Here is a 230,686-nt window from a genome sequence, read left to right as displayed (position 1 = left end):
GTTGAAGCGAAGCAGTATGTAGACAATCTTGAAGCGAAATGATAAAGCATAGAGCATTACTTGTATACATAACATGATGAAATTAAAATAAAGTAAGGGAGGCTCCTAAGGAGGCTCCCTTATCTATTGATTCTCAATTGTTGCCCTGATTGATCAGAATGGCCAGCCTCTACCTGTTTAGAGCTCATCGCAAATCTAGCTGCTGCTGCGGCATCCTCCCTGCCAATACCATAAACGAGATACTTATCATGCTCACAATGAATTCGATTTCATTTATTCTTTATAATTGCTATGCATTGTTATACAATTGCTTTGGTGCACTGCATCACGTTCTGTTCCTGATCATGCATGCTTGGTATGCTTGAGTTCTACGCTTTTCCAATCATACAAGTATAAATCCTAGGTAGCTCTTGTGCTCGCCAATGGATTGTCTCATATCGTTCAAAAAGTGGGTCTGCTTGTCAGTTAGCTTGCTGAAATCTGCATAGGTACAATGGTATATATAGGAATATACATGTCGAAAATCAATGAAGTCATTCAATCGTGGTGTAATTAGGTTTGTGGAGCGAAATCGTGAATAGCCTTCCATCAATGCGTGATAGAACTGTTCGGCGAAGTTTCGCCTCTCTTCTGGAGCTTGCACAGTGGAGACTGCATGATAGATGGCAATTGCCACATCATAGGCGTACCAATGATACTCGCTGTCTCCGAAGTCTATGATTACCGGGGAGTTCCGTTCGACGAGAAGATTATTCTGATGAAGATCCCCGTGAATTAATCCATATTCGGCTGAGGTAACAGGCTGCTCAGACATCCATCTGCAGCATTCCTTCCATTTTGCCAGTACAATGGGATCGACTTGCAGATCCTCCTTCTTGTACAGTTCATGCTCATGCCAATGCGGGCGTACAAGAGAAGGCCCTTCATAGGCTTCTGCAGCCGTATGCAACTGCGCTAGAGCTGCTCCCCAATCTTTGAAAAAGCGTTCGTTCCACAATTGTTCGTTCTGGTGTTGGATAGGCTGGCCTAAGGCTTTTTCATATATAGTAAAAAAATGAGTCGGCAAAGAATGAACAAGCTGGCCTCGCAGCAGCACCGGTGGAGCAACAGAAATGCCGCGTTCATGGAGATATTGCACCCATTCGACTTCAGACTGAATTCGCTCTGCATGATGAGTGCCATACTCATACACCTTCACAATAACGGGACTACTCCCCACTATAGCGGCCTCAAAGACGTTATGAAAATATCCTCCAATTTGACGCAGCTCCGATCTGTCACATCCAATGTAGTCGCATACCTCCAGAAGCACTTCTTCCTGTATCATCATCTTGCCTCCCCCATTTTCACTATGTATCAGACGTACGCCATTCTACTATAGCCTGTGCCGACGCAATGCTCGGCTGATGCGAGATGCTGAGGTGAATTCGATATTCGCTGCTGGACAAGCCAAGCCGCTGCCATGCAGCCTTACTGAGACGGGCTATCGGCTTGCCAAGCTGATTCGGCAAAATTTCGATATCCTGAAAGGAGATCACTTCCCCGATACCTGTGCCAAAAGCCTTGACGATCGCTTCCTTCGCAGCAAAACGACCAGCGGCAAATTCAACCTGACGTCCACCCTTAGCCGCATAAACTGCCTGTTCCCGCTCTGTTAGTATGCGAGCAATAAATCGTATACCTATATGATCATGCAGCAGCTTGTTTACACGCTCGATTTCGATAATGTCATGCCCCAATCCATGTATCATCCTGAACCTCTCCTTCCATGCAGCTTCTAGATTTAATATTCATCGCAAAACATGAACTTCCAAATCTATACACAACATCATCTATGCGGTAATTGTATCACATGCAAGAGGCGCTGCCCAACCTATAACGGTCGTCAGCGCCTCTTGCGGAACAACATGTGAATCCTATTCTCCGACACGCCATTTCACTAAATAATGGATGGCAAGAATCGATGCAATGCTGTACCCCAGCAATACGATGCTGTTCTGCATGACATCTGTCGTCCAGCCTGTCAAAAGCACGCCCCGCATCGCCTCTGCCGCATAGGTTGTCGGGAAAATATAGGACGCCCACTGCAACATTGATGGAAGCTGATGCATTTCGACCATGACAGGCGACAGAAATGTAACGAACATCATAAGTACCTGCACAAGCATATTGGTCAGTTGATGATTCGGCGACCAAAAGCCGATACCTACGCCTACGCCGACAACACTGGTCAAGGACAATAACACAACAATCGGCAGCGCCCATGTAATTTGAAAATCAATGCCGTACCCCCATTTTCCAACTGCTGCAAGCAATACAAAGGAAGGAAGGGTACTCATTAAGCCTTTCAGCATATTGGCGATTACGAAGTTCAGCTTGGATATCGGCAATGAAGAATAGTACGTAAAATGACCTTGATGCTTCTGCCACGATATCTCCTGCCCCATGGAGTTCATCCCCGTGACGATAATACCGAAGATGAGGTTTCCGGCAACGATTCGAACCAACGCTTCATGACTCGGATTGTCTGTAAAAGAAATCATGAAAAGCATGGTCGTAAATGGGAATACCGTTGCCATCAAAAGGACCCACGCCCACGAATCGCGAATGTTGGCGTATTGAATTCGGGTAAGGATCATGAACTCTGTCAATTGCCGACCAATTCCTCTTGTGCCTTCCAACGGGACTGCCGCTTTGACCGCAGACTGGCTGACGATATCAGGTCTGCTTGCTACTTCTGATTTCATACTTTCTGCACCTCCTGCTCTGCTTGACGATCTATATGGAAATATACATCCTCCAAGCTTGGCGGCTTTACCGCGTACTCTTCGATCGGTAAGTGAGGAGAACGAACAATATAATCAAGCACAAGGCTCGCTTCTGATTTGTCTACGAGCAAACGAAGCCGGTTCTCGCCATCAACATGAAGCTGCCCCCATTGTCTCAAAGCCTGCTCAGCAGCCTCACGGCAGCCGAATTCCGTGGTCAGCTCGAATTTGAGCCGCTGATCGACCTTCTGCTTCAGCTTCGCAACCGCATCAATTACTAGCAAGCGTCCATGATTGACCACTGCAACTCGATCCACTACCTGCTCTGCCTCAAGCACGTTGTGTGTAACGAGGATAATGGTTGCTCCTTCACGATTGCGCTCCTTAATTAGATTCCATACGAGGCGGCGGTTCGTGGGATCCAATTCATTCGTCGGCTCGTCGAAAATAAGGATTGGCAGGCGGCCGATCAATGCAGTTCCGATGCCAATCATACGCCGTTGCCCGCCAGACAAATGCTTTAGCTGCTTATGGCGAGAGTCAGACAATCCCATCATCTCCAGCAGCTCCGCTGACTGTCTTAGGGCTTCCGATTTTGTCATTCCCCGCAGACGTCCAGTAAACTCCAGCGCTTCTTGTGCTTTTAGCGCAGACAAAACATGCGGATCCTGCGAAAAATAGGCAACCTGCTGTGCCACATGCTTCGTATGGCGCGATACATCCATACCCTTGAATAGCACCCTTCCTTCCGTTGGCTTCAGGTGCCCGATCATTTGCTTAATCAACGTCGATTTACCTGCTCCATTCGGACCCAGCACGCCCAAAATTTCTCCGTCCTGTACTTGCAAAGAAATATCTATATTTGCTTTTACCTTGCCGCGTTTATACATTTGACTCACATGGTCGAGTTCGTAAATAACAGGGTTCACGATTCATCCCTCCTCATATGTCAAATAATACCTAATCATCTCTACGACAACAAGCGCCCCCCGAATGATCTTTCATTCGTTCTCCAGGTGAATAAGCTGCTCCGTCTGTAGATGTAGTCTAGTCTGAATTGATCTTTCTTCCTCAAGGGCATTGCTATGAGGGGTTACTTTTGTTAACCTTTAATTTATATAATAGGTTAACAATTATGGGCGCTGCATGAACATTCGTTGCTAAGGAGCTGGTAAGAAAATGGAAAATGAAAGAAGGAGAGCGCTTCTGCACAAGGATCGAATCTATGTCTGGCATCCATTCACCCAAATGAAGGAGTATGCCGAACGCGATCATGTGCTGATTGAGCGAGCTGAAGGCATGTACCTGTATGATGCGGAGGGGAGGCGTTACTACGATACCGTGTCTTCATGGTGGTGCAATTTGCACGGACACGGGCATCCCCGCATCAAGGCAGCTATTGCTGAGCAGTTGGAGCAATTTGACCACATCATGTTCAGCGGATTAACGCATGCCCCTGGCATTGAGCTTGCGGAAAAGCTGGTGCAAATCAGCCCGGAAGGACTCAATAAAGTGTTCTATTCGGATAATGGCTCGACTGCCGTGGAGGTGGCCATTAAGATGTCCTTCCAATATTGGCAGCAGATCGGACGCTCGTCGAAGACGAAGTTCGTCTATTTGGAAGGCAGTTACCATGGAGATACATTGGGTGCGGTAAGTGTAGGCGGCGTACCGCTCTATCATTCGCTGTTCAAGCCGCTTCTGTTCCATGCCCACCGTGTGCCTGCGCCGGATATGCGCGCCGCGCGCATGTCCGGGCCTGCTGGCGAACAGGAGGTCGCAGAAGCGGCACTCGCGCCGGTGCGCGAGCTGTTCGAGCGCGAAGGAGATACGATCGCGGGTATTCTCGTTGAGCCGATGCTGATGGGTGCAGGCGGCATGATCATGACGCCTGCAGCTTATATGCAGGGCTTGCGCGAGTTGTGTTCGGCGTACGATGTCCATCTCATTGCGGACGAGGTCGCAACAGGGTTCGGGCGAACAGGCAGGATGTTCGCCTGTGAGCACGCCGGGGTCAGCCCCGATATTATGTGCCTCAGCAAGGGGCTGACCGCAGGCATCATGCCGCTCGCGGCTACGCTGTGCCGCGACAGCATCTACGCCGCGTTCTATGATGATTACGCGGCGCAGAAAACATTTTTCCACGGCCACAGCTTCACCGGCAATCCGGTGGCGTGCGCCGTGGCCCTTGCCTCCCTGCGCCTGTTCGAGGAGGAGCGTACGCTCGAACAGGCGCAGGGCGCCATAGCCGCGCTCAGCGAGGCTATGCGCGGCATTGCCGATCTGCCCCACGTGGCAAATGTGCGGCAGATCGGCCTCGTTGCGGCGTTCGACCTGTACGAAGACGCCGAACGCCGCAAACCATTCCCGCGCGAGCTGCGCATCGGGACGCGCATGTACGAGGCGGGGTTCGAGGAGGGACTCATCCTCCGCCCGCTCGGGGACACCCTCTACTTCTGGCTGCCGCTATGCGCCACGCCAGACGATGTCCGCGACATTGTCGCACGAACGATCCGTGTGCTCCACCGCGTACTGCAGCCTGCTTCCTTCTAGGATGCATAGCTACGTCGGATAATAGCTACATCGGATAGTTTCACGAGCAGACATAGCGGAAAATCGCCTTAAAATGAACGTAAATAGACATCGATTAGAAACCATAGACGGTTACGCGATTAATGTACAAAATAGATGCCATCGACAATTACACCGTTAGTATGCAGAAGAGCACCATATACTCTATAGACGAACATGCCGATAGTCATCCGAATAGGTATGCAGACAGTTACGTGGTTAGACACAAGATTACCGTCGAAGCAATTGAGCATTTATTAACTATGCGAACATATCTAGTTATATCAAGATATGTAGGTATTCATTTTGTTTGTGCTATGTATCTATAGGGAGGACAAACCACAAAAATGTCCATACAAAGGTGGACATTGTAGCATATGTTATTTGAGTAAGGAATTTTTCTATATATTGCGCATAATTAAAACAAAAACACTATATATAGAAGTCAAACTGTAAGGAGAAGTTTATCTCTTTTCTAAAAGTGTGTCCACTTTACAATGGACATTCCGCCACTTTTTCCATCAAATGAGGACAACGAACGGAGAACAAACTTCATTACACATGAAGAGCCCTATAGGTGTGCCAGAGATATTCCATTCAAGCTGAAATTGCACTCTGGTGTCCCATAGGGCTCCATCCATTTAAGTATTCAGTTCGCGATGCCGTACCTCTTCTGCTGTTTTGGCTGTTTTGGCTGTTTTGGCTGTTTTGGCTGTTTTGGCTGTTTTGGCTGTTTTGGCTGTTTTGGCTGTTTTGGCTTTTGGGTCTTTGCAACTCTTTGCAACACCTTGTAACATCTTGCAACAGAAAAGGGTCGAGATACTGTTTACACACGATTTATCGACTGATCGATCTATTCGTCTTCGCCGATAATGCGCACTTCGGTTTCGAGTTCGACGCCGAACCGTTCGTTGACTGTTTTCTGCACGTGGCGAATGAGCGAGATATACTCACTTGCAGTCGCGTTGTCTACATTGACGATGAATCCAGCATGCTTAGTTGATACTTCCGCACCGCCAATGCGCGTCCCCTGCAAACCGGATTCTTGAATGAGCTGACCGGCATAATGCCCTGGAGGACGCTTAAATACACTACCGCAGGACGGGTACTCAAGCGGCTGCTTAGACTCGCGCAAAAATGTCAGTTCATCCATCTTTGCCTTAATTGCATCATAATCCCCTGGCGTAAGCGAGAATGTCGCTTCCAGAACCATATATCCATTCAGGCCGATGTTGCTGCGACGGTAACCCAGTTCGAGCTGCTCCTTCGTGAGTCGAATCAGTTCACCTTCAGGAGTAAGCACTAATGTACTTTCCAATACATCTGCAATCTCACCGCCATAGGCTCCTGCATTCATGTACAATGCTCCACCTACGGAACCCGGAATGCCACAAGCGAATTCCAATCCAGACAGATGATGCTCTCGTGCCGCACGCGACACGTCGATAATCGCCGCACCACTTTGCGCAATGATCTGATCTCCACTGCGCTCAATCTTGTTTAACTTGTTCAAATTGACGACAATGCCTCGAATTCCTCCATCTTTGACGATTAGATTGGAGCCAAACCCAAGAATCGTCAACGGCAGATCGTGCTGTCGCGCATAGTCAATGACAACCTGCAGTGACTCATAATTATCTGGTGTTACATACAAATCAGCCTTGCCACCCATTCGGGTATAAGTATGTTCCTTCAGCCATTCACCTTGTTTGATCGAATCTTCCGCAATCCATTTCCGTAATTCATGATACCGTTCTATGAGGTTATTCATGCGATTCCATCCTTACCTATCTTTTTCATACAGCGATCATATTTCATTCATTTACTTTACTTCCATTATAGCCAGTAACATCACTAGAGCGTTCATTGATGCCAAGCTCTTTACCATTAATAATCTATACTTATCCTTGCATACACTCCAGTATAACAAATTTTCGAAGACAATTAAGATGGCAAAAGTCACCCCTTGTCCGAACCTGTATTTATGTCCCTAGTCTTATGAAATGGAGCTTTGCGGGATGCCTCTGCTTCAGCATATGCACGGACATGGGCGAATGGCTACAACAATTACTGCTGGTATCACACAAAACCAAGGGGCAGCAAGTTGAAACAACCAAAATATGCACCTATAAAAAAACCGCCTATCAAATAGGCGGACTTGATAATTGCAGTTGCTTTATTATCCTGCTACATCTCTCTTGGTAAAGGTGAGCCATGAAACGACATGGAAAACAACAAAGTAAACAAGCAGTACGGCTATTGAAAATCCGAGCGTCATATCCGGGCGAAGCGGCGTCCCCTCGAAATACGGTCGTAAATTGATGTTTGCGAACAATATATATTTCCCCCAATTGTAATGGGCGAAAAATGCCGCCATATTGCCTCCAACGATCAAGAAGCACAAAGAAAAGGCGATAGCCATGGACGAGCTGCGGAATGCGGCAGATATCATAAATGCCAATGTCGTGAACATCACTAGCTCAATGATACCGAAGCCATAATCTTGCACCAAGGCAAGCAGCCTTGAGCTTTCCACAATCGTACCCTCTTGTCCGATGCTGATGAGAGGTTGAGAGAATTCGCCGAATCCCTCAATAACGCCGCCTACCAAGAAGGAAAACGCAATGTTAACGATAGTAAGCATTACTGCGAATAGGAGAGTCGCTGCATACTTACTACATAATATGCGAGTGCGCGAGGCGGGCCCGACTAGCAGCAGCTTGATTGTCCCCCACGAATACTCTGCGGCAAACATGTCTGCCGCGACTACAACAGTGAATAAAATGACAACAAACATCAGCTTCGAAGAGAGATTCACGATGCTCCATATGTTCAACGCATACGGATTGCTCTGATGCTCCAAATGGTATTCATTAAGGCGAATCTGATTCGCAATCTCCATCTTCGCTTCCGGATCTATCTCTCCACTATTATCCGCCAGCTTCTGCTTCAAATGTTCATTTGTTTGAATCAAATTTTGCTGCCAGCCCTCTCCCCTGCGCGGATCTTGGTCAATTTCCATAATGGACGTCAGCAGCACAATGGCTGCCATTAATAGCCCAATCATGACCCACGTACGCGGACGGCGATAGATTTTCATATTCTCGTTCTGAATGAGGCTGTAGTAGCTAGACAATATGCTCTCCTCCTGTCAGCTCCAAGAATTGATCTTCCAGTGACTGATTCGCCGCATGAATGCCATAGACATCGATGCCTGCATGCACAAGCGCCCTTGTCAGCTCTGGAACTTGCTTGCGCCCCGCTGAAACGTGAAGCTGCCCGCCATCGATCTGCATACTTAGATCGGCCATCATCATCGACAGCAGCGCTCTGGCTTCCTTCGGATTGTCGACATCAATCACGATATGTTGATTGTTCGCCTGCTCCTTTAATTGCTTAATAGATCGAACATCAATTAACTTGCCCGTCTGAATTATTGCAACTCGATCGCACATCAGTTCCATCTCAGACAATAAATGAGAGGATACGACGATACTGATGCCTTCCTTATGCGCCAAGTTGCGCAAATAATCACGCAGTTCGCGGATTCCCGCAGGATCCAGGCCATTTGTTGGCTCGTCAAGAATTAGAATGGAGGGCTTGTGCAGCAGCGCTTGAGCAACCCCAAGCCGCTGACGCATGCCGAGTGAATAGCGCTTAACTTTTTCATGAATGCGATTTTCCAACCCTACGAGCTTCACTACTTCATGAATCCGTTCGGTTGTTACGCCAGAGTGCCGTCTGCCGTAATACACAAGATTTTGATACCCTGTTAAAAACTTGTACATTTCTGGATTTTCCACAATTGCGCCAATATGGGTCATCGCCTGCTCGAATTGCTTATGTACAGGAATTCCTTTCACATAGATTTCGCCAGATGTCATTGAGATTAAGCCTACAATCATACGAATTGTTGTGGTCTTGCCAGCACCGTTGGGCCCGAGAAATCCAAATACCTCTCCTGCCGGGACATCAAAGGACATCTGATCTACAATCGTGCGCTTGCCAATTCGTTTGGTAACATTGCGGAGCTGAAGGACTGCTTCTGTGCTCATACGATACGAACCTCCTGTCAGTGAATCTCTTTTATGGAATTCTGCCGCGAGATGGAAGTATAACAACTTACCATCTCATTCCCTCCAACCTAGAGTCTAACTCGCATATGAGTAAGGGTACGAATGATCAGGTAACCAATAGCACCACCAAGTGCTGCTCCAACTATATAACCGGTTCTCCCTGGCGACAGCGCATCATATCCGATACTACCGCCAAGCAGTAAAGCACACAGGACAAAGCATAAAATGAATGCTTTCTCAATAAACGGGAAAATAATGAGTTTTCCGTTATTTTCAAGTCGATTACGCGAATAAAACAACGTCCCTATGATAAAAAGGACGATACTGGTAGCCGCCACTACTGTGTAAGGGTAGTTACCATTTTCAAATAAAATCTTACCATTTTCATGTAAAACCCAGTTTGATATATTGAAATTCTCCCACACCGTACCTCGAGTCTTTAAAGTGGTATACGACGGAGTAATCATGAAAATAAAAAGGAGTTGCTGCAGCATCATTTTGAAGAATTCAAATAGGAACAAGCTAATAATTGAAAGTGAAGCCTGCATCGTCCATGAACCTGTAAACGAACCAATAAACATTGAAAACGTAAACGTAGACACTGCAACAAAAACCATATGAAATCCGCGTATAATGAAACTTCCAACGTTCACATACTCCCCTATTTCCGACAGCTTGATTATGGCAATATCGAGTGCAAGGATAATCGCGACAACAAATACAATATATGTGCAGCCAACCATCCATTTCGTTATATACTGCAACCATCTTGGATAAGGAAGCGCAAAAACCTGTTCACTGGCATAATTGCGTCGTTCATAGCCTAATTGCCAAATTGACAATAAAAATCCTCCAAATACTAAGAACAACAACATGGTACCACCATAATCTCTCAATAGGTCCCAAGCAACGTCATCAGGATACCTTTTTATAAATCTTACAAATGCATCCTTTTCCTTAGGTGTAGAGAACCACAGCATCCGCATGTGTGGATATACAATTGACATAAAGCTTGCCAGCAGCATGAGCCACAGCAATACCCGCGTATGGCGATACTCCTTCCACCAGAGCGCCTTTACGAACAGCCTATGCTTCATCGTCGTTACCTCCCGCCTTTCCGATAAACCAATCCTCTAATGTCAATGGGAGTTCATCGACGAGAAGCGGATTCAATTCCTGCAATGCGGCCATCGCCTCATCGGTTTCCAAGATGACCGTATTTACCCGACCAACCTGCTGTAAGACGAACACATCCGCTCGATACAGCCACATTGGAGGCTTATCTCCATTGAATACGACCTGCATCTTTTTCATCCGCTCACGCAGATGCTCCAGCTCCCATACATCATCCGTTCTTCCCTCCTGCAGCAGCACTACAGTATCCGCCATCCGGTCGAGCTCACCAAGCATGTGTGAGGAAATCACAATGGAGTTACGTTCATCAAGCGAGTTCACAATTAAGCTTAGCAGCTGCTTTTTAGCCACAGCATCCACACCATTGGTCGGCTCATCAAATAAGATTAATTTCGCCTTGGTCGCTAGTCCAAGCGCCGTGCTGAACAGCATTTTCATCCCTTTGGACAAGGTGCGAACCCGCTTATTCATCGGCAGCTTGAATCGTTCCATTGCCGACGTGAAAAAGAACAGATCGAAGTTCGGATAGATCATTCCATACCACGCAGCACATTCACGTATCGTATACATTTCGAGCGCAGTGGGGGCATCGGGTACGAATACCACCTCCTGCTTGCATGCTGCGTGTTTATGAATATCCGTGCCATGAAACAAGACACTGCCATGATCCGGATCGTAAATCCCGACCAAGGTACGCAGCAGCGTAGTTTTTCCAGCACCATTGCGTCCTACTAATCCAGTGATCTTTCCCGGTTCTATCGTAAAGCTTGCCCCGCGAAGGATCGGTTTCCCATCAATCGCTTTATGGACATCTGTCACTTGCATCATGATTCATCCCTCCACCATTCCACAGAAGCTTGCTCCACCATCTCTATAAATTCTTTCCGAGCAAGCCCCAAATGCTTTGCTTCAACGGCAATGCGGTTCAACTCATCCTTCAGCTTCGCCATTCGTTCATGAGCCATGCGAGGAGCAGGTGTATCCGCAATGAAAGTGCCCTTGCCCCGAACCGTTATGATGACTCCTTGGCGCTCCAATTCTTGATAGGACTTGCTTACTGTATTTGGATTCACTAACAGCATTGTTGACAACTCCCTTACGGACGGCACCTTGTCTCCACTTTGCAGCGCTCCCTGTGCAACCAGAGCTTTCATCTGTTCGACGATCTGCTCATAAATAGGGGTAGCGCTGTGTTCTTGTAATCGAAACATGGCGGCCTCCTTTCATATATTCAATCGATCCTGATTAAATTTTAGAGTGTACTACTGAAACTAGTACACATAGTACACTCTTCAGCCTAAAAATGTCAAGACATATATTGGAATGACATGCTCCATTCTTCTAATTTTGTGTTACAATATGGCTGGATATAGTCAGACCAAGGGGGTCGGATTAATGAGACATTCATTTACGCTCACATGGGAAGGGCAGGATCGCATATTGCGCGGCGATGCCTTCGTTCCTGGCAGCACCTTCGTTCCGAAGGAGAAGTCAAAAGCAGGTGTACTTCTTGTAGCCCATGGCTACAAGGGATTCAAGGATTGGGGCATGTTCCCTTACGTCGGCAAGCAATTGGCTGAACGCAGCGGACTTCTGACCCTAACCATTAATTTTACATATAACGGTGTGGGCCCCTCACTCGATCGATTCGATGAGCCTGAGCGGTTTTCTGTGAACACCTATCAGCGAGAGCAAGAAGATATAGACGTTCTTTTCAACTGGATTCGTTCAGAAAAATTTGGCCAGTGGATAATATCTGAGGGGATTGAATATGATGTATTGCCAAATACACCTATTTACCTGCTCGGCCACAGTCGTGGCGGCGCCACCTGCCTGCTCTATGCACTTGATCATCCCCATGCAGTTAGCGGCGTGATTTCGTGGAACGGAGTTACGAATATGGATCTGTTCACGGAACAGCAGAAGCAGGAAATGAGGCAATCTGGACGTTCTGCCGTAATTAATGCCCGCACTAAAGAGGCTTTGCCATTAGATCGAGCTATGCTGGAGGATTTGGAGTCCAACGTGGAAAGATACGCACTGATAGAACGTATCAAGGATGCTGATTTTCCGCTTATTCTTGTCCAAGGTTCCGATGATCTGCCTGGATTCCGTGAAGGATCGGCGAAGCTTGTTCAGAACTATACCGGGGCAAAATGGATAACCATAGACGGCGCCGGGCATACCTTCAACACCGTCCATCCCTTCCAAGGCACGACCCCAGCGCTTGAAGCTGCAATCGAAGCCACTGTGGAATGGCTTCACCACTGTGTATCCGGCCAGCCGGCAAGGAACGACAGTACAACTTGAACGTAATCTGCTAAAAATCATTGTGATGTATGATTTGGTTGCATCATTGATGCAGCATTAGAGTGATAAGACAGGAGTTGCCTAATAGCCATGTTATCCAAACAACAGCTGATTACGGTCATTATGACTACTATTGCAGGACTGACTGCAGCTTACTTGCTTCATATTCCACTCCTTATTGGATTTGCACTCGGCTTCATCGTTCTTACATACTTATCTCGCCGGCAAGGCAACGCATGGACATCCCTGCTTCGTTATATGAGAGATGGCGCCAAGCACACACTGGGAGTAGCCTGGATTCTTATTATGGTTGGTCTCATGATCCCGGCATGGACCATAAGCGGAACAATTCCTTATCTCATTGAACAAGGATTGTCTTGGATTGAGCCTGCTTACATGACAACACTTACGTTCTGGTTCTCCACGATCTTCTCCATGCTGCTCGGGACATCAACTGGAACACTTAGTGCCGTGGGCATTCCTATGATGGGTGTGGCTGCTATTGCTGGCGTTCCCTTACCGCTTATGGCAGGGGCACTCATTTCAGGTGCATTTGTCGGAGACCGGACTTCGCCATTCTCCAGCACGCACCGTCTTGTCGCGGATTCAACAGGAACAAGTGTCGGTCGGCAATATTCAGCTCTCGTGCCTACTACGCTGCTTGCGTTGGCTTCAGCTACCGTATTCTTCATGTGGTTCGATACCCAGGGCAAGTGGACTGTACCCGAACAAGCTCTGCGCATGGAATCATTCCACAGCCACTTCACCTTTAGTCCGTGGTTGTTCGCACCTGCTGCTGTCTTAATTATTGCGATCGTATTCCGACTGCAAGCCCGCATCGCCTTTACCATGTCCATTATTGTCGCGCTCGTGATCGGTACATGGCTGCAAGGCGCGACGCCTGCAGAGTGGCTGAATGGATTCTTGTTCGGATATGAAAATGCCGAGCTCCCTTCTCTTCATACGAAGGGCGTGCTGCAAATGATAGAGCTTGTCCTATTTATTATGATCGCTGGCGCATTCAATGGCGTTTTAGAAGCTACTCGTTCATTAGAGCCATATATCGCCGCCTTTATCGGCCGGAACAGCTCCCTGCCAGGAGCAACCGTCCGGGTCGGCTTATTTGGATTGTCATTAACCCTTGTATCGTGCACGCAGACACTGCCGATTATGATGGCAGGACGGAGCGTGATGCCGCTGTGGTCGGAGCGTTTTCCCAAAGAACAACTGGCAAGAGTGATCGCGGACAGCGCGCTCGTCTTTGCCGCAATTATTCCTTGGAACTTGCTTGCAGTACTGTGCGGTACAATATTGGGCATTCCTGTCCATGCTTATGCACCGTTTGCAGTCTTCCTTTGGGTTACTCCAATTTGGACTCTGCTCGTGTCATGGATGATTCGGCACAAACGTCCACGCAAGCTGACGTCCGCACCTGCTTCAACGGTGCAAGGATTACAACCGTGACTCTATTGTAAGATCATGGCGAAGAGAATTGTCTAAAAAGCGACAACAATACAAATAAACCGGTTCTACTATGCCAGTAGGAACCGGTTTATTTATTTCTGCTTTTATCAGTTCAATACAGTGTGATATCGAATATGTGACTAAGCTTGCCTGCAGCCGATGTTCACGCTCTCTTGTCTTTCAAGCCGCAATTCCGAAGCTTCCCAATGTTCGCCAAGCTTATTGCTTGCCATGAGTAACCTGAACGGGATCCGAATTATTTCTTGCTCCGACCGCCTTAATAACAAAGCGGTAGCTTTGTTTAGAATCCACCTTCTTAAGCACATAACTATAATCGGCTTGACTTGGAAGGGCAGGGACATACAGACTCCAATTTTTCCCCACCTTATCATCCTGCTCATAAATTCGAAAACCTCTTACATCCGACGTAACAGCAGGAAGACTCCACGACAGAATTGCATTTCCGCTTTCGAACTTTAGGCTCGCTTTCTCTACTTTGGCAGGCTTGACGTCCGTTCTCTTGATGCTGTACTCATCGTACTTCTTAATTCCCTCGTTCTTTGCCGCCGTATAGGACGTGAATTTCAGAACATCATTCGATATCGAAACATCAGTGAACATCTTTTTGAACGGTTGTGCGTCAATGACTGCAAAATAATCGTCATACCCCGGATGTTTTTCGTAAAATTTTCCCCCTACTGAGTTTGTCATGAGGTATACGGTGCCTTTTGGATCGACTACATTTCCCTCTTTGTCCTTCACCACGTTTTTGATCGGCTTATCATTGAGCATTTGGTAGGATCGCATATACATATGGTCATGGGCTTCGAACACAATATCAATTCCCATCTCATCGAAAACGGGGATCAAGTATTTTTTGTAGAATCGGATACGGCCGTCTTCCCACTGTCCCGCATTGTCACCTGCCGAGTAAGGACCTTTGTGGAGCGAAACGAATTTCCATTTCTTATCGGTTCTCGCAACCTGATTTCTCATCCAATCCAATTGGGCGTTGAATTCGGGATCTACCCATTCCAATTCTCCTTTTTTATTCAATCCTCCCTCAAATTGAGAGTTAAATTGCATGAAGAGCGCGTCCCCGTATTCGAACGCGTATACAGAACCGTCATGAGTACCTTTTACAACATCCTTCGGCAAATGAAAATGGTTGTAGAAGTTGTTATTGTCCGTAGTTTCGTCTCCATCGTAGTCTTTCACCTCATGGCCGCCAAGCACAGGCACGAACGGCACTCGAGCAAATTCCTGTTGAGGGAGACCCAGAAACCACTGCCACTGCGATTCCAAATCACCATTGTCGACTAAATCCCCAGTTAATAGAAAGAACTTCGGATCCCCAATATGCTCGATCGCTCTGCGGAATGTATCCTGCCAGAGCTCGAATGTCGATTTGCTGGAGGCTTGCGAATCCGATCCTACGATAAAATGAAATTCCCGATTATCCGCTTGATCCGTCGTAAATGATCCGAGAGCCCCCCATCCATCCGCATCTCCGTTGCCTGCCCGATAATGATATAACGTTCCCGGCTTTAGATTATTGGCAATGACCTTATGGCTTGCGAATTTCGTTTTTTTATTGGAGGATCGATCGCCTTTTACCATGAATGTCTCGATAATGTCGGAACTCCCGGTATAAGTAATCGCCTTTGCTTCCGGAAATGCGCCGTTCACCATTTCGGAGGCTTCGACCACCTGCAGCTTTGTGCCGGTTATCTCCTTCGGCGTATACCAAGCAAACGCCAAGCTTGTCTTGGTATCTCCGTTAAAAGTCATGCTTAATAACTGCGGCGCCTTGAAAGAGCTGTTCGTTTTGGGTACCCCATAAACAACGATATCCTTGATCCGGCTTGAACCGGTGTCGCCGATCGAGCCGCTGCCTGCTACTCTGGAATCGGAGTTTACAACCCAACGAATATATAATTGCTCCTGATCGGCTGCTCCGCTTGGCAGCGCAATACCGTTTAACGATCCGGCAGAACTGTATTCCGTGCTAAGTACAAGCGCTCCTTTTTCAACGTCTGTCCATTTGGCCAAATCCGTGCTGATTTGAAGCTTGAAGTCCTTAGGCCCAGTACTGGAGGACTTCTGTTGCGAAGATACCGTAATTTGCTCCAGTCCTTTCGTCGACAAGGAGGCTAACCAAGCCTTCTTGCCTTTGCCCTTGTCCCATCCTTGATAACGGATGCTCTTTTCGCTCTCATCAAATGTAAATCCTTTTCTGGAGCTCCCGCCAACCTCTTGGGAAAGCGTAGCGGAGCCTTTGAATAAACCGGACGATGCATAGAAGGTGCCCGGATCGTTCTTTATGTTCGCAAATTCCCATTTGGCCGCAATCTCTGCACTTGCGGACGCATTCAATTCTTCCTGTGCGTAAGCAGAGCCCATGCTGGAAACTACCAGCATAACCGCTACCCATACCGAAAACACGCGATAACCATTCGTTAGCAAAAAACGCTTCCCCATTCCATCGCCTCTTTCCATTCAATAAATTAAATGCCTCGATATTGAATAAACAACAGGAAAATGCCAAAGCCAGTCACTTATATTATACATATTATGGAATAAATGGGCTATTGATTTATTCACTGTGCTGCCACACCGACACATCCTGTTCACTTGTTTTTTCGGTTCAATCTGATAGAATACGGGTAATTCTCAGATAACGCTCTTCATCGCAACAGCGCACAAACGCTGTATGCAGACACAGTCAGCAAGGAGGATACCTATGACTACTCTATATTCGGACACACGCGCGAACGCTAATGTCAAACAATCTATTTCCACACTTCAGAATCTTCTGGTGTCACTCACTCATCAAGAAGTCATTTCATGTCATCTCCCATTCATCGAGCATACGCTTTATCCTGAAAATTCGATTTTTATATATACAGAACAGCAGCTTCTTCATCCAGAATCCCCATTTCGTCTGAAGCGCAAGCTTCAAGAAGATGAGATCGTCATCGCCTATCTGGAATCCCGCGGATTGCTCGTAGCCGCAGGCTCAGAATCTGCATTGTCTAAAGCTTGCCTGAAGCTAGGCAGCTTGCTTGCGGAACAATGCGCAGCACTGACGCAGGCCGCGCGCCCTCGCTTAAAAGGAGTATTCTGGCGGGGTGTATCCCAAGATGTACATCCTCGCGCGATATAACCGGAAGTGAAAGCGCAATAAAGTTGGCATGCCGTATATCGTAAAGTCCGGAAAGCCCAATAAATACAAGAAGGCAAGCATCCAGAGCGATGCTTGCCTTCTATCGTAGGTAACTGCTTATCAGCGGTTTGCCTGTTATTCCGTTAGATGCCCGGAATCGGAGAGCGCTTGTGCTCTGTCTTCCGGTATTGGCGCTCGATTTTTTCACGTACGTCATCTGGAATTGCTTTGCCTTCGAGATAATCGCTATTATGCTCGTACGTAATGCCAAGCTCTTTCTCATCAGTTTGACCTTCCCACAAACCTGCTGTTGGCGCCTTGTCGATCACACTTGCTGGGACACCGATATGCTTGGCAAGCAAGCGAACCTGACGCTTGTTCAAGGATGACAATGGCGTAATATCCACTGCGCCATCTCCCCACTTTGTATAGAAGCCAGTCAACGCTTCAGATGCGTGATCCGTACCTACTACGAGCAAATTCATATCAAATGCAAGCGCGTATTGAACCACCATCCGCGTACGAGCCTTCATATTCCCTTTATTTGGAACACCCAGTGTGCGTGCATTCGGCAGCTGCTTAAGCGCTGCTTCTACCTCTTGAGCGGCTTCATCTACCGCTTTCGCAATATTCGTTTCTACCGTGTGCTGCAAATTGAATGCTTTCGCAGTAGCGTAACTGTCTGAAATATCCGCCTGCGTGCCATATGGCTGGAACACGCCAAGCGTCATATATTCCTTGCCCGTCTCCGCAGTCAATTCATCTGTCGCCTGCTTGCACAGTCCAGTTGCTACCGCACTGTCAATCCCGCCGCTAATCGCGATTAGAAGCCCATTCGTCCCTGTATTCAACACATACTGCTTCAAGAAGTCGACCCGCTTGCGCACCTCGGCATCTGGATCGATCTGTAGCTGTACATTGAAACGCTTAATAATCTCTTGCTGCAAACTCATGATTCCGTCCCCTTCCTACAAGCATCGGTGCTTGGCCTACAATTCTATAGAAATCCCCGCATCAGCTAGATGCGGGGCATTGTGAACTTAGCGGCAGAACTTATCGTACGCAGCTGTCAGATCAGCAGCGATCTCTTCAGCAGAACGATTCTCCACATTATGACGCTCAATAAAATGCACCAATTCGCCGTCCTTCATCAACGCAATCGATGGAGAAGAAGGCGGATACGGCGCAAAGTATTCGCGAGCCTTAGCCGTCGCTTCCTTGTCTTGCCCTGCAAATACCGTAAACAAGTGATCCGGTACAGCATCGTGCTCTAGCGACTTGCGCACACCTGGGCGGCACAGTCCAGCGGCACAACCGCATACTGAATTGACAACAACAAGAGCTGTTCCCTTCGCTGTAGCAAGCTTCTCTTCCACTTCCTCTGGTGTACGCAGCTCAATGCAGCCGATGGAAGTTAACTCGTCACGCATAGGTTGAACCATATCACGCATATATTGCTCAAAAGACATGGACATCCTTACTTCACTCCTAACTCTATAAATAATTCCGTTGCCAGTGGATGAGTACCATCGGACACTGTCGCTACTATTGTAACCACTTGTAGGGAAGTAAAGCAAGGGAAAGCCGAAACCGATATCGGTTCCGGCTCGCTGACTTCTGCCAGTTAGGCCCTCATTGCTGAGGAAGCTTGAAGCCCTTGGACATATCCTTTCTACGTAGAAGGACGGTTCGGGCCGTTCAACTTCTTATCGACTCCGCAGGTATCATTTGCAGCGCTGTTTTGCTTGTCTTGCTTGCGCTGTTCCTTTGAATCTTGGCTCATCGCATAGGCCTCCTTTTCACAAAGTCGGTTCTATTATGCGCAAGCTGGAATCGACCTATCCTTGTGAAGCTGGGGGCTCTCTCATTTCTGCCATCTTAGAGGCTTCATCCTGCACATCCTGATGCTGTATTTCTCGTTCCCTATAGCGAGTTACGAAGTATCCTGCCACTAGCATCGCACTGAAAATCCATTGATCCACAGTCAGGAAAAGCCATGGCGTTCCCTCCCCGTATGCATAACTTCCAAGCATTCCTACCACTCCACACACCACTAAGGTGATTTGCGCGTCAATTAACAAGCCCAACTTTCGCTGACGGGCCCATAGCAAGGCAAGGAGTACAATGCAGCCGAGTGTCTCTGCCGGCGGTATTCCCCCCACTTCGAAGCCGCTAATTTGCAGAAGCGGTGTAAATCCGGGAGCATGCCCGCCATTGATCGTATAGATCCAGCCATAAGCTGCAACATAAGTCAACATACTATGCGCAAGCAGATCGATCAGAACAGTATAAGACAGCTGATGTTTGCGTATGTATAAGGTCGTCCACACGATGATGCCGAGGATAAGCAGAATATTCCCCTCTGTGGAAGTGCCTGTTATGTACAGCAGCGAACGTGGCTGCTGCCACAAGATTGAAGGCGTATCCCACAAAAATCCGAATTTCTCATTGAGGATGATGACGAGGATAACTGTCATTGTCCAGTCTCCATAGCGTCGAGAGATGCCGCCTTCCGCCCGAGCCCGAAGCGTCATAGCCCCAGCTGCCAGAAGCAAAGCCAGCAGGCTGACGAGCAGTCCCCAATGAATCGTAATATTGCCAAGCTGCATGACGCTCACCTGATCCACCTCCAAGCTTCATATTAACGAAAGTCTATACGGGGTTCAATGCCTCTTCTTTATCCGGCTGCTGTAAATGATTCATCTGCACCTGTTGACTCCTGTTAGCGGTCTGTTCTGTTGCAGGAGTATGAAGGAATGAGCGAGCCTTCTCTGCGAGGCTAAAATTCACCTCAAAAACTGTTCCACCCTCTCCCGTATTCACCTTAATCGTTCCATCATGCTGCTCGACGATGCTCAGGCACAACGGCAGACCGAGACCAGTTCCTTTCGATTTCGTTGTATAGAATGGCTCGAACAGACGTCCGACGATATCGGCTGGAATACCCGGCCCTGTATCCTTGATACGAAGCTGTACGTGGTCTCCGTCTAGCCGCGTTTCGAGCGTAAGCACGCCTCCGGACATCATTTCCTCCATAGCTTCCATCGCATTGCGGGACAAATTGAGGATAAGCTGCTTCATCTCCTTTACATTTACTGGGAAAATCGGCACATCCTCTGAAAGCTTCAATGCTACTTCTTGCCCCCTCATATTGGCATCCGCCCATAGCAGCGGCGATAACTGACGGATAATATCATGAAGATGAACATGCTCTTTCTCTACAATTCGGTTCTGTGCTAATGCAAGAAAGTCATTAATAATGCTGTTCGCTCTATCGATCTCCTCCATAACGATTCGATAGTATTCTCTAAGATGGTCTGGACTTTTCTCTTGCAGCAGCTGCATGAATCCACGAATTACCGCCATTGGATTGCGAATCTCATGAGTGATGCTTGCTGCCATCTGCCCGACCAGACTCAATCGTTCCATTCTGCCCAGCTCTGCACGCAGCTTCGACAGTTCTGTTATATCATGCATCATTCCGACAGCACCGGTAATCGCTCCAGTTGCTTGACTACGAATTGCGCCGGCGCTCACTACGTATTCCCTTTCATCGAACCTAACCACGATACCTTCTACCTTCTCACCGCCGAGCGCACGATACATGCCTTCATATAAGGATGGAAAGTCTCCCACCTGCGTGACTAGACAGCGGAACGGACGACCAAGAATATCCCCCTTCGTCACGTAAGGCGCGGTATTCCGCATGCTGCGCAGCATCATATCATTAACTGCTGTAATATTCGTTTGTGCATCAACCGCAATGACACCGAGCGGTGTTGTATTAATCAGTTGATTCATCTTCTCTGCTTCCTCGCGGTATTTCGCGGAGACGATTTCATACCCTTGTTCAAGGAACAGCTTCTCCCTCGTTTCCTCCATATAATACACGACTAAGTAAGCAGTAAGAATAAAAGCCGCTCCCAGCATAATCATCAACAGAAGCACGCTTCCATTTATCACTCTTTCATGACTCCATAGCAGAACACCATAAACCACTGAATATAGAATGATTCCTGCAAAGGAAAAAGACAAAATAATAGCGACGCGTTGACGGAAGCCGGAATGACGGAAAGAATTAATAAAAGCAAACATTAGAGGGATCATATAAATGAGCGCATCGCTCCATAACTTCTGAGGATGTCCATCTTGATAAAAAAATCCAAGCATGCTCAAATAGAGCCCGATCATGAGCAGTCCAATTCGGTGCCCGCCATACATTACACCAAGCATAAAGGGTAAAAATCGAAAATCAAACGGCTGGGGTGTTTCCGTATAAAAGGAAAATACGATACAAAGCAGCATGGACACGGCAGAAGACAATCCAATGACGAGAGGAGCGCGTGGCACTCGCTCCGGCTTCATGGAGCATACTTGATAAGCAATCGCGGGTATGCAAGCAATAAGGCTTTGCAATAAGATTTCCTTAAGTGCTACGTACATACAGTTCTCCTCTTGATATGATAGAGATGGTAGGATTGGCTTGATTAAAGCATAAAATATTTGTCTTTTCAATGGAGCTGTTGAACGTTTTAGCGAAGTTTTAGTTTTTGCGATACAATAGGCTTCAGTACCCGAATACGCAGAGCGTATTTTAGACCTGTCAAAGGAGTATGAAATGGAAAGAACCGATGTTATCGTCGTGGGCGGCGGCCCCTCTGGTCTTATGGCTTCCATCTCCGCTGCGCGCAGTGGAGCCAAGGTGGTTCTCGTGGATAAGGGAGATCGACTTGGGCGCAAGCTGGCCATATCCGGCGGAGGACGCTGTAATGTGACGAACAATAAACCACTGGACGAGCTGATTCAGCATATCCCTGGAAACGGGAGGTTTTTGCACAGCGCGTTCAATCATTTCAATAATAAGGATATCATTGCGTTTTTTGAAAAGCTCGGGATTGCTTTAAAGGAAGAGGATAACGGCCGCATGTTCCCTGTGTCAGATAAAGCCAAAACGGTCGTTGAGTCGCTGCTAGGCGAAGTACGCCGATTAGGTGTATCGATTCGCGTTAATCAGCCTGTAGCCAATTTGTTATTCGAGGATGGCGCCGTCCAGGGGGTTTTCTTCAAGGATGGAACAACACTATATGCGAACGCAGTTGTATTGGCTACCGGAGGCAAGTCTGTTCCACATACAGGCTCTACAGGAGACGGCTACGCGTGGGCAGAAGCTGCCGGTCATACAATTACAGAGTTGTATCCGACAGAAGTACCGTTGACCTCCAACACGTATTTTATTCGCGAGAAGCTGCTGCAAGGCCTATCCTTGCGCAATATTCGCATTGCGGTATGGAACAGCAAAGGGAAGAAATTGATCGAGCATGAGGGCGACCTCCTCTTTACCCACTTCGGTATATCCGGCCCCGCTGCCCTTCGCTGCAGCCAATTCGTAGTGAAGGAATTGAAGCGCTCCGGACTTCAGACAGTCCAAGTCACTATCGATATAAAACCAGAGCTGTCGTTGGACGAGCTTGTCCGTGATTCGCTTCACATCTGTGCCCAAGAGCCGAAGAAAGCAATCAAGAATGTGCTTAAGCATATACTCCCTGAACGCATGATTCCACTGCTGCTTGAACAAACCGGTATCGATGAGGGAACAACCTATGACCACATTCCGAAGCAGCCATGGCAGGATATGTGTCGATTGATAAAGGCTTTCCCTGTGAAGATAAACGGGACGCTATCTATAGAGGAGGCCTTCGTAACTGGAGGCGGTGTGCATCTTAAGGAAATCGATCCGAAGACAATGCAATCAAAAATAATGCAAGGACTATACTTCTGTGGAGAAATACTAGACGTGCATGGTTATACGGGCGGCTATAACATAACAGCAGCCTTTGCAACCGGATATACAGCCGGTATGCACGCTGCCGTTCAAAACATGCATCAGTTCTAATCATGCGAACAGCCTGCTCAAGGGAGCAGGCTGTTCATCTTCTATCAGATATGGATGCCGCCCGGAAAATGATTCGTGGGCTCATCATCAAACATTCCATAAGCTTCCTCATCACGATGCGACAAGTCATCATGACTCGGGTTGCGTCTAACGGAAGCATATCGATCATCATCCGCCCAATCCTCATTGACCATATGAGCGGGGATTGGAATGTAATTCATACCATAGGCTTGATCCATCACAGACATCTCCGTCATATTCGCTTCATCTACAAGCTGACCGCCATGCGCCTCTGCTATTTCGAGCGCAGAGGTCAAATCCTGTTTATCGACATGAATATGCAGTACTGTGCCGCTGGCACTGTCGTAAGCAGGTGTGTAACCCAGCTCCTCCAGCGTATCAAACGCCAGTCTTGCACCTGCTGGATCCGAGAATCGGAACCGAATTGCAGTCGTATCTTGCATCCTCGTTCCTCCTATTCGAATATACTTCCTTTAATATACCCGTCCGCCAGAAGGAACATGCACATAATCTGGCTGCAATTGGCTGAACTCAGAAATGGAGGTAAATGGCGTCTATTCCTTAGAAAATACATTTCCTTCCGCTTCTTTCTCCTCCGCCAGCTTTTTCTTCTCCTTCCAGCCACGCATCATTACAATTACGGAGCCGATATAGGCAGCCATTAGACCACCGCCCGCAATATATAAAGGCAGCATAATCGGTGAGGCGGCAAGACCTGCCGCAAGCCCCCACAGCGCACCCGGCACCGCGCATAATACACGTGCCATATGTGCCGATGCCTGCTGCAGACTCTCCGAGCGAAAACGGAACATCGACGCAACGTCACCTTCTATGAACTCCTTCCAGTACAGACTTAGCCAGTATCCAAGGATGACGCACAATACTGGTCCAATCAGTATGAACAGTCCATGAAGCGATGTGATGAAGGATGCCGTTACTCCAACCAACAGCAGCTGCAAATAAAACTTGCGCTTTGTTCCGCTTCGAAGAAGAGATTTGACGGCAATTGCCCCAATGAGGCGCCCTGAATCGTTGGTGCTCATGATGTAGCCTGATTTCGGAAACAGCAATGGTCGTGTCCGCTTGCGCCGCTGCGGCTTCTCCACACTTCGCGATAGCAGCAAGGCAGTCAGGCGCATCTTGGCCTCCCCTTCCCGCTCGACATCTTGTTCGAATGTATGCTGGACATGGATACGCCAGCGAACTAACGGAACGCTGATGAACAAAAGCACCACACCATAAACGAATACGACACTGATATTAAATTGCAGCGAGTACAAGATGATGCCAAACAATACGATAGCAACTAAGGCTATAATCAAATCGATCAACAATCGCTTCCATCCTGAATAGACGGCATTATTATAGTTGCGTATAAGTCCAGCTAAGAAGGACAAACAGCAGACCGTAAAGCCTATCACGATTAAGTCTATAGGGAGGAAAGCATAACCGCGAATGAGCCAAGGTGCAAGCAGCAATAGGATAGCTGCGGTTATGATTGCACTTCGCAACAGATATTGACATAGCCCAAAGCGAACAAGCGGGTACCACCAATGAGGACGCTGTCGCAGAAATAAAATATCTCCACCCTCAACCCATGTACGAAGTGTCCCGCTTAAGATGGGCAGCACAAGTGGCAGCAGCCAGACTACAATAGACAGCTTCAACCACGCGGCGTCCAGTGGTTCAACCCACCAGCCCCAATAGAATTTCATCCCAAGCAGCAGTATCGGAACAACAATATATAGCCATACTGTCCAATCCAATGCGATTCGCAGCGCTCTCCACTGATACACTGTATTCGCGCAAAATCGACGGAAGGCAAGCGTTCGTGGTGATGTTACCTTCATCGTAGACAATGGGCGAGTTGGAAGAATCCTTTCCTCATTGTCCATTATGTCAACACCTCAAAACAATCGAATAATGTCCCATCCGGCAGGCCGCTTATTTGCCGCACTTCTTCAAATGTTCCCCGTGCCACAACACTGCCCTGATGCAGCAGAATGAAGCTGTCACACACACGTTCTGCGGTGTCGAGTACATGCGTACTCATAAGCACACCCGCTCCACGCTTGCGCTCCTCCTCCAGCATACGTAGAAATTTCCTTGTTGCACGCGGATCCAAGCCAATGAAAGGCTCGTCTACGATGTACAAAGAGGGTTTCAGCATGAAGGCGATTATCAGCATCAACTTCTGCTGCATTCCCTTCGAGAAGCTCGTCGGAAAGTGATGCTTCACCTCTGTCATCTGAAATTCTTTCAGCAAATACTCAGCCTGCTTCTCAAACTGTTCACGCGGCAGATCATGTGCAGAAGCAGCAAGCTCTATATGCTCCCATAATGTCATAGAATCATAAAGTACGGGCTGTTCCGGCACGTATGCATACGTGCCATTGCCATCCCCTATCCGTACAATCCCTTCGACATCCCGCATAATGCCTAGCACAGACTTGATAGTGGTGCTTTTCCCCGCTCCATTAGGTCCAATAAGACCAACTAATTGTCCCGCTTCTACTTGAAATGCAATGTTATTTATTTTGGATTCGCCCTTTTCATATCCTGCAGATCGTATCCTTGCATCAAGAACAACCATGGGATCTCCCCCTTATTCTTAGATCTAGCCCTATTCCCCATCATATCTTACTCCTAGCCATCAGTTTACTCTATCAACGAGAATCTTGCACATATCCATATCTCGATGAAATGCCATAAAAATTCATTCAAAATGGCCCTCAACAACCATTTTGAAGTCTGAGCACACCTGAGCAAGGAAAAACGCCCACCCTAAATTTGAACAATTCAAAATTTTTTTGTTCAGTCTTTCACAAGTGTGACAAATGACATTTAATCTCCCGTCACCTTCGATATACGATGATAGGGTAAACCAAGTAATGAGGGGGATTCGTATGTCTGAACGAATCGATCACGAGACCGAAGCTGCCTTGCACCTATTCCGTGTCTTCTCCAAAGCATTCAAAAGCGTTACGGATCACTCAGCCGCCGGGTGCAAAGTCGAAGGATACAACCCAACTGATTTTGCTGTACTTGAAATGCTTTATCATAAAGGGCCTCAGCCCATTCAACAAATCGGTTCTAAGCTCCTGCTTCAGAGCGGCAACGTTACGTATGTCATTGATAAGCTGGAACGCAACGGCTTGCTTCGCCGCCATCCTTGTTCGACTGATCGACGTGTCATTTTTGCCGAGCTGACAGATAAAGGACGTGAGGAAATGCGAGGGGTATTCCCGAAGCATTCCATACTGCTGAAGCGTGCCATGAGCGGTCTGACACTTGAAGAAAAGAACGATGCTATTCAACTGCTCAAAAAGCTTGGGATACAAGCTGAACGGCTGAGTCTGGTCACAAAGAAGGGGTCATAATCACCCATTGCAATAATGGGCCACAACAACAGGCAAAGGCGGAAGAGATTATACTCTTCCGCCTTTGCCATTTATGACGTAATGTCCATTGTTTTGAACAACGCACGTGAATATTGTAATATGACACGCCTCTCTTGCTGCAGTCCCTGTTCAATCAATTTCTCAATCTGATTAAGAATCACATCCGGCAATGTATTATTCTCAATTCCTCTCTGCTTTACACTGCGGTACCATTCGGCTGCCTGCTTATCGAGAGGGGTTGGTCGGAACTCTTTCATCTTCGAAGCCAGCTCCATATATAATCGGTCTGCCTGCTGCCCACCTAGAAACTGACTATGGCGTTCTTGATCCAGCAATACCTTGCGAGAAGGCAAATAAGCAGCCACTGTCGAATCATCTGTCACTCCGTAAAATACACTCTTCATGAACGACCATGCCAGCTCCTTATTTCTAGCCTGTTCAGGCATAATGAGCGACGAGCCTGTGTAATAGCCATACAGTTTCATTGGCAGTCGTGTCGCTCTCCACAATCCTTTCGTATGCGGAGCCCACTCCTCCAATTGCCGCTCCCCCCAAGATCCTAAGTACACCATGGCCAGTTTCCCTTTCCTAAGCGCTTCGGTTCCCGCTTCTGTCCACACCCCTACATTGGCATCCAGCCCTTGCACATTTACACGCTGTGACAAAAGCAACCCTTGGGCAATCATTGCATTGTTTCGATTAAATTGAAGGCGGCTGTTTAATAGCGGGAACATCGACTCATACCATTGCAGCGGCTCACGATCCCATTGCAGCAGGTAAATTCCATGCTCCTTCAGCCGCTTCGCCATTGCAAGCCATCGATCTGGATCCTCCATGTAAAGAGCTAGCTTTTCTGGCTCTGAAGGGAACCCGTAACGCTCCATAATATCCTTGCGATAAAAGGTGACGAGCGGCGAAGTTGTAATCGGAAGGGCAATGAGATGCTTGTTATCATAGGATAATCCCGTGTCCCATAAGTCTGGAGATATATCAGGCTTCAATTCGCTCGCTTGAAAAGGGGGGGCGTTTAAGTCAACCAAGCCCTGTATCCCATTGAATTCCCCCAGAAATTCATGGCCTACCTCCATCACATCCGGTGCATATCCCTGCTCCAAGGCGTCCAAGTAGGCTTCCGCATGATCCTTATATGAGAACCGCTTCACATTTACGGTTACCCCTGGATGCGCGGCTTCAAATTTCTTGGCATAGTCGGCGTACTGTTCTTCGAAGCACCATACCGTAATCGATAAAGGCGGCTTAGCCTCCGCGATGTGCTCATCATCAGCCTGCACCTGATGCATAATCGAAGGTTGTTCATCACACCCGGAAGCCGTAAATAGAAATAGGATCAAAAATGATAACATCTTAATTTTATGAAATGATAAGCCCTTTCTTTTCACGAATCAACCCCCATATGCTGCAATTGAGTCTGGGCGACTTCTTAGCTGGCTAGAAAAGTCAGGGAATCTGGCAGCGAACTCATCGGCCGCAAGAGGAGGGCTAATATAATAGCCTTGAAATTGCTTGCAGCCTAGCGCTATCAACTGATCGAGCTCTTGGGAGGTTTCAATTCCTTCAGCGGTTACTTTCAGATTCATGCTGTCTCCCATTTGAATGATCGCCTGTACTATCGAGGCGTTCACTTTATCGGCGAATAGATGCCTTACGAAGGAACGATCAATTTTCAGAACATGCACTGGCAATGTTCTTAGACGATGCAGCGAGGAATAACCGGTACCGAAATCATCAATTCCAATCTGTACACCTCGCCTCTTCAAATTGCTTAATACCTCATTGACCTGTTCAATTGATTTACTCATATATCCTTCGGTTATTTCTAAAATCAAATCACTCGGATAAAGTTCATAGTCTCTAATAATTCGATCAATGGTACTTACAAAGTCCTGTACGAGCAACTGCCTTAATGAAACGTTAATCGATAATTGAAAGCTGGGCATGCCCGCATCCATCCACATTCGATACTGCATGCAAGCAGTCCGCAGCACCCATTCGCCAATCGGCACAATGAGACCTGTTTCTTCTGCGACCGGAATGAATTGTGCCGGCGAGATGAAGCCGCCCTCTTCAGGTAACCAGCGAAGGAGCACCTCTGCTCCCGTGACTTCTCCAGATACATCAACAATCGGTTGATAGTGAAGCAGCATTTCTCGACGCTGCAAGGCTTTATACAATCGAGTTTCCATAAACATGCGCTCAGGATGCAATTGCGGCTGCAGTTCATCATAGAACACTACTGAATGGCCTCCTCCGTCTTTGGCCGCATACATGGCTGTATCAGCCTGCTTCAGCAGATCCGTATAGGCGTGTCCATTATCCGGGTATAAGGAAACACCGATGCTGGCGGAGACGAACAGCTCATGACTCTGTACGTGGAAGCTTTCCCGAAGCCGGTGCAGGATCCGATTTGCTACTGCGCTGATCTCCTCCCTGGAGCTGTCCTCCAGCATAATGATGAACTCATCCCCTCCATATCTCGAAGATAAATGACGTCCGGACAGCTTGGACAGACAATCAGACAAGCGCTGCGCAACTTGTACGAGCAGCATATCCCCCACATTGTGGCCAAGCGAATCATTAATATGCTTGAATCGATCAATATCGATGAACATCAGTGCCAGGGAGCTCGCCTTGTTCTCTGCAGCGTCCAAAGCTCTCTCCACATTCATCGTAAAGAAATGACGATTGGGAAGCTGGGTCAATGTATCATAATATGCGATATGCTGCAGCCTCTCTTCCGATAGTTCCAGCATCTTTGTTTGATCCAGCAGCTTCTCATTCATGCGCAGCAATTCCTTGAACACTTCAGTTAAGCGATCACCCATCGCGCGGAAGTTGAGTGCCAAGGAGCGAATTTCCCCGATTCGAATACACGGCCACTTAACAGAAATATCTTTCAGCAATCGATGGTGCATGCCCGCTGTCGCTTTTTCCAGATCACCGAGTGAACGGACAATGAAGCGGCTTACAGCAAGAGATACCCCGGTAGCAAGCAGGCAGACCATGAACAGCATAAGAAATTTGCGCAAATACACATCTATCGTCGTTTGCAAAAAATAGGAGATTGGAATAAAGCCAACCACCTTGGCGATCGGATGATCTGTCAGCCTATCCTCCAGTACATAATAACCGTCATTCCACCTCCTTGTTCCATAATCATAATTTCGATCCGGAGGCAGTATGCGGGAAAAGGAAGATCTCACTCCATAAGCATCTGTTCTCATCTGCGAATGATTGGCAGGCACGCGGACAGGAGACTTGTTAGGGACATTGTCACCCACATACCCACCATTTCGTTCGAACCATACCTCATCACTAGATGCGACTAACTGACCCCTTCTATTATAAGCAGCCAGCTTCAACAATCCGTTCTGGGAATGGAGCTTTAGGTTATCGCGAAGCTTTCCCGTCTCCATAATCGATCCGAGGTTAATGCCTTGGCGCTCCTTCTTCCCCATCCCCAATAAAGTATCCGTAATTTGAGCGGTCTGCAATTCGATTCTTGTGATGGAATCCCGCTCGATATCTCGCTGCATATCACGGCTATCGATTAACATATTCAGCAGGAATGGAATAAATACAATTGCGACGGAGAGATGCATCAACAGTTGATTGAGATACACTGACTTCGTTCGCAAGTCAGGCATCAGCCGCTTCCATGGCATGTAAGTAACGACCACATCTGCGATTAAAGCATTCAATAGTCCGCTCATCGCGAACATAAAATATTGAAGCAATGCCTCTGCATTGAATTCGTTCGTCTGCAAGTAAAATAACATCACTGCAAGCGGAGCACCAATTCCAAACCAAAACAGACTGTCCCAAAGGAGAAGAAGTCCTCTCTTCCGTTCATACATATATCCAACCAAAATCATTTCCAATCCAATAAGCAGCAATATAAATGAGCCATTACCAGAAAAATAGAAGCCTAGTCCAACAATAAGCGCCATAATTGCCGCCCAATGCGAACCGTACAGAACAAGCATAATGAGCAGAGTGGCTCCGCACAGCATGAATTCTGCACCGTATGAAAATTCGAGCCCAATGACAGAGAACACTGCAGTGAGAACGGTCAGTATCACGAACAGCATACTTGTGCGCAGCGAAGCCAACGGGTGTAACGTACGTGACATGGCAGAGTGACTCCTTTACAGTTGGAAGCAGTTCATTTCTCCTATTCCGAAAATACTTCGACACAAATCCAAAATTTCCTACTTTTATGGAGAATAATGTAGAATGATTTATTTGCAACGTACAACAAGCACATTATTCTTGGCTACCGCCGCGATCAATAACCGCGTATGATCCTTTAAATAACAAATCTTAAATAAAAAAATCCGCCCTCCCATACAGTTCAAGCTGCAGGAAGAACGGACTTATTACCGTTTTTGACTAAAATGCCTGGGAGATCAGACCCATTGAATTTAGTATCAACGCATTCACTCTAGTGAGACGGTGCAGAAGGTTGGTTATGCTTGGATGACCCCTCCGATGCAGCTGGCTTTGGCATGAACAGCATGCACACGAGGCAGATCACGGCAATGACTGCCATTAAGAGAAATACTTGACCTAGACCCGTTTCTAAGAAAGATCGCAGGGTACTCATTAAATCAGAGGACAGCGAGTGTGCGCTTTCTGGATTCAACAGTTTGCTCAAATCATCACTTGAGACACGCGAGGATATGTCTGAACCTGCACCCGATACCATTGACGCAATACTCGCGTTCAAGAATGTACCAAAAGCAGCAATGCCGAGTGTCTGCCCCAATGCCCGCACGAACGTGTTCAACGCAGTAGAAGCTCCTCTCATACTCCAGTCCACAGATGACTGAACGATAATCGTGAACACCGTGAACGACAAACCAAAGCCCAAACCCGCCAATGACATGATTACGACAATGATGAAGATCGATGTCTCTCCTGTAATCGTTGCAAGCCATATCGAAGCCATTACGATCAGAATCATTCCGAGCGTCGAGGTCACACGTGCGCCAATTTGGATCAGCATACGGCCGCCTACAATAGAGCCAATCAACCAGCCAATCGACATAGGGGTCAACGATAATCCCGAGCTGGAGGCATTTTGCCCAAGTACGCCCTGTGTCCACAGCGGCATGTAGGAGCTAATTCCAATCAGCACGGCACTTACAAGGAAGCTGACGAGATTCGACACTGCAATGTCGCGAATGCGAAACAGCTTAAGCGGAACCATCGGCTCCTTCGCCTTGACTTCAATTCGGAAGAAGAGAATAAGGAACACTGCCGCTACGCCAAGGAGCACGAACATCCAAGGAGAATTCCACGCAATCCCCTGACCTCCTGTAATAATCGCAAACAAAAACGCCGTCATTCCAATGGAAAATGTCGCTGCACCCGCATAGTCAATTGGCTTGTCCTTGCGTTCCACCTTCTCGTGGAAGCATACGATGATCATCCACACCGACACGATGCCGAACGGAACATTGAAGAAAAAGATCCAGTGCCAGGATAAGGAATCGACGAAAAATCCGCCAACTAACGGACCGACCAGCCCCGCAATCCCCCATATCGAGCTGAATAGGCCTTGGATTTTGGCCCGCTCCTCATAGGTGTAAATGTCTGCTACCATCGTAAAGGTAACAGGAAGCACAGCCCCCGCCCCTATTCCTTGAAGAGCACGGAATATGATCATTTGCGTCATATTGCCCGACAATCCACACAGCATCGATCCGCCCACAAACAATGCGGAGCCAATGATAAATATGTTCTTGCGGCCATACAAATCAGCCAGCTTGCCGAACAGCGGCGTTGAAATCGCAGTCGTGAGCAAATACGCTGCATATACCCAGCTAATCAAGGAAAGTCCACCTAAATCAGCAACAATCTTCGGCATTGCTGTACTTACTACGGTTACCTCAATTGCCGCCAAAAAGGTCGACAATAAAAGCGCGAGCGTGACGAGCTTACGACTTCGTCCCGCTTGCATAGAAGCCTCGTTCCCCATGAATACCCATCCTTCGTGTTCTAAATCGTACTGCTTTTCCGAATAAATAAAGTTCCCTTTATACGTCAATATGGAGCGAACCCCGATCCATCTTAGCATGCACCAACCGAGGGTGATTTACGTCTTGCCAAATGCCATCATGTGTTGCAACAAGCAGCGCTCGCCCCCGCTCGGCTTGACTCAGACACCAGTCGCGAACGAAGGCTGCATGCGCTGCATCCAGTGAAGCTGTTGGCTCGTCCAGCATAATAATCCCCGGTTCGTGCGCAGATGCGATCGCCAGACTCAGCAGCCGCTTCAATCCAGCAGGCATATCATGCGGATGCACATGCTTCACATCCCATAAATGATATTGCCTCAACCGGTACTCCACTTCCCGCTCAACCTGTTCATATGCATATACGGCTTGCCCTTCCATCATCTCTTCCTCAATCTGCAATTGCCCGCACTGATTCGCTGTAAGGAGTGCATCTCGCAGCTCCTCCTGTACAGATGCTGCAAAAAATCCGGATTCCGGCTGCTGTGCGGCAAATCCTATAAGCCGCGCCAATTCATAGGTACGAAGCTTCGATACAGCTTTCCCTACTATTTGAATTTTTCCCTCTATCCTTCCCGAGCGTTTCAACAAGCTGCCTGTAAGGATGCGGAATAACGTCGACTTCCCCGATCCATTCACTCCGGTCAGCAGCATGCACTGCCCTGCCTTTAGTTGGAAGGAAACCTTATGGAGCGCGTTCGTTCCGGAATCTTTCCTATTCTGGTCCGCATTTCGATGATAGCAATAGTTCAAGTTGGATACGGACAGTACCACTTTGTCCTCGCATGCTGCGCGATGATATGTTTCTATCTTACGATCATGGCAAAAATGTTCGCCTTCATCTTTCTGTATACCACATGGCGCCTGTATCGTTATATCCAATGTAGTTGCGCTCCGTCCCCACTGGGGGGGAACAATTCCTGCCTCACGGCAAAGTTTCAGGATACGCAAATCATCCTTCATACGTGGTTGATCATTCAAGCCAGTTCCTGTTGGATACGCAGGCATCTTTCCATCATACACCATTCTCCCATTGTGCAACAGTAGCAGATGTGCCTCCCGAATCCAACCATGCTGCCATTCCGCAGCAAGCTCATCCAAACGTGACACGGCTAATATAATTGTTCTGCCTTGGCCATGCCAAGCTTGAAGCTGCTCCGACAGACGATTACGGGATTCCTTATCCATCTGGCTCCATGCATCATCAATAAGAAGCACATCTGGCTCCATTGTCAGAACAGACGCTACGGCTGTCCTTTGCTGCTCACCTCCGGATAGCTGCTGTACCTGACGCAAGCGGAGATCACGTAAATCAGCCCTTTCAAGCTGCTCCTCCACTCTATTTACAATGACTTTGCGCGGCAAGCCAAGATTTTCAGGAGCAAAAGCAAGCTCATCCTCAACGATCCCAATGACGAACTGCTCCTTGGCCTCTTGCAATATGAAGCCCATCATAGGCGCCGTCCCATCTTGATGCATGCCATAAGTGATTTCACCCTGCAGTTGGCCCTCATGAGACTGCATTGTACCTGCCATCAGCTTGAGAAGCGTTGTTTTGCCGCTCCCATTTCCTCCTGCCACCAACACAACCGAACCCGACTGAATACAAAAACTGCATGAATGAAGTGCAAGCTTAGACTCGCCAAAATAAGTAAAGGCCACACGCTCAGCGCGCATGACCTCATTAGACTGTTGGATTCCCATTACAACTGGCCTCCTCTACACTACTGCCCACGATACGCTCTTCCTAGCGCATATGGACGCAAAGCTCTCGTCGAGGCTAATCGGTCACCAATGATTTTGGTCAGGGCGCCGCACAGCAGCATACCACTAATACAACGGATTATAAGGGTAGCAATAAGTACCCACGTCTCATAGTGGATATAACCGAACATAAAAGCCGACACGACGAACCACAGCGGCACCGCGGCCGTACCTACGAATAGCATGGATAACCAATTGTACTGACGATATCGGAATAAATAAAACAATGGCTCAATAATAACTGCATAACAGGCTGCTGCGGCAATACAAGACCATGCCCCATATGCCGAACCAATCAGTATTTGAACACACGCTCCAAGTGCATATGTTACCAATGCTGCCCCTGGCTTGCGGATAACATATATAGCAAGAAGGCCATATATCATGTACAGTCCTACAATCGTAGAAGTCAGCATTGGTCCTCCAACGGAGTGAAGCAGCTTATTAACCCAGGATAATCCGCCCGTCATAACACCATTCACTGCTGCGAGGAGTGCCATAAGCACCCAGTCCGCCAATGTAAGAGAACGCAGCGAGAAGCAATCATTCACTGCGGTTGTTCCATTTTCCATCTTCATAGATGACTCATCCCCAATTCTTTCTTCAGCTTATGTAATGCTAATGTTAATTATATGTTAACCCATAACACATGAATCATCATTAACGTTACAAGGGATAGCCCGGAAATGCAAGTCAAATCTCTCAACTCTGTGAATGATATTTTTTGGAGTTATCCTATTAAGATAGTCACAGTCATTGCAGCAACTGATAATGCTGCAAAACAAATGCCAAGCCCAGTAAAACGCAAGGTTCGCCATGACGTTCGTGCATATTTCGATCCGAATTGCTTCGCCTCCATTGCCGTTGCTACATTTTGCACACGACGCATCGCTCCAGAGATGACAGCCGCTGCATAACGGTTCGTTAGGCGCAAGCGTTCACCGATTCCCTGAGGTGCAGCAAGCTGACGTAGACGCTGCGCCTCGCGGATGCTGCGCGCCTCTTCAGCCAGCAGGGGCACAAATCGTAGAGCAATCGCGACGGAAAATGCGAAACGATCCGGCAGGCGCATATGGTGCGAAAGCGCAGTAACAACATCGCGTGGTGCAGTTGTTGAAGCGAACAGCAGCGATGACAAGAACAATGTCATTGCACGCAGTGTGAGCGTCAGGGAATTACGGTACGCTTCCTCGGTTAACGTCATACCGAAAATCTCCAACTTAATACTCTCCCCCGGCAAAACAAGACATTGGAAGATGAACAGCGGTAGTGCGAAGCCAATCAGCAAAGTTATTACCATTCTCCAGCGAGAGATTGTCCAACCAGATCCTGTCAGACCGATAATTAGCAATGATGAAAACCAGCCACATTGCCAAGCCAGCTTCATACTCACCATCACTGCAAGGCCTGTCCCGAAAAGCCATATTCCCTTCGTAATCGGGTCAATTCTGTTCAACCACGCTTGCATGTCCGTTCCTCACCCTCTGTACTGCAGGTGCGCTCCAACAAAACGAGAATTTCCCGTGCGGCCTGCTCAATGCGGGCATCCGGCATCGAACACAGGAACAATGCCATCGCTCGAGCATTTACCGTTTTGCTGCCTCCTCTTAATATTTCCGACTCCAAAGCCGTATACGCCTGCTCGGCTTCTTCGCGCTGCTTCAAATTGAAAGGTGCGCTCATCACCACTTCCTTCAGTACCCATACCTGATCCAATAATTGCTGCTGGGAGGTGGACATGCTTACATGCCCAGAACGCATAAAATCATTCATGAGCGCCATCGTGAGCACGGGTTCGGACTGTTTGTGGACAAGTGCTTCGGCAGTCGCATCCAGAATATTCACAATAAATGTGCATACTCGATCAAAGTCCACATTTTTCCGATCAAATGTCGCATAACTCATGAACTCGATGGTCATACCACTAATAATTGTTGCTAGGTCCATCCAATACGGTTCTGCTTCCTGGCCGTATACTTCAGCTACTACTTGGCGGAAGGTAAAGAAGCGTTTAGCACGAAAATCGAACACCATATCCCGAATTTCACGCTTCTTGTACAAATGCGCCTCCTTGCGCTGCAGTGTAACGAACAGCTTGAATCTGCCGAACTGTTCAAGTGAAATATGGATAAGCTTGCTGAGTTTTTGACGAGCCGGCAAATTATCTGCCAGCGTGTCGCGTGCAAGTTCGTACATCATCTGATGATAATGGTCAAATATCGTGAACAAAATTTCTTCCTTTGAACGAAAGAAGGAGTAGACCGATCCTTTGGCAATGCCGATTCGCTCAGCAATTTCTTGGATTGATGTTTCATGGTACCCTTTTTCGGCGAACAGCGAGAGCGCTGTTTCCATAATGAGTCGTTTTTTCTCTTCCATGTTCCGTCCTCCGTATGTCATGACTTTCGGTTCAATCTTTTTTGACCGTCTAGTCAGCATCGTGTGATACGTTATTCCTACCATACCACAAACATTATATTATGAAAAATATTTTAGTTCCAAAACAATTGACTTCGCGGTCAAACCGATTTATAGTATCAACATGCTATTTTTTGACCCGAAGGTCAGTCACTCAAAAAATAATAAAAGGGCACGAAAGAAAGGTGATAATAAATGGCCACAGTGAAAGACCATGCGGCATCTCGCCGCAATATGGTGTTATTCGGTCTGATCATGGGGATGTTCTTCAGCTCCCTAGAGCAGACGATCGTCGGCACGGCCATGCCAACGATCATTAAGGATCTCAACGGATTCGCTATCTTCGCTTGGGTAACGACCGCCTACATGATCTGTTCAACTGCAGTCATTCCGTTAGCCGGGAAATTAGCGGACTTATTCGGCAGCCGGTTCATTTACTTGACCGGATGGCTTATTTTCGTCGTCGGTTCAGGCTTGTGTGCAACTGCCGTAAATATGGAACAATTAATTATTTATCGGGCCATTCAAGGTATTGGCGGCGGTATGCTGATGCCAATGTCCCAGACGATTATCGGAATGATGTTCAGCCCGCAGGAACGCGCCAAGTGGCAAGGAGTATTCGGTGCTATATTTGGTCTTAGTTCCGTTATCGGTCCATTCTTCGGCGGATTTATTGTTGATCATATTAGCTGGCACTGGATCTTCTTGATTAATGTCCCGTTCGGCTTGTTGTCAACAGTCTTAATCTTTATCGGTATGAAGTCACTTGATGAGCCGCGAGATAAGAGCAAAAAGATCTCGATCGACTGGCTCGGCATTTTCACTCTTATCCCCGGTATTGTCTTACTGTTGCTCGGGCTTTCGCTCGACCATGACAAATACGCTTGGGATTCTCCTACGAGCATTCTAGTCTTTGCAGGTGCACTGCTTCTGTTCGTTCTTTTCGTATTCATTGAACGTCGCGCAGCAGAGCCAATTATCGATATGTCGTTATTCAAGAGCCGTATTTTCAACGTATCTGTCGCACTCGGCTTCCTCGTAGGCCTCGGCATGTTCGGTGCTATTATGTTCGTGCCAATGTTCATGCAAGGAGTGCTTGGTGTAACTCCAACGCAAGCAGGATCTACGATGACGCCAATGATGATCGCTTTGATTATCGCCAGCATCTTGGCAGGACAGCTGGTTCTACGCATGCGTTACCGTGTGGTAATGGCGACTGGTATGGTTATTAGTGCCGTTGGCTTCTATCTCATGAGCACGATGGGGGTCAGCACTTCAACTTGGATGGCATATTCGTTCATGGTCGTACTTGGCTTCGGTATCGGAATGGTTATGCCAATCATTACACTGGTTGTGCAAAATGCATTTCCACGTGAGCAGCTTGGTACAGTAACTTCCGCTACGACGTTCTTCCGTTCTATCGGATCAACAATCGGGGCGACATTATTCAACGTTATCATGAATAGTGTTATTGCCACAAATATTGCGGCTGCAACAGCGAAGGCTGATCCAGGAACGCAAGCAGTTTTGAGCAAAACCGGTACAGATTCGAATACACTGTATCAAATGCTCATTAACAGCGATATGCTGAAACTGCCTGAAGACTTGAAGCTGAATGTGTTGAATACGATCAAGGATGCTTGGTCTTCTTCCTTCTCCACGGTGTTCCTGACAGGCCTTGGCTTCATCGTGTTCGGTATCTTTGTTGCACTGCTTATCGGCAACGGACGCATTTCCCGTGAGGCGATGCAGAAGCGCAAACCAGGCTCCACTGGCGAAGGATCGGATGACACATTAAGCGCACAGCCACAAGCTTCTTCGAATTAATCATAAGATGCAAATAAAAAAGCAGCAAGCCTTTCCCGTCAGGGATCTGGCTTGCTTCTTTTTTGCTTGTGGCTAAATAGAGCGCCATTAGTTATACAGAGGGTGACATTGTAAATATTTCTTGGTAATACACAGCATAAAAAGGACAGCCCCTTTTAATTGGGAACTGCCCTCGATAATTGACTGATTTATTGCTGCTTCATGTAAGTGCGGTACCATAAAGCGAATACGTGCAATGTCCATATTTTACGGGAATAATCGCCTTGTCCATTCTTATGGCGGCGGAACATATCCTCTACCGCTGTCAAATTGACGAGGTGGTCAATGCCGCTAGCGGACAGCTCTTCCCACAAAATATTCGCACGATCCGTGCGCAGCCAGTCGCGCATTGGAACCGGGAAGCCGAGCTTCGGACGGTTCAATACCGAATCTGGGATAATGCCCTGCATCGCTTTGCGAAGCGCATATTTTGTCGTGCCTTCCGCGATACGATAATGTGCGGGAATGCTGCGGGCAACGTCGAATACTTTGCGATCCAAGAATGGAACGCGCAGCTCAAGCGAATGCGCCATCGTCAGCTTATCCGCCTTCATCAAGATATCACCAGGCATCCACAGGTTCATATCGATATACTGCATCCGTGATACCGGATCCAGGTGGCGTGTACGGTCATAATAAGTACGTGCGATATCGAACGGCTTCGTAAACCCGGCAATCTCCGATTGCGTTGCGCGCAGAAGCTCTACCTTCGCATCGTCTGTCATAATATTCGCGTTGCCAAGGAATCGCTCTTCAAGCGGCGTCGTTCCACGGAGCAAGTAGTTTTTACCGTAGAAGCTGAACGGAACTGCCTGCACCATCTTGTGTACGGCGCGCTGCATGCCTTCAGGCATCCAAGACAAGCAACGAAGCGAATGCGGCTCGCGGTAAATGCGGTATCCGCCGAACAATTCATCCGCACCTTCACCGGACAATACGACCGTGACATGCTCTTTCGCCAAACGCGCAACCTCATATAACGCGATTGCGGACGGATCCGCTACCGGCTCATCCAAGTGCCAAATAGCACGCGGCACAGCGTCGAAGTACATCTCCTGTGTAATGATGCGGTCATAGTGATCCGTGTCCAGTTGTTTTGCCGTATCACGCGCAATAATCGTCTCATTGTTCGCGCCCTCAAAGCCGACACTGAATGTCTTGATCGGTTCCATCGAACGCATCAAAGTCGACGTAATCGTCGAGTCAATTCCACTGGACAGGAAGCAGCCGCGTTCCACTTCACTATGAAGGTGGTGCTCTACGGAATCACGCATAACATCGCGAATTTCCTCGATTATTTGTGTCAATGGACGATCCACAGGCTCGAACATTGGATCCCAGTACTTCTCGATAACCGGTTGTCCGCCAAAAGGAATCGTAATGCAGTGAGCAGGCGGCAGCTTATGGATTCCTTGATACATCGTGTTCGGATCCGGCACGTACTGGAACGTCAAATAATTATAGAAGCTGTTCATGTTCACTTGGCGCTGAACACCAGGAACCGCGAGCAAGCTCTTAATTTCCGAACCAAAGACGAACATCTCGTCATTTTGATAATAGTATACAGGCTTAATTCCAAAATGGTCGCGCGCAATAAACAGCTCCTGCTTGTTGCGATCCCAAATGGCGAAGCCGAACATCCCCCGCAGATGATGAACACACTTCGAGCCGTGCTCTTCATACAAATGAAGAATAACTTCCGTATCCGTATGTGTTTTGAATTGATGTCCGCGATGAATGAGATCCTCGCGCAGCTCTTGATAGTTGTAAATTTCTCCGTTGAAAATAATCCATACCGAATCATCCTCATTGCTGAGCGGTTGCGCCCCAACAGCGACGTCGATAATGGACAAACGGCGGAAGCCTAGTCCAACACGATCGCCAATCCATAGCTTCGCGTCATTCGGCCCGCGATGGTGAATCAAGTCCATCATCGAGCGGACTACTTGTTCAGAAGGTTGTTGATCATGAAAATGATATATTCCAGCAATGCCACACATAATTGTTCCAAATCCTTTCGCTCGTTGCATATGGCGTGAAACGTCTCAAGTTCCCGCTCAGAACAAGGCAATACCCCGCAAAAGGCGGGGCTTGTCCATGCAATCATTATAAACGTTTTTGACGAAATGCGACACAGGCTTACAGTCAATTCGACGCATTTCTATGTTCGATACTTATGAGGATACGATATAACCGCTTGGAGCAGCTACCGGCTTTCATATGTATACAATTTCAAGTTAACCACGACATTTGCATTCGTTACTAATTACCACGTTCCATTGTAACGGACAATGGACTCAAGTACAAATAAAGAACAGTAGACAATACCCATTTAATCACAGCTCGAATCTGTATCTGAATCTGACCCTCACCATTCAAATGATATTTTCGACAACCTGAGCCGTCAATTTTATCCTCACCCTCTCTGCACATCCTACATTCCTTCGTAATGATTGCTCCAGATTCGGTTAATAAAAATCCATAATGCACATCCTAGATGTATCCGCGGACAACCTGCTTGAACCCAATGATACGTGATTGGAGGTCTGCCAGCAATGCTGACGCCGATTGTATCTGGAATTATCATCTTTTTAGCACTATCTGCCTGGCTCATTCCGCATTATGCCGTTCATTATATGACGCGTTCCAAATGTTCCACCTATGAGCGATGTCTGGAGATGCTTGAGCAGCAAGGCGTACTTACCCGTCAACAATTCGAAGCCTGCAACAAGGAAGAAGTCAGCATTCGAAGCCATGATGGCATTATGCTGTATGGTTGGTATGTGGAAAAATATCCACATTCACGTCGAATTGCTTTAATTGTTCACGGCTACACAGGAGCCCTTCCTTGGTCGGCGCAATTCATGGATATGTTCATCGAGCAAGGATTCAATATTTTGCTCGTCGATCAGCGGAGGCATGGTCAGAGTGAAGGAAAATATACCACTTTTGGCTACAAGGAAAAATACGATTTACAAATGTGGGTGGATTGGCTCATTTCCCGGAAGGGGAAAGATTGCATCATTGGATTGCATGGTCAATCGCTTGGTGGAGGCACTGTGCTTGAATATGCGGCCATCCGCAGGCCACAAATACAATTCATTGTCGCAGACTGTCCTTATTCCGATCTGACGCAGCTCATTCATTATCAAGTAAAGATACTGAATCAAATGCCTGCTTGGCCAACCATGGCTCTTATCAATCGATTACTTCAGCGGAAGGCAGGATTCCGTATGGAGCAAGTCAGCCCAATTCGCATTATGAGAACATGCAACTTGCCCGTCTTATTCATTCATGGTAAGAAGGATCGCTTCGTGCCTACATGGATGAGTGAGCAACTGCATGAAGCGAAGCGCGCTACTTCCTCCCTGATTCTCATTGAAGGCGCTGGTCATGGTACTGCTTATGCTACGAATAGAGAACGTTACTGGCAAGGAGTGACGAGCTTTGTTCAAGCAACAATCGGGTCGCCATCTCCTGAGGAATTGACGCAGCCATTCCATGAAGTGTATGAGACAGTCGACGTCATCGAGGAGCCCGACCCACAGCCAGAGCTCGGAGTTGATCTTATTCCTGATCTAGTTCCTGCAGAGTCCGAGGGGATGATTCCTGTAACGTAGAACAAAAGAGAGCAGCCTTTCACTTGTTAGAAGGCTGCTCTCGCTTACCATCGCGATTGGATGAAAATTAACTTATAAAGACGGTTCTGCCACAAAGCTAATCTTGTCACCTGGACAATGCAGTTCCAACACGACAATGTGATTTTCACCCTGACGAAGAATAGGGGCTGGCACATATAGAGTCTGCTGCGGCCCTACCTCCCAATAACGCCCTAGGTTAAAACCATTAACGAACACAACGCCCTTCTTCCATCCATCAAGGCGAAGGAAGGTATCTTGCGGCCCATCCTGTATCAACAATGCTGCTTCACAAAAGACAGGCTGCTCACCCTCTAAGCCGGTATTAGTTGCCTCGAAGTGCAAGCCATCTAATGTATCCAGTTCAAGATTATGTACTTCCCAATGGAAAAGAAATTGACCGTTCAAACAGACACCATGTGTAATCCCTTTCCGATCAAGCAGCTCCGATCCATAGTTGATTCGCCCCATATTCTCTACAAGAATATCCAGCTGTGCTCCGCCTTCCGGTATCATAATCGATAGCTGCTGCGGATCCCAACGCTCAACAACCCCGACCAGCTTCCGATTAAGGAATACATGGGCACGATCACGGACATCCTGAATCGTTAAGAAGCATTCTGAACGAGGACCTGAAACCCGTGTGGAATAAAGAATGAATCCCTGATTTTGCCCATACTTCTCCATTGGCTCTGGGCAGACACTCGTCTTCACATCAGTCATCGAAGCAAGCGTATCGAACAGCTTCACAGAGCGGTTCACCTTCACCTCTCCATAAGCTGCCTTCGGCGTATTTTGCGGCATATCATCTTCCGAAAGAGACACATATTTCCCAATCACTTTTCGGAAAAGTTGATATTTAGGCGTAATATCACCTGCTTCGCTAATCGCGCTATCATAGTCATAGCTGGTTACAGTTGGCTTGTATCGTCCGCCATGGTTAGCGCCGCTGCTAAATCCGAAGTTCGTTCCGCCATGCAGCATATAGAAATTCACAGACGCCCCCATACTAAGCATTTCATCCAGCACCTGCGCCGCATCTTCCGCACTGCGGGTATGATGTTCCTCGAACCAATGATCAAACCACCCGTTCCAATACTCCATACACATAAGCGGTGCATTCGGCTGGTATTCCTCTAGCTTGCCAAAGGCTTCCTTCGGTCTGGAACCGAAGTTGACGGTTGCCAGCACGCCCTCTGTCATACCTCCCTGCAGCATATCATCGGCAGGGCCATCTGAAGTGAACAGCAGGACATCAATGCCACGCTCTACGAGCATATTGCGCAAGGCTTGCAAGTAAGCCTGATCGTTACCGTAGCTGCCATATTCATTCTCAATCTGCACCGCAATAATAGGCCCTCCAGAAGTCGAAAGCAGCGGCTTCAACTGCGGTATAAGCGCATCATAGTACGCGGATACCTTCTCAAGGAATCTGGGATCACTGCAGCGCAGCCTTATGTCTTCCTTTAGCAGCCATGCCGGCATGCCACCGAATTCCCATTCTGCACATATATAAGGGCTTGGACGAACAATGACAAGTAAATCAACCCGCTGTGCAATCCGGATAAATTCAACAACATCCGCGATTCCATCAAAGTTGAACTGCCCCTCGCGCGGCTCATGCACGTTCCAAGCAATATATGTCTCTACACAGTTACAGCCCATCGCCTTCACCTTTCGGAGCCGGTCTTCCCAATATTCGGGCACAATGCGGAAATAATGAACGGCACCAGATATAAGCTGGATAGGCTTTCCTTCAAGCATAAAATGCTGATCCTCGTACGAAAGCGCTGTCATGAAACGTTCTCCTCCTGCCTTTTACCGTTAATTAAGAACCAAACAATTAAGCATACTTACCTCCATCATACCGACTTCTCTCCAAATGAACATACATTTAACAGACCTGTTTATGAATAAATGTCACAAAAAAAAGACTTGCATCAATTATTGATGCAAGTCTCAATCCGATAATCTATAAACTAGCTTTTAAATGCAGCTGTCTGTACCTGTAAGCGCTGCGCTTGGTCACGCAGCACGTCAGATGATGCAGCCATTTCTTCCATTACGGCTGTCTGCTCTTGGGTTGCACTTGCTACTTGACGAGTTCCTTCTGCCATTTCATTGACGATGGAAGCCATTTTGCGCGTTTGCTCTAACGTGGAAGCGAAGCGCTCCGTCTGCTCCTCGACTTCATTTGCAATATCATGAACAGCCTTCGATGCTTGCTTCGTCACATGAGCGATGGCGCTGAGGGCATTCGCAGCTTTGTCCTTCTTTGCAGCCTCCACGCTTACGATATTGACTTGCTTCGTAATCAATTGCACAGCCTGCACGACCTGAGACTGCATAAGCACGATACGGTCGTTAATATTGCTTACAGCAGAAGCACTTTGCTCCGCCAGCTTTCGTACCTGTGAGGCGATAACGGCAAATCCCGCTCCATGCTCGCCAGCTCTGGCAGCTTCAATAGAAGCATTCAAGGCGAGCAAATGGGTTTGATCCGCAATATCCCGAACCGCGGTCGATATATCGCCAATTTGCTCTGCCTGCTCACTAAGCCGCTGGACGGTATTGATCGAAGCCTGCCCCGATTCAGCCGCCATTAACATACCGTCGATGATCGATTTCAACATCCCTTCGCTCGCTGCAAGAGTTTCCAACATATCTTTGGTCATTCGCTCAGTCTCTTCCGCTCGTGCTTGTACAGCACCGGCAGAGGCATGTATCTGTTCAACTGACTTAGCAGCTTCTGCAGTCCACATCGCTTGCTGCTCAGCCCCGCGATTCATCTCATCTGCCGCACAGGAGATTTGTTCAATCTGGTGAGCAGCTTGCGTCATTGCCCCACTTAATGTCGATGTATTTTGCGTCGTGATATCTACACTGCTTTTAATCTCTGTTATCATATGCTGCAAATTGCGTACCATCTGGCCGAACGAGGTAATCAGGACATTGACCTCATCATGGAAGCGGTATGTTGGCAGTACCACGTTCAGTTTACCTTGCGCCGCCTCATCCGCCGCCTTCGTTAATTGAATAATCGGCTTTACGACCAGTCGTGCCGCAAGCCAGCCCAGCAGGCACGTCCAGAATACGCCAAGCATAAAGATGATGCCGTCATACAGCAGTTGATTCATGCTAGGTGCTAGATAGGGCTTCAGCACGAAGATAAATAACCCGCTTGTCGCATAGGTAACGCCAGATACCACCAGCATGCCGACAACCATTTTCATTTGCAGTCCCAATTTCATCATTTCATTCTCTCCCATCTCGTTGACAACACTACGCCTTATTCCTCTGGTTCGTTCTTGCGTCCGATAATCAGTAGAATCGTGATGAGTAGAAATGCGATAAACGCTAGCGACGGAATTGTAATCCAACCTTCCATGTAATCATAGTTGCACGGAACTCCTGATCGACAAGGAGTTAAGCTTGCCATTCCCGGTACCTTTTGCAGCAAGTAATGATAAATAGATACAGATCCGCCAATGATCGTAAGCGGAAGCGTGTATCTTACGATGCTCCGATCATTGCGGTATGCAGCTATGCCAAGCAAGAGAACAAGCGGATACATGAATATCCGTTGAATCCAACATAGCTTGCATGGTTCCCATAACAACACTTCACTCATATACAAGCTTCCACTGGTTGCAATCAAGGAGATGATCCAAGCAAAATACAATGCGTAACGCCGGATTGCGGACATATATCGTTCCTCCTGATTTAAATATTACTCTCAATACATCATGAATCACGTACAGCTTGTATACTCGTTGTATATGCTATTTCGCTTCATTCAATGCTTGTTCGATGAACGCTTTCAATTCACTGTAGCTGTCCCACTGCCCTGTGAACTCCTTGCCATTCACATATACAGATGGAGTTCCTGATACTTTGGCAAGATCCTTCAGCTTCAAATCTTGGCTAATTGCATCTTTATGTGTTTGCTCGTCAATTGCTTTTTCTAATTTCCCAAGATCAATATCCGGCGACACCTGCTTCGCAAGGTCTAAGAGCAATGGGGTTGTTATCCAGTTGTCTTGTTCATTGCCTTGCGCATGATAAATTGCCTCATGATAGGGCCAGAAGGCTTCTGGCTTCTGAAGGAATACTTCCTCTGCGGCATTCGATGCCATGTAGGAGTTACCAATAAATGGATAATTAATAAAGGAAAACTTTGCCTTGCCCGTATCGATAAAGTCCTTTTTCAGCTGCGGAAACACGGTTGTTTCCCAATCCTTACAAGCAGGGCATTTGTAATCCCCAAATTCTACAATCGATACCTTCGCCTCTGAAGAACCTAGCGTTGGCTGGCCTGTCAGATCGAACTGTACGGCAGGTCTGCTCACCATCTCATCCTGCTTGATCTTCTCCCCTTGCTTGTTCAATACAAATATGAGCCCAAGAAGCACAACTATGGCTACAGGAATCATGAATAAGAAGATGCGGTCATTCCGTTTCTTATTGTTGCGTGAAGTTGGCACTGTCCGGGCTTGTCCCTCAGTAGATGCTGAAGTTGACGGCCTAACCTGCCCAGGCTGCTTGTTACGTTTGGATTTTGAAGTTTTTCCCAATTCATTCACCTCTTCTAACTTTTTTTCACCTTCCTTAAATGTAATGGAAAGCTGCCCATTTTTCCATTTCTTTTGTGCAAAATAAACGACTATTTATCAAAAAATTTCCACAAGTTTCTAAACACCCTGCATAATCGATAATTAAAACCTATAAAGAATATAGATGTTATATATTAGACCTATATAAGTACTTCTGTCATACTTTGACACCGCCATTCACTTCGAACGCCCTACTCCACTTGCTAACGAGGATGAAGCATCCTAACCTCTGATTTTCCGGCCATAAAACAGCAGCTTCCTTCCTCTAGTGATCACGTAAGGGGAAGGAAGCTTGAAAATTAACGCTTCACTGTAAATTATGAGCTATGGTGATGGGCGGCTCCATGCGCTGTGTCTCTCTTGGACTGAATCTCAAGCAGGGCATCTAACTCACTCTGTATTCGAGGGGCAACGGACACTTCAGCTCCAGTTAACCAGGCAGCATTATAAGGCCCTTCTGCTGGCGTATGCTCATAATGAGGCCGTATTGACTGCACATAATCATACACGGCCATCGGCACCTGATCGCCTTGCACCCACAACAGCGGAGCATGCTTGCCCAAATGAGCAAATGGAGCTTGAGCAATTGCCAGCCGCTCACTCCCTTGCTTCACAAAGGAGAAATTATGTCCTGGCGACGTAATTCCCCAACCGAACCCAGTCTTCTTATCTTTGTATCGAGCAAAGGCAATGGCTTGTTCTATCGGAGATGCTGCAGGAATGCGCTCAACTCGTCCGAACACCTGCAATTCATCGGTGACTTCCTGTGGAATGGTGTTCTCTGAGCCAAGTACATACATGACCGCCTTCTTACGACGCTTCGCGAGCGCGTCAGCTGTTGACTGCGGAATCCCCTGCTTGCTCACGTACAGTACGGGCTCTGGCATATGTGCAATCCAATTAACCGCAGGCAGGGCATAGGACGGATCATCGGAAGAGGCAATAATGACTGACATCGGCCGATCTTTGCTTACTCTTGCGTAATAATCGTCGATAGCAGCTGCAACGGCTGCCGGATTATCGCCAGCAATTACATCTACTTTTAGTCCCAACTTCTTCACCTCGTCTACCACTGTCGCATCCACCTTGCCTACAACGATCGCTTGCACTCCTTTATTGTCAGGCGAGCCTTTAGGCTTGAGACGCTGCAATTCTATTCTAGTTTCCTCCGGAATGCGGTCGGACTTAATATAGAGCAGCGGGCCATTATTGGGGAAATGAATAAGATCGGCAGCCGCCATTGCAACCGACCACTGTTCATCCGGTACAAGTACAACCCCATTAGGCCGCTGTTCGTCAATATACCCGGGCCATACTGTTCGAGATACAGTGACTGCCGCCTTCACGTGATCATCTGTATTAATACGCGTCATATTTTTCGTAGCAATCCAAGGTGCATGTGTCGCCTGCTCGTTCACTAGAGGCTCTCCGGCATAGAACGCTGCTTCGTCGGAGGCTACAGTCATCGTTGATCCGCACCCTGCCAGCACTATGCATAACAAAAGCACTCCCCAGCAAGACGCGCGCATTAAGCGCGATCTTGCCCCCAATTGCCATGGACACATCCCTGTGGTCTGATCCCATTTTCTATCGTCCCTGTTACTCGTCTGATGTCTTGATATCCATGACTCATTCATGAACATATACCTCCCGTCAATCCATCCATATCTTGTAAGATGCCCGACAGATCCGGTTCTTACTCTTGATTTGTTTATTGATAGGAACGAGCAACTTTGGTACGTGCAAAGAAATACGTCAATGCGATACAATAGCAGCAAAATGAAATTCGCCTTACAACAAACGAGATTTGAACTACTAATACTAGGCGTGAAAAAGGGTGGGATATTGCTGTGAATGAGGGAATAATTCAACAGAAAACGTTGCCTAACGGACTTATTGCTGTTCGTGCGCTTTCAACTGATACTGAACATGTAATGGCACTGCTGCACAACACCGCCAAGTGGCTACAAGAACGAGGCTCTACCCAATGGAATGCATTGCTTCAAGGACAAGACACCCACAATACAGCGGACGCGATTCTGAACGGCGATGTCTTCTTATTTAAGCAGGAGGGGCAGATTGCCGGCATGGTCATATTGCTAACAACGCCAAGTCCATGGGATCGCTTGTTGTGGGGAAATGATTCCGTAGAGGAATCCGTATATGTGCACCGTCTCGCCATCAACCGTAATTATGCAGGTCAGCATGTCGGAAGTGGAATTCTAGCATGGACAGCAAGCGGCATCGCGTTTCCGAATAAGCGCAGCATTCGTCTTGATTGCATGTCCGGTATTCCAGCACTGGAGTCGTTCTATCGTGGAGCGGGCTTTGCGTACCAAGGTCGTACAGACAATGGATATCTACTATTTGAGAAGAATCTTGCGTTATTCCCCCCGGTCAATCAATCCTAAAAAGCAAGCCGACAAAAAACCGCCTGCCTCCTCCACAGATGGAGAATACAGGCGGTTTCTATTTTCGGATGCAGCTATGATGATTTTACGTTATTCTTCATGATCTCGTCCGAGAAGCACAGTCATACCAAGCAAAGTAACTACGATGGTCGCCCCCATATCGGACAAAATTGCAATCCAAAGTGTCAGCCATCCCGGGATCGTAAGCAGCAAGGCAATAATTTTCAAGCCAAGCGCGAGCCCGATGTTCCAGCGCACGATACGGTTCACCTTATGCGAAATCCGAATTGCGCTAGGCAGCTTCCCGAGATGATCCTGCATGAGGACGATATCCGCCGTTTCAACGGCACTGTCTGTTCCTTTGCCCATTGCGATTCCCAACTGTGCAGAAGCTAATGCAGGCGCATCGTTAATGCCGTCGCCAACCATAGCGACAGGGTATTTCTGACCAAGTTCCTTAATTTTATCGACTTTCTGCTGCGGCAGCAACTGTGCATACCAGTCGGTTACACCCACACTCTTAGCTACTTGTTCCGCAGATTGAGCATGGTCGCCTGTCAGCATGACCGTATGCTTCACACCAGCAGCGTGGAGAGCCGCAATCGTCCGCTTGCTTTCCTCACGAATCTCATCGGCTAATCCAAATACCCCTAACGGCTTACCGTCTTGTTCAGATACAACAACCACTAAAGTAAGCCCACGCGACTTCATTTGCTCCGCAGCTTTACGTGCCTGACGCACTCTTTCAGCCGAACCACCCTGCAGCTTATCCAGTATGCGCTCACTGCCTACCCAGTAGACGGCACCCTGAATTTCAGCCCGAATTCCTTCTCCCGCCACGGTCTCACTGTGTGCTGGTTCTTCGAAGGAAGTGCTTCCCTTCGCCTCCAGATGCCTCATAATGGCCTTGGCAAGCGGATGTAAGGAAGCCTGCTCAATGGAACCAGCGATCTGGTAGAAGCGATCTTCATCATATATCGCCTCATCTTGTACCGCAGGCTCCCCCTTCGTCAAGGTACCTGTCTTGTCAAAGGCCAGTGCCTCAATCTTGCCAAGCTGCTCCAGATGGACGCCGCCCTTGATCAGAATTCCGTTGCGAGCGTTGCGTGTAATCCCGCTGACAATAGCAATTGGCGATGATAGAATAAGTGCACATGGACAGCCGACAATCAGAACGGCAAGCCCTTGATAGAACCATTTATACCACTCTCCACCCATGAATAGCGGCGGTACGAGCATTACAAGTGCTGCAATTACCATAATGATTGGTGTATACACACGGGCAAACCGATCAATGAACAGTTCTGTCGGTGTTTTCGTATCCTGTGCTTCCTGCACAAGATGCAAAATTTTCGCCAGTGACGAATCTTCATACGCTTTATCAATACGTACCTTCAGGATGCCGTCGGTGTTCACACTGCCTCCGTATACCACATCATCAGCCGCTTTGGATACCGGCAAAGATTCTCCTGTAATAGCCGCCTCATTGACGGCGCTGTTTCCTTCAACGACCGTCCCATCGGAGGGAATCTTTTCCCCGGGACGCACCAGTACAACATCGCCGACTACCAATTGTTCAATCGCAATTGTTACACTTTGCCCATTGCGAAGCACGGTAGCCTGCTTCGGAGCTACTGCAAGCAAGGCTTCCATCGATTGACGAGCCCGCTCCATGCCGTAGCCTTCCAACATTTCATTCAGCCCGAATAAGATGGCGACGAGCGTCGCTTCTTTCCACTCTCCGATAACAACCGCACCAGTGAGCGCCACTGTCATCAGCGTATCCATATTGAAGCGCAGCCGCAGCAGGTTCCGAAGCCCTTTCATGAAGGTACCATATCCACTAAGCAGCATGGCGAGCAGATACATGCCAATCAATACGCCGTAAGGTGCAGCATTGTCGAGTACGAATGTAGCAACATACAACAAGCCGGAAGTGCCCAGCAGCCACTTCATCCGATTCATATCCCCGTGGCTGTGATCATGTCCATGGCCTTCTGCATCATGGTCGTGATCATGTCCATGATCATGCTGATGTGCCTTACCGCTTGAATGGCTATGCGAGTGACTGTGAGAATGTCCTTCGTGACCATGTCCCTCGTGGGAATGCCCATGATCATGACCATCGCAAGCACACTCTGCGTGCGCATTGGCTGATGCATGCGCCGAGCTTGAAGCAGCCCCGCCTGATTCCACCAGCTTCGCGCCGTCTGTTCGCAAGATCCGCTTCACGGCAGTCAAGTCGATATTCTTATTCAGCTTCAATGTTCCACTATTATAGCTTAATGTCGCATCCTCACCATGCTTCAACCGGCGAATCTCGCCTTCCATCTCCCGTGCACAGTTCCCGCACGACAATCCTTGCACTCGATATGCAATTCGTTCGTCAGCCTTCTCTATGCCCCGCGTCGTCATGGCAATGCTCCTCTCTCAAATGTTCTAGTGTCATTCGAACGAGCATCCGAATATGATGGTCATTCAAGGTATAAAAGACATTCTTGCCATCCTTGCGTGATTTCGCGATTCCTAGATTCTTCATGACTCGCAAGTGATGCGAGGTAGTCGCAATGGATTGACCTGTTAATATAGCCATATCGCATACACACAGCTCTTCCCCCTCATCCAGCAAGCATGCCATCTTCATCCGGGTCGGATCCGATAAGGCCTTGAACATCTGAGCCATCCCTTGTACCTCAGTGTCCTCAACGCGGCCTTTCAAGGCATTAATTTTTACGGCGTCATAACATACAATTTCACATACATCTTCTTTATTGTGTGTATGCGATTGGATGTTCTCCAAATCATTCGTTGATCGCTGTGCTACCATTTTGTTCACCTCTTAACTATATTGTTGTTAATTTCATTGAAGATTAAGCGCATTAATCACATTCGCTTGAAAGTTGAATCATCCTTTGCTTAATCGTAATCATTACAATATTCAAAAGAATGTTTGAATGTTATCTGTAGTTGTAGTATATCTTATCCCATTCATAAATTCAAACGATTATTTTAATGTTCATAAAAAATGGGCTTCTCCCTACTATAACTAATCTCCTTATTGCTGCAATCGTGAGCGAAAATGCTTTCTCATCTACGATACTGCTTCCTCACGCCGTCCATACTCACATATGTCCAAATACGGACAACGACGGCAGCGCTTCACCTCTTCTGTCGGTTCGAACGCATCGATGGACATTGGCTGATTGCGCAGTGGCTCTTCCAAATAATCTCGCATAAGCAGCATACTGTCGACGACATGACGTTCCAATTCCTCCATCTCTTCCTCATACACAGCATCCTCTACACAGCTCCCGCTAAGCAAATATTCCGTCCGGATATCAAGCTTTTCATAAGGCACCCCATACACACGATGCACATACAATCCATACAAGCGAAGCTGTGTCTTATTGCGCTCATCTTCCTGACCGGTCTTCCAATCTACAATGATATAATGGTCATGATGACGGAACATAACGTCCAGCTTAACAAATACGTTCGTGCTGGCCACCTCTATCGTGTTCAATCGCTCTAACTCCATAAGCCGTACATCCGAATCTTCCCGATATTGCTGCACACTGCGGCTGTTTAGGAACCGGTCTGCCAAAATGGGAATGCGAGTTTTAATCATTTCAATCGTCCGAGCTGGCAACTGCCCGCCATAGTACATTTCATGAAGCATCGTACGCTGCTTCGGCAGCTCCTTCCATGCTTCTACATCAAGGGAATCCGTATATGCCTGATTAAGTAGATTACGCACGCGACGCACGATATCCTCCGCATCCATCATTCGACCGGATTGATGCATCTGCATCAATGTCGCTTCTGCCATCTTATGCATCGCTTCCCCGAACACAAGATGCAAGTTGGTCATCTGTTTCAACTGATAAGCTTGTCTTGCCAATGGCGGCGCATCTCGAAACCAGCCATTATGCGAGGCATAATAATGATAATAATATTTGCGTCTACACTCTTCGAACAGCACATGCCGCGAGGGTGACCATGACCATTCCGGGTAAAGCTTTCGCTGCAAAGAAATCTCCCCCTTCGCCAAATCTTTCACCGAACAACGGTTTAATTAAGCTATTATAGCATGTTCACGAGTAGGAAAAAGAAACGTACCTCAGTGAATAAATGTTCTCGGTAACCAAGAACGACAATACATGCTGAATAATGCAGAACAACAGGAACAGCCTTGACCCGTAATCATTGAGCCAAGGCTGTACATAATACCTTTCTATCTGAACCACCGCATCTGATCATTCAACGATTCCCTAATGATGTGATGATGTTGTATCCCCACTGTAACGTGCTCGTTAATTCATGGCTTAACCCAGCCAAGTCTCATATCCAATTCCTGAACACAGTCCGAATGGTCATATTGTTCATCCTCGATACGCGGTGTAACTGAGTAGAACATCATTCGTTCCGCTGCATATGGACGCAGCAATCGAGCAAGCGACTCGATCTCAGTAGATACCGGTCGAAGCCAAGCATCCACTTCCACAGGATCCAATATAGCCGGCATGCGTGTCTCGAATTCAGCAACAAGCTCATTTGACCGCGACATTAATAACGTGCATGTCTGCTGCACTCTTCCTTGTGCATCGCGCCATACCTCATACAGTCCTGCTACCCCGAAGACGCCCCGCGAACGCAGCACCATATGAACAGGAAGGCTTTTTTTCCCTTGTTGCCTCCAGTAGTAGAAGCCGCTGCACGGAATAACGCACCGTTGACGCTCCGTTAGCCTCCAATAAGCCGAATTGCTATGAACCGAATAAATATCGGCATTCAATGAATCCTTGCCCCAAAAGGGCACCATCCCCCACCTGAATTCATCCAGTACACGCCTGCCCTTAAGCTCTAAAATTGCCGGCACCGCTTGTGTCGGGCTAATATTATAGCGCCGTTGATAGGGATAGAGCACTTGCTCGATCTCAAATACCCGTTCAATCTCAGATAGATCTGCGGAAATTGCATATTTCCTGCACATGCCCATCATCCTCCTCATGGACAATATTGTCTGTAGAATGAGGATATTTATGCAGACAATTCCATCTGGAAGGATCGGGCTTGACTCCGCCTACTCCATTACATGTCTCCGCAATGCAAACAGCTCCCGCAATTCGGTTGGAGACAGCTCTGTAATCCACTTCTCTCCGCCGCCAATTACTTGTTCATTCAAGGTTTGCTTCTGCTCAATCATATCATCAATCCGCTCTTCAAGGGTTCCAAGGGCAATCAGCTTGTATACTTGCACATTGCGTGTCTGTCCGATTCGATACGCCCGGTCAGACGCCTGATTCTCCACCGCTGGGTTCCACCAGCGATCGTAATGGAACACATGGTTAGCTGCTGTCAGATTCAGCCCTGTGCCGCCAGCCTTAAGCGATAAGATGAAAATGCGAGGCCGTTCTTCCTCCGGCAGCGATTCATCCTGAAATCGCTGAACCATGCGATCACGTTCAGCCTTCGGTACACTACCATGCAGAAATGGAACTGATTCCTTCGTGTTTCGCTCAAGTACTTCTTGCAGCAACTTTCCCGTCTCAGCATATTGTGTAAATATGAGACTTCGTTCCCCTGTCGAACGCAGTTCCTCCAGCATTTCCAACAAGCGCGTCAGCTTGCCCGAACGAGTGGAATCCCGTCCCGTTGCCCGATCTCGCAGCACAAGGGACGGATGATTGCATACCTGCTTCAGCTTCGTTATTGCAGCCAACACTCTGCCCCTTCGTTCCATTGGATCAAGCTGATCCAGATCCTCGAACAACGCGTGCAGCGTCTGCTCATACACCGAAGCCTGCTCAGCTGTTAACGGCACATAGACCTTCGATTCATTTTTATCCGGCAAATCAAGCTGAATCTCCGGATCCCGCTTTAGCCTGCGCAACAGAAACGGCTGCACAAGCCGCTGGACGAGCTTCGTCCACTCCGCATCTCGACTGCGCTCAATCGGATTGACGTAGGTTTTCCGGAACTGAGCCAGTGTACCCAAGTACCCTGGGTTGACGAAGTCAAAGATGGACCACAGCTCAGTCAAATGGTTTTCCATTGGCGTACCCGTCAGCGCTATTCGGTGCCTAGCACGCAGCTTCCGAATTGCTGCCGACTGCTTCGCATAGGGATTCTTAATATTCTGTGCCTCATCCAAACATACCGAATTCCACATAACCGGCCATAGCAGCTCGCGATCCATTAATGCCAGCGTATAGGTTGTAATTACTACATCGGCACTTTGAATCTCCTTTGCAAACCTTTCATCCCGAAGCCGATCAGCCCCATAATGCAAATATACCTGAAGATCTGGAGCGAATCGCTCCAATTCCTTCTGCCAGTTGCCGATTAGCGAGGTCGGGCAGATTAACAGGGAAGGCCCGGAATCCGGTTCAACTTCCCTCACTCTTAACACGTAAGCAATCCATTGTATGGTTTTTCCTAGTCCCATATCATCTGCTAGACAAGCGCCAAGCCCGAAACGGCGAAGGAACATCAACCAAGAGTACCCGTCAGCCTGATATTTCCGCAGTGTTCCGAGCAATCCTGCCGGCATAGCGCTTGGCGGAATCGATTCATGATGCTGGAGCATGGCAAGCCAGTGCTGCAACTGCTCATTCAGCTCTAATTCAAGCCGAAGACGATTGTCCCGCTCCATGTCCTCCTCCAGCAAGCCTTCCTCAAGCCGCTGACGCTCCATAGCCATATGATGTTCGAGCACCTCGCCGAATGTCATTCCGCCGCCATCCACCTGATTCATTAGGCGACGGATTTCCTTTACGTCGTCAGGATTCAATTGAATCCATTGGCCATTCAGCCGGACAAGCCTCCGATCCTCTTCAATCAGTTGGCGGAATTCTGCTTCACTTACGTCTACATCCCCGATTGCAAGTCTCCAATCAAACTGAATCATCTGATTAATACCCATCGTCGAAGCAGAGAAGGATCCTGCAGAGGATGGAACACGCGCTTTAAGCCGTGTTCTCATTTGACGTACTCGCTGCCACCAAGCGGGGACGATCACTCGAAATCCTGCCTCTGCAAGCAACAAACTTCCCTCAGCTAAGAAGCGCCATGCTTCTTCTTCCCCAAGCCTCTCCTTCAATCGGCACCAAGTAGCATTAGCCGTTTTTTCTACCGTATCTATCTGGCCAATTCCGCTAGTTTCTTGAATTTTGATAAGTGGTTCATTATCGGAATCCTTCAATTGGCTGTTCGATGTCTCTTCAAGCCACGGGACGATCCGCAGCACCTTACGAATATCCCGAGACAGTCGTTCTTGCAGAAACGGCTTCCATGCTTCCGGGAAGTCTCCTGCTGCTGCCTTCACTTGACAGGACGTGTCACTCTCATCCGTGCCTTTGCTCCATACGCATGCCACTTGAACATCGGGATCTCCTTTTTCCTGCAGCAATATGCGCAATGCCCACGGCATACGTTCCTGCTCCGGCTCATCAATGCGAAGCACAACACGAAAAGGAGTCTCGTCAATCGACCATCCTATCATTTCCAGCCAATCCTGCTCGCTTGTCCACTGTGACCGCTGTGAAGGTATCCGCATCTCTTCCAGCTCCGGACGCACTCGCAACACTTCCGAGCGCAACAAATTCCGATCCTGATTGTCAGTCAACAATTCGGCCATCAGGTCATCGAACCAATCGACTAACTCCGGATGCTCTATTTGTTCAGCTTGATAAAGCAATTTGTCTATCGTCTTCTGCTCAGACTCGCTCAGCAGCAGCTCCCAGCCAAATGATCCCGCCTTCCATTTCTCGAAGGACGGCTCGAATCGGCCTTCGCGCAGCACCTCCATATACAGCTTCGCCATAGTACAAGCAATGCGGAAGCTATCTCCCTGCTTCAGCTCCGTCCAGCGCACGCCTGGCGCCATCGCGACCGCCTCCAGCATTTCAGCCGCAGTAACCACAATTCCTTCGATCCGTCCCTCATTCTCTATGGGAAGCATCGTGCCATAGAAGGAAGGAGCATGCCAACCGAACAGCAAATGCTTCAGAGCACGTACGTCTCGCCGTATTCCACTATGGAACAACAGGAATGTCCCGTCACCTCGCTTCATGCATTCTACAATCCAAGGCGATTGTTCGATCATGTCAGCAGTGCCCCTCCCCTCAACTCTTCTTGAAATGCTCTTAGACGGGAATACCGTTCATGTAAGCAATCCATGTATCGTTCCCACGTATGAAGTGAACCACTGCGCTCATACATAGAGCGCAGCTCATGCAGCAAAGTGACGGCAATCCGATAATGATCTCGATTGCGCTCTTCAATATGCCGCTCAATGGCTTGATGGTATAACGGCAGCAGCAAACTTGGCGCAGCATCTGCAACTCGTCTCCATTCCGCCACATCCGCTTCCGCTGGCGATATGCGGCGTACCATTTGAATATCCGCCCAATCCCGGTACCTGCCCTGTTCTAATAGGAATGTGGACAAATACGGATATATGCCGGGCAGCAATACAAGCAGCAAATCATCAAGCTCTTGATGCATATCGGCATGGGCATCGTATGACCGCTTCCACAATCCCCAATATCGCTCTAAAAGTTCACGATGACGCGCTTGACTGACCATTGGGGCCAACGCCTTCAACCACATCAGCAGCTTCTCATGATCGCCACTGTCCATCCGCTCATCGGCATACTGCAAAAATCGCTCCGGATCATTATAGAAAGTAAGTGCATGCAGATGGCCAATTGCCCGTTCATCATAGCCTAACAAGGACTCGATATGGATGAGCGCAACCCGTATGGCGTCACGAAGGCGAGGCCGAAGTTCGGACAAAGGCTTCAATCGTTCCTGCAGACGCGTTCGCGCAAGGCGCAATTCATCTGGATGGTTCAATATTTCCGACCACACGAGCGCAAAGACTGCAAGCCTATCCACAGGCGACTCCTCTTCAGATAGGGCAATCTGCTCCGCTACTATGCCCAAATATCGGACATGCTCCCTATAATTTGTTGGAAGCTCTGAACGTTCAAATTTCTTACACAGTTCCTTTAACTCCTCCATGCAAGGATGTACGGCATCATCCGCCGAAATATCCCGGGAATGGTATCCGCGTGCAGCCTGCGCATAGCGCTCTGCCATCTGCTGAATCAAGAACAACTGTACATGCATCCGCAGCAGCGTTTGTATCGATTTAGGCATCGCCTCGCTATCGCGATATAGCTGCTCTTGTACCCATTTCGTAATTTCCGTTACGGATGATTGAAAATCGGTGAAGGGCTTTGCATATTTTCTATGAAAAAAGAGATGCCACTCCTTTGCAGAAGCATCCTGTGAGAGTGTCATCTGGCTGGCGCGGATACGGCGTTCCCGCTCTGCCTTCTGTGCTTCGCGCTTGCGTGCAGCAGTGCGTTGTCTCTCGAGCTCGATGTAGGCATGACGGAAATCAGATAAATACAGCTCCGGCTTTTTACCCGCCGCTTCGCATAATTGGAAAAACACGGCCGCCTTATGCTTGCACCCACTTCCAGCCTGACACGTACACGTACTCTCCTCGACCCGCTTCATATGAAACCTTACATGATAGTGCTCTGTCTCATGTACATCAGCCTGAATGATCCGAGTCCGTCCCTCAGCCTTGCGCACACGGGACACTGCATGCTTGCGATAATATCGCCAGCCTTGCTCCAGCGTCGCGTACGTAAAGTGCTCCTTCATTTGACCGGCGAGCCGGTTGATGTCGTCCACAGTGACGTCCGGTTGCAGCAACGTGATTACCCTCCATTACTACGGCTATACTTCTCCAGACCTGTCCGATCGCAAGCAGCCGCAAAATTCTGTATCCTTTCAGTTTACACAAAAAAACCGGAATATAGAAGAAAAAGAGCGTCTCCAATATGGAAACACTCTTTACATCCTCTTGTGCGGGTTCATTCCTCGCCTAATTCAGTTCATTAAAACGTCTTGTAGAAAGGAACCAACCCTCAAAGTTATGAAGAATGCTCCTTCCTGCTCATACAGTAGACTCCAACGTCCCTTCGGGTTCTTGGCTGTTCGATCCGCGAACCTCCGCTACCGTTCGAATCGGATAGCGGCGGAATACAATCGAGCCGAGAAGCCCCGCACCAGCGCCTGCTAATGCACATAGCACAGCTGCAATCGTAACGATTACAGGATCATTGAAGCCGTACATCACCATAAGACCTGCTATCGGCGTTGCCGTACCTGTCGCATTGTTGATGAGACCAAAGAGTGCCACAATCACGCCTGCAGCCGCCCCTCCGATAAAATTCGTCACATAGACCGGAATCGGATTGGCCGATATTAGATCCGCCTGGGTCAGCGGCTCTATGGCGACCGCAAGCGTTGTTCTGCGGTCACCAAACTTCATACGATGGAAAAAGACGAAGTTCATGAATGAAGAGCCCATAACTGACAAGGCTCCAATCGCCATAGGCAAACCGGTTAAGCCGAGCATGGCCGTCAGCGCCATCGAACTGAGCGGTGCTGTCGCCACTACAGTGATCACGCCGCCCAATATAATGCCCATAATAATCGGATTATTGGTAGCCGTAGCCGAGATGATGCTGCCAATGTTGAGCAATGTTGCGTCAACAACTGGGCTTATAAGCTTGGCCAAGCAGCGTACCAAGGGCGCAGCTACTACAATACATGCGATTAGATCAAGTCCTGCCGGCACCTTTTTCTCGAACATCTTTACGAGAAACGAGACGATGTAGCCAGCTATAAAGCCCGGCAGAAGCCCTTGCCCCCCGCAAGCGACACCGAGCATTAGCGCATACACTGGCGATACTCCCATAGCCAGGGATACGAGCGATGCTGCGGCAACACCGCCGAGCCCCCCTGCCGTTATTCCTACTTCCCCTAAGAAATCCAGCTTCAGCATGTCTCCCCCGACATAACGGTGGAACGCTTCAACCAAAAAGCTGGCCACGGCAGCATTCGCCAAGGCTCCCATCGCCTTCATCCCGTTAGGCGCCTTGAAGCTAAATAAACTAAATAAAGATAGTACAAGCAGCAGCAATGCTGTTCCTTGAATGATTTGCATCTTCTCTCCCCCAATGCATGTACTGCAAGCAAATCATGTAGGTTTCGAAATCCGTAAGACTATATGTGCACTCATTGTAACAATTGAAGAGTAAGGTTGCACTGTATATAATACCCATCCCAGACTATGATTACATTATATACTTAACTTTGTGCCTCCGATTGTCGTTCCCGCATATTGGATGTGCCGTACTCTCGAATCGTCACTTTGACATCATATCGGATCACTGCTGTACTGAAAGTTTCATCCCAATTTTCCTTTTCTTGCTCCCACAGTCGAGGATAGGCGATGCGCAGCTTATCTCCGAATCTTAATACATCGGCACGATACTCCTTTTGCAGCTTATTAAGCAGCTTCGTTACGAGTTCTTTAATTCGTTTCTCCGTATCTGCTTCCAAACGCTTTAAGAACTTGTTATCAAAGTCATTTCCTCCACTCATTTGTTCCCCAAGACGGCCATCCGACTCCACCCGCACATCGTATGATATTCGTCCATTTTCGACATGAGGAGTAATATGGCTCTTCACGTTTGTGATTTCGTATGCAGATATTTGGCCTGTGGCGTTATCCTTGCTTTTCACTATCCCCCCCTTGGCACCGCCCAGCACCCAGTTCACAGCCTCCATATCCTCTTCATTAAGGTAACCTAACTGCTTGCCTGTTTTGCCAGATATGACGGAAGCTCCCGACAATTTCAGCTCTTCATTAGCCGTGACTACATTTTGCAACAGAAAGCTGGTCATCGAATTCAGCTTATCTTGCAAATTGGTGAGGGACATCGGCTTCAGCAAACGGTTAGTCCGATAGTGATTATCTGATATTCCTAACAAACGGAGTGCAGGAATCTCCCCAGAGGTGTTGGTGTCCAATATTTCTTGTCCCGTTCCTTTACTGACATACACTAAGCAGCTTGGGCGAAACTCTTGTTCCCGCATGAAAAAGTCCAGCACTTCGCGAAAATTCATTTGTTTCGCCAACTCAGAGCCAATCACCAATGCTTTATAATGCTGCCCGAAAATCGGCTTCGATTCCTTGAGCGATATTTCTCTTGACATCTGATAGATCGAGTCTCCTGACAACGAAACATTTCGATACTTTTTCTTGTTTCCTGACGCTTCTTGACCTGATGACTGCTCCGGCTTCGCCATTTGATAAGTTAACACAAGTCTTCGTTCACGAGGGTAATCCGCATCTTTTTTTTCAAATTCCTGTTCCTGCTTCACGGCATGACCGAGATCAATCGCCGCTGCTACTGTGAAGTTCAAGTCCTCAATTTCCCGTCTGCTCCAACAGCCGCTCAAAAGCAGAAGACTGCAGGAGATAGCCATAATTCTCCTTGCTGTGCGCAGCCAACTTCCATTCTGGTGGATTTGATCGGTTAGTCGTTTATCTGCACCATTCACAGCCGGAACAGCAATGCACTGGCAATTCGCTTGTGCCTTATTTCCATTGTTCCTGCTCATTGCGCGCCAATTCTCCTTCTCCACTTCACAATGATGAGTAAAATAGCTGGCAAAATCCCAAACATGATCATGGCGACATCACTAATCCGATCTCCCATAGAGAACAGATCATTAATATTTCTTGGCGACATTGAGGCAAGATAAATGACCGGAATAAGCGCGTACAGCATCGGACGAATATCCTTGTTCACCATTCGCGCAATGCCAAGTGCAGCCGCATAATGGGTGATCGCATACGTTGTAAAGATTTGAATTACCCAAATAACCAGCAGCAAGGATTCATAGCGTTCAAATAGAATCCCTGGGTATTCGAAGCTGCGGAACAATGTTATCGTCGGCCAGGTTTGGCTGACTACACCGCTAATCGATAAGGCTCCAACTACCATTACTACTGTCACAACGTAGAAGAGCATCGGAATGAGTATCCCGATTACAACCGCACGGACAGCCTTTTTCGGTGTAGACATGTACGCCTGCAGAACAAGCAGTATTTCAAAGCCGGAGAAGGAAAGCCCAGTTGTCTTTACCCCGTTCAATACAGGGCCAATCCCTTGTCCAAGTACTGGCCTTAAATTGTTAACATCAAATATTTTAAAGCTCAATAGCGCCAAGAACAGAATGGTCAATATCGTCAGCGGAAACACAATTTCGAAAAAGCGGGCAATCGCGGAAACCCCACCGACTATGATGTACATCCCCACCCACAGAAAAGACATGATCACAACCCAGCGCGGGGTTCCTTCAAGCAAGTACAGGTTCATCACTTCCGACATAGCCCGCACCATATTGCCAGATGTAGCTATGAAATAGATAATAATCGACGCATTCAGCACGATCCCTAGCCATTTTCCAACAATAAGCTGACTGTATTCATAAAAAGTTTTGCCTGGGTATTGCTGGCTAAGCTTCGCTACAATAATGCCGGCCACCATAGCTATAAGACCGCCGAGAATGACGGTCAACCAGATATCGGGCGTTTTAACCTTCTCCGCCGCTGCCCGGGGAAGCGTTAAAATGCCAACTCCTAAAATATAATTAGCCACAAATACAGCCGCCTGCTGTGTCGTTATTTTCTCATTCGACCCAATTTGACTCAAGATACTCCACAGCTCCTTCTATCAGCTTAATCTTCCCGGGTTGGATTACGTGTCCCCAGCATCTTAGGACGCTTCTTCATCAACCTTAGCGGTGCGCGCAAAATGAAATCCTTCCAATCTGACAACCGATAAGGTACAGCAGGACTCATATATGGTACACCGAAGCTCTTCAATTTAACTAGGTGACTGCATAGTAATAAGAAAAACAACACGACACCATACAAGCCGAGTATGGATGCGGCAAATATCGCTAAAAAACGCAAAATACGCAAGGAAATGCCTGCACTGTATTGGGGAATGGCAAAAGAGGATATCGCGGTTACAGCAACTACGATGACCATGAATGGGCTGACAATGCCCGCCCTGACTGCCGCATCCCCGATGACAAGACCGCCCACAATACCGACCGTTTGGCCAATCGGCTTCGGCAGGCGCAGCCCCGCTTCACGCAAAATCTCTAGAGACACTTCCATAATGAGCACCTCAATAATCGAGGGGAACGGAACACCTACTCGGGTACCCGCAATTGACAATGCCAGCTTCGTAGGAATCAGCCCTTGATGAAACGAGATTAAGGAAATATACAAGGAGGGGCCGAAAGTCGATACAAAAGCAGCAAAATACCGTAGACAGCGAACTAGTGTCCCTGCAATCCAGCGCTCATAATAGTCCTCTGGCGATTGGAGCAGCATCGTGAACGTCGCAGGGGCAATAGATGCAAAGGGGCTGCCTTCAAGAAATATCGCGACCCTACCCTCTAACAAGGCACACAGCGTTCGATCCAGCCGTTCCGTACTTTGCAGTTGCGGAAAGGGAGACAAATAATTGTCTTCAATAAGCTGTTCAATATAGCTGGAATCAGGTAGATCATCAATATCGATTTTGCTAATGCGATCCAAAACCTCGGTCACAAGCTGCTTTTCCGCTATATCCTCGATGTAAGCAAGAACCATCTCTCGCTGTACCCTTTTCCCTACGCGGCGATGAATGAAAGTCAGTTTTTTATTTCCACCCTGCTGCCTAAGCAGCGTCATATTGTCAACGAGACATTCATTAAATCCTAGCCTCGGCCCCCTTACGAGTACCTCGGATGGCGGCTCATCCACGCCGCGAACTTTCACTTTCCGCGTATTGAACATGATTGCGCCGAGATGCCCTTCAATGAACAGAGCTGTATCCCCTTTTAATATGTCGTACGTGCAATCATTCACAATACGATTTTCCTTCATCGAGCCTACAGGGAGAGTATGCTCAACCAAGTACTCCTTCGTATACTTATAATCCGGGGATGCAACCGCTCCTCCTTGAGAAGGAGGCTGTAATTTCCCCATTAAGGATTCCAGCAAATGGGTATCAATGAAGTCTCGGTCGCTTATGCCTCCTACGAACACAAGCGCAGCACGTTGCGTTGTATAGCCAAGCTGGAACATACGTACATTGAGATCTTCCAGCTGTCCGAGATCTGCCTTGAGCATATCAAGATCCTCATCAAAATTGCCGATGAAGCCTTCATAAGCCGATTCAGGCTTCTGTTGACTCTGATCGGATTCCGCCTTCATCGTGACGGCCATAATCTTCGATAATATATACGGCACAATGCCTGCAATCGCCGCTTGTGCGAACGCTTGCCAACTTGGTATATAAGGCGTAATCGCCTGCCACATTTTTCATCACCTATCCGTAATATGCCCCGCCCATTTTTGACTATGCATTTCATGGAAGACGATGATGACGATTGGGGCAAAGCAGATATTTCGACCTTTTGCGGCTTTATTAAACCTATTAACGTAAAGAAGCGCAAACCATGTTGTTTGCAGCATCAAATGTTAAGGAAATCTAATTTAAAGTAGACAGCTATATTTTAGAATTAAATATTTATATAATAAAATTCGGCATTCAAGGGTTGTATTCGGCCTGTACTTGCTGCTATGGAGCAAGCCATCTTCAATGAACATTCGCAGCAAGACATCTGCGTCAGTCAGTGTAGAAGATGTAATTGCTTCACTACCATTCCGACCGTTTCCATACGCGAAATGTCGGATGTCAATCATTCAACCTCGATACAATGAAAGGGAAAGGAGGTCATGACATGGATATGCTGAAGGATATGAATCAAGCTTTGGCCTATATTGAAGAGCATTTGGATCAGGACATCGATTACGCCAAGGTGGCTCAGCTTGCAGGAACCTCGGAGTATCACTTCCGAAGACTCTTTTCCTACCTAGCCGGTATTTCTTTGAACACGTATGTCCGCAACCGAAGACTGTCCCAAGCCTGTCAGGAATTGCACATAAATAACATGAAAGTGATAGATATCGCAATCAAGTACGGTTACCATTCAGTAGACGGATTCACGAGAGCGTTCAAAGATTGGCTTGGGATCGCTCCTTCGGAAGTAAAAAGCGTTCAAGATCTGAAAGTATTCCCGCGCATGACTTTCCAACTCACCATTCGAGGAGGAATCGACATGAATTACCGGATCGAACAGAAAGACGCCTTCAAGCTTGTCGGTATTAAGCGTCGTGTGGCCATCGTATTCGAGGGCGAAAATTCTGCAATTGTGGAACTGGCGCAATCGATAACCGAGGAGCAGCGAAGAAGACTGCAAAGCTATCGAAATACCGATGTCACCACTGTGGTCAATGCTTCTTATCATTTTAGCGAGGATCGATATGAGGAAAAGGGGGAGCTGGATCATCTCATCGGATCGATTACGACGCTTGATGCTGATTTTGAAGGCTTTGAGGTTGTGGAGGTGCCTGCCTGTACATGGGTGATTTTTAACTCGGTAGGCCCCTACCCCCATACATTGCAAGAAACATGGGCAAGAATCGCTTCCGAATGGCTGCCTTCATCCTCCTATGAATTGATCGAGGTTCCCGAAATTTGTTTTAGTGGGAATTTGTCCGACCCCGAGCGGGTGTACAGTGAAATATGGATCGGCGTAAAAGAAAAAGCATAATAAGCAGAAACCCCTTGAATCGGTTTTATAAACGGATTCAAGGGGTTTTTCTATTGTCATTTATACACTTCAACAACGATTTCCGCCCAAGCACCACGATCAAATGCCGGAACATTGTCGGCGCTATAGAGTGTAATCAAATAGTATCCTTTATTTTGAAGCTTCACCGATCCTTTAAAGGCTTGTTCTTGGATAGGCATTTTTCCTTCCTTGATATCCTTATAAGGATCAGATTTTATAGCTTGCTTGTCATCATATTGCTGCACGGTAAAATTAAGCGCTCCAAGCTTCTCATTTCCAGCAAGAACCCGACCGGCAATATCGATTGAGCCTCCTTGCGGGATACGGAGATAACCGGACGCAGACTGATCGAACGCGATGTATTTTTTCCCCTCATCAGACAGACGGACAGGGGTGGTGCCTTCCTTCGAAACTTTCCGCATTACCGAAATAAGCTGTTCTCCACCCGAAACGGCTGTAATTTTCAGCGCATTTGGTCCGGGACGAAGAGGTAGGGTAAACTCGATTCGGTTATACTTTTGACCATCAAGCAAAATGTCTTTTTTCAAGACCTTAGCATGATCATTGCCCCCTAACCAGCCTCCTCCACTCAAGGCGGTCGCGATCGATGGCGTGTTCATATCCTTTTGATAAAGCATCGTAAAGGTTGTGCTGTCCTTATCTGTTTCCAACTTCGGCTTTAGAAGTTCGATGATTTTATTGCTCCACTTCAGCGATACCTTCTGGTTCGCTGTAGCCGGGGTAATGCCCAGGTAGGTCAAAGCTTGAATCGGTATGTACGTGACACCCTTGGCAACGAATGGCTGTGCAATGGTTACGTCCGGCAGCGCAGAGCCATTCTCCATATAAACCTTATCAGAGCCTATCCGAAAGAATAGCTGCTCAAATGGTGGCTTAAGCTCACTATTCATGACGACCTGGACTTGCTGTGAAGACGCGTCGAACTTCAATACTTTAACGGCTTCTGTCGCACGCAATGTGCGAAGAGGTACAAAGACACGCCCGTTTTTCATGATCGGCTTATCAAGAGACAAGGACTTCCCGTCAAGTACGGCCTGTCCGTTATTCAAATCAACAATAAGCTCATGGGAAACACGATACATCTTGGCCGCATCCAGAGTTCCTTGTTCTGTGTCGGCTGGAGGAGCAGACTCCTTGGCTAATACATTCGATCCAACACCAAAAGCTAACGTAACAGCCATCAGTAAGGCTATGCATTTTTTCATATAATCATCTCCTCATTGTCTTGTCTCTTAGTTAGACGTGTCGATAATCTAAATGGTTTCGTAATTGAGAGTCTTTTTTACGACGCTCTCAAAGATAATTGAAGAAAGTCATCACTGCGTTAACCTTAATGAAATTTGAAACTTGCCACCAATAAGTAAAAGCCGCTTTGCAGCGGCATATTAAACCTTCTCTTCTATTCGCGGATGATCTGGATTGCATTCCGGATCGGGTACTAAGCCTATTTGAGCTAGCTTCATTAAATAATAACACTCTTCCCTCATCATATGATCTGGTATGAGCGGGGAAATGCGATCAAGCACCTCGGCCGACAGTTCTAAATCCTCCAGTTCCTTCAAGAAAGCCCTAAACAAATTCATCTCCATATCAATGTCAGTGTGAAATCTGCGAAAGGCGGGGAAATCCCGAAGTTGTGTCCGCATGTATCCCGCCATTTCGATGCTCTTCAAATAAAACTGTTGAAAATGATCCTCAAAATCTTTACTTTTCTGAATCAACCGCTTTTCTACAAAATCCAAATCACTGGAAATGGATGCAGCATGACCCGCTGCGTCAGGCAGCCAAAGGAAATCGTGGTGCAGCGCATCAAATTGGGGAACCGGCTTCCCTTCCAATAAGTTAGTTAAAATACGCAAGTATTCCTCAAGTTCATTCACCATGTGATTGATGAAGGTTGGAGTGAACGCAATTGTAACCCGACCAAGGATTAGGCGTTCAAGTATGCTCAGCTTAAATTGCCGCAGGTTGATTGTTAGCGTGTAGGCTTGTTGATTCAGTGTTCCGATCTCTGTATCCGATTGCAGTCCTCGAGCTTGTTGAAGAAGCTGATCGAATGCTTGAATAAATTGTTGTGCAGTCTGTATATCTGACGTTTCTTTCGGTGAAAGCGCATTGAAGATGAATCTCGCATGATCGCCTAAAATTTGCAGCCAGAAACGATGCTCAAACAGCGCTGATTGATTCAACGGTATGACCTCCTTTATCGTTCTTCAAAGGTTTATGAAGGAGGCTTAAAATTAATAACTTAGAGATATCCCCGCATTTGAATTCATTGTGCCATTGTGCATAAATAACATAAAGGCTAGACAACATAAGGAGGATGGAACATTCTAAACTATGGATGAAAAGGAGCAAGTCCCCATGACAAATACAAATACGACGATGCAAATCGAACAGCTTGCGCAACAATTGATTCAGCAAACAAATGCGGCAACGCAAAAATACCAACAGCTACTGCAACAAGAGCAACAAAACGCTGCGCGCTTACAGGAGCTTTCTAAAATTGAACAGCATGCGGCTCATGTGATTCAAACTGCGCTTCAAGGCCATCAAACAGCTGTACAACAATTGCAGCAAATTATCAACCTTGCTCATCAGACACATACGGCACCAACCAGTTATGCAACAGGGTATGTGACTCATACGTATCCACAGGTAGGCGCTATGCAACAGTCCGTCTCCAATGTAAATACTACTCCTCAATCGGGATATAGAGGCTATTAATTAACTAGACGTTAACAACTTAATTTAACCAGGAAAGCAGACAGCCGACTGACAAGATTATGTCTTAACTAGAAGACGTCAGATGAAGCTGTCTTCTTTTTTTTCCACTTTCGAACTCCAAAAAAAACAATGCTCGGCAGAAATATACGCCAAGCATTGCAGTTATTTTATCTAATCATGGGTTTCGATAAGAAAGGCTACAGATTCATAAGGGCGGAGCGTAAGCTGTTGGAACATGCTCGGTGTATCCTTATAATTGCTGATAAGGATGTGTGCTTCGCCGCTTGTAGTCGCTTCTCTTGGAAGCGCAAACTCCGCCTCTTCGCTGTAGAAGTTGCTGATAACGAGCAATCGCTCTGATCTGTATGTGCGCATGTAAGCAAATATGCGCGGATCGTCCTCCAGCAGCAGGCGGTAGTCGCCATGTACAATAATGTCGTGCTGCTTGCGCAGTGCAATCAATTCGCGATAATGATGGAAGACGGAATCCGAATCGCGCAGCGCTGCTTCGGCATTAATGTCTCGATAATTCGGAGCCGAGCCGATCCAAGGGATGCCCGTCGTGAAGCCCCCATGCTCCGAAGCATCCCACTGCATTGGCGTGCGCGAATTGTCGCGCGACTTCTGTTGCAGTGCGGCCATTATGTCCGCTTCAGGAACGCCCTGCTTCTGTAGCAGGCAATGTGCATTGATTGATTCGATGTCCCGATACTCGCTAATACGTGAAAAATGAGGATTCGTCATGCCCAACTCTTCCCCTTGGTACACGTACGGTGTACCCTGCATCAAGTGCAGCGTCGTGGCGAGCATTTTTGCCGATTGTACGCGATAGGCGCCATCATCACCGAAGCGAGATACTACCCGCGGCTGATCGTGGTTGCACCAGAACAAAGCGTTCCAGCCGCCGCCTTTATTCATGCCGACCTGCCATTCGCTCATGATCCGCTTAAGCTGAAGGAAGTCGAATTCAGCCTTGACCCATTTCTCCCCATTCGGATAATCGACCTTCAGATGGTGGAAATTGAACACCATACTCAGCTCATGCTCATCTGGGCGCGTATACTTAATGCAGTTATCCATCGTCGTCGACGACATTTCGCCAACCGTCAGCATATGCGGATATTGCGAGAATACGCGAGCATTTATTTCCTTCAGGAACTCATGAATGCGCGGACCGTCAGTGTAATATTTACGTCCATCGGCCGTTGCTGTTGCCAGCGTATCATTCGGAAAGCCCTGATCCTTGGATATCACATTAATGACGTCCAATCGGAATCCGTCGACGCCCTTGTTCAGCCAATAGTGCATCATGTCGTACACTTTATCCCGCAGCTCCGGATTCTCCCAATTCAAATCAGCCTGGGAAACGTCATATAAGTGCAAATAATACTGCCCCGTTGTCTCGTCATACGCCCAGGCGCTGCCGCCAAATTTGGACTGCCAGTTGTTCGGTTCCCCCCCGTTCACGCCGTCCTTCCAAATATAGTAGTTGCGGATCGGACTGTCCGTGCTGCTTGCAGCCTCCTTGAACCAGGCATGCTCTGTCGAGGTGTGGTTAACGACGATGTCCATAATGATGCGGATATCTTTATTGTGCGCTTCGTGCAGCAGTTTCTCGAACGTATCCATCGTGCCATATTCCGGCTGGATGCTATAGTAATCGCTAATATCATACCCGTTGTCCTTCTGAGGAGATTCGTAAATCGGCGTTAACCAAATGACATCAATTCCGAGCTCCTTCAAGTAGTCCAGCTTGTCGATAATGCCCTGCAAATCCCCGATTCCGTCACCATTCGTGTCGTTGAAGCTCTTCGGATAAATCTGATAGATGACGGATTTTTTCCACCACTCCTGCTCCAATTGTTGTATCATTGTCTTGCACCACCATGTAATTCTTATTTTTTGTACGATATAGAATCGCTCTGTGTATTGTTATTAATGCCCCAATTATGCCTGACGCTTCGTCTTCCCGATAATAAGCGTAATGACGAACGGCACAATTAACGCCACTGCCATGCCAAGGAAGAATGGAACCCACTGCTGTGGGAAGATCGACAGGAAGCCCGGCAATCCACCGACGCCGATGGACACTGCCTTTACCTTAAATGCTGTGATGACGACTGCTCCCAAAGCGGAACCGATCATCGCTGAAATGAATGGATACCGCAGCCGCAGATTCACCCCGAACATCGCCGGCTCGGTAATGCCTAAGTAAGCAGATATTGCTGAGGTCACGGACATTCCTTTCAGCTTCTCATCCTTGGAGACGAACACCATCGCAAGCGCCGCCGAGCCCTGCGCAATGTTGGACAAGGCGAGAATCGGCCACAGGAACGTGCTGCCCGTGCTTGCAATGAGCTGCAGGTCGACAGCCAGAAATGTATGATGCATACCCGTTACGACAAGCAGCGCATACAAGCCGCCGTAAATAAGTCCACCCAACACAGCCGCGTGCTCAAAAATTCCAACGAAGGCCGATGTGATGGCATTGCCGATTGTGAAGGTCAACGGCCCGATCACGATGAAGGACAAAAACCCTGTAAGAAGCAGCGTAGTCGGAGCGACCAACAACAGCTTGAAGCCATCCGGAACGCGCTTGTTTAGAAAGCCCTCGATCTTTGCCAAGCAGAAAGCGGATACAAGTACTGGAAGCACTTGCCCTTGATAACCAATTTTTTCGAATTCAAAACCGAACAAGTTCCAGTGCGGAACCGTACCCTTCGCGATTGCATCTCCATATGCCCAAGCATTCAGCAAATCTGGGTGAATAAGCATCAAGCCAAGCACAATCCCAAGCAGCTCACTGCCGCCGAACTTCTTAACAGCCGACCAGCCGATCAGCCCCGGCAGGAAGACGAAGGCGGTATTGGCGATCAGGTTGATCATCTCCGCGAAGCCCTTCCACTGGGCATATACGTCAATGAAGGCTTGATCCGCGAAGAAAATGCCCTTGCCGGTCAATATATTGTTGATCCCCATCAATAGACCTGCTGTAATAATGGCCGGCAAAATCGGAATGAAGATATCTGCAAGCGCCTTCACAGCACGCTGCAGTGGATTTAGTTTTTTAGCGGCCACATTTTTAATGTCCTGTGTGGAAGCCCGTTCCCCGCCGCTAATTTGAAGCAGCTTCTCGTATACCTTCTGTACGAGTCCTGGGCCGATAATGACTTGGAACTGCCCGTTCGTCGCAAATGATCCTTTGACAAGCTCATTCTTCTCCAATGCTTGCTGATCAACAATACTCTCGTCGTTCAATGCAAAGCGGAGTCGCGTTACGCAATGCGTAACCGCAGAAATATTATCTTTCCCACCAATGGCCTCTAAAATCTGCTCAACCGAACGTTGATCAACTGCCATATCGATGTACCTCCCTAATGGAATCGCTTCCATGTTGTTTGTTGAGACCATTATAACTTGTATAGACAGGTTTGTAAACACTTGTATAGACAAGTTAGCTTGTAATTAGTGGTAAAAAAACAGCGGTCGATCTAGGACTTCTTTTTCTCATCCAAGACTGCCGCTGTTTCTTATAGTTAGGTTACGTCTAATTTAAAATTCTTAAAATCTATCCGTTTTATCATTTGTATCGGAGTTCGATCTCGCTTAGAACCTTGTTAGCGTCTCCGCGCAAAGTCAGTAAATACGAATCGTTCAGGATGATGGCGTGATTCGGTATACTCAAACAACGAACCGTCGTGCATATAAACATAGTTTTTTACCACGACGACGAAGCCATATGATTTCATAATCAAGTGTTCCCGATCCTTTGCCGTTGCAGGCTCCACCTGAATCACGCGCTGGGCAAATCCTATTTTGTGCCCTAATTGCTGCTCGATATAGTCGTATATGGAGCGCTCGGCGATTTCCTTCGTAAGGCCCTCCACCTTTTCCTTCAAAAAATAATTGATATCCAAAATAATGCGCTCTCCGCCGAGCTCGCGCACCCGATGCAGACAATATGCCGTTTCGCCCAATGGCAGCTTAGTCCGCTCATGCAGCTTGTTCGTAATCGTTATTTCCTCAAAATAAGGTACGGTCGTCAAGAATTTCTGCCCGCTGCTTTCGCTTGCTTCCTTGAAGCTGACCAAACCGCCGAACGAGAACGTGATTGCATTATTGTCAAGCACATATACGCCCTTGCCAGGCTGGCGATTGACAAGCCCTTCCTCGACAAGCAGATCGAGCGCATTACGAATTGTTCCCCGGCTCGTGTCATAGATGACGCAAAATTCATGCTCCGAAGGAAGCTTTGTTCCCGATGCATATTCACCCGAAGCAATCTTGCCCTTAATATCTTCATAAATGGTCATGTACAGCTTACTTGTGTTCATAATTAATAGCTAACCCCCAATAATGCTTCCGTGCCTATCCTCCATTGCTTGCCTATATCATATCACGATTGCCGCAGCAGTTGAAAAGAAGGACGCCACCTCCGCACAGGTACCGCTAAACCAACAAAAAAGACACTGCCCGTGCAGCGTCTTTGCAATAAGCCAAATCTATCTCAGATATCACGTTTCCTTTATGGCACGGATATTTTCAAGCTGCATAAGTAATACAGCCTAATAGCTTGACAGCCCTTCTAATCCTACCTTTAACTCAGATAGACTAAATTGTTTAGGCAAATGATCTAATATATTTTGAAGTTTCTTTTTAATGATATTAATCATATTCTTATCAACTGTATTAGAACCGTGCATTTTATTAAACTCCAATATTATATCCGCATTCGAGTTAAGTACTGGCTCTATATTAATATCATGCTTCTCTAAATCACGCTTAATTAATGATAATTGAATTTGCGTATCATATAATCGATTCAGAATATACTTAAGATTGGGATCCTTCCATTCTGTTCTCTCATGTTCATTCCAATTTGCTACCTTATCTACGTTATTCTCATATATAACTTGAATACCATCCCGAGCTCTTTCATATGCTAGGGTTACTTCCCTGTCTATTTTTATATTCTGAAAATAGAGTCCACCTAAAACTACGTTTAAAATCAGAGAAGCTGTGAACAGGAGTTTTTTTAAGATTTTCATGTATCCTCCACAGAAAAAGGAACTGCCCGTATTCATCTAGTTAACCAGAAATGTTAACTTCCTTTCTTTTTAAGCAAACCCACTTTTCTACTTACAATTTTTTATAGCAAATGAAATTATACACTTAATTTTCTAGAATTAAACAGGTGAATTTTGGATGGGCAGGAGATTGCCCCATGAAGATTGCTTCATTTATTTACAATGACATATAGAAAAAGAACAGATTTCTCACGGCCTATCCTTTAAGATATCTATACAATCAACGCACTATCTGATAGAGTCAGTTGTTTTTTGTAAAAAAAACCTGATAAACCAAGGTTCTTGGCTTATCAGGTAATTGATTGTCTCATATATATGCCATCTTAAAATGGGGATTTAATTTAGTATTTTCTGAGGAAGCTTGGGGTCGTATTGAAAATTGACTGATTTATAAACCGGTGGCAACACGCAAAAATTGCCTCTATCGTTTGAGTCGAGTTTGCTAGTACACGCGCCATCAGCCCGGACACCGGAAGCAAGGATAAGCCGATTCGGCAATCCTCATATTTCCCATCGATCTCAAGGTAAAGCCGATCCAAGAAATCCTGATCGACCTGTTCCGAGATCATCATCATCGACCCGAGATGCGAATACCCTTCCATAAATCCAAGGGAAGTCATACGGTGCGCCGCAGGATTCAATTTGATATGGTCATGAACCGCTAATACGCCATCCAAATAAATTTCGTTCATGAATTGCAGCAGGTCATAACTGAATTGCCGCCCATCGGGGGACCATCCGGAGGTGACGATTTCGGAATATAGCAGATTAGCTCCCTTTTCCATCCAAATGACCGTTTTTTGCTTATACCGCGCATGTTCATACCCGATGATCGGATCGGTAATATATTCGAGATAGCTGCCCTTCTTCAACCTGATTTCAACTTCTTGATAGGCGGGTTTCTTCGGCGTTTTATAGATTTTGGTCGCCGCTTGCGTCGTCAAAGTGAGCCGGGCACCTTCCTCCAATGAAACCTGCATCAGATAACGATCCCCGTCCAGATAACCTCCGCCCGGATTCAATATATAGTAACACGCCTGCCCCGAATCATCGTGATAAATTGGCCGCATCACTTTAAACGCGCCGTGGAAATACACGTCTCTGGCGACGGTTTTACCGCTTCTCTCCTCAGCATTTAGCCGAAGAACCCCCGTCCACTCCTCCATTTATTCTAGATCCTTCAAGAACGCATTTCTTTTGATCCAGTGGATGACTTGATCCAATCCTTTGTTATCCTTCAAATTGGTGAACACAAACGGTTTATTCCCACGGAAAACCTTCGTATCCGATTCCATCACTTCCAGGCTTGCCCCGACATAAGGCGCCAGATCGGTTTTGTTGATAATGAACAGATCCGATTTAATCATGCCTTGTCCGCCCTTGCGCGGAATTTTCTCCCCTTGCGCTACGTCGATGATATAAATCGAAAAGTCAACCAGTTCAGGACTGAAAGTGGCCGCGAGATTATCTCCGCCGCTTTCCACAAAAATAAGCTCGACATCCGGATGGCGCCCAATCAGCTCGTCGATGGCCGCAAAATTCATCGAAGCGTCTTCGCGGATGGCTGTGTGCGGGCATCCCCCGGTTTCGACGCCGATAATCCGATCCGCGGGCAGAACGCCGTTTTCCATTAAAAATTTGGCGTCTTCTTTTGTATAAATATCATTTGTAATGACAGCCATGCTGATTTCCCCTTCGAGATGACGGGTTAATTTTTCAACGAGCAGTGTTTTGCCTGCTCCGACCGGCCCACCGATTCCGATTTTAATAGGCCCCATAATTCACACGCTTCCTTCTGTTATGAAATTTTCACTAAGACATGAAAATCCGAATATTGACGCGCTCATGTTTCATTTGCGATAATTCCAGACCGGGTGATACGACGCCAAAATCCTCCTCATCCAATCGGACGATTTGTTCTACCGCTTGAATCAATCCATCCTGACATTGCTGCAGTACCTTCTGTCCTGCCGTTTGACCTAACGGAATTGCGCGCACCGCGTTTTGGACCAAGCTGGCGACGACTGAATATAGATAATATAAAAGGGTGGCCGTTCCGGAAACGCCGAGATGGTGCCCGACCATCGTAAACACGATGGCCGGATGTCCAAAACTCAGCTTAACACGGATGCGCTCCCTATAGATGGAGAAGACAGACGACTCATACAAAGATTGCACGAGGTTTAACATCCGGTCTCCCATCTTTTGCGTACCTTCCCTTGTCTCGCGGGGCAGATTTTGCACAAACAGCATCCGATCCAGTTTCCATATGGTGTCCATATCCCCAGACTGCAGCGCGTTAAAGACAAGGCGGGACGCAAGCCCGTCCGAGTAAACAAGCTGTTCATGAATATAGGTATCGAGCCATTCGGCAAATGTGTCCTGATCCCTAACCCGATCTTCCTGAATATACGTTTCTAGTCCGTAAGAATGGCTGAAAGCTCCGGTAGGAAAGTTGGAATCGCAAAGCTGAAATAGAGCCAGAGCTTGCTTATCCATGACTGTGGCCAATATGACGAAACGCCTGCTTCACTTTCCGGTTTTCCCTTACATAGGGAATATGCAACTGTACCAGTAATTCTTCTACAAGATAGTCGTATTGAACAAGCATTTCGTCTCCTTCGAATTGAGCAGGCAAATGCCGGTTGCCTAATTGATGCGCGATATAGCCCATTTCTTGCAGGCTGCGCGGACGAATTGCAAGTAAATCATCGGAGTGGACATCCACAATAATCATGTTCTTGTCGTCCATGTATAACACGTCGCCGGCCACCAAATCGCGCTGCTCTGAAAGACGAATCCCGATTTCATTCCCATGGTCGGTTGTTGCGCGCTGAATCCGTTTGACGAGATCGCTGCTTTCCAAATATACTTTCTCAATATGTCGGTTCCCGATTTCTTCCTTGTCCATTTGTTCGATATTTGCAATTACCTTTTCGATAATCATCGGCTTCACCTCAAAATAAGAAATAACGCTGTCCCATCGGCACTTTATCTACCGGTTCGCAGGTCATGAGTTCTCCATTGACCCGAACCTCATACGTTTGCGGATCAACCGTGATCTCAGGTGTTTCAAAATTCAACTTCATATCTTTTTTCGTTAATGTCCGGATACCATGCACAGGCAAAACGATTTTTTCGAGCCCTAACTGTTCGTGGACTTTGTTGTCAAAAGCGGACTGCGAAATGAAAGTGATGGAGCTTTGGGAACGCGCCTTCCCGTATTGCCCGTACATTGGACGGTAAATGACCGGCTGCGGCGTTGGAATGGATGCGTTCGCATCCCCCATCAAGCTATGGGCTACCATCCCGTTTTTGATGATCATTTCAGGCTTCACACCGAAAAATGCTGGAGACCAAATGACAAGGTCGGCGACTTTCCCAACTTCAACCGACCCGACATACTCAGAAATCCCGTGCGTAATGGCCGGGTTGATCGTATATTTAGCTACATATCGTTTAGCGCGGTTATTATCTGAAAGCTCACGGTCACCCGGAAGCGAGCCCCGCTGTTTTTTCATTTTGTCGGCAGTCTGCCATGTTCGTAAAATAACTTCACCGATGCGGCCCATCGCCTGCGCGTCTGAACTGATCATACTAAAAACGCCCATATCCTGGAGAATGTCTTCGGCAGCAATCGTTTCGCGTCGGATGCGAGAATCCGCAAAAGCAAGATCCTCTGGTATCGACGGATTCAGGTGGTGGCACACCATCAACATATCCAAATGCTCGTCGATCGTATTAATGGTATACGGCAGCGTCGGATTCGTGGACGAAGGCAGCACATTCATATAACTGGCGGACTTAATCAGGTCAGGAGCATGTCCTCCTCCTGCCCCTTCCGTATGATACATATGGATCACCCTGCCTTTGATTGCCGCCATGGTATTCTCCATGAAGCCGCCTTCATTCAAAGTGTCGGCATGAACCGCAACCTGCACGTCGAACTTGTCGGCTACGCGTAACGCATGATCCAGCGCCGAGGCGGTCGCTCCCCAGTCCTCATGCACCTTCAGCCCAATCGCTCCGGCCCGTACCTGCTCGGCAAGCGGTTCTTCTGCCGCAGCTTGTCCTTTCCCAGTAAACCCGACGTTAATCGGCAGCCCCTCCGCCGCCTGCAACATGCGGTGTATATTCCATTCCCCAGGAGTTACTGTGGTTGCCTTAGAGCCCGCAGCCGGACCTGTTCCGCCGCCAATTAATGTGGTCAGACCTGAAGATAGCGCCGTCTCGACCTGGCCTGGATTAATAAAATGCACATGCGTATCAATGCCGCCGGCGGTGACGATCCTGCCCTCCCCTGCAATAATTTCCGTCGCCGCGCCAATGACGATATCCACATGATCCATGATCAAAGGGTTGCCCGCTTTGCCGATCCCAGCTATCCTGCCGTCACGGATTCCAATATCCGCCTTATATATGCCGGTATAATCCAAAATGATTGCATTCGTAATCACGACATCCGGAATATCGTCGCCGCGAGTCGCAAGCGGATGCTGACCCATACCGTCACGGATTACTTTTCCTCCGCCAAAAACAACCTCATCGCCATAGGAGGCAAAGTCCTTTTCAATCTGGATAAAGATATCCGTGTCCGCCAAGCGAATCGAGTCTCCCGTTGTCGGTCCGTACATTTGTGAATATTGATTTCTGGACATTATAAAACTCATGATTGGCTTCCGCCTCCCACAGATCCATCCGTCTTGTTATTAAATCCATACACGCGGCGCTCCCCTGAGTAATCAATCAGTTCTACTTCTTTTTCATCCCCGGGCTCAAAACGTACCGCGGCGCCTGCAGGAATATTCAGACGCTTCCCAAACCCACTATTACGATCAAAAATGAGAGCTTCATTAACTTCATAGAAATGAAAATGCGACCCGACCTGTACAGGACGGTCGCCGGTATTTTTAACAGTACATCTCAAGACGGTTTTGCCGGCGTTGCATATAATTTCTTCCTTCTGCAAAAAGATTTGTCCAGGTATCATTAGACTCTCTCCCGTCGCAGTTCATTTATCGTATCGGATGGTGTACAGTTACCAATTTCGTGCCGTCTGGAAAGGTGGCTTCAACCTGGATATCGTCGATCATTTCGGGAATCCCGTCCATCACATCGTCGCGGGACAAAATCGCGGCCCCATATTCCATAAGCTCCGCAACTGTTTTCCCGTCCCGTGCCCCTTCAATAACTTCATAAGTAATCAGCGCAACAGATTCAGGATGGTTTAATTTAAGCCCCCTTTCCCGTCTGCGCTTGGCGAGATCCGCCGCAACAACGATGAGAAGTTTATCGATCTCACGGGGTAACAATTGCATCGTATGTGCCTCCTTCGATTTTCGAAACCGGTTTCGCACTGAAGAGAATGAGTCAATCCCTTGGTATACACCTTCCTTCTGATTCAATCCGATTGATTAATCAATCAAAAAAAAAATGAAAGAAAGACCTAAATTTCATAATCACTGTCTGAATATTCAAGCAACAACTTGGTGGTATTTTTTACCTATATAATATAATGAAAAAACAGTAGAAACAAGAAATTTTGCTTCTACTGGCCCTATAATATATCAAAAATTCACAAAAAATATATCAGTTAGCAACCAAATCTATCTCCGCTATAACGATTACGCATAACTCGTAATTGTTAATCCAACACGTCATAATCACAAAAAATATTATCTGGTAATCACAGTAAAACTATTATAAAATGGGTTCATTACATTTTTGCCCAGTTATTATGATTGCTTTTACAAATTGGGGAAAACATGTAAATCTATCATTTTGGAGGTGAGCTTATTCGTTAAAAATGCTAGCATTGTCAGACTAGACTATACTTTTTATACCTAGGGGGAATAATATTTGGCGAACAAAAACAACAAAAAAGTGCTTTCTCTGATCATGTCGATTGCAATGGCAATCAGCCTGATGTCACCAGCGGTGTCCGCCTATGAAGGATCCGCGAACAACTCAACCGAGAAGCTGCTCCACTTGCGATCGGGTACCATCAATCTCCAAAATGAAAATGAACAATACGGACTGCAATTTGATGAAGAAAGCACGCAACGCCAATTGTACGTTGTTCAATTCAACGACGTCATCACAGATTCCTCCAAACAGCTCTTGCAACAGGCAGGAGCGGAACTCGGAGATTATCTCCCTGACTATGCTTATCTCGTACGCATGAACTCGCAACAAGCCGCCATCCTCGCCACAAACGATCAGATTTACAGAATTACCCTCTTTCAGCCAGAGTGGAAGAACGGCAATCTCTCCACATCAGAAGACATTCCAACAAGCAACTATGTCATCTCGGTATTCAGGGGCAGTGAGGCAGAAGTTGCCCGCTCACTTCAGCAGCAAGCCATCCCCGTTACCGATGTACAAGAAGGCTATATTGAAGCTGTAGTAAGCAATGAATCACTCCCGCTTGTTCTTCATCAACCCGATGTCACCTTCGTCGAATCTAAGCCTGCCGATGAGATCTTCAACGACTTCGTTACTAATCAAGTTGGGGCCGCCACGTCGAATGGCGTATGGAGCAATGGATTGACCGGAAAAGGTCAAGTGGTTACCGTGGCCGACAGCGGCTTGGATTCCGGTAATCTAAGCACACTCCATAAGGATTTCGAAGGTCAGCTTCACACAGCGCCGGTTCCTATCGCAAGCGGAACATGGGCAGATACGAACGGACATGGCACGCATGTAGCGGGCACCGTGCTCGGTACAGGAGCAATGTCCAATGGGAAATATAAAGGCGTTGCCTATGGCGCCAAGCTATTCTTCCAAGCGCTCGGCTGCGGCGGCGACTCCATTTGCACAGGCGATGTACGCAATCTGTTCAGCGCCGCAAAGCAGCAGGGTTCAGCCATCCACACCAACTCCTGGGGTTCCCGCTTCAACTACACCTATAGCGCCAATTCTTCACGCGTTGACGAATTTACGTTCAATGACAAGAACTTCACTGTATTATTCGCCGCCGGCAACGACGGCCGGGGCGGCTACAAAACCGTCAATGCACCCGGTAACGCCAAGAATACCATCACTGTCGGCAATCTTCAAAAGTCAAATCCGAATCAAATTGCGGTGGGCTCAAGTAAAGGCTACACCTTGGACGGGCGGGTCAAGCCTGATGTTGTCGTCACAGGCTCCAACATTATATCCGTTCGTTCATCGGCTTCATCCACTCCTGCTAACCCGAATCAATATTACACCACCATGTCAGGCACCTCTATGGCAACTCCGGCAGTCGCGGGATCGGCAGCCATCGTTCGCGAGTTCTATACAGAAAACAAACACATAACCCCTTCCTCCGCGCTTATCAAGGCTACGCTCATTAATGGAGCTGAAGATGTAGGATATGGATGGATGAGCAGAGAGACAGGATGGGGACAGGTTAACCTCGTGAACTCACTCACCCCCACTGAGGGAAGAACCAATGACTTCATCGACAATACTACAGGTTTAAAAACAAACGATTCTATCTCCTACCGTGTCAAGGCTGAAGCTGACAAGCCTCTCAAGATATCTCTTGTCTGGAGCGATTACCAAGGTGCCGTTCAAGCTGGCAAGCAATTAGTTAATGATCTCGATCTTGAAGTAAAAGCACCGACTGGCGAACTCTACAAAGGCAACTGCTTCGTACAAAATACGGCTAGCACAAGTTGTACCAACAACGATGATATCAACAACGTGGAAAATGTATATCTTTCAACTCCAACTACGGGTGAATATACCGTAACCATCAAAGGACACAATGTTCCGCAAGGCCCACAGTCATTTGCATTAGTTGTATCAGGCAATCGTTCCTCTATTCTTGGTCAAGCCCCTGAAAACCCAGAACCGATTGTACTGAAGGCGCCTGAGCAGTTGGCTGTAACGGCAGTCACGTATAATTCGGTGAACCTGAGCTGGAGCGATCCGAACACAGGAATTCAAGGCCTTACGTACGAAATCTATCAACAGCAGCAAAAAATCGGAACCAGCAGTCAAACCAATTACACGGTAAAAGATCTTAGTCCCGGCAATACGTATACCTTTACAGTCAGGATCATCGACGGACAAGGCAATGTCTCCCCCGACAGTCAATCGGTAACAGCTAAACTTCCAAAACCAGAGGGGAATACAGAGCCATGGCAGATAGGCAAACCATACAAGGTAGGCGATCTTGTCTCATATAGCGGTGTAATCTATGCATGTATGCAACCGCATACTTCCTTGGACGGCTGGGAGCCTTCTAATGTAACTGCACTTTGGTCGCCTATACAGGAATAGGGTAGACCCTTCAGACTAACCACCATCATGAAATTTGTTTGACTACTATTGCTTCATCTCGTCACTGCTAACGAAGGAAGTCACCCCATTTCATTACCGAATGCGCAAAAAAGGCTATACCGCGGTTAAACGCGGTATAGCCAATTATTCACTTTTCGTTTGGCCCATAATCGATTCACACACTTTACGTACCATCCATTTTGAAGGCCATCTCCGCCTCTCGGGCACACTTACATACGGATGCGTTTATTATGACCCAAAATGAACGCAGCTCCGCATTTCAAAAAATAGTTCAGCCCAATCGGTCTATCACGGGGAACGAAATGATCTATTTTTTCAATAAGTTTGAAGGTATTACCTCACTGACTTGATCATGGACAACAATTCTTCTACACTGACGCCTTTCTTCAGGCTCAAGGAATACGAAAATCCTTGCGAGTTCCATATTGCCAGTTCATATTTGCCTTGATTGCCTTTGATGGTCGCCTGTTCATTTCCGATTTGAATGATGTTCGCGTCACCATACTCTTCATAGTTGCCGCTATTATCGTTCGTGCCGGGCGAAATCCTAAACGTCAGGCTGTTATTGGCACCGCTATAACGAATTTGAGCCGTCTCTACCCCTATTGAAAAGTAGCTCGTGTCCTCCACTTCAAACGGAATTCCCCCAATATCAGTTACTTCAAACCCGATACCAGCCACAAGTTCCTGCAGCGACGAATACTCCTTAATGCCAGGCGATACTAACACAGGGCCAGGGCCCTGGACGTTGGGGACTGTATCATCCTGATGATAATAATACGTAGTCACTAGGGTACCGGTGAGGAGAACCAGGCAGCAAACAGCCACGCAAGTGACTCTTTTGGTATGATGAAACAATCTCAGAAATCGTTTTTCTTGAGGGGTTAAGTCCGCGCTGCGAATGTTTCGCACGATCCGCTCGTGCATATCAGGAGTGACTGTTACCCTGTTCATGATCTCGTTATATTTATTCGGCAAAGTCATAATCCTCCTTCAAAACGATTTTGAGCTTCTCTCTGGCTCGGTGCAAAAGCGAACGGATCGTCGTTTCTTTTTTGTCTAATATCCGTGCAATCTGCGCGGTCGAATACCCTTCCTGGTAAAACAGATGCAGCACTTCGCGATAGATGACCGTCAGGCTGCTTACTGCCTCCCATACGAACTTCAAATCCTGCTCATCGTCTGAAAGTAGCCCTTCGTCCAGTTCAGCGTCGTCGAGCTTCTCTTTAGACTTGATTTTATTTTTGCTGATGTTGATTGCCACCCGCAGTAGCCACGCTTTTTCATGTGCAGCATTTTCGAAACGAGGGACAGACCGCATGTATTGTAACAATGTATCCTGCAGTACATCTTCGGCATCGGTAAGATTGTGCAAATACGAATACGACAAACGCAAGATGGCCGTTCCGTGTTCCTCAAATAGCCTTTCTGTTTTGTACTGGATACCTTCCTGTTCCTCGGTTGAATCCTTGGCCACGGCATGTGCATATCCACAATTCCATCTTGAGGTCAATTTCCGAATCTGTGTCAGCAGCGTACTGCTCAAAGATAAAATATATCGCATATAGCGATACTTCGGATTGCTGTATACTTGTTCAATGATATCCAATGTTGACCTCCTACCAAGCCTTCCTCCTGATTCGATGATTAGACGAAATCGTCCCCATTCCTAAGAACAGGGACGATCTCCTTTTATTTTTTGCGGAACCCATGTTGTCAAGCAACGGAGCATTAGTTTACTTTTACCGTATAAGTTAACATTTTTGCAGGCTTCTGCTCCTTTTCCCATGGCCGGGAGTAGGTGAATGTCAACGTATACGTACCTGGCTTGGTGGCTTTAAACGCCCATGTTTTTTCATCCCCCGCACCTAATGCGAAAGGTTCGCCCTGATTAGGCTTTCGGCTCTTCTCTGCCACAAGTTTAATTCCGTTTTGATCGGTTACATAGCTCCAGGAGTATCCGGTCGATGTGTTCTCTTCCATGTTTACGCTGAAACATTGCCCCGTTTTCACGCTGTTTACCTTATCCACTCCCAACACAGCCGGAGACTGCTGTTTTTCAGCTATTTTATCCTGTTCGGTCACTTTAATCATGTACACTTTCGTATCCGCAGCCTTCTGCTCCTTTTCCCATGGCCGGGAGTAGGTAAATGTCAACGTATACGTACCCGGCTTGGTGGCCTTAAACGTCCATGTTTTTTCGTTCCCCGCACCTAATGCGAAAGCTTCGCCCTGATTAGGCTTTCGGCTCTTCTCTGCCACAAGTTTAATTCCGTTTTGATCGGTTACATAGCTCCAGGAGTATCCGGTCGTCACATTTTCCTCTAGCGTGATATCGAACGTTTTACCCGCTGCAACATTAATTTCTTTTAGATGATCGTTCTCCTTTTTCGCAGGCTTGATTGCATCCGTGGCCTTGTTGCCGCCTGCCGACTTCACGGAGGTAATGCTGGCATAAGCATTACCCTGAATACTCATGCTGCCAACAGACAAACAAGCTGCTAGGCTTGCAACCGTGATCATAGATTTCGTAATTTTCATTGCACTTTCCTCCCATAATTTTTATTTAAAATGAAAGGGTACAGAAAGAGCCTCATTTACCATTGCAAATATATCAGCATTCCTTCTGTTTTTCGACATTCTATTATGTATACAAATGACGAAACGAAATTGTTGCAAACCCTCAAAAAAAAAAAAAAAAGAAACATGCTTTTATAACCTGCTTTCTCAATCACTTGCCCCCAAACATGATATACATAAATAAAGTTGGATAAATAGAAAAAACCTGATAGACCAAAGGTTTTGGCTTATCAGGTAAATATACATTGTCTCAAACATATACCATCATTTGTCTCTTTTATTGTTGTAATCAGTCCCAATTATAACTGTTACTCGCATCACAGTAATCATGTATCTCTAAATCTTGTACGCTTTCATCGCCTTGCGGATTTCTTTCCACGATGGACGCTTGCCATACATAAGGACGCCTGTGCGGTAAATCTTCGCAGCGAGCCAGCCAAAGAACAGAATGGATACAATCAAAATCGCAATGCTCACCCAGAATTCCCACCATGCTGCACTGTCTGTCCCGATGCGCAGCAGCATCGAGGTCGGTGTGAAGAACGGGATATAGGAACTTACCTTCACCAGTAATGTATTCGGTGTCGAGACGCTAAAGATTGCAATATAGAATGCCGCCATCGTGAGCAGTGAAATCGGCATAGCCGCCTGTGCCAAATCTTCCGTCCGGCTTACGATCGAGCCTACTGCCGCGAATAGTGTTGCATACAGGAAATAGCCAAGTACATAGAGCAGCAATCCGCCGCCTACTACCGTCCAGTCAATCATCGAAATATCAAAGTTGAGATCCTTCAATGGAGCCGCATTGTGAGGCAGCAGGAGGTTAATAACAACCACTGCGAAGAACACAATAATTTGCATCAGTCCGAGTAGGAACATCCCGATAATTTTCCCGAACATTTGCGCCAGCGGAGAGACGCTCGTAATGAGTATTTCCATAATGCGCGAACTCTTCTCTTGTGTAACCTCGGATGCGATCATGTTGCCTGTCATCGTATTTGTCATGAAGAACAGCACAATTAACACCATCACGACAATAATGGAAATTCCTTTTTGCATCGGATTCTCTTCCGTCGCTTTCTCGCCTTCCTTCACGATCTTCTGTGTATCAATCGTAACTGGCTTGCTCAGTTCTGCCTTCTGCTGTTCGGTAAGTGAATCCTTAACGAGCCACTCTGTCTTCACCGCGCTTAAAGCGCCGGTAACTGTCGCTTCATCGCCATGTCCAAGCTCATCCTTGCCGTGGAACACAACCTGCGGAAACGCTTGCTTCTCTACATTGCCCGCTGCATCCTTCTTCGGATCGAACTTCAGATAGCCTTCCAGATCACCGGAGTCCACCTTCTTGCGCAGTTCCTCCTCAGAAGCAGACGGAACAAGCTTCAAGTCGCTGCTGCCGTGCTTCGTCAGTTGCTCCTCGAATGACTTCGCAATTTCCGCATAATCACCGCCCTGTACAAGACCAATCGATGTTGGCTCATTGCTCGAAAATTGAGAGATCAAAAATGGTATGTTAACCCCAACTGTCATAATGAGTGCTAATATAATTGTCGTAATGACGAACGACTTCGTCATCATTTTCGTCTTCAACGTGAATCTGATGACCGTCCCCAAGTTATGCATTAGATTCGCCTCCAACTGCTTTAATGAAGATCTCGTTCAAAGTCGGCTCTTTCAGCTCGAACTGCTGCACCGTCGCTTGCGCCATGGCCAGCTGCAGGATATCCTGCGCGGCGGCTTCATTGGAAATGCGCAGCTTATAGCCGTCTCCGATTTTGGATACGGATTGAACACCTGCAATGCGATCTAAACCATCCACATCTCCACTCGTACGCAAAATGACATGTTCACGCGGATATTGAGATTTCAAATCGCGCAGCGAGCCTTGAACCACTGCATTCCCCTTTTGCAAAATAGTAAGGTTCTGGCACAGCTCCTCTACATGCTCCATCCGGTGCGTAGAGAACAAAATGCTCGTTCCTTGATCGCGCAGCTCCTTAACCGTCTCCTTCAACAGTTCCACGTTAACGGGATCCAACCCGCTGAATGCTTCATCCAAAATAAGCAGCTTCGGCTTATGCACAATGGCGGCAATAAAGCCTATCTTCTGCTGATTCCCCTTAGAAAGCTCCTCGATCTTCTTATTGTAATTCTCCGGTACATTGAAGCGTTCCAGCCAATATTTCAGATTTTTATCCGCTTCCGCACGCTTCATCCCGCGCAGTTGTGCTAAGTACGTTACTTGCTCGCTGATCTTCACCTTCGGGTACATTCCACGTTCCTCTGGCAAATATCCGAGGATGCGAGTCAACCCTTCATGATACGGCTTGCCATGATACGTAATAGAACCGCCATCCGGATAAATAAGACCAAGCACCATCCGCATCGTCGTCGTTTTCCCGGCGCCATTCGCGCCAAGCAATCCGTAGATTTCTCCTTCTTCTACCTTCAAGCTAAGACCGTTCACGGCTGTCTTGTCACCGTACTGCTTCACAACTTGCTGCAACTGTAATGGATTCATTGCGCGTATACGCTCCCCTCAATATGCATCTCAATCATATAAGCTAAAATGTCATCCAGCTCCAAGGCATGCGTCTGAACGACCTCAATTCCCTCATCCTGCAAAAATCGTTCTAAGTGAGTTGCATCATATGCAATTAGCCTTGCTCCAAAGCGCTCTGATACAGCCTTCATCAACCCTGGCGCACCCTCGTAATCTGCTGCCTCACCGTTTACAACGAACAACTTCCAGGCATCGAATAAGGCATCTTTCTCTATAAATTGAAGGATCTTGCCCTTATGCACGATCAGAATATAATCCGCTAATCGCTTCACCTCATCTACGATGTGCGTGGCGATAAGAATAGTGCGCTTCCCATCCTGCAAAAACTTATGCAAATCGTCGATCATCATGCGCCAAGACAGTGGATCGAACCCAGAAGACGGTTCATCAAGCAATAGCAGCTCCGGCTGTGGACACATGGCGACGATCAAGTCCAGCTTGCGCCGCATGCCCTTCGACATCTTGCCCAGCCTCTGCTTCGGTGACAGCTCATACTTCGCCATTAGCTGGTGATAAAGCTGCCAATCCCATAGCGGATACCATTGCGAGATAAAGGATACAAGCTGCTCCGGTGTTAAATCATCGTACTCTGAATCGGAACTTTCACCTACATAGCCAATACGCGCCTTCACAATTGGGCTTAGCTCCGGCACTGTTTTCTGCTGCATGACATCTACCGTTCCTTCATCAGGTTGAACAAGCCCCATGCTCATTCCGAGTATCGTCGTCTTGCCAGATCCATTCGTGCCGACAATAGCAGTGACACAGCCCTGCGGAATGCTTAGATTTAGTGGGCCGATATGGAAGTTATCGCGCTTCTTAACTACCTGCCTCATCTGTATCACATCTTGGTTGTCCAACGCTTCTCCCTCCTTGTCCCATATTAGCTTCCGCTACGCTTGCGCTCGATGATTTCACGGAGCATCATCATCAGTTCCTCTGTCGATACATCCACATGCATCGCAGCCTCGACAGCCTGTTCAAGCGCACGCTCAATCGCTTCCTTCCGATACCTGTCACGCTCTGCCGCTTGAACCGGTGTTACAAATGTCCCTGTGCCCTGCTTCGTTCGCAGCAGCCCTTCATTCTCCAAGTCTTGATATACCCTTCTTACTGTAATAACACTGCATTGGAGCTGATTGGCAAACTCGCGTATGGACGGAAGCAGCATTCCCTCTTCTACCTGCCCGCTCAGGATAAGTGCGCGAAGCTGGTGCTTAATCTGGGCATACAGCGGCTCAGAGCTGTTCTCATTAATTTGAATAGGGATAAACACCGCTCCTCATCACCTCCTGATTTATTGCTGTTCTCCTTTATATCCAATCTCGCTTCAAAACGATTTTGCGCAATCGGTTCATTCCGATTACATTCGAATTGACAATGACGACTATAGACAATACGATACTGATCCAAGGATGCGATTCTGCTACGCCTACTGCACTCTGCAAGATGCTTTCATTGGCTGCCCCTGCCAGAACGGACACAACCGTTATAATACCTAGTAGAATAAATGAGTATCTCATATATAATCGCCCGCTCAGGCTCACCTCAAGCGAGATATACACCCAGCTAATAGTTATAGCGAACGCTATCAGCATAAGTACATAGGAGATGCTGCTGATCCAGCCCAGGCTTCTGATTTTCTCACTAAGCATGTATTGCCCCACTAACATGACGCTCATATTGATGAACAAAGCCACGAGCATCTGCATTGTACGTGAAAGCACTACGGTCTTCACATCGATTGGGAGTATGCGCAGCTTCCGTATCCACTTCGTATACGAGTCATCCTTCATATAACGCATCGATCTTCGGGTGAAAAAGAAGCCAAAATTCGGGATCGTTACAAGAAACACAAAATCCGTCATCCCTTTAAGCGCTTTCGATGCAGGCTCAACGCCATTCAGAAGCGCTTTCAGCATCAGACCGCTCATTACGGCCATATAAGCACTGAACACGATCGTCATGAATATTCCCCACTTGAATCGGATCAGATCGTTCCTTACAATTTTCCACGCATCTCGATAATGCCCACGCATCCCAATATCCCCCCTCGAGCTCTATTTACAGCCCTTCCCCACTTTAAACAGGAGATGTGCTTATCTAATGATCACTGTGCTTACTGTGTATATCTTTATACACAGTATAGTGAGTAATTCCTCCATTTGTCAATCCATCATTAGGGAAATCTCAACACTCCTCCTCGTCGCCTTCAAATTATACCGTTCACGATCTGTTCTCCTTTGATGTCTTTTATCACGTAAAAAAAGCCCGTTCACGAGCACAAGGTGCACATAGAACGAGCTTTTATCACACAACAGCCTAGAGCCTATGTAAAGTAAATGATCCATGAAAAGCAGCTTGGCTCCCTTCATGGATCGGATTCAGATCGATTACAGACCAAAAATTGCGTCTAGTACCGGCTTCGTATGGCCGCCTGGGTACAAGATATACAGTAAGATATATACAGTAGCCCCTGTAATAGCGGTAATGAACCAAATTACAGAGGTGAACTTGCCCAGCTTGCGATGCTTCGCATAACGCCCTTTATAGCCCGTATACAATGTCGTCAAGCCGAACACAGCCGCTACAGCCGCGAGCACGATATGGAACAACAGGAAGACTAGGTAATATACCTTGAGATCATCCGGGCCGCCCCATGCGGTATTGCCTACAAAAATCGTGCGGGACATATAGATAATGAAAAAGATTAACGCAGCTACAGCTGCCGCGAACATCGTTTTCTTGTGCTGTTCCCGCTTGCCCTTAATAATTTGAGCCCAACCGATAGCGACAAGAATAGCACTGACGACGATGAAAGTCGTACTGATAGTTGGCATAATAAAGTACAGATCCACGAATGAAACGCCCTCCTCATTTGCATCGGCAATGAAGCAGTCCAATTTGATCTGCTTCTGCTTACGCTACCCATTATAGAGCATTTTTACGAATTCAACTGCCCTTCTACTGCGGTGTCCACAAAATCGTCATCATCTCTGCTCTCACGTCTGAACCAATGAACGAACACATAGAAGAGGATGCAGCCGTACATCGTTTCTTGAATCAGCTTCATTAAGATCCCGCCGAGCTGTTGATCCTCAATTGGCTTGAACCAATTAAAAAAGTCGGGGCCATCAAATGCGGCAAGCATTTTTACCGGATCACCGGATATACAATACCCCATCGCTTGTACCCAGGCTTCCTTGTCCACATAGGTGGCATAAAGAGGCTCGCTCGCAAATATGATTAACGCACACGCAGGGGTAATTAAAACACCATTCAAAAAGACATAGCCCATCTTTTTCACATCTGATAATGAGTTCCACTCCGGTACCGGAACAACGATCGGCCACCACATAAGCATCGAAGCAATAAACAATACAATATAGTAAAGGATATGCTCCGTGTAATGAGTCATGACGTAATCATGTACAGCTGGCACATGATAGAAAGAGAACAAGGTATTGAATAAGACAGCGCTGAGAATAGGATTCGTAAATAGCTTCAAGCGCCTCAGCGGCTTGCGATCCAATACATAACGCCATAACCAGGACGGAACAGCTAATAACAGAAGCGGCGGCACAATAATATACGACAATGCCATCATCGCCATATGGAAGGTGAACATCATATGACTCATCATGTTAATAGGCCCGCCTTGGGCCATATAGAGTAAGCCTGTCCCAATCACGAACATCAGCTTCTTCGAAGCTGGCACCGGTTCAGATGAAGGGAACCGATCCCGAAATGGCCCCGTCAGTCCGAAGTACAACACATTGATTAGTACCGTCGCTGTTAGGAACAACGGACTCCAAACATCATAGAAACTGAAGTATTCTGTCAATCCAAACATCTATGTTCAGCCCTCCTCTTCCTGCAATCCCCTGAGACGCCACTATTTCGCCACATTTATCCCTATTACGGAAAAAGAGGCGACGCTCCTTCGCGTCCCCTCTTCTCTCCTATCCGACTTACCACCATACCCAATATACGGCCATAACAATGGCTGTAAAGGCTATGATGGCTCCGAGTATCATAAACATGATCGGAATCATATGTCCTTTATCTTTCATGTGCATCCAATATCCCATCTGAATGACGACCTGCAAGACCGCCATAACAAGAAGGAGGATAACTGTGAACGTTGGGTTCACTTCACCCGCTGCACCTACAGTAGCAAAAGCAATCAGGGTGAGCACAATAGAGAATATGAAGGCAATAATATGCTTCTGCTTGCCTTCGTGCTTATGCCGACGCTTCGAGTTGTCTGATGTTACTTGGTGTGTTGTCACTTGGTTAACCCACCTTTCCCATGAGGTATACAACCGTGAAGATGAATACCCATACAACGTCGATAAAGTGCCAGTACAGCGCGGAAACGTAAATCTTCGGTGCTGTCACCAGATTTAAGCCTTTTTTCATCGTTTGCAAAATAACGAGTGTAATCCATACGACACCAAAGGCAACGTGCGCGCCGTGGAATCCGACGAGTGTATAGAAGGATGAACTGAAGGCACTCGTTGTAAACGTATGCCCTTCATGAACATATTCAACGAACTCGTAAATCTCCAAGCATAAGAATCCCAATCCCAACGCGACAGTAACAGCGAGCCAGCTGAGCATTGATTTTATTTCTTTGCGATGCATCGCTTGAATCGCGAATACGCTCGTTAGGGAACTCGTCAACAAGATCAGTGTAGCAGCTGCTATCATCGGAAGCTTGAACAGCTCGGAAGCGGCAGGGCCATCACCAATTTGATTGCGCAGTGCAAGGAATGTGGCGAACAGTGTACCGAACAATACAGCCTCTCCACCGAGGAACAACCAGAAGCCAACGACCTTGTTGCGGCCTTCTAGGGTTGCCTTCTCCGGCTCATGAGGCCATTGCCCTTCTGCGTGATGTGCTGGTGCACTCATGCTTTAACCCCCTTCTGCTCCAGCTCCTCAGGTTCGATATGGTAACCGTGATCGTCCTTGATCGAACGCAGGAACATGCAACCGAATGTAATCAGCAAGCCGAAGCCTGCAACGATATGATTATGGAACAGACCGTTCAACAATGCGTTGTTAAACTCATCCTTCGCGAACATGAAACCAAAACCTGCAACGAATAAGCCTACTGACATCATGAATGGAAGAATGGATGGCGAAGGCATGTGGATAGAACCGATCGGTTCTGCAGCTTGCATCTCCGTGTTGCCTTCCATCTTTTCTTTCCACCAAGCATCGTAACCGCGAACAAGCGGAGTTTGCTTGAAGTTGTACTCTGGAGGTGGAGAAGGAATTGTCCATTCAAGCGTACGTCCATCTTCCCAAGGATCGTTGCCCAGATTTTTTGGCTTTCTTGACGTAATTGCGATGTTGTACAAGAACATAAGAACGCCGATACCCATCATAATTGCACCTATTGTACTTACCAGGTTCATTAGATCGAACCCCTGATTCGGCAAATACGTAAACACCCGACGCTGCATGCCAATCAAACCGAGGAAATGCTGTACGAAGAATGTTAACTGGAAACCAACCCAGAACATCCAGAACGTAGCCTTGCCCAATCCTTCATGCAGCATGCGCCCGAACATCTTTGGCCACCAAAAATGGAGACCAGCGAACAAGCCAAGCACCAAGCCGCCTACGATAACGTAGTGGAAATGCGCTACAACGAAGTACGTATCATGGAACTGGAAGTCAGCAGGCGCGGAGGCCAGCATGACGCCCGTAACCCCACCCATAACGAATGTTGGGATGAAGCCTACTGCATACAGATTGGCTGCGGTGAATTTAATCGAACCGCCCCACATCGTGAACAGCCAGTTGAATATTTTAATACCGGTTGGTACGGCGATAAGCATCGTTGCAATCGAGAACAGCGCATTCGCTACTGGCCCAAGGCCAACTGCAAACATATGGTGCGCCCATACCATGAAGCCCAAGAATCCGATCAAGATCGTAGCGAATACCATGGAGCTGTATCCGAATAGCCGCTTACGAGAGAACGTACTAATAACATCGGAAATAATACCAAATGCCGGCAAAATCAAAATGTAAACTTCAGGGTGACCGAAAATCCAGAAGATGTGCTGCCAGAGCACCACGCTTCCCCCATTCGGTACATAGAAAAAGTTCCCGCCGAACAAGCGGTCGAACATCAGCAAAATCAAACCTACCGTTACAGCAGGGAATGCAAACAGAATCAGTGCGGACGTAATGAAAGACGCCCACGTAAACATCGGCATGCGCATGAAGGACATTCCCGGCGCGCGCATATTAATAATCGTCGCCAAGAAGTTAATCCCCCCGATGAGTGTACCGAGACCTGATATCTGCAAGCCAATCGTGTAGAAATCGACGCCATGCGTTGGACTGTAATCTGTATTAGATAACGGTACATAAGATGTCCAGCCTGCATCAGGAACGCCGCCCATCAGCCAGCTCAGGTTCAGCAGCAGGCCGCCGAAAAAGAATGTCCAGAAGCCTAATGCGTTCAAGAATGGAAACGCAACGTCGCGAGCCCCAATTTGTAAAGGAATAATTGCATTCATTAAAGCAAAAATAATCGGCATAACACCAAGGAAAATCATCGTAGTACCGTGCATCGTAATCAATTCGTTGAATGCTTTTGCACTGACAAAATCATTCATTGGCTTAATTAATTGTATCCGGATCAAGATGGCTTCAATACCGCCAATACCGAAAAAAAGCGCTCCGGCAAGAAGGTACAGAATGCCGATCTTCTTATGGTCGACCGTCGTCAGCCAATCCATCAGGCCGCGATGTCGCTTCACCGTGTGAGCCAAGGTCGTTACCTCCCCTAGAAGATGCTAAAATCTACTGCTTATTGATTGCTTTCAAGGAATCAAGCTTGTATTCTGCCAAGTATTTCACGATGCCATTGAGCTCTTGCTCGGACAACTTATCTTTGAATGCTGGCATCTTATTGCCTGGCTTCACTTTCTCAGGATCCTGAATCCATTGGCGAAGATGCTCTTCAACCTTCTTCTGATCCAGTGTCTCATCAGCAGTTTCCCGGTTCAGCATTATACCAGCAACTGCTTCACGGCTACCAAACCCCTTCAAGTTCGGTCCCATGGACGGCTTATTATCGATAGCATGGCAGGACAAGCAATTTTGCTTGAAGCTTTCTGCAACTTGTGCGTCACCTTCGAACGGTTTTGGTTCAGCCTTCATTTCATTAACCCAAGCCGTGAACGTGTCTTCGCTGACCGCCTTCACTTTAAATTCCATAAATGCGTGGGAGTATCCGCATAATTCGGCACACTTCCCGCGATACACGCCCTCTACGTACGTCTCTATGTACATCTTGTTGACGTTACCGGTAGGGTTCGTATCCATCTTGCCCGCAATGGATGGAAGCCAGAAGGAGTGAAGAACATCAGCTGTCTTCAGCTCTAGCGCAATTTTCTTTCCATTCGGAACAATCATGTCCTGAGCTGTTGTAATTTCGTACTCAGGATATTCGAATTCCCACCAGTACTGGTGCCCTATTACCTTAACCTTAATTGCATCCTTGTCTTGGCTGTAATCCTCAGCGAAAGCAAATACATACTTCACTGTCGGAACTGCCAAAATAATGAGGAGGATGATCGGAATGACCGTCCAAATCACTTCAAGCTTGTGGTTCCCTTCGACTTGCTTCGGAATTTCGTTCTGTCCCGGTCGTCTGCGATAGCGAAGGACGACATAAATGGAAATACCGAATACGACAATAACAACTAGCGTCATAATCGTAATCGCCAACTGCATTAATCCGAACTGCTTGTCTGCAATGGGCCCCTGCGGATTAAGAGCCGATATATCAGCACGACCGCAAGCACTCAGGAGCAAGACGAGTCCGGCAAACAGTGGAAGTAGTCGCTTCACTGCGTGCCACCGATTCATCATTGATCAACCCCACTTTGTACGTTTTCGCTGATTACCCCATCACATGCTGTGTCGAAATCTAATATGCAGGTTTGCCTTTGGCCCAGAAGTGATTCAAGCTGCCGTTCATCCAATTGAGCCAATATTAACCATTCGATCATCGCGCAACTCGCCCATTACGCAATGAAGGCGCATGCATATTCGATTCGAACCGGTAATATTTCTCCATCAGAAGCCATTCTTCAAAACGAAGGCCTTTAGGCAAAACCCGGTTTTGAACACGGATGTCGTAATCCTGTCAATTACTACAATCACTTACCTAAATATAATTTCCATATATTTATTTGTCAATGTTTCCCGGTCAGTTCACAAAGTGTTCAAAGACTGCGAAAAACGGCTTTATATCAGTATTTGTAAACGGTTTCAACAAGTGAGATGAGTCTCCTTGACTGTGTCGAAACCACTCAATTTCTGGCAGTTAGTTGCCTGTTATGAACACAAAAATCTATAAACTGCATACTCGAATGTTGAATTTTGAACACTAAGGGAAGTAAACAAGGAGGTTGAATGGAGTTGTCAAATGATGTTCACAACAATAAGCACTGCGTTCACCGGATTGTCACAATCAGTATCATTGCTGCCCTGTTTCTTACATCCGCTTGCGCTGGCATGGAGGCTGAGAAGTCGAAATCGCCAAGCGGCAACACGAAGGCCAACTACGCTGATCGGAAGATAAGGGAGCAGTCCACCCCCTCCCCCAATCCATTGCCGCAGATGCACAGTGAGGGACAAAGCCAGCAGCAGCAATCAGGGAACTATTCTTCAAAGCAGATCACGAAAGCAGATCACCCTTCCCTGTTCATTAACCAATCCGTCAGCGATGCCGTCGGACATCTGGATGGGGTTAGTGTAGCCTATGTCCTGCAGCGCAAAGATACAGCCTATGTGGCGCTCACGCTTGACGGTGCAGGTCTCGGCACGATTGGCAGCGGCGGCAAGCATGAGCAATCGCAAATCGGCGCACCGGATACGGCTCGATATATGGAGCATGAAGCGAATCGCTGGCCGCCAAGGTTCATTACTTCCGACAGTCCAGTCCGCACTGTCAAAGAAAGCAATAAATTATCAGACGAGCTTTTGCACACCATTGACAAGACAGTTCGAAGTAAAGCTACGGGGATTAAGCATGTCAGAATTAGCGCCAATATGGAATTATTCAACGGTCTGACCCCGTACGTCATGCATGCTTACCCAGGAGATTCACTACAGTTCGCTGAGGGAGACATTATGAAGCTCATTCATTGCACGATGCGTTGATCCAGCTAAAGATCTGCTTGCTTAGAAAAAGACCAACCTAATGCTGTGCGAACGCTGCTGTCTCGTAGGGGAGAAATGCGGACTGCATTCCTCCCCAAGTTTCTTCCTTAATATATATGAAAAATATTTGAACATTATTGCCTAGTCGTTCGTTGAGCGTTTTCTACAAATCGATCAATTTCTAAGGTTGTAACGCCTGGCGCAAGCCTTGCCGCTACTTCCCTATGACAGCAGGCCGCTAAATGCCCTGCCTTCTACATAAGCTCCAGTTGTGCAGCAGTTTTCGTAATCGCCATGATCCGCCTCCTTCCTGCACTACGTGTCCAATGACAAGTATATGCGTGGAACTAACCATTAAGACATCATGCTCATGATGTCATTCTTGTAAACATGCAAACAAGGCGCCCCGTCTACCGGAGCGCCTATTCTGTACGTATTGTCAGTTATTCCTTACATTTGCAGGATTGCATTCAGTACTTTGTAACATCCAAGATAAACAGTTACGACGCACTGGTATCCATTTTGCACATTTCCAATTCTACAAGCTGAGTTAATTCATCTTCATAGCCGCCCATAATCCGATACTTCCGGATGTACTCTTTCACGAATTTCCGAGGATTTTTCGGACGGAAAATACGTGTCATCTCCAACAAGCTTTCTTTCACTTCGTTGTGACCTTTTGTTGCCATGAAAATTCCCTCCCAAAGCGTTGTAGATCGTGCTCCGCAACGGAGAATCAATTGGACTATCGCTTCACTTACTGGAATTCGCAACCTTTTAGTCCTAGTATATCATATTCAGCCGAACTGCAAAATCACACCAACATATCTTAATCATTTCTCCATTGGGCATGCTAGTAACAACATACAACGCATTATCTAGCTGTCGTAAGGCTGGCATTCCATTATTACTACAATAAACAGGAGCGATTTCAATGAATCAGCATTCCCTATTTTCGATTCATATTGACGCAGCCGAACGAGCCGGTATTGATCCATATCGATTGCAGCAGGCTTTGGATGAACTTATAAGACTGTTTCCACGCATGTATTATTTTGCTTGTGCGAACCAAGGGCAACTAATCGCCGAAGTAAATACAGAAGGCACAGTTCCGGGTCAGCTATATGACCTTCGCTCCGCTACAAAGAGCTTCATTTCTGTTCTTGTGGGCATTGCTGTTCATCGTGGAGAGATGCCTCCGCTCCATGAACCGATTGTTGATTATTTGCCGCAAAGCATCGGTCAACGGCGCAAACAGGATCCAGATTGGCGGCGAATTACCTTCAAGCACCTGCTTACAATGACTTCTGGCCTGCTCTGGGAGACAGGTAATCGGCTCGGTGAGCGCTGGATTCGTCGTTTTCATCATAGCAGCAGTTGGCTTAAATACGCCCTTCGGCTTCCCGTTCATCCAGAACGAATTGGACATTTTCAATATCGGAGTATTGATTCGCATTTATTATCTGTTCTGCTTACCTCCTGTACAGGAATACGAGCAGATGACTATGCAAAACAACATTTGTTCGCACCGATCGGAATTGAACATTATCGCTGGGACATATCGCCTGACGGACATGCTGCTGGCCATATCGGACTCTATCTATCAGGACGTGATATGCTCCGATTCGGCCAGCTTATTCTGGATAATAGAATTCATAAACCATCCAACCATGAAGGATCAAAAGGGATTGATCGCGTCGTACCAGCAGAATGGATAATCGAATCCCATTGTCCCTATTCGTCCGGATTGCCCGCTTACGGTGCTTACGGATACCAATGGTGGCTTCATCGCCTTGGCAATGAAGATGCAGCCTGTGCCGTTGGACATGGCGGACAAGTCATCTATGTCATACCATCACGCTCCATGACTGTTGTGTTCGCCGGCTGCCCCCGGGTATGCCGCTGGAGACATCCAAGGCGATGGATGGAGGACACGTTGCTGTCAGCTACATATTCTTAATATGCAATCCGAACTGTCGCCGCTGGCGACAGCTACTTCCGCACGATATAATGGTATAATCAGGAAAGGAGCGTTGTATGTGAAAGGAATTCGTGCATTAAGCATGGGGAAAGATATTTGGCTGCTCGCTGTCATTTTGTTCTTCGTGGAGTTTGTGCGTGGAGCAGCGCTCGTATCATTCATCCCCATTTACGGCGAACACACGCTGCATATCAGTCTGGCGATTATCGGAACAGCGATTACTGCACACTACTTGACCGATACTGTACTCAAAACAGCCATTGGATATTTGCTCGATCGCTTCTCGCCTAGACTGATTATCAATATTGGCCTGCTCATTTCACTGGCAGGTGTTGCTCTATTTCATTACGGAAGTATCCCATGGGTTTTCATCTTCGCCGCCGCCCTATATGGTGTAGGAATATCCCCTGTATGGATCGTATGTCTAACCAAGGTAAAGGAAGATCAGCGCGCAGCGCAAATGGGCTTCCTCTATATGATATGGCTAGTCGGAATGGGAGCCGGTCCTGTCGTGTTAAACTTCATTTTAGACTTTCAGCCTAACCTCTCTTATTGGCTGCTGGTAATCTTGTCTACCTCCGCTTGGCTGCTGAGCTTTTTCATCTCTGGCGACAAGCAGTCGGAACGCATCTCTGTTCCTTTGCGTGAGCAGTGGCAAGCATTGCGAGAGAAGCTAAAGGCTATCAAGCCGCTGCTGCCGGGTATGATCCTACAGACACTAGGAGCAAGTATGCTCGTACCGATTCTGCCTACATTCGCAGCAGAGGCGCTTTCCTTTACCGAGCACCGTGAATATTCGCTTCTTTTATTGCTTGGCGGGGGCTGTACAGTGCTAGGACTTGTTCCGATGGGCAAATGGTCGGATAAAAGCAGTCGCAAGCCATTCCTCGTTGTTGGATTCGGTATCTTTGCCTTGACGCTTGCGTCATTGTCACTGCACCCTTCAAAATGGGTTGCTTATGGACTCGCGGTGCTGCTTGGTCTCTCTTATTCTGCTGTGCTGCCTGCTTGGAATGCGCTTCTCGCCTTATATGTTCCATCAGGCCAGAAAGGATTAGGATGGAGCCTGCTATCCACAGTTGAAGGCATCGGCGTTTTAATTGGTCCCGTACTTGGCGGGGTTATCGCGAGTGCCTTTTCTGCCAGTACAGTAGTATGGATCAGCGCTGCTTTATTCGGTATCGTTTCTATTGTCTATTTACTATTCCCGTCACGATGGTTTGCAGAGCAATAGCTTGCACTGATATTTGCAGCGATTGGGTCTATATTCATCATGTGGGAACTGCGTGATTCTTAACCGCATGAAGCAGTACGTCTAAAGCTGCCGAAACCAATAGGCCGCTAATACGTTACATGTACTAGGATACTGAGCAGATATATAGTAGCTATCATCAATGGGGAGGAACTTATTTTGTGGGAGTGGATACATAACACCATTAACTGGCTTAAACATTTGGATCTTAATCAAGTCGAGCATTGGATGCAGCAGTATTCGAATCTAGGACCGTTACCTGGAATCATGCTCCCGCTCGTAGAGGCTGTTCTACCATTTTTACCACTCATCGTATTTGTTATGGCTAACGCAGCAGCTTACGGCCTGTGGCTTGGTTTCCTTTATTCATGGATCGGAGCAAGCCTCGGGGCATGCTTGGTTTTTTGGGTGGCACGCAAGTTCGGAGGGCGGTTCAGTACCTACCTACAGAAAAACCTGCCCTCGTCCAAGCGCTTCTTTACATGGTTAGAAACAAAAGGGTTTACTCCGCTGTTCATCTTATATTGTTTCCCATTTACGCCGTCAGCGCTTATTAATATCGCTGCTGGAATTAGTACAATCCCATTTCGCACCTTCGTGTGCGCCGTATTTGCCGGCAAGTCGGTCGTTATCTTCATTATGGCCTTCATCGGTCATGACTGGCAGGGATTTATCCATCATCCTTGGCGCATTCTCATTGCGGCTGCTGCTCTATTCCTGTTATGGCTTGGCGGGAAGAAGCTTGAGGCACATTACCAACTATGAACGAACATGATGCCGCACTTCTAATACGTCTCTCCTGTACGTATTCATACAAGGATATTTTTAAGTTGGCGGGGCACCTTAATAAGAGCTTTTGATGAGGTGGATATCCATCACTTAAAGCTTATCGCTTGCACGCAGCAAACGTGAAAGGAGCTCATGACCCATGACAGAAAATGAACATAAGATGAATCCGATATCAAGAGAACGTGTTGAAGTAGATGGCATTTACGCTAATGAATGGGGACGTGAAGAAGTATTGCATCGGGGCCAAACCTTCCCTTCCGATCCTCAGCTAGGCGCTTCAGAATGGGAGCTTCAACAATATCTGTTCGATAATCATCATACTGGAGGAACCGATCAGCGGCTCATAGCCAAATCCGATGATGCCGAACAGCAATCCAAGCAAACAAGTCCGCGCAAGCATACGGATCGTGGTGACAAATAAAGCAGCGCATATTCATACGTGTATGATCTCTATAGGGAGAGATTTTGGGCTGAATCCAGCTTTGAACCTCTCCCTTCGTCATGTTACAATGCAGCGTTACAGCAATCGCTTACAAGTGCTGCCGGATCATTTCTGCCAATTCACCAGCAAACCCTTCAGCACCCATCTTGCGCCATTCATTGTTCGTTAACGGAAAGCGAAGAAAATGATCAACTGTAGTGGACGCATCTACCAGCATCCCCCGCACATTACGGGCACGACCATTTAAAAAGACAAGAAGCTCTGTCTGATGCTCTGCTGCTAGAAAAATAAGCTCCATCTCTTCAATTTCCCCACGGAAGTAGGAGGTTGGGACGAATTCAAATTGTTGTACAAATGGGAATCTCCCGCCAATTCTCGGGGCATGAATACAATCCGCAGCCCGTAGACGGAAGCCAAGACGGTTCACTCCGTCGATGACAATGCTTTGCTCAACAGTAGGGATAATTTCGATTCGATCGTGGTCATTTGGCTCTATAGCACAGGTGCGTTCTATGCCCATATCTATCATCAGCCATACAGGGGTGTTATCGATCGTTAATGGAACCCGATTCGGAAGTACAATGGAGAACGGCACGTCCTTCGTCTCATTCGTACCCAATGAGAAGGATTCATAGACAATGTAGCGCTCGAGTTCACAATAGCTCCGTTCACTCCGTCCATCTAACTGACATGCATAATTTGTCATTAATACAAGCTCAAGGCACTCGACATAGTGTGGAACATGACCTCCCCGCAGTTTCACAATTCCACGCGCTTCCTCGCCCGGCGCATATCTTCCACGTTCCAGCAGCGTATCGATCTGAGCTGTGCCGAGACCGATGCTTCCAAGGAAACGATTGAACATGGACATCACATTGACCCTCCCCTGAACTATTTGCATGTACATGAGATGTAAATGGAAAATGTTTCATATACCCATTCGACAGCCTTCCTCTTTTCCCTTTTCCGTCAGCGGAAGAAAAACTAGAATAAAGCGATGTTTCTCGTTATTCTCTCAAACATTTACAATTGATATAAACTTCCTGCTCAAAAATCCCCCCAAACTGTAGACGTTCTGCTATTATGGAATAGCAGAAAACAGCATAATGGTAAGTTGCAATCTCTATTTATACCTGTATGAACGTCTTTGATTCGGCAAACATGGGAGAGATGGAATCTTGATGCTCTTTGTAATCAATCAATATGCAGGCAATGGAAAAGGGCTGCTTACATGGCACTTGGTAGAATCGCGTCTAAAGCAGCTTGGTACGAAATATATCGCCTGTGTTACAGCAACGCCAGAAGAAGCAGAGAAGCACGTTCGTGCACATCTAACACAATATCCCCATTCTACGATTGCAGTACTCGGCGGAGATGGAACCATCCATCGTCTACTACCTATTCTTTTAGAAACCCAAGCTGCATTAGGAGTCATTCCCGCCGGTTCAGGCAATGATACCGCCCGGGGTTTCCATATACCTATTGAACCATTGCAAGCACTGAATACCATTCTTCATGGGCAGCGAACTGCTGTCGATCTGATACAGGCCAACAATAAGTGGACATTAACCGCGCTCGCGACAGGCTTTGATGCGGAAGTGGCAGAAGCCGTCAACGAGAGCCGCTACAAGCGCTGGTGTAATCGACTCGGTATCGGCTCCGCTGCCTATGTGATTGGCGCGCTGATCACAATGTTCAAATTCAAGCCTTCGAGAGCAACGATAACAATCAACGGTACTATACATCAATATGATAATGTCTGGTTAACGGCTATTGCCAATTCGACCTCCTATGGAGGGGGAATCCGAATCTGCCCACAAGCTGACCCTGGCGATGGCGAAGTGGATGTGTGCATCGTACACGGCTGCAGTCGTTGGACCTTAATGAGACTATTCTCAACTGTATTTTCCGGCAATCATGTAAACCTGCCATATGTTTCAATGCTGCGTGGATATGATGTTCATATTACATCATCCATTAATCGCGTTGCATACGGTGATGGGGAACGGACAGGCACTACTCCGCTCCGGGCTACAATCAGGAGACATAAGCTATTCTTGATTCAGTCAACAACAAGCTATCATCATGAATCGAAGATTGTGTAAACAAGCTGTTTCTGTATTACGTATAAGGGTAAGTATTACATGGTAATGCCTACATGAGAAAGGGGAACCATTCGTGGGAGAATCTAAAGTCAAATCATTTTTCGCAGAATTTAAGCAATTTGCAATGCGAGGCAACGTTATCGATCTTGCAGTCGGTGTTATTCTCGGCGGCGCCTTTAATAAGATCGTCACTTCTGTTGTCAACGATCTCATTATGCCGCCGCTTGGATTATTAATGGGTGGAGTAAACTTCAAGGATCTGTTCATCAATCTGAGCGATCAAGACGTAACGTCATTGGCACAAGCACAAGCCGCAGGACTTCCTGTTATCGCATACGGCCAATTCATCAGCATCATTATCGACTTCATCCTTGTTGCCTTCTCTATCTTCTTGCTTATTAAAGGCATCAATGCATTCCATCGCAAGAACCCAGAAGAACCGGCAGAAGAAACAACAAAGTCTTGCCCATACTGTCTATCGGAAATTCCTAAGGCGGCAACTCGCTGCGGACACTGTACTTCTGTACTGAGCGAATCCGAAGCGAAAGCGTAACGAACAACATACGCTGTTCCTGTTAGAGAACAACGATAAAAGGCCTTCTTGCTGCACCACACCATCCTAATGATGATGTCTGCAGGAAGAGGGCCTTTTCCTTTTTCATTCGAACAGAATAGAGCCGACTTAGATTGAGCGGTTCGGCTTACTCATTAACTGTTCTGCAATCGCACGGAGCTGCATATCAGGTGTATATACTTCTTCGCCCGTGTCTATTTTCTTGATCCGAATTTCCTCCACATCGGTGCCTGCGCGATCCGGCTCGAATCGAAGCGCATCCTCATCCGCGATATGAACCTCATATCCCATCATACGCAGCATATCCTGCATATCATCCACAGTGGGCTTTTCTTTATCCGGTGTCATAACCAAGCCACGAAGCTTTGCGATATCATCAGTTCCGCGATGAACGACTTCAAAATGTACAATGCACTCCATACGATGTCCTCCTCTTGCTGTCTCTGGGCGCAGCTGTCTTCCCTCGTATCTTCTCCGAAAGAAGATCGGCGCATACCATGCATATGAGGGTTCTTCAACATACATGTGTAACTCATGTAATTACCGATTCGCCTTGCCGGTATTTACGCATGTAGATATACTACTTTACGATAAGGTGCATTGACCGGTTTCACATTTCGGTCATTTTTAGCAAGTTGTCGCAATTTAGACAAAATTAATACTAATCGAAATAGGATGAAATCACCGATTGCATCCGCTTATTGAAGGACTCAACATCTTCTGTGCCCATTTCACTTTTCCACTCGTATAACACCAGATCCTGCACGAATTTGTCCAATACAAGCCGGGTGATGGCCGCGTGCTCGGTCAACAGCGCCTTCGTTGCTGCACCTTCCCCCATGGAACCGACAAAAGCTTCCTTCCGGTCTATAATAAAGGCAAATGGCCGCGTTCGGCGTGAATCCCCGCAATTGAACAAGGACGGCATCCGAACGCTTGCATTGTCATCTGTGCCCGCTATGGACCAGAGAACCTTGACTCCTCGCGACTCCGCTAATGCCAAGTGCTCCCGTATGAGCGCAGCATCCTCTGGCCATACATCTGCAATAATCTCCAGCTTGGCCTCCTGCAATACCCTCTTCATCGTTTCAACTACGGCACGCTCGCCTTCGATACTAAAGAACGATGATTCATCGGCCTCTGTGACCGGCATATGCTCCCGAACATAGTGAAGCGAGGCATCCAAGCGCGATGCTAATATTCGTGTTAACTCTTCCGGCTGTAATGCGGTATATTGCGAGGGGTCGCCATTCCGATGCAAAATAACCCCCTGATCCACCAGCCGCTGAAGTGCAGCATATACATTGGAACGCGACACCCCCAATTTCTTGGCAACCTCATATCCCGTCATCGCGCCTTGCTCGGACAAGCTAACAATGATCTTGCCTTCCATTTCAGTAAATCCCAATGAACGTAAATGTGAAATAAGACCTTGACCTTCCATCGTACTCCTCCTGCTCTAGGTGTCTTCTTCTCCTGTAGTTCAAGGCCATATCACGAAGAAAAGAACCTCTTAACGAATCTGCGATACAAACAAAAGAGGCCGCCGTATTCCATTACGGACAGGCCTCTTTTATAGCTCTGTTCATATATGACGATACACAACCCGACACTTCTTGTCCGTGAGCTGCTGCCTGTCAACAGGCTGCCGCCAATCACTTCGAGCATGTACGTCTGTTCGTTCTTATACGAATGGTGTCCCACATCGTTCACACCATTTTGCTTCGTCATCTGCCACACTGTTGCAGTTCGAGCAGCGGCGCTGGGACAACTCTTCTTCTTTCATAATCGTAATTCTGCGTCCGCCGACCGTTACATTTAAGTCCTCTCGATCCAGATTGACTGTCCCGCCTTGCTTATTTTCGCTTTGTTCGGAAGCCGTGCTATTCTTAGAGGCTTCAGCAGTCGACTTCAATACGATCTCTTCTTCCTCATCATATTCATAGTCATGTTCGAAAGTGGGATGAACCGTATAACGCAACTGCTCCTTCGCAGCTGCCGCCTCCTCCTGCTCTTCCCGCTTCGCCTGCAGGAAGGCCATCCCAAGTTCATCAATCTCTTCTTCCTCAATTTGCGGCGGTTCTGGCAGCTTGCGTCCACATACTGAACAATAATTAGCCGTGAATGGAGCAATCTCGCCACATTCGCAGCGTTTCTGCCTGCGAAGCTCGCTTACCTTCCAATCGAGCATCTTTATATCCTCTTCAACGAGCATATTCAGCTTGGCAATTTCCTTCAAGCCTTCCTCAGCCAGTGTTAAGTCGTTCTTTTTATAAGCATCATATACGAGTTCGCCAATATCATAGACATTTTGCTTCCATTCCTTGCGCTTTGCGGCAATTTGGGCTTGAACCCGGTTCATTTCCATTAGGTTATGCGCTTTTTCCGATGCCTTGGAAGCACTATCTTTTATTTTTTGTATAAAGCGGTTCATTCCCAAGTCTCCTTTCAACTGCCAGTAGGGCAGAACTTCTCTGTTACACTTATTAACACAGACTAAGTGATAGTGAAACGTCTCTCGATAGCCATATGCCCTGTTCTTTATATGCTTGTCATGAAGGATGCCTTCAACAACAACGTATGCATGGCTCAGGCAAAACATGTATTCCTGTCCGCTTCCGTGCAGGAACATGTATAATAGCAATTATCGCTTATTTCTATCATAAAGGAGATACACCATCATGACCACTCCTTCTTCATCAGAAGCGGTCAAAGCCCAGTGGCGTTCCCGCCCATTAGGTATAAAGAGGGAGCAGCCTGTTCCCACAGCAGATTCGGCAGATCCGTTCGTAGGCTCTAATCACAATCATTCTCACCATCGTTCCGGTGGCGATTATGACTCAACTGCATCAGCAGACTTCTTTGCAGCGCTGGAGCGCCAAGGCATACGGCTGCACAACGCACAGAAGGATGCAGTATGCCACATCGATGGCCCACTTCTGTGCTTAGCAGGAGCCGGATCAGGCAAAACATCCGTGCTGACCGCGCGAGCGGCCTACTTAATGACCGTTGGCGGCGTGTCGCCGGAGTCTTTGTGGCTGGTCACCTTTACCAATAAGGCCGCGCAGGAGATGCGTATACGGCTTGCCAATCTGCCAGGCGTGACACGCGACATGGCGCGCCGGGTGCAAGCGCGCACCTTTCATTCGTTTGCCCTGAGGCTGCTGCAAGCGTATGCGCCTCCTTTCCAACTGCTGGCTGAGGAACGCAGACGCCACGGTATGATGAAGCGCGTACTAAGAGAATTGGGACTGCACGACACCCTGCAAGCCGAAACGGCACTGGCCGCATTGTCCTCGCTCAAGTCGCGCCGACTTATGCCTGCTGACTGGAGAACCACGAATGCAAGTGAATTGGATATGAGACGTGCCTTGCTTCGCTTCGAGGAACAGAAAGTCCAGCAGGGCTGCAAGGACTTCGATGATCTGCTTATCGATCTGCTGCAACTGCTGGAGGAGGACTCCAATTTGCTCGAGCGTCTTCGCCGCCGTTTCCAATATGTCCTGGTTGATGAATTCCAAGATACGACGCCAGTTCAATATGAATTACTTCAACAGATTACCGATAAGCACCATAATTTAGCCGTATTCGGGGATGATGACCAGACCATATTTACTTTCAATGGAGCATGTCATCGCTACATTACTGAATTCAAAACGCAATACCCTACAGCTAAACAGATTACGCTCGATTTCAATTTCCGTTCCACCCCCGCCATCGTCGGACTCGGCAATGCGGTTATTTCCCATAACGAGGAGCGGCTGCCAAAGCGGATGCGAACCCCGTCTGAGGCACAAAACATATCGAGAACTGTTAATACACCGAGCGTACCGCAGTATCTTCGCCCTCGTGACGCGGAAGAAGAAGCACAGGTCATTGCAGATCGTATTCATGCAGCCGTGAGCTCCGGTACACATTCATGGCGCGACTTCGCCATATTGTACCGCACTGCAAATACGAGCCGCGCATTAGTTGAATGCTTCACCATGAGCGGTATTCCGTTTCGTCAGTTCGGTGCAGAGCCGTTTTTCTATGACCATAATCTTGTTCGGCCGCTCATCGATCATCTTCGTCTGTCTCTTGCGCCACGAGAGTTCGATGCGCTGGGCAGTGCTGTGGCAGCATTATATATCCCGCGGGAGACGGGTTTGCGCTACCTGCTGGAGGCAGAGCGCAGCAAGGCTAAGAAATACCCGCTTATTCATTTGCAAAGCTGGGACAAGCTGCCCTCCTTCCAACGCGAGGCAATAAAGCCGCGCATTAAGCTGATCAAGAAGCTGGCTGCCATGAAGCCTTACCTCGCCATTCGGGAGATGAGGCGTGAATTTTATGACAAGTTCACGGCAGCCGCCTCTGGTGATCGTGCAACCGCCCATCAGGAAGGGGCTGCGGATACACTCGAGGAGCTGGAATCGTCAGCGAAGCGCTTCGATACTGTCGAGGTGTTCCTAAAACATATTGACGAATTGAAGAAAAAATATGTTGCCATGCATCCTGAATATGCAGCACAGCACCAAAATGGCACAGACTTGGCTTCCGCGCATCCGGCGAGACAAACAGGAAGGCGGTCACCAGCCGCTATACGGCAAGCAGAAGAGAACGATGTGGATGATTCTGTCACCTGCATGACGATCCATCGCGCTAAGGGTCTGGAATTTCCTGAAGTTTTTCTAATCGGTGCAGCCGACGGAATCCTCCCTCATCGCACTGCCCTTCGCAAGGGAGCTCCGTCAGATCGTGCGGCTGCACTGCGAACAGGTGCAAATACGGAAGATGCACATTCCTCTCCCCCTCAACAGGCATATGACCTCAAAATGAATGATGCATTGCTGGAAGAGGAGCGCAGACTTGCTTATGTTGCCGTGACAAGAGCGCGTGAGCAGTTGTATATCAGTTCTCCAGCACTTATTCACGGACAGAAAGCCGAAGTGAGCCAGTTGCTGCGCGACGCTTGGAAAATATAAAGTTCGGTGCAAATACCTAGGGTGTGTTTTGAAATCATCCCCCTTTTTCCGGTACAATAAGATCAGTTGAAATGTTTTTAATTATGAATTGCATTAAAAAAATCTACGAATAGCAGATTACGATACCGTGCTATATTGAGGGGATATTTCATGTCCAAAACCGATATGATTATGAAGCAATATGAACAGGTAAAGCAGCTGCCTACCTTATATCAGCTCGCATTGGAAGAATTGGAGACCAAGATTAAGGTTATTCAAGCCGAATGGAAAATACGCAATGGCTATCCGCCAATCGAACATATTAAGACACGTCTGAAGGAGCCGAACAGCATCTTCAGCAAGCTGCAGCGCAAAGGATACCCGCTTACATTGGACTCCATCGTGGATAAAATATATGACGTAGCAGGCATGCGTATCGTCTGTGCCTTCGTTAAGGATATTTATCTCATTCTCGAGCATCTGAAGACGCGTGATGATATTCGCATCGTGGAGATTAAGGATTATATTAAAAATCCGAAGAGCAACGGATACCAGAGTCTCCATGTCATCGTTCAAGTGCCGCTTGTATTATTCGAGGATACACGCTGGATCTACGTTGAAATTCAGCTTCGTACGCTCGCCATGGACTTCTGGGCAAGTCTTGAACACATTATTTACTACAAATTCGAACAGCAGGTTCCGGCTCATGTAACGGAAGAGTTAACCGAAGCTGCAAGAGCAGTCGATGAGCTGGATCGAAAAATGCTTGAGCTGCGCAAAGAAATATTATCGTACAATCATGAGGATTGGGCGAACACGATTCAGCGGGGCTTGCCTTGGGAGGATGCCCAATAGTAAACTCTCAGCGGCTCATCATGTCAGTTCACTGTAGGTCAAAATGGAGCTTGGATAAAACCGGCTCTATTTGCGCATCGTAACGATGACGCCGGAGAACGTGGCCTGCCATATTCATCGGCGTCCATACGATAACTGTCATGACGAAGGAGGACCACGAACATGGCCAAGCCCGATGATCGCTCTAACAATGCAGCTCGTCTGCAGAATGCCATTGACAACACATCAAGCAAGCTGCATAAAACCGAGCAGTATTTGACAGAGCATGCTGAAGAGATTAGCGCGACAGAGCGTCATGCTTTGCAAGCCAAGAATGAACGCCGTCGCCACAGCATCGAAGGGTTTGCCGCTGAGAAGCGCGACGAGCAATCGAACGCTTCCTCGTAGTAAGCCAATCGTTGACAGATGGATCGCAAAAAGAGGCGGAGCTTGAATCAAGCTCCGCCTCTCTTTATAAAATGGTTATGATTTTAAATTATTGCAATAGTTGCTCCAACGTTAGCTTGCCGTCATAGATGGCTTTGGCTGCTTCTTTGCCGACATAGCGGACATGCCATGGCTCGTACACATAACCGGTAATGCTCTCTCCATCCTTCGGATATCGAATAATAAATCCGGATTCATGAGCGTGCTCAGCTACCCACTTGCCTTCTTTCGAATCACCAAATACCTCTTCCAGTACATCGCCTACACTTGGACTCGACAAGTCCATCGTAAGTCCCGTCTGATGCTCACTCGTTCCAGGAACTGCACTCACGCGAGCGGCATATTCCTTGCCTTGCGTATCCACATAGTGATTGAACAAGGATTGCTGACGCTTGAAGGAACGATAGCCCGATACCGCATGCAGTGTAATGCCTTCATCCTTGGCCTGCTTAAACATCTCCTCAAGCGCCTCTGCTGCCTCCTTGCGCAAATGACGCTTCTCATGCGCTTCCTCGAAGGAGAACTTCACATTCGGCTCTACAAGATCCGGCGGCTCATAGCCATCAGGCAAGTAGCGCTCCTTATTGACTACAACCAGAATAGACTCTGGATTGGTAACAACAGCCTTGTCGCCCTGCTGTTCAATCGTAGAACTAAGTCCATATTCCGATTTCAGCTTGGCTGCAACTGATGCTGCGTCATCTGTGCTGGCAGAGCCTGCTTCACCTTGGCCCTCACCATTTGCTTCTCCCTGCTTATTATTATCCGGCGGCGATGTTAATGCCGGGTCGACTTGTTCTTGTCCAGATGTTACTGCTGTCTCGTCTCCGCTCTTCGGGTCTGCGCTCTGGCATCCACTGAGCAGAATCGCTGTCCCAAGTGCAAATACGAGACACTTTGCAGCCATGTTGTGTTGACTCATTGGTATTTCCCCTCTCCCAATCTATGACTAGTAGATTGAGAGTCTATTATATCGCAATAGATTGCCTATTGCGAATAGTAGAGACCGTACCAGAGCAACCCCCGTCTAACCCACGATAGGCAACGGGCGCCTGCTAGCTGTATGCTTGCTGACGCCCGAATCCTTAATTCCTATACGGTTACGGTACTGGACTTATGCTTCACTTCTTGCCCTACTTCAATATCAGCATCTTCATCCCGATTGAAGGCTTCTCGATCGAACTCGCCTTCACTTTTACCGATAAGCAGGGAGGCAACAGTCGTTCCTGTGGCATTGACTGCTGTACGCGCCATATCCACGATTGCATCGATCCCAAGAACAAGTCCAAATCCTTCGATAGGCAAACCTGCCTGAACGAGGACGACTGTCGTTGAAATGGACGCCGGCCCTGGAACACCCGCCACACCAACAGATGCTAGTGTTGCCGCTCCAACGATGAGCAAATAATCAGCAATATTGAGATCGATGCCATACACTCTTGCAATGAAGACAGCGACAATCGCTGGATAAATTCCGCCGCATCCATTCATATTAATCGTTGCGCCCAGCGGGGCAACAAAGCTTGCAATTCGATCCGATACCTTCATCCGCTTCGTGATCACTTCCAAATTCACGGGCAGTGTTGCATAGCTGCTTCGTGTCGTAAAGGCAACCGCAATCGTTGGATATGCCTTCTTGAAGAAACGAATCGGATTCACACGCGCACCGAAGGCGACAAGCGAGCCAAAGGTTACAATCATATGAATCAAGCACGCTACATAGACGGCAATAATGAACCAAGCAAGCTCCTTCAGTGTAGACAGCCCGTACTTGGCTGCCATCGACGTCATTAATCCAAACACACCGTACGGCGTTAACTTAATAACCAGCTTCGTTACACGGAACATCACATGAGAGAAGGACTGGAAGAAGGCGCGAATCGGCTGCACCTTCTCTGGATTGCGCAATCCCTCCAGTGTAATCGCCACTGCAATAAAAGCTGCAAATATAATCACCGGCACAACCTTGCCCTGTGCCATCTCATTGATCGGATTAGAAGGCACAAGATCAAGCAGCACTTGCTTGAAGGTTGGAATTTCACGCTGCTCGAAGCCCTGCGCCGCTTCTGAGCTCTGGGCGATACCGGAGCCAGGATCAATGACCACAGCAGTTCCCAGGCCGATAACAGCCGCAATCGCAGTCGTAATCAAGAACAGCGCGATCGTCTTCGTTCCAAGCTTCTTCAAAACATTTGGATCCTTCACGGAAGTAATACTCGATATAATTGCTGCAAAGACGAGCGGCATGACAACCATCTTAATCAAGCTGACATAGATCGATCCGAGAATACTGACATCTGCAGCAGCCTTGCCAAATACGGCACCAAGAGTTAAACCAAGCGCCATAGCGAGCAGTACGCGAAGTCCGAAACCAACCTTCTTCTTCGCCAACCACCATAGCAAGATCACAAGCAGCAGTGCAGCCCCCCAGCTCGCATAGACATTCCAGTCCTGCAGAGTGATCCAGTTCTGTTCTTTCATCATGACAACCCCTTCGTCTATTTATTCTCATAATTCCAACTTGTTTTATTGGTATTATAAAAATGGGAACGGAACTCGTCAATACTTTTTTATAAGAAGGATGCTATGGGTGTAAGATATGTCTTCAAAATTCAAAGAATCCCCGTACGGTTCAGCCACATCTGATCCGCATGGATCCACTGATTCGCATATTCCTCCCAAGCCTCAGGGTATCGCTTCATCAGCCCTCCTACTGTACAGGTCGCCAGCCCATCCACCGTATCCCACCAAGAACGTATTATGATAAATTGCTCAATTCTATGTATATGTGACAAATTCAAAAACTTAACTCCACCGTCCAACAGCCCCATTGCTAGATAAGCGAACTTCCACTCCTCCAGCTCCCATAAATATTGAGCAGCATATAAACGGAAGGCATCAATAAGTGGCTCGAGCGGATAAATATTCATAAGCGATTATCCCCAGTGCTATAATTTATAATCATTGCGAGGTACAATGAGCTATACTGCAATTCCAATGATGTAAAAGTCCTTATAGATATTCTCCGCAAAGCTGGTTCCTAAAACGACAACAAAGCGGCCTCTACCTTCGTAGAGACCGCCCATGTAACTTACTTTTTCAAATTATCCCATGCCTTCTGGAAGTCAGCGAACATTTTATCCTTATCCGACTTGCCAGCAATGTAGGCTTGAATCGCATTGCCGAATTCTTGCGTTGCGCCATCTGGGTACTTGAACCAGTTCCAGCTTAGCACTTTATTGTCTTGGCTGTACTTCACTACTTCTGCAGCAATGTCGCCAAGATCTTCCGCTGTCGCTTGAATCGTTGTCATCGCCGGGATGAACTTGAACTGCTTCGCAATGTATTCCTTGCCGATATCGGAGGATACCATCCAGTTCAGGAATGTCTTCGCTTCTTCCTTCACCTTGGAGTTCTTGTTCACAACCCAGTTGTTCGGCACGCCAACGAGAAGCTTATCATTTTTCACCGCATCATCATCTATTGGCATCGGAAGCACGCCAAGATTCAATTTCGGATCAATACTGTCAATTTGCACCTGTGTCCAGTTGCCTTGTTGCATCATAGCAGCCTCGCCCTTGGCAAACAGCGTTACTTGAGTATTATAGTCCGTTGTCAGTGGGTTCTTATTGCCGTATTTCACCGTCAGATCGAGCATCTTCACCCATTTCTCGAATTCCGAATTTCCTTGGAACTTCGCGCTGCCATCAGTGAGTGCCTTAATGAATGCATTTGGATCCGCTTGCTGTGCAAACGCCACGTTCAAGTTGTGAATACCGAGGATCCACCATTCCTGATAACCGTCAGCGAATGGAGTAATGCCTGCTGCCTGAAGCTTCTTCGCTGCATCCTCAAGCTGGGTCAGCGTTTTCGGTATTTCGGTAATGCCTGCCTTCTGAAACAAATCCTTATTGTAAATGAAGCCATAGCCTTCCAAGTTCATCGGCATGCCGTACAGCTTGCCATCCTTCGTCATTGGCTCCTTGGCAAGAGGGATTACATCCTTCACCCATGGCTCGCCAGACAAGTCTTCCAAATGATCCGCCCATGTGATCATTTCTTGATAGCCGCCATTATTGAAAATGTCCGGCGCATCGTTGCCAGCGAACTTCGCCTTCAATGCAGCGCCATAATCAGCACCGCCGCCGACTGTCTGGATATCCAGCTTAATATTCGGATAAGTCTTCTCGAACTCGCCCTTCAATCGGTTTAGCGCTTCAGCAATTTCGACTTTGAACTGAAAAATTTTAACGGTCTTTACTTCTTGACTGCCGGTTCCTTTATCGTTACCGGAGCCAGATGCACCTTCATTGCTCTTTGAACCACAGCCCGCCAGCATAACAGATACCGCCAACAGCATTAACAAAGACCATTTCGCGACTCGCTTCATTGCAAAGACCTCCCTTTGTCTGTGTACGCTCTTCATTCTGTTCGATCCCTGATCCTATCTTCTTCGTGTACCATTTCCACATTTTTCGCAAATCATACGATGGAACTGACTCACTGCTACCTAGTGGAACTAGCCATTCATCCACCATATTGCTGTTTGCACCTCGATTATAACCCCTTTCTTGCAAGCGGTTACAGAGAGAGTATTGACCAATCAGGTGGAATTCGTTGATCAGTTCTATTTGATTCGATTATCCCTTTACCGAGCCTGCTGTGATTCCTTCGATAATATATTTCTGCATAGAAAGAAAGAAGATGATGATTGGCGTAATGCCGAGCACTAGCGCAGGAAGCGCCAAGTCCCATTGTTTTGTGAACTGGCCAAAGAAGGCATAGGTCGCCAACGGAATCGTCCGCAGACTTGCACTTTGCAACATCAGCGAAGGAAGCAAATAGTCATTCCATATCCATAAACTGTTCAAAATCGCCACCGTTACGAACATCGGCTTCAGCAGCGGGAATACGACCTTCCAGAACACGCCGTAGGGCGTACAGCCGTCAACGACCGCCGCTTCCTCAATTTCAAGCGGAACTGATTTCATAAATCCATGGAACAAAAAGACCGACAGCGGAGCTCCAAAACCTAAGTAACATATAACCAGTCCCGTCATACTGTCCATCAGATTCAATGTGCCTGTAACCTTAACAAGCGGGATCATAATAGATTGGAATGGGATGACCATCGCCGCCACGAACAGCATGAACAAGGTCCGATTGAACCGCGTATTATGACGCACCATCCGATATGCCGCCATCGCGCTGGTCAACCCCACCAGCAGAACACTCACCACTGTAATGAGCAGTGAATTGGTAAACGCCTGTGGGAATTTCGTTATTTCCCACGCTTTCTGATAGTTCCCCCATTCGAACGATGCGGGCCAGCTTGCCGCGTTAGACAGCAAATCCCCGAAGGACTTCACAGAGTTCACTAGCAAAAAATAGAACGGGACAAGAAAGATAAGACCTACAATGACCATCACAAATTCTAATATCAATGTTCGAACATGATATGATTTAGTCGCTCCCATTACATTTCAACCTCCTTGCTCTTCGTGATGCGCACTTGGATGAGCGTAATGGCGGAGACAATCAAGAAGAATACGAGCGCCTTGGCTGTACCGAGACCGTATCGATTATTCTGGAATGCCTCCAAGTAAATATTAAGGGCAACCGATTCGGTTGATTTGAACGGACCGCCCTTCGTCAGGGACAGGTTCAAATCGAACATCTTGAATGACCAGGAGATAGCTAAAAATAAACATACCGTTACAGCCGGCATAATCAGCGGCACAATAATGTTGCGCAGCACTTGTCCACGGGTTGCCCCATCTATTTCTGCGGCTTCCAGCACGTCTTGGGGCACATTCATCATCGCTGCAATATAGATAACCATCAAGTATCCGGCAGTTTGCCAGACAAATACGATAATAATGCCCCAGAATGCTGTTGTCTCGTCACCAAGCCAAGGCAGGTTGAAAAATTCAATTCCCGTCAAATCTCCTACTGCTGCAAATCCCTTAATGAAAATAAACTGCCAGATGAATCCGAGCAGCAATCCCCCGATTACATTCGGCATAAAGAATACGGTTCGCAGCATATTGCGCAGCTTCAGTTGTCTTGTCAAAATATAAGCAAGACCAAAGCCGAACAGGTTCGTCAACACAATGCCGACGATTGTAAAGCGTGTTGTAAACCAGAAGGCCGGGAAGAAATCTGAGTCCTTCGCAAATATTTGAATGAAATTATCGAGCCCTACCCATTTCACAGTTCCGGAAACTCCATTCCAATCCGTGAATGAGTAGAACATGCCGAGCAGGAATGGAATGATGACAATAAGGGTGAAAAAGAATGCCGCAGGTCCGATGAAGAAGACTTGCTGCAGGGCTTGAGATGCTCGTTTGCGCGACATCCGAATCTCTCCTTTTCAACAGAAGTTATAGAGATTATGAAATCTTGTTGCTTTCAGTATGCACGCGAATGTAAACGGTTACCACAGATGGTCTTGAACGAAAAGGTGGAATATATTGACCCTCTCCTTATGTAAGCGTTACACTGTGGATCTGAGGAGGCGATTGTATGAAATGGAACAGTATTCGCACCAAACTTATCTTATTTATGCTCATTGCGACCATAGTCCCGACTGTCGCTACAATGATCATTTCGTACAGCTACACGACCGATTCACTGAAGAAGCGCGCCATTGAGCAGAACCATCAGCTCATGTTCCAAGGGAAAACGAACTTAGCCAATTTCATTGATAATTTGAACCGCGCCTCCTTGACCATTTATACCGATTTTGAATTTTATCGCCAACTGGACAGAGGATATGACGACTATACGTTTGATTCCTACACCTATATCACCCTGCAAAATATCGCATCATCTATGAATGGTATCTGGCAGGTATACTTCTACCGTACCGAAACGAAGCGAGCATCGCTGGTCATTCAAAGCATTCCGCGGCGCATTTACGATGCAAAGGTACATGAGGATACAGCCCGCTATACGAAGGACGGCATTCAGATGCAGCCTACGCATTTGAGCCATACGTATGGATTTTCTTCATCACCGTTCTTCTTCCCGAGTGTCCAGGTGTTCACCTTGCATCGGCCGATCTACCGCATTCCTTCCAATGAACGCTTAGGAATGCTGTCCGTTGATGTGAAACTTGATTCACTTGCTCAAATTGTGGATCAGTTGTACGTCAAGGAGCAGGAAAGCATCTATTTGCTTGATGATTTGGGGCACGTGTTTTATGCGGACGACCGGCAGCTCATTGGACAACAGCTGCAGGACAGCTGGTATGATCGAGATCAATTCAACAAACAGGAAAGCGGCCATTTCGAGCAGGATGGGGCCATCTTCATTCATGAGCGCGTCTCAACACCGCTGACAAATTGGACGATCGTGAAAAAGATACCGAAGTCGTATTTGCTTCAGGGGGCGAACCAAGCGGCAATCATTAATATAATGCTCATTGCCTTGTCCCTTATCGTCATTATCATTGCCACGATTATCGTATCTTTCCGCATTACGAGGCCGGTACGTCAGCTCGTTCGCTACATTAACCAAGTACAGACCGGGAACTTGCGTGTAGATATTCAACCCGTCAGCAATGATGAGATTGGCGTCGTCTTAAAGCGGTTCCGCAATATGATGGACATGATTAACAACCTTATTTTGCGGGAATATCAGCTTGAGCTCGCGAACAAGTCGAACCAGCTTAAGGCGCTGCAAGCGCAGATTAACCCGCATTTCATGAATAATGCGCTGCAATCGATTGGCACACAGGCGCTGCAGCATAATGCGCCACATATTTATAAACTTGTTACCGCACTGGGCAAAATGATGCGCTACAGCATGTACACGGATCAGAGTACGGCAACTGTCCAAGAAGAGATTGATCATGTGAAAGCCTATCTGCAGTTGCAGGCACAGCGATTTGAAAATACGTTCCAAGCTGTATTCGACATTGACGAGCGAACACTGGACATTCATCTGCCGAAGATGACGCTTCAGCCTCTCGTAGAGAATTATTTCAAGCATGGAATAGACCGTTCTGTACCGAGCGGACAGCTTACGATCCGTTGCAGTTGCATGCAGCGAACGGAACAACAGCAAGACGAAGCAGAGGTTCAATATTTGCAGCTTGTGGTAGAAGATAACGGGCGAGGCATGACCTTGATGCGCCGGATCGAGCTGAACGAAAAGCTTCAAGAGGTGCATCCCGAGCTGTTGGGTACACGGACAAGCCATGCCATATCACGAGATGAGTTCGTATCGGACAACGCTGCTGGCTCCTCGTCTAGTATTGGACTCGTCAATGTGCTTGCCAGACTACAGCTATTCACGGATGGCCGTTCAACAATGAAGGTGGAGGAACAGGTACCTCATGGTACTCGCATTGTCATAGAGATGGGATTGGAGCGTGAGAATGAACATGAAGGCACTGATCGTAGATGATGAGAAGCATGTGCGGGATGCAATCCGGTTGCTTGTCGCTTGGGATACGCATGGAATAGATACGATTATGGAAGCTGCAGACGGCGAGCAGGCAGTCCAATTGATTAAGCAGCACAAGCCCCAAGTAGTCATGACCGATATGATGATGCCCGCCATGAGCGGAACAGCTCTTATGGAGTGGATGAGCCGTCATGCTCCTTCGAGCAAAATCATTGCCATCAGCGGACATGATGATTTCGCACTCGTTCGCCATGCAATGCAGCATGGCGGCATGGACTATATATTGAAGCCGATCGACCCAGATACAGTGAATGCTGCCATCCATAAAGCGGTAATCGCATGGAAGCGCGAGGAGGAGAACCGCCAGTCAAGCCAGCGGCAGCGTATGCAAGCCAATGAATTCAAGCCTATGCTGGCTGAGAAGCTGTGGTCTGGGTTGCTGGACGATCCTTGTGTATATGAGGGAAATGTACGTAGGCTGCAGCAAGAGCTCCACCTGCCTGCCGCCATTACGAGCGCTCGGCTTGCAGTTGCGCGGATCAACGCGACACATGCCAGCCTGCGCGGAAGGTTCGGCGACAACAGACAGCTTCTATTCTATTCGCTCGTCAACATCGCCGATGAGCTGCTGAACGGTCACGCCTGCGCATCGAATGAACCGCGGCAGTATGCTTCTGCAAGCGGAACCGCCTTCCGCTATGGAGCCGCTTCCGATGAGCTTGTCATCATTATGTGGGACTCCCCGCAACGACTGGAATCGTTCTTGGAGCAATTGAATGCAGGATTGGAACAGACCTACAAGCATCGACTGCACTTCGGGATATCGAAAACGTTCTCCCTGCCCTTAGGGATAACAGACGGGTATTCTGAGGCCAAGAGCGCGCTGATGCAGCGCAATCTGCTCATACACGGAGTTCATATCCATACTGTACAGAATAGCGCTGGTGCGGAGGAGTTGACTCGAAATGCCCCTCCTACCTTACATGGAGGAACAGGCAAGCAGATACGGCTCGCCTCCTTCGAGGAAGAGTGGAGGCTCGCCCTGTTAAGCGGGCATGAAGAGCAGCTGCGGCAGGCTGTCCACGCCTTCATTCAGGCGCAGAAACTGCTGCCTCAGTTGACACCGGATATGCTCGTCGGCTGGATAAAGGAATGGGAAGCCCTGCGTGTACGTATGACTCAAGCCGCTGCTCCCGATGCTGACGCAGCCGATAAACTGCTGGTTGACTCACAAGACCAGTTGTTTATTCCATATCATTGCCCAGAATGCTTGGATCATTTCGCATGGCAGGACTGGGAGCAATCGTGGCTGTCAGCGATGAAGCAGTTGGCTTGCCTCCTGCTGCAGCAGAAGAAGGAAGCACAGCATATCATCTATGATATCGCCAAGTATGTGGAGCAGCACTATCATGAGGAGGTATCGCTGCAGGATATCGCTCAGCGCTTTTATGTCAGCCGCGAATACATTTCCCGCAAATTCAAGCAGCAGTTTGGCATCAACCTGTCCGATTACATGACGAATATTCGTATGAACAAGGCGCTTCGCCTTCTGCTCAACCCTCACCTTCGTATTGCCCAAGTAGCCGAAATGGTAGGGTACCAGGATGAGAAATACTTCAGTAAAGTGTTCAAAAAGACACAAGGCATGTCACCGAACATGTATCGCAAGCGGCAAACGAATATGCAGTAGTGAAAAAACACGACAACAAGGGCGTCCTTATGGGCAGGCTGTACAGCTGTGCTCATTGGGACGCCCTTTCTTATGTCTAATGTTATGAAGGAGGTACAGAGAATCAATGCCGTAAATCCGCTGCGACATTATTTCTACATTGCAGCGGCATGATTAGATGTATGTAACTTCAATCGCTTTTTTCATCGAAATTGCGGCTTGAATCTCTTCTTTTCCAATGTTGGGCTCGTCTCCTCTTCCACCATGCGATGATCAGAAGCAACAGCGGATACAGCAGCAGCATAGTTGCAGAAAATAACGGTTCTGTGGTCATAAACAAATCCACCATGTCCTGTAAATTATCGGAAATCCAGAAACTCATCGCGATGATGAGAACGCCGATCGGAAAAATGATTGGCCGAAAATCCTTTAGCCTCAGCCACTGAGCGGTTCCAAGCACAAGCACGTAATACCAGGCGGCAATTTGCACGAAGCCGCCCATTACCCACAGAACGACTACTATCGCTTCCACATGCTCAAAGAACCCTGCAAGGCTGATATAGCGAGATGCCACAAATACAGGGAAGGTAAACATCGATGTCAGCGGGCCAAATAAGAACAAGCAAACTAAATTGGTAAGTACCATGGTAAGCAGCGTAAGGATTAGCGGTGATAAGCTCCATTTTATACGGCTGCGGTTACCGATTGCATAAGGAAGGAAAAATCCGATTAGCAAAAATCCCAAAAACCAAGTTGCTGGTGTAATCGAACCTTCCAGAACAAGCCTCCATCCATTGTTCAAAATCGGAAACATCTCAGTCGCACTTAATTCGGGAAGAAGAAATAGCGGGATCGAGAGCAACAAAATCATAAACAACGGAGCAATGAGCAGGGCAAATTTGCCGATGACTTCGATTCCTCCACGGATTGCTACGGCGCATACAAATATAAGGGCAGTATTAATAACCGTCTCAGGGGTGCGAATGAGCAGGGATCCAACGATAAATTCTCCATATTCCCTTACAATGAGCCCTACATTATGCAGCAGAAAAAATAGAAATACTCCGTTCACTATCATACCGGCCCAGCGTCCAATGAGCTGGGGTGCGTATTCGACCATCGTCATTTCGGGGTAGTACCGATTTAGACACATAGCAATAAACAATGTGATAAATCCCGCCACTGAGCCGATGATCGATGTCATCCACGCATCTCGGCCCGCGATTTGGGAAGCTACCGTTGGAATCACGAGCACGGCTGTGGCGCACACCATCAAATAGGTCAGCATGCACAGCTGCGGCCAAGTTATTCGTCCTCGTTCCATACCCTTTCCAACTCCTTCTTTTAACAGGATCATGCTGGATGCTTCAACCATAACAACAGCGGCTTGTATACGAAATCAATCCATTGTCGGGGCGACGTCCATGGAGGGAACTGGCTTATAGAGAAGACAACGATCCAGGCGAGCCCCCACAACACAAAAAACGCCTTTTTTTCTCTGTCACTCCGCTTGGAAAAAGTACCGATCTTCCATTCCCAGATCAAATTGATAATCAACAGCAGGCTCATTCCCGCTAGAAAATGGTTCCCCATTAATGCACACCCGCCTTCTGCTCAATGGTGCTTGTGATGCTGCCTGGCCGCTCAATCAGAGCATGTACGCGAATTTCAATTTTCATATTGGCATAAATATGATCCCAATTCGGCCCTATCTGCTCTTTCCATTGTGATGGGTACTTTCGGTGTACGCGCGCTGCGAAATCGAACACATCGGTGGACAGCTTCTTTTGTGACATTGAAATGGATTGCTTAATGATCTGTTCGATGTTCGCTTCTATCTTGGTTTCTGCTTGACGTGCTTGATCCGAATCGGATACGTCCAGCTTGGTGCTATTTTGTGTCATATCCATGAAGGCAACCAGCTTCATCCGCATTGTCAACTGCTTCCCATCCCAATACGGATCGAACGTCAACGTATTGTGGCGAACCCGAAGCGACAAACAGTCCTTTCCATCCCCTTCCTTGCATAAAGAGACCGTTAAACGCTTCTTCTCCCCCCGCAGCCACATCACGCCAATCACATCTTTACCGCCTATTTCGCCAACATAATGATCCTTTTTGAAGACGGACAGCTTATCTATCGAAGGGACACGGACACCAAGCTCGCTCGTCTTCCATTCCACAAACGGAGCAAACCCCATCGATGAATCTCCGGCCATCATCTTCATATAATCGAGCAGCGTAACATCCCATATAGAACGCGACTTGCCAAGATCCTTGAACATCTCTGCGACGTTCTGATGGAGTTGAGGCATTGACTTAAGGAAATCGCTTGCTTCCCCATCTGTAATAAATATAAGGGCATGCTCACGCGGATTCTGATATCGCAGGAAGAAGTCGAAATGTTTGAGAAGCCCCTCTTCTGCAAGCTTTTTGCTAATCACGTATACTTCGGTTTGTCCCCAAAATATATATCGTGGCATCTTATTTTGCAGCTCAAATACGGCCTCGCCAAGTGTTTTGCCATTCGCCGAAAATACAGTTGTTGAGCCACCTTTTCCACCCTCCTTGCCCCCGCTGGAAGAAGAAGAAGCTCCTCCTTCTTTAGGGACGTATACCTGCAATGTCGTCTTTATTCCCCCATCCCCGTCCTGATCCAATCCGGCAGCAAGAATAATGGAGAGCTGCTCAATTTCAGTCCGATCCCAGCAGCTTGCAAGCAGGGGCACCAGCAGACAGAGAAGAATTGTGCTGGCTATATATCGAATCATTCGAGTCAAACGCATACTCCACCTCTATTCTCCATGAGAATGATCAACCCTATAGGATTACCTACACGGCAGTATCCCGCTTCTTATTCTCTGCCTATCAAGCTACCTTCTAGGTACTGGCACCCCCTCTGCCTCTGCTATCCCCGACTTCCATTCGCGCAGATACACCACGCTCCATTTGGGTGTCCTCCGTCCATACGGGGACACGAAGAAAAATATCCTTAAGCTCTTCTTTGCGCATTGGTGCAATTCCTGACATATAAGGGATACCGAACGATCGCAATGTAAACAGGTGTGTCATCAGCAATATGATCCCCATCATTAATCCCAACATGCCCAGCATGCCCGAGAGGATCATCATAGGAAAGCGCAGCAGCCGCACAGCGATTCCCAAATTGTAATGCGGAACTAAGAATGAGGATACCCCTGTAATCGCGACAACCATAACCATCGGAGCAGAGACGAGCCCTGCAGTTATTGCGGCCTGACCAATAACGAGAGCGCCGACGATGCTGATTGCAGAACCAACCTGCTGTGGCAGCCGCGCGCCCGCTTCACGAAGCGCCTCGAACATAATCTCCATTAAGAGCGCCTCTACAAGCGCCGGAAATGGAACTTGGCTGCGGGCTTTAGCCATCGTTAATATGAGAGCAGTTGGGATCATCTCCTGATGGTAGGTGATAATTGCAACATAAAGAGATGGCCCAATTAGTGAAATCACGAGGCAAATGTAGCGCAGCCAGCGGATGATGGTGCCGAAGTGATGGCGCTCATAGTAATCCTCAGGAGATTGCAAGAACGATGCCCACAATCCTGGCGCAATGAGGGCAACTGGCGACCCATCAACTAGAATGACGATACGTCCCTCAAGCAAATGGGAGGCAGCTACATCTGGACGCTCTGTAGTAAGTAGCTGGGGAAATGGAGATGCTGGCATATCCTCCAAACATTCTTCCACATAACCGCTATCTAGCACGCTTTGCAACGACATGCCTTCCAGACGCTTCCGTACTTCAGCCAGCAATTGGGGAGCTACAATGCCTTCTATATAGGCATACCGGATTTCTGTAAGAGTCAATTCGCCACGCTTCAGCGACTCCATCTTCAACCGCGGTGTTCGAACACGCCGACGAAGCAAGGCTGCGTTTGTTTGCAGCGTTTCTACGAATCCATCCCTTGGGCCGCGTACCACCGATTCCGCAGATGGCTCTGATACGCCACGCTTGTCGAACTTGATCGCATCAATCGTAAATCCGGCAGATGAACGGTGAGGAATAAGCAGGGTTAAGCCTGCTAATATTGCTTCCATTGCCGCCTCCATCGAGTGAGTCGGCGTCACCTTCACAGCTGTAACGGTTCGCAGGATATCCTCTACCAGTACATTAGCGGAGTCAGGCTTGTCCGGATAACGCTGCTTCAGCGGTTCAATAATATGTTCGTCCAGCATCGCCGAGTCCGTCAGCCCGTCTAGATAGCATAAGGTAGCCTTCTTGCCTCCCTGTAATTCGAAGGTGTAAAAAATCACATCTTCACACTGTTGAAAGCAATCTTTTAAGAAGGCAACATTGCTCCTTCCATTGGAAGACCATTCTGCATTTTGCGGCATGCCGGCTTGTGCAGTTCCGTTATGTTGTTCTTCTGTTGTAGGCATATACTCCTACCTCCTTCGAAGTTCCCCGCACCGAACATCGACTCTGTAACGAGTCTCCGTCTTCTCCCAATATAGGTTTGCATGTACAACTGAAAATTATGAGTTGACAGTTGAAAATCATCATGATATAGTTATCTCGAATTAAAGATATTATTTTTCGAGACATTAAGTTCCTTATCGTAAAGGTGGTGAATGACAGATGACCAACCCTCGTACGGATGCATTTGATCCCGAGATTCAGCAGTCGCTAAAGCTATTCATTGTATTGTCCCGCGCCTCTAAGGCCCTTATGGACTATGCCCAGCAGGACATGAAGCATTATGAGCTTAATCCGTCCGAATTCGCGGTCATGGAACTGCTCTACCATAAGGGGGCTACCCCTATCCAGCAGATCGGCGGTAAAATATTGCTTGCCAGCGGCACGATGACCTATGTAATCGACAAACTTGTAAAGAAGGGATTCCTGCAGCGAAGACCTTGCGAGAAGGATCGTCGCGTCATCTATGCAGAGCTGACGCCTGAGGGAGAAGCTGTTATTGGCGACATCTTCCCTCGACATGCGAAGGCTCTTCACGAAGCGGTTAACGGAATGCCTTTGGAAGACAAGGAACAACTCATTGGCTTGTTGAAAAAGCTGGGACAGAACATCCCTTCACCAAAGTAGCCCTTTAAAGTAGCCCTTTTCAGTAGAGAAGGGTATCCCTTTGGCCATATATCTCGAATTCAAGACTCTCATATTACGCATTTTATTTTAAAAGTAGTTTACTTCATACCTATTAGGAGGAATATTACATGTTGGCAGATTACGGATTATTATTAATTCGTCTCGTTATTGGATTGACGATGATGGGACACGGAGCACAGAAGCTGTTCGGTTGGTTTGGCGGTTACGGTATTAAAGGGACAGGAGGATGGTTCGAGTCTATCGGTATGCGGCCTGGGCCACTTATGGCACTTATGGCTGGATTGACTGAGCTTGCTGGAGGCTTGTTGTTCGGTCTCGGATTCCTGACTTGGCTAGGCGCAGCTTTCATTGTCGGTACGATGCTTGTCGCCATTGTGAAGGTGCATGGCGCGAACGGATACTGGGTAACCTCGAATGGTATTGAATACAACGTAATGCTGATTGCTGCCGCAATTGGAGTAGCTTTAATTGGTGCAGGAGCTTTTTCTCTAGATGCATTGATGTAACCCTTTTTTCAAGAATTCGATCATTCGAACTTATTAACGACGTATACACTTACGAAATGCAATGGCACGACGATCATAACATACGAATCATAACAGGAGGACTATACAATGAATTCAACAATGAAACGTTCCATTCAACGCGCTGGCGATCGTTATCACAATGATCATGGCTGGCTGAAGACATCCTTCAGTTTCTCCTTCGCTGATTACTATGATCCAGACAATATGCACTTCAGCTCACTGCGTGTGTTGAATGACGACCATATTGCACCTGGAACTGGATTTGACCTTCACCCCCATAAAAACATGGAGATTGTTACGGTCGTATTGAAGGGTGAGTTGGAACATCAGGACAGCACTGGCAATCGCGAGATTATCGTCCCAGGCCAAATTCAGCGCATGAGCGCTGGAACAGGTATTTACCACGGCGAAGCTAATGCGTCCAGCTCTGAGCCGCTTGAGCTGCTGCAATTGTGGTTCATGCCGGAACGTCTTGGCATCACACCATCATATGAAACGCATACGTATGGATTGGAATCCATCCAGAACCGCCTGCTTCCAGTCGCATCCAATCATGCGAAGGAGCTTGGCACAGCCCATATTCATCAAGATATGACGATGTACTTGGGTCACTTCCAAGACGGTGAGGAAGTGACGATTGAACAACGCCCAAACCGCTCCCTCTATATATTCGTAATGGAAGGTGAAGTCGGCTTTGAGGATGGTGAAATGCTGAACCGCCGTGATGCAGCCCGTATTGAAAATGCTGGTTCTCTAACGCTCCAATTCAAGCCTGGGACACATGTCATGGTTATTGATTTGCCTTAATAACATTTTATCCCTGAATATTTTCTCTTTCTTGCACCCCCTTCCCTATATATAAAAAAAGAGATGCGCGATAATCGCGCATCTCTTTTTTTGTGGAAGCTAATTACTTCTTTCATGTTTCCAAATAATCAATGATACCATTGACGACCGCTTCGGCTGCTTGCTTCTGGAAGTCCTGCGACTTCATTCGCTGTTCGTCATTAGGATTGGAAATGTACCCGAGCTCAAGCAATACAGACGGTCTCGGATTTCTCCGCAGCACATAATAATCCCCAAATTGGACGCCTCTATCTCTCATTTCCATGTTCTGCTGCTCAAGATTAGCATGTATCGTATTGGCAAGCTTCTGATTATTATCTTGATAATAATAGGTCGTCATTCCTTCAGCCTCAGCCGTATCGAATGCATCATAATGGATACTCACATAGAGATCTGCTGATTTCCGTTCAGCTATGGCAACTCGTTCCTGCAAAGATACCGTGTCATCCTGTTCACGCGTTAGCACAACTTGTGCTTTTGTCCGACGCTGGAGCTCCTGTTGTATCGCCTTGGCCGTCTGCAGGGTCATCTTCTTCTCCAGCGTGCCTTGGCTTCCCAAGGAACCCGAATCTATTCCACCATGCCCCGGATCAATTACAATCGTTTTTCCCTTCAAATATTTTGGGCCTTCTGGCGCCTTCATCATGGCATGCACCTCAGTTGCCCCATAGTCATACTGCATATACACATAAACGGAGAGCCCCACAGACAGGAGCACCGATAAACCTATTGTGGCTATTTTTTTCATCTATTGCATTCCTCTTCCCTTCATTCAATCTAGTAATGAAGCTAGTTTACTAGCTTCATATCAAGATGAGATAAAGGCGAAGCCAATGCAAAGAGCCACTTTCTTGGAGAAAATGGCTGATTTTGCGCTTTCCTTGTTATTGCTTCCTCTTGTTCAACTCGAAGTCGGACATTCGAATTTATATCCAATTCGTACAACAGTCGTAATTAGCTTGCCCTTATCGCCTAGCTTTTGGCGAATATTGCCCATATGCGTATTTATCGTCCGATCGTGGCCCGCATACTCATAACCCCATATTTTCACAATTAACTGTTCTCTTGTGACGACGATTCCTTGATTCTGCATTAAGTGCAGTAAGATCTCGAATTCTGTATAGGTTAAATAAACACGTTCCCTATCCACCATGACCATTCGTGAAGGGAGATGAACATAAATGCCGCAACAGGATATTACATCTTCCGATCCTTGCGCCGTTTGCTCCTGAACTGGTGATACCATTTGCCGTGGCCTGCTGTTCAGCAGCCGTTTCGCTCTAGCCATCAATAGCGGAGGGCTGTATGGCTTCGTAACATAATCATCAGCCCCTAACTCAAATCCAAGCAGCGCGTCCTGTTCGTCCTCCCGAGCAATCAGCAAAATGATGGGTACATCAGATATTTTTCGAATATGTCTGCATAAATCCCAGCCGTTCAGCCCAGGCAGCTTCACATCGATTACGACTAAATCAATGGCATGTGCTTGGAACAGCTCCAGACCTTCTTTCCCGTCTGATGATTCCCACACACGATGTCCCTCATTCTCGAAATGATTCTTCAATAATTTTCGCAATAGCGACTCATTCTCTACGACAAGTATCGTACGCTGCATCATATCTGCTCCTATAGGTGCCGCCACTCGCAGCAATCGTGTTTATGCGCACAGCTCCACATTCATTTGACACATCTTCTAACAGCAATTTACAATCCAACCATATTTATAATTATATTTTGTATATTAAGGAGGATATTATGAGCTTCACGGAATGGGATTTATCTGAATATGAAAATCCTTCATTATATGATAGGGAAAATCAGGGCTGTCCAGAACTCCCCCTGCTTCTCTCATGGCTTCAAAAACAAGAATCCGGTGCAGTTCTTGATCTAGCCTGTGGAACAGGAAGACTGACGCTGCCTGTCGCTGAAGCAGGATACTCAGTGATCGGTGTAGATCTTCACGAAGGGATGCTTGAACAAGCTCGTGCGAAAGTTTCGCCAGCATTTGATATTCAATGGATTCATCAGGATCTGACGACATTAAATCTGCAATGCTAAGCACCGCTTGCCTATATGGTAGGCAATTCATTTCAACACTTCTTAACGAACGAGCTTCAAAATCGTTTGCTTCAATCAGTTCACAACCAACTTGCAGATACCGGAATCTTCATATTTGACATGCGCTTCCCTACTGCGGACGAACTGCTTCAGCCGCAAGAGGAAGAATATTGGGCGCACCATACAGTTGGATTCACAGCTTCATTGCGATGTATATACGATCGCTGTTTACGATCCATTGGCGCAAATACAGCACTATACAACGATTCGCCGTTTTCGGGAGCAGGATCGTCTCGTGCGGGAACGCACAACAACCATCGATCTTCGATACACTTATCCGCAGGAGTTGTCGAGATTGCTCGAGCTTAACGGATTTGAACTGCTTCATGTGCACGGAAGCTGGTCTGCGGAGCCGCTTCAAGCCTCTTCCTCATCGATGGTTGTCATCTGCCGCAAGGCTTAGGTGCCGATACAAAAGCATCAAGTCGCTTGGTAAATCATATATTGGTTCCATTGTTCAACTGATCATACACATACAGGAAGGAACAGGAATATATGATTTTTACACATGCAGGAGGCTTCATTATCCAGTACAATAGGGTAAGTAACCATCAGGTAAATGAGTTAGAGGAGGATGTAACGAATGGACACTGCACTGCGTGCACAGCAGGCTTACGATGTGTGGTTGAACGATGCGCACATCGATGAGGCGACAAAAGCGGAATTGCAGCAGATTGCTGGCAACGAACGAGAAATTACTGACCGTTTCTATAAAGACTTGGAGTTTGGTACAGGCGGCTTGCGCGGCGTCATCGGCGCAGGAAGCAACCGCATGAACGTATATACAGTAGGCAAGGCGACTCAAGGTCTTGCGCAATTTTTGAAGGCAGAGGAAGACGCTCCTTCCGTGGCAATTGCCTACGACTCGCGCCATTTTTCTCCGGAATTTGCGCTTGAGGCAGCATTGGTTCTGGCCGGCAATGGCGTTAAGGCGTATGTATTTGAGAGTCTACGCCCTACCCCTGAGCTGTCCTTTGCCGTGCGGAATTTGAAGGCAAGCGCCGGCATCGTAGTCACAGCAAGCCACAACCCTCCGGAATATAACGGATATAAAGTGTACGGCAATGATGGCGGTCAAATCACTCCGCATACAGCTTCACGCGTCATTGCTGAAATTCGCGGCATCGAATCATTCGCCAATATTCAGAAGCTTAGCCGCGAGGAAGCCGAAGCACAAGGTTTGCTCGTATGGATCGGCCAAGAGATGGATGAAGCATACATAAGCGCTGTAGCTTCCGTCAGCCAGAATGAAGACATCATTCGGGCATCCAGCGATTCATTCCGTGTGCTGTATACACCGCTGCACGGTACAGGTAACAAGCCGGTACGCGCCGTTCTGGATCGCATTGGATTCCAGCAGGTTCGCGTCGTGGCAGAGCAGGAGCTTCCAGACGGCAGCTTCCCTACGGTGAAATCGCCGAACCCAGAAGAGCGCGAAGCCTTCAGCATCGCAATCGAACAAGCAAAAGCTTGGGATGCTGACATTATTATGGGTACGGATCCAGATGCAGATCGCATGGGCGCAGTCGTGAAGGATGCGGCAGGCGAATATGTTGTACTGACAGGCAACCAGTCTGGTGCCATTATGGTACATTATTTGCTGGATGCGATGAAATCCAAGGGCACCTTGCCAGCAAACGGGGCGGTTATTAAAACGATCGTCACCAGCGAGCTTGGCGCAGCTATCGCTAAGTCCTTCGGCATGACAGTGTTCAACACCCTTACGGGATTCAAATACATTGGCGAGAAAATGACCGAATTCGACCGCACAGGCGAGCATGCCTTCATCTTCGGCTACGAAGAAAGCTATGGTTACCTGGCAGGCAATTATGCGCGCGATAAAGATGCAGTCATTGCCGCTATGCTCATCTGTGAAGCTGGCGCTTATTACAAAGCACAGGGAAAAACACTGTACGAAGTGCTTCAAGAGCTGTATGCCCAGCACGGCTACTATCTGGAAGGCTTACAAACACGCACCTTAAAGGGAGTGGAAGGTGTGGCCATCATTCAAGGCATTATGAACAATTGGCGCGAAGAAACGCCTACTACTGCCGGCGGTGCCAGCATTACGCTGACTGAAGACTTCGCACAAGGTCTGTACGACCTGCCGAAGGAAAATGTACTCAAGTTCCACTTAGAAGACGGTAGCTGGTTCTGTCTCCGTCCATCCGGAACAGAGCCGAAGATTAAGATGTACTTTGCAGTAAAGGGCTCGTCCAGCACAGATGCTGCGGATCGCTTGCAGCGTGTATCCGAGGACGTCATGTCACGAATAGACGCATTTATTGAAGCACAATCGTAATCATCATCCATAAATTATGGCTACAGACATCTGTCACGCCGTCCCTATGATTTTTTCTTGGGACGGCGTTGTTTATTGAGACGGCGTTGGTTATAGGGATGGGGAATAAACAAACAGCAGTTCCAGAAGCCGGCTATCACTTCCTGGAACTGCTGTTATTCATAGCGGTTGCTTTCGCTACATACTAAGCTCCAATTCCCTCTTCAATTCTTCCACATACTCGACTGAGCCCGTGACAATCAAGCGATCTCCAAGTCGAAGCGCTGTATCCCCGTGCGGAACGATCGAATCCTGCTCCCGGAATAAGCGAACAAAAATAACATCTCCCGTGAATGGGAACGAACGAATCCGCATGCCGTTATACTTGCGGTTATTCAAATTGATCTGATACAGTGATGTCTCCTGATTCGTCAGGATCCGAATGACACTTGGCGATTCAATTAATGCTTGAAGCAGCGTCTTCGCGGAGAACAATGCAGAAAATACGTCGATATCGCGATTGCGCAGCGACTGTTCCAATTGCGGTGATGCTACTGCCGCGATAACACGTTCAACTCCTGCAGCCTGTGCCCATACCGCCAGCTCGGCATTGCGACGCTCCTCGCCGGTCGCAAAGACGATAAGATCCGCATCCAGAACTCCGGATCTCTCCAGCGTATGCGGAGAATAATCCGGAATATTAGCAACAGCCTGCAAGGAAGGCGAATGACCATTCATTTCTTCATCGGTATCCTCTGCCGTGCGATACATGGCCGCTTCATACAGGTTCTCGTTCAGATCCCGCATGGCCAGCATCGTCATCTGGTTGGCTCCGACAAAAGCAATCTTCTTCCGTGTCTCCACCTGCTTTACGCCCGGGAAGATCTTCTTGAAGCCAATGGGTGAGATGATACTCGCAATTACAGCGACAAGGATAAGCGCTCCCGACATGCGAGCATCGATGATTTCAAGCCGCTCGCCGATCTTCGCCGCTGCAATAACAAGCGACAGCGTGGATGTCAGCAGGAACCCGGCTGCAAGAGTTGTTCGCATATCATACCAGCGTTTCAGGACGAGTGATGGCAACACCTTGGACAACAACAGCGCCAAGAACAGCAGCGGAATTAAAATGTAGATCGACGTATCGCCGAACAAGCCGAGAAGATCCATTTCCGCTCCAACCATAACGAAGAAGATTGGAATAAAGAAGCCATAACCAAAGGAATCCAGCTTTTGCACCAAATCATGGTTCGGCGACAACAGGGAAACTAGTACCCCTGCTAGGAAAGCTCCTAAAATATTTTCAGCGCCTAGTGTTTCCGACAATGCTACAAGCACCATCATTAAGGTGAAGACGGCACGAATGCCAATCTGCACTGTTCCTGTAGACAACGCTGCAAGGAACGAGCGGTTTTTGAACCGTTTGCCGACAAAGAAGAACAGCACGCCCACCGCAAACAACAAAAGAAGCAGCCAGGAATTCGTTCCTTCCTCTCCGTAAATCGCTGCAAAAACCGCGAGCAAAACCATCGTGACCAAGTCGGCAATAACGGCAACAAGGAGAATTATTTGCCCAATATTGGTCTTCATAATATGAACATCCTTCAAGGTTGGCACGACGACGCCAAGGGATATAGTCGAAATAATCAACGTCATCAAGAAGGCATTATCAATGAATCCGGCTAAGGACGATTGGCGTCAGGAAGGCAACAACTAGGACAATAACTAATGATGTTAACGAATGATGATCCAATCCAGTTCCTCCTTACTCTAAAGCTTCATGCGTCCCCTAGTGCAACATCATGAAACAATGATTGAAAATGTACATTTTTGCTTTCCATTTCATAGATCAATATGAGCTATGACCTCTTGTTGCACGCTTGCATCCTGGATCAAATCGGTTCATACTTAAATGATGAACATGCTTTACTGATGAAAGGAGCAACCCCATGCAACAGGAAACGTTAGAACTATTCCGCACGCTGACGGAATTCCCTTCCGCTCCCGGCTTCGAACGGGAACTGCGTGCCTTGGTAAAAACCGAATTATCCAAATATACAGATGAATTCGTGCACGATGCGCTAGGCAGTGTCTTTGGCGTTATGCGCGGCGACGAGCAAGGCCCTCGCGTCATGGTAGCCGGACATTTGGATGAAGTCGGCTTCATGATTACGCAAATTACACCGAACGGTATGTTGAAGTTTCAACCGCTCGGCGGATGGTGGGGACAAGTCGTCCTAGCCCAGCAGGTTGAGGTTATTACTCCTAACGGCCCGCTTCCAGGCGTTGTAGGCTCTATTCCGAAGCATCTGCTTGATGAAGCTACAGCGAACAAGCCTGTAGATGTGAAGCATATGTACATCGACATCGGTGCAGACAGCCGCGAAGAGGCTGAACAGGCAGGCGTTCGCCCAGGTCAGCAAATCGTTCCGGTTTGCAAGTTCACTCCACTGCTTAATCCTAAAAAAATTATGGCTAAAGCATGGGACAACCGTTATGGCGTCGGCCTTGCTATTGAATTAATGAAGGAGCTTCATCGTGAGCAATTCAAGCTGCCGAACACCTTGTTCTGCGGTGCAACTGTTCAGGAGGAGGTTGGTCTTCGCGGTGCGCGCACATCTGCCAACTTGATTCAGCCGGATATCTTCTACGCGCTGGACTGCAGTGCTGCGAATGATATGACTGGAGATGTGAATTCCTTCGGCCATCTCGGCAAGGGCGCATTGCTTCGCATTCTCGATCCAACGATGATTACGCATCGCGGCCTAGTAGAGTTTATCCAAGATATTGCGGATACGTATCGCATCCCTTATCAATATTTTGTCTCCCCAGGCGGAACAGATGCAGGCCAAGTGCATTTAAGCAATAAAGGCGTGCCTTCTACCGTAATTGGCGTATGCGGACGCTATATCCATACACCAGCATCCATCGTTCATACTGACGATATTGATGCAGCCAAGGAACTTCTTGTTCAATTGGTGAAGCATACAGACCGTACAACATACAACACGATCGTGGAACGTTCGTAACGTTATTTCTTAAACCAAATCGGCTGGATGTAAACGAGGTTGTACATAAGTCGATGCAACGAGAGCGCAGCCCTGTTCCCTGAACAGCAGCTGCGCTCTTTGTTGTATGGCCTCATTCCAGCCCAAGCTATATTGTTCATTTCGCATAATGAAGCTCGTCCAGCCCTGAGAAATAGTTCGTACTGATCTCCTATTCCACTCCTCTCCCAGACTGGCTATGCATAGTATATGGGAATGTTCATATGCTCTTTCACATTCTGATATGCTGTATATTCGAATCCCCTCTTCATCCAACTGCCATATCTCCACATTCGGTTAAATAAATATTCATGTGCTCGTTCCTCCTTGGCAGGTGAATCGTCTCGCGGTACACTGAAACATAAAGCTAGTGTTCCATCGATATATACTGAAACATAACGGCGTTCGCGTGGTTATGCTCTACACGCATCGGTCTATGATTTCAAATCATCCAATGCTCCATATTCATTTTTCTTCTTATAGCAGACTTCAAAAAGACAATCACATAATCTAATAACTAGAACCGGGAGGGCAACTATGATGACAACGCCTGCTGATCAATCTACATTCGGGGAGTCGAAAGCACAAAATAATAGGACGGAAATTGCCACCTTCGCTGGTGGATGCTTCTGGTGTATGGTGAAGCCATTTGACCAGTGGGATGGCGTACATCGCGTCATATCTGGCTATACAGGAGGACATATTCCGAATCCGACGTATGAGCAGGTCAAATCACAAACGAGCGGGCATCTGGAGGCGGTACAAATCACATACGATCCGGACATCATCTCCTATCATACAATGCTGGAGCTGTACTGGGCACAAATCGATCCAACCGATGAGGGCGGCCAATTCCAGGATCGCGGTGAATCGTATACAACAGCTATCTTTGTGCATAGTGAGGAGCAGCGCCAACTAGCTGAAGCATCCAAGTTGGCTCTTGCGGAAAGCGGGCGCTTCGACAAGCCTATCGTGACGCCAATACGTGATGCTGCCCCCTTCTATCCTGCAGAAGACTATCATCAAGACTACTATCGCAAGGATCCGGAGCATTATAAGGAAGATCGCGCCAAATCAGGACGCGACGAATTCATTTCTCAATATTGGATAGCAACGGATAAATAAGCGTGTTCTAGAATTGAAATCATGTTGGTTCGATATGTAATGAAACGGAGGAACGAGCGATCGATACGGAACAATTTGTGCGGGACTTTACCCAATTGGTACCACGCCAAACAATGGCCGATGGCGCGGGAGCAGAAGATTTCAAGCCTATTGAAAGCATTACAGGATACGTGCTGCCCGATAATTTCAAGCAATTATATAGCATGCATAACGGCGAACGGCCTGGCGAGCATCTGTTGATGCTAGGGTTCTACTGGTTGACCCTGCAAAATATTGAATATGAAATCCGTCTTCAACTAGAGATTGCCGCCGATTATGAGTTTGACACGATCTCGTATCAGAAGGATCATATCCAAGAGGTCACTTGGAATCCCGGCTGGATTCCGTTTGCTGCCGATGGTTCTGGCAATTTCATCGCGCTTGATCTTGCACCTGGCCCAAAAGGCACAAAGGGACAGATTATTAGCTGTGGCCGTGATGAACAAGAAATGGTCGTCATTGCCGATTCGCTGGAATCCTTTTATTCCTTTATCCTTGAGCAGTTCCAGGCAGGGCGCTGCGGTTACGATCAAGAGAATCAGCACGTTCTATGGAAAACAGGCCATTTGTTCGATGAATTGAAGGAGCTTCTACTTCCCTCTGACGGTACGAATGAAGCAGATTTTACTAACTGGTGGAGTCACTTGGATGCACAATGGAAACAGGAAATCATGCGCGTCCTCGGCAAAGAACCAAGCTCCTTCACACAAATCAAGGCTGTACGTTTCTTTTTTGTATGCGACGAGGAAATTACTGACCTGTCGCCCCTCTCTACATTCAAAAACATCAGAGAATTGTGCCTGCTTCGCCAATCGATCCAAGACATCAGCCCGATTATGACTTTGGTAGATTTAAAAAAGCTTAGTCTAGCACAAATGCCGTCGATTACGGACATTTCGCCATTGGCATCGCTTCCTGCATTGCAGGAGCTCAGCTTGTATAAGTCTGGCGTATCGGATATTCAATCACTGTCCCAGTTCCCAGTTCTTAAGAAGATAGGGCTGGAAGGCTTGCAGCTGGATTCGTTGGAACCACTCTCTCAGTGCAAAAAATTGCAGGAATTGTCCCTCTCCCATATCCCTGAGTCTGCGTATGAAGTGCTCTCTCGCCTCAAAAATATGAAGCAGTTGGAGATAGAGGGAACGGTCAGAAACATTGATTTCTTAGCGAATATGAAGAAGCTCGTATCGTTGAAATTAGAAAAGGCGGAAGATGGCTGCTATGATATATTGGCGACGCTGCCGAAGTTGAAACATCTTACTTGCTCGTATGAGATGTTCCAAGCGACGCATTCGCTAATTGAGCAAAAGATTCAATATACATTAATGGGCAACACGACTGAGGCTGAAATGGAGACATACCACGATTACGTCTTGAATTAAGCAGAACGACTAGGTGCCCTCGTTATGGCAGCAATCGAGTAGGAGGCTACCCATAAGTTGAGTAGCCGACCTCTGACCACCGTACGTACCGTTCGGTATACGGCGGTTCAACCGTTTGAGTGCAATTGACGCAGACGCTCGTACTGGGCAGGGAAGTCATAATACCCTGCCCGATCGAGCTTTTCATTTGTAATCGAGTGGTGCAGGATTGCGCTTCCGGCTATTCGCCAGTAGCCCCGTCGGGTGTCCCCACATTGGTAAGCCTGCCACTCCTTCGTCCCCAACTTCCGCAGGTTCTGCACCTTCGTTCTCGGCATCTTCCATTGTTTCCAGATGTACATGCATCCGCATTCGTAATGGTCAACCACTTTTTTAGGACAGCGTTCTCCATATCGAGCCACTAAACATATCGATTTTCATCAACGTATTCTTTTCGCTTTCCGCGAGTATCTGTAAGCCCGAAATCAATCATTAGTTTATATCGGCGCATCCATACCTTTAACCGTCCTACATCTAACTGGGTGTTTTTCCAATATCCACAATAAGGGGTGCAATTCAATTAGGATGAGGGGGTTCTTCGTAATATTCGGCTAAGATTGATTCATGACGAGCTTGGTCAACATGACTGCTTTTTAAGTCCTTACTGCCATAAAGCTCCATAATATGCGTTTCCAGATGGATGACAGAATACCAAAGAGTTTGTCATTACCGCGCTCAAAATACCAGAATCAGCTTAACAAATACGAGATAAGCTATAAGATAAGCAGCAAGGGGAACTGCTATAAACATTGAATTCATACATATCGTTCTGAATAAAGAACTCATCTATCTAAAAAAAATCAAGACGAGAACGCAAATGTTGCGAGCGAAAACTCTCGTTTGCAGCGTGATTCTCTCGGTTTTATGTATCAAATCTATTGACAAAATCCAGTATCCTTATTTTAAAAAACTGTATACCTTTATGATTATGATCTAATATGTTAGAATATGAAATAATAGGGATATAAGCCAATAATCACCTCAATTATTTTTAAGCCAGCCCCCTTATGTTTATTCTAAGAGACACTTCACTTCTTGAGACTTTATCTTTTAACTCATCCGAGAGCTGTATGATTCAACAATCACGGTGCATCCAACTTACAGTAATCTTCAATGAAATTTTCAGTTTGAACTGCCGTTTGCATTCAATTAATTAAGTCGTGGAGGTTTCATTAAATGAAAAAAATACTAAGTGGTGTAGTTTTTTTTGTCGTGTTTATTCTATTTACCCTTTCTGGGCATGCTGCTAGCGTAGTAGAAGATCACCCAATAGACAGTTCTTCAGATATCATCATTAATGAAGATGAACTTGCAAGAAACCTTGATTATCGAAAAGCTTTTTCGTTAGATCAAAATGAAGAAAATGTGCTTCGTATTATGAAACATAAAGAATATCAAAATTCTATTGAAGTTTATGGTGTTGCTTTATCAGATAAAGAATTAAAGGAGATGACTATACGTAGTAATTTGTTAAAAGAAGCAGTTGCTATAAAAAAACCGGGTAAAGAATGGTCGAAAATTTTTGCTGGGGTTTACATGGATCATGAACACGGAGGTGTTATTAATATTGGAATTGTAGATATAGAGAGCAATATGGAAATTACCAAAAAAATTAGAACTTATTTCACGAATGGAGATAGGATTCAATTCTTCCATGCTAACTTGACAGAGGAAGAGCTTGAAAACCTTCAAGAGAGACTCAATGAGTTGATGTCGAGGGGTAACCTACATATAAATTATACGGATATTTCAATTCCGAATAATAAAGTGATTGTTGGAATTGATCACTATGATGAGGAAATTATAGATAGTATTTTATCCATTGACCCTAAAAATATTGAAGTGAAGGTTGATTCCATTAAGGTTGAAGATAACACTAGGAATGCTAAAACCCGTCCATTAGTTGGAGGACTTGCTATCGATCATGATGTAGGTGATGGTTATGTTGCGACATGTACTGGAGCATTTAGCGCCAAGGTTTGGGGCCCGACGAGTAATCAAGATGTTCATTTCTACATAACTGCAGGACATTGTGGTGATATATTTTCGGAGTGGAAACAAGGTGGGAGCACAATTGGATATATGTCAAAAAGAAATTATGAAGGAAACTCAGATGTAGGAGCAATTGAAATATACTCATCAGATTCCTCATATAAGCTTTATGAAGGGAAATCATCTGACTTGGAGTTTTCAAGATACCAATCTGCATCTGACGATGTGGTTGGTGATAATGTTTGTATGTCAGGCAGAAACTCAGGAAATGTCTGTGGTAAAATTGTAAGCAGAAATTTAAGCTTTACGCAAAATGGTGTACTATTTACCAATATAAGAAGCGCTACTTTTTCTGGAATGCCTGGTGATAGTGGGGCTCCTGTATTTAACCAACAGAGTCGTGATTCGGCTCATGAACGCACAATTTATGGAGTATTCAAAGGTGATGTAACTTATTCAGATGGACATAAAGAAAGAATTTATTCTCAAGTTCAGTATATCTTTTCTGATTTGAAAATTAATCAGATTATTGTCAATTAATTTTTAAAAATTAAAGGAGCAAATGATATGAAAAAAAAATATCACTTCATTGTATTTTTTAATATTTTATTTTTGTCATTATTCATTTATGGGTGCTCCAATGACGAACCAAAAGAGAGTACAATGGTGAAAGAAAAACTTGATGGATTTGAAGTGAGCTTGGAAGCAACTCCGATAAGCAACAATCGAATCTCCATTCAAACAAAGTTGAAGTATATCGGTGAAGAAGAAATACGAATAGAGCACTCTAAACCTCTAGTATCTATCGCCTCTTCTGAAGATGGTAATGAGCGTTCTGCAGCACATTTTTTTGATGATGTGGGGTTTTCAAAAAAGCTGGTCAAGGATGAGGAATACACTTTTGATGAGCCGATTATTATGAGTCGGAAACAGAAAGAAAGACTGACGGTTACAGCATTAGCGAAGTTTAATGCGAATACAAAAAAATATAGTATCCCAATTACCTTGGTATTAGCAGAGGAATAGTCAAAAAAAGTTGTTAAAAATATGTATGATACTGTATGTGTATAATATAAAGAAGATCGCAGCGCCAACTGCGACCTTCATCCCACAATAACCGCATGAAGAGCGGTTGGCTTTTATAAGATGCGAAAGTAGACCGCAAACCTTGGTGAGGGCGGTCTACTTTTTCTTTAAGTAAGTGAGCAGAGCAAGAATGAACATTTAGGCTACGATAATATTGCAGCAGCCCGGTACTTTGCCCCTTTTCATTCCATTCCATGCATTTGCGGCATCCCGAATTACTTCAGAATGCTCCGTATTCAGCTTCGGCATCATCGGCGTGAACGCAGTAGTTACGTTGTCAATGACCTTTAGCGGAACTGCTGGACATGGAACCGCCCCTTGTAAGCGGACTGTTCGCCTTTTTCTAGCACGTCAACAAAAGGTGAGAACGTTTGTCCGCAAGGAATTCATATATATTACAGCAATTCCTTGCGGAGCTGCTCTGGAGACTTCGGAGACAACAAGCCGAATGGAATGTCGAATACAGTGCGAGCACCGGATTCACCGCGTTTTGCCAGACGAGATACGGCACGTGCATAAGCAACGAGCACGCTAGCTGTGAACTCAGGGTTGCTGCCCAGATTCAAGCCGAACTCCATAATTTGTGACGTGCCTTCACCTGTTACGCCGCTGCGGAATACGAGACCGCCATGCGGCATTGCAGAATGGTTCGCCTTCAACTCTTCTTCACTGATGAAGTTCACGATTGTATCGTAATCTGCGAAGTAGTTCGGCATAGATTTGATTTCTTGCTCGATGCGAGCTTTATCAGCGCCTTCTTCTGCTACAACAAAGCATTCACGAAGGTGCTTCTCGCGAGTGGACAATTCAGGGTTTTCCCCTTGGCGTACCCTCGTTACAGCTTCCTCGGAAGGAATTGTGTACTGCACACCGTTCTTAACGCCCTCTACACGGCGGATCGCATCGGAGTGTCCTTGGCTCACGCCACGTCCCCAAAATGTATATTCATTGCCTTCTGGAAGCACGGATTCGAACAACAGACGGTTCAAGGAGAATACACCTGGATCCCAGCCTGTCGAAATGACAGCTACATGTCCGTTCGCTTGTGCAGCTTCATCTACAGATGCAAAATATTCTGGGATACGCGCGTGCGTATCAAAGCTGTCTACGGTGTTGAACATGCGTGCAAGTTCAGGACCTTGCTCTGGAAGATCTGTTGCAGAACCTCCGCACAAGATCATAACATCTACTCTATCTTTGTAAGATTCCGCATCGTTGAGCGAGATGACAGGAACCTCTGCTTGAATGGATTCTGGGCTGCGACGAGTGAAAATACCTACAAGTTCCATATCTGAATTTTGGCGGATCGACTTCTCTACGCCCTTACCTAAGTTACCGTAACCTACAATACCTATACGAATGGATGACATGAGGTTGCTCCTCTCTATTTCTGAAATCATGGACTAGTATAATATATAAAGCAGATTTGCACAAAATGACATAGATTATTCGCCAAACTTGTTGCATTCTGCTGCTACTTCTCTGTAGCTGTCATTTCGTAGGGAAGCTAAACACAATACGCGCTCCCCCGCCTGGCACGTGCTCTGCTCGTATTCGCCCGCCATGCTTGACCATAATCAGCTTGGCCATATACAGCCCTAGTCCTGAATGCCCTTGATATTGCGAGCGCGAGGCGTCTCCTTGAACGAACTTGTCAAATATGGAGTCCAGCATATGTGCCGGGAATCCCGTTCCCGTATCCGTAATCGACATCTGCAGTTCACGTGCTCTCCATTCTGCCTCCCAGATAATTGCGCCTCCCGCTGGAGTGAAGCGAAGGCTGTTCGCAAGCAGGTTGTCCATAAGCTGTCTCAATCGATCCCCGTCGAGGAGCAGCGTTCCCTCCGCCTGCCGATCTGCAGGTGGACGACAGCAGAATTCAATCTGCTGCTCCGCGCACATTCGGTGCATATCCTGTGCAGTCTCCTCCATGAAGCGATTAATATCAATTGGCTTACAATTCAAGCTGAACTGTGGAGACTCCATTTCTGATACCAGATTCATTTCCTGCACGAGACGGACAGCCCGCTTCGTATTCTTATCGATCGTAGACAAATATCGCTCCAGACGATCAGGGCGATTCATCCCGCCATCCAGCAAGCCTTCTACATGACCTTGCACGATCGCAAGCGGAGTACGCAGATCATGAGCCAGTGCAGCAACCATCTCGCGCCGCCGCTGCTCCATCTTCCACTCGCGCTGCAATGACAAATAGAGTTCACGCCTCATCTCGTCGAAAGCCTTCATAAGTTGTGCCATTTCAGAGGTGCCTTCATAAGAGAAGCTAAAGTCTAGATCCCGCTGCTGTACCCGCCTGGTGCCTTCAATTAGCTCTTCAATCGGGCGGCTCAGCTCACGGCCAAATCTTTTGCCGAACAACCAAGAAAATAAAATAACAAAAAGAAAGGGCACAAATAGAACTCCTATAACTAGGAATCCAAAATAGGGTCTTAGCTTGGATTTCTCAGTGACACCAGCAGACAGTATATAGTTGAGGATGACCGCACCTTGCAATTCCTCCTCTTGATTTATGATCGGCAATACGTTGCGGGCATGTCCCATACCTGTCATTCCACTTGCCTTGAGAAGCTGAATCAGCTCCCGCCCACCGCGTACTTTCGGGTCGGTCAGCGACCCATACACATACTTCCCTTTACGATCAACAACCGCGTAGCGCATGCCCTTCTCATCTATCAGTTGTTCGAGGCGCGCCTGATTCCCCTTATTCAGTAAGCGATCTCCTTCTGTTTCTACTAACTTACGTATGGACGGAATTTTCTTTTCGTAGTAATTGGCCGGCCTGAATGTGCCGCTATCATAGGATTGAAGCCATATGAAGCCTCCCCACACGACAATTGTAAATACCAGACTCGCTCCAATTACCCATACAAAGTAAGTAATAAACTGACGCTTAAAGGAGTGCATCCTCATTCCTGCACCTTCCATTTATAGCCGATGCCCCATACGGTTTCGACCCAGCGGGACTGTGCATGGGCTGCTGCCATCTTCGCTCGAATGTTTTTCACATGCTCAGTTACAGTTGTATCGTCTCCAAGAGCTTCTATGCCCCATATTTGCTCATAAATATGCTCGCGAGAAAATACTTGTCCCGGATGGAATGCAAGCAGCTCCACAATTGCAAATTCACGGTTCGTTAGCGGCAATCGCTTCCCTTCGCAGCGAAGCTCCCTACCCTTTGCATCGACTATAAACACACCATATGTAAGTATCCCCTCATGATGATCCTGCCTCTGCAAATGACGGCGTTCCCTTCTCAGATGCGCTTCGATGCGAGCCTTCAACTCACGCATGCTGAATGGCTTGATCATATAATCATCGCCGCCTGCTGCCAACCCGTATATCCGATCCGCCTCACTTACTCTCGCACTAACAAATAGAATAGGACAAGTGACAATATCTCTAACCTGCCTGCACCATTCCACCCCATCCGTACCCGGCATCATCACATCAAGTACAATCATATCCGGCATCTGTTTCGTAATAAGCTGCTGAGCTTGCTCGGCATGATGTGCCGTGCGTACCGTGTATCCGGCATCCTCCAGTGAATCACGCACGAACACCGTCATTTCTTCCTCATCATCTACAAGCAATATATTGATTTCTGACCGTTCCATGCTTCTGCTCTCCCTCTTCCTTGCAGTACAAGATTGCATTTCTGTACGAGTTATCTCTATTCCTCTTCAGAAATTACTCCTGTTAATTATGATCCTCATTAAATAGGAGCCATATTAAATAGAGATCGATATTAATCATATTCAATATAAATCATGATCACTAATAAGTATGATCTCCATTAACTATACTCCCTATTAATCAAGATTTTATAAACGAATCACTGTATTATCATTCTTTCTACATACACGTTGCGTCTTCAGAGCTTTACTTACAATATGAACCCCTATCTCCGCATCTGCATATGCTGATCAAGAGGAGTTGGGCGATATGCCGCAATATCGAATTATTGTCGATCTGACTGCACGCAGGCTGTACTTGCTGGATGGCGACACCGTTGTCCGAGAATATCCTGTTGGTATCGGCAAAATGCTCACACAAACCCCCACAGGGGAATATACCATCATTAACAAAGCCCCGAACCCTGGAGGGCCGTTCGGCGCCTTCTGGATGGGGCTGTCGAAACCCCATTATGGCATTCATGGCACGAATGATCCTGCTTCTATCGGCCATCTCGTATCTCACGGCTGCATACGCATGTACAATGAAGATGTTCTGCAACTCGCTGCATTGGTCCCTATTCATACACGGGTCACGATACGACCATAGTGCCTACTGTGTGAACTGTATTATCCCTAACAACCGTACCTTCCCTAATAAAATAATGCCCCTTTCCTGCTGCAGAGAAATAAGTTCTCGTAACGCAGCAAGAAAGAAGCATTATTCACAATAACCCCATCAGCACTTTCTCGTATTTCAACATTCGATACTCTAACTCGATTAAGTTCTGAGTTTTTCTATTGAGCCGCAATAGAAGTTGGATCTGCCTCCAACGGAAAATGGCAGGCTACTTGCCGATCAGAGCCAATATTCACTAACTCTGGTGATACAAGCTTGCACTTCTCTTGCGCAAATGCACACCGCGGATGGAAGCGGCAGCCCGAAGGCGGGAACGCCGGAGAAGGCACATCCCCCTGAAGTACGATTCTTTCCTTCTTATGGTGCGGGTTCGGTCTAGGAATCGCTGACAGCAGCGCTGCGGTATAAGGATGCTTAGGGCTTGCAAACAGTTCCTCTGTGCGGGCTACCTCAACTAATTTTCCTAAATACATGACGCCGACTCGATCTGAAATATGCCGTACCACATTCAGACCATGTGCAATAAAGAGGAAAGTAAGGCCAAGCTCCTTTTGCAGCTTCATGAGCAAATTCAGCACTTGAGACTGAACCGACACATCTAGTGCAGATACGGCTTCATCCGCTACGATAAAGCTCGGATTAAGTGCAATCGCCCGGGCGATGCCTATCCGCTGACGCTGACCGCCAGAAAACTCGTGCGGATAGCGGTTACGTCTAGCTGGATCCAATCCAACCAGTTCCATCAATTCGACTACACGCTTATTAATCTCTTTAGAAGATGCCTTATGATGCACGCGCAGCGGCTCTCCTATGATGTTCTGGATATGAATGCGTGGATTCAAGGATCCGAAAGGATCCTGAAATATAATTTGCATATCCTGCCGCAGCCGACGCAGTTGCTTCGTATTCATATTTTGTATTTGCTTTCCGTCAAAAAAGACAGCTCCGCTTGTTGGCTTCTGCAATTGGAGAATGGCTCTGCCAAGTGTTGATTTGCCGCAACCCGATTCCCCAACAAGACCAAACGTCTCCCCTTTGTTAATAGTGAAGGTTACATCATCTACGGCCTTAACGTGGCCGACTACTCGGTTGAAGAGACCTGTCTTGATCGGGAAATACTTCTTCAGGTTGCGAACTTCAATTAATGATTGATCCATCATGCTCGCTTCACCTCGGATTGTCCGTCATTATCGCTGTGGTACAGCCAACATGCCACCTGATGATTGCTCCGGATTTCTCCCAACGCAGGTTCGTGCTGTCGGCATTTATCCTCCACCTTCGAACAGCGTGGATTGAAGCGGCATCCCGAAGGCAGGTTGTTAATTCCCGGAATTGTCCCTGGGATCGTGTATAATTCCTCGCCTCTTGCTCCTTCCAAGCCTGGAATCGACTGCAAGAGACCAATTGTATAAGGATGAGAAGGATGGTCAAATATTTCTTCTACGCTTCCTTCCTCTACAATTTTACCGGCATACATAACCGCGATGCGGTCAGCCATTTCCGCGGCAACACCCATGTCATGGGTAATGAGCACGATCGCCATGCCGAGCTCCTGTTGAAGGCGCTGCAGCAAATCCAAAATTTGTGCCTGCACCGTTACATCCAACGCTGTCGTCGGCTCATCCGCAATGAGCAGCTCTGGTTTGCATATGAGCGCCATCGCGATTACAACCCGCTGCCGCATACCGCCTGACATCTCGTGCGGATACTGCATGGAACGCATATCTGGATCAGGGATTCCAACCATACGCAGCATGTCAATCGCCCGCGCCCAAGCTTCCTTCTTGCCTATCTTCTGATGAAGCTGCAAGCTTTCCGCGATTTGATCTCCGATCGTAAATACCGGGTTAAGCGCCGACATCGGATCCTGAAAGATCATCGAAATCTTTTCCCCGCGAACGTTAATCATTTCCTTTTGCGATTTGGCTGACAGATCTTCGCCATTAAAATGAATGCTGCCTTCGAAAATGGTTCCTCCTGCGTAATCAATTAATCGCATAATTGAAAGAGAGGCGACACTTTTACCGCTTCCGGATTCCCCTACGATACAAAGTGTCTTGCCCTTTTCCACGCTAAGGGATATTCGATCTGTTGCCTTCGCAATGCCCTGCTCTGTCACAAAGCCTGTCGTCAGATTTCGGACTTCAAGAAGTTTTCGCGCCATTGCCGCATCCTCCTACGTGGAATTTTCTCTTTCTTGCGTGGGTCAAACGCATCACGGATTCCGTCTCCTATAAAATTGACCGCCAGCACCACGATAAAAATGCATGCTCCTGGATAAAGCGCTTGCGTTGGATCAACCAGCATAAATTGCTGCGCATTGCTCAGCATCAAGCCCCAGCTCGTATCAGGAAGCTGTACCCCTAAACCGAGGTAAGATAAGCCTGATTCAGCAAGTATCGCTCCGCCTACCATTAAGGTAGCGTTTACGATAATAGGAGCCGTGGCATTGCGAAGCAAATGCCTGCCGATAATCCCCCAACTGGATACACCGATCGCCTTGGCAGCTTCTACATATTGCATTTCCCGCAACTGAAGGAATGTCCCTCTCACAAGCCTTGCCGAGCCCATCCAACTCGTAAAGCTTAAAATCATGATCATATAGCTGAACTTTGCGCCAAAGATAGCCAGTACCAAAATATTTAGGAATAAGGTTGGAATAGAGTTCATAACGTCAACGAGTCTCATAAAAATCGTATCGATCCAGCTGCCAAAGTATCCAGAAATCGAGCCGATAATGGTCCCAATTACAACAGAGATAAAGGCAACAGAGAAGCCCACCGATAACGATACTTGGCTGCTGTAAATAAGCCGTGACAAGATGTCTCGTCCCAATTCATCCGTTCCAAGTGGATGACCAGGACTGCCCGCTGGCAAACTTGACTTCAACATATCGATCGCGGCTGGGTCATATGGGGCAATATATTTGGCAAATACAGCAATGGCGACAAAGAACAATAGAACGATGGCTCCAGCCACTGCAAATGGATTGCTCATAAATTTCTTCCATGCCATTAAGGTCATACTTGTCGGCTTCTCCGACTTAGGGTCAATCTCTCTCGTCTTGCCGCGTCCAGGCTCGAGCTGAGCATCCTCCAAACTCGTTACACTCATGCTGATGCGCCCCCTTTGCCTATTTGTACACGCGGATCAACAATCGCGTACAAAATGTCTGCAATCAAGTTGCCAAGGACAACGATAACCGTTGTAATTAAGGTAATCGCCATAAGCACCGAGTATTCCCGTGACACGGCCATATCGACGAACAGCCGCCCCATTCCCGGCCAGTTAAACACACTTTCTGTAATGGCTGCTCCCGCTATGAGTATCGGCAAATCCAGACCAAGTATAGTAATGATTGGGATAAGCGCATTCCGCAGAGCATGACGGGTAATGACTCTTCTCTCCTTCATTCCCTTCGCTCTCGCGGTTCGAATGTAGTCCTGTCCTAGTACCTCAAGCATGCTGGATCGGGAATATTTCACATAGGAGGCCAGGAATCCTAGTGTAAGAACGGTGACAGGCAGGATCAAATGCATGAATAAATCCTGAATATCGCCTTCCTTCCCCATCGTATACATGTCGGATAAGGGCAACCAGTCCAACTTAATGGAGAAAAAGCTTTGCAAGAGAATACCGAACCAGAATGTCGGCATCGCAAACCCAATATAAGAAATTAATGAAGCAGTCTGATCAGATAGCCCATACTCAGCCGTACTATTGTATATTCCCCACGGGATCGCAATGATTAAGGCCAGCAGCCATGCAACTCCCATCAGAACAACGGTATTCTTCACCGTAGGCCAGAGTATTTCACTTACCGGCAGGTTATTCTTGAAGGTATGTCCTAAATCACCCTTCAGCAACCCGCCCACCCAACGAATATATTGAATATAAATCGGCTTGTCTAAGCCGAGGTTCTTCGCTTGAATTTTGCCTGCTTCCTGAGACAGTCCCGGCGAAAGAAAAATTTGCGTTGGTCCACCCGGTGCCGCGTGGATAAGTCCAAAGGTTACGATGGATATAAGAAATAGCACCAAGAGTGACTGCAATATACGGCGGATCAGATACTCCGTCATGGGAATCCTCCTAAATCATCGTGTGATATATAAGCACTCTCATACATAAAAGAGAGAAGGGGCAAGTACCCCTTCCCCTCATCTTGCATATTCAAATATGCTCGGTGCCTTATTCTACCCACCAGTTAATCATGCGGAACATGTATCCATATGCGAGTCCAGGTTCAGGTCGGTCCTCTTCCGCATATTTCACCCGAGGGTTCAAGCCCTGTGGTGTACCATATTGATACATGAATACATAAGGAAGATCCGTTGTGATTTCTTTACCGATCTCTGCGTATACCTTCTTGCGCTCGTTCTGATCAGCGACAGAGTAGCCTTTTACCCACAATTGATCAATTTTCTCGTTTTTATACCAGCCCGCGTTTTGGTTCGGCGGGAAGAATTTCGAGGAGAAGATGCTCTCCGCGTTCGGATCTGGATCATTTAACGACCATGCCGCCAAGACCGCTTGGTATTTACCCGGATTAATGTTCTGTTCCTGCCAAGCAGCGAAGTCAATGCCTCTCGGTTTCACTTCAATGCCCACATCTTTCAGGTTTTGTTGAATAACAGCCGCAACCTGCTCACGGCGACTGTTACCTGTATTGTATTGAAGTTCAAAGGAGAACTTGCTGCCGTTCTTCTCCAAGATGCCGTCAGTGCCAGCTTTCCAGCCATCTTCAGCCAACAGCTTTTTCGCCAATTCTACATCATAGTTATATACAACAGCCGTTTCAGCCGGATCAGCCCATGATCCAGGCAGGAATGGCGAGTTCAACAGCTTGCCCGTTCCCTTAAGAATATTGTCAACCATGCCTTGGCGGTTAAGCGCGTGAGCAATCGCCTGTCTTGTTTTCTGTCCTGCAAAGAAGCTTTCTTTATTGTCAAAGTTCATTTTGTTAAAGTTGAAGCCCATGTATTCGTATTGTGGTCCTGGAGCTAATATGACTTTGAGGTTATCGCGAGCTTGCACAGCTGCGAGTTGGGTGACTGGAATCGCTGATACAGAATCGATATCTCCCTTGATGAGAGCTTGCACTTCTGTATTTTGATCTGCGTAGATTTTGTAGATGACTTTCTGGATGTGAGGTTTTTTCGCTCCCCAGTAGTTCGGGTCTGCATCGAAGCTTAAAAATTGCTTTTGCTTCCATTCTGTCCATTTCCATGGACCGTTTGTTACGGTTTTCTCTGGTTTGGAACCGTATGGATGCTTTTTCAATTCTGTAATCGGAACATCTTTCAGGATGTGATAGGGCACTGGCTGAAGTCTAAGAGAGTAGAGGAATGGGGCAAATACTTGTTTTAACTTGATCTGAACCGTGTGGTCATCGATCTTGGTGACGGTGTCAACATGTTCGAATTGGCTAATTCCTGGGGAGCCTGCTTCTGGGTTGCGAACTGTATTAATAGTAAAAATCAAATCATCAGCGGTTACAGGTTTGCCGTCGCTCCATTTCGCTTCCGGCTTCAATTTGACTGTATAGGTCTTCGAATCTTCGCTGATTTGAGGAGGTTCAGCGGCCAGAGACCACGGTTCAACGACTACGTTCGCTTGCCGATCAAGATCGTACAGGCTGGAAAAGATCAAGTTGATAGCGTCTCCAGAAGAAGTGTCACTAGTGAATAACGGGTTGGATGACACGATATCGGAGAAAGTACCTAATGTGATCGTGCCTCCATCCTTCGGCGTCAGTGCCGTATTGTTGTCCTTCGATCCTTCCGTTTTCGCTGGTTCGGCAGTTTTCGGTTCTTCTTTAGGCGGATTCGCCGTATTGCCGGAACCTCCGCACGCTGATAACAGCGATCCCATTAGTACCAAAAGCAGCATGAATGAAATCCACTTCTTTTGTGCCACATAATTCCCCTCTCTCATTTTCGATTTTTTTGTGAAGGATATATTTTCCTACACATTGTATCACCAGAATCATTGCGCAGGTAGTAAAATGATGGAAAATATTTATAATTACCGATTATATTTTTCATTTTATTGATTACTTTTTTTAATTAGACTATATAGAAAGAAAAAAGAGGCGAAATCCGCCTCTTTACCACTTTACCCCAGTAAATGAACCTTTGGTATACGAGTTGCTTACAACTTCTATCTGCCGCTTCAACGAATGCCCTTATTTCTTACACTTGGATGCTGACGCTTCTATCATTTCCATTCCAAGTCACTTTCGCACCTATCGATTCAGCGATTGCCCGCACAGGTACGTAGGCGCTGCCATTTATAATCATATTCGCAGTCTGAGGAATTTCATTGAGATATGCGACCTTGCTCGTATTATCCCATCGAACAGGGAGACCCAAGGCAGAAGCAATATCACGAATTGGCACGTAGACAACATTGTCCTTCACAATCCCCTTCGTTGCTTCATGACCATTTACAATAATTTTGATTCCATTTTGAGCTTGAAGCTGCTGTACTTGTCCCTTGATCTGGTTTATAAATTGATCCCAGTATGGCAAAATCTCAGAAGGGCACTGCTTGCCTGACCATTTCTTGTGCGGCACGACCTGATCGATGGTTAGCTTGTCGCGCAAAAGCAAACTTGCCACGAGCCACGCAGCGTTATTCCATGCCACGTCTTTGTTCATGCCCGTATACATACATACTTCAATGCCGAGGCTTGTTAAGTTGCCTGGTCCATTTCCATCTCCCGCATGCCATCCCTGTTCGTTCTCACGCAAATGCTGGTAGATATCCTTATCATCCACGGTATAATGCCAAGATGCTTGTCTTCCACCGCTTCCATCTAGTATATATCTCGCGTGCGATTCGGCTGTGCCGCTCAAGTTGTCCGTGTTGTGGATCGTAATCCATTGCGGAGCCATGGGCTTGTTCGGCTTGTTCGGGCTTCCGTCTGGAAGCAACCTTTGTTGAATGACGATGCTCATCGTTCATCAGCTCGCTTCTGCATAGTGTACACATAGAAGACCTGCCAAGCGTGCTGTGAAAGCTGATCTATCACCAAAAAGCGTTCAAATCCGTTGAACGCTGCTTGGATTTTTGCCGTTTATGAATATCATGTTCGTCAATTCCCCTAGTTCAACGAGCCGTCGCAAAAATCTTCTATAGTAAAGAATATGTACAATGCTAGAATCTTGGCTCTGGCAATCGCCTGAGGGAAATGCTTGTTTTGGTTAAAATTTCACTTTTAGTAGGCTCCGGCCCAAAAGGAAAATGATACAATGATTTCGTGCTTTCAAGGTGTTTACTTCATGTGAATTTATTATTTAGGAGAGATACATATGGATCATGAATGGATACTAGAGCAGGAAACGCCTAATACCGGAAGAAAGTCACTCTCTACCGGCATCTTCATCATCTCTATCTTTGCAGCATGCTGTGCGATCGGCATGTCTATTTTTACTTTGGCACATAGTAAGAAGGCGAATGATACAGCAGAGAAACTGCAGCAATCCCTCTCTAAGTTGCAAGAAGACTATGAGGAACTAAAAAGAACCAGCAGCAAACAAGGCTTTACAATCAATCAGTTGCAGAACAATCTCTTGTATGCAAATATCCAGCACGACATGGAGGAGTCTGTTGCATCCGAGCATTTGATATTGGATAAAATCTACTTTGATGATATAGCCTATCGCAAAGGAACGAGCGGTGCGACCATAGATGTTCGTAATCAGCCTGACTTTGCAAATAAATATTCAGGATCCGGTAAATTCTCTATATCAAACAAGGAATTAAGCACTGTTATAACCACATTCATGGAAGCAGCCGAGGAGCACTATGCATGGTGTTTGGATAAGTACAGCATGGAGGCCGTCGCACCAGATTGGAATGATCTTACGCACACGATCTCCGTAAACAACTACGAGATTGGAACGTATCACAACGGTGTATTTACGCCTCTTAAAAAATGAGTCATGTTATAGAAAAAGCGCGATCTCCGATTGCTCGGAAACCGCACCGTTATCCGACATTACATACTGCTGGAGGGATTTGAATCTCCAGTCCACGGAGCCGTGGGGCGCCCCCCTCAACGGCCCTTTTTGCTTACCGGCGTTCCGATTCGACACCAGTAGATCAAACATAAACGCAATGTAAAGATACGGGGCTATGAAATGAATCGATTAAATGCTAAAAAACAAATGCACGAGAAACGATAACCAACAAGATGAACAAGACCAAGATTACACCAAGAGAGGTGAAACCTCGAAATCCACAACCTCCAACAACTTCACCCATATGAGTTAGCCTCCCTTCGTTAGTTAGCACATATACATAATATAGGAGTTACCTTCATTCTGACTCAGCTATGTCCTATACTGAAATTAATTAGGCAGTGTTAAGCGTTCAGATATAAATTTGATATTCATGGGCTGCGCCAATGACGAGCATTGCTGATTCAGATCCTTCAAATCAATTAAATAAAGCAACTACAAGCTACGATAACCAACAAAATAAACAGAACCAGTATAACGGCTGTAGAAGTAAAATGATGATGATGACGGCGATGTTCAAATTCACCCATTGAAATAGCCTCCTTCCGCTAGTACATTCATATCATATTAGGGTTGTTAAATATTTGACTCGGCTGCGTCCTATTCGCGTAGAAATAATTCGAGCAAAGAGTTTATGACTACAAAAAAGAAGTCGTGAAGACAAGCAGCACAAAGTAAAGGGACAAGCCATATAGGTTTGTCCCTTTACTTGCATGCGAGAAGAAGTACACCCCGGTTCATGCGCTGCCTAAATCATAAAAATGATTTGTCATTATTATATATAAACAAAACGGCGTTTTTTACCTGGGAGGGGTGCTTTTGTCAAACGGATTTGTCATTCGTTCATTAGACGAAATCAGATTTTGGTCTCGAATCATGAAAGAGCATTCACTTTTTTTAAAACTAGGCTTTAGGTGTGAAGATACTCAGCTCATTCAAGAAGCGAATCATTTTTATGCTATTTTTGAATCAATTGAAGCCAGGTCTCACACCTTTGATACTGAAGCAGATCCCCAGATCATTCTAAGATTCAATGCGGAAGTGCATTCAGCGGTCTCCCATATTTGGGCATTCAAACGAAAGGTCCTCGGCTTAATTTTACATTGTCAGTTGCCGGGACAGAACAATTTCCCTCTGCTTGTAGATCACGTCAGCAGAGAGGCTTTTTACTTTAGAAATCGCCTTGAACAACTCAATACTGGTAATTTAGACCCCCTACCAGATGCGATTATCAATGAAAATGTTTTTTTCTTAAGAATAATGGCGGATCATGCCAAGTTTATCGGTCATCTGCTCGATCCTTCTGAACGTAAGCTTGTTGAACAAGCGCAACAATTCAGTCATGAATTCGATCAGTTATTATTTCAAGCAAGAGACTTGGATTCCATGCGGCCTCAATCTCAAACGGCTCCACTTCTCGACCAATTTTTAGATCAAAATAGAGTTTCCGTTAAATCATTACGTGATTTCAAGAAAACAGCTCGCGAATTAATTGAAGCTTGTCGAATAAAAAGCATCATTCATCCACTGCTCGCCGATCATGTGTTCCGCGAAGCAGAAAGATTTCTGGTCATTATTGAAATGTTTGAAAGCACACTCACAGGAACTCCGGTGTCACCCCAACAAATGATGGAACTTGATGGACATTAAATCTATGCAATGCTTGCGCGGAATCGACGATTTGGCCATAGTTCATACAATCATTGTTGAAAAAAATATGGGATAAGCACTCCATCCGATTGAGTTAGCGAGTACAATAGTCTAATAAGCAAAAATGAAGAGATCACGCATGAGATCGTCAGCCTTCAATTTTTTTGTTTATGCCGACTTATTACAAGTCTGAATGGACATCCACATCCATGAAATCATAGTCCCGCAGGAATGTTTGAATCTGAATAACGTCCGAATCGCTAAGCTGTCGAGGCACGTCTGTCCGGACAAATACAAACAAGCTCGCAATTGTATTCGGTACTTTTGATCCTTGATCCTATTACTGTTCTTGCCCTCTTCCCTCTCTGTCACATCACCCAAGTTAAGATCCCCCGGCCAGAGGGGAGAACCATCAATACATTCTTATTAATTTTATGTACAAATATCATTTCTGCAGTTTTTTCGGTTTTGTTGCCTGGTTGAACTACAAAACAGCAATTGTGAATACTACGAACAAGAAGTAATGCAAAAGGGACAAGCCATATAGGTTTGTCCCTTTTCTTCATGCGAGTATACCCCGGTTCATGCGCTGCCTATATGCAGCCGTGTGTGCATCCCCGCCTTTTTCTATGTTTCATGCTATCACGCGAATACCGTCATGTGGTACTCAACTTTGTATCAAGGTACTTTCCATACATGTTCACTTTACGATCAATATCCCTTAATTTGCTTATCCTGTTTAAAAGAAATTGATGATTGTTAAGTTAACGAGCGTGGCAGTGAACCTTGTCTATTAAATGAGGTTCACTGCCAGAAACTATTTTTAGCGGTGTCTTCTGTGCTTTCTACACTTAACTATTACTTTTTGTCCAGGTCTGAGGATCACAACAATCACCTTTTTATGACGATGTACCATGCAGCATCCCCCCCTTCGAAGAAGAGTTAATACATAATATGCAGGTCGCTAAAAATGAAGTGTGCTAACAAGCAAATGGAATGGCTCAATTTTATTCAATTAGCTCCAATCGCGAGCGAGCCATTTCTCTTTCCTACGAAAATTCAACTTTATCTAGGTAAAGGTTAGAAGAATGTTAGAATTCAGCCCTAAAAAGGGAAAAAGCGCGATCTCCGATTGCTCGGAAACCGCGCCGTTATCGACATTACATGGTGCTGGAGAAGGGATTTGAACCCCCGACCCACGCATTACGAATGCGTTGCTCTACCCCTGAGCTACACCAGCAAATTTTGTTAACACCAAATATTATAGAGAAGTTGAAAATTTGTTTCAACCCTAAAATAAAATTACCTATATTTACTATATGGTGCTGCAGAGGTATTCTAGAACGATAATCCGCTCCTTCATGCAGCACCATACCCTATTTTACGCATCCACTCATATTTTCTATAGTTTGCTTTCGGCTAAAATAGCGCTCACCAGTTGCTCCAACGCTTCCTGATCCTGTTCGTTGAAGCGATCCGTAATCGGGCTATCGATATCCAGCACACCGATGCACTTGCCCTCCTTCATCAGAGGGACGACAATTTCAGAGCGTGAAGCCGCATCACAGGCAATATGTCCGGGAAATGCATGGACATCCGGAACGATTACTGTGCGCTGTTCCTTCGCTGCTGCCCCACATACTCCACGTCCAAGCGGAATTCGAACACATGCCGGCAGCCCTTGAAACGGCCCAAGCACAAGCTCCCCTCGCTCATCATCCATCAGATAGAATCCAGCCCAGTTAATGTCCTTCAGCCCCTGCCATAATAGCGCGGACGCATTGGACAAATTTGCAATAAAATTAGGCTCTCCTGCAATTAATGCGGACAGCTGCCCAATAATAACCGGATAATCCTTATCCCGCTCGCCTGTATAAAGTGTTTGTGTGAACATCTGACCGCCTCCTATTTTCGTATTTGTAATGTATCATACCATAGTCAGGCGATTTCGGCGCAACGCCCTGTTCAGAAAATAACGTGGCTTTCGTTTCAAAGCTCTCGATATAATGTAAGTAAAGGATAACGGAACAATAGCCGATAAGGAGGCTTCTCATGAGAACGAACACCTTTCACTTTCTAGATGAAGAAAACGTGCGTATTCACGTCTACCACTGGTTGCCCGATGAAGCCATTGAAATCCAAGGCGTTGTACAAATTGCTCACGGAATGACTGAAACCGCGCTTCGTTACGAGCGCTTTGCCGAGGAACTTACTGCCGCCGGGTATGTGGTATACGCCAACGATCATCGCGGACATGGCCGCACAGCAGCTACTGAGCAGGACTTAGGCTATATCGGCGAGAACGGCTTCATATGGATGGTGCGCAATATGGCGCAGCTCACTAAGATAATCCGCGAACAACATAGCAATCCCCCACTGTTTCTGTTCGCGCACAGCATGGGGTCTTTTCTGGCACAGCAATATATAACAGAACACGCGGACTTGATTGATGGCCTCATCCTATGCGGAAGCAACGGCCCTCGTGGCCCGGAACTGCTCGCAGGCGTCAGTGTCACGAAGCTGATTGCCTCGATGAAAGGCTCCCGCCATCGCAGCGCCTTCATTGATAAGCTGGCTTTCGGCAGCTTCAACCGTAAGTTCCAGCCTGCCCGCACACAGGTAGACTGGTTAAGCCGAGATCCGAAGGAAGTAGACAAATATGTGGAGGATCCATACTGCGGATTTCTGAGCACAGTAGGATTTTATCGGGACTTTTTCAAACTGCTGCGCAATATTCATCGCCCTGAAGTCATGAGCCGTATTCCGAAGCAGTTGCCTATACTGCTCATTGCAGGCGACGATGATCCGGTAGGCAATTATGGCAAAGGTGTGCGCAAGCTGGCAGATCAATATCGGCAACTTGGTCTGGAGCAAGTGGAATGCAAGCTGTATGAAGGTGCGCGCCATGAACTGCTCAATGAAACGAACCGGGATGAGGTTACGGCGGACTGCCTTGCATGGCTGCAACGTCAGACCCTGAGTTCGGCCGACTCCTAAAGTTTCGCTAGTCTGTCATTTGTACCCACAATCTGGATCGGCGTATAATAGACTTGAGTCATGATTTAGTCCAATGGAGATGGAAGGAGATTTTACATATGTCACGCTTGTTTGAACCGATAACAATTGGAGGGGTTACAATCCCGAATCGGATTGCCATGTCTCCGATGTGCATGTATGCATGTGATGACGAAGATGGCAAAGTAACAGACTGGCACCTGATCCACTATGCCTCGCGTGCAGTTGGGCAAGTCGGATTGATTATCGTAGAAGCCACTGCCGTCACACCAGAGGGTCGAATTAGTGCTCGTGATTTAGGAATTTGGAGCGACGATCATATTGATGGGCTGCGCAGGCTCACTGATCTAGTGCATTCTCACGGCAGCAAGATCGCCATTCAGCTTGCCCATGCAGGGCGCAAAGCTACTGTTCCCGGCGCAATTGCTCCATCGGCGATTGCGTTCAGTGAAGACTACGCAGTACCAGAAGAGATGTCGCAGGAGCAAATTCGCCGGACGGTGAAGGCATTTGCCGAGGCTGCCCGCAGAGCAAAGGAGGCCGGCTTCGATATCGTCGAGATTCATGGTGCCCATGGCTACCTGATCAATGAATTCCTCTCTCCGCTCACGAATCAGCGGATGGATAGCTATGGCGGGAGTACCGAAGGCAGATATCGCTTCTTAAGCGATGTCATTGACGCTGTTCGTCTCCAATGGGATGGGCCGGTATTCGTGCGCATTTCCGCGAATGAGTATGCGGATGGAGGCAACACACTAGAGGCTTATATTGATTATGCGCGCCGCATGAAGGATCAAGGTGTCAACCTCGTTGATTGCAGCTCTGGTGCAGTTGTACCGCATCCGATAGACGTATTCCCTGGATATCAAGTGTCTTATGCTCATGCAATTCGACAATCGGCAGGCATTGCTACTGGAGCCGTCGGTCTTATTACCGAGCCAGCTCTCGCAGAAGAGATTGTCCGAAACGACCGGGCAGATCTCGTTCTTCTTGGACGCGAGCTGCTGCGTGATCCATACTGGCCGCTGCGCGCCGCACGAGCGCTTCGTTCTGAACTGCCGAAGCCGAAGCCATACGAACGCGCTTGGTAGGATGCCAGATTCACAGATCTTCTCCTGCTTTATAGTTGAGGCATTTCTCGCTTAGTAGGCTGCCTTCTTCACGATTAGATTTTATAGGGCACTACTTTATACTTTATCTATAACACCAGATCGAACATATAGTTGTAGTTGCGAAGAGAGAGTATCCTTAACGGATGCTCTCTTTTTTCGTTATTGAATAACGGGTCGAAGAGCAGCTTTTACAAATTTGAGATACCGATAACTTTTTTTCGCTGAAAATCGTGTTTTCCTATTGAATATCCCATTATATCCATCTAGTATAAGGATAAGTTTTCTCTTCATTACCAGATTTGCGTATTTTGTGTGTTCTCCAACACCTACCACATGCATTCATCTAGAGGAGGATGGAACGATGGACAGAAGCAGTGTTCCCGAACCAAATATCGTGTTCGACCCGAAGCATTACATTTGCCACCGAGCCACAGAACCACTGCAGCTTGATGGACGATTGGACAAGTCTTTTTGGGTTCATGCCCCTTGGACAGACGAATTCGTCGACATCGAGGGAGACTTGAAACCGCTGCCATTTAAGCAGACCCGGGTCAAGATGCTATGGGATGACGAATATTTCTATTTCGGTGCCGAAATGGAAGAGGAGCAAATATGGGCAACATTGACGGAGCGCGATTCCGTCATTTTCTATGATAATGATTTCGAGATATTCATTGATCCAGATGGCGACACCCATAACTACTATGAGTTCGAAATGAATGCCTTCAACACGATCTGGGACTTGCTGCTGCCCAAACCATACCGTGACGGCGGACCGCCTATCAATGGTTGGGACATTCGCGGCATTCGCACCGCTGTCCATATTGATGGCGAGGTCAACAATCCGAATGCAGTCAATAAGGGTTGGAGCATTGAAGTCGCAATGCCTTGGAGCGTATTGAAGGAATGCGCGCCCGAAGGACGTATGCCGCAACATGGCGAATATTGGCGCGTGAACTTCTCCCGTGTTGAGTGGCGTACTGAGGTAAAGGACGGACAGTACGTCAAGATGATCAACCCGGATTCGAACACCCCTTACCCAGAGTATAACTGGGTATGGAGCCCGCAAGGCATTATCAATATGCATTATCCAGAGATGTGGGGCTTTGTTGTCTTTGCAGGCGAAGGACAACCAGCACCTTCCTTCCAATTGCCGCAAGACGAGCTGATCAAGTGGGAACTGCGCAAGATCTATTACCGTCAGCGCCAGCATTTTGCGAGCCACGGCCGTTACGCTTCCAGCTTATCGGAGTTGGCACGCGAAGAGGTTTGGCGCATCGAACCTGTGATTGAAACGACAAGCGGTTCCTTCTTACTATCTGCCAAATCGCATGATGGGCAACAATGGATTCGCATTCAGGAAGACGGGAAGGTATGGCGCGAATAGCATCGCAGACTAACAACACATGGAGCTGATGAATGAGATGACGAGCACAATTGGCTATGCAGATGATACATTGCTTCAACAAATCGAAGAGAAGTTTCAATATAAAAAAAAGCTGGCTAAGCACCGGAAAGAGGAACTGTTCAGCGTATTGAATCAAGAATTGACCGACAAGGAGCGTCTGCTCCTGAAGTATTTGTATGCCTACATGCCCATTCACGATCTGGCGGATTATGACGGTGAATTCTTCCTAGCTCATGTGCGCCGTACGTTGGCTACGCGTCAAGAGATGCCTTGGGGCAAGCAGATTCCAGATTACATCTTCATGAACTTTGTGCTCCCCTATCGCGTCAATAACGAGAATATCGACGACAACCGCGAAGTGATCTACCATGAGCTAGTCGATCGGGTTAAGGATAAACCGATGATGGAAGCGATTCTGGAAACGAACTATTGGTGCCATGAAAAGGCAACTTACGTTGGCACCGATCAACGTACTGTCTCGCCATTAACGCTGGTTCGCACCGCTCTCGGCCGCTGCGGCGAACAATCGACACTGGCCGTTGCTGCACTGCGCAGTGTCGGTATTCCGGCACGCCAATGCTACACGCCGCGCTGGGCGCACTGTGATTCGAACCATGCTTGGGTAGAAGCTTGGGCAGATGGAACCTGGTACTTCCTTGGCGCATGTGAGCCAGAAGCACGCTTGAACGAAGGTTGGTTCAAGGCTCCTTCCCGCCGTGCCATGCTTGTTCATACACGTGTGCCCGCAGATTACAACGGCCCGGAAGAAACCTGCTCCAGCCATCCGTGGTATACGGAGATTAACCTGCTTGGCAACTACGCTCCGCATAAAACCATTACGATCCAGGTTGTCAACGAGCAGGGAGAGGCAACTTCGGCAGAGGTCCACTTCCAAATGTACAACTTCGCCGAATTCTACTCTGTAACGACACTGCCGACGGATGACAATGGACAAGTGGCGTTTACAACTGGATACGGCGACCTGTTGATCCATGTCCGCAATGCGCAGGGATATGGCTTCCGCCATATTACCGTTGGCGATGCAGATACATTTACCGTAACACTCCAATCCGAGCTGCAAATTCACGACATGATGGAGTTTGACATGGAACCGCCTCCTGAGATACCAGACAAGAGCGAGAATCGGATGACAGATGAAGAACGACAGGCAAACGACCGCCGTGTTCAACACGGAACGGCAACGCGCGCAGCTTATGAAGCCACCTTCATGAGTGAAGCAGAAGCGAACTCATTGGCCGGTAAGCTGTCCTTGGCGGCGGATCGGGTATGGACGGTGATTCGCAACGCGCGCGGGAACAGCCATGAGATTGCTGCCTTCCTGGAGACCAACATACCGAAGCACGGTGAATGGCCGCTTCGTCTGCTCGAAGCGCTTCATGAGAAGGATACGCAGGATACAATGAACGAGACACTGACGGATCACTTGGAGGGAGCTCTTTCTTATCTGGAACAAGTGAAGGATGAAGATCTGTTCACCGCTTATGTGCTCTGTCCGCGCGCTCATTATGAAATGATTAAGCCGTATCGTACATACTTCCAAACGAATCTGACTGCCGAAGAGAAGGCAGCCTATGCAGCCAATCCGCAGCGGCTGGTCGATCGTTTAGCGAATGACATTACGATTGAGAGCCGAATAGACCGCTATAACGGCATGATTACACCAGTCGGCGTGTTTCAATTAAAAAAAGCCGATCGCTTGAGCCGAGACATCTGCTTCGTAGCAATGGCACGCAGCGTCGGCATACCTGCACGCCTCGAACCGCTGAATATTCGTCCGCAATTTTGGCAGAACGGCATCTGGCAGGACGCAGTGTTCCATGGTGATGCCACAGAACCTGCAGCATCTCGACCGGCAGAACCGTCGAATAATGCGGAAGCCGCGAGCGGTGCGATTGTATTTGCACGCAGTGAAGGCGAGCAAGAAGCTTCCTATTACTTGAACTTCACGATCGCTCGCTTTGAGAACGGCACTTATCGCACCTTGACGTTCCCATATGGCGAGAAGGATATGTACAATAAGCCTTACGAGGTATTGAGCGGCAACTATCGGATGACGACCGGAACACGTCTTAGCGATGGAACCGTGCTCGTGCGCCTATCCTTCTTCACCGTACATGCCGGCGATACAACAACCGTACCTGTCGTATTCCGCAAGGAGGAAATTCATGTTCCGATCCTCAATACAGTATCGGCAGAACAGTGGAGCCGCATGACCGATAAGGTGAGCCTAGACATTACGGAGCAAGGGCTCGTCCTTGCATGGCTTGATCCAGAACGCGAGCCATCGAAGCATCTTGCGCGTGAACTGCGCGAGTTGAAGATAGAGCTCGATCAGTGGGGGGGCCGTATTGCGCTTATGGTTGAAAGCCAGCGCAATCGCAGCGAATTCAAGCTTGAGGGTATGCCGGAGCATACAACGTATAGCGTAGATGAGGATGGACTGTCCTTGCAGGCACTTCTTCCCTCCCTTCCAGAATGGAACGGTCAGGAATATCCGCTGGTTGTAGTCATGGATCAGCAGCACCGCATCCGTTACCAGCTCCAAGGCTACAAGCTTGGCACTGGTTCGGATATTTTAAAGACTGTGTGCAACATGCAGTAGGCAGCCCAAGGTTCCCATTTTCATTTCATACTGTTAAATAAGATAAGGAGGCTGTACGCTTCATGGTGCAACCTCCTTCTATTTTTGCGCGCATTAAGTCCTTACATCATTCCTTGCATTGTTGGCCCTTGCATCTCAGCTCTTACAACCAGTCGTTGAAGCGGCGAATGTACCATTTCTTGACGGACTGCGTCAGAATACAGTACCCCAGCAAAATCGCAGCAAGCCATGGGAAGTAGGACATTGGCAGCGGTACCAGACCAATGCTCTCACCGAACTCGGAGAACGGAATCATAATGCCCATCAGCATAATAAGCACCGTCAACAGCATAACAGGCAAGCTTGCCCGACTCTGGATGAACGGCACTTTCTCCGTACGGATCATGTGGACGATCAAGGTTTGTGACAGCAGCCCCTCAATGAACCAGCCCGAATGGAACAATGCCTGATCTGCTGGCGTATTTGCGGCAAAGACGAACATCATCAATCCATACGTGAGAAAATCGAAGATCGAGCTTGTCGGACCGATGAATAGCATAAAGCGGCCAATCGACTTCGCATCCCATGTGCGCGGCTTTTTCAAAAATTCTTTGTCCATGTTGTCCCAAGGAATCGACAACTGCGACATATCATAGAACAGGTTCTGCACGAGCAGGTGCAGCGGCAGCATAGGCAGGAACGGCAGGAACAAGCTTGCTCCCAATACACTGAACACATTCCCAAAGTTCGAGCTGGCCGTCATCTTGATATACTTAATCATGTTGCCGAACGTGCGGCGCCCCTCAATAATCCCTTGCTCCAGTACCATAAGCGATTTTTCAAGCAAAATGATATCTGCTGATTCCTTCGCAATATCGACCGCAGTATCTACCGAAATACCGATATCTGCTTCCTTCAAAGAGATCGCATCATTAATTCCGTCCCCCATAAATCCGACAGTATGCCCCTTCTCCTGAAGCGCACGGACGATACGCGCCTTCTGCATCGGATTCAGCTTCGCGAAGACAGTTGTCTGATCAGCCAGTTCCGCAAGGGCCGTATCATTCAAATCATCAATTTCCTTGCCGAGCACGATACGCCCTGTTTCGATGCCAACATCACGGCACACCTTGCGCGTTACCGCTTCGTTATCTCCTGTCAGCACTTTCACCGCTACGCCATGCTCAAGCAAGGCCGAAATTGCTGGCGCCGCACTACCCTTCGGCGGATCAAGAAATCCGATGTATCCCGCGAACACGAGACCTTGTTCGTCAGCAGCACTGTAGGATTCCTTGCATGTTCCATCCCGCATCAGCTTAATGGCTACGCCGATAACACGAAGGCCCTCCTCGTTCATTTCATTTGCTTTGCGCAGCAGTTCCTGCTTCATGTCCTGTCCCATGCCAAAGACATTTTTGCCATCCAACATGGAATCGCATATGGACAGCATCTCTTCCATAGCCCCTTTGCAGACGAGAAGATGCTCGCCTTGTTTTCTGGACAGCACCACTGACATTCGTCTACGGTTGAAGTCAAAGGGAATTTCGTCGACCTTATTGTAATCATAATCGATGCTTGCAAGGTCGTTCTCCTCCGCCCGCTCGACGACGGCACGATCAAGCAGATTGCGCAGCCCTGTCTGATAGCGGCTGTTCAAGTAAGCATACCGCAGCACCTGTTCGCTTTCTTCTCCATGGATGTTCAGATGCTTCTCCAAAATAATTCTATCCTGCGTTAAAGTCCCTGTCTTATCTGTGCACAGGACATTCATCGCGCCCAAGTTCTGTATCGCATTAAGCCGCTTCACAACCACCTTCTGGCGCGACATTGCCATCGCACCCTTCGCGAGATTCGACGTCACGATAACAGGCAGCATTTCCGGTGTAAGCCCGACAGCCACAGACAATCCAAAAAACAGTGCACCCCACCAGTCGCCTTTCGAGAACCCATTAATGAAAAAGATAATTGGCACCATGACAAGCATGAAGCGAATAAGCACAAAGCTGACACTGTTGATGCCGCGCTCGAAGCTAGTTATTGGCCGAGCCCCAACCAAGCTGTGCGCCATCGCGCCGAAATATGTCCGCGCTCCAGTCGCAATAACGACTGCTGTCGCAGATCCGCTTACCACCGTCGTCCCCATGTACCCCATATTATCGAGCTCTAGCGCCTGCTTCGCTTTCTTAACACTCTTCATCCGACGCTGTTCAGGCATGACGCCAATATCGCGCTTTTCTACTGGCATTGCTTCACCTGTCAGCGCCGATTCCATGACAAGCAGATCCTTAGCCGACAGGAGCCGGACATCTGCTGGAACCAGATCGCCTGCAGCAAGCCGGATCATATCGCCCGGAACGAGCTGCTCCATGTCCATTTCACGGCTTTGTCCGCCGCGTATGACAGCAGCAGTCGTCTTTACCATCGCCTTCAGCTTCTCTGCCGTGCGCATAGAGCGGAATTCCTGTATAAAAGTGATGATGATGCTGATCGTTACCATTGTCGAAATAATAATGACCGCCTCTGTATCCTCCGTTAGTGCAGAAAAAACATCCAAACCGAGTAGTACCAAAATAAATGGGTTCTTAAAACATCTCAGCAGTTGAATATACCAAGCAGGCGGCTTCTCATACGCAACTTGATTGTGGCCGAATTCCTCCAAGCGGCGCACAGCCTCCATCTCATCCAAGCCGTAAGGCTTCGTCTTCAGTTCCTCCAGCACATCATCAACATGAGCCTCCGATGTCTCGATTAAGCGCTGCTCCAGCTTCGCATTAGTCAGATCCGCATCTTTGCGGGACATGACATTCCATTTGCGTTTCCCTTGATTGACCTTCATTTCCATGTGAATTCCTCCTTCTTGTGCACCAAAATACGCAAAAAGACCTCCCTGTCTACAGGGAGGTCTGCATGACCCGAACCGTGATTTCCTTGCTGTCACTGCATACGCATACTTGTTCCGCACCAAAAGGGGGAATCCCTCAATTCACGGGTGGTTACACTTGCCTGCGAGCATGCTTCCTTCAACCGGGGCAGGAATACAGCGTGCATATGCACACACGAATCCCTTCAATGCCAGCATGAAATGACCTTGAATTCTCATTCGAGGCTCATTCGCCCACAAGTAAACACCCGTTACTGTACCGTGGATACTTTTCATCTGCTGATCAAAGCACTCGTTCCAGCACTTCAACCTATTCGCATGAAAAAAGAAGCCACCCCATTTATTAGTGTCGGCAAGTGAATAGCGCATAGGAAAGCAAGGAGAATCCAGGTTCTCCCGTTCCAAGGTTTCACAATGCTATGCAGTTGTGTCTTCGGACTCGGGCTTCCGTCCATGCGTAATCACCGCCTTCTCATTTCTGTTTGCAAATCATACGAAAAAACCCTTCGGCTCGCCGAAGGGTTACGCATGCGCAAATAAAGAACTGGGATATTGCCTATCCCGTTCTAGCCCTCCTCGTCGAGCTTCAGCACTATACAACGTAAAGGTTACATCCCTTAGCCACCTTAAGAAAAGCCTTAATCCGACAATTCCTGTTCTACCCATGGGCATCTCTCGATATTTCTGGGCAGTGGCCTCTGTTCGTATAGGAGCCTCACCTAACAAAGCTTGGTTTGGTTTTCCTCATACAATGTATTACGGGCACTTCTAGTTTGTCAACCGAAAAACGCAAAAAGGGAAATTTAGGCATCCCTACGCAAATGGATTATATCGCGGAAAACGTCGCCCCTCCCCCCATTTTCATGCAGAACAAATAAATTAACTTCAAAAATTTTTTGCATCAATTTTGTCGGATTCGGTCATTTTCGGTGATTTCTCTATTAGGCTGATTGCTATACCGATTCCGCTAGGCGGCGAAAGGAGGAAAACCATGATCCATTTTCATCAAATCAACAAGCATTACGGCAGCTTTCATGTACTCAAGGACATTAATTTAACGATCAATCAAGGCGAAGTCGTCGTCGTCATCGGACCAAGCGGCTCGGGGAAAAGCACGATGGTTCGCTGCATTAATCGACTCGAAACCATTACCGATGGCGAGCTGATCGTCGACGGTATACGCGTAAATGACAAATCCACTGACATTAATCGACTGCGCCGAAATATCGGCATGGTATTCCAGCATTTCAACCTGTATCCCCATAAAACGGTGCTGCAAAACATTACGCTTGCACCTATGAAGGTAGCCGGCATGTCCAAGCAGGAAGCGGAGGAAGCGGCGAGACTTTATTTGGCCAAAGTAGGCATTGCCGATAAAGCCAATTCCTACCCTGCCCAATTGTCTGGCGGACAGCAGCAGCGTGTTGCTATTGCAAGAGGCCTTGCAATGAAGCCTAAAATTATGCTGTTCGATGAGCCTACATCAGCATTGGATCCCGAGACAATCGGCGAGGTGCTTGACGTAATGCGGACACTTGCGAAGGAAGGCATGACAATGGTTGTCGTCACTCACGAGATGGGCTTCGCCAAAGAGGTAGCCGATCGCGTCGTGTTCATGGATCAAGGGCGAATTGTCGAGGAAGCAGAGCCGACCGCCTTTTTTACCAAGCCGCGTGAAGAGCGTGCCCAGGCATTCCTCAGCCGGATTTTGAACCACTAAGCGATAGGGAACTATCACCCTACACTGCACATGCACATGATTTCTCCGCTGTCAAACCCGATGACCCTTCGAACCTTTTGGACTTTTTTAAACTATGAAAAGGAGCGTGTCACATGAAACGTTGGATGAAACTGATGAGCATGGCAATAGTAGCCGCATTTGTTGTAAGCGCTTTATCCGCATGCGGCAATCAAGCCTCTGAAGGCGAAGGAACACTCGCCAAAATTAAAAGTAGAGGAAAGGTTATTGCCGGCGTTAAGTACGACCTAAATCTCTTCGGCCTGAAAGACCCTGCTACCGGCAAAGTGCAAGGCTTGGACATCGACATCGCAAAGCAAATTGCGAAAAAGGTGCTGGGCGACGAAGATGCGATTGAGTTCATGGAGGTCACATCCAAAACTCGCATTCCGATGCTGAAAAACGGAGACATTGACTTCATTATCGCCACGATGACCATTACCGATGAGCGCAAAAAGGAGATTGATTTTTCCGATGTATATTTCACTGCCGGCCAATCCCTGCTTGTCCCTGCTGACAGCCCTATCAACTCCATTAAGGATTTGACCAAGGATTCCAAGGTGCTCACTGCCAAAGGCTCAACATCCGCCAAAAACATCCGCGAATCTGCACCTGACGCTCAAATCCTCGAATTTGAAAACTATGCAGAAGCATTTACAGCCCTGAAGGCGAAGCAAGGCTCCGCGTTGACGACCGACAATGCGCTCCTGTACGGCATGGCCAAGCAGGACAACAACTTCCGCGTCTTGGATGAGACATTTACAGAAGAGCCTTATGGCATCGGCATCCGCAAGGGCGACACAGAGTTCATCAAAGCGGTCAACGATACCTTGAAAGAGCTGAAGGAAAACGGGGAATACGAAAAAATGTATGAAAAATGGATCGGCAAAAAGCCAAATTAACAGGCGACATGTTCGTACGACTGAGTTGAGGGGATAAGCGCTGGCTGCTCGTCTCCTCTTTTTGATTCCAAAATCCAAAAGACGATAAACGAGGGAGGAACATGTATGTTTATTAACTTTTCGATTCTTAGCGAGCATTTGGATCGCTACCTGGCCGGGCTAGGGGGCACACTGGCCGCCAGCCTGATTTCGCTCGTGGCAAGCTTTATCCTCGGCGCAATTATTGCCGTATTCCGCATCACTCCCTTCAAGCCGCTGCAATGGATTGGCGCGATTTATGTTGAATTTTTCCGCAATATCCCGCTTATGCTCATCGCATTTTTTACGCTGATCGCCCTTCCTCTTCTAACCGGGGCTGTCCTCGTACCATTCGCGGCAGGGCTCACAGCACTGACCGTATATACTTCCGCCTTTATCGCAGAGGTCATTCGCGCAGGCATTCAGGCTATACCTAAAGGTCAAATGGAGGCAGCCCGTTCTTCCGGACTCACCTATGTTCAAGCAATGTGGCATGTCATCCTGCCTCAAGCCGTCAAGGTCGTCATTCCCCCGCTGGGCAACCAATTTTTGAATTTGGTGAAAAATTCGTCGATTCTTACGGTATTATCGGCATCGGACTTAATGTATCAGGCAGATCTTATTAACTCTGACACATTCGACACATTCAGCACCTACATGTTTGCCGGATTATTTTATTTGCTGCTTACCGTTCCGCTCAGCTTCGGCATTCGTTACCTTGAGCATAAGTATCAACCTGTGAAAGGAGTGCGGGCATAATGGATTTCATCGGGGCGCTATCCTCTGCCAATTTGCAATTTTTGCTGAAGGGATTCCTCATCACCATCGAGGTCGCTTTGCTGTCCATCGCTATCAGTTTTATTATCAGCGTATTGGTCGGTACTGTTCGCTATGCCAAAGTGCCCTTTCTCGGCAAATTATTCGCTGTGCTGGTAGAAACCATCCGCAATCTGCCGCTGCTTCTGATTATCTTTTTTATTTATTTTGCGCTACCGCAAATTGGAATCAAGCTCGATAAGTTCACCGCGGCCGTAGTCGCGCTCGTTATTTTTGAATCGGCCATGATCTCCGAAATCGTGCGCGGAGGACTGAACTCGGTTGAAAAAGGGCTCATTGAAGCCGGACGCTCCTCTGGACTGACGAAGACGCAAACGCTGTGGCATATCGTACTCCCTATCGCACTTCGACGGATGGTGCCGCCAATCGTCAGCCAATTCATTTCACTCTTGAAGGACACTTCACTAGCTGTCGTTATTGCCCTGCCAGAGCTCATGAATCACGTCCAAATTATTAACGGGCACAATATTAATTACGTTATTCCGACATTCCTATTTGCAGCCCTGTTGTATTTTGTCGTTAATTACCTGCTTTCCCTTGCTTCACGCAGACTCGAAAATAAGCACACCTGAAAATGGATAATTTAGGAGACAAAATACTCCCTTTTCCGGTACGATAGAAGAGAAGATGTCTTGACCCTATTTTCGTCGACGAAAACGGAAAGGAGCCGTTCTTATCAGCTTGCGCGACCAAAGGCTGCTTATTTGGAGCATCATTTTATTGTCCACGGGACTGCTCGGTGAAATGAAGATCACCCCGTTCGGCGATGATTTTCGATTTTCACTCGGCATTATGGCTTATTTTTTCGGACTGCTGTGGTTTTCGGTACCCGTGCTTGCCACGGGTATCTCAGTGGGGGCATTCGTTGTATTATTCCGGATTTTACTTGGATTACTGCTGTATGACACCCCTGTCCTCACCGGATTTACACAGCATATGCCCGTATTTTTCTACTATGTCACATTCGCCGCCATCATCTCGCTGCTCAAAATCAAGGCGAATGTAGAATATCATGTTAAGGTTGCTTTGTACGGCGCGCTTGCAGATATGGCATCCAATGTGGCAGAACTGATCGTTCGCATTGCCTCCGGCGCTCCAGCCAGCATGAGCTATCATGAAGGTCTGCTTATTATTCTTGTCGGGCTGCTGCGCAGCTTCTTTGCCGTAGGTATGTGCAATATGCTTGCGATTCGGCAAGTGCGGGCACAGGCCGAGCAGCGTCGGTTGGAGCTGGAACGCCTAATGATGATTAATTCGGATTTGTTCGAAGAAGCGTTCTATCTCCGCAAATCGATGTCCCATATTGAAGAAATTACGCGTGAGAGCTACCAACTGTATCAATCGCTCAAGCAGAGGCTTTATCCAGATGCAACACAAGCTCTGCAGATCGCCAAGCATGTACATGAGCTTAAAAAGGATTCCGAGCGTATCCTGTCTGGCCTATTTAAAATCATTCATCAGGAGCGCATGCTCTCCAAACGTATCCAGATCACGGAGCTATGCGCCATGGTCGTAAGAGCCAATACCAATTACAGCCTGCTGCTCGGAAAGCAAATTCAATGGGGCCACTGTTGCAACATCAATCTGTCTACCACCGAGATCTACCCGCTTCTCTCTGTGCTGAACAACATCGTATCCAATGCCGTTGAGGCGATCCCGCATGATGGGAAAATCGACCTACAGGTCGATCTTCAGGATGATTCCATCCTGTTCGCTGTCGTCGATAATGGGCCGGGCATCTCAGCAGACGATCTGGAGCTGATCTTCCATCCCGGATATACGACCAAGTTCGATGCCGAGGGAAACTCTTCTACAGGCATCGGCCTATCACACGCCACTGACATCGTCCAACTGTTCAAGGGCGACATTGACGTGACCAGTGCACCTGGGTACACTTGTTTTCACATTCGAATTCCTGTAGAGCGTTTAACTTGAAGGGAGGTTGATCGTTTTGTTAAAATTTTATCTGGTTGAAGACGACCCTGCCGTTCGGAAAATGCTAATACGCATCATTGGTGAAAGTGGTCTTGGCGAAGTAGTCGGCGAAGCCGACGATGGTTCCTATGTATCGCCGGCGGATATTAGCCATGCGGATATCGTTATCATTGACCTGTTAATGCCAGGCCGCGATGGAATTGAAACGGTAAAGTCGCTGCGGGAGAATGATTACAACGGTCGATTCATCATGATTTCTCAGGTTGAAAATAAGGAAATGATCGGAGAAGCTTACCAGCAAGGGGTTGATACTTTTATTCAAAAGCCGATCAACCGCTTAGAGGTGCTGGCTGTCCTTAGACGGGTATCCGACCATTTGCTGCTCGAGAAATCCATGAAGTCCATTCGAAATTCGCTTCGCTCCCTCGAGGTACTAGGAACGGGAGCCCTGCATGCTCAGCAGGAGTACGCTCCTGTACATCAAGAGAAGCTTATCGAGCAGCGAGCGAGATCCCTACTCCTGCAGCTTGGCGTTGTTGGCGAAGCAGGGGCTTCGGATATGATTCGGATTGTGAGCTGGCTCAAAACTCAAGAGCAGGAGCAACAGATCCTTCAAGATTTGCCTCCGCTCAAAACGATTTATGAACAAATCACATTGCGCGGCCAAGCTGCGGGAGAGCATCTCAAGCGGGATGTCCGTGCAACAGAGCAGCGAATTCGACGCTTGACATTGCAAGCGCTTACCAACTTGTCTTCTATCGGGTTAAGCGATTACGGCAACCCTACTTTCGAGTATTTTGCCGCTCGCATGTTCGACTTTCAGGAGGTTCGGCTCCGCATGCGAGAGCTGGAGACTTCCTGCAAATCGACATCCTGCAAAATAAATTTAAGGAAATTTCTATATGTATTTTATATCGAGTGCTCTTCTACTTCGTGATCGGATAAGTGGCAAAATGTGAAATGCACATGGAAACATGGAATGCTGGGCACACTTTCCTTCCCATGCGTACATGCAGCCAGTACATACGAAATTCGATGTAATATATCTGGCTGCTGCCCCCTATCCTTCCTGCATTCGACATCGTTCGCGATCAAGAATTGTCCACTGTACAAGGACATTCAGCACCCTAACTTCCATAGAATAGCCGCCTGTCTTATCCTTCTTTTTTCGCATGATCTCGTACCTCAAAAAAATTTTTTATCCCCCGCCTTCATCCCTTGGACAAGCCTGCTAATAAGGAAAACCGCCATTCTCACACCTCGCAAACCGTGACAATTATCACCTTAAGCCTATTTACTTGCCCAATATGTTGTAGTATATTTACGTAAGAATATCTACATGTTGTGATTATTAAGAAATTAATATGATAAGCAGTAAAGTGCAAACAACCTCGAAGACAGCCACACAAGACAACCCTTGCGCTGTATTCGAGGTTCGTTTTTAGAGCCGATTCACGAATCGCTGGATAAATGGCAACTTGTCTAAGCCATGTCGGAAGATCGAGATTGATGAAGGTGTGCGTCCTTGTCTGGCGCACGCGTTGTTCTTATGCGCTCGAACAGAAGAGTGCTCCATTTCAGGCGTTTTGCCAACACCCTTTATGTTGGATACATACTCAGCACTCGACGAGAAGCTTCCCTTTTGCGCGATTCCGACACATATAGCGAGGCTCCATCCCAAATCGATATTCGAGGAGGAATATTTACGAATGCAGACGACAACACCTATCGTCCATACTGTTCATAAACCTAACAACCGCTCCTTGGCATTCGATGCTAACCGCATCATGCGCTATGGCGAGAGAATGATGGCACCATACCCCCAGCTTGACCGGGATCGGTGGCACCGCGGCGTATTATCCAAGCTGCGCAGCAGCAGCGTACAGGCTTCTGATATTACCCAAGCGAGCATCATGACGGCATTAGAGTTGGTGACGAAGGAGGAGCCAGACTGGAAGTTCGTTGCTGCACATTCCTTATTAACGAAGCTCTATAAGGAAGCTGCCCTCCATCGCAACTATAAGGCTTATCCAGATAAGCCCTATGGGGATTTCTACAAGCTTATTACTCGCCTATGCGATCTTGGCATCTACCGTCAGGAATTGCTTGAGGCATATACGCCTGAACAGATTCGAGAGCTTGGTCAATCCATTCAAGCGGAATATGATCAAATCTTTGACTACATCGGCCTGCTGACATTAGCAGAACGATATCTCGCAACTGACTTCGAGGGCCGTACGATGGAATTGCCGCAGGAGCGCTACATGATCATTGCCATGTATCTGATGCATAAGGAGCCTGCAGAGCGCCGGGCAGAGCTGGCCAAGGAAGCCTACTGGGCGATGGCCAATCTCTATATGACCGCCGCTACACCGACCATGGCGAATGCCGGGAAGAAGGTTGCCGGCCAGTTGTCCAGCTGCTTCATTGACACGGTGGATGACTCACTCGAGGGGATTTTTGAATCGAACACCGACGTTGCCCGCCTGAGCAAGATGGGTGGCGGCATCGGCGTATATCTAGGGAAAATTCGCGCCCGCGGCTCCGATATTCGCGGACATAAAAATACGAGCTCAGGCGTTATCCCTTGGATTCGCCAGTTGAACAATACCGCCGTCAGCGTCGATCAATTAGGTACGCGCAAAGGCGCTATCGCAGTATACTTGGACGTCTTCCACAAGGACATTCTCTCCTTTCTCGACTTGAAGCTGAACAACGGGGACGAACGCATGCGGGCCCATGACATTTTCCATGGCGTGTGCTTGCCGGATCTGTTCATGGAGGCAGTTGAGAATCGGGATGACTGGCATCTGTTCTGCCCGCATGAAGTGAAGAAAATCATGGGCTGGAAGGACGAGAAGGGGCGCTCTCTCGGCTTAGAGGATTTCTATGATGAACTGCGTGGTCAAGGACAGTTCCGCGATAAGTATGCCGAAGCAGTCGCGAACCCAAGCCTGCCGCGCATTACACTGCCAGCGATTGACATTATGAAGCGCATCCTCAAATCTCAGCTAGAGACCGGCACACCTTACATGTTCTACAAGGATGCGGCTAACCGCGCCAATCCGAACAAGGCGCATGGCATGATTTATAGCTCCAATCTGTGTACGGAAATTATGCAAAACATGTCGCCTACTCTGATCGAACAAGAGGAGCTGACCACGCAGGATGGACAGTCCCGCATTATTATTAGCAAGCTTCCTGGCGATTTCGTCGTCTGCAACTTGAATTCCATTCATCTGGCACGCGCAGTGCGCGCCGATGTCCTAGAGCGGCTTATTCCGATACAAGTTCGCATGCTCGACAATGTCATCGACATCAATCGAATCGAAGTGCTGCAAGCGCAGCATACGAATCGACGCTATCGCGCCATTGGCCTTGGCACCTTCGGCTTGCATCATCTGTTGGCCTTAGAAGGCATCGCATGGGAATCCGAAGAGGCTGTACAGTATAATGACACTCTCTATGAGAAGATCAACTACTTGGCAATTCAAGCCAGCATGAAGCTTGCAAAGGAAAAAGGAGCATACCCGCTCTTTGCCCAATCAGAATGGGAGAACGGCCGCTATTTCTCCGAACGGGAATATACGACGGGCACCCGAGAAGGCAAATTCGTAACGACCGAGCAATGGCGTGAGCTGGCTGCACAGGTACAGGCGAACGGCATGCGCAATGCGTGGCTGATGGCGGTAGCACCGAACGGCTCAACTTCCATTATTGCCGGCTCTACGGCCAGCATTGATCCGGTCTATGATCTGCTCAGCTATGAAGAGAAGACGACTTACAAAATCGCGAACCCCGCTCCAGATCTATCGGAGAAAACGATCTGGTATTACAAGACAGCTTTCCGACTTGACCAGAACTGGTCAATTCGAATGGCCGCTGCTCGCCAGCGGCATATCGATCAAGCGCAAAGCTTTAACTTGTATGTGCGTCCCGATATTCGCGCAGTAGAATTTCTATCGCTGCATCTTCATGCGTGGAAGGCAGGACTGAAATCTACGTATTACGTACGCAGCCAAGCATTGACGGTCGAAGAATGCGAGGCTTGCAGCTCATAATAAGAAACGTTGAGGTTAAGCTCTCTTAAATGAATAACTCATCATCAGAACGCCTGCCTGTCCATGGCTAGGCACTGGTACCGAAATAAGAACATAAGATCTGGAAAGGCAGTAAGTACAATTGCAACATGCGCCTGCTTACTGCCTGACAGATTCGCCATAAATGGTTTAGTTTCATAGAAAGTGCATGGGAAATAGGGAGTATAGAAAGGAAGAGTCTCATGACATTGTTAGATCGCGAGCTGAGTCGTCAGCTCATCTTCAATACAGAAGCACCGAACAAGTCTACTCGTATTATTTTAGGGGAATGCTCCGGCATATTGAACTGGGACGATATCCGTATGCCGCATATGTATAAATTGTACAAAGTGCTTCTGCAAAATCATTGGATTGCAGATGAAATTCCAATGGCTAAGGATGCTCAGCAATTTCCGCTGCTGGATGAGCAAGAGAAGCATGCGTTCAAAATTAATATCTCGCTTCTAGCTGTGCTCGATTCCATGCAAACCATGTTCGTTGGTGATGTGAAGAACTATTTTACGGACTCCTCGCTTGAGGCCATCTCGGCTATCATTGCACAGCAAGAGGTCGTACACAATCAATCCTATTCCTATGTGCTGTCCTCGCTTGTGTCGGAGCAAGAACAGAAGGACATTTTCGAATATTGGAAGCATGACCGCGTGCTGCTCGAACGGAACCGATTCATTGCCGACATTTATCAAACATTCCGGGATAATCCGACACCGCAGACGTTCTTTGAAGCGCTCGTTGCGGATTTGATTCTGGAAGGAGTTTTCTTCTATAGCACGTTCGCTTTCTTCTATAATTTGGCCCGAGATCAGAAGATGATGGCGACAAGCCAAATGATTTCGTACATTCAGCGTGATGAGAACCAGCACTGCTACTTCTTCGGCGAGGTGTTCAAGCAACTGCTCGCAGACTTCCCAGAGCTGAACACCGATGCGAACCGCCAATTCGTATACAATACGATCGACCGTGCCGTACAATTGGAAACGAACTGGGCGCATTACACCCTTAAGCAGGTTCGCGGCATTGATCTGCGGGAGCTGTCGGATTACATTAAGCATATCGCGAACCGCCGCTTGAACTTGCTTGGCATGGAGAAACTGTATGAAGGCGTAGACGTGAACTGTATGCCTTGGATTAAGCCATTCTCAGATGAAGCCTTGAATGCGACGAAGACAGATTTCTTCGAAGCGAAGTCCCGAACTTATGGCAAGGTGGGAGACGACAACGGTTTTGACGAGCTATAAGTTACGTTCTAAGCCACGGCTTGATTTTTTCGGACTCCTACAAGAACCGCCACATCCTTCACAAGGGTGGAGGCGGTTTTCATTTTCTGCCTCTCGCATAGTCAAGCAGCTGAAATTTACAAATTCTTATGTTGCAGTTAATAATCTCCCAACCCCCATATCCTACGATACCTATATATCTCATATCTATTACATAGACATTTCAAATATGAAGCAAGCATGGAGGTCCGTTATGAACAAGAAAAAGCTAGGTACAGCAGCAGTTCTGACCACATTGATCAGCGCCCTATTTGCTGGATCATTATTCGCAGCACCATTGAATCCGATTAATCATGTGGATTGGATGCAGTCGAAGAGCTACATAACCGGGTCGAATGACGGTCTCGCACTCGATCGTCCCATTACGCTCGTTGAAGCAGTCACGATGATTGCACGTGTACAGGACAAAGAAAGGGAAGTCAAAACAGTTGACCCCGCTATCAAGGGCTGGGCATCCAAAGCGCTCACTTGGGCAAAGCAGCAAAACGTCGTTGATGCAGTGCTGTGGAAGGAGCTTCACCATCCGGCAAATGCCGCTGCTCTTCAAGCTGTAGCGAAGAAGGCGGGACTGAACTTGGAGGTATCCGGTGATACCGTAACACGCGAAGCGTTCTTTACAGCCCTCGGTAATGCCATTACCACGCATATTACGATTGGACATACGAACGATACGCACGGACATATGCTGGAAGACGCCAAGGCCAAGGAAATGGGCTATGCCAAGCTGGCCACCTTAATGAAGGAACTGCGCGCGGAAAACCCGAATTCCATGGTGCTTGATGCTGGGGATATGATCCAAGGTACGATATACGTGAACCTGTCCAAAGGGGAAACCGCGACAAAGCTGGCAAATGCGCTTGGATATGACTTCATGGCTTCCGGCAACCATGAATACGATTTCGGCTACGAACAGCTTGCAAGGTTGACCAAAATGTTCAAATTCCCTGTCCTTGCTGCGAACGTATTCGACGCACAAGGCAAGAACCTGCTGCAGCCGTACGTCATGAAGCAGATCGGAGATAAGAAATTCGCCATCCTTGGCCTAGTAACCGCGGACACGCCGATTGTCACTCACCCAGACAACGTCAAAGGCTTGACGTTCAAGGATCCGATTGAAGTTGCGAAGGAATGGGTGCCGAAACTCCGCAAAGAAGCTGACCATGTCATCGTCCTCTGTCATACCGGGCTGTCTTATGACCGCGAAATGGCCAAGCAGGTTCCAGGCATCGATATCATCGTAGGCGGACATACGCATATACCGGTTGATCAGCCTGAACTCGTCAACGGCACGTATATTGTACAAGACTGGGAATACGCCAAGTCGCTTGGCCGAGTCGATCTCTACTACCATGGCAAGGATCTGGTTCATTTTTCAGGCGGACTGATCAAGTACGATGAAGCTACAAAGCCAGATTCAGAAGTGGCCGCGATTGTAGAATCATTGAAGAAAGAAACCGACACCTTGTTGAATGAAAAAATCGCTACTGCAAGCGTAGACCTTGACGGCGATCGCACCAGAGTACGGAAGCAGGAAACGATTATGGGCAACCTGGTTGCCGATGCGATGCTCTCTCGCACACGTACCATGCCTGGTTTCGAGGCGGATCTCGCTATTACGAACTCAGGCGGTATTCGCACAACGATTATGAAGGGCGACATTACGAAGCGCAACCTGTATGATGTGTTGCCATTCCCGAACACGTTGGCCGTAATTGAAGTGAAAGGCAGTGAGTTGGTAGCAGCCTTGGAAAATGGCGTTAGTGAAATTGATGCCGGCTCTGGCCGCTTCCCGCAAGTTGCTGGCTTGTCCTTCTCCTTCGATATTAAAAAGCCAAAAGGAAGCCGCGTATCAGACGTGAAGGTTGGCAACAAGGCAGTAGAGGCTGACAAAACGTACCGTGTAGCTACGAATGACTTCTTAATCGCCGGAGGCGACGGTTATGCCATGTTCAAAGATAAGAAGTCACTGGACACTGGCGTTACCCTATATGAAGTCGTAGAACAATACTTGAAAGAAAAGAAAGATATTACAGCGAAAACCGAGCAACGCATTAAGCAGTAATGGCATAATTACGAATTCTATATGGCATGACAAAATCCCCCCGAAATAGACACGCTGGCGAGCACCTACCTCTTCTCGCGTAGCGTGTCTTCTTGTATCGACCAGTATCAATCTCCGTGCTTCTTTCCCTTACCTATATGAGGTTTATCTATTCTTATGCATATCTTGCTCCTATCCCATTCCTAAGCATCTATCGTGTCAAAAAGTATTCAAACTACCAACAATAGCAATCAAATTATATGGGATAGGTATTGTTTCTTCCCTATACTAAATGGTGTAAATAATAATTGGAAAATATTTCGAAGGAGCTGATCGAATGTCACCCTCACCGAAATACGAGAAGCATGCCGACCTCATTATCATTGGAGGAAGCATGGGAGGCTGTGCAGCTGCGCTCTCTGCTTGCCGTTTAGGCAAGACAGTCATTCTTACGGAAGAAACCAGCCGTATCGGCGGTCAATTGACAAGTCAGCTTGTCCCGCCAGACGAGCATCCGTGGATAGAGCAGTTCGGCTGCACGCAGACGTACAGACAATTACGCAACGAAATACGTCGCTACTATCGGGAGTATCTACCCCTATCTATGAAGGCGCGGTCGAATCCGGAGCTGAATCCTGGGAGCGGCCTCGTAAGCCGTCTCTGCCACGATCCGCGTATCGCGCTGTTCGTATTGGAATCGATGCTGTTCCCTTATGTGCACAATGGGCAGCTCACGATGATTACACAATGCCAGGCTACGAGTGCAGAAGTTGATGGCGACCGCATCGCAGCAGTAACCGTTCAAGATGCGGAAGGCAACTCCATTCACCTGACAGGTTCCTACTTCCTTGATGCAACCGAGTGTGGGGATCTGCTCGCTCTCTCAGGCACAGAATACGTTACGGGTGCAGAATCCCAGCGTGATACGGATGAGCCGCATGCTATATCCGGGGATCCTCAGCCGCAAAATATGCAAGGCTTCACCTACTGCTTCGCTGTTGATTACATGAAGGATGAAGATTATACAATTCCAAAACCGGAACGCTATGATTTCTGGAGCCAATATCGACCTTCGTTCTGGCCGGATCGTTTGTTAAGCTGGACTGCGGTCAAGCCAACAACGCTGGAGCCGATCACCTATTCCCTCTTTTGGGAAAAAGGGAAGTTTCCGCTATTCCACTATCGGCAAACTACGGATCCTTCCCTGTTCGATGTATCTTCAGGAGTGCTTCCAACGCCAGTGTCCGTCATCAATTGGCCGCAAAATGATTACTGGCTTGGCTCGATTATTGATGTCAGCGAAGAAGAGAAGCAGCGCCATCTATTCGATGCAAAGCAGCTTAGTCTGTCATTACTGTACTGGGTGCAAACAGAGGCGCCTCGCCCAGACGGAGGCGCAGGCTATCCTGGGCTGCGATTGCGGCCCGACATCGCCGGCACGGCAGATGGATTTGCAATGTATCCCTATGTCCGGGAATCCCGAAGAATACAGGCGGAGTTCACCGTATTGGAGCAGCATGTTGCTACTGATTGCCGCCCCGATAAGACCGCTGAAATTTTCGCTGATTCCGTAGGCATTGGCTGTTATCGAATTGACCTCCATCCTTCAACCGGAGGCGACAACTATATCGATATTTCTTCTTTACCGTTCCAAATACCATTAGGCAGCTTGCTCCCGGTTCGCATGAACAATCTGATACCAGCCTGCAAAAATATCGGCACTACTCATATTACCAACGGCTGCTATCGCTTGCATCCGGTCGAATGGAACATTGGGGAAGCTGCCGGCGCCTTGGCTGCATATGCGCTGAATCAAGGAATATTGCCGCGTGCTGTAAGAAGTGACGCGCAGCACCTTGCCGCATACCAGCAGCAGCTCAAGCAGCTCGGCATTGTACTGCAATGGCCTTCTACAAGACCTGTATAGGCAGGAATCAGACATTTGAGCAAGAGCTTCAGCACCTATGCTGCTATACGACCAGCAAAACGGCAGTAAGATCTTGCTGCTTCATATCCAAAAAAGGGGACGGCCCTCCATATTCGGGCCATCCCCTATCTTGTTAAGACATAAGACGTAATCGTCTGTCCTTATCGTTTGGCATACCACTCATTTGCTGCCTTCACCATATCCGCGCCACCCTGTGCATGCCATTCCGCTAGGAACTGGTCATAATTGTCGAGCGATTCCGTTCCGCTAATATAATTAATGAACGTATCTTCTTGATATTTATTCAAGCGCTGTACGTTTTTCGAAATATCCGGCAGTGGAGGTGCCGAGCCAAGCGGATCAGAGATCAGCAAGCCCTCCGCATTTTTTTGGAATGTGTTGAAATAGCTTTCTACAAATGGGTTCTTCTTCAATCTAGCCTGCCAATAAATCGGATAGTTCTTCTCATCTACTCCCGTCAAGAAGGCGCTTGCATTTGTGCGCTCATCCGAGAACTTAGGCATAACAGGCGAGTAAGATCCGTTCTCAAACTTGTGGTGCACTCCTTCCTCACCAATGGCAATGCCTTTAAAAATATCCTTGTCAAACTTCATGTCGAGCCACTTTATCGCATCTTCCTTATGCTTCGCGAACTTCGGAATTGCAATGTAGTAATTAATTGTATTGCCCGGCGTTCCAACGCGCGCCTTACCTGATTTGTCCTTCAATACAGGCACGATCGCAAGCTTCGCATTTGGGAAGTTCTTTGCAACGGCATTCTCCAGGTTCGGTGCAATCCACCATCCCGGACTGTACATCGCAGCCTTGCCGCTAGCCATCTTCTCTATCGATTTGTCCGCCGTATTAATGCCCCACTCCGAGTCAATAAGTCCCTCTTTGTACAGTGTATTCATAAACTTCAAGTATTCCTTCATCTCCGGAGTCTCAACAGCATGAATGATTTTACCATCCCGCTCCAGCCATGGTGTCGTTAAGCCAAATACACTGGCGATGTCAGGATGTACAGGAACCTTGCCCCCTGTCAGGGGTATCACATTCTTTTTTTCCTTAAATGCGCGCAGCACCGTTACCAGCTCATCTAAATTCGTTGGCATCTTCAAGCCCAGCTCATCCAGCCAATCCTGACGAACTACGAGGGCATTGGATGAGGTTCCGCCTCCGCCCGTTTCAGGAATCGCGTAAATTTTGCCGTCATAGCGGGCGCCGTCCCAGGATTCCTTGCTGATCACCTGCTTCATGTTTATTCCGTACTTCTCGATCAGATCATCCAGCGGCTCTAGCGCACCGGACGATACGAGCTGATAATATTGAGCTGACGCCAGCTTCATTACATCATAAGATTCCTTATTTGCCATGAGCAGGTTCAGCTTCTCGTCTGCATTCTCCGCCGGAAGCATCTCATACTTGACCGTATATCCTGTCTTCTCCTTCAAGTATAGGGCGACCGGATCACCGTTCGGCTCAAAGCGATCGAACTGCATCAGCTGTCGCAGTTGCTTGCCGCCTTCCCCTTCTTCCGCACCTTTCCCTGATCCCCCGTTGTTACAGCCAAGAAGCGATAATACCATAACGATCGAAATAATCGAGAACCAAATCTTTTTCTGTTGCATGAACATACCTCCACTCTTTTTGATATCCCCGCAATTACTTCATGGCGTCACCCTTTTACAGAACCGATCAGTACCCCTTTCACGAAATACTTTTGCAGAAACGGATACACAAGCAAGATAGGCAAAGTAGCGACAAGAATCGAAGCAGCCTGAATGGCCTGAGGCGTCGTATTCATGACAGCATCAATGTTGGTCACATGGCCGCCATCCTGATACGTAATATTGGAATGTGCCAGCAGTTCCTTCAAGTATAATTGCAGCGGCTTCAGTTCTGCGGTGTTGATGTAGATCATCGAGGCAAAATAATCATTCCAGAAACCCACTGCAAAAAAAAGCGCAATGGTTGCGAATACCGGCAATGATAATGGAACGGTAATGCGGAATAGAATCGTCAGATTAGAGGCCCCATCCATTTTGGCGGATTCCTCAAGTTCATCAGGCAGCGATTCAAAGTAATTTTTAATAATAAGCATATTGAACACGCTAATCATGCTCGGCAAAAAGAGCACCCACAGCGTATCAATCAAGTTCAGCCGCTGCATCAGCAAATACGTGGGAATAAGGCCGCCGCTGAACAGCATCGTGAACACATACATCAAAATGAAGAACTTGCGTCCGCGCAGGCGAGGCTTAGACAAGGGGTAAGCAGCTAATGCAGTCATGAGCAGACCCAGAGCTGTGCCCGCTACCGTAATCGTGACTGATACGAGAAAGGCATTCATAAATTGAGAGTCGTTCAATACATATAAGTACGTGCCGAACTGAATGTCCACCGGGAATAGGGATACACTCCCTGACATGACCGCCTCCTCACTGCTGAGCGACTTGGCAAGCAAATTAAGAAACGGGAACAATGTCGTCCAAGAGATAAGGGCAAAAAAGAGATAGTTCAGCACATGGAAGATTCGTTCTCCGACCGACATACGAATTGCGCTTCCCGTTCTTCTTCCCGCAGTCAATGAATGTCTCACTTTATGCCAAACCTCCTTTCTTCATGCATTCATGTTCAATAGTGTGATAAGTCGACCATTCAACCCCACAGAATTTGGAGTTTTTGATCATCTGCAGCCGCTTCTATGCTAACCAGCTTCTTCTTTACCAGATTCCTCGATTCAGGAAGCGGCGGCTCAAATAATTCCCGCCAATGATCAATACGAAGCCAACGATAGATTCGAACAGCCCCACAGCAGCAGAGAAGCTGTAATTCTGCTCGCCTAAGCCTGTGCGATATACATAGGTGCCTATGACATCCGACACGTTGTAAACGACAGGATTGTACATGACGAGAATTTGCTCCGTTCCGGCCTCCAAAATATTGCCTAGCCGCAGGATGAACATCAGCAAAATGACGGGAACGAGCCCTGGCAGCGTAATATGCAAAATCTGCTTGAACTTGTTCGCCCCATCGATCTTCGCTGCTTCATACAGTTGCGGATCAATAGAGCTTAACGCAGCCAAATATACGATGGTGCCCCAGCCAGCTTCTTTCCACCCTGCCGTTCCGACGAGCAGCCAGCGGAAGACACTGTTGTCGAGGAAGAACTTGATCGGCTCTCCTCCCAGCCATTCGATCATCCGGTTCACAAGCCCCCCATTGATAGACAGCAGATCCATGAACAGCCCGCTCACGATAACCCAAGACAGGAAGTGCGGCATGTATATAATCGTTTGTACCGGGCGCTTGAACCACATTTTCGTCAACTCATTCAGCAGGATCGCAAGCACAATCGGCAGTGGAAAGAGAAGTACGATTTTCAGAACCGAGATTACGATCGTATTCCAGAACACCTGTGCAAACTTCGGCGATTGAAACAACCGTTCGAAATGCGCGAATCCTGCCCAAGGACTCTCCTCAATCCCGCTAAAAATGTTGAAATCCTGAAAAGCAATCACGACGCCATACATTGGTGTGTACTTGAACAGGAGAAGAAAGGCGATTCCAGGCAAAAGCGCAATGTATAAGTCCCAATCCTTTCGAATGTCGCTCCACAGCTTCCGTCTGTACGATCGCGAAGACGAGCGAGGAGCATTGTCCAATTCCAGCCTATCCATAGCTCCCATCCTTTCTGTGGCATGAACACTTGGCATGCATTCTTTGCTGTATCTGCTTCTAGCCTACGGTATCCATCCTCATTCGAACACGGGAGAGCCATGACTTCTTCTGGTAAAATGATTTCCAAGCGCAGGGCAAGAGCAGCTAACTACACACCTTTATCCCCGTTTCCAATCACTAGGCGTAACTCCCCAATATTTGCGGAACACCTTCGTAAAGTAGCTCACATCGCGGAAACCTGCCGCTTCCGCCGCTTGATAGACCCTCTCCCCTTGAAATAGCGCCTCCTTCGCTCTCTCCATACGGCGCGTAAGCAAATAGGAAGAAAAGGGCTGATCCATCTCCTGCTTGAACAGCCTGCTCAGATACGAAGCATTGATATACAGCCGATCGGCCACGTCCTGCAAAGTCAGCTCGGTGTGAAGCTCGCTTTCGATCAGTTCCTTCACCTCCGCGACCAAGCGATTTCCGCTGCGCCTGCGCACCATACTGGCTTCCATACTCATTCGCCGCATAACACGCCGTATCCACTCACTCCATTCCTGCTTTGTCCGCAGTTCAGCTGTATGACGGAACCATCTTGCATCCTCTCCCATAACTTCCGACATCGACCAGCCCTGCTTGCGCAGCCAGATCATGATCCACGATTGCAGATACATCGTCTGTTCCTTGAACGCCTCTGCCTCTGGAATGGCGCATACCGCCGTGATCCAAGCCTCTGCCTGCTCCATGGCAAGCTGTTCTTCCGCCGTGTTCCAAGCGATGTCTAAATCACGTTCCCATTGCTCGCTACAGATCGCGACAGATGAGGATTTTCCCTGAGCAGCAATTCTATGATTGCGGTACGGAATTACAATATCGCCCCCATGAACAAATCTCTGACTAAGCGCAAACTCCGCTTCCTTATATAGCCGCGGTACATCAACGAGCCCTCCACACGCCGAACTAATGCCGGCACTGGCTGTCAGCTTTAAGGAAGTCTTAATATATTCCAACATCTTGCCTGCCAGCGCATGAATCCCAATCATCATATCTCCGTCTGACATCCCGCCAAGGCTGGCCGTCGATTGCGCAGCTTCTGTCATAATGCTACTGCCGCCGTCCTCAGGTTCAGGGCCAGATACAGATGGGTAACGAAATAAGAGGGCCAGCGGCCTGCCTGCCTCACGACAAATATGTATAGAACCATACTCTATTCCCGTCATCGCCTCCTCCACAACTTGGCCGACCGCAAAATGCATCAATCCGCGATCCCCGCCGAATGCCTGTACCCGTTCCTCTGGATAGGGATCGGGATCGATCACCATCACGACGTAGCGTTCATTGTTCTTTAAAACGACGCCGAGCTCTGCCATGCGTTCCATAAATGCTGCTGTCGACAAGCTCCCCTCCATCCCTTGCCGCAATATGCGCTGACGCAATATCGGCAGGTGGCTGTTCCATTGCTGGCGCAGCATGTAATAATCATGCTTGCGCTGAATATCCTGACGCCGCTCAGAGACAGCACTCGCAACCGCCTGCAGGATAGCATCCTGACCCGCCGGCTTCAGCAAATAATGCTTCACGCCCATAGATAGCGCTTCTTGAGCGTATGGGAAATGATCATGGCCGCTGAGCACCACCGCTTTTACCTCGGCATTCCATTCCAGCGCTTGCCTTACCAAGGATAAGCCATCTCCGTCCGGCAATTGGATGTCCACCAGCATAATGTCCGGCCGCTTCAACTGCATCCAGCGCTTCCCTTCCTCTGCCGTAGCCGCTGCCGTCACTTCTGTGATGCCTGCCCGCTCCCAAGATATCAGTTCAGTCAAGCTATGACGAAGCCGCAGTTCATCCTCTACAATTAATAAATTCATCTCTTGCTTCCTCCTTCCACACCGAGTGCGAAACATGGTGATCTATCTAGTATCAATTGATCGTGAATTCGATAATTCAACATAGCCTAGCCGTAATGCCTGATTAACCTGCTGCTTCTGTCCAAACTCCGGCTCTACTCTTGTACGGCTCTGACAAAGGGAGAACGAGCGTTACGGTTGTTCCTTCCCCCGGTACGCTGGAAATATGGATATGCGCTCGAGGCCCGTAATTTAGGCGCATCCGTGCCGCAACATTGCGGAGCCCGTATCCAGACCCTGCTTGATTGCTCACCTTTAGCCCCTGCTCTGTCGGCTCCCGCAATACAGCAGACAGCTCCGCTTGCAAACGCAAGCTTACGTCCTCTGTCATACCGGTTCCCGAATCGATAATGGCAATGATGAGGCATCGTCCCCCTTCTTTTTCTTCGACACGCACCGCAATCCGCAGCAGCATCTCCTCTGCTTGTGATGATTTCTCCAACCCATGGATGATTGCATTTTCCACGACCGGCTGCACAAGCAGCTTCACAAGGGGAATTCCTTCTGCTTGCGGTTCGACTTCATACTCGATGCGGAATAGATCCATAAAACGGATTTGCTGAATACGTATATAAGCATGCAAATGCTCCAGACATTCCTTAACAGTGAGTACATCTCTGCCTTTGCTTAGGCTTAATCTGAAAAACCGCGACAAATGAAGCACCATCTCGGAAATATCCTCCGCCTCTGCGTGCTGAGCCATCCAATATATCGAATCTAGTGTGTTATATAAAAAGTGAGGATGAATTTGAGATTGAAGCAGCTTCAATTCTGTATTGGCTAGCCGCAGGCTCTGTTCGTAGTGATCATGAATGAGGTGTTGCTGCTGCGATGCCATGTGATTGAATAAGTCCGTGACGAGACCGAATTCATCCTGCCGAGTTGAGTTCAGCCTGACATCTAGTTTGCCAATCGTAATTGCTCTCATGCCGCGAGCAAGCTTCCGCATAGGAGCCGCAATGCTCGTATAGATGCTGTAAGCCATAACCAGCGCCAGCACAATGCTTAGTACGATCATGAACACGGCGTAATATTCCAGTTGATAGGACTGTGCGAACAGCTCCTTTTTGGGCTGAGACAGTGTAAGCGTCCATCCGTAGTAAGGCGAGGCAGCTTGGATCAGCACATGATCGCTTGCTTCCGCGCGGCTCATGTAATCTTGATACGACTGGGGGCGTTCAGCCGTCCCTGTTACCCATTTCCCATCTGCCGTATACAGATGAAGTTCGGCCTGCGGCGAGGGTGTAACAGAACGTATATATTGCTGTAAGCGCGCCATGTTCACGCTAATAATCAGTGCATGCCGTTCCCGGTTCGGGTTGTAAATATCCATCGCCCGCACAACCGCCAGACTATCTGCGCCGAATGCCTGCCCGAACGGCTTTCCCGCTCCGATTCGTTCATCCGGTTGGATGAATACGATGCCTGTTCCCATTCCATTCAGCAACTGGCGCAGCCAAATGCGCTCATCTGCGCGATCAACGGGCAGCACACCATGCAGTGTGGAAATCACCGAATTGGAATGGTCGTGATATACGGCAATTTGTGAGAACATTGGATGAATCGACAAGAAGTTGGACAGCTTATGCTTCATGTCCGCGAAAGCCATGATATCATTCCCCTTCAGCTCCCGCTTGGCGTTCGTAAGCGCCTCGTTCATCTCCGTATCGGTTGATAACATTGCGGACAGCTCTTCCACGTTCTGCAGCACGAGCTCAATGTTGTCCATTAGCGCATGCATCGCACTTTCTGTACGAGCGGTCGTTTCGGATAACAGCAGCTCCTGAGAACGCTTGTTGGAGAACCATCCGGTCAGCAGCAAGGGAATAAGAATTAGCACGAAATAAATGGTCAGGCGCCACTGGATCCGCTGACGAATTTGATTGCGTACATATTTCAGCATAGTCGCAGTTACCTCCCGCCTTCTTGATTACGCCCAGAATGCCCATTGTAGGGCTGGCTCTGATTGTTCATCTGATTCCAGCTAAAGTGATACCAGTCATTGGCTTCTTTCGTCATTTCTCGTCCGCCTTCATCCATCCATTCCGATACATACCTCTCGAAGTCTTCCAACGATCGATTGCCAAGTATGATGTCGATGAGCATGTCATTCTTTTTCAGCAAAAGCGGAGCATATCGAGTCATAGCTGGTGTGGGCAAGGAACGGAAAGCACTTGTTCGTGCATTTATGGAAGCAAAGCGAAGATTATCGTACAGACGGTATCCAACACCTAGTGAGTCAAGCCGGGATTGGGTATAAGCCTCATCTGGAATATCTGCCAAATTGGCATAAAGTCCGCGATAATGATGCTGAGTATGACGTTCCATATCGGTTACACGCTTCCCATTTTCCCACCTCCATACCTCTCCTTCGATTCCCAGCTTGAGCGTATCACGTCCCTCTCCGGCAATATAGTTAAGCAGTTGCAGCACTTCTACCGCGTGCGAGCTGGAAGCAGGTATAACCTGATAGCTACGGACTGGCGGCAAGGCGTAGGTCCCGCTTCCACCCGGCCCCTTGGGGAAGGGAATCGAAATCCATTCTGCCCGCGAATCTCGGGCCTTGCTCTTCTCCAATACGCTGCGGGTATCGTACCACGTCCCTGTGAACAGCCCCAGCTTTCCATCGATTACCTGCTTCTCTATACCACGCTGCGTTTGAATCGGGAAGAGCGGATCAGCGAGTCCCTCCTGCACCATCGTTCGCATAAAGGCAAGTGCTTCTTTCATCTCTGGCTGCACATTAGAGTAAACCAATTGACCATTACGCTCCATCCATTGATCAAGCTGTACCCCAAAAGCGCCAAACCAAGGAGAAGTGCGCCCCAACTCCTCGATAAAGCTGATACCAAATGTATCGTGTAAACCATTGCCGTCTGGATCAAGCAAAGTGAAGGCGCGCATCACACTCATCATCTCCGCAAGTGTAGTCGGTGGTGTAAGCCCCAATCGATCCAGCCAATCCTTGCGAATATACATCATTTCCAATCCTTGACCCTCATGCAGACTCGGGATAGCATAGACTTGCCCGTTAAAGGACACCTGCTCCCATATGTCAGGCGGTATGCGCTCCTTCAGCTTTGGCGCATATCGAGTAATCAATTGGTCAAGCGGCGTCAGCATTTGCTTGCGGGCATAGTACGATACCCAATTCGCATCTGCAATACTAATCAGATCTGGCGTATGATTCGACATCATCATGACTCCGACACGATCCTCATATCGATGCGAAGGGGGAATGATCATCTCTACGCGCAGGCCCGTCTTGGCTTCGATCTTGGATAAATACGGATTGTCATTCTCCGTAAACGGTTCAGGAAAGCCTATGCCAAGGCTGTTCAAGACAACTGTCACTTTAGGCAGCAGGGATCTCTGTGCCGCAAATTCAGACTGGGCAGTACCCCCACTGCACCCGACCAGTACGAACAGGCATGCAACAAGAATTCCTGTCATTCTGATGGTACCCCTGTAGGGCAGCATCGTTCGCTGAACGACTGCGGCCCAGTTATTTGTAAGCGTATACAACAAATTGTTTATTTTTATCTTTCTTCTAACACCCATCTGCTGATTGTCCAATAGGTTCTTACCTCCCCTTTTTATACAATCCGCTTTAGTACCTGCCTGCTGAGGCTAGTACTTTGCCGCTTTCCCTTAATCATACAGAAAAGGCCTATCAGATTGTATTCTCTGATAGGCCTTTTTTTCCATTTGTTTATTCTTCTTCAGACAAACGCTTCAAATCACTCACATGCTTGTCCAACCGGTTGTACCCCTCGACCAGTACCTGAATATCCATATGCTGCTGCTCCATATTCGCCAATACCTCTTCGACAGAGGCCATGTGCTCCTCCGTGCTGTTCGTAATCGTAACAACACCTTGTGCCATATTGGAATACTGTGTCTGGAGGTCACGAACCGCCTCATGCATCGCTTCCGATTGACGGTTCACCTGATCGGTATTGTCCGTGATCGTGCGCATAATCTGCTCCACTTGCCCCGTAGCCTCTACACTCGATTTCACTGCAGATTGACCGCGCTGTACTTGCTCTGCCGCGACACTAATCTGAGCTTGTATCGCTTCCAGTATCGACGCAATATCCTCTGTCGCCTTCTTCGCATGATCAGCCAGCTTGCGTACTTCTCCCGACACAACTGCGAAGCCCTTGCCGTGCTCGCCTGCGCGAGCCGCCTCAATCGCCGCATTCAGGGACAGTAAATTCGTTTGTGCAGAAATATCACTGATTGTGCTGACGATGTTACCAACCTGCTCAGTCTGTGCATTCAAAGCATCCATAACCTGTACGGTCTGTTCCACTGTGCGCTTCACCCGATCAATCTCTCCGACAAGGGTATCGATTTGACCGCTGCCCTGTTCCGCCAATTGCAGAGTAATCGCTGCTACCTGCTCCAATTGATTCGTCCCAGTTGCTACGTGGCTAACTGAACGCTCCACAGATTCGACAGAGCTGCCGATGTGCTGCAAGCTAATCGTCTGCTCCTCAATGCCAGCAGATATTTGCGCGAATGTCTCCGTAACCTCGCGAGAGATTGCTCCTGTCGACTCCGCACGCAGCTTCTGCTCATGACTGAATTCATTAAGCATCGTAACAGAAGACTGAATTTGGCCGAGCAGTCCAACGGCCTGCTCCTTCGACTTCAATGCTTCCGTTCCCCGCTCTACGACTTGGCGCTGCAAATTCTGACTGAACACAGCAGAGGCGCTGAGCGCAATCGTAACGAAGAGCAGATACATAAGCAGGTACAGAAGCGGTTCCCGCGTGAACAGCTTCTCATGCAGGAAAGGATCATAGAACAGATACACAGTCATCAGCATGCTGACAACTCCAGTGAATACGATAGGACGATAGTTCTGATATAAAGTCATTAAGCTGATGACGACATAGAACAACAAGTACGTGCTTAATATCGGATTCGGATCTGACTTCATCAATAGTAGAACGAGAGAACACAGAAATACCGGAATCAGATACATCACATACTTTACACCAATGCGCTTGTAGGTTAAAAACGTCGCTAACCCGCAGGCAACTGCACCAAAACCAATTAGCACATAAAGCATAGTACCGACAATGCCCGCAGCCACGTCTCCGATGATGCCGATTGCAAGCATTGTCCATATGATCTTGACAAACAACCGATTGCGCCTGTCAAGAATCGTTAGTTCATTCACGCCATCTACCAACTTTCTATGTATCGAGTGATCGTAGTTAACGGCTTGTCCGGCTGATTCCGTTAACTTCCCTGCCTACTAATATATCGGTTAACAAGTGACGGGAGTTGAGCTTCCCCCTACTTGTTCCTGTTCTGAAATGAACCAGTCAAACTTTGCAGAATTTCGCCATATTTCCCCCACATGAATAAGGGTAGGAACTACGTCATCTCCCTTATAAAATGTCTTCTTTCCAATCTTTCGCATAGGAACATGGAAGGATACGCGCAATGCTCGCGCGAATACCGGCTCCAGCAGACATGCGCAATGCACAATACCATGCTTGTGCGAATAATGGACAATCGAGGAGAGCAGACGGTCAATATTATGACCACGATACTCTTTCAACAATGCTACCTTGTCCACTTCCGCCACTTGTTCTGGGGCGTTCATCACCTCCGGTTGTTCGGCAAACGGCGCAACTTCTTCAAGCTTACATGACCTCTCTCTATACAGCGTCAGCTCGAATGTGCCTACAGCCATGCCTGCTTCGTTAAAGACAATGACTTGCTCCAACGGATGCGCTGATGACTCCAGCTCGAAGCCCTTCTCTTTCCAGACCGTAGTCCAAATGGATCGATACAGCTGCAATTGTTGTTCGCTTTTCACCGAAATGTGCATCTCCCTGTAACTCCTTTGTATGTATGTAAATATTTATGTATTCTTGTTATCGGTCACAGGTAAATCCGTAATTAAATTGAAAGTATTATAAGCGTTGAAAACAGAAAGGTATTTTCTGAAATCTATACGTCTAATTTCCATTGTAAAAACGTTCATCCCTTATGCCAACTCTTCTATTTAAAATTCGTACTAATGTCCCAATTTTATATGAATATTTACTCATATTTTAATTAAATTCATTTGGTATGCACTTTCATTTGTTCATCTTCATACTTGCAACTTTACATTTGTCATAAATGTAAACCTCCTATATACTTGTAACAACGTTAACTTAGACGCAATTCAATCGTAATCGGAGCGATGCATAGATGTCACAATCCAAAGTAACTCAACAACATATTGCCGACGCGCTGAATTTATCCCGCAATACGGTATCGAAGGCACTGAAGAACGACCCCAGCATGCGCGAGGATACGAAGCGCCGTATTATGCAAAAGGCCGTTGAGCTCGGCTATACAAAATTCCATCAGCTCGAGGCAGACGAGGATACTATTCATTCGGCCAATCGCATCGTATCCTTGCTTACTCATTCGGATTATATGGGCAACCATTATTGGTCTACCTTTATAAAAGGATTGAATACAACATTAAAAGAAGCTGGCTATTCGCTCGCGATGACAATTATTGATATAGAAGAGGAACGTGAACAAAAACTGCCTTCCCTGTTCGCACAGCAAAAGCCTGCAGGTGTCATTATGATCGGGCCCTTCCTGCGTGAGTATTATGAGCTTATTGAGCGTTCCGACATTGCTTCGCTATTCATCGACACGCACGCTGACTTTAACTTCGGCATGCTGGGCAGCGATGTTATGCTCGTGGACAACGCATACAGTGTGTATGCCCTCACCCGAGATCTCATTGCACGTGGACATAAGGAGATTGGGTTCGTAGGCGATATCGGCTCTTGCCTCAGCTATCGAGAGCGCTGGGAAGGCTTCAAGCGTGCAATGAATGAGGCAGGAATAGCCCTCAACGAATCCTGGTGCATTATCAATTCCATGAAGCGACATTATTTTAATGAAGAAGAATTGACAGCAGCTTATTCTCAAATGAAGCATAAGCCATCTGCATTTGTATGTGTGAATGACAACATTGCCGTCGATTTCATGCAGATCGTAAAAGGCAGCGGCATGCGTGTACCTGAAGATATCTCTATTACCGGATTCGACAACATTGCAGAATCCATGCTTGTTCATCCATCCATTACGACCGTGCATGTGCCTAAAGAAGAGCTGGGAATGCGCGCTGGAGAGCAGATTGTATGGCGCATTAATCACCCGCACCGGCCGAAGGAACTGATTCGCATTGGAGTGAACCTGGAATGGCGCGATTCAGTGCGCAATTGGACGTAGTTTACATTTGCACACTATGTAAAGAATAATGACATCATTTTGCATGGAAAATGCACAATAATCACTTGACATTGTAACCTTTGTGTTTTACTCTTTAGGTATTCGGAAACGCTGTCATCGCGTTCTGTGAAACAATGATACATGCTGTATCAAACCAGTCAGTTGACACTGTACACGACATCAATAAAGAACAAGGCTCTCACCTATTCTTTTGGTCTCAACTTCCGTCTCCTGCACCTGAACAGCATAGGTTCCATACTTAATTACGTAAAGCGAGGTTTGCATCATGAGCCAAATTAAGATCATCGGTCCAGATATCCCGAACATGCCTTGGGAAGAACGCCCTGAAGGACATCGTGACGTATTGTGGCGCTACAGCCAGAACCCAGTAATTCCACGCGATTTGCTGCCGAACTCCAACAGTATTTTCAATAGTGCTGTCGTTCCATTCGAAGGCGGATTCGCTGGCGTATTCCGCTGCGACGATCGCAACCGCTACATGCGCTTGCATGCAGGTTTCAGTAAAGACGGCATCAACTGGGACATCAATCATGAGCCGCTCACATTCGAATGTGACGATCCGGAAATCGGCAACTTTATTGAAGGCTACGACCCACGCGTATGCTGGATCGAAGACCGCTTCTATGTAACTTGGTGCAACATCTACCACGGCCCAACAATCGGCGTGGCATACACATATGACTTCAAAACATTCCATCAGCTTGAAAATGCATTCTTGCCTTACAACCGCAACGGCGTAATGTTCCCGCGCAAAATTAACGGCAACTATGCAATGGTAAGCCGTCCGTCCGATACAGGCCACACACCGTTCGGCGACATCTTCTATAGTGAAAGCCCAGATATGGAATTCTGGGGCCGTCACCGCCACGTAATGGCTCCAATGGGCGGCTGGCAAAGCAAGAAAGTTGGCGCAGGCCCAATTCCAATCGAAACAAGCGAAGGATGGCTCATGATTTACCATGGCGTACTGAACTCCTGCAACGGATTCGTTTACGCATTCGGCGCAGCTATTCTCGACTTGGATGAGCCTTGGAAAGTAAAATACCGCAGTGAACCTTACTTGCTGCAACCTTCCACATTGTACGAGTGCGTAGGCGACGTGCCTAACGTTGCATTCCCTTGCGCATCACTTGTGGACGCAGCAACAGGACGCATCGCGATTTACTATGGCGCGGCTGATACCGTTACTGCACTTGCTTTCGGTTATGTCGATGAGATTGTTGACTTCGTGAAGAACAATTCTCGTGTAAAATAAGTTATATTGTTAGCGAAGACTGCTGAAGGGCAGCCATACTTTACTAGTGCTCTTCCTTTCTTTGCAACCCCAAATACCTATGATAAAAATCCCCTTGCATCCAATCGCGCTAAGCGATTGTGCAAGGGGATTTTGCTTCATTTTTTTGCTTCATTTTCTCATTATTTGCACATCTGCTCACACCATTGCTCCGCGCAGTTGCTGCACATAGCGCCAGCGAATGACGAGGAAGTATATGATTTGAACGATAGAGAAGCAAATGAGCACTTTCATCGTGCTCTCCCCTACCGAGAAACCAACTAGCTGCTGCAGCGCAGCAAAGGCCACCCCGCTATGCACAATTGCAATGATAAGAGGCAAAAAGAACATGACCAGCAATTGACGAGTAACGACGCGGTTCAGTTCCCTGCGAGTCAACCCCATCTTGGACAGCATTTCAGTCTGCTGCTGATCCCTATTGCGATCCGTATACAGACGGAAATACAAGAAGCTTGCTGCAAATGTAAAGAACACAACGCCAATAAGCACACTCACCAGCAGCAGCAATCCGTTCGCCTGCTTGGCTGCCACCCATTGCGGATACAGAGCCCTAAACTGAAACTTCTGCTCCTCACCCCGCTGTCCTTCTTGGCCAGCATGAAGCTGCTTCATTAATTGTTCAGTTGCATCGCCTAGCTTGTTCCAATGCTCCATGGCAAATCCATAGACTGTATAAGAACCTAGACCCGACTGATCCTGATCTGGAATCTGCTCATAGGCGTCATCTGTTACTACAGCGAGCTGTATAATTCCATAATCCTGCGGCAGCACTTGATAAGGTACAGCCTTCATAATTTGAAAAGCAAATCGAGCATGCCCCTCGTTTAACTGTATGACTTCTTGAAGTTCTTCCTTATTGTAGATTCGTTCCCCCATGACCGAAGTAGGCACAAGGAACGCTTCATTGTCGCCAGCCAACTCCTCCTTCTCATAGCCAAGCGCGGAGGCAAGCTTGTTATAATCCGACAGCTTCATTACCGTTACAACATCACTGGCATTTTTCAATGCTGCTGCCCCCACACGATATGACAGCTTCGAATGATCAAGCTTCTGTTGAATAGCCGCTATATGCTCCTTCTCCTGCTTATTCCCTGAGTACGAATAATACGTAAATGCATATGGGTTTGTCATTTCGGCTAAGCCCTGATTGCCAATCGCCGTACACGTTCCAATGGCAGTAAACGCCACTGCAGAAATAACAGCAACAATGAAGAATAACCGCGAGTTATCCTTTAACCGATACCCAAGCTCAGAGAGCGTCAAGAGATTCGTCTTATGAAAATAGAGCCGCTCTCTGCGCTTCAGCATGCGCAGTGCATATACTGCAAGCTGCGTGAACAAAAAATAGGTTCCCGTTACGGTCAGCACCACTCCCGACAGAAGCTGCAGGAAGGAATAGCTGACACCTGTCGCAAAGGAAAATACCGCAGCATATCCTGCTCCAATCAGCAATATCGCAAGCAGCGACAGCCACACCGATGCCTTAGGCTCCGGCTTCGGTTTGTCCGACCCTTTGAGCAAATCAATCAGCCGGTTGATTCGAACCATTCGAGTTGTCACGACGGAAATAATCAGGAAGAGAACAAAGAAGGCAATGCCAGTGGTCACAATCGCTTTCCAGGGTATATAGAACGCCAATCCTCCATCTATTGCCAGCAGTTCTGAAATTGCAGATAAGATCAGCTTCGAGAAAATGACGCCGAGCAGAACACCCGCTATAATAGAACCGCAGCCGATCAGCATATTTTCCATGAAGACCAGCTTGCGGAACTGATTAGGCGACATTCCATGTATGATCAGGATCCCGAATTCCTTGTTCCTTGTCTTTAAAAATGAACCCACCGAATATAAGATGAAGAAAAATGAAAATACGACGAGCAGCACCTGCGATACACGCAGCCCCATCATCCCAAGCATACTTAGCGTCTCGCTTGATGAGCGGATATTGCCGTCCAATTCAGGATGGAACAGGAGCAGAGAATAGGTAAAGAACATAAGTACAGAAAAGGAGCTGCTCCAAAAATGTGCCGCGTACATCCGCTTGTTGCGAGCGATATTATGAAAGGCTAGTTGCGAGAATGTCATTCGGGTTACCTCCAATCACAGACAGCACATCCATAATGCTGCGCATGAACATAGATCGACTGCCTCTCCGAGTTATTTCATGATGCAAACGACCATCCTTAATGAAGATAACGCGATCACAATAGCTTGCTGCCATCGTGTCATGCGTCACGAGCAGCATCGTCGTTCCCTCTTCCTTGTTCAGCGTATACATCGTATCCATCACATCACGTGATGATTTCGAGTCGAGATTCCCCGTTGGCTCATCCGCAAGCAGCAGCTTCGGCTGGTGAATAATTGCACGGGCGATTGCTGCACGTTGAGCTTGGCCGCCAGAAATCTCGTAGATGCGCTTATTCAGCAATGCGGTGATCCCCAGTCTTTCCGCCAACGCTTGAGATTTGCGGTGCAATTGTTCTACGCCCACGCCATCCAGGGTCAAGGGGAGCACAATGTTTTCCTTCACGGTCAACGTATTTAATAGATTAAAAGACTGGAACACAAAACCCAGCTCACGTCGGCGGAACAGCGCCAGTTTCTCCGGTGATAATTGAAATGGATTATTGCCCTGAATCAAAACCTCTCCCGATGTCGGCGCATCAATCGTTGCAATCATATTCATCAATGTCGTCTTTCCGCTCCCGGAGGGCCCCATAATCCCAACAAATTCCCCCTCCTCAATCGCAAGATTGATCGTGGACAATGCCTGATAAGATACCTTTCCTTCGTATGTCTTACTAAGATTTTTTACTTCTACCATAGCCATCTTATATTCAACTCCTATAAACGAGATTCATTTCATCCTGCATATTGGGCAAATCCATAATCGAGAAGCTCTCTTGCATCCGTCCAGACGCTGTTCGAGCCAGAGTGCAGCACAACCGTAATAATTCGGTGCCCCTCTCGCTCAGCAGCAGAGACTAAGCAATATCCAGCCTCGTCAGTAAAGCCTGTCTTAATGCCTGTCGAGCCTTCGTAATAATATTCGCTACCCTGCTGCAGAAGTCGATTCCGATTCGTATACGACTTCATCAACTCTTCCATATCCGAGTTGACCAGCTTCACATCTGCTGATGTTTGACCGACAATGCTGCGGAACAATTTGCTCTTCATAGCCTCCTTCGCAATTACGGCCAAGTCATGCGCTGAGCTGTAGTGATTTGCATGGTGGAGTCCATGCGGATTCATGAAATGCGTGTTGCGAAGATCAAGCTCCTCTGCCCGCTCATTCATACGCTGAACGAACACGCGGATAGCTTCCTCCTCCTGTAAAGAGGGATTCGATTGAAGCTGACGCCCTAACTGAACAGCAATTGTTCTTGCCGCATCATTTCCAGAAGGCAGCATCATCGCCTCCAGCAAGTCCCTCCATGACAATAGCTCTCCAAGGCGCAGCCCTGCTGAACTCTCCCCAGGATTTGCGAGCAGCACTTCTTTCCCTACCGTTACTTGCTCATTCATGTCGGCCATCTCAATGGCCAGCAGTGCAGTCATTATTTTCGTCGTACTTGCCGGTTCCAGTCGCTGATTATCATTCATTCCATACAGTACTTCGCCCGTATCTTGATTCATCACGACAGCAGCATGAGCATCAAGCGTTCCTGAAGCCAGAACGTTCTGCCCAGTCACGGTATGCACACCATCTGCCACAAGCTTATTTATCCTATGTTTGATTTGCCCAGAATAAGGCTGCATCGCGAACCATATGCCTGCAGCTGCAATACATCCAACGAGCATCCATTTTTTCATGTTTAATTTCACATGTATCCACCCTTATCTTGTCATCACGCACTCGCGTCTCTTTATGCGGTATAGGTATAAGATAAAGGAATGGATTTAATAATGTGCTAAGTTGAGATGAAGATTCATGAATGAAAGATGAAGAAAATATGAAGTTGAAGCTGGCACATCCAGACTAGACTTTAGTAGGGGGCATTATTCGAACAGAACCTTTATAATGGAGTTATGGTTGTGAAAAATGTAACTTAATGAGGAGGTATGCCTTGTGAAACGCAACATCTTAGCCGCTGTTCTCATCTTAGGAGGAAGCCTCTTGCTTGGCAATACGGTATACGAGGGACTTGCAGATGCAGGAGAATCGAATTCCCGCACAGTACCGGATCGCGGCATGCACGATTTGAACGATTCTCGCATGCCGCATATGCAGCGTGCACACATGCAGGGTTCCATGGATGGTTCGCATATGGATATGCGGGCATTTAATAAATCGGACAATTGCCAGTAATATATATGGTGTCTTTGAAGAAGGGGCTGTACCACAAGTCATTACACTTATGGTACAGCCCTTCCTATTTCGCCAAACCGATATCCGCTGGCAAAATGATAGGCTATTGGTTTTCTCCCTTTTGAGAGAACCTGCTAAATTTTTTTAAGTATGAAATTGTTGCGAAATAAACCAGAAATAAGTCGAATTTACCAACTCCATCTATAATCAAGCTTAATATGAAATTTATGGATGAGGTGTGAAAATGATCCGAAGATACTTGGGCGCCGCTGCTCTTGAGCCTTTTTATTTTGTCTACGACAAATCGACCTGTTTAATTAAAAAAATTGAGATGACCCGACAGAAAATGATAAAAGCTGCAAACGAAAAAGAGAGTTTTACGGACGAAGCTGTTGTACGGCTGAGTCAAGAGTTGGACTACTACCTTTTGGAATATCAGAAATGCAAATTGCGCAAACAAAGCAAGGCTGTGTAAAGCTGCCTATATACCACATCCCTTGTCGTCCCCTAATTGATCATTTCTTTAAGAGGGATTGTAGATAACAATCTTATTGGATATGCGAGGGGTAAATGATAATTTATGTAATATCAATACCGCAGAATGTTTACATGATTTTTACGATATAGTAAAATATAGGATACGAACTGTTGAAGGACGGTGAAGAAGTGAGTACCGTTGCTGCGAAGCCAAAAAGCTTGGGGGAGCTCATACAGTACCATCGGCTAAACAAAAACATAAGCTTATCAAAGCTGCAGGAAGCGGTCGGTCTGGATAAGGGCAGCTTGTCGAGAATTGAAAGAGGAGAAGTCAAACGCCCGGATTTTCATATCCTATTATCCATTGCTGCTGCATTAGATATTCCCCATCATGACATCGTAGAACTGTACATCGAGATTGGCCATAAATCCGAAGTGATCTTCTCTATTTTCCAGCATGAATTGGCGACACTTGAGCATCCGTTGCTCATATGCAAAATAGCTGCCAAGTTTCTTGAATCGCCAAGCGAAGACAGCTACGATCTGGTAGAGAAATTGTATCGAACCATCGAATCCATCGAAAATTCCGCCATTCAATTATCTTTGTATCATCTCATCATCGATTACTCACGATCCCACGGAATTATGCCCTATATTGCCAAGGGATTGTATCGAAAATATATGATTGAACGAAATGATTTCAGCAGATTGAAAGAAACGTATCAATCAGGAAAAAATGTGTTGGACTATGTTAATTTTTTGAGTGATAAAGAAAAAATAATAGCTCATTATAGCCTAGCGGTACATGCCTATAATCTATTGTTGTATGAAGATTGCATAAAACTCTGTTCCTATGTCCTAGAGAATGACGCACCACTCGGTGAATATAAGGCAAATGCCATCTTTAGCATTGCTTGTTCATACCACTACTTAGGGCAATATAAAAAAAGCCAAAGTTATCTGGACGAATACAGTAAATTTCCGTTCTCCTACGTGCCCGATAATGCTAAACTGATGACGGGAATAACGAATGGGAAATTAGGTCATACAGAATTAGCCATTTCACAATTACAGGAATATTTAGAGAACCCTTCGGACTATAATCTTATATATGCAGTAACTGAGTTGATTCATCTTTACCTTTCTTTACACGACTTCGCTTCAGCAGTGGAACTCTTAAAGCATGAGGACTCAATGCTGGAGAGCATTAATGATAAGTGCGCAACTCCATTTAAGAGATCAAGATTGGCCTATTTTTACCTACTTAAAGGAATTATGATGTTTAATACACGACGATGCGAGGAAGCTTTTAATTGTTTTATTGAAAGCACATGTGAATATATGGATATTGGAGTGCACGATAAAGCACTAGTAAGTTTGTTGCATATTCAGCAATCCGTAATAGATAATAATCCCCTTCCAAAATCCGAACTTGTCCAAAAAATTAACTCGTTGCATGAACAATTATGTAAGAAAGCTTCAAGAGACCCCGACATTGTCAGTAAGATGGTGGCTGCGTTAAGCTGGGCTAGGATTGAAATACCAGATTGGTTGATGACAATGTCAATGACTATGTCAACAAGCGGTATTACAATTCCAGAACTTCCAGGCTTTCGCGCAAAGTAATCTGGGACAACTGTATATTTAGTAGATATATAACTTACCGTATTAAACGCCAGACATGGCGTTTTTTGTTTTATATTATTGTACCCCAAATCGTTGCATAATATTTGTAAATAAGTCGATTATACCAACTCCATCTATAATCAAATGTGAGAAGAAAAAAATGCGAGATTAAACATTGCTTGTACTCTAATTCGTTTTTTAGCAATTAAATGTTGGAGTATTAAGTTTACATTACAGAAATCACCTACTATAAGTTAGGAGGTTTACTTGAATGTGTGATCAAATTATATACCGCCGTTACATGGAGTCTTTGCAATACTACATCGGAATAAGTGATTTGACTTCGGATAGAAAGCAGTCGCTTTATCGATATGTTGAATCTGTTATTGAGAAAAAAATTAATTCTGACAGTCCCCCGCATAATATCCGTTTGTTTCTAATAGATCTAGGAAATCCCAAGAAGCTTGTAGATGAAGAATTAAAGAAACAAAATGCACAACCTTCTGGCGCCTTTCTTGGTAAATGGAAACGTGGAATCGGGTTTATGCCCCTTATTTTAACGGTTAGTTGGACATTCAACGATGATTTATACAGGCAAATGTCAGTATGGAAGTTCGAATCTTCTATCTGGTTATTTTTCATCATTCTTATATTACTGCTTGCAGGAACTATTATATCTTTTTACAAATATCGCTATGATCAGTTGTTTAGTAGAGAAGTATATATCATTAATTTTATGGTTTATCTCCCAGCATCTTTGCTCTTCTGCCACATGATATTACATCGTTTTTCTGTTGTTGCATTGTCCATTCCAATTCTACTAATTGCTTTTACTTCAATATTTGCATATATTTTGCATCGTAATTATTCCTCTCTAATCAAGCGATTGTTTAAAAAATGAGCCGTATTTTTGTTGATTGTCAACAATTAAAATAAAGGTGGGATAAACTATGTTACAAAGAATCGCATCTATTGTTATTATTTTCACATTGTTTCTGAGCACTCTCCCTTCTGCATATGCTGATAAGGAAACAGCTCTACAGACATCGAATAATGGATGTGGGTGTAGCACGAAACTTTCCAAAGATTCGTTAGAAGCCGTAAAGCAAACAACAAAATTGAATCATATTCAAATTTTATCTCCTGTCGAGTCACTTGTTTTTTTTGAAAAACATATTAAGAACAATGAGACCTTTAGAACTTTTACCTCAAAGCAACATGTCAATATTGAAAATACACAAGAGATTAAAGTAATTCAAACTGAGAAGAAAGGTTTAATCAACTACACATTCAGCATACCAACGTCTAACAAAAATGCAGAGATAAGCGGTAAAACAAATGAACAAGGAAAAATAGAAGAGATGCAATATGTCAAACTTGAAGACGTAAACATAGATGATTCCGAAAATATCAAGTTTCGTATTATTGATTTACAAGACAAAACTTCGGAGATCTCATTAAAGGAACTAACCTCACTTAAAATCGAAGTGGCAAACAAATTTGGACTAATTAATGATGATGAAATGTCTACAGCTGATGTTAACTGGAAGAAATTAGCCTGTTCATTAACCGGCTCGTTAGCTTGCCCGACTGCTTGCCTTGTTTTTGTTGAATTGCCGCCAGTTATGGCAGCTTGTAATATTGGATGCAAAGGTGCATGGCAAGCAGGTCTTTGTTCAAAAGCTTAAATAATTTATTGTAAGTTTCAGTCAGCAAAAATACGGAAATATTCCTGCGGTTAACGCAGGTTTTTTCATGGATAGATTTAAAGCTAAGTGCGAGTTATCTGGTCAAGTCCATAATTGTGTGTAAGTTCTCGCAAGCAAAATTCGTTCTATCCTAAACGCAACGACCTTGGAAGAAGTCTTTGCATGCGTTTTACGCCATTCCAAATCGTTATATCCGAATACTTGCGACTATTCCTCGTTTAGACGTGCTTGGCTGTTCGTTGTACGCAAACGCTGCAATAATTCTCTGAAATCGACATCACCGTTGGAAAAGGAACTGCTCAAAATTACTTACAGGAGTGGGTTAACGTCTTGAAAACTATCAAAACATTATTGCGATCTTTCGAAGATTATTCAAGTAAATTTACGAATCAGGAATTATACGCCTTTACAGAGGGCGGAACCGAACCGAGTTTAATAAAGTGGAATCCTTCCGTTTCAGAAGATGAACTGAATCAATTCATCAAAAAAATGGATGGTACTTCCCTTCTGACTTAAGGGAGTTTTACCTTCTTCACAATGGAGGCGTTTTGTTCCAACATCCATATTACGGTGGAGGAATAAATATTTACACTTTAGAGGACATACAAGGCATAAGCGACGATTCCAAGAAACTACCCAAGCATTGGTATCCTATTGCCAGGACAGACCTCACAACAGGGGATATATGCATTGATTCTGAAAGATGTCGCTCGGGGCAGTATCCATACATGTTTTTTCTAGGCAGCATAGATCAACTTGACGAGGCAATTCCAATACACACCGACTTTACCACGTGGCTAACCAGACTGTTTATCTGCCAAGGTGAAGAATATTGGGTATGGGATTATGAAGACAAGTTAACGTTTAAGTCTTTAAATAATTAAAGATTATAGTCAAATTTATAAAAAAAGACGCTTCCATCCTCAAAAATGTCGGTTTGGAGGCGTCTTTACACTTTGGAGTGAACATAATTTGAAAACGATTAAAACGTTGCTGCAATCGTATGAAGACTATTCAAAAACATATCCGAATCAAGAGATAGTCGCATTTACTTGTAACGGAGACGTGTCAAAATATCTTGTGGAATGGCGTCATATATATTGATTCAAATAGGTGTAAATCCAAGCAATATCCCTACATGTTTTATCTGGGCGGTATAGATCCGATTGATGAAGCAATTAAAATTCATTCTGATTTTACTACATGGTTAGCCAGACTTTTAGCCTTTCACGGAGAAGAGTATTGGCTATGGAATTATGATGACCGATTGACATTCAAGTCCTACTAAATTTGATAAGCCAAAGGGCATGCTACCGAATTAGGAGTGATCCCTTTGTTCAACAACGGGTTGCCGTTTCTAATTGTTACTATGCTGCTCCTATTTTACGCGCTTATTGCTGTAGGAGTTATTCTGCTGATTTTTAAACGCTCAAAAAGACCTAATTTGCTTAGTGCATTATTTTTACTTGCAGTAGCTGTTGTTTCAACGGGATTCTTGGGATTCTTGCTATTTTCAAATAAGAATCTTCCATTTGATATCACAATAATAGGAAATCTAATCTTAATGGTTATTATTGCTTTTACTGTTTTTAAGAATAGAAAATAGAAACCTTCTATTGGAGAAAATAGATTAACTTATTTCGGTAATAATATGTTGAAATCTTTAGACATGTTTATTAGCACTTATGGTTTCCCGTTTTGGGATTGGATCTCCGATCAATAAATGTAAAGTAATTATGAATTGAGCAATAGACAAAACAAAGGACGTAACACTGCACATGCAGCAGATTCGTGCTGCATCATGTACAGTATTCGTCCCAGCCAGACATTTTTCGCCAGCATATTGTGCATTTCATAAAACATGTCTTATCGGATCATCCTATCAGACGGCCCCTTCATGTCTCTCTGGAGGTGTCGAACAGCATGGCAGCTCCACGACAAAGTAAGTGCCTTCCTGATTGCTTATCGCTTCAATTGTGCCTCCATGCAGCTCCACGATCGTCTTGGATATGGCAAGACCTAATCCAGAGCCGCCGGAATGTTCCGATCTTGATTTCTCCACGCGATAAAAGCGATCGAAGATGTGCGGCAAATCATGAGTAGGAATCGGCTCCCCGCTATTGTGCACAGAGATCATAATCCGTTGCCCCCGCTTGCGAAGGAATATTCCCACTTCGGATCCGCGCGGCGCATATCGCATTGCATTCGTTAGCAGGTTGTCGAACACCCGCACCAGCTTGTCCGGATCCGCCTCGATCCAGTACTGATCCTCATCACTATGCATGGAGATGGTCAGACCCTCCTGCTCCATCGGATAGCGATAGTGTACACACAACTGGCCTGCCATCTCTACAATATTGAGCGGTCTCGTATGCAGCGTCATTCCACCGTTCATGCGGGTATATTCGAATAGGTCATTGATCATGACATGTAAACGTTGAGCCTTCTCATAAGCAATATTTGTATAATGCCGCAGCTCCACTTCATCCCTGTATCGATCCTGCTCAACCAAGCCTAAATACCCCATAATAGAGGTTAAGGGTGTACGAAGATCGTGGGACACACTGGTAACGAGTTCATTTTTGGTGCGCTCTGCAAGGCGCTCTTCTTCTAATGACAGCTTAATCTGCTCGGCCATTCGATTAATGTTATCAGCAAGCCTGCCAATTTCATCATCCGAGGCAACGGTGCAGCGGGCATCAAGATTGCCATCAGCCATACGCTGTACGGTTGCCGTAATTTGCTCCATACTTTTGATCAGTCTGCGATTCAATAAGAAATAGATGCCGACGAACAGGGCAAGCCCGACTACGATCAGCGGTCCAACAACCCCAAACAGCCTTTCTAAGAACCGAAACAGATCGTTAAGCAGCTCGATATGAAAGTAACTATACACAAATAGGGCAAAGCCTAGTAACAGGTATGCAGTTATAGATGCTAATATTATGCTAAACATAAATGTGAACAGCATCTTCCACCGAATACTTCTATACCATGGTGTCTTCAATCTTATACCCTACTCCCCATACGGTCTGAATAAGCTTGCCCCCGCTGGATTCCAGCTTGTCCCTAAGCTTGCTAATATGAACCGCCACCGTATTGTGCGATCCATTAAAGTCTTCCTTCCATACTCGTTCGTACAATTCTTCCGCACTGAATACCCTGCCCGGATGACTCGCCATTAAATAGAGAATGTCGAATTCCACACTTGTTAGATGGATCGGCTGCCCATCCACCTTCACGGAATGCGTCGCTTTGTTAATGTCCATCGCCTGAATGCGAATCACATCCAATGGCTGCGCTTGGGATTGAAGCTGTGAATTCAATAAATAAGCACGGCGAAGAAGCGATTTCACACGCGCAACCATTTCAAGCGGATTGAACGGTTTCGTCATATAATCATCCGCCCCGGTCATGAGGCCCATGATTTTATCCATATCCTCAGATTTCGCACTGAGCATCATGACCGGCGTCGCTTTCTGCTCGCGAATTTTACGACACACAGCCAAACCATTCAGCTTCGGCATCATGACGTCAAGGATGACGAGATCAATCGATTCCTGCTCAAGCACCTCCAGTGCCTCCAAACCATTGAAAGCCTTAATTGTATGATAGCCTTCATTTTTTAAATAAATATCGATTAAGCCTGCGATCTCCTTATCGTCATCCACAATTAATATATTGGTCACAATCGGTGTCCTCCCCGTTCCCTGTCACTCCACTATTCTTGGCACTAGCATACCGTTAATGACGACTCTGTTCAAATCCATATTAGTAAAGTCAGGCTCATGCCCACTTATATAAATCCCCGGAAAAACTCTAAAAAGCGACGACCCTCCGTTACATCATGCTTCATAATGGCATATGTTCTTGCTGTTGGCAGCACCAATTCCGGGCAATCCACCTGAAGCAATCGGCCTTCCGTTCGTTCACGGCGAATTGTAATTTCAGGCAAGAAGGAAATGCCCAACCCTTCTTCGATAAACCGCTTCGTCACATGAACTTGGGTAACCAGCATAGTGCGAATATACCGATACCGCGTTTGAAGCTCCTGCATCAACGGTTCCCAATATTCCGGATGATTATAAGTAAGCAGCATATGCGTCGCCAGCAAATCGCCTAAATGAAGAGGGGCAGCACTTTCCGCATCATACCCATCGTGAGGTGCGACCAGCACCACCTCATCTTCCCCCAATATATCGCAGGTAAGCCGTGCATCGCTTGCCCATAGGCGGGACAGGCCAAGATCCACCTGATCCTGCAGCACTGCATCGGCAATCTGCTTCGATTCCAGCACTTGAACTTGAACTTCCACGTCAGGATTGGCGCTTACATAGCGATTCAGCACATGGGGAATGAGATAAGCCGCTACGAGCGGAGATACCGCAAGATTCAATCTCCGGGAATAGCCCTGCTTGAGGCGATGCAGTTCCTGCAATCCCTCCTCATGTACAGACAACAGATGCTTCGCATGCGGAAGAAATCGGCGTCCCTCCTCTGTCAGCTCTACTCTACGTCCAACCCGCTTGAACAAGCGCGAACCCAAATATTGCTCGAGCTGCTTAATCTGGATCGTGACTGTCGGCTGAGAGATGAATAATTCCTCTGAGGTGCGGCGGAAATTTTCATGCGCAGCTGCATGCACAAACGTTTGAATCCACTTCAAATCCATTGTAATCAGCTCCCATTGATTAGGATTCCCTATCAAACCAATAAAAACGTTTCAATATTTTTAATCAAATGCCATGTATATAATAATACATAATAAAGGAGGAGGGAAATGATGGTTGACAAGGGATTAAAGGGTGTTGTTGCTGCGGAAACCGAATTGAGCTTCATTGACGGAAATGCCGGTATATTGCTATATCGTGGTTATGATGCAAAAGAGCTTGCTATTCGACATTCCTTCGAGGAAGTGGCTTACTTGCTCTGGTACGGCTCTCTGCCGAACTCAGCAGAATTGCAATCCTTCAAGGCAGCCTGGGTACGCTGCAGACAGCTTCCTGAGCCTGTCATCCAATGCTTGAATCAGCTTCCTTCAGACATGAACTTGATGAGCCAGCTGCGCACCGCAGTATCTGTACTAGGAACGACAGTATACGAAGGCGCTCCACACGTCGAGCAAGCGATGGCGCTAACAGCGGTAATGCCTGCCATTATCGCGAATCTATATCGCAAGAAGAATGGACTGCCCGTCTGGGAGTCGATTCCGTCTAACAGTTCTTTGAGCCATGCGGCTCATTATTTATATTTACTTACCGGTGAGGTTCCATCCGATATTCATGCCAGTGCTCTAGAAACGTACATGATCCTTACGATGGAGCATGGACTGAATGCCTCTACCTTCACTGCACGCGTCATTACCTCCACGGAGTCGGATATGGTTTCCGCATTAACAGGAGCGCTCGGCGCAATGAAGGGGTCGCTTCATGGCGGAGCACCATCCGGTGTAACCGAAATGCTAGAGCAAATCGGAACTGCTGATTGCGCGGAAGACTGGCTGCGCGGACAATTGGAGCAGCATCGTCTGTTGATGGGATTCGGACACCGAATTTACCGGACACGCGATCCACGAGCAGAGGCATTGAAGATGCGCATTGCACAGATGGAGGAAAGTGATCACTGGCTGGATCTGGCCCAATCCGTTGAGGACACTGCCGTACGATTGCTCGATGAATATAAGCCGGGCCGGAAACTATATGCGAATGTTGAATTTTATGCAGCAGCCATTATGCGTGCTATCGGCTTGCCTAGTGAACTGTTCACACCAACCTTCTCGGCCAGCCGCACGGTTGGCTGGACTGCCCATATGATTGAGCAGGCAAAGGATAATGTCATCTACCGTCCTGACGCCAAGTATATCGGTTCTTTTCCTGCTACCGAATACGTATCCTAACGAATTTATTAATGGTTTACAAGTTTCAATACTCGATTAAGAATATACGAGGCGCCGCTTCTGTCGGATTCGAATTACCGACAAGCAGGCGCCTCTTTTTTCATACAAAAAAGCCGTATTTCACCAAAAGACGAACAATCACAAATTTGGACTATCTTCATTCGTATCCCCCAAAACTACAACTCCCCTCTGCCCCCATGGTTGAATTAACCAGTGTAACTTTTTAGACTTGGTCAGATTGTACTCTTGGAATAGACAAAACAACATATATTTTTCTATTCAGCATCCTTATAATTCATGGGTTTATGAGCAAAATACTTATGAATATACACAGTATATGTACACTCATAAAGGACACAAAAATGACGGGGAATTGTTAAATTTTTTCTATAAAAAGGTTTTATGACCATAAAAGATTATATTAATGTAATAAATTTTATCACCCTGTGTAAAATCTTCTTTTACGGAAACGGTCGTATTTGCGACAATTCGTATTTCAAAAAGCGCACATTGTCAGTATAATGTGTGAAAAGTGTTCCTATATTGCAGAGAGGTTAGGTGGAAGTCCTATGGAAACCATACAACGCGAACAAACAGAAGTACTTAACCCATATGAAATCGTTAAGAGGCAAATTGATACTGCTGCTGCTAAATTGCAATTGCCGGAGCATGTAACAGAACTACTGAAAAGACCAAAGCGTGTTCTGTCGGTCAGCTTTCCGGTTCGAATGGATGATGGCTCCGTTCGTATCTTTGAAGGCTATCGCTCGCAGCATAACGATGCAGTAGGACCAACAAAGGGCGGCATTCGCTTCCATCCGGATGTAACAATTGACGAGGTAAAAGCACTTTCCATGTGGATGACATTCAAGTGCGGCGTTGTTGGCTTGCCATACGGCGGCGGCAAGGGCGGCGTTATCGTTGACCCACGCACATTGAGCAAAGGCGAGCTTGAGCGTCTAAGCCGCGCATTCATGGAGGCAATTGCCGACATCGTAGGCCCAGAGCGCGATATTCCAGCTCCAGACGTATATACAACACCACAAATTATGGGCTGGATGATGGATACATTCAGCCGCTTGCGCGGACACAACTCCCCAGGAGTCATTACAGGCAAGCCAATTATTATTGGCGGCTCCCAAGGTCGGAACGCAGCAACTGCACAAGGTTGCGTATACGCGATCCAATCCGCATTGGAAGATATTAAGCTGCCAATCGAAAAAGCAAAGGTAGCCGTTCAGGGCTTCGGTAACGCTGGACGTATTGCAGCTCGCTTGCTTACAGATCTGGGCGCGACAGTTGTCGCAGTCAGCGATTCCCGCGGCGGTGTTTACGATGCAAATGGCCTTGATTTGGATCGAGTAGAGCAGTTGAAGGACGAAGCAACAATCCTGGACTACGGCGCAAGCTACCATATCAGCAATGAGCAGTTGCTTGAACTGGACGTTGATATCTTAATTCCGGCTGCATTGGAAAATGTCATTACGCAGGAAAACGCACCGCGCGTTAAGGCACGCATCATTGCAGAAGCCGCAAATGGCCCAACAACACCTGAAGCGGATGCAATCCTGAATAAAAATGGAACGATTGTTATCCCTGACATCCTGGCGAATGCCGGCGGCGTAACCGTATCGTACTTCGAATGGGTACAAAACCTGATGAACTACTACTGGAGTGAGGAAGAAGTTCTTGAGAAGCTTCAAGTGAATATGGTGAAATCGTATAATGCTGTTCGCGATTTGGCAAAAGAGTACGGTACAGATCTTCGTACGGCTGCTTATATGATTTCGCTTCAGCGCGTTACTGAAGCTATGCGCGCAAGAGGCTGGGTATAAGCAATTTAGCCACAGACAGCCTAATGAACGATAACCCGGAATATACAGCCCTCTTACCTTCTGCTTGAAGTGAGAGGGCTGTTCCTTTGTTTCCTAGAATATATTTTCTATCGTCAACATGTATTGAGTCTATTCATTCCACGCACAATATCAACTATATTTTACTAATTAAAACTGGCCGTTTTCATCCCCAAGTGTTGGTAACAACCGAAGCTTCGTCTATAATGAATACTATAGATTAACGATACTGTATCTAAAGGAAAACCGAAATCATGAATGCGAAGCATACCAAAAAGCACCGTTCCCGCTTCATCCCCTTTCGAATGACACGGGATATTGTGAAGGTGTGGAAATATGCGTATCGTCCCTTCCTCCTATTTGAATTGGTGTATAAATTGTTGACGATAGGCGTATTCATCCCGCTGCTCACTATACTGTTCAACAAAATACTCGATGTTGGGGGCTTCAATGCAGCCGCCAACCATGACCTGCTGCGCTTCGTGTTCAGCAGATATGGCCTAATCAGCCTCCTGCTCATGGCACCGATCGCAATAATGCTCATCTACACCGAGCTCGCGGTTCTCGTCTACATTGCCTATTATGGAATTCAGGAAAAGCGAGCACGAATTCGGCCTGTATTGCTCAAGGCGATTTCTCGCCTTCCAGGCTTATGGCGCATCGGGATATTCGGTCTCGCTCTCTATTTGCTGCTGCTGTTCCCTTTGCTTGACGCTGGCATCGGCGGATCACTGCTGCCTAATGTAACGATACCAAACTTCGTTACCGGAGAGCTGATGAAGACAAGTATTGGAACGATCGCCCTGGTCATTGTTGCACTGATTATCCTTGTTCTGAATTTGTTTTGCATTTACGCCCTTCCGATTATGGTATTAGAGGGGAAAAATCAATTTTGGAACGCTGCTCGCAGAAGCGGCCGATTGTTCTGGCGGAGCAAGTGGTCTTTAGTTAGAGCAGTATTAGAATGGGCCTTCATTTTCCTAATCCTGTTCATTCTGCTTATCTGTTTATTTATTTTCATTGGAATGATGCTTCCTGATGGAGGCGGCGAGTCTACCTTATTCATCACATTCGGTATAATGCTCAGTCTAGGCTTGTATATCGCTACCCTTGTCATGACGCCGCTGTTTATTACCGTTATTACATTGTTGTACGTACGTTATCAAGGTGTTCACAATGTGAACATCGATATCGATGGAGTTGATGCATCTGTATGGGAAGGCCGCGATATGCGGCGCTCACTCCTACGGCGGTACCGTTCAGCAGTGACTACTTTCGGGCTGCTCATTTTGATCGCTATCGGCTGGGGTGCAACCACCTTACTGACTGATTGGGGAGAAGCCAATGATAAGTTCATTATTATGGCTCATCGGGGCGCTGTTACCTCCGGTGTGGAAAATACGATGGGGGCCTTCGAAGGAGCTATTCGAGCAAGGGCCGATTATATTGAGCTCGACATTCTGCAAACGAAGGATGGCAAGCTTGCCGTCATCCATGATGAGAACTTGAAGCGGCTGTCCGGCAAAAATGTGAATGTGTACGACCTCACTCTCGCTCAGTTACAGCAAATTCCGCTGCGCGTTGGAGAATTTAGTGACTACGTGCCATCCCTTGACGATGTACTGGAGCGAACAAAGGGAAAGATCAAGCTGAATGTAGAGCTGAAAACACATGGGCATGAGAAAAACCTTGTTCCTATCTTTGTCGACACGATACGAAAACATAAAGCCGAAAAACAAATTATCGTGCAAAGCCTCGACTATGAGCTCGTACAGCAAGTGAAGAAGGCTGCACCAGACTTAACGGTTGGATATGTTATTTTTGCAACCTTCGCTCCGCTCAATCGATTCGAGGCAGACTTCTTCGTCGTAGAAGAGTCATTCGCTCGACCTAGGCTGATTCGCTCCGCGAAGATGAGCGGCAAGCCTATTTATGTATGGACCGTAAATGATGTGGATAGTGTTGAGCGCTTCTACACACTAGGGGCAGATGGGATTATTACAGATATCGCTGCCGAGGCAATCGATACGATCCAAATCTTGCATCAAGAAGAGAAATTGGAACAATAAATGACGGAGCTGCCGCTCCTTCATGCACGAACACCCGGTATGCAGCGCTAGCGGCCATCATACCGGGTGTTTTTGTCGTCATTTATATTTGGGCGTCTTCGTTGTCCTTATTCAGCTTTTCTCGTACGGATTGAAGCTTTTGAGCTACCGAAGAAGGCTTGTCTCTTCGATCATCTATTTTTAGCACAGTAGACACTCGCTGCGCTCCCGCTTCAAATGGACTCTCATGAAGAGCTTGCACCGCTGCAAGCAGCCGATCCAGCGGCCCTTCTATAATCGTTCCCATCGCGGTGAGCTCATAGGTAATACCTTCGACACTCTCCAGTGCCTTCTGCATCCCTGCCACATACCCGCTCAAGCTTGTAGAGCCCGTGCCCACAGGAATTACAGTAATCTCTGCTATTGCCACAACGATCAATCCTTTCTTGAACTAGCTCAGGCCCGTAATTCGGCCCTGCGAGTCAACAGATAAGCGCTCAGCAGCGGGCTCCGTCGGCATTCCCGGCATCGTCATCACTTGCCCTGTATGCACCACAATAAAGCCAGCCCCAGCAGACAAGCGGACATCCTTCACTTCAACGGTGAACTGCTCAGGTGCTCCAAGCTGACCTGCACGATCCGAGAAGGAATATGGAGTTTTCGCCATACATACAGGCAATCGGCTCACACCAAGCTGCTCTAACTTGCGCAGCGCACGCTTCGCTGCAGGATGATAATGAACGCCTGCACCACGATAAATGCGTGTAACGACTGCTTCAATCTTCTCCTCAATAGAGAATTCATCTGGATACAACAGTTGGAATTTCGCTTCTGCTTCGGAGGAATCAGCTAAGTTTGCTGCATAGTGTGCCAGCTCTCGGCATCCTTCGCCGCCCTGTTCCCAAGCCTCCGACAAAATCGCCCGTACTCCCGATTCCCCGCATAATTCTATGACAGCCTCAAGCTCGGCAGGCGAATCGGTTGCGAATCGGTTCACTGCGACAACTAGCGGCACCCCAAATTGCTTCATATTTTCAATATGGCGCTTCACATTTACGAATCCGGCCCGAACCGCATCCACATTTTCAACAGCAAGCTCCTGTTTGGGAACACCGCCGTTATATTTCAATGCCTTTACTGTAGCAACCAGTACAACTGCCGATGGGAACAATCCCGTCTGACGGCATTTAATATCCATGAACTTCTCTGCTCCAAGATCGGCCCCAAAGCCTGCCTCCGTCACGACATAATCAGCCAGCTTCAGTGCAAGTCGCGTGGCCCGAACACTGCTGCAGCCATGTGCGATATTCGCAAAAGGCCCGCCATGCACCAGCACCGGATCTCCCTCTCCAGTCTGCACTAGGTTCGGGTGGATGGCATCCTTCAGCAATGCACACATCGCTTCCACTGCATTCAAATCCGCCGCAGTAACCGGTTTATCTTCTTCATTAAAAGCTACCACAATGCGTCCCAAGCGGCTGCGGAGATCGTCCATATCCTCAGCCAAGCACAATACGGCCATAATCTCCGAGGCCGTCGTAATCATGAACCCATCCTCGCGAACTGCACCATTGCCATCTCCTAGACCAATTACGATGCTTCTAAGCGCACGGTCATTCATATCGACCGCCCGCTTCCATACGATACGCGAAGGATGAATACGCAGCGCGTTTCCATGATAAATATGGTTATCCAGCATAGCAGCCAGCACACTATGCGCGGATGACACAGCATGAATGTCACCAGTAAAGTGTAGGTTAATATCTTCAGCAGGCACAAGCTGCGCTCTTCCGCTGCCTGTAGCACCGCCCTTCATCCCCATGCATGGGCCAAGAGATGGTTCCCGCAAAGCCGCTACCGCCTTGCGTCCAATACGATTTAGACCCTGCGTCAGCCCAATTGTCGTCAATGTCTTCCCTTCTCCTGCCGGCGTCGGATTCATTGCGGTGACAAGAATGAGCTTCCCGTTCGGTTGATTAGCTACGCGATCCCATACCTCTTGCCCCAGTTTGGCCTTGTACTTCCCGTACTGTTCTACCTCTTCCTGTGGAATGCCTAATTGCGCTGCAACATCTACGATACGCTTCATAGTTACGCCGTCTCCCCCTGCATCCGGTAGTGTTCAATCTGGAATACATGTGATATTCATTCCTAAGTTCCTATAATACCTAATACCCCTATTATACACGCCTATTCCGCCACTTACATGTGATCCTTACAACTCAATTGTGTCAAATGAAAAAAGAGCCTGTTTTCCCAGCTTCCACGTCTAAATGGATGCATGAGAAGCAGACCCTTCCTTCTCTATATAAATGGTTTTCTAATTATTGGCTCTAAGTCCCTTACCGCTGATGGTTCATGGCTCATGATGAATCGGAGCTGCCTCTGTCGGCACCCCTTCGAAAGCAGATGAATACACACGTCGAATATCGTCTTCCGTCAGCAGCAGCGGACTGCGAGCGAGCAATCTCCGCTGCTGTATGCCATCCTTCACGAGCGAATCCAATGCATCACGAGGTATCTCAAAAGCATCCAACGTATGCGGAATTCCTGACTCTTGAATCAACTGCTTCATCCGTTCGACCGCTAAGCAAGATGCCTCTGCATCCGTTAATTCCCGAGTATCTGCGCCCATCGCCTCTGCAATATGTCGAAGACGAGTCATACAAGCGCCACGGATATAATTCATCACATACGGCAGCAGCACAGCATTCGACTCACCATGGGACAAATGGAATTGTCCGCCCAATGGGTATGCAAGAGCATGAACGCCGCCCACTCCTGCGTTGAAAAAGGCTAGGCCGGCTAGATAACTGCCATAGCTCATGTCAGTCCGCGCTTCTTTGTCCGTACCATCCTTCACTGCCCGGACGAGCGAACGACTAATCAAGCGAATCGCATGCAGCGCTACCCCGTCCGTAGTTGGGCTGGCGTGGATCGATACATAAGCCTCAATCGCATGTGTTAGTGCATCCATTCCCGATGCCGCAGTAACCCGCGGCGGCACACTCACAGTCAGTTCTGGATCAATAATCGCCGCATCAGCCAGCAAATAATCGTGAGCCACAACATCCTTGGTCGTGTCCAATGACAGCACGGAAATATCCGTTACTTCCGAGCCTGTTCCTGATGTCGTGGGGATAAGAATTTTCGGCAGGCCCCTTACAGTCAATGGACGAGTCCCGCTTAGATTCAAATACTCCGCTACTGCTCCCTCATGCTGCGATAGAACTGCCGCCAGCTTCGCAAGATCCATCGCGCTTCCCCCGCCCAAACCAATGACGAGGTCGAACTTCCCTTCACGCGTATACTGGACGAGCGCCTCGCCTGCCGCAAGTGGCGGCTCGGGCATCGTATCCGCATAAATGTCAATCTCATAGCCTGCTTTCTTGAGTGGTTGAAGCACACGCTCCACAGTGCCGTTGCGATAAACCGACTTGCTTGTAACGCATAATATCCGTTTTGGCGCATGACGCTCTACTTCAGGCAACAGCTGGGCTACCGATCCCCAGCCAGTATATTGATAGGGTGCAAATCTGTGTGTAAACATTACTTACCTCACCTCTTCTTTAACTTGAACCTATTTTGCTAATGCTCACATGGATCCGGAAGTATGATCGTAACATCCTTCAAGTCCCTGATCAACCTACATCCATGGACAGCCCCCGCAAAAAGTGCTTGCAGCAGACACAAAGAAGAGCCGCCTCCTCGATACAAGCAGCTCTTCCTAACAAGCCGACATTGGATTAAAATGCCAATTGTAAAACTCCGATTGCATTAGGACACTTCTTGGGCAAGAGGGTTCATGCACAATCGGTAATAAAATCCTTCCATCTTCAGCAATTCACTATGCGTTCCACGCTCTATTATGCATCCATTCTCAATAACAAGGATTTGATCCGCTTCTCGGATAGTGCTTAATCGATGCGCGATCACAAAGCTCGTACGTCCCTTCATCAGGATTTGAAGCGCCCTCTGAATATGCATCTCTGTCCTCGTATCAATGCTGCTCGTCGCTTCATCCAAGATTAAGATGGCCGGATCGGCCAAAATAGCCCGCGCTATCGTCAACAACTGACGCTGGCCTTGGCTTACATTGCTTCCGTCCTCTGTCAGAACAGCATCATAGCCACCAGATAGACGCATGATAAACGAATGTGCGTTAGCCAGCCTTGCCGCCTGCTCAACCTCTTCCTCTGTCGCGTCCAGTCTTCCGTACCGAATATTATCCCTCACAGTGCCAGCAAACAAATAGGTATCCTGCAGTACCATGCCGATAGAGGCGCGCAGCTCGTCCTTATCCATATCCCTGATGTCTTGGCCGTCGATGAGAATAGAGCCATCATTGACATCATAGAAGCGCATCAACAAGTTGACAACCGTTGTCTTCCCCGACCCTGTCGGGCCTACAAGCGCTATTGTTTGTCCGGGACTCGCCGTCAGTTCAACATGCTTCAGCACTGGCACGTCCGGCTTATACCCGAAGGATACATTGCGAAAGACAACCTCTCCCTTTATACCCGTCATAGGCAAACTCATCTGTTGATCCGCATACTCCGTCTGTTCATCCATAATCTCAAAGATACGCTCCGCACCCGCAATCGCCGCTTGCAGCATATTGTATTGATTGGCCAGCTCATTTATTGGACGAGCGAACTGTTTGGAATAATTCAAGAAAGCCGTAATAATGCCGATTGTAATGACGCCTTGAACCGTCATATAACCGCCGACTGCCGCCACTAAGGCAAAGCTGATATTGTTGATGGCATTCATAAGCGGGGGAATGAACCCTGAGAATGCTTGCGCTTGAATGCCTACCTTCTTCAACTGCATGTTCTTCTTTGCAAAGATAGCAATTGCCTCTTCCTCACGACAGAATGCCTTAATCACTCGCTGACCCGAGATCATTTCTTCAATATATCCGTTCATGTCTCCCAGCTCGCGCTGTTGATCGGCAAAAAATCGGCGTGTACGCTTGGCAATGCTCCGTGTAACAAACAGCCCAAGCGGAACGACAATAAGGCTGATTAATGCCAGTACAGGACTCAGTGCTATCATCATAGTGATAGCCCCAGTCACTGTGATAACGCTAGTGAAAATCTGAATGGTGCTCTGTGTTAAAGAATTGTTGATGTTTTCCACATCATTCGTCAATCGGCTCATCACGTCACCGCGAGGACGTTCATCGAAGAAACGAAGCGGCAATGTTTGTACCTTATCGAATACATCCTTCCGAATCGCCTTGACCGTCCGCTGCGATATGCTGGCCATCATATACGTATGAGTCCATGACGTGAATGCACCGAGCGCGTATATCATAATTAATCCCGATACCAGTGTTCCGAGCAGCGCGAAGTCCGCCGTACCGCGGCCAATTCCAAGACTATCTATAGCCTTGCCAATCATGTAGGGCCCAATGAGTGCACATATGGAGCTTGCGACGACGAGCAGAAAAACAAGAAACAGCGGCGTACGCTCTGCACGCAAGTACCTCCACAGCCTTAACACCGTCGCCTTGGATTGCTTCGCCTTCTTGGGGGAACCCATGAGATGCATGCTTCCGCCCGAACCAGGCCCTTTATGTCCCATCATTTTTATGGAGGGCTCAGTGGCGGAACCTTGCTCTTGCTCTCTCCTTGAACGAGAATGATGTTCTGACATGCTATACCGCCTCCTCTCCTACTTGAGAACGATAAATATCCTGATACACGTCACAGTTCTCCATCAAATCCCCATGAGTACCTATGCCAACAATACAGCCGTCATCCAGCACAATGATTCGATCCGCATCCAGCACGGAACTAATTCGCTGGGCAACAATGAAGCATGTCGTACCCTTCAGTTGTTCACGGAACGCCTTCTGCATACGCGCCTCCGTACCTGTATCCACCGCACTCGTGCTGTCATCTAGTATGAGGATGGCGGGCCGCTTCAGCAGCGCCCGTGCAATGGACAAGCGCTGCTTCTGCCCGCCTGACAGATTGACACCCCGCTGGCCAATTATCGTATCGTAACCATCGGGCAGCTTGTGAATGAACTCAGTGGCTTGCGCGGCTTCAGCAGCGGCCTGCACCTCTTCTTCCGCCGCATCCGCTTGCCCCCAGCGAATATTATCCCGAATCGTCCCCGAGAACAAAATAGACTCCTGAAGCACCATGCCAACCTGTTGCCGCAGATAGCGCAAGGGAATATGACGAATATCTGTCCCATCGAGCAGGATACGACCTTCGGTCACATCATAGAAGCGAGGGATTAAATTGACAAGCGTCGACTTACCCGCACCGGTCGACCCCAGAATGGCAATTCGTTCTCCCGGTTGCGCCGTGAAGGAAATTTGCTGCAGTACCAGTTGTCCCCCTCCCCCCGCATAGCCGAAAGAGACATTATCGAAGGAGAGCTCACCGCGCGAAGCCGAATGTGTTGACGACCTATCTTCCAGATTACATGCTTCACCATCTGCACAGCTATCTGCACTGCTGTACGAGGCATCAGCGACGTTGTCAGCAATGTTATCAGCAATATCAGTCTTCGTATTCAGCACCTCTGCGATCCGATCAGCAGATACCTTGGCACGAGACAACGTCATTAGCATCATTCCAACCATCATGAGGGCGAACAAGATCTGCATCATATAGTTTGTAAATGCAATGACCTCGCCCACCTGCATGCTACCGCCGTCGACCTTCATGCCGCCAAACCATAGAACAGCTACAATACTAAAGTTCATCACCAGCATCATGACAGGCATCATGAGCGCCATAACTCGAGCTGCCCTTACCGTCATCTCTGCCAAGTCTTCATTTTTCTCTTGAAACCGTTCTTTCTCATAATCAGAGCGAACAAATGCTTTAATTACGCGAACTCCTGCAAGGTTCTCACGAATGATGCCATTCAATTTATCCAGTCTTGTTTGTACATGTTTAAATAAGGGAATGCCTTTACGAAAAATGAGGATTAATGCCCCAAGCAGCAGCGGCACTGTCACGAGGAAAATAAGAGCCATCTGCGCGTTTAGGGCAAAAGCCATGCCAATCCCGCCAATAAACAACAGCGGAAAACGCGTCAGCATGCGAAGCATCATAAGAACCACGTTTTGGACTTGAACCACGTCGTTCGTTAATCGAGTAATTAGAGAGGAGGTATGGAACTGATCCAATTTGTCGAAGGAGAAAGTTTGAATGTTCTTGAACATGTCCAAGCGAATATCCGCACCGACGTGCTGAGAAGCAGTGCTGGCGAAATAGACGCAGCCCATTCCACCTGCGATTCCAACCAAAGCGATCCCGACCATCATGAGCCCTGTTCTTGCGATATATCCCATATCCTGATTCGCTACACCATAATCAACAATATGAGACATAAGTGTCGGCTGCATTAAATCACACATGACCTCAACGAGCATGAGGAGCATGGCGCATAGTGCCGCTTTGCGATAGGGCAGTACATAAGCAAATAACTTTTTCATGGCATTAGCGCACACCTTTCACATTAGTTTGACAACTAATAATAAATGTCGAACTTATTCGTCTGTTTCCTCCTCATCATAAGGAGATAGATTATGATGCATATGCAGCAAAAAACGGCGAAGCAGTATTTTTTCCTCTTCTCGGAATCCCTGAAAGCACTGCTGTTCAACTTCCTTCACTGCCTCCTGCACATGTCCGACTGCCTCCTTGCCCTTTGGCAGCAAATACACCCGCGACACGCGCAAATCTTCCTCATCTGCCCGCCGCTCAATGAGTCCCGCTTTCTCCAAGCGGTTCAGCATCACTGTTACGGTTGCTGGCTTAATTTTCGCCTTCGCTACCAGCTCTTTCTGACTGCGGCCATCCTGATCACTGAGCAAAAATAGCATTGGCAGCTGACCAGGATGAATGCCTACGTCCTGAACCTTCTTCATCATTTCATTGTTGTACGCCCGAACAACCTGCGTGAGCAGCACCTCTAGCGAATCCAAATATGTATCATCCATCGCTTGCAAACACCCTCCCCTTTATTTAGCCGACTACCTATTTTGTGACAGTAGTCTATCATAGTCATGAATCCGATTCAAGCACCCTATCCATAAGTGCTTAAATGCACACAAAAAAGCGCCTGCTGAAGCAGACGCCTTTATTCCTCTTATATTCAACCTCATCCACCGAACTGCCTTATTTATGGCTGGCATGAAGATCATGCATATTCTGGTGAAGCTCCTTAATCATATGATTCATCAAGTATTGTTCTTGTGAATTCAATCCGTGCTGATTGTCCTGCGCAATATATTGCTGGATATTCCGTTTCAACAGTTCATTTCGTCGATCTAACATTTGTTCGTAACTCAAACAGAAGTCACTCCTCGCTTGTTGTACGTGCACAATTTTAGCCTATTTAAGTATACGGAGTAGACTCATGTTAGAAAAATGTGGTGACAGCTCCTCCTGCCGCTTTTGCCCGCAAGAAAGATCATCCACATGGCAAAGTACCGTTCGTTTGCAGTTATCCTCGCAAATGCTCTTTCATCGTCCTCCATGTTAAATAAGGAGTCTTATCCTACTCTTAGATGGAGAGATAACTTGCTAATTGAGCATAAATGCTTACCATCTCGTCAAGCTTCATCCGCACAAGTCCGCTAGAGGAAGGAGCCACAAATTCACATACTCCCTCAATAACCGGTGTATGTTGTATTCCCCAAGCAACACCCTTGCGCCCGCTGTACTTTTCATATACGCCCTTGCCCACAAAGCATACAGCTTGCGGCTTATAAGTATCAATCTTTTGTCGAAGCAACTGTCGGCCCTCGGCGTATTCCTCTGCCGTGATTTCCGCAGCTGTTCGCGTTGGTCGAGCGACAATATTCGTAAATCCATAACCCAGTTCAATAAGATCCCCATCTTCCTCCGGCCGATATAAGCGCGGGGTCAGCCCCGCCTGATAAATGATTTGCCAAAATCGATTGCGTGGATTGGCATAATGATGCCCTGTCGCCCCTGATCTCAGACTGGGATTATAGCCAACGAACAAAATGCGCAAATGCGGAGCAAGATGATCTGGGATGGCATTCATGGATTTGACCTCCTTCATTCATTTACAGCATCATGTGAAATTAGAAAATTTCGCATATTTTTCGAAGTTGCCTCACATAATAAAAGAGCGGCAACATGCAAAACGGCATGACTATGTGATTTTTGTTATCACCGTGCCGACTGCGCTCGCAAACATACTTGGAACTTGCCGAGTCAATCGTGAATAGAGGGGCTGTCCATATGGGCAGTTCTTTTCATTCAGCCCGCGCTTTTATTTATCCCATCTCATCAGCGCGCACAAATAAAAGGAGGGTTCTACCATGTACTATGCAAAAAAACAACCCGAGCCAGTTCCCGAGGAGCAAACATCCATTTGGCAATGCAGTCAAGACGGCTGCTCTTGCTGGATGCGGGAGAACTTCACATTCGACGAAACCCCAACCTGCCCGATTTGCCAATCCGCCATGGTTGAATCAACGCGGATGCTCCCTACACTAACGAACAACACCAATTACGCCCACACGAAGTAGAACGCTCAACTTCGATGACCGCGGCTGGCTTCACCGGTTCATGGACTGGAGGCTGGCCGCATTTTTTTCTATAGCGAAAGGGGTCTGTCCTGCTCGCAATAAGCTGTCCAGACCTCTTAGTTATTCCACTTCTTAATTAACGAACAACAACTGCGGTGCCGCTTACGGCAACCATCAGCATTCCTTCACGCACAACTTCATAATCCACATCAATGCCGACAACAGCGTTGGCTCCGAGCCGTCTTGCTGCATCCTTCATTTCTTCCATCGCAATTTCGCGCGCTTCCTTCAATTTGCTTTCATAAGCGCCAGCGCGTCCGCCCACCACATCACGCACAGATGCAAGGAAATCTCGAACAACGTTAGCGCCCATAATGGCCTCTCCTGTAACAATATCTTTATATTCTACGATTTCTCTTCCTTGAATAATTGATGTTGTGGTAACGATCATAGCTTATTTCCTCCTAAGGCAAAGTTGGGATGATGAAGTATTCACTGTCTTCTATAATCTCCAGTATACAGGGTGTCATTCATTGAACCCATCGAATTACATGACAATCTGCTATCTTTTACTTACATTTTCGCAACATCCATCGCTACGAAACCCGTCAGCCTGATCAGTGATCGTCTTGACAAAGACACAACCGATTGGTTATATTTTACATAAGGATTGAATAACAACATTTCTTGCGACGGAAGCACCCGTAGGAATGGGCAGAAACGCCCTTCTTGCGGGTTTTTTTGTTGCCTGGAAAATGAATGAACGATTAAGGAGGTTTAGAATGAAAAGAAGAATTGGGAACATCATAGCTATCATGCTAATCGCATTGCTCCTGCATCCACCATTCTTAGCTATATCCCATGCAGCCGGGAAAGAATTGTCTCCCTCAGCCAAGTCAGCAATGACGAAAATGACGGAATCGACAGCGACTGTACAAGCAAGCTCTATGAACACCATGTACAGTGAATTGATTGCTCTGCAAAATCAAATCCTGCAGCGTGATGGTTCATTAAAAAAGCTGCAAGCAAAAAACAAGGAGACCTTAACCAATATCCGCAGCAGGCTCCAGCAATGGGATACTGATAAGATTAACAAACTGGAAGCCTCTCTAAAGCAGACAAGACAGCGCTATGAGCCCCTGTTCGCTTCTTATCAGCTACTGAACGATCAAATTTCCCGTACAGTCTCCAAAAAAGACGAGAGAAAGGAAATGCTGCGCAAGCAGCGCGATATTGTGAAGGCCGCTGTACAGCTAGCCCGAATGGATATTAAAGCAAAGGTAGGGGCTGTGAAGAAAGCGCGAGACAGCAGATCGAAATTCGTCAAACGTGTACGTGAGATTTTGGCGGGCATTCCTTCCGTCAATGCGCAAATGAAATCTGAGCGGAGCAGGGTCAGCGAACTCCATAAACGCGCTACACCTCTATGGAGCTCACTCCATCGAGCCGTCAAGAAGGGGGATGCAAAAAGCTCGCTCCAATCCCTAACATCGCTCGTCTCTCTTATTCGTCAAATTGATCAGTCCAAGAAGAAGCTGGAGCAGCATGAGGCACGCATTACCGAGATCCTGCACAAAGCAAGAGCAGCGTTTGCTTGACGTTCATTAGGTTTATTATGGTTGTCATGTAATGAGCCAGATTTCTTCTGTAAAAATGAAAATCCCCGGAGTTTATCCGGGGAACCTTTATACCGATTGCTTATGTTGTTCTATGGTGGCAGCGCTGCGTTCATCTTCATTAGCATAACGTGTAAAGCGCGCTTCAATTTTTTTGCTAATATACAAGGACAGACCGATAAATAAGACAACAAAAATAAGCTGCAATGGGTGATCAATAAACCGTTGAATATCGTGGCCAATATAAGATACGGTGAACACCATTAGCGCCTTCCCGAATAAAATGGCGATGAAGAAGGAACGAATGCGCATACGCGCCACGGCCGCGACCATATTTATGAGGACGAACGGCCCTACAGGAAAAATACTGAGCAGGAAAACATAACTGAAGGCGTTATGACGCACCCACAACATGCTCTTCTTCACCTTCGGCTTTTCTGCCCAACGAGACAGCAGAGGGTGGCCTGCTATCTTGCGAACGATGAGGAACGTCAACATGCAGCCGCTCACAATTCCGATCCAAGAATAAAGGAACCCCCACCACAGCCCATATACCGCAGCATTGACACCAACAATGACAATGGTAGGCAGCGGAGGGATAAAGGATTTCATGAATGTTAACAAGATGCCGGGCAGCGGCCCGAAGGAACGGAATTGCTCCAACAGCGCCGTCAAATGTTCTTCTGTAAAATAAGAGGTAATCTCGGATAATTCCATGTTGTACGTATCCACCAGCCTCTATATTAATCTGTCTGAAAATGGTTCTATCCCCTTGCAGTCATGCAAATTTTTAGCTTGCTTGCAAATAGCATAACATAATTTAGGAAGCTCATACGCTTTCCTGCACAAAAAAAGATCGACAATTACATGGCACATTCCAAGCTCACTTCGTACATAATCATTACCAATGCATATGAAAAAAGCCGACCCTGAGGGTCAGCTCCTTGTTGTACAGCTTATTCTGAATACCTATAATAAATGCCCCAAACCTAAGGTTTGGGGCATTGTATTTACGTGTCTTACAGCTTTACAACGTTCTCAGCTTGTGGTCCACGGTTGCCTTCAACTACGTTGAACTCAACGCGTTGGCCTTCGTCCAACGTTTTGAATCCGTCGCCAGTGATTGCGGAGAAGTGTACGAATACATCGTTGCCGCCTTCAACTTCGATGAAACCGAAACCTTTTTCTGCGTTGAACCATTTAACTGTACCTGTTTGCATGAACAAATACCTCCTAAAATTTACATGACCTCTTATTTACATTAATAAATAAAATTCACATATTGGACAAGGTTATTCTGTTTCAAAATAACCCTCTGCAATATGTGAATCAGGTCAAATTTGAATATAGTTATCTTACCACAGGATTACCTAAATAGCAATTCCTGTTTTTTTAATTTGTTTTTGAATCGCGTTGTCGAAGCCGTACCTTCAACGAACTTGGACACGACAGCAGCTGCGCTAGTTCACAACGTCTACTCGATCAACCTTCTTAATCGTCATATATATAACGAATACACCAATTAGTGCCAAGCTAATTGGAATGATAATGATGGAATTTAACGATATACCGCCAACTCCTACATTGTTGGAGCATACAATAAGCGAAATAATCAAGGAAGAAGTAATCGTTACTGGCGTCGAATATTTCTTCATGCCAAAATATAAAGGAATGAGACTCATCAAACTCGCTGCCAGTGCGTTCATCACGAATTGGAATGCCCCTTCCCCGATAATCGACAAGGTCAGCGTCTCTTGAATGCTGGGTTTCACGGCATTAGCCGTCAGCAAAATCGCACTGAGCACGATTTCAGATAAAATAATGCTGACGAATGTAAATGTACAAACAATGAACAGCTTACTGATCAAGAGCTTTTTCCGGCTTATCGGGTACATGAACAAGATGTTGATGGTCTTAGATTTATACTCCTCGATAATATATCGTGATAATAGCACAGCTGCAAAGGTAATAAACGTCAGCCGTACGATTGAATCCACGCCCGCAAAAAGGGCATTATATTCGGGAAAAGCAATATCATCTAACGGTGTCCGGGTATATAACATTAAAAATAGTAACGCCATCATGACGACGTTAGCTATGATCGCCCCACGTATGTATCCGCCAATTTTAAACTTTCGAAGCTCCAATTTTACTAGATTAAGCAACATGATCGCCTCCATCCAATAACGATAAAAAGTACTGCTCCAAGGAACTGTTTTTCTTGTGAATCGATTCAATTTGGATATCATTCAGGACCAATTCCTTCGTCAACACTCCTTGCTGGATATTCGGATCATATACCCGGATCATCCGCTCATCCATAACCCGCAGATTGTGTATGCCTAACTTATCTTCTAGCAGGAATGAAGCTCGCGTGCAGTCGCTTGTCACAATCTCAACATATTCACAATTTTTCATTCGAACCTCATCCATGGATACTTCTTTAATTAACCGGCCATGATTAATGACGCCAATCGTATCTGCGACAAGCTCAATCTCACCCAATAAATGACTGGATATCAAAATTGTCGTGCCATATTGCTTGCTCAGCATAAGCAGCAAATCCCGGATCTCCTTAATCCCTATCGGATCCAGTCCGTTAATAGGCTCATCAAACATAAGCAACTCCGGCTTCGTCGATATTGCTCTCGCGATACCGAGGCGCTGCTTCATTCCTAATGAAAAGTCCTTGACCGATTTATTTCCAACATGATGAAGCTTCACAAGCTCCAGTGCCTCATCAATGGAATGCATATTGTGATACCCCATATATGCACAATGCAGTTCCAGATTATCTCTCGCCGACAGCTTGTCATAAAATACGGGGTATTCGATAATTGTCCCCATGCGGGATAGCAGATGATAGGAATCAGGAGCTAATGTTTCTCCGAACAATTCGATTTGACCAATCGTAGGCTTAATTAGGTTCGTAATCATCTTCATGATCGTTGTTTTGCCGGCCCCGTTCGGCCCTAGAAATCCATAGATCTCTCCCTGGCGAATATTCATATTTACATTCGAGACGACCTCTTTGCCTTGGAACGTCTTCGACAGATGATGTGTACGTACTAGATACGTCATGGCAGTATCTCCTCTCACTCAGTTGCCAATTTCCCGATGTCTTCATAGTTATTGTATAAGACAGTGTTCTCTTATTCCTTACTCAATCCTTACAAAAATCTTAAGCCCTATGGGGTGATTGTTTTACCGGCTGTATACACCATATGTGAATTTGCAAATCAGTCTTTTAACTACTCTAATTATTATCATATGGACATGGCGGCGATTCAAATGAATATTTATGTTCTATATCTGAATTCACTAGCATATCAATTTCTCGTAATAGAGTAAGATACGACACTCTGTCCGATGTATGATTCAACTCTAGTAGGTTAATACTTGTAGTATGTATACCAACTAGTATTTTCTTATCATTGACAAATTGTTCCTCTTAACCTATATTGAGCATGATAGTTCCCTATGCCTAGGATCTCAGTCATCTACGCTTACATTTACGAAGCACTTAATTAAATCTCATAGGGCACACTAATCGAAAGATTAGGCCGCAAAGCTTCGGAGTCTAACGGTCTTATGACCTATGACAGTCCGGCTGCAACTAACGATCACGTTATTGCAGCCGGACTTTTTTTATTTATGTGAGGTTCCGACGGAATTAACTTTCCGTTGAGCTATATAAATAAGAATGAGGAGGCATGGACTCACTGTAGTTAAGGGAGGAATAAAATGAAAAAATGAGGTGGCGAATTGAATGAAACGTAGAGTAAAGTTAGCTGTAACATGGCTGTGCGTATTTGCCGTGTTCTTCGGGTTTATTCCTCACACACTGCAAAGTGCAGATGCAGCCGCACAAGATCCAATCTGGCCAGAATCAGGTGCTGTGAAATTAAGCAAGACAGCGAAGCCAACCGGGACGCCGGGAGAATGGAAGATTACTCTAACCGCCGAAGGGAAGAACGTTGAAGCCGGTGACACCGATGTCGTACTTGTCTTAGACAAGTCAGACAGTATGAGATCCTACAAACGGTTAGACAATGCCAAAAAGGCAGCAGAGAAATTTGTAAATACGCTGCTTTTTTCCAACGTCAAAACAAGAATTGCTCTTGTCACGTTTAGCACCAGCTCAGAGGACACATCATCCGGATTCCTTGGCCAGAATGATAAACAGCAGCTCCTGAACAATATTAAGGGTATCTCGGCTTCCGGAGGGACAAACATACAAAGCGCTCTCTACACAGCACATCGTTTATTAGCTACCAAGAGTTCAGCCAAAAATAAATTTATTGTGCTGCTCAGCGACGGTGCGCCAACGTTCAGTTCTCCTGCAAAAAAAGCTGCCTCTTATTCATGGCCCAACAATAAGTACAACTTTGTATTATCAGATTTTGACTACACCAAGACTATCGGTTCAGGCAACAGCTATCAATTATCCTCTGGCTTGTTCGGGGATCGATACACGATAGGCAACTATACGGTTAAGGACAATGGAATTCCTACGATATCTCAAGCCAAGGCATCCAAGGATGCAGGAATCAACATTTATTCGATCGGGCTTGAGGTCGGCAATGATGCTAACGCTGTATATGTATTAAAAAACAGCGCTTCAGCAAACAACTATTACCCATCTGACAGTGCGGAGCTGGAGAAGGTTTTCTCTGAACTGGCAGGGAAAATCTCTTACGCGGCTGAAAATGCTGTAGTCAAGGATCCGATGGGTGAAATGTTTAACCTTATTTTCAAGGGTAATGCACCTGTTGAAAATCAAGACTATAAAGTATCTCAAGGGACAGTGAAATGGGATGCAGCTTCTGAAACGTTTGTATGGGACGTTGGCAACATCGTAGAAGGAAGTCCGGCAACCTTGACATATACCATCAAAATGGACTCTTCCAAAAATCCAAGCGCCGATGTCAATTACCCGACAAACGGGCGAACTACCATAGAATACACAGATGTGAATCAACAACGTACATCAAAAGAGTTTGAAGTGCCGCAAGTCAGCTTCGGCAAAGGCTCCATACTTGTGAAAGGCTACAAGGTAAATGACCAAGGCGAGCCTATTAACGCAGACGGCAAGGTTGTTGAACGTGTGGATCTTGCAGAGCAGTTGTACAGTGGATCCTTCACCGTCAACGGCAAGGACGCGCTGGACATAGGGCCGAAATACAAGGTTCCTGCTCCGAAGCTTGATAACTATGTATTGAAAAAGGGTACTGACCCTACAGAAGAAACGTTAACGATTCAGGAGCCTAATAAAACCATATGGTTCGGATATGCGCTAGCTCCACAAAAGTTAACGATTAAGTACGTAGATAGAGAAACAGGTAAATCCATCGCTAACGACGACTCTTCTCTCTCCGGCACAATCGGACAGACGATTACGTTGAAGGCTCTGGATATTCCGGGTTACACACCTGAGAAGACTGAGGTTCAGTACACGTTCAAGGCCAAGGACAACGAGTACACCTTCTTCTACAAGAAAACGGATCTCCCTATCACTATCAAGTTCGTCGATAAAGATACGAGCAAGTCCATTGCTGACGACGACACTTCTCGTTCAGGCAAAGTTGGCGAGGCCGTTACGTTGAAAGCTCTGGATATTCCGGGTTACACGCCTGAAAAGGCGGAAATAACCTATACCGTCAAAGCTACAGACAACGTGGTTACCTTCTTCTACAAAGCAAACGCTCAAAAAGTAAACATCCACTACATTGACCAAGATACCAAGCTACCTATCGCAAAAGACTCTTCGAAAGACGGCAAAACTGGAGAATCAGTAACACTGACTGCACTTGAAATCACAGGCTACACTCCAGTGAATCCGGAAGTCAGATACACATTCACGGCTGAGGCTAACCAAGAGAATACCTTCTTCTACACCAAGAATGCTCCTGTAGAACGCACTGTTCACGTCCACTATAAAGAGGCGGATACTGGTGCGGTTCTGAAGGAATCTACTTCGACAAGCGGTAAGGTTGGAGAAACGGTTACGCTGAAGGCGGAAGATATTACGATTAATGGTGTTGTCTACGTTCCTAACACTTATGAACATGAATACACCATTACTGACAAAGAGGAGCAATCCTATACCTTCATCCACACCAAGAAGAACGTTATTCCTCAAGAACGCACCGTGCACGTCCACTATAAGGATGCAGCTACTGGCACAGTTCTGAAGGAGTCCACTTCAACAAGCGGCAAGGTTGGGGCAACCATCACACTGAGAGCAGAAGATATTACAGTTGATGGTGTAATCTACGTGCCAGCTTCCTATCAGCATGAATACGCAGTCACTGAGCAAGCTGAACAATCCTATACGTTCTTCTACAGCAAGAAAGAGCTGCCAACCTATTTCGTAACTGTTCATCATCTTGAAGAAGGCACTGACGCAGTGCTGCATGAACCTACTACGGTCAGTGGAAAGTCTGGCGAAGTCGTTCATGTAACAGCTGAGCCAATTTCCGTCGCTGACGCCGTGTACCAGCCAATAAAATTCAACCATGACATTACAATTGAGGGGACTCCAGAACAACTGTATACGATTTACTACAAGAAGGGCGAACCAGTAGAGCCATTGCTGCTGACGGTATTGCATCTGGATAAGGAAACTCTTGCACCGCTGGCAGAACCAACTTCACTGAAAGGCAAAGCCGGGGAACACATTACGCTGAAACCTACACCGATTACTGTGACAGATGCAGTCTACAACCCGGAACACGCTGCTTATGACTATGTCTTCACGGGAGAAGCGACTCAGACCTTCTCTATCCTCTACATTAAGAATCCAATTACTCATCCAGATCAACATGTGACAATTAAGTATGTGGAGCAGGGAACAGGCAAGCAGTTGGTGAATCCAACGACGAAGAACGGCAAGGCCGGGGAAAAAGTAGAGCTTACAGCACTGTCCATATCAGGGTACACACCTGTGAAATCCACTGACACTTACACCTTCACCGATAAGGAAGGGCAAGAATACATCTTCTATTACACACGAAACTCAAGTGGCGGAGGCAGCAGCAGTGGCGGCAGTAGTTCCTATTATCCAAGCTCCAAGCCATTACCACAAGTTCCACCAGTACAACCATTGCCGCCGGTACCAAAGTTAGAAACCAGCTATCACTACAATTACATCAATGGATATCCGGACGGTAAAATCAAGCCGGAAAATCTAATTAGCCGCGAGGAAGTAGCTGTTATTTTCTATCGCCTAATGGAAAATAGCACACGGGCTAACTTCTTGAAGGGCACGAACTCCTATAAGGACATTGCCGAAAAACGTTGGTCGAACAGGCACATCTCCACCATGGAGAATGCGGGCATTATCAAGGGATACCCTGATGGCTCCTTCCTGCCGGAAAGACCAATTACAAGAGCAGAGTTCGCCGCGATTGCTTCGAGATTCGATAAGCTGAACGAGCAGCCGAATACGATGTTCTCCGATATCAGCGGTCACTGGGCGGAGAAATACATTGTATCCGCTGCGAACAAAGGTTGGATTAAAGGTTATAAAAACGGCACATTTAAGCCAAATCAATACATTACTCGCGCCGAAGCTATGGCCTTCATCAACAGCGTGCTGAACCGCAAGGTTCACAATGATGAAATTCATAAGGACGCGAAAAAATGGCCTGACATTACTCCAACGAACTGGTACTATTCCGATGTGATGGAAGCCACGAACTACCATGACTACCACCGCATCAAGGATAACTTCGAATCGTGGGATAAAGTCAACGCCGATGTTGTCTATCCATAATCGCAACAAAGCACGATTATGCAGCAAAGCGCCTATTCGACGCATGTCGAGGAGGCGCTTCTTCTTCTATGTAAGGCTCTCAGTTGGCAAACAGCTTAGCCATAAACTCATACGTTAATGGCATGCTGTCCTTCAAATCGCTCCGAGTCGCATCGCTATACAAGTACAAACTTGCCGCTTCAGCGAAATATTCCGTTGGGTATGCCGATACATAGCCATCGCCATTATATTTCACACTTGCTTCTTTGTTGAAAA

At 47.1% G+C, this 230,686-nt stretch carries 195 protein-coding genes, 1 tRNA gene, 2 pseudogenes and 2 riboswitches (2 of these 200 cut by a window edge); of the genes and pseudogenes, 68 read left to right on the top strand and 130 right to left on the bottom strand.

The genetic code is table 11. The features are described from left to right. Nucleotides 1-42, top strand: the 3' end of a protein-coding gene (locus NO352_RS24235; RefSeq protein ID WP_238555729.1) for a ribosomal protein L7/L12. 75 nt of this gene lie to the left of the window's left edge; the window shows 42 of its 117 coding nt (coding positions 76-117); the start codon falls outside the window, past its left edge; it ends in the stop codon at nt 40-42. A 340-nt stretch (nt 43-382) separates the two neighbouring features. Here the strand turns inward: NO352_RS24235 and NO352_RS24230 are convergent, their stop codons facing one another. The 4 genes from NO352_RS24230 to NO352_RS24215 all read right to left on the bottom strand — a co-directional run bounded on the left by NO352_RS24230 (nt 383) and on the right by NO352_RS24215 (nt 3,697). Continuing rightward, nucleotides 383-1,330, bottom strand: a complete 948-nt coding sequence (locus NO352_RS24230; protein WP_005543342.1) for a phosphotransferase enzyme family protein — start codon at nt 1,328-1,330, stop codon at nt 383-385. A 19-nt stretch (nt 1,331-1,349) separates the two neighbouring features. Further along, entirely contained in the window at nt 1,350-1,751 is a 402-nt protein-coding gene (gene acpS, locus NO352_RS24225; protein ID WP_005543344.1) for a holo-ACP synthase, read from the bottom strand. Between the two features lie 165 nt (nt 1,752-1,916). Further along, entirely contained in the window at nt 1,917-2,747 is an 831-nt protein-coding gene (locus NO352_RS24220; RefSeq protein WP_005543345.1) for an ABC transporter permease, read from the bottom strand. After that, the gene (locus NO352_RS24215; RefSeq protein WP_268620938.1) at nt 2,744-3,697 is read right to left on the bottom strand and encodes an ABC transporter ATP-binding protein; all 954 of its coding nucleotides are present in this window, start codon (nt 3,695-3,697) and stop codon (nt 2,744-2,746) included. Before NO352_RS24215 ends, NO352_RS24220 begins: the two co-directional genes overlap by 4 nt. Before the next feature lie 250 nt (nt 3,698-3,947). Between NO352_RS24215 and bioA the strand changes: the two genes are divergently transcribed. Beyond that, entirely contained in the window at nt 3,948-5,321 is a 1,374-nt protein-coding gene (bioA, locus tag NO352_RS24210) for an adenosylmethionine--8-amino-7-oxononanoate transaminase (protein WP_289356960.1), read from the top strand. A gap of 871 nt (nt 5,322-6,192) precedes the next feature. On the opposite strand, the gene murB is transcribed toward bioA, so the two are convergent. From murB to NO352_RS24180, 6 genes are all read right to left on the bottom strand, one after another. Then, nucleotides 6,193-7,110, bottom strand: a complete 918-nt coding sequence (gene murB, locus NO352_RS24205) for a UDP-N-acetylmuramate dehydrogenase (RefSeq protein ID WP_289356959.1) — start codon at nt 7,108-7,110, stop codon at nt 6,193-6,195. 408 nt (nt 7,111-7,518) lie between these two features. Continuing rightward, entirely contained in the window at nt 7,519-8,475 is a 957-nt protein-coding gene (locus NO352_RS24200) for an ABC transporter permease (RefSeq protein ID WP_289356958.1), read from the bottom strand. Next, nucleotides 8,468-9,394, bottom strand: coding sequence for an ABC transporter ATP-binding protein (locus NO352_RS24195; RefSeq protein ID WP_005543350.1), 927 nt, complete (start codon nt 9,392-9,394; stop codon nt 8,468-8,470). Before NO352_RS24195 ends, NO352_RS24200 begins: the two co-directional genes overlap by 8 nt. 89 nt (nt 9,395-9,483) lie before the next feature. Continuing rightward, the gene (locus NO352_RS24190) at nt 9,484-10,512 is read right to left on the bottom strand and encodes an acetoin ABC transporter permease (RefSeq protein WP_289356957.1); all 1,029 of its coding nucleotides are present in this window, start codon (nt 10,510-10,512) and stop codon (nt 9,484-9,486) included. After that, the gene (locus NO352_RS24185; protein WP_289356956.1) at nt 10,502-11,377 is read right to left on the bottom strand and encodes an ABC transporter ATP-binding protein; all 876 of its coding nucleotides are present in this window, start codon (nt 11,375-11,377) and stop codon (nt 10,502-10,504) included. The genes NO352_RS24190 and NO352_RS24185 overlap by 11 nt, the downstream gene beginning before the upstream one ends. Continuing rightward, a complete protein-coding gene (locus tag NO352_RS24180) occupies nt 11,374-11,760 on the bottom strand; it encodes a GntR family transcriptional regulator (RefSeq protein WP_005543353.1) in 387 nt (128 codons plus the stop codon). Before NO352_RS24180 ends, NO352_RS24185 begins: the two co-directional genes overlap by 4 nt. 184 nt (nt 11,761-11,944) lie before the next feature. Here NO352_RS24180 and NO352_RS24175 point away from each other — a divergent pair, with 184 nt between their 5' ends. Beyond that, entirely contained in the window at nt 11,945-12,859 is a 915-nt protein-coding gene (locus tag NO352_RS24175; protein WP_289356955.1) for an alpha/beta hydrolase family protein, read from the top strand. A 90-nt stretch (nt 12,860-12,949) separates the two neighbouring features. Then, entirely contained in the window at nt 12,950-14,323 is a 1,374-nt protein-coding gene (locus tag NO352_RS24170) for a Na+/H+ antiporter NhaC family protein (protein ID WP_005543355.1), read from the top strand. A 219-nt stretch (nt 14,324-14,542) separates the two neighbouring features. On the opposite strand, the gene NO352_RS24165 is transcribed toward NO352_RS24170, so the two are convergent. Next, nucleotides 14,543-16,804, bottom strand: a complete 2,262-nt coding sequence (locus tag NO352_RS24165; protein WP_289356954.1) for a purple acid phosphatase family protein — start codon at nt 16,802-16,804, stop codon at nt 14,543-14,545. Nucleotides 16,805-17,066: 262 nt separating this feature from the next. Here NO352_RS24165 and NO352_RS24160 point away from each other — a divergent pair, with 262 nt between their 5' ends. Beyond that, entirely contained in the window at nt 17,067-17,489 is a 423-nt protein-coding gene (locus NO352_RS24160; RefSeq protein ID WP_005543358.1) for a hypothetical protein, read from the top strand. 143 nt (nt 17,490-17,632) lie between these two features. Here NO352_RS24160 and nadE read toward each other — a convergent pair whose 3' ends face one another. The 5 genes from nadE to NO352_RS24135 all read right to left on the bottom strand — a co-directional run bounded on the left by nadE (nt 17,633) and on the right by NO352_RS24135 (nt 21,932). Further along, a complete protein-coding gene (nadE, locus tag NO352_RS24155; RefSeq protein WP_289356953.1) occupies nt 17,633-18,442 on the bottom strand; it encodes an ammonia-dependent NAD(+) synthetase in 810 nt (269 codons plus the stop codon). 87 nt (nt 18,443-18,529) lie between these two features. Beyond that, the gene (locus NO352_RS24150) at nt 18,530-18,964 is read right to left on the bottom strand and encodes a BrxA/BrxB family bacilliredoxin (protein ID WP_005543360.1); all 435 of its coding nucleotides are present in this window, start codon (nt 18,962-18,964) and stop codon (nt 18,530-18,532) included. Nucleotides 18,965-19,161: 197 nt separating this feature from the next. Further along, the gene (locus NO352_RS24145; RefSeq protein ID WP_005543361.1) at nt 19,162-19,272 is read right to left on the bottom strand and encodes a hypothetical protein; all 111 of its coding nucleotides are present in this window, start codon (nt 19,270-19,272) and stop codon (nt 19,162-19,164) included. Nucleotides 19,273-19,327: 55 nt separating this feature from the next. After that, the gene (locus NO352_RS24140) at nt 19,328-20,098 is read right to left on the bottom strand and encodes a hypothetical protein (protein ID WP_278000066.1); all 771 of its coding nucleotides are present in this window, start codon (nt 20,096-20,098) and stop codon (nt 19,328-19,330) included. A gap of 43 nt (nt 20,099-20,141) precedes the next feature. After that, nucleotides 20,142-21,932: an ATP-binding protein gene (locus tag NO352_RS24135; protein ID WP_289356952.1), complete on the bottom strand. Its 1,791-nt coding sequence runs from the start codon at nt 21,930-21,932 to the stop codon at nt 20,142-20,144. A 175-nt stretch (nt 21,933-22,107) separates the two neighbouring features. Between NO352_RS24135 and NO352_RS24130 the strand changes: the two genes are divergently transcribed. After that, nucleotides 22,108-23,382 carry a BaiN/RdsA family NAD(P)/FAD-dependent oxidoreductase gene (locus NO352_RS24130; RefSeq protein ID WP_268620923.1) on the top strand — a complete coding sequence of 425 codons (1,275 nt, stop codon included), beginning with the start codon at nt 22,108-22,110 and terminating at the stop codon, nt 23,380-23,382. Nucleotides 23,383-23,426: 44 nt separating this feature from the next. Here the strand turns inward: NO352_RS24130 and NO352_RS24125 are convergent, their stop codons facing one another. From NO352_RS24125 to NO352_RS24115, 3 genes are all read right to left on the bottom strand, one after another. Next, complete coding sequence (locus tag NO352_RS24125; RefSeq protein WP_005543367.1) at nt 23,427-23,846, bottom strand: hypothetical protein; 420 nt, start codon at nt 23,844-23,846, stop codon at nt 23,427-23,429. A gap of 111 nt (nt 23,847-23,957) precedes the next feature. Further along, nucleotides 23,958-25,298, bottom strand: a complete 1,341-nt coding sequence (locus tag NO352_RS24120; protein ID WP_289356951.1) for an ABC transporter permease — start codon at nt 25,296-25,298, stop codon at nt 23,958-23,960. Then, nucleotides 25,298-25,996, bottom strand: a complete 699-nt coding sequence (locus NO352_RS24115; RefSeq protein WP_289356950.1) for an ABC transporter ATP-binding protein — start codon at nt 25,994-25,996, stop codon at nt 25,298-25,300. Before NO352_RS24115 ends, NO352_RS24120 begins: the two co-directional genes overlap by 1 nt. A 313-nt stretch (nt 25,997-26,309) precedes the next feature. Here NO352_RS24115 and NO352_RS24110 point away from each other — a divergent pair, with 313 nt between their 5' ends. Further along, entirely contained in the window at nt 26,310-26,783 is a 474-nt protein-coding gene (locus NO352_RS24110; RefSeq protein WP_005543371.1) for a MarR family winged helix-turn-helix transcriptional regulator, read from the top strand. 71 nt (nt 26,784-26,854) lie between these two features. On the opposite strand, the gene NO352_RS24105 is transcribed toward NO352_RS24110, so the two are convergent. From NO352_RS24105 to NO352_RS24075, 7 genes are all read right to left on the bottom strand, one after another. Continuing rightward, on the bottom strand, nt 26,855-28,204 hold the full coding sequence (locus NO352_RS24105; RefSeq protein WP_289356949.1) for an ABC transporter substrate-binding protein: 1,350 nt from the start codon (nt 28,202-28,204) through the stop codon (nt 26,855-26,857). 3 nt (nt 28,205-28,207) lie between these two features. Beyond that, the gene (locus NO352_RS24100; protein ID WP_289356948.1) at nt 28,208-30,955 is read right to left on the bottom strand and encodes an EAL domain-containing protein; all 2,748 of its coding nucleotides are present in this window, start codon (nt 30,953-30,955) and stop codon (nt 28,208-28,210) included. Nucleotides 30,956-31,266: 311 nt separating this feature from the next. Further along, complete coding sequence (locus NO352_RS24095) at nt 31,267-32,805, bottom strand: MDR family MFS transporter (RefSeq protein ID WP_289356947.1); 1,539 nt, start codon at nt 32,803-32,805, stop codon at nt 31,267-31,269. A gap of 58 nt (nt 32,806-32,863) precedes the next feature. Further along, the gene (locus NO352_RS24090) at nt 32,864-34,546 is read right to left on the bottom strand and encodes an ATP-binding cassette domain-containing protein (protein ID WP_289356946.1); all 1,683 of its coding nucleotides are present in this window, start codon (nt 34,544-34,546) and stop codon (nt 32,864-32,866) included. A gap of 20 nt (nt 34,547-34,566) precedes the next feature. Further along, nucleotides 34,567-35,184 (bottom strand): ECF transporter S component, encoded by a 618-nt coding sequence (locus NO352_RS24085; protein WP_412071023.1) that lies wholly within the window; start codon nt 35,182-35,184, stop codon nt 34,567-34,569. 152 nt (nt 35,185-35,336) lie between these two features. Beyond that, nucleotides 35,337-36,074, bottom strand: a complete 738-nt coding sequence (locus tag NO352_RS24080; protein WP_005543383.1) for an energy-coupling factor transporter transmembrane component T family protein — start codon at nt 36,072-36,074, stop codon at nt 35,337-35,339. After that, a complete protein-coding gene (locus NO352_RS24075) occupies nt 36,059-36,985 on the bottom strand; it encodes a TetR/AcrR family transcriptional regulator (RefSeq protein ID WP_005543386.1) in 927 nt (308 codons plus the stop codon). Before NO352_RS24075 ends, NO352_RS24080 begins: the two co-directional genes overlap by 16 nt. 234 nt (nt 36,986-37,219) lie before the next feature. Here NO352_RS24075 and NO352_RS24070 point away from each other — a divergent pair, with 234 nt between their 5' ends. Beyond that, nucleotides 37,220-38,851: an MDR family MFS transporter gene (locus tag NO352_RS24070; RefSeq protein ID WP_289356945.1), complete on the top strand. Its 1,632-nt coding sequence runs from the start codon at nt 37,220-37,222 to the stop codon at nt 38,849-38,851. 188 nt (nt 38,852-39,039) lie between these two features. On the opposite strand, the gene asnB is transcribed toward NO352_RS24070, so the two are convergent. After that, the gene (gene asnB / locus NO352_RS24065; RefSeq protein WP_289356944.1) at nt 39,040-40,890 is read right to left on the bottom strand and encodes an asparagine synthase (glutamine-hydrolyzing); all 1,851 of its coding nucleotides are present in this window, start codon (nt 40,888-40,890) and stop codon (nt 39,040-39,042) included. A 555-nt stretch (nt 40,891-41,445) separates the two neighbouring features. On the opposite strand from asnB, the gene NO352_RS24060 reads away from it, so the two are divergent. Continuing rightward, nucleotides 41,446-42,510 carry an alpha/beta hydrolase gene (locus NO352_RS24060; protein WP_289356943.1) on the top strand — a complete coding sequence of 355 codons (1,065 nt, stop codon included), beginning with the start codon at nt 41,446-41,448 and terminating at the stop codon, nt 42,508-42,510. A 72-nt stretch (nt 42,511-42,582) separates the two neighbouring features. On the opposite strand, the gene NO352_RS24055 is transcribed toward NO352_RS24060, so the two are convergent. From NO352_RS24055 to NO352_RS24035, 5 genes are all read right to left on the bottom strand, one after another. After that, nucleotides 42,583-44,325 (bottom strand): glycoside hydrolase family 35 protein, encoded by a 1,743-nt coding sequence (locus NO352_RS24055; RefSeq protein WP_289356942.1) that lies wholly within the window; start codon nt 44,323-44,325, stop codon nt 42,583-42,585. Nucleotides 44,326-44,507: 182 nt separating this feature from the next. Then, on the bottom strand, nt 44,508-45,782 hold the full coding sequence (locus NO352_RS24050) for a methyl-accepting chemotaxis protein (protein ID WP_005543393.1): 1,275 nt from the start codon (nt 45,780-45,782) through the stop codon (nt 44,508-44,510). A gap of 35 nt (nt 45,783-45,817) precedes the next feature. Continuing rightward, entirely contained in the window at nt 45,818-46,234 is a 417-nt protein-coding gene (locus NO352_RS24045) for a disulfide oxidoreductase (RefSeq protein WP_005543394.1), read from the bottom strand. A gap of 76 nt (nt 46,235-46,310) precedes the next feature. Next, entirely contained in the window at nt 46,311-47,111 is an 801-nt protein-coding gene (locus NO352_RS24040) for a DsbA family protein (protein ID WP_268620912.1), read from the bottom strand. A 347-nt stretch (nt 47,112-47,458) separates the two neighbouring features. Next, nucleotides 47,459-48,778 carry a cell wall-binding repeat-containing protein gene (locus NO352_RS24035; RefSeq protein ID WP_289356941.1) on the bottom strand — a complete coding sequence of 440 codons (1,320 nt, stop codon included), beginning with the start codon at nt 48,776-48,778 and terminating at the stop codon, nt 47,459-47,461. 213 nt (nt 48,779-48,991) lie between these two features. On the opposite strand from NO352_RS24035, the gene NO352_RS24030 reads away from it, so the two are divergent. Continuing rightward, nucleotides 48,992-49,552 carry an N-acetyltransferase gene (locus NO352_RS24030; protein ID WP_005543398.1) on the top strand — a complete coding sequence of 187 codons (561 nt, stop codon included), beginning with the start codon at nt 48,992-48,994 and terminating at the stop codon, nt 49,550-49,552. Between the two features lie 90 nt (nt 49,553-49,642). Here NO352_RS24030 and NO352_RS24025 read toward each other — a convergent pair whose 3' ends face one another. From NO352_RS24025 to NO352_RS23980, 10 genes are all read right to left on the bottom strand, one after another. Continuing rightward, nucleotides 49,643-51,967 carry a heavy metal translocating P-type ATPase gene (locus NO352_RS24025; RefSeq protein WP_289356940.1) on the bottom strand — a complete coding sequence of 775 codons (2,325 nt, stop codon included), beginning with the start codon at nt 51,965-51,967 and terminating at the stop codon, nt 49,643-49,645. Continuing rightward, the gene (locus NO352_RS24020; protein ID WP_005543403.1) at nt 51,939-52,379 is read right to left on the bottom strand and encodes an ArsR/SmtB family transcription factor; all 441 of its coding nucleotides are present in this window, start codon (nt 52,377-52,379) and stop codon (nt 51,939-51,941) included. The genes NO352_RS24025 and NO352_RS24020 overlap by 29 nt, the downstream gene beginning before the upstream one ends. A 264-nt stretch (nt 52,380-52,643) precedes the next feature. After that, nucleotides 52,644-53,582 (bottom strand): PD-(D/E)XK nuclease family protein, encoded by a 939-nt coding sequence (locus NO352_RS24015; protein ID WP_005543405.1) that lies wholly within the window; start codon nt 53,580-53,582, stop codon nt 52,644-52,646. 288 nt (nt 53,583-53,870) lie between these two features. Next, complete coding sequence (locus NO352_RS24010; protein WP_289356939.1) at nt 53,871-54,545, bottom strand: SOS response-associated peptidase; 675 nt, start codon at nt 54,543-54,545, stop codon at nt 53,871-53,873. Between the two features lie 90 nt (nt 54,546-54,635). Next, nucleotides 54,636-57,659, bottom strand: a complete 3,024-nt coding sequence (locus tag NO352_RS24005) for a DEAD/DEAH box helicase (protein ID WP_268620910.1) — start codon at nt 57,657-57,659, stop codon at nt 54,636-54,638. Continuing rightward, nucleotides 57,656-59,284, bottom strand: coding sequence for an SWIM zinc finger family protein (locus NO352_RS24000; RefSeq protein WP_005543411.1), 1,629 nt, complete (start codon nt 59,282-59,284; stop codon nt 57,656-57,658). Before NO352_RS24000 ends, NO352_RS24005 begins: the two co-directional genes overlap by 4 nt. Nucleotides 59,285-59,528: 244 nt before the next feature. Continuing rightward, on the bottom strand, nt 59,529-60,584 hold the full coding sequence (locus NO352_RS23995; RefSeq protein WP_268598872.1) for a PTS sugar transporter subunit IIC: 1,056 nt from the start codon (nt 60,582-60,584) through the stop codon (nt 59,529-59,531). 143 nt (nt 60,585-60,727) lie between these two features. Beyond that, nucleotides 60,728-62,047 (bottom strand): Ger(x)C family spore germination protein, encoded by a 1,320-nt coding sequence (locus tag NO352_RS23990; RefSeq protein ID WP_289356938.1) that lies wholly within the window; start codon nt 62,045-62,047, stop codon nt 60,728-60,730. Then, nucleotides 62,044-63,144 carry a GerAB/ArcD/ProY family transporter gene (locus NO352_RS23985; RefSeq protein WP_005543417.1) on the bottom strand — a complete coding sequence of 367 codons (1,101 nt, stop codon included), beginning with the start codon at nt 63,142-63,144 and terminating at the stop codon, nt 62,044-62,046. Before NO352_RS23985 ends, NO352_RS23990 begins: the two co-directional genes overlap by 4 nt. 26 nt (nt 63,145-63,170) lie before the next feature. After that, complete coding sequence (locus NO352_RS23980; RefSeq protein WP_289356937.1) at nt 63,171-64,808, bottom strand: spore germination protein; 1,638 nt, start codon at nt 64,806-64,808, stop codon at nt 63,171-63,173. A gap of 425 nt (nt 64,809-65,233) precedes the next feature. Between NO352_RS23980 and NO352_RS23975 the strand changes: the two genes are divergently transcribed. Further along, on the top strand, nt 65,234-66,106 hold the full coding sequence (locus NO352_RS23975; protein ID WP_005543418.1) for an AraC family transcriptional regulator: 873 nt from the start codon (nt 65,234-65,236) through the stop codon (nt 66,104-66,106). A gap of 56 nt (nt 66,107-66,162) precedes the next feature. On the opposite strand, the gene NO352_RS23970 is transcribed toward NO352_RS23975, so the two are convergent. Further along, nucleotides 66,163-67,353, bottom strand: a complete 1,191-nt coding sequence (locus tag NO352_RS23970; protein ID WP_289356936.1) for a stalk domain-containing protein — start codon at nt 67,351-67,353, stop codon at nt 66,163-66,165. A 180-nt stretch (nt 67,354-67,533) separates the two neighbouring features. Further along, nucleotides 67,534-68,337 carry a DUF2935 domain-containing protein gene (locus tag NO352_RS23965; protein WP_005543421.1) on the bottom strand — a complete coding sequence of 268 codons (804 nt, stop codon included), beginning with the start codon at nt 68,335-68,337 and terminating at the stop codon, nt 67,534-67,536. A 175-nt stretch (nt 68,338-68,512) separates the two neighbouring features. On the opposite strand from NO352_RS23965, the gene NO352_RS23960 reads away from it, so the two are divergent. Beyond that, complete coding sequence (locus NO352_RS23960; RefSeq protein WP_005543422.1) at nt 68,513-68,875, top strand: hypothetical protein; 363 nt, start codon at nt 68,513-68,515, stop codon at nt 68,873-68,875. Between the two features lie 171 nt (nt 68,876-69,046). Here NO352_RS23960 and treC read toward each other — a convergent pair whose 3' ends face one another. The 11 genes from treC to NO352_RS23905 all read right to left on the bottom strand — a co-directional run bounded on the left by treC (nt 69,047) and on the right by NO352_RS23905 (nt 79,280). Then, complete coding sequence (gene treC, locus NO352_RS23955; RefSeq protein WP_289356935.1) at nt 69,047-70,747, bottom strand: alpha,alpha-phosphotrehalase; 1,701 nt, start codon at nt 70,745-70,747, stop codon at nt 69,047-69,049. Between the two features lie 75 nt (nt 70,748-70,822). After that, nucleotides 70,823-72,235, bottom strand: a complete 1,413-nt coding sequence (gene treP / locus NO352_RS23950) for a PTS system trehalose-specific EIIBC component (protein WP_268598873.1) — start codon at nt 72,233-72,235, stop codon at nt 70,823-70,825. A gap of 257 nt (nt 72,236-72,492) precedes the next feature. Next, entirely contained in the window at nt 72,493-73,209 is a 717-nt protein-coding gene (gene treR, locus NO352_RS23945; protein WP_005543424.1) for a trehalose operon repressor, read from the bottom strand. A gap of 231 nt (nt 73,210-73,440) precedes the next feature. Further along, nucleotides 73,441-73,923, bottom strand: a complete 483-nt coding sequence (locus NO352_RS23940) for a hypothetical protein (RefSeq protein WP_197267444.1) — start codon at nt 73,921-73,923, stop codon at nt 73,441-73,443. Nucleotides 73,924-74,303: 380 nt separating this feature from the next. After that, nucleotides 74,304-75,128: an urease accessory protein UreD gene (locus NO352_RS23935; RefSeq protein WP_289356934.1), complete on the bottom strand. Its 825-nt coding sequence runs from the start codon at nt 75,126-75,128 to the stop codon at nt 74,304-74,306. Next, nucleotides 75,129-75,740, bottom strand: coding sequence for an urease accessory protein UreG (gene ureG, locus NO352_RS23930; protein WP_289356933.1), 612 nt, complete (start codon nt 75,738-75,740; stop codon nt 75,129-75,131). 34 nt (nt 75,741-75,774) lie between these two features. Next, entirely contained in the window at nt 75,775-76,461 is a 687-nt protein-coding gene (locus NO352_RS23925; protein ID WP_262866462.1) for an urease accessory protein UreF, read from the bottom strand. Beyond that, on the bottom strand, nt 76,454-76,909 hold the full coding sequence (ureE, locus tag NO352_RS23920; protein WP_005543433.1) for an urease accessory protein UreE: 456 nt from the start codon (nt 76,907-76,909) through the stop codon (nt 76,454-76,456). The genes NO352_RS23925 and ureE overlap by 8 nt, the downstream gene beginning before the upstream one ends. Nucleotides 76,910-76,919: 10 nt before the next feature. Beyond that, the gene (ureC, locus tag NO352_RS23915; RefSeq protein WP_005543434.1) at nt 76,920-78,632 is read right to left on the bottom strand and encodes an urease subunit alpha; all 1,713 of its coding nucleotides are present in this window, start codon (nt 78,630-78,632) and stop codon (nt 76,920-76,922) included. Further along, nucleotides 78,629-78,952 (bottom strand): urease subunit beta, encoded by a 324-nt coding sequence (locus NO352_RS23910; RefSeq protein WP_005543436.1) that lies wholly within the window; start codon nt 78,950-78,952, stop codon nt 78,629-78,631. The genes ureC and NO352_RS23910 overlap by 4 nt, the downstream gene beginning before the upstream one ends. Nucleotides 78,953-78,977: 25 nt before the next feature. Then, nucleotides 78,978-79,280, bottom strand: coding sequence for an urease subunit gamma (locus NO352_RS23905; RefSeq protein WP_005543438.1), 303 nt, complete (start codon nt 79,278-79,280; stop codon nt 78,978-78,980). A gap of 541 nt (nt 79,281-79,821) precedes the next feature. Between NO352_RS23905 and NO352_RS23900 the strand changes: the two genes are divergently transcribed. After that, nucleotides 79,822-82,233, top strand: a complete 2,412-nt coding sequence (locus tag NO352_RS23900) for a S8 family serine peptidase (RefSeq protein ID WP_005543440.1) — start codon at nt 79,822-79,824, stop codon at nt 82,231-82,233. Nucleotides 82,234-82,587: 354 nt separating this feature from the next. Here NO352_RS23900 and NO352_RS23895 read toward each other — a convergent pair whose 3' ends face one another. The 14 genes from NO352_RS23895 to coxB all read right to left on the bottom strand — a co-directional run bounded on the left by NO352_RS23895 (nt 82,588) and on the right by coxB (nt 95,299). Then, nucleotides 82,588-82,983, bottom strand: coding sequence for a DUF4367 domain-containing protein (locus tag NO352_RS23895; protein ID WP_289356932.1), 396 nt, complete (start codon nt 82,981-82,983; stop codon nt 82,588-82,590). A 238-nt stretch (nt 82,984-83,221) separates the two neighbouring features. Continuing rightward, on the bottom strand, nt 83,222-83,863 hold the full coding sequence (locus tag NO352_RS23890; RefSeq protein WP_262866382.1) for an RNA polymerase sigma factor: 642 nt from the start codon (nt 83,861-83,863) through the stop codon (nt 83,222-83,224). 122 nt (nt 83,864-83,985) lie between these two features. Continuing rightward, nucleotides 83,986-84,795 (bottom strand): protease inhibitor I42 family protein, encoded by an 810-nt coding sequence (locus NO352_RS23885; RefSeq protein ID WP_005543445.1) that lies wholly within the window; start codon nt 84,793-84,795, stop codon nt 83,986-83,988. A 375-nt stretch (nt 84,796-85,170) separates the two neighbouring features. Beyond that, nucleotides 85,171-86,457, bottom strand: coding sequence for an ABC transporter permease (locus tag NO352_RS23880; RefSeq protein WP_268620898.1), 1,287 nt, complete (start codon nt 86,455-86,457; stop codon nt 85,171-85,173). After that, nucleotides 86,450-87,355, bottom strand: a complete 906-nt coding sequence (locus NO352_RS23875; protein WP_005543448.1) for an ABC transporter ATP-binding protein — start codon at nt 87,353-87,355, stop codon at nt 86,450-86,452. The genes NO352_RS23880 and NO352_RS23875 overlap by 8 nt, the downstream gene beginning before the upstream one ends. Beyond that, entirely contained in the window at nt 87,352-88,257 is a 906-nt protein-coding gene (locus tag NO352_RS23870) for an ABC transporter ATP-binding protein (protein WP_005543450.1), read from the bottom strand. The genes NO352_RS23875 and NO352_RS23870 overlap by 4 nt, the downstream gene beginning before the upstream one ends. Nucleotides 88,258-88,280: 23 nt before the next feature. Continuing rightward, nucleotides 88,281-88,673: a GntR family transcriptional regulator gene (locus NO352_RS23865; protein ID WP_005543452.1), complete on the bottom strand. Its 393-nt coding sequence runs from the start codon at nt 88,671-88,673 to the stop codon at nt 88,281-88,283. A 37-nt stretch (nt 88,674-88,710) separates the two neighbouring features. Next, entirely contained in the window at nt 88,711-89,436 is a 726-nt protein-coding gene (locus NO352_RS23860) for a hypothetical protein (RefSeq protein ID WP_005543454.1), read from the bottom strand. Nucleotides 89,437-89,790: 354 nt separating this feature from the next. Next, on the bottom strand, nt 89,791-90,255 hold the full coding sequence (locus NO352_RS23855) for a DUF420 domain-containing protein (protein ID WP_005543456.1): 465 nt from the start codon (nt 90,253-90,255) through the stop codon (nt 89,791-89,793). Between the two features lie 86 nt (nt 90,256-90,341). Further along, a complete protein-coding gene (ctaG, locus tag NO352_RS23850; protein WP_005543458.1) occupies nt 90,342-91,250 on the bottom strand; it encodes a cytochrome c oxidase assembly factor CtaG in 909 nt (302 codons plus the stop codon). A 118-nt stretch (nt 91,251-91,368) separates the two neighbouring features. Further along, the gene (locus NO352_RS23845) at nt 91,369-91,689 is read right to left on the bottom strand and encodes a cytochrome C oxidase subunit IV family protein (RefSeq protein WP_005543459.1); all 321 of its coding nucleotides are present in this window, start codon (nt 91,687-91,689) and stop codon (nt 91,369-91,371) included. Nucleotides 91,690-91,693: 4 nt separating this feature from the next. Next, entirely contained in the window at nt 91,694-92,314 is a 621-nt protein-coding gene (locus NO352_RS23840) for a cytochrome (ubi)quinol oxidase subunit III (protein ID WP_005543460.1), read from the bottom strand. Next, nucleotides 92,311-94,161: a cytochrome c oxidase subunit I gene (gene ctaD, locus NO352_RS23835; RefSeq protein ID WP_051135070.1), complete on the bottom strand. Its 1,851-nt coding sequence runs from the start codon at nt 94,159-94,161 to the stop codon at nt 92,311-92,313. Before ctaD ends, NO352_RS23840 begins: the two co-directional genes overlap by 4 nt. Before the next feature lie 64 nt (nt 94,162-94,225). Beyond that, complete coding sequence (gene coxB, locus NO352_RS23830; protein WP_040734902.1) at nt 94,226-95,299, bottom strand: cytochrome c oxidase subunit II; 1,074 nt, start codon at nt 95,297-95,299, stop codon at nt 94,226-94,228. 546 nt (nt 95,300-95,845) lie between these two features. On the opposite strand from coxB, the gene NO352_RS23825 reads away from it, so the two are divergent. Continuing rightward, nucleotides 95,846-96,595 carry a hypothetical protein gene (locus NO352_RS23825; protein ID WP_289356931.1) on the top strand — a complete coding sequence of 250 codons (750 nt, stop codon included), beginning with the start codon at nt 95,846-95,848 and terminating at the stop codon, nt 96,593-96,595. 500 nt (nt 96,596-97,095) lie between these two features. On the opposite strand, the gene NO352_RS23820 is transcribed toward NO352_RS23825, so the two are convergent. Beyond that, complete coding sequence (locus NO352_RS23820; RefSeq protein WP_005543464.1) at nt 97,096-97,284, bottom strand: hypothetical protein; 189 nt, start codon at nt 97,282-97,284, stop codon at nt 97,096-97,098. A 245-nt stretch (nt 97,285-97,529) separates the two neighbouring features. Between NO352_RS23820 and NO352_RS23815 the strand changes: the two genes are divergently transcribed. From NO352_RS23815 to NO352_RS23800, 4 genes are all read left to right on the top strand, one after another. Further along, nucleotides 97,530-98,555 (top strand): serine hydrolase domain-containing protein, encoded by a 1,026-nt coding sequence (locus NO352_RS23815; RefSeq protein WP_005543465.1) that lies wholly within the window; start codon nt 97,530-97,532, stop codon nt 98,553-98,555. Nucleotides 98,556-98,634: 79 nt separating this feature from the next. Next, complete coding sequence (locus NO352_RS23810) at nt 98,635-99,810, top strand: MFS transporter (protein ID WP_268620890.1); 1,176 nt, start codon at nt 98,635-98,637, stop codon at nt 99,808-99,810. Nucleotides 99,811-99,987: 177 nt separating this feature from the next. Next, nucleotides 99,988-100,593: a TVP38/TMEM64 family protein gene (locus NO352_RS23805; RefSeq protein ID WP_005543467.1), complete on the top strand. Its 606-nt coding sequence runs from the start codon at nt 99,988-99,990 to the stop codon at nt 100,591-100,593. A gap of 163 nt (nt 100,594-100,756) precedes the next feature. Then, entirely contained in the window at nt 100,757-101,038 is a 282-nt protein-coding gene (locus NO352_RS23800; protein WP_005543468.1) for a hypothetical protein, read from the top strand. 109 nt (nt 101,039-101,147) lie between these two features. On the opposite strand, the gene NO352_RS23795 is transcribed toward NO352_RS23800, so the two are convergent. Next, nucleotides 101,148-101,930, bottom strand: coding sequence for a sporulation protein (locus NO352_RS23795; protein ID WP_289356930.1), 783 nt, complete (start codon nt 101,928-101,930; stop codon nt 101,148-101,150). A gap of 310 nt (nt 101,931-102,240) precedes the next feature. Between NO352_RS23795 and NO352_RS23790 the strand changes: the two genes are divergently transcribed. Further along, on the top strand, nt 102,241-103,164 hold the full coding sequence (locus tag NO352_RS23790) for a diacylglycerol/lipid kinase family protein (protein WP_051135071.1): 924 nt from the start codon (nt 102,241-102,243) through the stop codon (nt 103,162-103,164). 73 nt (nt 103,165-103,237) lie between these two features. After that, entirely contained in the window at nt 103,238-103,717 is a 480-nt protein-coding gene (mscL, locus tag NO352_RS23785) for a large conductance mechanosensitive channel protein MscL (RefSeq protein ID WP_005543473.1), read from the top strand. Nucleotides 103,718-103,846: 129 nt separating this feature from the next. Here mscL and NO352_RS23780 read toward each other — a convergent pair whose 3' ends face one another. The 3 genes from NO352_RS23780 to NO352_RS23770 form a co-directional block, all read right to left on the bottom strand. Next, the gene (locus NO352_RS23780) at nt 103,847-104,158 is read right to left on the bottom strand and encodes a hypothetical protein (protein WP_005543475.1); all 312 of its coding nucleotides are present in this window, start codon (nt 104,156-104,158) and stop codon (nt 103,847-103,849) included. Between the two features lie 241 nt (nt 104,159-104,399). Further along, nucleotides 104,400-105,182, bottom strand: a complete 783-nt coding sequence (locus tag NO352_RS23775) for a TrmB family transcriptional regulator (protein WP_005543476.1) — start codon at nt 105,180-105,182, stop codon at nt 104,400-104,402. A 240-nt stretch (nt 105,183-105,422) separates the two neighbouring features. Beyond that, a complete protein-coding gene (locus NO352_RS23770) occupies nt 105,423-106,172 on the bottom strand; it encodes a zinc ribbon domain-containing protein (protein ID WP_040734904.1) in 750 nt (249 codons plus the stop codon). Nucleotides 106,173-106,419: 247 nt separating this feature from the next. Between NO352_RS23770 and NO352_RS23765 the strand changes: the two genes are divergently transcribed. The 3 genes from NO352_RS23765 to tlp all read left to right on the top strand — a co-directional run bounded on the left by NO352_RS23765 (nt 106,420) and on the right by tlp (nt 109,923). Further along, the gene (locus tag NO352_RS23765; protein ID WP_289356929.1) at nt 106,420-108,702 is read left to right on the top strand and encodes an ATP-dependent helicase; all 2,283 of its coding nucleotides are present in this window, start codon (nt 106,420-106,422) and stop codon (nt 108,700-108,702) included. Between the two features lie 150 nt (nt 108,703-108,852). Then, nucleotides 108,853-109,536: a GTP pyrophosphokinase gene (locus tag NO352_RS23760; RefSeq protein ID WP_005543484.1), complete on the top strand. Its 684-nt coding sequence runs from the start codon at nt 108,853-108,855 to the stop codon at nt 109,534-109,536. 162 nt (nt 109,537-109,698) lie between these two features. Beyond that, nucleotides 109,699-109,923 carry a small acid-soluble spore protein Tlp gene (gene tlp, locus NO352_RS23755; protein ID WP_163974592.1) on the top strand — a complete coding sequence of 75 codons (225 nt, stop codon included), beginning with the start codon at nt 109,699-109,701 and terminating at the stop codon, nt 109,921-109,923. 88 nt (nt 109,924-110,011) lie between these two features. Here the strand turns inward: tlp and NO352_RS23750 are convergent, their stop codons facing one another. The 6 genes from NO352_RS23750 to NO352_RS23725 all read right to left on the bottom strand — a co-directional run bounded on the left by NO352_RS23750 (nt 110,012) and on the right by NO352_RS23725 (nt 116,320). Then, nucleotides 110,012-110,884 carry a M15 family metallopeptidase gene (locus tag NO352_RS23750; protein WP_171417050.1) on the bottom strand — a complete coding sequence of 291 codons (873 nt, stop codon included), beginning with the start codon at nt 110,882-110,884 and terminating at the stop codon, nt 110,012-110,014. 170 nt (nt 110,885-111,054) lie between these two features. Next, the gene (locus tag NO352_RS23745) at nt 111,055-112,443 is read right to left on the bottom strand and encodes a dicarboxylate/amino acid:cation symporter (RefSeq protein ID WP_197267493.1); all 1,389 of its coding nucleotides are present in this window, start codon (nt 112,441-112,443) and stop codon (nt 111,055-111,057) included. A gap of 131 nt (nt 112,444-112,574) precedes the next feature. Next, complete coding sequence (locus NO352_RS23740) at nt 112,575-112,892, bottom strand: DNA alkylation repair protein (protein WP_289356927.1); 318 nt, start codon at nt 112,890-112,892, stop codon at nt 112,575-112,577. Between the two features lie 161 nt (nt 112,893-113,053). After that, on the bottom strand, nt 113,054-114,352 hold the full coding sequence (locus tag NO352_RS23735; RefSeq protein ID WP_268620886.1) for an ABC transporter substrate-binding protein: 1,299 nt from the start codon (nt 114,350-114,352) through the stop codon (nt 113,054-113,056). A 250-nt stretch (nt 114,353-114,602) separates the two neighbouring features. Further along, nucleotides 114,603-115,439 (bottom strand): carbohydrate ABC transporter permease, encoded by an 837-nt coding sequence (locus NO352_RS23730; protein WP_005543497.1) that lies wholly within the window; start codon nt 115,437-115,439, stop codon nt 114,603-114,605. Further along, complete coding sequence (locus NO352_RS23725) at nt 115,439-116,320, bottom strand: carbohydrate ABC transporter permease (RefSeq protein ID WP_289356926.1); 882 nt, start codon at nt 116,318-116,320, stop codon at nt 115,439-115,441. Before NO352_RS23725 ends, NO352_RS23730 begins: the two co-directional genes overlap by 1 nt. Nucleotides 116,321-116,487: 167 nt before the next feature. Here NO352_RS23725 and NO352_RS23720 point away from each other — a divergent pair, with 167 nt between their 5' ends. Both NO352_RS23720 and NO352_RS23715 read left to right on the top strand, forming a co-directional pair. Further along, a complete protein-coding gene (locus tag NO352_RS23720) occupies nt 116,488-118,374 on the top strand; it encodes a cache domain-containing sensor histidine kinase (protein WP_289356925.1) in 1,887 nt (628 codons plus the stop codon). Next, nucleotides 118,346-120,064, top strand: coding sequence for a response regulator (locus NO352_RS23715; protein ID WP_005543503.1), 1,719 nt, complete (start codon nt 118,346-118,348; stop codon nt 120,062-120,064). The genes NO352_RS23720 and NO352_RS23715 overlap by 29 nt, the downstream gene beginning before the upstream one ends. 169 nt (nt 120,065-120,233) lie before the next feature. Here the strand turns inward: NO352_RS23715 and NO352_RS23710 are convergent, their stop codons facing one another. The 4 genes from NO352_RS23710 to NO352_RS23695 all read right to left on the bottom strand — a co-directional run bounded on the left by NO352_RS23710 (nt 120,234) and on the right by NO352_RS23695 (nt 124,465). Then, a complete protein-coding gene (locus NO352_RS23710; protein WP_289356924.1) occupies nt 120,234-121,367 on the bottom strand; it encodes a GerAB/ArcD/ProY family transporter in 1,134 nt (377 codons plus the stop codon). A gap of 29 nt (nt 121,368-121,396) precedes the next feature. Further along, nucleotides 121,397-121,636 carry a hypothetical protein gene (locus tag NO352_RS23705; RefSeq protein ID WP_289356923.1) on the bottom strand — a complete coding sequence of 80 codons (240 nt, stop codon included), beginning with the start codon at nt 121,634-121,636 and terminating at the stop codon, nt 121,397-121,399. Then, the gene (locus NO352_RS23700; RefSeq protein ID WP_005543507.1) at nt 121,636-122,829 is read right to left on the bottom strand and encodes a Ger(x)C family spore germination protein; all 1,194 of its coding nucleotides are present in this window, start codon (nt 122,827-122,829) and stop codon (nt 121,636-121,638) included. Before NO352_RS23700 ends, NO352_RS23705 begins: the two co-directional genes overlap by 1 nt. 94 nt (nt 122,830-122,923) lie before the next feature. After that, entirely contained in the window at nt 122,924-124,465 is a 1,542-nt protein-coding gene (locus tag NO352_RS23695; protein ID WP_268598879.1) for a spore germination protein, read from the bottom strand. 199 nt (nt 124,466-124,664) lie between these two features. On the opposite strand from NO352_RS23695, the gene NO352_RS23690 reads away from it, so the two are divergent. The 3 genes from NO352_RS23690 to NO352_RS23680 all read left to right on the top strand — a co-directional run bounded on the left by NO352_RS23690 (nt 124,665) and on the right by NO352_RS23680 (nt 126,484). After that, nucleotides 124,665-125,129, top strand: a complete 465-nt coding sequence (locus tag NO352_RS23690) for a MarR family winged helix-turn-helix transcriptional regulator (RefSeq protein WP_005543511.1) — start codon at nt 124,665-124,667, stop codon at nt 125,127-125,129. A 128-nt stretch (nt 125,130-125,257) separates the two neighbouring features. Continuing rightward, nucleotides 125,258-125,656 carry a DoxX family protein gene (locus tag NO352_RS23685; protein WP_005543512.1) on the top strand — a complete coding sequence of 133 codons (399 nt, stop codon included), beginning with the start codon at nt 125,258-125,260 and terminating at the stop codon, nt 125,654-125,656. A gap of 108 nt (nt 125,657-125,764) precedes the next feature. Next, a complete protein-coding gene (locus tag NO352_RS23680) occupies nt 125,765-126,484 on the top strand; it encodes a pirin family protein (protein WP_005543513.1) in 720 nt (239 codons plus the stop codon). Between the two features lie 112 nt (nt 126,485-126,596). Here NO352_RS23680 and NO352_RS23675 read toward each other — a convergent pair whose 3' ends face one another. Continuing rightward, nucleotides 126,597-127,271 carry an N-acetylmuramoyl-L-alanine amidase family protein gene (locus NO352_RS23675; RefSeq protein WP_289356921.1) on the bottom strand — a complete coding sequence of 225 codons (675 nt, stop codon included), beginning with the start codon at nt 127,269-127,271 and terminating at the stop codon, nt 126,597-126,599. Nucleotides 127,272-127,424: 153 nt separating this feature from the next. Continuing rightward, nucleotides 127,425-128,138: a response regulator transcription factor gene (locus NO352_RS23670; protein WP_289357004.1), complete on the bottom strand. Its 714-nt coding sequence runs from the start codon at nt 128,136-128,138 to the stop codon at nt 127,425-127,427. 140 nt (nt 128,139-128,278) lie between these two features. On the opposite strand from NO352_RS23670, the pseudogene NO352_RS25355 reads away from it, so the two are divergent. Together NO352_RS25355 and NO352_RS23655 are read left to right on the top strand one after the other, a co-directional pair. Further along, a pseudogene (locus NO352_RS25355) lies at nt 128,279-129,044 on the top strand (class I SAM-dependent DNA methyltransferase). A 180-nt stretch (nt 129,045-129,224) separates the two neighbouring features. Continuing rightward, a complete protein-coding gene (locus tag NO352_RS23655; protein WP_289356918.1) occupies nt 129,225-130,943 on the top strand; it encodes a phospho-sugar mutase in 1,719 nt (572 codons plus the stop codon). Nucleotides 130,944-131,120: 177 nt separating this feature from the next. Here the strand turns inward: NO352_RS23655 and NO352_RS23650 are convergent. Next, a pseudogene (locus tag NO352_RS23650) lies at nt 131,121-132,608 on the bottom strand (cation:proton antiporter domain-containing protein); the annotation flags it as partial. Between the two features lie 263 nt (nt 132,609-132,871). Between NO352_RS23650 and NO352_RS23645 the strand changes: the two are divergent. The 3 genes from NO352_RS23645 (at nt 132,872) to NO352_RS23635 (ending at nt 136,515) form a co-directional block, all read left to right on the top strand. Next, nucleotides 132,872-133,951, top strand: coding sequence for a M42 family metallopeptidase (locus tag NO352_RS23645; protein ID WP_021256256.1), 1,080 nt, complete (start codon nt 132,872-132,874; stop codon nt 133,949-133,951). A gap of 558 nt (nt 133,952-134,509) precedes the next feature. Then, nucleotides 134,510-135,094: a peptide-methionine (S)-S-oxide reductase MsrA gene (msrA, locus tag NO352_RS23640; protein ID WP_051135073.1), complete on the top strand. Its 585-nt coding sequence runs from the start codon at nt 134,510-134,512 to the stop codon at nt 135,092-135,094. Nucleotides 135,095-135,189: 95 nt separating this feature from the next. Beyond that, nucleotides 135,190-136,515, top strand: a complete 1,326-nt coding sequence (locus NO352_RS23635) for an SMI1/KNR4 family protein (RefSeq protein ID WP_289356917.1) — start codon at nt 135,190-135,192, stop codon at nt 136,513-136,515. Nucleotides 136,516-136,698: 183 nt separating this feature from the next. Here the strand turns inward: NO352_RS23635 and NO352_RS23630 are convergent, their stop codons facing one another. Further along, nucleotides 136,699-136,866: a hypothetical protein gene (locus tag NO352_RS23630; protein WP_289356916.1), complete on the bottom strand. Its 168-nt coding sequence runs from the start codon at nt 136,864-136,866 to the stop codon at nt 136,699-136,701. A gap of 864 nt (nt 136,867-137,730) precedes the next feature. Here NO352_RS23630 and NO352_RS23625 point away from each other — a divergent pair. Both NO352_RS23625 and NO352_RS23620 read left to right on the top strand, forming a co-directional pair. Then, the gene (locus NO352_RS23625; protein ID WP_289356914.1) at nt 137,731-139,086 is read left to right on the top strand and encodes a S1 family peptidase; all 1,356 of its coding nucleotides are present in this window, start codon (nt 137,731-137,733) and stop codon (nt 139,084-139,086) included. A 27-nt stretch (nt 139,087-139,113) separates the two neighbouring features. Beyond that, nucleotides 139,114-139,572 carry a hypothetical protein gene (locus tag NO352_RS23620; protein ID WP_289356913.1) on the top strand — a complete coding sequence of 153 codons (459 nt, stop codon included), beginning with the start codon at nt 139,114-139,116 and terminating at the stop codon, nt 139,570-139,572. Nucleotides 139,573-140,027: 455 nt separating this feature from the next. Here NO352_RS23620 and NO352_RS23615 read toward each other — a convergent pair whose 3' ends face one another. The 3 genes from NO352_RS23615 to NO352_RS23605 form a co-directional block, all read right to left on the bottom strand. Continuing rightward, on the bottom strand, nt 140,028-141,002 hold the full coding sequence (locus NO352_RS23615; protein ID WP_005543524.1) for a diaminopimelate dehydrogenase: 975 nt from the start codon (nt 141,000-141,002) through the stop codon (nt 140,028-140,030). 121 nt (nt 141,003-141,123) lie between these two features. After that, on the bottom strand, nt 141,124-142,563 hold the full coding sequence (locus tag NO352_RS23610; protein WP_040734911.1) for a sensor histidine kinase: 1,440 nt from the start codon (nt 142,561-142,563) through the stop codon (nt 141,124-141,126). Beyond that, complete coding sequence (locus NO352_RS23605) at nt 142,560-143,267, bottom strand: response regulator transcription factor (protein ID WP_005543527.1); 708 nt, start codon at nt 143,265-143,267, stop codon at nt 142,560-142,562. Before NO352_RS23605 ends, NO352_RS23610 begins: the two co-directional genes overlap by 4 nt. 328 nt (nt 143,268-143,595) lie before the next feature. Here NO352_RS23605 and NO352_RS23600 point away from each other — a divergent pair, with 328 nt between their 5' ends. After that, entirely contained in the window at nt 143,596-143,934 is a 339-nt protein-coding gene (locus tag NO352_RS23600) for a L,D-transpeptidase (protein WP_005543528.1), read from the top strand. A gap of 188 nt (nt 143,935-144,122) precedes the next feature. Here NO352_RS23600 and NO352_RS23595 read toward each other — a convergent pair whose 3' ends face one another. The 6 genes from NO352_RS23595 to NO352_RS23570 form a co-directional block, all read right to left on the bottom strand. Beyond that, complete coding sequence (locus NO352_RS23595; RefSeq protein ID WP_289356912.1) at nt 144,123-145,124, bottom strand: ABC transporter ATP-binding protein; 1,002 nt, start codon at nt 145,122-145,124, stop codon at nt 144,123-144,125. Continuing rightward, nucleotides 145,121-146,128: an ABC transporter ATP-binding protein gene (locus NO352_RS23590; RefSeq protein WP_268598886.1), complete on the bottom strand. Its 1,008-nt coding sequence runs from the start codon at nt 146,126-146,128 to the stop codon at nt 145,121-145,123. The genes NO352_RS23595 and NO352_RS23590 overlap by 4 nt, the downstream gene beginning before the upstream one ends. After that, nucleotides 146,095-147,078, bottom strand: coding sequence for an ABC transporter permease (locus NO352_RS23585; protein ID WP_005543531.1), 984 nt, complete (start codon nt 147,076-147,078; stop codon nt 146,095-146,097). Before NO352_RS23585 ends, NO352_RS23590 begins: the two co-directional genes overlap by 34 nt. Further along, nucleotides 147,075-148,043 carry an ABC transporter permease gene (locus tag NO352_RS23580; RefSeq protein WP_005543532.1) on the bottom strand — a complete coding sequence of 323 codons (969 nt, stop codon included), beginning with the start codon at nt 148,041-148,043 and terminating at the stop codon, nt 147,075-147,077. Before NO352_RS23580 ends, NO352_RS23585 begins: the two co-directional genes overlap by 4 nt. Nucleotides 148,044-148,152: 109 nt before the next feature. After that, nucleotides 148,153-149,853: a peptide-binding protein gene (locus tag NO352_RS23575; RefSeq protein ID WP_193372980.1), complete on the bottom strand. Its 1,701-nt coding sequence runs from the start codon at nt 149,851-149,853 to the stop codon at nt 148,153-148,155. A 302-nt stretch (nt 149,854-150,155) separates the two neighbouring features. Next, nucleotides 150,156-150,923 carry an N-acetylmuramoyl-L-alanine amidase gene (locus tag NO352_RS23570; RefSeq protein WP_289356910.1) on the bottom strand — a complete coding sequence of 256 codons (768 nt, stop codon included), beginning with the start codon at nt 150,921-150,923 and terminating at the stop codon, nt 150,156-150,158. 354 nt (nt 150,924-151,277) lie between these two features. Here NO352_RS23570 and NO352_RS23565 point away from each other — a divergent pair, with 354 nt between their 5' ends. After that, complete coding sequence (locus NO352_RS23565) at nt 151,278-151,907, top strand: hypothetical protein (protein WP_289356909.1); 630 nt, start codon at nt 151,278-151,280, stop codon at nt 151,905-151,907. 217 nt (nt 151,908-152,124) lie between these two features. Here NO352_RS23565 and NO352_RS23560 read toward each other — a convergent pair whose 3' ends face one another. Both NO352_RS23560 and NO352_RS23555 read right to left on the bottom strand, forming a co-directional pair. Further along, the gene (locus tag NO352_RS23560; protein ID WP_005543536.1) at nt 152,125-152,232 is read right to left on the bottom strand and encodes a hypothetical protein; all 108 of its coding nucleotides are present in this window, start codon (nt 152,230-152,232) and stop codon (nt 152,125-152,127) included. A gap of 178 nt (nt 152,233-152,410) precedes the next feature. Next, nucleotides 152,411-152,518 (bottom strand): YjcZ family sporulation protein, encoded by a 108-nt coding sequence (locus NO352_RS23555; protein WP_005543537.1) that lies wholly within the window; start codon nt 152,516-152,518, stop codon nt 152,411-152,413. A gap of 289 nt (nt 152,519-152,807) precedes the next feature. Between NO352_RS23555 and NO352_RS23550 the strand changes: the two genes are divergently transcribed. Continuing rightward, entirely contained in the window at nt 152,808-153,638 is an 831-nt protein-coding gene (locus NO352_RS23550; protein ID WP_289356908.1) for a DUF2935 domain-containing protein, read from the top strand. A 1,165-nt stretch (nt 153,639-154,803) separates the two neighbouring features. On the opposite strand, the gene NO352_RS23545 is transcribed toward NO352_RS23550, so the two are convergent. Both NO352_RS23545 and NO352_RS23540 read right to left on the bottom strand, forming a co-directional pair. Then, nucleotides 154,804-154,878: transfer RNA gene (locus tag NO352_RS23545), tRNA-Thr, on the bottom strand. A 162-nt stretch (nt 154,879-155,040) separates the two neighbouring features. Then, a complete protein-coding gene (locus NO352_RS23540) occupies nt 155,041-155,532 on the bottom strand; it encodes a GAF domain-containing protein (protein WP_005543545.1) in 492 nt (163 codons plus the stop codon). Nucleotides 155,533-155,690: 158 nt separating this feature from the next. On the opposite strand from NO352_RS23540, the gene NO352_RS23535 reads away from it, so the two are divergent. The 4 genes from NO352_RS23535 to NO352_RS23520 all read left to right on the top strand — a co-directional run bounded on the left by NO352_RS23535 (nt 155,691) and on the right by NO352_RS23520 (nt 161,796). Further along, nucleotides 155,691-156,635 (top strand): alpha/beta hydrolase, encoded by a 945-nt coding sequence (locus NO352_RS23535; RefSeq protein ID WP_289356907.1) that lies wholly within the window; start codon nt 155,691-155,693, stop codon nt 156,633-156,635. 98 nt (nt 156,636-156,733) lie between these two features. Further along, a complete protein-coding gene (gene namA / locus NO352_RS23530; protein ID WP_289356906.1) occupies nt 156,734-157,744 on the top strand; it encodes an NADPH dehydrogenase NamA in 1,011 nt (336 codons plus the stop codon). Between the two features lie 382 nt (nt 157,745-158,126). Continuing rightward, on the top strand, nt 158,127-159,152 hold the full coding sequence (locus NO352_RS23525; RefSeq protein WP_289356905.1) for a carbohydrate-binding family 9-like protein: 1,026 nt from the start codon (nt 158,127-158,129) through the stop codon (nt 159,150-159,152). A 37-nt stretch (nt 159,153-159,189) separates the two neighbouring features. Further along, nucleotides 159,190-161,796, top strand: coding sequence for a transglutaminase domain-containing protein (locus NO352_RS23520; protein WP_289356904.1), 2,607 nt, complete (start codon nt 159,190-159,192; stop codon nt 161,794-161,796). A 142-nt stretch (nt 161,797-161,938) separates the two neighbouring features. Here NO352_RS23520 and mgtA read toward each other — a convergent pair whose 3' ends face one another. Further along, complete coding sequence (gene mgtA / locus NO352_RS23515; protein ID WP_289356903.1) at nt 161,939-164,617, bottom strand: magnesium-translocating P-type ATPase; 2,679 nt, start codon at nt 164,615-164,617, stop codon at nt 161,939-161,941. Nucleotides 164,618-165,220: 603 nt separating this feature from the next. Next, nucleotides 165,221-165,390, bottom strand: a riboswitch (M-box (ykoK) riboswitch). A gap of 257 nt (nt 165,391-165,647) precedes the next feature. Between mgtA and NO352_RS23510 the strand changes: the two genes are divergently transcribed. The 10 genes from NO352_RS23510 to NO352_RS23465 all read left to right on the top strand — a co-directional run bounded on the left by NO352_RS23510 (nt 165,648) and on the right by NO352_RS23465 (nt 179,428). Continuing rightward, nucleotides 165,648-166,376, top strand: a complete 729-nt coding sequence (locus NO352_RS23510) for an amino acid ABC transporter ATP-binding protein (RefSeq protein ID WP_005543555.1) — start codon at nt 165,648-165,650, stop codon at nt 166,374-166,376. Nucleotides 166,377-166,489: 113 nt separating this feature from the next. Beyond that, nucleotides 166,490-167,296 (top strand): transporter substrate-binding domain-containing protein, encoded by an 807-nt coding sequence (locus NO352_RS23505; RefSeq protein WP_262866386.1) that lies wholly within the window; start codon nt 166,490-166,492, stop codon nt 167,294-167,296. Nucleotides 167,297-167,401: 105 nt separating this feature from the next. Then, nucleotides 167,402-168,073 carry an amino acid ABC transporter permease gene (locus NO352_RS23500; protein ID WP_289356902.1) on the top strand — a complete coding sequence of 224 codons (672 nt, stop codon included), beginning with the start codon at nt 167,402-167,404 and terminating at the stop codon, nt 168,071-168,073. Then, nucleotides 168,073-168,723 carry an amino acid ABC transporter permease gene (locus NO352_RS23495; RefSeq protein WP_005543558.1) on the top strand — a complete coding sequence of 217 codons (651 nt, stop codon included), beginning with the start codon at nt 168,073-168,075 and terminating at the stop codon, nt 168,721-168,723. Before NO352_RS23500 ends, NO352_RS23495 begins: the two co-directional genes overlap by 1 nt. 109 nt (nt 168,724-168,832) lie before the next feature. Beyond that, nucleotides 168,833-170,086, top strand: coding sequence for an ATP-binding protein (locus NO352_RS23490; RefSeq protein WP_268620367.1), 1,254 nt, complete (start codon nt 168,833-168,835; stop codon nt 170,084-170,086). 16 nt (nt 170,087-170,102) lie between these two features. Then, a complete protein-coding gene (locus NO352_RS23485) occupies nt 170,103-171,023 on the top strand; it encodes a response regulator (RefSeq protein ID WP_005543561.1) in 921 nt (306 codons plus the stop codon). 772 nt (nt 171,024-171,795) lie between these two features. Beyond that, nucleotides 171,796-174,147 (top strand): ribonucleoside-diphosphate reductase subunit alpha, encoded by a 2,352-nt coding sequence (locus tag NO352_RS23480; protein ID WP_483311859.1) that lies wholly within the window; start codon nt 171,796-171,798, stop codon nt 174,145-174,147. 242 nt (nt 174,148-174,389) lie between these two features. Continuing rightward, nucleotides 174,390-175,421: a ribonucleotide-diphosphate reductase subunit beta gene (locus NO352_RS23475; protein ID WP_193372981.1), complete on the top strand. Its 1,032-nt coding sequence runs from the start codon at nt 174,390-174,392 to the stop codon at nt 175,419-175,421. Nucleotides 175,422-175,653: 232 nt separating this feature from the next. Beyond that, complete coding sequence (locus NO352_RS23470; RefSeq protein WP_289356901.1) at nt 175,654-177,522, top strand: bifunctional metallophosphatase/5'-nucleotidase; 1,869 nt, start codon at nt 175,654-175,656, stop codon at nt 177,520-177,522. 316 nt (nt 177,523-177,838) lie between these two features. Continuing rightward, complete coding sequence (locus NO352_RS23465) at nt 177,839-179,428, top strand: FAD-dependent oxidoreductase (protein WP_289356900.1); 1,590 nt, start codon at nt 177,839-177,841, stop codon at nt 179,426-179,428. Between the two features lie 161 nt (nt 179,429-179,589). Here NO352_RS23465 and NO352_RS23460 read toward each other — a convergent pair whose 3' ends face one another. The 8 genes from NO352_RS23460 to NO352_RS23425 all read right to left on the bottom strand — a co-directional run bounded on the left by NO352_RS23460 (nt 179,590) and on the right by NO352_RS23425 (nt 190,858). Continuing rightward, entirely contained in the window at nt 179,590-181,059 is a 1,470-nt protein-coding gene (locus tag NO352_RS23460; RefSeq protein WP_289356899.1) for an extracellular solute-binding protein, read from the bottom strand. Between the two features lie 47 nt (nt 181,060-181,106). Beyond that, the gene (locus NO352_RS23455; RefSeq protein WP_268620435.1) at nt 181,107-181,982 is read right to left on the bottom strand and encodes a carbohydrate ABC transporter permease; all 876 of its coding nucleotides are present in this window, start codon (nt 181,980-181,982) and stop codon (nt 181,107-181,109) included. A gap of 172 nt (nt 181,983-182,154) precedes the next feature. After that, nucleotides 182,155-183,111 carry an ABC transporter permease gene (locus tag NO352_RS23450; protein ID WP_005543576.1) on the bottom strand — a complete coding sequence of 319 codons (957 nt, stop codon included), beginning with the start codon at nt 183,109-183,111 and terminating at the stop codon, nt 182,155-182,157. Nucleotides 183,112-183,270: 159 nt separating this feature from the next. Continuing rightward, nucleotides 183,271-184,968 (bottom strand): response regulator transcription factor, encoded by a 1,698-nt coding sequence (locus tag NO352_RS23445; RefSeq protein ID WP_289356898.1) that lies wholly within the window; start codon nt 184,966-184,968, stop codon nt 183,271-183,273. A 103-nt stretch (nt 184,969-185,071) separates the two neighbouring features. Next, nucleotides 185,072-186,910: a cache domain-containing sensor histidine kinase gene (locus NO352_RS23440; RefSeq protein WP_289356897.1), complete on the bottom strand. Its 1,839-nt coding sequence runs from the start codon at nt 186,908-186,910 to the stop codon at nt 185,072-185,074. A gap of 8 nt (nt 186,911-186,918) precedes the next feature. Then, nucleotides 186,919-188,460 (bottom strand): extracellular solute-binding protein, encoded by a 1,542-nt coding sequence (locus NO352_RS23435; RefSeq protein WP_289356896.1) that lies wholly within the window; start codon nt 188,458-188,460, stop codon nt 186,919-186,921. 259 nt (nt 188,461-188,719) lie between these two features. Next, on the bottom strand, nt 188,720-190,198 hold the full coding sequence (locus tag NO352_RS23430) for a methyl-accepting chemotaxis protein (RefSeq protein WP_040734922.1): 1,479 nt from the start codon (nt 190,196-190,198) through the stop codon (nt 188,720-188,722). Between the two features lie 90 nt (nt 190,199-190,288). Further along, complete coding sequence (locus NO352_RS23425; protein ID WP_289356895.1) at nt 190,289-190,858, bottom strand: hypothetical protein; 570 nt, start codon at nt 190,856-190,858, stop codon at nt 190,289-190,291. A 368-nt stretch (nt 190,859-191,226) separates the two neighbouring features. Between NO352_RS23425 and NO352_RS23420 the strand changes: the two genes are divergently transcribed. Next, nucleotides 191,227-192,270 (top strand): LacI family DNA-binding transcriptional regulator, encoded by a 1,044-nt coding sequence (locus NO352_RS23420; protein WP_289356894.1) that lies wholly within the window; start codon nt 191,227-191,229, stop codon nt 192,268-192,270. 286 nt (nt 192,271-192,556) lie between these two features. Beyond that, nucleotides 192,557-193,546, top strand: coding sequence for a glycoside hydrolase family 130 protein (locus NO352_RS23415; RefSeq protein ID WP_005543591.1), 990 nt, complete (start codon nt 192,557-192,559; stop codon nt 193,544-193,546). A gap of 177 nt (nt 193,547-193,723) precedes the next feature. Here the strand turns inward: NO352_RS23415 and NO352_RS23410 are convergent, their stop codons facing one another. The 3 genes from NO352_RS23410 to NO352_RS23400 are packed head-to-tail and all read right to left on the bottom strand — an operon-like array spanning nt 193,724 to nt 197,410. Continuing rightward, nucleotides 193,724-195,670 (bottom strand): ABC transporter permease, encoded by a 1,947-nt coding sequence (locus NO352_RS23410; RefSeq protein ID WP_289356892.1) that lies wholly within the window; start codon nt 195,668-195,670, stop codon nt 193,724-193,726. Continuing rightward, nucleotides 195,642-196,415 carry an ABC transporter ATP-binding protein gene (locus NO352_RS23405; protein ID WP_005543593.1) on the bottom strand — a complete coding sequence of 258 codons (774 nt, stop codon included), beginning with the start codon at nt 196,413-196,415 and terminating at the stop codon, nt 195,642-195,644. Before NO352_RS23405 ends, NO352_RS23410 begins: the two co-directional genes overlap by 29 nt. Nucleotides 196,416-196,447: 32 nt before the next feature. Next, the gene (locus NO352_RS23400; protein WP_005543595.1) at nt 196,448-197,410 is read right to left on the bottom strand and encodes a D-alanyl-D-alanine carboxypeptidase family protein; all 963 of its coding nucleotides are present in this window, start codon (nt 197,408-197,410) and stop codon (nt 196,448-196,450) included. A gap of 244 nt (nt 197,411-197,654) precedes the next feature. Between NO352_RS23400 and NO352_RS23395 the strand changes: the two genes are divergently transcribed. The 8 genes from NO352_RS23395 to NO352_RS23365 all read left to right on the top strand — a co-directional run bounded on the left by NO352_RS23395 (nt 197,655) and on the right by NO352_RS23365 (nt 203,312). Beyond that, complete coding sequence (locus NO352_RS23395) at nt 197,655-197,894, top strand: hypothetical protein (protein ID WP_005543597.1); 240 nt, start codon at nt 197,655-197,657, stop codon at nt 197,892-197,894. Nucleotides 197,895-198,138: 244 nt separating this feature from the next. After that, nucleotides 198,139-198,369, top strand: coding sequence for an aspartyl-phosphate phosphatase Spo0E family protein (locus tag NO352_RS23390; RefSeq protein WP_262866389.1), 231 nt, complete (start codon nt 198,139-198,141; stop codon nt 198,367-198,369). A 173-nt stretch (nt 198,370-198,542) separates the two neighbouring features. Beyond that, nucleotides 198,543-199,997, top strand: a complete 1,455-nt coding sequence (locus tag NO352_RS23385; RefSeq protein WP_289356889.1) for a helix-turn-helix domain-containing protein — start codon at nt 198,543-198,545, stop codon at nt 199,995-199,997. A 271-nt stretch (nt 199,998-200,268) separates the two neighbouring features. Beyond that, complete coding sequence (locus NO352_RS23380) at nt 200,269-200,898, top strand: hypothetical protein (RefSeq protein ID WP_289356888.1); 630 nt, start codon at nt 200,269-200,271, stop codon at nt 200,896-200,898. A 49-nt stretch (nt 200,899-200,947) separates the two neighbouring features. Continuing rightward, nucleotides 200,948-201,685, top strand: coding sequence for a hypothetical protein (locus tag NO352_RS23375; protein WP_289356887.1), 738 nt, complete (start codon nt 200,948-200,950; stop codon nt 201,683-201,685). Between the two features lie 351 nt (nt 201,686-202,036). Beyond that, entirely contained in the window at nt 202,037-202,222 is a 186-nt protein-coding gene (locus NO352_RS23370) for a hypothetical protein (RefSeq protein ID WP_289356886.1), read from the top strand. Beyond that, nucleotides 202,183-202,590: an SMI1/KNR4 family protein gene (locus NO352_RS25230; RefSeq protein WP_353961279.1), complete on the top strand. Its 408-nt coding sequence runs from the start codon at nt 202,183-202,185 to the stop codon at nt 202,588-202,590. Before NO352_RS23370 ends, NO352_RS25230 begins: the two co-directional genes overlap by 40 nt. A 449-nt stretch (nt 202,591-203,039) precedes the next feature. Continuing rightward, nucleotides 203,040-203,312 (top strand): hypothetical protein, encoded by a 273-nt coding sequence (locus tag NO352_RS23365; RefSeq protein ID WP_289356885.1) that lies wholly within the window; start codon nt 203,040-203,042, stop codon nt 203,310-203,312. Nucleotides 203,313-203,588: 276 nt separating this feature from the next. Here NO352_RS23365 and NO352_RS23360 read toward each other — a convergent pair whose 3' ends face one another. The 3 genes from NO352_RS23360 to NO352_RS23350 form a co-directional block, all read right to left on the bottom strand. Then, nucleotides 203,589-204,713, bottom strand: coding sequence for a sensor histidine kinase (locus NO352_RS23360; protein ID WP_005543613.1), 1,125 nt, complete (start codon nt 204,711-204,713; stop codon nt 203,589-203,591). Beyond that, nucleotides 204,694-205,398 carry a response regulator transcription factor gene (locus NO352_RS23355; protein WP_289357002.1) on the bottom strand — a complete coding sequence of 235 codons (705 nt, stop codon included), beginning with the start codon at nt 205,396-205,398 and terminating at the stop codon, nt 204,694-204,696. Before NO352_RS23355 ends, NO352_RS23360 begins: the two co-directional genes overlap by 20 nt. Before the next feature lie 104 nt (nt 205,399-205,502). After that, nucleotides 205,503-206,378 carry a LysR family transcriptional regulator gene (locus tag NO352_RS23350; protein ID WP_005543615.1) on the bottom strand — a complete coding sequence of 292 codons (876 nt, stop codon included), beginning with the start codon at nt 206,376-206,378 and terminating at the stop codon, nt 205,503-205,505. Nucleotides 206,379-206,489: 111 nt separating this feature from the next. Between NO352_RS23350 and NO352_RS23345 the strand changes: the two genes are divergently transcribed. The 3 genes from NO352_RS23345 (at nt 206,490) to NO352_RS23335 (ending at nt 211,524) form a co-directional block, all read left to right on the top strand. Next, on the top strand, nt 206,490-207,602 hold the full coding sequence (locus NO352_RS23345; RefSeq protein WP_005543616.1) for a citrate synthase/methylcitrate synthase: 1,113 nt from the start codon (nt 206,490-206,492) through the stop codon (nt 207,600-207,602). A 569-nt stretch (nt 207,603-208,171) separates the two neighbouring features. Beyond that, nucleotides 208,172-209,437, top strand: coding sequence for a Glu/Leu/Phe/Val family dehydrogenase (locus NO352_RS23340; protein WP_005543617.1), 1,266 nt, complete (start codon nt 208,172-208,174; stop codon nt 209,435-209,437). 272 nt (nt 209,438-209,709) lie between these two features. Continuing rightward, a complete protein-coding gene (locus NO352_RS23335; RefSeq protein WP_005543618.1) occupies nt 209,710-211,524 on the top strand; it encodes a glycerophosphodiester phosphodiesterase in 1,815 nt (604 codons plus the stop codon). An 82-nt stretch (nt 211,525-211,606) separates the two neighbouring features. Here NO352_RS23335 and NO352_RS23330 read toward each other — a convergent pair whose 3' ends face one another. The 8 genes from NO352_RS23330 to mug form a co-directional block, all read right to left on the bottom strand. Next, nucleotides 211,607-211,933: an MTH1187 family thiamine-binding protein gene (locus NO352_RS23330; protein ID WP_005543619.1), complete on the bottom strand. Its 327-nt coding sequence runs from the start codon at nt 211,931-211,933 to the stop codon at nt 211,607-211,609. Nucleotides 211,934-211,954: 21 nt separating this feature from the next. Then, a complete protein-coding gene (locus tag NO352_RS23325) occupies nt 211,955-213,592 on the bottom strand; it encodes a formate--tetrahydrofolate ligase (protein ID WP_289356883.1) in 1,638 nt (545 codons plus the stop codon). A gap of 267 nt (nt 213,593-213,859) precedes the next feature. Further along, nucleotides 213,860-215,053, bottom strand: coding sequence for an iron-containing alcohol dehydrogenase (locus NO352_RS23320; protein ID WP_005543621.1), 1,194 nt, complete (start codon nt 215,051-215,053; stop codon nt 213,860-213,862). Nucleotides 215,054-215,280: 227 nt separating this feature from the next. Next, entirely contained in the window at nt 215,281-217,164 is a 1,884-nt protein-coding gene (locus tag NO352_RS23315; protein ID WP_005543622.1) for an ABC transporter ATP-binding protein, read from the bottom strand. A 1-nt stretch (nt 217,165) separates the two neighbouring features. Next, nucleotides 217,166-218,968 (bottom strand): ABC transporter ATP-binding protein, encoded by a 1,803-nt coding sequence (locus NO352_RS23310; protein WP_289356882.1) that lies wholly within the window; start codon nt 218,966-218,968, stop codon nt 217,166-217,168. Between the two features lie 54 nt (nt 218,969-219,022). After that, a complete protein-coding gene (locus NO352_RS23305; RefSeq protein WP_289356881.1) occupies nt 219,023-219,475 on the bottom strand; it encodes a MarR family winged helix-turn-helix transcriptional regulator in 453 nt (150 codons plus the stop codon). 178 nt (nt 219,476-219,653) lie between these two features. Beyond that, nucleotides 219,654-219,827: a hypothetical protein gene (locus NO352_RS23300; RefSeq protein ID WP_005543625.1), complete on the bottom strand. Its 174-nt coding sequence runs from the start codon at nt 219,825-219,827 to the stop codon at nt 219,654-219,656. Nucleotides 219,828-220,041: 214 nt separating this feature from the next. After that, entirely contained in the window at nt 220,042-220,548 is a 507-nt protein-coding gene (mug, locus tag NO352_RS23295) for a G/U mismatch-specific DNA glycosylase (protein ID WP_005543626.1), read from the bottom strand. A gap of 280 nt (nt 220,549-220,828) precedes the next feature. Here mug and NO352_RS23290 point away from each other — a divergent pair, with 280 nt between their 5' ends. After that, complete coding sequence (locus NO352_RS23290; RefSeq protein ID WP_005543627.1) at nt 220,829-221,038, top strand: cold-shock protein; 210 nt, start codon at nt 220,829-220,831, stop codon at nt 221,036-221,038. Between the two features lie 136 nt (nt 221,039-221,174). On the opposite strand, the gene NO352_RS23285 is transcribed toward NO352_RS23290, so the two are convergent. Continuing rightward, a complete protein-coding gene (locus tag NO352_RS23285) occupies nt 221,175-221,489 on the bottom strand; it encodes a YbjQ family protein (protein ID WP_163974858.1) in 315 nt (104 codons plus the stop codon). Nucleotides 221,490-221,820: 331 nt separating this feature from the next. Here NO352_RS23285 and NO352_RS23280 point away from each other — a divergent pair, with 331 nt between their 5' ends. Beyond that, nucleotides 221,821-222,636: a hypothetical protein gene (locus tag NO352_RS23280; protein ID WP_289356880.1), complete on the top strand. Its 816-nt coding sequence runs from the start codon at nt 221,821-221,823 to the stop codon at nt 222,634-222,636. A gap of 87 nt (nt 222,637-222,723) precedes the next feature. Here NO352_RS23280 and NO352_RS23275 read toward each other — a convergent pair whose 3' ends face one another. The 4 genes from NO352_RS23275 to NO352_RS23260 form a co-directional block, all read right to left on the bottom strand. Next, nucleotides 222,724-223,371 (bottom strand): TVP38/TMEM64 family protein, encoded by a 648-nt coding sequence (locus tag NO352_RS23275; RefSeq protein WP_163974862.1) that lies wholly within the window; start codon nt 223,369-223,371, stop codon nt 222,724-222,726. 302 nt (nt 223,372-223,673) lie between these two features. Then, nucleotides 223,674-223,874 (bottom strand): cold-shock protein, encoded by a 201-nt coding sequence (locus NO352_RS23270; protein WP_005543633.1) that lies wholly within the window; start codon nt 223,872-223,874, stop codon nt 223,674-223,676. 240 nt (nt 223,875-224,114) lie between these two features. Then, nucleotides 224,115-224,822: an ABC transporter permease gene (locus NO352_RS23265; protein ID WP_268620557.1), complete on the bottom strand. Its 708-nt coding sequence runs from the start codon at nt 224,820-224,822 to the stop codon at nt 224,115-224,117. Continuing rightward, entirely contained in the window at nt 224,812-225,735 is a 924-nt protein-coding gene (locus NO352_RS23260) for an ABC transporter ATP-binding protein (RefSeq protein WP_005543637.1), read from the bottom strand. The genes NO352_RS23265 and NO352_RS23260 overlap by 11 nt, the downstream gene beginning before the upstream one ends. 449 nt (nt 225,736-226,184) lie before the next feature. Further along, a riboswitch (cyclic di-GMP riboswitch) is annotated at nt 226,185-226,272 on the top strand. A 151-nt stretch (nt 226,273-226,423) separates the two neighbouring features. On the opposite strand from NO352_RS23260, the gene NO352_RS23255 reads away from it, so the two are divergent. Next, nucleotides 226,424-230,431, top strand: coding sequence for a MucBP domain-containing protein (locus NO352_RS23255; RefSeq protein WP_289356878.1), 4,008 nt, complete (start codon nt 226,424-226,426; stop codon nt 230,429-230,431). Nucleotides 230,432-230,510: 79 nt separating this feature from the next. Here NO352_RS23255 and NO352_RS23250 read toward each other — a convergent pair whose 3' ends face one another. Next, a protein-coding gene (locus NO352_RS23250; RefSeq protein WP_289356877.1) for an anthrax toxin lethal factor-related metalloendopeptidase crosses the window boundary here: on the bottom strand, nt 230,511-230,686 show its end. The gene runs 478 nt beyond the window's last position; only the last 176 of its 654 coding nucleotides appear in the window; the start codon falls outside the window, past its right edge; it ends in the stop codon at nt 230,511-230,513.

The organism is Paenibacillus sp. S-12 (assembly GCF_030363895.1).
Lineage (GTDB): Bacteria > Bacillota > Bacilli > Paenibacillales > Paenibacillaceae > Paenibacillus_B > Paenibacillus_B alvei.
Note: the sequence above shows the minus strand (reverse complement) of the source record. Positions and strands in the feature narration are given on the sequence as shown.

Coding starts and splice junctions, on each gene's coding strand:
- NO352_RS23390 (WP_262866389.1), top strand. CDS start 198,139: ATGATCCGAAGATACTTGGGCGCCGCTGCTCTTGAGCCTTTTTATTTT.
- NO352_RS23535 (WP_289356907.1), top strand. CDS start 155,691: ATGAGAACGAACACCTTTCACTTTCTAGATGAAGAAAACGTGCGTATT.
- NO352_RS24035 (WP_289356941.1), bottom strand. CDS start 48,778: ATGAATGAGTCATGGATATCAAGACATCAGACGAGTAACAGGGACGAT.
- NO352_RS23725 (WP_289356926.1), bottom strand. CDS start 116,320: ATGTCGCGCAAACGAGCATCTCAAGCCCTGCAGCAAGTCTTCTTCATC.
- NO352_RS24180 (WP_005543353.1), bottom strand. CDS start 11,760: ATGTTTCGATTACAAGAACACAGCGCTACCCCTATTTATGAGCAGATC.
- NO352_RS24060 (WP_289356943.1), top strand. CDS start 41,446: ATGCTGACGCCGATTGTATCTGGAATTATCATCTTTTTAGCACTATCT.
- NO352_RS23795 (WP_289356930.1), bottom strand. CDS start 101,930: ATGTCCATGTTCAATCGTTTCCTTGGAAGCATCGGTCTCGGCACAGCT.
- NO352_RS24130 (WP_268620923.1), top strand. CDS start 22,108: ATGGAAAGAACCGATGTTATCGTCGTGGGCGGCGGCCCCTCTGGTCTT.
- NO352_RS23815 (WP_005543465.1), top strand. CDS start 97,530: ATGAATCAGCATTCCCTATTTTCGATTCATATTGACGCAGCCGAACGA.
- NO352_RS23565 (WP_289356909.1), top strand. CDS start 151,278: ATGGATCATGAATGGATACTAGAGCAGGAAACGCCTAATACCGGAAGA.
- NO352_RS23285 (WP_163974858.1), bottom strand. CDS start 221,489: ATGATCGTTACCACAACATCAATTATTCAAGGAAGAGAAATCGTAGAA.
- NO352_RS23680 (WP_005543513.1), top strand. CDS start 125,765: ATGAATTCAACAATGAAACGTTCCATTCAACGCGCTGGCGATCGTTAT.
- NO352_RS24025 (WP_289356940.1), bottom strand. CDS start 51,967: ATGACGACGCGGGGCATAGAGAAGGCTGACGAACGAATTGCATATCGA.
- NO352_RS23780 (WP_005543475.1), bottom strand. CDS start 104,158: ATGGAGTGCATTGTACATTTTGAAGTCGTTCATCGCGGAACTGATGAT.
- NO352_RS24045 (WP_005543394.1), bottom strand. CDS start 46,234: ATGTCCGCAATCCGGCGTTACGCATTGTATTTTGCTTGGATCATCTCC.
- NO352_RS23770 (WP_040734904.1), bottom strand. CDS start 106,172: ATGAACCGCTTTATACAAAAAATAAAAGATAGTGCTTCCAAGGCATCG.
- NO352_RS23610 (WP_040734911.1), bottom strand. CDS start 142,563: ATGAGGATGCACTCCTTTAAGCGTCAGTTTATTACTTACTTTGTATGG.
- NO352_RS23405 (WP_005543593.1), bottom strand. CDS start 196,415: ATGGCTATGGTAGAAGTAAAAAATCTTAGTAAGACATACGAAGGAAAG.
- NO352_RS23630 (WP_289356916.1), bottom strand. CDS start 136,866: ATGCGGATGCATGTACATCTGGAAACAATGGAAGATGCCGAGAACGAA.
- NO352_RS23495 (WP_005543558.1), top strand. CDS start 168,073: ATGGATTTCATCGGGGCGCTATCCTCTGCCAATTTGCAATTTTTGCTG.
- NO352_RS24085 (WP_412071023.1), bottom strand. CDS start 35,184: ATGAAGATGGAAAATGGAACAACCGCAGTGAATGATTGCTTCTCGCTG.
- NO352_RS23605 (WP_005543527.1), bottom strand. CDS start 143,267: ATGGAACGGTCAGAAATCAATATATTGCTTGTAGATGATGAGGAAGAA.
- NO352_RS23335 (WP_005543618.1), top strand. CDS start 209,710: ATGAATGCGAAGCATACCAAAAAGCACCGTTCCCGCTTCATCCCCTTT.
- NO352_RS23310 (WP_289356882.1), bottom strand. CDS start 218,968: ATGAAAAAGTTATTTGCTTATGTACTGCCCTATCGCAAAGCGGCACTA.
- NO352_RS23720 (WP_289356925.1), top strand. CDS start 116,488: ATGAAATGGAACAGTATTCGCACCAAACTTATCTTATTTATGCTCATT.
- NO352_RS23675 (WP_289356921.1), bottom strand. CDS start 127,271: ATGAAAAAAATAGCCACAATAGGTTTATCGGTGCTCCTGTCTGTGGGG.
- acpS (WP_005543344.1), bottom strand. CDS start 1,751: ATGATACATGGATTGGGGCATGACATTATCGAAATCGAGCGTGTAAAC.
- NO352_RS23540 (WP_005543545.1), bottom strand. CDS start 155,532: ATGTTCACACAAACACTTTATACAGGCGAGCGGGATAAGGATTATCCG.
- NO352_RS23460 (WP_289356899.1), bottom strand. CDS start 181,059: ATGCAACAGAAAAAGATTTGGTTCTCGATTATTTCGATCGTTATGGTA.
- NO352_RS24110 (WP_005543371.1), top strand. CDS start 26,310: ATGTCTGAACGAATCGATCACGAGACCGAAGCTGCCTTGCACCTATTC.
- NO352_RS24010 (WP_289356939.1), bottom strand. CDS start 54,545: ATGTGCAGGAAATATGCAATTTCCGCAGATCTATCTGAGATTGAACGG.
- NO352_RS24070 (WP_289356945.1), top strand. CDS start 37,220: ATGGCCACAGTGAAAGACCATGCGGCATCTCGCCGCAATATGGTGTTA.
- NO352_RS24150 (WP_005543360.1), bottom strand. CDS start 18,964: ATGTCCATGTCTTTTGAGCAATATATGCGTGATATGGTTCAACCTATG.
- treC (WP_289356935.1), bottom strand. CDS start 70,747: ATGATACAACAATTGGAGCAGGAGTGGTGGAAAAAATCCGTCATCTAT.
- NO352_RS23790 (WP_051135071.1), top strand. CDS start 102,241: ATGCTCTTTGTAATCAATCAATATGCAGGCAATGGAAAAGGGCTGCTT.
- NO352_RS24005 (WP_268620910.1), bottom strand. CDS start 57,659: ATGATCGAACAATCGCCTTGGATTGTAGAATGCATGAAGCGAGGTGAC.
- NO352_RS23620 (WP_289356913.1), top strand. CDS start 139,114: ATGAAAAAAAAATATCACTTCATTGTATTTTTTAATATTTTATTTTTG.
- NO352_RS23750 (WP_171417050.1), bottom strand. CDS start 110,884: ATGAGTCAACACAACATGGCTGCAAAGTGTCTCGTATTTGCACTTGGG.
- NO352_RS23885 (WP_005543445.1), bottom strand. CDS start 84,795: ATGAAAATTACGAAATCTATGATCACGGTTGCAAGCCTAGCAGCTTGT.
- NO352_RS23320 (WP_005543621.1), bottom strand. CDS start 215,053: ATGTTTACACACAGATTTGCACCCTATCAATATACTGGCTGGGGATCG.
- NO352_RS24090 (WP_289356946.1), bottom strand. CDS start 34,546: ATGGGAATCCAACAGTCTAATGAGGTCATGCGCGCTGAGCGTGTGGCC.
- NO352_RS23590 (WP_268598886.1), bottom strand. CDS start 146,128: ATGGCGCGAAAACTTCTTGAAGTCCGAAATCTGACGACAGGCTTTGTG.
- NO352_RS23685 (WP_005543512.1), top strand. CDS start 125,258: ATGTTGGCAGATTACGGATTATTATTAATTCGTCTCGTTATTGGATTG.
- NO352_RS23875 (WP_005543448.1), bottom strand. CDS start 87,355: ATGAATCCATTACAGTTGCAGCAAGTTGTGAAGCAGTACGGTGACAAG.
- NO352_RS23820 (WP_005543464.1), bottom strand. CDS start 97,284: ATGGCAACAAAAGGTCACAACGAAGTGAAAGAAAGCTTGTTGGAGATG.
- NO352_RS23700 (WP_005543507.1), bottom strand. CDS start 122,829: ATGCGTTTGACTCGAATGATTCGATATATAGCCAGCACAATTCTTCTC.
- NO352_RS23350 (WP_005543615.1), bottom strand. CDS start 206,378: ATGGATTTGAAGTGGATTCAAACGTTTGTGCATGCAGCTGCGCATGAA.
- NO352_RS23575 (WP_193372980.1), bottom strand. CDS start 149,853: ATGCTGCTTTTGGTACTAATGGGATCGCTGTTATCAGCGTGCGGAGGT.
- NO352_RS23765 (WP_289356929.1), top strand. CDS start 106,420: ATGACCACTCCTTCTTCATCAGAAGCGGTCAAAGCCCAGTGGCGTTCC.
- NO352_RS23730 (WP_005543497.1), bottom strand. CDS start 115,439: ATGGGAGCGACTAAATCATATCATGTTCGAACATTGATATTAGAATTT.
- NO352_RS24125 (WP_005543367.1), bottom strand. CDS start 23,846: ATGCAAGATACGACTGCAATTCGGTTCCGATTCTCGGATCCAGCAGGT.
- NO352_RS24075 (WP_005543386.1), bottom strand. CDS start 36,985: ATGGAAGAGAAAAAACGACTCATTATGGAAACAGCGCTCTCGCTGTTC.
- NO352_RS23435 (WP_289356896.1), bottom strand. CDS start 188,460: ATGACAGGAATTCTTGTTGCATGCCTGTTCGTACTGGTCGGGTGCAGT.
- NO352_RS23715 (WP_005543503.1), top strand. CDS start 118,346: ATGAACATGAAGGCACTGATCGTAGATGATGAGAAGCATGTGCGGGAT.
- NO352_RS23480 (WP_483311859.1), top strand. CDS start 171,796: ATGCAGACGACAACACCTATCGTCCATACTGTTCATAAACCTAACAAC.
- NO352_RS24120 (WP_289356951.1), bottom strand. CDS start 25,298: ATGGACAATGAGGAAAGGATTCTTCCAACTCGCCCATTGTCTACGATG.
- NO352_RS23705 (WP_289356923.1), bottom strand. CDS start 121,636: ATGGGGAACCATTTTCTAGCGGGAATGAGCCTGCTGTTGATTATCAAT.
- NO352_RS23560 (WP_005543536.1), bottom strand. CDS start 152,232: ATGGGTGAAGTTGTTGGAGGTTGTGGATTTCGAGGTTTCACCTCTCTT.
- NO352_RS23740 (WP_289356927.1), bottom strand. CDS start 112,892: ATGAATATTTATCCGCTCGAGCCACTTATTGATGCCTTCCGTTTATAT.
- NO352_RS23980 (WP_289356937.1), bottom strand. CDS start 64,808: ATGTGGCAGGCGATTACGCCTTATATACCAAGTTGGCAAGCGTTCGCA.
- NO352_RS23990 (WP_289356938.1), bottom strand. CDS start 62,047: ATGAGCAGGAACAATGGAAATAAGGCACAAGCGAATTGCCAGTGCATT.
- NO352_RS23455 (WP_268620435.1), bottom strand. CDS start 181,982: ATGTCGGTCGGAGAACGAATCTTCCATGTGCTGAACTATCTCTTTTTT.
- NO352_RS23645 (WP_021256256.1), top strand. CDS start 132,872: ATGCAACAGGAAACGTTAGAACTATTCCGCACGCTGACGGAATTCCCT.
- NO352_RS23615 (WP_005543524.1), bottom strand. CDS start 141,002: ATGTCATCCATTCGTATAGGTATTGTAGGTTACGGTAACTTAGGTAAG.
- NO352_RS23345 (WP_005543616.1), top strand. CDS start 206,490: ATGGTTGACAAGGGATTAAAGGGTGTTGTTGCTGCGGAAACCGAATTG.
- NO352_RS24170 (WP_005543355.1), top strand. CDS start 12,950: ATGTTATCCAAACAACAGCTGATTACGGTCATTATGACTACTATTGCA.
- ctaG (WP_005543458.1), bottom strand. CDS start 91,250: ATGTTTGGATTGACAGAATACTTCAGTTTCTATGATGTTTGGAGTCCG.
- NO352_RS23440 (WP_289356897.1), bottom strand. CDS start 186,910: ATGCTGAAATATGTACGCAATCAAATTCGTCAGCGGATCCAGTGGCGC.
- NO352_RS23760 (WP_005543484.1), top strand. CDS start 108,853: ATGTCCAAAACCGATATGATTATGAAGCAATATGAACAGGTAAAGCAG.
- NO352_RS24185 (WP_289356956.1), bottom strand. CDS start 11,377: ATGATGCAAGTGACAGATGTCCATAAAGCGATTGATGGGAAACCGATC.
- NO352_RS23735 (WP_268620886.1), bottom strand. CDS start 114,352: ATGAAGCGAGTCGCGAAATGGTCTTTGTTAATGCTGTTGGCGGTATCT.
- ureC (WP_005543434.1), bottom strand. CDS start 78,632: ATGAGTTTTATAATGTCCAGAAATCAATATTCACAAATGTACGGACCG.
- NO352_RS23520 (WP_289356904.1), top strand. CDS start 159,190: ATGACGAGCACAATTGGCTATGCAGATGATACATTGCTTCAACAAATC.
- NO352_RS23470 (WP_289356901.1), top strand. CDS start 175,654: ATGAACAAGAAAAAGCTAGGTACAGCAGCAGTTCTGACCACATTGATC.
- NO352_RS23420 (WP_289356894.1), top strand. CDS start 191,227: ATGTCACAATCCAAAGTAACTCAACAACATATTGCCGACGCGCTGAAT.
- NO352_RS23255 (WP_289356878.1), top strand. CDS start 226,424: ATGAAACGTAGAGTAAAGTTAGCTGTAACATGGCTGTGCGTATTTGCC.
- NO352_RS23525 (WP_289356905.1), top strand. CDS start 158,127: ATGGACAGAAGCAGTGTTCCCGAACCAAATATCGTGTTCGACCCGAAG.
- NO352_RS23825 (WP_289356931.1), top strand. CDS start 95,846: ATGGAGTTGTCAAATGATGTTCACAACAATAAGCACTGCGTTCACCGG.
- NO352_RS23265 (WP_268620557.1), bottom strand. CDS start 224,822: ATGTTGCTTAATCTAGTAAAATTGGAGCTTCGAAAGTTTAAAATTGGC.
- NO352_RS24020 (WP_005543403.1), bottom strand. CDS start 52,379: ATGGTAGCACAGCGATCAACGAATGATTTGGAGAACATCCAATCGCAT.
- NO352_RS24195 (WP_005543350.1), bottom strand. CDS start 9,394: ATGAGCACAGAAGCAGTCCTTCAGCTCCGCAATGTTACCAAACGAATT.
- NO352_RS23260 (WP_005543637.1), bottom strand. CDS start 225,735: ATGACGTATCTAGTACGTACACATCATCTGTCGAAGACGTTCCAAGGC.
- NO352_RS23290 (WP_005543627.1), top strand. CDS start 220,829: ATGTACTATGCAAAAAAACAACCCGAGCCAGTTCCCGAGGAGCAAACA.
- NO352_RS23970 (WP_289356936.1), bottom strand. CDS start 67,353: ATGAAAAAATGCATAGCCTTACTGATGGCTGTTACGTTAGCTTTTGGT.
- NO352_RS23445 (WP_289356898.1), bottom strand. CDS start 184,968: ATGAATTTATTAATTGTAGAGGATGAACTGCGGCTTCGTCATAGCTTG.
- asnB (WP_289356944.1), bottom strand. CDS start 40,890: ATGTGTGGCATTGCTGGAATATATCATTTTCATGATCAACAACCTTCT.
- NO352_RS24055 (WP_289356942.1), bottom strand. CDS start 44,325: ATGACAGCGCTTTCGTACGAGGATCAGCATTTTATGCTTGAAGGAAAG.
- NO352_RS23655 (WP_289356918.1), top strand. CDS start 129,225: ATGGACACTGCACTGCGTGCACAGCAGGCTTACGATGTGTGGTTGAAC.
- mgtA (WP_289356903.1), bottom strand. CDS start 164,617: ATGGAAATGAAGGTCAATCAAGGGAAACGCAAATGGAATGTCATGTCC.
- NO352_RS23600 (WP_005543528.1), top strand. CDS start 143,596: ATGCCGCAATATCGAATTATTGTCGATCTGACTGCACGCAGGCTGTAC.
- NO352_RS23905 (WP_005543438.1), bottom strand. CDS start 79,280: ATGCAATTGTTACCCCGTGAGATCGATAAACTTCTCATCGTTGTTGCG.
- murB (WP_289356959.1), bottom strand. CDS start 7,110: ATGAATAACCTCATAGAACGGTATCATGAATTACGGAAATGGATTGCG.
- NO352_RS23745 (WP_197267493.1), bottom strand. CDS start 112,443: ATGAAAGAACAGAACTGGATCACTCTGCAGGACTGGAATGTCTATGCG.
- NO352_RS23840 (WP_005543460.1), bottom strand. CDS start 92,314: ATGAGTGCACCAGCACATCACGCAGAAGGGCAATGGCCTCATGAGCCG.
- treR (WP_005543424.1), bottom strand. CDS start 73,209: ATGAACACAAGTAAGCTGTACATGACCATTTATGAAGATATTAAGGGC.
- mug (WP_005543626.1), bottom strand. CDS start 220,548: ATGAATGCCATCCCAGATCATCTTGCTCCGCATTTGCGCATTTTGTTC.
- NO352_RS23595 (WP_289356912.1), bottom strand. CDS start 145,124: ATGATGGATCAATCATTAATTGAAGTTCGCAACCTGAAGAAGTATTTC.
- NO352_RS23375 (WP_289356887.1), top strand. CDS start 200,948: ATGTTACAAAGAATCGCATCTATTGTTATTATTTTCACATTGTTTCTG.
- NO352_RS24050 (WP_005543393.1), bottom strand. CDS start 45,782: ATGATGAAATTGGGACTGCAAATGAAAATGGTTGTCGGCATGCTGGTG.
- NO352_RS24160 (WP_005543358.1), top strand. CDS start 17,067: ATGACTACTCTATATTCGGACACACGCGCGAACGCTAATGTCAAACAA.
- NO352_RS24190 (WP_289356957.1), bottom strand. CDS start 10,512: ATGAAGCATAGGCTGTTCGTAAAGGCGCTCTGGTGGAAGGAGTATCGC.
- NO352_RS23505 (WP_262866386.1), top strand. CDS start 166,490: ATGAAACGTTGGATGAAACTGATGAGCATGGCAATAGTAGCCGCATTT.
- NO352_RS23695 (WP_268598879.1), bottom strand. CDS start 124,465: ATGCCTACAACAGAAGAACAACATAACGGAACTGCACAAGCCGGCATG.
- NO352_RS24100 (WP_289356948.1), bottom strand. CDS start 30,955: ATGTCACGTACGTTACACCCGTTGGCTTCGCTGCGCACAAGTATGCTG.
- NO352_RS24135 (WP_289356952.1), bottom strand. CDS start 21,932: ATGTACGTAGCACTTAAGGAAATCTTATTGCAAAGCCTTATTGCTTGC.
- NO352_RS23500 (WP_289356902.1), top strand. CDS start 167,402: ATGTTTATTAACTTTTCGATTCTTAGCGAGCATTTGGATCGCTACCTG.
- NO352_RS23410 (WP_289356892.1), bottom strand. CDS start 195,670: ATGACATTCTCGCAACTAGCCTTTCATAATATCGCTCGCAACAAGCGG.
- NO352_RS23305 (WP_289356881.1), bottom strand. CDS start 219,475: ATGGATGATACATATTTGGATTCGCTAGAGGTGCTGCTCACGCAGGTT.
- ctaD (WP_051135070.1), bottom strand. CDS start 94,161: ATGGATTGGCTGACGACGGTCGACCATAAGAAGATCGGCATTCTGTAC.
- NO352_RS23315 (WP_005543622.1), bottom strand. CDS start 217,164: ATGTCAGAACATCATTCTCGTTCAAGGAGAGAGCAAGAGCAAGGTTCC.
- NO352_RS23340 (WP_005543617.1), top strand. CDS start 208,172: ATGGAAACCATACAACGCGAACAAACAGAAGTACTTAACCCATATGAA.
- tlp (WP_163974592.1), top strand. CDS start 109,699: ATGGCCAAGCCCGATGATCGCTCTAACAATGCAGCTCGTCTGCAGAAT.
- NO352_RS24145 (WP_005543361.1), bottom strand. CDS start 19,272: ATGAGCCAAGATTCAAAGGAACAGCGCAAGCAAGACAAGCAAAACAGC.
- NO352_RS23325 (WP_289356883.1), bottom strand. CDS start 213,592: ATGAAGCGTATCGTAGATGTTGCAGCGCAATTAGGCATTCCACAGGAA.
- ureG (WP_289356933.1), bottom strand. CDS start 75,740: ATGGGGCCTATTAAAATCGGAATCGGTGGGCCGGTCGGAGCAGGCAAA.
- NO352_RS23465 (WP_289356900.1), top strand. CDS start 177,839: ATGTCACCCTCACCGAAATACGAGAAGCATGCCGACCTCATTATCATT.
- namA (WP_289356906.1), top strand. CDS start 156,734: ATGTCACGCTTGTTTGAACCGATAACAATTGGAGGGGTTACAATCCCG.
- NO352_RS24140 (WP_278000066.1), bottom strand. CDS start 20,098: ATGCAGCTTGGCAATATTACGATTCATTGGGGACTGCTCGTCAGCCTG.
- NO352_RS23510 (WP_005543555.1), top strand. CDS start 165,648: ATGATCCATTTTCATCAAATCAACAAGCATTACGGCAGCTTTCATGTA.
- NO352_RS24175 (WP_289356955.1), top strand. CDS start 11,945: ATGAGACATTCATTTACGCTCACATGGGAAGGGCAGGATCGCATATTG.
- ureE (WP_005543433.1), bottom strand. CDS start 76,909: ATGATTATCGAAAAGGTAATTGCAAATATCGAACAAATGGACAAGGAA.
- NO352_RS23910 (WP_005543436.1), bottom strand. CDS start 78,952: ATGATACCTGGACAAATCTTTTTGCAGAAGGAAGAAATTATATGCAAC.
- coxB (WP_040734902.1), bottom strand. CDS start 95,299: ATGATGAATCGGTGGCACGCAGTGAAGCGACTACTTCCACTGTTTGCC.
- NO352_RS24165 (WP_289356954.1), bottom strand. CDS start 16,804: ATGGGGAAGCGTTTTTTGCTAACGAATGGTTATCGCGTGTTTTCGGTA.
- NO352_RS24115 (WP_289356950.1), bottom strand. CDS start 25,996: ATGGTTGTTCTTGATGCAAGGATACGATCTGCAGGATATGAAAAGGGC.
- NO352_RS23625 (WP_289356914.1), top strand. CDS start 137,731: ATGAAAAAAATACTAAGTGGTGTAGTTTTTTTTGTCGTGTTTATTCTA.
- NO352_RS24230 (WP_005543342.1), bottom strand. CDS start 1,330: ATGATGATACAGGAAGAAGTGCTTCTGGAGGTATGCGACTACATTGGA.
- NO352_RS23570 (WP_289356910.1), bottom strand. CDS start 150,923: ATGAGCATCGTCATTCAACAAAGGTTGCTTCCAGACGGAAGCCCGAAC.
- NO352_RS23935 (WP_289356934.1), bottom strand. CDS start 75,128: ATGGAGGAGTGGACGGGGGTTCTTCGGCTAAATGCTGAGGAGAGAAGC.
- NO352_RS23995 (WP_268598872.1), bottom strand. CDS start 60,584: ATGCAAATCATTCAAGGAACAGCATTGCTGCTGCTTGTACTATCTTTA.
- NO352_RS23690 (WP_005543511.1), top strand. CDS start 124,665: ATGACCAACCCTCGTACGGATGCATTTGATCCCGAGATTCAGCAGTCG.
- NO352_RS23940 (WP_197267444.1), bottom strand. CDS start 73,923: ATGAAAATCTTAAAAAAACTCCTGTTCACAGCTTCTCTGATTTTAAAC.
- NO352_RS24220 (WP_005543345.1), bottom strand. CDS start 2,747: ATGAAATCAGAAGTAGCAAGCAGACCTGATATCGTCAGCCAGTCTGCG.
- NO352_RS23425 (WP_289356895.1), bottom strand. CDS start 190,858: ATGCACATTTCGGTGAAAAGCGAACAACAATTGCAGCTGTATCGATCC.
- NO352_RS23280 (WP_289356880.1), top strand. CDS start 221,821: ATGAAAAGAAGAATTGGGAACATCATAGCTATCATGCTAATCGCATTG.
- NO352_RS23555 (WP_005543537.1), bottom strand. CDS start 152,518: ATGGGTGAATTTGAACATCGCCGTCATCATCATCATTTTACTTCTACA.
- NO352_RS23380 (WP_289356888.1), top strand. CDS start 200,269: ATGTGTGATCAAATTATATACCGCCGTTACATGGAGTCTTTGCAATAC.
- NO352_RS23415 (WP_005543591.1), top strand. CDS start 192,557: ATGAGCCAAATTAAGATCATCGGTCCAGATATCCCGAACATGCCTTGG.
- bioA (WP_289356960.1), top strand. CDS start 3,948: ATGGAAAATGAAAGAAGGAGAGCGCTTCTGCACAAGGATCGAATCTAT.
- msrA (WP_051135073.1), top strand. CDS start 134,510: ATGACAACGCCTGCTGATCAATCTACATTCGGGGAGTCGAAAGCACAA.
- NO352_RS23580 (WP_005543532.1), bottom strand. CDS start 148,043: ATGACGGAGTATCTGATCCGCCGTATATTGCAGTCACTCTTGGTGCTA.
- NO352_RS23270 (WP_005543633.1), bottom strand. CDS start 223,874: ATGCAAACAGGTACAGTTAAATGGTTCAACGCAGAAAAAGGTTTCGGT.
- NO352_RS23275 (WP_163974862.1), bottom strand. CDS start 223,371: ATGGAATTATCCGAGATTACCTCTTATTTTACAGAAGAACATTTGACG.
- NO352_RS23975 (WP_005543418.1), top strand. CDS start 65,234: ATGGATATGCTGAAGGATATGAATCAAGCTTTGGCCTATATTGAAGAG.
- treP (WP_268598873.1), bottom strand. CDS start 72,235: ATGGCAGTTGATCAACGTTCGGTTGAGCAGATTTTAGAGGCCATTGGT.
- NO352_RS24080 (WP_005543383.1), bottom strand. CDS start 36,074: ATGCAAGCGTGGTTGAACAGAATTGACCCGATTACGAAGGGAATATGG.
- NO352_RS23880 (WP_268620898.1), bottom strand. CDS start 86,457: ATGCATAACTTGGGGACGGTCATCAGATTCACGTTGAAGACGAAAATG.
- NO352_RS23670 (WP_289357004.1), bottom strand. CDS start 128,138: ATGCAGCGTACGATACTTGTCGTAGAGAATGAGTCGCTATTGCGAAAA.
- NO352_RS23960 (WP_005543422.1), top strand. CDS start 68,513: ATGACAAATACAAATACGACGATGCAAATCGAACAGCTTGCGCAACAA.
- NO352_RS23775 (WP_005543476.1), bottom strand. CDS start 105,182: ATGGAAGGTCAAGGTCTTATTTCACATTTACGTTCATTGGGATTTACT.
- NO352_RS23710 (WP_289356924.1), bottom strand. CDS start 121,367: ATGGAACGAGGACGAATAACTTGGCCGCAGCTGTGCATGCTGACCTAT.
- NO352_RS23800 (WP_005543468.1), top strand. CDS start 100,757: ATGACAGAAAATGAACATAAGATGAATCCGATATCAAGAGAACGTGTT.
- NO352_RS24095 (WP_289356947.1), bottom strand. CDS start 32,805: ATGGGGAACGAGGCTTCTATGCAAGCGGGACGAAGTCGTAAGCTCGTC.
- NO352_RS23860 (WP_005543454.1), bottom strand. CDS start 89,436: ATGCGTGGGCATTATCGAGATGCGTGGAAAATTGTAAGGAACGATCTG.
- NO352_RS23925 (WP_262866462.1), bottom strand. CDS start 76,461: ATGGATAAGCAAGCTCTGGCTCTATTTCAGCTTTGCGATTCCAACTTT.
- NO352_RS23450 (WP_005543576.1), bottom strand. CDS start 183,111: ATGGATAGGCTGGAATTGGACAATGCTCCTCGCTCGTCTTCGCGATCG.
- NO352_RS23585 (WP_005543531.1), bottom strand. CDS start 147,078: ATGAGTGTAACGAGTTTGGAGGATGCTCAGCTCGAGCCTGGACGCGGC.
- nadE (WP_289356953.1), bottom strand. CDS start 18,442: ATGAGTTTGCAGCAAGAGATTATTAAGCGTTTCAATGTACAGCTACAG.